General features: G+C 70.7%; 204 protein-coding genes and 2 pseudogenes (1 of these 206 cut by a window edge). 118 read left to right on the forward strand and 88 right to left on the reverse strand.

Annotation, left to right across the window (positions count from 1 at the left end; all coding sequences use genetic code 11):
• Positions 1-1,587 precede the first annotated feature (1,587 nt).
• From J4573_RS31570 to J4573_RS31605, 8 genes are all read left to right on the forward strand, one after another.
• Positions 1,588-2,541 carry a DUF2804 domain-containing protein gene (locus J4573_RS31570; protein WP_208259580.1) on the forward strand — a complete coding sequence of 318 codons (954 nt, stop codon included), beginning with the start codon at positions 1,588-1,590 and terminating at the stop codon, positions 2,539-2,541.
• Positions 2,542-2,863: 322 nt separating this feature from the next.
• On the forward strand, positions 2,864-16,096 hold the full coding sequence (locus J4573_RS31575; protein ID WP_208259581.1) for a Tc toxin subunit A-related protein: 13,233 nt from the start codon (positions 2,864-2,866) through the stop codon (positions 16,094-16,096).
• A 27-nt stretch (positions 16,097-16,123) separates the two neighbouring features.
• Entirely contained in the window at positions 16,124-18,178 is a 2,055-nt protein-coding gene (locus J4573_RS31580; RefSeq protein ID WP_208259582.1) for a T3SS effector HopA1 family protein, read from the forward strand.
• A 13-nt stretch (positions 18,179-18,191) separates the two neighbouring features.
• Positions 18,192-19,970, forward strand: coding sequence for a T3SS effector HopA1 family protein (locus J4573_RS31585; protein ID WP_208259583.1), 1,779 nt, complete (start codon positions 18,192-18,194; stop codon positions 19,968-19,970).
• A gap of 250 nt (positions 19,971-20,220) precedes the next feature.
• A complete protein-coding gene (locus J4573_RS31590; RefSeq protein WP_208259584.1) occupies positions 20,221-21,327 on the forward strand; it encodes an EfeM/EfeO family lipoprotein in 1,107 nt (368 codons plus the stop codon).
• The gene (gene efeB, locus J4573_RS31595) at positions 21,324-22,550 is read left to right on the forward strand and encodes an iron uptake transporter deferrochelatase/peroxidase subunit (protein WP_208259585.1); all 1,227 of its coding nucleotides are present in this window, start codon (positions 21,324-21,326) and stop codon (positions 22,548-22,550) included. Before J4573_RS31590 ends, efeB begins: the two co-directional genes overlap by 4 nt.
• A 126-nt stretch (positions 22,551-22,676) precedes the next feature.
• Positions 22,677-24,308 (forward strand): phospholipase C, encoded by a 1,632-nt coding sequence (locus tag J4573_RS31600; RefSeq protein WP_208259586.1) that lies wholly within the window; start codon positions 22,677-22,679, stop codon positions 24,306-24,308.
• Between the two features lie 228 nt (positions 24,309-24,536).
• The gene (locus J4573_RS31605) at positions 24,537-25,409 is read left to right on the forward strand and encodes an NAD(+)/NADH kinase (protein WP_243773889.1); all 873 of its coding nucleotides are present in this window, start codon (positions 24,537-24,539) and stop codon (positions 25,407-25,409) included.
• A gap of 45 nt (positions 25,410-25,454) precedes the next feature.
• Here J4573_RS31605 and J4573_RS31610 read toward each other — a convergent pair whose 3' ends face one another.
• The gene (locus J4573_RS31610) at positions 25,455-26,120 is read right to left on the reverse strand and encodes an SDR family oxidoreductase (protein ID WP_243773890.1); all 666 of its coding nucleotides are present in this window, start codon (positions 26,118-26,120) and stop codon (positions 25,455-25,457) included.
• A 94-nt stretch (positions 26,121-26,214) separates the two neighbouring features.
• On the opposite strand from J4573_RS31610, the gene J4573_RS31615 reads away from it, so the two are divergent.
• Positions 26,215-26,781, forward strand: a complete 567-nt coding sequence (locus tag J4573_RS31615) for a TetR/AcrR family transcriptional regulator (RefSeq protein WP_208259587.1) — start codon at positions 26,215-26,217, stop codon at positions 26,779-26,781.
• On the opposite strand, the gene J4573_RS31620 is transcribed toward J4573_RS31615, so the two are convergent.
• Positions 26,768-27,748, reverse strand: a complete 981-nt coding sequence (locus tag J4573_RS31620) for an Lrp/AsnC family transcriptional regulator (RefSeq protein WP_208259588.1) — start codon at positions 27,746-27,748, stop codon at positions 26,768-26,770. The genes J4573_RS31615 and J4573_RS31620 overlap by 14 nt on opposite strands.
• 2 nt (positions 27,749-27,750) lie before the next feature.
• Positions 27,751-28,359: a TetR/AcrR family transcriptional regulator gene (locus tag J4573_RS31625; protein WP_208259589.1), complete on the reverse strand. Its 609-nt coding sequence runs from the start codon at positions 28,357-28,359 to the stop codon at positions 27,751-27,753.
• 183 nt (positions 28,360-28,542) lie between these two features.
• Here J4573_RS31625 and J4573_RS31630 point away from each other — a divergent pair, with 183 nt between their 5' ends.
• Positions 28,543-29,505, forward strand: a complete 963-nt coding sequence (locus J4573_RS31630; protein WP_208259590.1) for an NAD-dependent epimerase/dehydratase family protein — start codon at positions 28,543-28,545, stop codon at positions 29,503-29,505.
• Here the strand turns inward: J4573_RS31630 and J4573_RS31635 are convergent.
• The 4 genes from J4573_RS31635 to J4573_RS31650 form a co-directional block, all read right to left on the reverse strand.
• Positions 29,499-31,295, reverse strand: a complete 1,797-nt coding sequence (locus J4573_RS31635; protein ID WP_208259591.1) for a serine/threonine-protein kinase — start codon at positions 31,293-31,295, stop codon at positions 29,499-29,501. The two genes, J4573_RS31630 and J4573_RS31635, sit on opposite strands and share 7 nt — an antisense overlap.
• Before the next feature lie 86 nt (positions 31,296-31,381).
• Positions 31,382-32,395, reverse strand: coding sequence for a TolB-like translocation protein (locus J4573_RS31640; protein ID WP_208259592.1), 1,014 nt, complete (start codon positions 32,393-32,395; stop codon positions 31,382-31,384).
• The gene (locus J4573_RS31645; RefSeq protein WP_208259593.1) at positions 32,392-33,708 is read right to left on the reverse strand and encodes an MFS transporter; all 1,317 of its coding nucleotides are present in this window, start codon (positions 33,706-33,708) and stop codon (positions 32,392-32,394) included. The genes J4573_RS31640 and J4573_RS31645 overlap by 4 nt, the downstream gene beginning before the upstream one ends.
• A gap of 45 nt (positions 33,709-33,753) precedes the next feature.
• Positions 33,754-34,965: an alkaline phosphatase family protein gene (locus tag J4573_RS31650; protein WP_208259594.1), complete on the reverse strand. Its 1,212-nt coding sequence runs from the start codon at positions 34,963-34,965 to the stop codon at positions 33,754-33,756.
• A gap of 239 nt (positions 34,966-35,204) precedes the next feature.
• On the opposite strand from J4573_RS31650, the gene J4573_RS31655 reads away from it, so the two are divergent.
• Positions 35,205-36,749 carry a GMC family oxidoreductase gene (locus tag J4573_RS31655; protein WP_208259595.1) on the forward strand — a complete coding sequence of 515 codons (1,545 nt, stop codon included), beginning with the start codon at positions 35,205-35,207 and terminating at the stop codon, positions 36,747-36,749.
• A 47-nt stretch (positions 36,750-36,796) separates the two neighbouring features.
• Here the strand turns inward: J4573_RS31655 and J4573_RS31660 are convergent, their stop codons facing one another.
• A complete protein-coding gene (locus J4573_RS31660; RefSeq protein WP_208259596.1) occupies positions 36,797-37,402 on the reverse strand; it encodes a LysE family translocator in 606 nt (201 codons plus the stop codon).
• An 82-nt stretch (positions 37,403-37,484) separates the two neighbouring features.
• On the opposite strand from J4573_RS31660, the gene J4573_RS31665 reads away from it, so the two are divergent.
• Complete coding sequence (locus J4573_RS31665; RefSeq protein ID WP_208259597.1) at positions 37,485-37,946, forward strand: Lrp/AsnC family transcriptional regulator; 462 nt, start codon at positions 37,485-37,487, stop codon at positions 37,944-37,946.
• Here the strand turns inward: J4573_RS31665 and J4573_RS31670 are convergent.
• A complete protein-coding gene (locus J4573_RS31670; RefSeq protein WP_208259598.1) occupies positions 37,930-38,514 on the reverse strand; it encodes a TetR/AcrR family transcriptional regulator in 585 nt (194 codons plus the stop codon). The genes J4573_RS31665 and J4573_RS31670 overlap by 17 nt on opposite strands.
• A gap of 91 nt (positions 38,515-38,605) precedes the next feature.
• Here J4573_RS31670 and J4573_RS31675 point away from each other — a divergent pair, with 91 nt between their 5' ends.
• On the forward strand, positions 38,606-39,454 hold the full coding sequence (locus tag J4573_RS31675) for an oxidoreductase (protein ID WP_208259599.1): 849 nt from the start codon (positions 38,606-38,608) through the stop codon (positions 39,452-39,454).
• A gap of 98 nt (positions 39,455-39,552) precedes the next feature.
• Positions 39,553-40,002 carry a MerR family transcriptional regulator gene (locus J4573_RS31680; protein ID WP_208259600.1) on the forward strand — a complete coding sequence of 150 codons (450 nt, stop codon included), beginning with the start codon at positions 39,553-39,555 and terminating at the stop codon, positions 40,000-40,002.
• Positions 40,003-40,048: 46 nt separating this feature from the next.
• Here the strand turns inward: J4573_RS31680 and J4573_RS31685 are convergent, their stop codons facing one another.
• Positions 40,049-41,425, reverse strand: a complete 1,377-nt coding sequence (locus tag J4573_RS31685) for an aspartate aminotransferase family protein (RefSeq protein WP_208259601.1) — start codon at positions 41,423-41,425, stop codon at positions 40,049-40,051.
• A 206-nt stretch (positions 41,426-41,631) separates the two neighbouring features.
• Between J4573_RS31685 and J4573_RS31690 the strand changes: the two genes are divergently transcribed.
• From J4573_RS31690 to J4573_RS31705, 4 genes are all read left to right on the forward strand, one after another.
• Positions 41,632-42,513, forward strand: coding sequence for an alpha/beta fold hydrolase (locus tag J4573_RS31690; protein ID WP_208259602.1), 882 nt, complete (start codon positions 41,632-41,634; stop codon positions 42,511-42,513).
• Positions 42,514-42,632: 119 nt separating this feature from the next.
• The gene (locus tag J4573_RS56290) at positions 42,633-44,753 is read left to right on the forward strand and encodes a glycosyltransferase (protein ID WP_208259603.1); all 2,121 of its coding nucleotides are present in this window, start codon (positions 42,633-42,635) and stop codon (positions 44,751-44,753) included.
• 67 nt (positions 44,754-44,820) lie between these two features.
• Positions 44,821-46,089, forward strand: a complete 1,269-nt coding sequence (locus J4573_RS31700) for a cytochrome P450 (RefSeq protein WP_208259604.1) — start codon at positions 44,821-44,823, stop codon at positions 46,087-46,089.
• Between the two features lie 92 nt (positions 46,090-46,181).
• Positions 46,182-47,030: a helix-turn-helix transcriptional regulator gene (locus J4573_RS31705; RefSeq protein ID WP_208259605.1), complete on the forward strand. Its 849-nt coding sequence runs from the start codon at positions 46,182-46,184 to the stop codon at positions 47,028-47,030.
• 1 nt (position 47,031) lies between these two features.
• Here the strand turns inward: J4573_RS31705 and J4573_RS31710 are convergent, their stop codons facing one another.
• Entirely contained in the window at positions 47,032-48,576 is a 1,545-nt protein-coding gene (locus J4573_RS31710) for a long-chain-fatty-acid--CoA ligase (RefSeq protein WP_208259606.1), read from the reverse strand.
• 435 nt (positions 48,577-49,011) lie between these two features.
• Here J4573_RS31710 and J4573_RS31715 point away from each other — a divergent pair, with 435 nt between their 5' ends.
• Entirely contained in the window at positions 49,012-49,482 is a 471-nt protein-coding gene (locus J4573_RS31715) for a hypothetical protein (RefSeq protein WP_208259607.1), read from the forward strand.
• A gap of 231 nt (positions 49,483-49,713) precedes the next feature.
• On the opposite strand, the gene J4573_RS31720 is transcribed toward J4573_RS31715, so the two are convergent.
• Complete coding sequence (locus J4573_RS31720) at positions 49,714-50,304, reverse strand: lytic polysaccharide monooxygenase auxiliary activity family 9 protein (protein WP_208259608.1); 591 nt, start codon at positions 50,302-50,304, stop codon at positions 49,714-49,716.
• 482 nt (positions 50,305-50,786) lie between these two features.
• Here J4573_RS31720 and leuS point away from each other — a divergent pair, with 482 nt between their 5' ends.
• Together leuS and J4573_RS31730 are read left to right on the forward strand one after the other, a co-directional pair.
• Positions 50,787-53,252 carry a leucine--tRNA ligase gene (gene leuS / locus J4573_RS31725; protein WP_208259609.1) on the forward strand — a complete coding sequence of 822 codons (2,466 nt, stop codon included), beginning with the start codon at positions 50,787-50,789 and terminating at the stop codon, positions 53,250-53,252.
• 71 nt (positions 53,253-53,323) lie between these two features.
• Positions 53,324-54,274: a hypothetical protein gene (locus J4573_RS31730; protein WP_208259610.1), complete on the forward strand. Its 951-nt coding sequence runs from the start codon at positions 53,324-53,326 to the stop codon at positions 54,272-54,274.
• A 383-nt stretch (positions 54,275-54,657) separates the two neighbouring features.
• Here J4573_RS31730 and lexA read toward each other — a convergent pair whose 3' ends face one another.
• On the reverse strand, positions 54,658-55,356 hold the full coding sequence (lexA, locus tag J4573_RS31735) for a transcriptional repressor LexA (RefSeq protein ID WP_208259611.1): 699 nt from the start codon (positions 55,354-55,356) through the stop codon (positions 54,658-54,660).
• 177 nt (positions 55,357-55,533) lie between these two features.
• Between lexA and J4573_RS31740 the strand changes: the two genes are divergently transcribed.
• The gene (locus tag J4573_RS31740; protein ID WP_208259612.1) at positions 55,534-55,851 is read left to right on the forward strand and encodes a LysM peptidoglycan-binding domain-containing protein; all 318 of its coding nucleotides are present in this window, start codon (positions 55,534-55,536) and stop codon (positions 55,849-55,851) included.
• 47 nt (positions 55,852-55,898) lie between these two features.
• Complete coding sequence (locus tag J4573_RS31745) at positions 55,899-56,267, forward strand: putative quinol monooxygenase (RefSeq protein ID WP_372442922.1); 369 nt, start codon at positions 55,899-55,901, stop codon at positions 56,265-56,267.
• Positions 56,268-57,105: 838 nt separating this feature from the next.
• On the opposite strand, the gene J4573_RS31750 is transcribed toward J4573_RS31745, so the two are convergent.
• The gene (locus J4573_RS31750) at positions 57,106-57,996 is read right to left on the reverse strand and encodes a pyridoxal-phosphate dependent enzyme (RefSeq protein ID WP_307797048.1); all 891 of its coding nucleotides are present in this window, start codon (positions 57,994-57,996) and stop codon (positions 57,106-57,108) included.
• Between the two features lie 185 nt (positions 57,997-58,181).
• Between J4573_RS31750 and J4573_RS31755 the strand changes: the two genes are divergently transcribed.
• From J4573_RS31755 to J4573_RS31765, 3 genes are all read left to right on the forward strand, one after another.
• Positions 58,182-58,904 (forward strand): sulfite exporter TauE/SafE family protein, encoded by a 723-nt coding sequence (locus J4573_RS31755; protein ID WP_208259614.1) that lies wholly within the window; start codon positions 58,182-58,184, stop codon positions 58,902-58,904.
• Positions 58,905-59,340: 436 nt separating this feature from the next.
• Complete coding sequence (nrdR, locus tag J4573_RS31760) at positions 59,341-59,814, forward strand: transcriptional regulator NrdR (RefSeq protein ID WP_208259615.1); 474 nt, start codon at positions 59,341-59,343, stop codon at positions 59,812-59,814.
• A 131-nt stretch (positions 59,815-59,945) separates the two neighbouring features.
• Positions 59,946-62,768, forward strand: a complete 2,823-nt coding sequence (locus J4573_RS31765; protein WP_208259616.1) for a vitamin B12-dependent ribonucleotide reductase — start codon at positions 59,946-59,948, stop codon at positions 62,766-62,768.
• 99 nt (positions 62,769-62,867) lie between these two features.
• Here the strand turns inward: J4573_RS31765 and J4573_RS31770 are convergent, their stop codons facing one another.
• A complete protein-coding gene (locus J4573_RS31770; protein ID WP_208259617.1) occupies positions 62,868-63,896 on the reverse strand; it encodes an RNA polymerase subunit sigma-70 in 1,029 nt (342 codons plus the stop codon).
• Between the two features lie 183 nt (positions 63,897-64,079).
• Here J4573_RS31770 and J4573_RS31775 point away from each other — a divergent pair, with 183 nt between their 5' ends.
• The 3 genes from J4573_RS31775 to J4573_RS31785 all read left to right on the forward strand — a co-directional run bounded on the left by J4573_RS31775 (position 64,080) and on the right by J4573_RS31785 (position 66,624).
• A complete protein-coding gene (locus J4573_RS31775) occupies positions 64,080-64,379 on the forward strand; it encodes a hypothetical protein (RefSeq protein WP_208259618.1) in 300 nt (99 codons plus the stop codon).
• Positions 64,376-65,947 carry an MFS transporter gene (locus J4573_RS31780; protein WP_307797050.1) on the forward strand — a complete coding sequence of 524 codons (1,572 nt, stop codon included), beginning with the start codon at positions 64,376-64,378 and terminating at the stop codon, positions 65,945-65,947. The genes J4573_RS31775 and J4573_RS31780 overlap by 4 nt, the downstream gene beginning before the upstream one ends.
• A gap of 128 nt (positions 65,948-66,075) precedes the next feature.
• Complete coding sequence (locus J4573_RS31785) at positions 66,076-66,624, forward strand: FG-GAP repeat protein (protein WP_208259619.1); 549 nt, start codon at positions 66,076-66,078, stop codon at positions 66,622-66,624.
• Here the strand turns inward: J4573_RS31785 and J4573_RS31790 are convergent.
• The gene (locus J4573_RS31790) at positions 66,591-66,965 is read right to left on the reverse strand and encodes an ArsR/SmtB family transcription factor (protein ID WP_208259620.1); all 375 of its coding nucleotides are present in this window, start codon (positions 66,963-66,965) and stop codon (positions 66,591-66,593) included. The genes J4573_RS31785 and J4573_RS31790 overlap by 34 nt on opposite strands.
• A 93-nt stretch (positions 66,966-67,058) precedes the next feature.
• Between J4573_RS31790 and J4573_RS31795 the strand changes: the two genes are divergently transcribed.
• The 4 genes from J4573_RS31795 to J4573_RS31810 all read left to right on the forward strand — a co-directional run bounded on the left by J4573_RS31795 (position 67,059) and on the right by J4573_RS31810 (position 70,960).
• Positions 67,059-68,051: a zinc-dependent alcohol dehydrogenase family protein gene (locus tag J4573_RS31795; RefSeq protein ID WP_208259621.1), complete on the forward strand. Its 993-nt coding sequence runs from the start codon at positions 67,059-67,061 to the stop codon at positions 68,049-68,051.
• An 87-nt stretch (positions 68,052-68,138) separates the two neighbouring features.
• The gene (locus J4573_RS31800; RefSeq protein WP_208259622.1) at positions 68,139-69,068 is read left to right on the forward strand and encodes a hypothetical protein; all 930 of its coding nucleotides are present in this window, start codon (positions 68,139-68,141) and stop codon (positions 69,066-69,068) included.
• Positions 69,069-69,079: 11 nt separating this feature from the next.
• Positions 69,080-70,495, forward strand: a complete 1,416-nt coding sequence (pdxR, locus tag J4573_RS31805) for a MocR-like pyridoxine biosynthesis transcription factor PdxR (protein ID WP_208259623.1) — start codon at positions 69,080-69,082, stop codon at positions 70,493-70,495.
• Positions 70,496-70,549: 54 nt separating this feature from the next.
• Positions 70,550-70,960 (forward strand): cupin domain-containing protein, encoded by a 411-nt coding sequence (locus tag J4573_RS31810; protein WP_208259624.1) that lies wholly within the window; start codon positions 70,550-70,552, stop codon positions 70,958-70,960.
• A 134-nt stretch (positions 70,961-71,094) separates the two neighbouring features.
• Here the strand turns inward: J4573_RS31810 and J4573_RS31815 are convergent, their stop codons facing one another.
• Positions 71,095-71,646: a carboxymuconolactone decarboxylase family protein gene (locus J4573_RS31815; protein ID WP_208259625.1), complete on the reverse strand. Its 552-nt coding sequence runs from the start codon at positions 71,644-71,646 to the stop codon at positions 71,095-71,097.
• A 236-nt stretch (positions 71,647-71,882) separates the two neighbouring features.
• Here J4573_RS31815 and J4573_RS31820 point away from each other — a divergent pair, with 236 nt between their 5' ends.
• The 8 genes from J4573_RS31820 to J4573_RS31855 are packed head-to-tail and all read left to right on the forward strand — an operon-like array spanning position 71,883 to position 78,457.
• Positions 71,883-72,671 carry a GTP cyclohydrolase II gene (locus J4573_RS31820; RefSeq protein ID WP_208259626.1) on the forward strand — a complete coding sequence of 263 codons (789 nt, stop codon included), beginning with the start codon at positions 71,883-71,885 and terminating at the stop codon, positions 72,669-72,671.
• Positions 72,664-73,494: an inositol monophosphatase family protein gene (locus J4573_RS31825; RefSeq protein WP_208259627.1), complete on the forward strand. Its 831-nt coding sequence runs from the start codon at positions 72,664-72,666 to the stop codon at positions 73,492-73,494. Before J4573_RS31820 ends, J4573_RS31825 begins: the two co-directional genes overlap by 8 nt.
• Complete coding sequence (locus tag J4573_RS56295; RefSeq protein ID WP_307797052.1) at positions 73,481-74,383, forward strand: CDP-alcohol phosphatidyltransferase family protein; 903 nt, start codon at positions 73,481-73,483, stop codon at positions 74,381-74,383. The genes J4573_RS31825 and J4573_RS56295 overlap by 14 nt, the downstream gene beginning before the upstream one ends.
• On the forward strand, positions 74,277-75,146 hold the full coding sequence (locus J4573_RS31835) for a zinc-dependent alcohol dehydrogenase (protein WP_307797085.1): 870 nt from the start codon (positions 74,277-74,279) through the stop codon (positions 75,144-75,146). Before J4573_RS56295 ends, J4573_RS31835 begins: the two co-directional genes overlap by 107 nt.
• Positions 75,147-75,157: 11 nt before the next feature.
• Positions 75,158-75,556 carry a 6-pyruvoyl trahydropterin synthase family protein gene (locus J4573_RS31840; RefSeq protein ID WP_208259628.1) on the forward strand — a complete coding sequence of 133 codons (399 nt, stop codon included), beginning with the start codon at positions 75,158-75,160 and terminating at the stop codon, positions 75,554-75,556.
• The gene (locus J4573_RS31845; RefSeq protein WP_208259629.1) at positions 75,553-76,581 is read left to right on the forward strand and encodes a glycosyltransferase family 4 protein; all 1,029 of its coding nucleotides are present in this window, start codon (positions 75,553-75,555) and stop codon (positions 76,579-76,581) included. The genes J4573_RS31840 and J4573_RS31845 overlap by 4 nt, the downstream gene beginning before the upstream one ends.
• Before the next feature lie 5 nt (positions 76,582-76,586).
• Entirely contained in the window at positions 76,587-77,492 is a 906-nt protein-coding gene (locus J4573_RS31850) for a class I SAM-dependent methyltransferase (protein WP_307797086.1), read from the forward strand.
• Positions 77,489-78,457: a lysylphosphatidylglycerol synthase transmembrane domain-containing protein gene (locus tag J4573_RS31855; protein WP_208259630.1), complete on the forward strand. Its 969-nt coding sequence runs from the start codon at positions 77,489-77,491 to the stop codon at positions 78,455-78,457. The genes J4573_RS31850 and J4573_RS31855 overlap by 4 nt, the downstream gene beginning before the upstream one ends.
• Here the strand turns inward: J4573_RS31855 and J4573_RS31860 are convergent.
• The 3 genes from J4573_RS31860 to J4573_RS31870 form a co-directional block, all read right to left on the reverse strand.
• Positions 78,374-79,060, reverse strand: a complete 687-nt coding sequence (locus J4573_RS31860) for a creatininase family protein (RefSeq protein ID WP_208259631.1) — start codon at positions 79,058-79,060, stop codon at positions 78,374-78,376. The genes J4573_RS31855 and J4573_RS31860 overlap by 84 nt on opposite strands.
• On the reverse strand, positions 79,057-79,338 hold the full coding sequence (locus J4573_RS31865; protein ID WP_208259632.1) for a winged helix-turn-helix transcriptional regulator: 282 nt from the start codon (positions 79,336-79,338) through the stop codon (positions 79,057-79,059). The genes J4573_RS31860 and J4573_RS31865 overlap by 4 nt, the downstream gene beginning before the upstream one ends.
• A 153-nt stretch (positions 79,339-79,491) precedes the next feature.
• The gene (locus J4573_RS31870; protein WP_208259633.1) at positions 79,492-80,679 is read right to left on the reverse strand and encodes a lipase family protein; all 1,188 of its coding nucleotides are present in this window, start codon (positions 80,677-80,679) and stop codon (positions 79,492-79,494) included.
• A gap of 80 nt (positions 80,680-80,759) precedes the next feature.
• Here J4573_RS31870 and J4573_RS31875 point away from each other — a divergent pair, with 80 nt between their 5' ends.
• Positions 80,760-81,074, forward strand: coding sequence for a hypothetical protein (locus J4573_RS31875; protein ID WP_208259634.1), 315 nt, complete (start codon positions 80,760-80,762; stop codon positions 81,072-81,074).
• Positions 81,075-81,122: 48 nt separating this feature from the next.
• Here J4573_RS31875 and J4573_RS31880 read toward each other — a convergent pair whose 3' ends face one another.
• The 4 genes from J4573_RS31880 to J4573_RS31895 all read right to left on the reverse strand — a co-directional run bounded on the left by J4573_RS31880 (position 81,123) and on the right by J4573_RS31895 (position 82,865).
• The gene (locus J4573_RS31880; protein ID WP_208259635.1) at positions 81,123-81,566 is read right to left on the reverse strand and encodes a universal stress protein; all 444 of its coding nucleotides are present in this window, start codon (positions 81,564-81,566) and stop codon (positions 81,123-81,125) included.
• 81 nt (positions 81,567-81,647) lie between these two features.
• On the reverse strand, positions 81,648-82,067 hold the full coding sequence (locus tag J4573_RS31885) for an acyl-CoA thioesterase (RefSeq protein WP_208259636.1): 420 nt from the start codon (positions 82,065-82,067) through the stop codon (positions 81,648-81,650).
• Positions 82,060-82,362: a hypothetical protein gene (locus J4573_RS31890; protein WP_208259637.1), complete on the reverse strand. Its 303-nt coding sequence runs from the start codon at positions 82,360-82,362 to the stop codon at positions 82,060-82,062. Before J4573_RS31890 ends, J4573_RS31885 begins: the two co-directional genes overlap by 8 nt.
• Before the next feature lie 38 nt (positions 82,363-82,400).
• On the reverse strand, positions 82,401-82,865 hold the full coding sequence (locus J4573_RS31895) for a MarR family winged helix-turn-helix transcriptional regulator (protein ID WP_208259638.1): 465 nt from the start codon (positions 82,863-82,865) through the stop codon (positions 82,401-82,403).
• Positions 82,866-82,941: 76 nt separating this feature from the next.
• Between J4573_RS31895 and J4573_RS31900 the strand changes: the two genes are divergently transcribed.
• Together J4573_RS31900 and J4573_RS31905 are read left to right on the forward strand one after the other, a co-directional pair.
• Complete coding sequence (locus tag J4573_RS31900) at positions 82,942-83,313, forward strand: cupin domain-containing protein (protein WP_208259639.1); 372 nt, start codon at positions 82,942-82,944, stop codon at positions 83,311-83,313.
• Positions 83,314-83,321: 8 nt separating this feature from the next.
• Entirely contained in the window at positions 83,322-83,696 is a 375-nt protein-coding gene (locus J4573_RS31905; RefSeq protein ID WP_208259640.1) for a cupin domain-containing protein, read from the forward strand.
• Here the strand turns inward: J4573_RS31905 and J4573_RS31910 are convergent.
• Positions 83,674-84,093, reverse strand: a complete 420-nt coding sequence (locus tag J4573_RS31910; protein ID WP_208259641.1) for a MerR family transcriptional regulator — start codon at positions 84,091-84,093, stop codon at positions 83,674-83,676. The genes J4573_RS31905 and J4573_RS31910 overlap by 23 nt on opposite strands.
• A 91-nt stretch (positions 84,094-84,184) precedes the next feature.
• On the opposite strand from J4573_RS31910, the gene J4573_RS31915 reads away from it, so the two are divergent.
• On the forward strand, positions 84,185-84,949 hold the full coding sequence (locus J4573_RS31915) for an amidohydrolase family protein (protein ID WP_208259642.1): 765 nt from the start codon (positions 84,185-84,187) through the stop codon (positions 84,947-84,949).
• A 23-nt stretch (positions 84,950-84,972) separates the two neighbouring features.
• Here J4573_RS31915 and J4573_RS31920 read toward each other — a convergent pair whose 3' ends face one another.
• Both J4573_RS31920 and J4573_RS31925 read right to left on the reverse strand, forming a co-directional pair.
• The gene (locus J4573_RS31920; RefSeq protein WP_208259643.1) at positions 84,973-86,085 is read right to left on the reverse strand and encodes a Gfo/Idh/MocA family protein; all 1,113 of its coding nucleotides are present in this window, start codon (positions 86,083-86,085) and stop codon (positions 84,973-84,975) included.
• Positions 86,086-86,128: 43 nt separating this feature from the next.
• Positions 86,129-87,508, reverse strand: coding sequence for an MFS transporter (locus tag J4573_RS31925; RefSeq protein WP_208259644.1), 1,380 nt, complete (start codon positions 87,506-87,508; stop codon positions 86,129-86,131).
• Between the two features lie 128 nt (positions 87,509-87,636).
• Here J4573_RS31925 and J4573_RS31930 point away from each other — a divergent pair, with 128 nt between their 5' ends.
• Positions 87,637-88,296 (forward strand): TetR/AcrR family transcriptional regulator, encoded by a 660-nt coding sequence (locus tag J4573_RS31930; RefSeq protein ID WP_208259645.1) that lies wholly within the window; start codon positions 87,637-87,639, stop codon positions 88,294-88,296.
• Here J4573_RS31930 and J4573_RS31935 read toward each other — a convergent pair.
• The gene (locus tag J4573_RS31935; RefSeq protein WP_208259646.1) at positions 88,293-89,078 is read right to left on the reverse strand and encodes a putative protein N(5)-glutamine methyltransferase; all 786 of its coding nucleotides are present in this window, start codon (positions 89,076-89,078) and stop codon (positions 88,293-88,295) included. The two genes, J4573_RS31930 and J4573_RS31935, sit on opposite strands and share 4 nt — an antisense overlap.
• Positions 89,079-89,134: 56 nt before the next feature.
• Here J4573_RS31935 and lplAB point away from each other — a divergent pair, with 56 nt between their 5' ends.
• Positions 89,135-90,199, forward strand: coding sequence for a lipoate-protein ligase LplAB (gene lplAB, locus J4573_RS31940; RefSeq protein ID WP_208259647.1), 1,065 nt, complete (start codon positions 89,135-89,137; stop codon positions 90,197-90,199).
• 81 nt (positions 90,200-90,280) lie between these two features.
• A complete protein-coding gene (gene gad, locus J4573_RS31945; protein WP_208259648.1) occupies positions 90,281-91,654 on the forward strand; it encodes a glutamate decarboxylase in 1,374 nt (457 codons plus the stop codon).
• Positions 91,655-91,678: 24 nt separating this feature from the next.
• On the opposite strand, the gene J4573_RS55520 is transcribed toward gad, so the two are convergent.
• Positions 91,679-92,449, reverse strand: coding sequence for a DoxX family protein (locus J4573_RS55520; RefSeq protein ID WP_208259649.1), 771 nt, complete (start codon positions 92,447-92,449; stop codon positions 91,679-91,681).
• Positions 92,450-92,496: 47 nt separating this feature from the next.
• Here J4573_RS55520 and J4573_RS31955 point away from each other — a divergent pair, with 47 nt between their 5' ends.
• A complete protein-coding gene (locus J4573_RS31955; RefSeq protein WP_208259650.1) occupies positions 92,497-93,999 on the forward strand; it encodes a TerD family protein in 1,503 nt (500 codons plus the stop codon).
• Positions 94,000-94,086: 87 nt separating this feature from the next.
• The gene (locus tag J4573_RS31960; protein ID WP_208259651.1) at positions 94,087-94,749 is read left to right on the forward strand and encodes a nitroreductase family protein; all 663 of its coding nucleotides are present in this window, start codon (positions 94,087-94,089) and stop codon (positions 94,747-94,749) included.
• Positions 94,750-94,783: 34 nt separating this feature from the next.
• Here J4573_RS31960 and J4573_RS31965 read toward each other — a convergent pair whose 3' ends face one another.
• From J4573_RS31965 to J4573_RS31975, 3 genes are all read right to left on the reverse strand, one after another.
• Positions 94,784-95,425 carry an HhH-GDP family DNA glycosylase gene (locus J4573_RS31965; RefSeq protein ID WP_208259652.1) on the reverse strand — a complete coding sequence of 214 codons (642 nt, stop codon included), beginning with the start codon at positions 95,423-95,425 and terminating at the stop codon, positions 94,784-94,786.
• 75 nt (positions 95,426-95,500) lie between these two features.
• Entirely contained in the window at positions 95,501-96,274 is a 774-nt protein-coding gene (gene rnhB / locus J4573_RS31970) for a ribonuclease HII (RefSeq protein ID WP_372442925.1), read from the reverse strand.
• The gene (locus tag J4573_RS31975; RefSeq protein WP_208259653.1) at positions 96,271-97,197 is read right to left on the reverse strand and encodes a haloalkane dehalogenase; all 927 of its coding nucleotides are present in this window, start codon (positions 97,195-97,197) and stop codon (positions 96,271-96,273) included. The genes rnhB and J4573_RS31975 overlap by 4 nt, the downstream gene beginning before the upstream one ends.
• Before the next feature lie 139 nt (positions 97,198-97,336).
• Here J4573_RS31975 and J4573_RS31980 point away from each other — a divergent pair, with 139 nt between their 5' ends.
• Positions 97,337-99,055: a serine/threonine-protein kinase gene (locus J4573_RS31980; RefSeq protein WP_208259654.1), complete on the forward strand. Its 1,719-nt coding sequence runs from the start codon at positions 97,337-97,339 to the stop codon at positions 99,053-99,055.
• A 43-nt stretch (positions 99,056-99,098) separates the two neighbouring features.
• Here the strand turns inward: J4573_RS31980 and J4573_RS31985 are convergent, their stop codons facing one another.
• From J4573_RS31985 to J4573_RS32000, 4 genes are read right to left on the reverse strand one after another with little or no spacing between them, the layout of a single operon-like run.
• Positions 99,099-99,704, reverse strand: a complete 606-nt coding sequence (locus J4573_RS31985) for a response regulator transcription factor (protein WP_208259655.1) — start codon at positions 99,702-99,704, stop codon at positions 99,099-99,101.
• A gap of 17 nt (positions 99,705-99,721) precedes the next feature.
• Positions 99,722-100,954 carry a sensor histidine kinase gene (locus tag J4573_RS56300; protein ID WP_208259656.1) on the reverse strand — a complete coding sequence of 411 codons (1,233 nt, stop codon included), beginning with the start codon at positions 100,952-100,954 and terminating at the stop codon, positions 99,722-99,724.
• 50 nt (positions 100,955-101,004) lie between these two features.
• Positions 101,005-101,733, reverse strand: a complete 729-nt coding sequence (locus J4573_RS31995) for an ABC transporter permease (protein WP_208259657.1) — start codon at positions 101,731-101,733, stop codon at positions 101,005-101,007.
• The gene (locus J4573_RS32000) at positions 101,730-102,704 is read right to left on the reverse strand and encodes an ABC transporter ATP-binding protein (protein WP_307797055.1); all 975 of its coding nucleotides are present in this window, start codon (positions 102,702-102,704) and stop codon (positions 101,730-101,732) included. Before J4573_RS32000 ends, J4573_RS31995 begins: the two co-directional genes overlap by 4 nt.
• Before the next feature lie 174 nt (positions 102,705-102,878).
• Between J4573_RS32000 and J4573_RS32005 the strand changes: the two genes are divergently transcribed.
• Positions 102,879-105,539 (forward strand): AAA family ATPase, encoded by a 2,661-nt coding sequence (locus tag J4573_RS32005; RefSeq protein ID WP_243773892.1) that lies wholly within the window; start codon positions 102,879-102,881, stop codon positions 105,537-105,539.
• Between the two features lie 27 nt (positions 105,540-105,566).
• A complete protein-coding gene (locus J4573_RS32010; protein ID WP_208259659.1) occupies positions 105,567-106,631 on the forward strand; it encodes a winged helix DNA-binding domain-containing protein in 1,065 nt (354 codons plus the stop codon).
• A gap of 12 nt (positions 106,632-106,643) precedes the next feature.
• Here J4573_RS32010 and J4573_RS32015 read toward each other — a convergent pair whose 3' ends face one another.
• Positions 106,644-107,264, reverse strand: coding sequence for a TetR/AcrR family transcriptional regulator (locus J4573_RS32015; RefSeq protein ID WP_208259660.1), 621 nt, complete (start codon positions 107,262-107,264; stop codon positions 106,644-106,646).
• A gap of 86 nt (positions 107,265-107,350) precedes the next feature.
• On the opposite strand from J4573_RS32015, the gene J4573_RS32020 reads away from it, so the two are divergent.
• Entirely contained in the window at positions 107,351-108,100 is a 750-nt protein-coding gene (locus J4573_RS32020; RefSeq protein WP_208259661.1) for an SDR family NAD(P)-dependent oxidoreductase, read from the forward strand.
• 25 nt (positions 108,101-108,125) lie between these two features.
• Positions 108,126-108,824: a histidine phosphatase family protein gene (locus tag J4573_RS32025; protein ID WP_208259662.1), complete on the forward strand. Its 699-nt coding sequence runs from the start codon at positions 108,126-108,128 to the stop codon at positions 108,822-108,824.
• Here J4573_RS32025 and J4573_RS32030 read toward each other — a convergent pair.
• The 8 genes from J4573_RS32030 to J4573_RS54420 all read right to left on the reverse strand — a co-directional run bounded on the left by J4573_RS32030 (position 108,821) and on the right by J4573_RS54420 (position 117,361).
• On the reverse strand, positions 108,821-109,609 hold the full coding sequence (locus J4573_RS32030) for a putative hydro-lyase (protein WP_208259663.1): 789 nt from the start codon (positions 109,607-109,609) through the stop codon (positions 108,821-108,823). The two genes, J4573_RS32025 and J4573_RS32030, sit on opposite strands and share 4 nt — an antisense overlap.
• Positions 109,610-109,629: 20 nt before the next feature.
• Positions 109,630-109,995 carry a UCP033725 family protein gene (locus J4573_RS32035; RefSeq protein ID WP_208259664.1) on the reverse strand — a complete coding sequence of 122 codons (366 nt, stop codon included), beginning with the start codon at positions 109,993-109,995 and terminating at the stop codon, positions 109,630-109,632.
• The gene (locus J4573_RS32040; protein WP_208259665.1) at positions 109,992-112,724 is read right to left on the reverse strand and encodes a TY-Chap domain-containing protein; all 2,733 of its coding nucleotides are present in this window, start codon (positions 112,722-112,724) and stop codon (positions 109,992-109,994) included. Before J4573_RS32040 ends, J4573_RS32035 begins: the two co-directional genes overlap by 4 nt.
• Before the next feature lie 45 nt (positions 112,725-112,769).
• Positions 112,770-113,756: an SseB family protein gene (locus J4573_RS32045; protein WP_243773893.1), complete on the reverse strand. Its 987-nt coding sequence runs from the start codon at positions 113,754-113,756 to the stop codon at positions 112,770-112,772.
• A 76-nt stretch (positions 113,757-113,832) separates the two neighbouring features.
• Positions 113,833-115,446, reverse strand: a complete 1,614-nt coding sequence (locus J4573_RS32050; RefSeq protein ID WP_372442928.1) for a hypothetical protein — start codon at positions 115,444-115,446, stop codon at positions 113,833-113,835.
• 115 nt (positions 115,447-115,561) lie between these two features.
• Entirely contained in the window at positions 115,562-115,789 is a 228-nt protein-coding gene (locus J4573_RS32055; protein ID WP_208259666.1) for a hypothetical protein, read from the reverse strand.
• Between the two features lie 161 nt (positions 115,790-115,950).
• Positions 115,951-116,661 carry a cytochrome b/b6 domain-containing protein gene (locus J4573_RS32060; protein ID WP_208259667.1) on the reverse strand — a complete coding sequence of 237 codons (711 nt, stop codon included), beginning with the start codon at positions 116,659-116,661 and terminating at the stop codon, positions 115,951-115,953.
• Positions 116,648-117,361, reverse strand: a complete 714-nt coding sequence (locus tag J4573_RS54420; protein WP_208259668.1) for a molybdopterin-dependent oxidoreductase — start codon at positions 117,359-117,361, stop codon at positions 116,648-116,650. Before J4573_RS54420 ends, J4573_RS32060 begins: the two co-directional genes overlap by 14 nt.
• An 83-nt stretch (positions 117,362-117,444) precedes the next feature.
• Between J4573_RS54420 and J4573_RS32070 the strand changes: the two genes are divergently transcribed.
• The 4 genes from J4573_RS32070 (at position 117,445) to J4573_RS32090 (ending at position 124,096) form a co-directional block, all read left to right on the forward strand.
• Positions 117,445-118,026, forward strand: a complete 582-nt coding sequence (locus tag J4573_RS32070) for an HhH-GPD-type base excision DNA repair protein (RefSeq protein ID WP_208259669.1) — start codon at positions 117,445-117,447, stop codon at positions 118,024-118,026.
• 536 nt (positions 118,027-118,562) lie between these two features.
• Positions 118,563-120,989, forward strand: a complete 2,427-nt coding sequence (locus J4573_RS32080) for a SpoIIE family protein phosphatase (protein ID WP_243773894.1) — start codon at positions 118,563-118,565, stop codon at positions 120,987-120,989.
• A gap of 258 nt (positions 120,990-121,247) precedes the next feature.
• Positions 121,248-122,945: an RNA polymerase sigma factor gene (locus J4573_RS32085; protein WP_208259670.1), complete on the forward strand. Its 1,698-nt coding sequence runs from the start codon at positions 121,248-121,250 to the stop codon at positions 122,943-122,945.
• 188 nt (positions 122,946-123,133) lie between these two features.
• Positions 123,134-124,096 carry a hypothetical protein gene (locus J4573_RS32090; protein WP_307797059.1) on the forward strand — a complete coding sequence of 321 codons (963 nt, stop codon included), beginning with the start codon at positions 123,134-123,136 and terminating at the stop codon, positions 124,094-124,096.
• Between the two features lie 103 nt (positions 124,097-124,199).
• Here the strand turns inward: J4573_RS32090 and J4573_RS32095 are convergent, their stop codons facing one another.
• The gene (locus J4573_RS32095; RefSeq protein WP_208259671.1) at positions 124,200-124,943 is read right to left on the reverse strand and encodes a YaaA family protein; all 744 of its coding nucleotides are present in this window, start codon (positions 124,941-124,943) and stop codon (positions 124,200-124,202) included.
• Positions 124,944-125,114: 171 nt separating this feature from the next.
• On the opposite strand from J4573_RS32095, the gene J4573_RS32100 reads away from it, so the two are divergent.
• Positions 125,115-125,834 carry a GNAT family N-acetyltransferase gene (locus J4573_RS32100; RefSeq protein WP_208259672.1) on the forward strand — a complete coding sequence of 240 codons (720 nt, stop codon included), beginning with the start codon at positions 125,115-125,117 and terminating at the stop codon, positions 125,832-125,834.
• 144 nt (positions 125,835-125,978) lie between these two features.
• On the opposite strand, the gene J4573_RS32105 is transcribed toward J4573_RS32100, so the two are convergent.
• From J4573_RS32105 to J4573_RS32115, 3 genes are all read right to left on the reverse strand, one after another.
• The gene (locus J4573_RS32105; RefSeq protein WP_208259673.1) at positions 125,979-126,209 is read right to left on the reverse strand and encodes a DUF7455 domain-containing protein; all 231 of its coding nucleotides are present in this window, start codon (positions 126,207-126,209) and stop codon (positions 125,979-125,981) included.
• Between the two features lie 152 nt (positions 126,210-126,361).
• Positions 126,362-127,432, reverse strand: a complete 1,071-nt coding sequence (locus tag J4573_RS32110) for an ABC transporter permease (protein ID WP_208259674.1) — start codon at positions 127,430-127,432, stop codon at positions 126,362-126,364.
• 58 nt (positions 127,433-127,490) lie between these two features.
• Positions 127,491-128,393 carry an ABC transporter ATP-binding protein gene (locus J4573_RS32115; protein WP_208259675.1) on the reverse strand — a complete coding sequence of 301 codons (903 nt, stop codon included), beginning with the start codon at positions 128,391-128,393 and terminating at the stop codon, positions 127,491-127,493.
• 200 nt (positions 128,394-128,593) lie between these two features.
• Here J4573_RS32115 and J4573_RS32120 point away from each other — a divergent pair, with 200 nt between their 5' ends.
• Together J4573_RS32120 and J4573_RS32125 are read left to right on the forward strand one after the other, a co-directional pair.
• Positions 128,594-130,684 (forward strand): DNA gyrase/topoisomerase IV subunit B, encoded by a 2,091-nt coding sequence (locus J4573_RS32120; RefSeq protein ID WP_208259676.1) that lies wholly within the window; start codon positions 128,594-128,596, stop codon positions 130,682-130,684.
• Positions 130,685-130,820: 136 nt separating this feature from the next.
• The gene (locus J4573_RS32125) at positions 130,821-132,194 is read left to right on the forward strand and encodes an APC family permease (protein ID WP_208259677.1); all 1,374 of its coding nucleotides are present in this window, start codon (positions 130,821-130,823) and stop codon (positions 132,192-132,194) included.
• A 475-nt stretch (positions 132,195-132,669) separates the two neighbouring features.
• Here the strand turns inward: J4573_RS32125 and J4573_RS32130 are convergent, their stop codons facing one another.
• Positions 132,670-134,565 (reverse strand): CocE/NonD family hydrolase, encoded by a 1,896-nt coding sequence (locus tag J4573_RS32130; protein WP_208259678.1) that lies wholly within the window; start codon positions 134,563-134,565, stop codon positions 132,670-132,672.
• Between the two features lie 152 nt (positions 134,566-134,717).
• On the opposite strand from J4573_RS32130, the gene J4573_RS32135 reads away from it, so the two are divergent.
• The 5 genes from J4573_RS32135 to J4573_RS32155 all read left to right on the forward strand — a co-directional run bounded on the left by J4573_RS32135 (position 134,718) and on the right by J4573_RS32155 (position 139,615).
• The gene (locus J4573_RS32135) at positions 134,718-136,244 is read left to right on the forward strand and encodes a N,N-dimethylformamidase beta subunit family domain-containing protein (protein ID WP_208259679.1); all 1,527 of its coding nucleotides are present in this window, start codon (positions 134,718-134,720) and stop codon (positions 136,242-136,244) included.
• 113 nt (positions 136,245-136,357) lie between these two features.
• Complete coding sequence (locus tag J4573_RS32140; protein WP_208259680.1) at positions 136,358-136,837, forward strand: hypothetical protein; 480 nt, start codon at positions 136,358-136,360, stop codon at positions 136,835-136,837.
• Positions 136,838-136,853: 16 nt separating this feature from the next.
• A complete protein-coding gene (locus tag J4573_RS56305) occupies positions 136,854-138,023 on the forward strand; it encodes a sensor histidine kinase (RefSeq protein ID WP_208259681.1) in 1,170 nt (389 codons plus the stop codon).
• Positions 138,020-138,682, forward strand: a complete 663-nt coding sequence (locus tag J4573_RS32150) for a response regulator (protein WP_307797062.1) — start codon at positions 138,020-138,022, stop codon at positions 138,680-138,682. The genes J4573_RS56305 and J4573_RS32150 overlap by 4 nt, the downstream gene beginning before the upstream one ends.
• Before the next feature lie 186 nt (positions 138,683-138,868).
• On the forward strand, positions 138,869-139,615 hold the full coding sequence (locus J4573_RS32155; RefSeq protein WP_208259682.1) for an AfsR/SARP family transcriptional regulator: 747 nt from the start codon (positions 138,869-138,871) through the stop codon (positions 139,613-139,615).
• A gap of 62 nt (positions 139,616-139,677) precedes the next feature.
• On the opposite strand, the gene J4573_RS32160 is transcribed toward J4573_RS32155, so the two are convergent.
• From J4573_RS32160 to J4573_RS32170, 3 genes are all read right to left on the reverse strand, one after another.
• Positions 139,678-140,946 (reverse strand): carboxypeptidase-like regulatory domain-containing protein, encoded by a 1,269-nt coding sequence (locus J4573_RS32160; protein WP_208259683.1) that lies wholly within the window; start codon positions 140,944-140,946, stop codon positions 139,678-139,680.
• Between the two features lie 478 nt (positions 140,947-141,424).
• Positions 141,425-142,537: an alpha/beta hydrolase gene (locus tag J4573_RS32165; protein WP_307797063.1), complete on the reverse strand. Its 1,113-nt coding sequence runs from the start codon at positions 142,535-142,537 to the stop codon at positions 141,425-141,427.
• Positions 142,498-143,619 carry an LLM class flavin-dependent oxidoreductase gene (locus tag J4573_RS32170; protein ID WP_208259684.1) on the reverse strand — a complete coding sequence of 374 codons (1,122 nt, stop codon included), beginning with the start codon at positions 143,617-143,619 and terminating at the stop codon, positions 142,498-142,500. Before J4573_RS32170 ends, J4573_RS32165 begins: the two co-directional genes overlap by 40 nt.
• 102 nt (positions 143,620-143,721) lie before the next feature.
• Here J4573_RS32170 and J4573_RS32175 point away from each other — a divergent pair, with 102 nt between their 5' ends.
• Positions 143,722-144,546 (forward strand): helix-turn-helix transcriptional regulator, encoded by an 825-nt coding sequence (locus tag J4573_RS32175; RefSeq protein WP_208259685.1) that lies wholly within the window; start codon positions 143,722-143,724, stop codon positions 144,544-144,546.
• 31 nt (positions 144,547-144,577) lie between these two features.
• Here the strand turns inward: J4573_RS32175 and J4573_RS32180 are convergent.
• Positions 144,578-145,429 (reverse strand): annotated as a pseudogene (locus tag J4573_RS32180) (SPFH domain-containing protein); the annotation flags it as partial.
• On the reverse strand, positions 145,426-145,869 hold the full coding sequence (locus J4573_RS32185) for an NfeD family protein (RefSeq protein WP_208259687.1): 444 nt from the start codon (positions 145,867-145,869) through the stop codon (positions 145,426-145,428). The gene J4573_RS32185 and the pseudogene J4573_RS32180, both read right to left, overlap by 4 nt.
• Before the next feature lie 143 nt (positions 145,870-146,012).
• Between J4573_RS32185 and J4573_RS32190 the strand changes: the two genes are divergently transcribed.
• Positions 146,013-146,375 carry a hypothetical protein gene (locus tag J4573_RS32190; RefSeq protein ID WP_208259688.1) on the forward strand — a complete coding sequence of 121 codons (363 nt, stop codon included), beginning with the start codon at positions 146,013-146,015 and terminating at the stop codon, positions 146,373-146,375.
• A 55-nt stretch (positions 146,376-146,430) separates the two neighbouring features.
• Here the strand turns inward: J4573_RS32190 and J4573_RS32195 are convergent, their stop codons facing one another.
• From J4573_RS32195 to J4573_RS32205, 3 genes are all read right to left on the reverse strand, one after another.
• Positions 146,431-146,997 (reverse strand): thioredoxin family protein, encoded by a 567-nt coding sequence (locus J4573_RS32195; protein ID WP_208259689.1) that lies wholly within the window; start codon positions 146,995-146,997, stop codon positions 146,431-146,433.
• A 59-nt stretch (positions 146,998-147,056) separates the two neighbouring features.
• Positions 147,057-147,497, reverse strand: a complete 441-nt coding sequence (locus J4573_RS32200) for a hypothetical protein (RefSeq protein WP_208259690.1) — start codon at positions 147,495-147,497, stop codon at positions 147,057-147,059.
• 122 nt (positions 147,498-147,619) lie between these two features.
• On the reverse strand, positions 147,620-147,808 hold the full coding sequence (locus J4573_RS32205; protein ID WP_208259691.1) for a hypothetical protein: 189 nt from the start codon (positions 147,806-147,808) through the stop codon (positions 147,620-147,622).
• Positions 147,809-148,001: 193 nt separating this feature from the next.
• On the opposite strand from J4573_RS32205, the gene J4573_RS32210 reads away from it, so the two are divergent.
• Positions 148,002-149,993: a hypothetical protein gene (locus tag J4573_RS32210; RefSeq protein ID WP_208259692.1), complete on the forward strand. Its 1,992-nt coding sequence runs from the start codon at positions 148,002-148,004 to the stop codon at positions 149,991-149,993.
• On the opposite strand, the gene J4573_RS32215 is transcribed toward J4573_RS32210, so the two are convergent.
• On the reverse strand, positions 149,990-150,463 hold the full coding sequence (locus J4573_RS32215) for a hypothetical protein (RefSeq protein WP_208259693.1): 474 nt from the start codon (positions 150,461-150,463) through the stop codon (positions 149,990-149,992). The genes J4573_RS32210 and J4573_RS32215 overlap by 4 nt on opposite strands.
• A 79-nt stretch (positions 150,464-150,542) precedes the next feature.
• Here J4573_RS32215 and J4573_RS32220 point away from each other — a divergent pair, with 79 nt between their 5' ends.
• Positions 150,543-150,839: a hypothetical protein gene (locus tag J4573_RS32220; protein WP_208259694.1), complete on the forward strand. Its 297-nt coding sequence runs from the start codon at positions 150,543-150,545 to the stop codon at positions 150,837-150,839.
• A gap of 5 nt (positions 150,840-150,844) precedes the next feature.
• Here J4573_RS32220 and J4573_RS32225 read toward each other — a convergent pair whose 3' ends face one another.
• Entirely contained in the window at positions 150,845-151,048 is a 204-nt protein-coding gene (locus J4573_RS32225; RefSeq protein ID WP_208259695.1) for a DUF397 domain-containing protein, read from the reverse strand.
• A complete protein-coding gene (locus J4573_RS32230; RefSeq protein WP_208259696.1) occupies positions 151,045-151,905 on the reverse strand; it encodes a helix-turn-helix domain-containing protein in 861 nt (286 codons plus the stop codon). The genes J4573_RS32225 and J4573_RS32230 overlap by 4 nt, the downstream gene beginning before the upstream one ends.
• Before the next feature lie 156 nt (positions 151,906-152,061).
• On the opposite strand from J4573_RS32230, the gene J4573_RS32235 reads away from it, so the two are divergent.
• Positions 152,062-152,784 carry an ATP-binding protein gene (locus J4573_RS32235; protein WP_208259697.1) on the forward strand — a complete coding sequence of 241 codons (723 nt, stop codon included), beginning with the start codon at positions 152,062-152,064 and terminating at the stop codon, positions 152,782-152,784.
• Positions 152,774-152,947, forward strand: a complete 174-nt coding sequence (locus J4573_RS32240) for a MerR family transcriptional regulator (protein ID WP_208259698.1) — start codon at positions 152,774-152,776, stop codon at positions 152,945-152,947. Before J4573_RS32235 ends, J4573_RS32240 begins: the two co-directional genes overlap by 11 nt.
• 6 nt (positions 152,948-152,953) lie before the next feature.
• On the opposite strand, the gene J4573_RS32245 is transcribed toward J4573_RS32240, so the two are convergent.
• On the reverse strand, positions 152,954-153,343 hold the full coding sequence (locus J4573_RS32245) for a VOC family protein (protein ID WP_208259699.1): 390 nt from the start codon (positions 153,341-153,343) through the stop codon (positions 152,954-152,956).
• 156 nt (positions 153,344-153,499) lie between these two features.
• Here J4573_RS32245 and J4573_RS32250 point away from each other — a divergent pair, with 156 nt between their 5' ends.
• The 3 genes from J4573_RS32250 to J4573_RS32260 all read left to right on the forward strand — a co-directional run bounded on the left by J4573_RS32250 (position 153,500) and on the right by J4573_RS32260 (position 156,605).
• Positions 153,500-154,372: a helix-turn-helix transcriptional regulator gene (locus tag J4573_RS32250; RefSeq protein WP_208259700.1), complete on the forward strand. Its 873-nt coding sequence runs from the start codon at positions 153,500-153,502 to the stop codon at positions 154,370-154,372.
• Positions 154,373-154,397: 25 nt separating this feature from the next.
• Entirely contained in the window at positions 154,398-155,471 is a 1,074-nt protein-coding gene (locus J4573_RS32255; protein WP_208259701.1) for an aminotransferase class V-fold PLP-dependent enzyme, read from the forward strand.
• A gap of 351 nt (positions 155,472-155,822) precedes the next feature.
• Entirely contained in the window at positions 155,823-156,605 is a 783-nt protein-coding gene (locus J4573_RS32260; RefSeq protein ID WP_208259702.1) for a PDDEXK-like endonuclease domain-containing protein, read from the forward strand.
• 97 nt (positions 156,606-156,702) lie between these two features.
• Here J4573_RS32260 and J4573_RS55525 read toward each other — a convergent pair whose 3' ends face one another.
• Positions 156,703-157,326, reverse strand: coding sequence for a TetR/AcrR family transcriptional regulator (locus J4573_RS55525; RefSeq protein WP_208259703.1), 624 nt, complete (start codon positions 157,324-157,326; stop codon positions 156,703-156,705).
• 268 nt (positions 157,327-157,594) lie between these two features.
• Between J4573_RS55525 and J4573_RS32270 the strand changes: the two genes are divergently transcribed.
• From J4573_RS32270 to J4573_RS32285, 4 genes are read left to right on the forward strand one after another with little or no spacing between them, the layout of a single operon-like run.
• A complete protein-coding gene (locus tag J4573_RS32270) occupies positions 157,595-158,320 on the forward strand; it encodes an alpha/beta hydrolase (protein WP_243773895.1) in 726 nt (241 codons plus the stop codon).
• The gene (locus tag J4573_RS32275; RefSeq protein WP_208259705.1) at positions 158,317-159,093 is read left to right on the forward strand and encodes an SDR family NAD(P)-dependent oxidoreductase; all 777 of its coding nucleotides are present in this window, start codon (positions 158,317-158,319) and stop codon (positions 159,091-159,093) included. Before J4573_RS32270 ends, J4573_RS32275 begins: the two co-directional genes overlap by 4 nt.
• A 1-nt stretch (position 159,094) precedes the next feature.
• Positions 159,095-160,015 (forward strand): hypothetical protein, encoded by a 921-nt coding sequence (locus J4573_RS32280; protein ID WP_208259706.1) that lies wholly within the window; start codon positions 159,095-159,097, stop codon positions 160,013-160,015.
• Positions 160,012-161,520, forward strand: coding sequence for a flavin-containing monooxygenase (locus tag J4573_RS32285; protein WP_208259707.1), 1,509 nt, complete (start codon positions 160,012-160,014; stop codon positions 161,518-161,520). Before J4573_RS32280 ends, J4573_RS32285 begins: the two co-directional genes overlap by 4 nt.
• A 3-nt stretch (positions 161,521-161,523) precedes the next feature.
• Here J4573_RS32285 and J4573_RS32290 read toward each other — a convergent pair whose 3' ends face one another.
• Positions 161,524-161,979 carry a hypothetical protein gene (locus J4573_RS32290; protein ID WP_208259708.1) on the reverse strand — a complete coding sequence of 152 codons (456 nt, stop codon included), beginning with the start codon at positions 161,977-161,979 and terminating at the stop codon, positions 161,524-161,526.
• Between the two features lie 67 nt (positions 161,980-162,046).
• Between J4573_RS32290 and J4573_RS32295 the strand changes: the two genes are divergently transcribed.
• Positions 162,047-162,415 carry a nuclear transport factor 2 family protein gene (locus J4573_RS32295; protein ID WP_208259709.1) on the forward strand — a complete coding sequence of 123 codons (369 nt, stop codon included), beginning with the start codon at positions 162,047-162,049 and terminating at the stop codon, positions 162,413-162,415.
• Between the two features lie 3 nt (positions 162,416-162,418).
• On the opposite strand, the gene J4573_RS32300 is transcribed toward J4573_RS32295, so the two are convergent.
• Both J4573_RS32300 and J4573_RS32305 read right to left on the reverse strand, forming a co-directional pair.
• Positions 162,419-163,606 carry an SMI1/KNR4 family protein gene (locus J4573_RS32300; RefSeq protein WP_208259710.1) on the reverse strand — a complete coding sequence of 396 codons (1,188 nt, stop codon included), beginning with the start codon at positions 163,604-163,606 and terminating at the stop codon, positions 162,419-162,421.
• A 230-nt stretch (positions 163,607-163,836) separates the two neighbouring features.
• Positions 163,837-164,763, reverse strand: coding sequence for a quinone oxidoreductase family protein (locus J4573_RS32305; RefSeq protein ID WP_307797065.1), 927 nt, complete (start codon positions 164,761-164,763; stop codon positions 163,837-163,839).
• 94 nt (positions 164,764-164,857) lie between these two features.
• Here J4573_RS32305 and J4573_RS32310 point away from each other — a divergent pair, with 94 nt between their 5' ends.
• Complete coding sequence (locus tag J4573_RS32310) at positions 164,858-165,445, forward strand: TetR/AcrR family transcriptional regulator (RefSeq protein WP_208259711.1); 588 nt, start codon at positions 164,858-164,860, stop codon at positions 165,443-165,445.
• Here the strand turns inward: J4573_RS32310 and J4573_RS32315 are convergent, their stop codons facing one another.
• Positions 165,446-166,243: an NAD-dependent epimerase/dehydratase family protein gene (locus J4573_RS32315; RefSeq protein ID WP_208259712.1), complete on the reverse strand. Its 798-nt coding sequence runs from the start codon at positions 166,241-166,243 to the stop codon at positions 165,446-165,448.
• Positions 166,244-166,245: 2 nt separating this feature from the next.
• Positions 166,246-167,601, reverse strand: a complete 1,356-nt coding sequence (locus tag J4573_RS32320; RefSeq protein WP_208259713.1) for an MFS transporter — start codon at positions 167,599-167,601, stop codon at positions 166,246-166,248.
• Between the two features lie 82 nt (positions 167,602-167,683).
• On the opposite strand from J4573_RS32320, the gene J4573_RS54435 reads away from it, so the two are divergent.
• On the forward strand, positions 167,684-168,820 hold the full coding sequence (locus tag J4573_RS54435) for an Lrp/AsnC family transcriptional regulator (RefSeq protein ID WP_243773896.1): 1,137 nt from the start codon (positions 167,684-167,686) through the stop codon (positions 168,818-168,820).
• A 59-nt stretch (positions 168,821-168,879) separates the two neighbouring features.
• Here J4573_RS54435 and J4573_RS32335 read toward each other — a convergent pair whose 3' ends face one another.
• The gene (locus J4573_RS32335) at positions 168,880-171,396 is read right to left on the reverse strand and encodes a DNA gyrase/topoisomerase IV subunit A (protein WP_208259714.1); all 2,517 of its coding nucleotides are present in this window, start codon (positions 171,394-171,396) and stop codon (positions 168,880-168,882) included.
• 88 nt (positions 171,397-171,484) lie between these two features.
• Between J4573_RS32335 and J4573_RS32340 the strand changes: the two genes are divergently transcribed.
• Both J4573_RS32340 and J4573_RS32345 read left to right on the forward strand, forming a co-directional pair.
• Positions 171,485-172,648 (forward strand): lactate 2-monooxygenase, encoded by a 1,164-nt coding sequence (locus J4573_RS32340; RefSeq protein WP_208259715.1) that lies wholly within the window; start codon positions 171,485-171,487, stop codon positions 172,646-172,648.
• A gap of 91 nt (positions 172,649-172,739) precedes the next feature.
• Positions 172,740-173,399, forward strand: a complete 660-nt coding sequence (locus J4573_RS32345; RefSeq protein ID WP_208259716.1) for an ABC transporter ATP-binding protein — start codon at positions 172,740-172,742, stop codon at positions 173,397-173,399.
• Positions 173,400-173,570: 171 nt separating this feature from the next.
• Here the strand turns inward: J4573_RS32345 and J4573_RS32350 are convergent, their stop codons facing one another.
• Positions 173,571-174,029, reverse strand: a complete 459-nt coding sequence (locus J4573_RS32350; protein ID WP_208259717.1) for a nuclear transport factor 2 family protein — start codon at positions 174,027-174,029, stop codon at positions 173,571-173,573.
• 94 nt (positions 174,030-174,123) lie between these two features.
• Here J4573_RS32350 and J4573_RS32355 point away from each other — a divergent pair, with 94 nt between their 5' ends.
• The 3 genes from J4573_RS32355 to J4573_RS32365 all read left to right on the forward strand — a co-directional run bounded on the left by J4573_RS32355 (position 174,124) and on the right by J4573_RS32365 (position 176,973).
• Complete coding sequence (locus J4573_RS32355) at positions 174,124-175,137, forward strand: GlxA family transcriptional regulator (RefSeq protein WP_208259718.1); 1,014 nt, start codon at positions 174,124-174,126, stop codon at positions 175,135-175,137.
• Between the two features lie 70 nt (positions 175,138-175,207).
• A complete protein-coding gene (locus J4573_RS32360) occupies positions 175,208-176,371 on the forward strand; it encodes a sensor histidine kinase (protein WP_307797068.1) in 1,164 nt (387 codons plus the stop codon).
• Entirely contained in the window at positions 176,368-176,973 is a 606-nt protein-coding gene (locus tag J4573_RS32365; RefSeq protein ID WP_208259720.1) for a response regulator transcription factor, read from the forward strand. The genes J4573_RS32360 and J4573_RS32365 overlap by 4 nt, the downstream gene beginning before the upstream one ends.
• A 70-nt stretch (positions 176,974-177,043) precedes the next feature.
• On the opposite strand, the gene J4573_RS32370 is transcribed toward J4573_RS32365, so the two are convergent.
• The 3 genes from J4573_RS32370 to J4573_RS32380 form a co-directional block, all read right to left on the reverse strand.
• Positions 177,044-177,616 carry a hypothetical protein gene (locus J4573_RS32370; protein ID WP_243773897.1) on the reverse strand — a complete coding sequence of 191 codons (573 nt, stop codon included), beginning with the start codon at positions 177,614-177,616 and terminating at the stop codon, positions 177,044-177,046.
• 112 nt (positions 177,617-177,728) lie between these two features.
• Entirely contained in the window at positions 177,729-178,478 is a 750-nt protein-coding gene (locus J4573_RS32375; RefSeq protein ID WP_208259721.1) for an SDR family NAD(P)-dependent oxidoreductase, read from the reverse strand.
• 66 nt (positions 178,479-178,544) lie between these two features.
• Positions 178,545-179,120 carry a TetR/AcrR family transcriptional regulator gene (locus J4573_RS32380; RefSeq protein WP_208259722.1) on the reverse strand — a complete coding sequence of 192 codons (576 nt, stop codon included), beginning with the start codon at positions 179,118-179,120 and terminating at the stop codon, positions 178,545-178,547.
• Between the two features lie 142 nt (positions 179,121-179,262).
• On the opposite strand from J4573_RS32380, the gene J4573_RS32385 reads away from it, so the two are divergent.
• Positions 179,263-181,056 carry a hypothetical protein gene (locus J4573_RS32385; RefSeq protein ID WP_208259723.1) on the forward strand — a complete coding sequence of 598 codons (1,794 nt, stop codon included), beginning with the start codon at positions 179,263-179,265 and terminating at the stop codon, positions 181,054-181,056.
• Between the two features lie 81 nt (positions 181,057-181,137).
• Positions 181,138-182,931 carry a hypothetical protein gene (locus J4573_RS32390; RefSeq protein ID WP_208259724.1) on the forward strand — a complete coding sequence of 598 codons (1,794 nt, stop codon included), beginning with the start codon at positions 181,138-181,140 and terminating at the stop codon, positions 182,929-182,931.
• Positions 182,932-183,348: 417 nt separating this feature from the next.
• Here the strand turns inward: J4573_RS32390 and J4573_RS32395 are convergent, their stop codons facing one another.
• A complete protein-coding gene (locus J4573_RS32395; protein ID WP_208259725.1) occupies positions 183,349-183,828 on the reverse strand; it encodes a hypothetical protein in 480 nt (159 codons plus the stop codon).
• A 160-nt stretch (positions 183,829-183,988) separates the two neighbouring features.
• Between J4573_RS32395 and J4573_RS32400 the strand changes: the two genes are divergently transcribed.
• From J4573_RS32400 to J4573_RS32410, 3 genes are read left to right on the forward strand one after another with little or no spacing between them, the layout of a single operon-like run.
• A complete protein-coding gene (locus J4573_RS32400) occupies positions 183,989-185,239 on the forward strand; it encodes a sensor histidine kinase (RefSeq protein ID WP_208259726.1) in 1,251 nt (416 codons plus the stop codon).
• Positions 185,227-185,874, forward strand: a complete 648-nt coding sequence (locus J4573_RS32405) for a response regulator (protein ID WP_208259727.1) — start codon at positions 185,227-185,229, stop codon at positions 185,872-185,874. The genes J4573_RS32400 and J4573_RS32405 overlap by 13 nt, the downstream gene beginning before the upstream one ends.
• A 1-nt stretch (position 185,875) precedes the next feature.
• Positions 185,876-186,709, forward strand: a complete 834-nt coding sequence (locus J4573_RS32410; RefSeq protein ID WP_208259728.1) for a DUF4097 family beta strand repeat-containing protein — start codon at positions 185,876-185,878, stop codon at positions 186,707-186,709.
• A gap of 5 nt (positions 186,710-186,714) precedes the next feature.
• Here J4573_RS32410 and J4573_RS32415 read toward each other — a convergent pair whose 3' ends face one another.
• Both J4573_RS32415 and J4573_RS32420 read right to left on the reverse strand, forming a co-directional pair.
• Positions 186,715-187,371 (reverse strand): LuxR C-terminal-related transcriptional regulator, encoded by a 657-nt coding sequence (locus J4573_RS32415; RefSeq protein ID WP_307797069.1) that lies wholly within the window; start codon positions 187,369-187,371, stop codon positions 186,715-186,717.
• Positions 187,371-188,678 (reverse strand): sensor histidine kinase, encoded by a 1,308-nt coding sequence (locus J4573_RS32420; RefSeq protein WP_208259730.1) that lies wholly within the window; start codon positions 188,676-188,678, stop codon positions 187,371-187,373. The genes J4573_RS32415 and J4573_RS32420 overlap by 1 nt, the downstream gene beginning before the upstream one ends.
• Before the next feature lie 135 nt (positions 188,679-188,813).
• Between J4573_RS32420 and J4573_RS32425 the strand changes: the two genes are divergently transcribed.
• The 6 genes from J4573_RS32425 to J4573_RS56310 all read left to right on the forward strand — a co-directional run bounded on the left by J4573_RS32425 (position 188,814) and on the right by J4573_RS56310 (position 196,624).
• Entirely contained in the window at positions 188,814-189,563 is a 750-nt protein-coding gene (locus J4573_RS32425; protein ID WP_208259731.1) for an ABC transporter ATP-binding protein, read from the forward strand.
• The gene (locus J4573_RS32430; protein ID WP_208259732.1) at positions 189,557-191,947 is read left to right on the forward strand and encodes an FtsX-like permease family protein; all 2,391 of its coding nucleotides are present in this window, start codon (positions 189,557-189,559) and stop codon (positions 191,945-191,947) included. The genes J4573_RS32425 and J4573_RS32430 overlap by 7 nt, the downstream gene beginning before the upstream one ends.
• Before the next feature lie 377 nt (positions 191,948-192,324).
• Positions 192,325-193,359, forward strand: a complete 1,035-nt coding sequence (locus J4573_RS32435) for a methionine ABC transporter ATP-binding protein (RefSeq protein ID WP_208259733.1) — start codon at positions 192,325-192,327, stop codon at positions 193,357-193,359.
• Complete coding sequence (locus J4573_RS32440) at positions 193,356-194,012, forward strand: methionine ABC transporter permease (protein WP_208259734.1); 657 nt, start codon at positions 193,356-193,358, stop codon at positions 194,010-194,012. Before J4573_RS32435 ends, J4573_RS32440 begins: the two co-directional genes overlap by 4 nt.
• A 51-nt stretch (positions 194,013-194,063) precedes the next feature.
• Positions 194,064-194,882, forward strand: coding sequence for a MetQ/NlpA family ABC transporter substrate-binding protein (locus J4573_RS32445; RefSeq protein ID WP_307797071.1), 819 nt, complete (start codon positions 194,064-194,066; stop codon positions 194,880-194,882).
• Between the two features lie 164 nt (positions 194,883-195,046).
• On the forward strand, positions 195,047-196,624 hold the full coding sequence (locus J4573_RS56310; RefSeq protein WP_208259735.1) for an AAA family ATPase: 1,578 nt from the start codon (positions 195,047-195,049) through the stop codon (positions 196,622-196,624).
• 23 nt (positions 196,625-196,647) lie between these two features.
• Here the strand turns inward: J4573_RS56310 and J4573_RS32455 are convergent, their stop codons facing one another.
• Positions 196,648-197,397 carry an MBL fold metallo-hydrolase gene (locus J4573_RS32455; protein WP_208259736.1) on the reverse strand — a complete coding sequence of 250 codons (750 nt, stop codon included), beginning with the start codon at positions 197,395-197,397 and terminating at the stop codon, positions 196,648-196,650.
• Positions 197,398-197,482: 85 nt separating this feature from the next.
• Between J4573_RS32455 and J4573_RS32460 the strand changes: the two genes are divergently transcribed.
• Positions 197,483-198,109: a TetR-like C-terminal domain-containing protein gene (locus J4573_RS32460; RefSeq protein ID WP_208259737.1), complete on the forward strand. Its 627-nt coding sequence runs from the start codon at positions 197,483-197,485 to the stop codon at positions 198,107-198,109.
• Here J4573_RS32460 and J4573_RS56315 read toward each other — a convergent pair whose 3' ends face one another.
• On the reverse strand, positions 198,110-199,420 hold the full coding sequence (locus J4573_RS56315; protein WP_208259738.1) for a vanadium-dependent haloperoxidase: 1,311 nt from the start codon (positions 199,418-199,420) through the stop codon (positions 198,110-198,112).
• Between the two features lie 83 nt (positions 199,421-199,503).
• On the reverse strand, positions 199,504-200,901 hold the full coding sequence (locus tag J4573_RS32470; RefSeq protein ID WP_208259739.1) for an MFS transporter: 1,398 nt from the start codon (positions 200,899-200,901) through the stop codon (positions 199,504-199,506).
• A gap of 124 nt (positions 200,902-201,025) precedes the next feature.
• Here J4573_RS32470 and J4573_RS32475 point away from each other — a divergent pair, with 124 nt between their 5' ends.
• Complete coding sequence (locus J4573_RS32475; protein WP_208259740.1) at positions 201,026-201,175, forward strand: hypothetical protein; 150 nt, start codon at positions 201,026-201,028, stop codon at positions 201,173-201,175.
• Positions 201,172-202,536 carry an LCP family protein gene (locus J4573_RS32480; RefSeq protein ID WP_208259741.1) on the forward strand — a complete coding sequence of 455 codons (1,365 nt, stop codon included), beginning with the start codon at positions 201,172-201,174 and terminating at the stop codon, positions 202,534-202,536. The genes J4573_RS32475 and J4573_RS32480 overlap by 4 nt, the downstream gene beginning before the upstream one ends.
• A gap of 10 nt (positions 202,537-202,546) precedes the next feature.
• Here J4573_RS32480 and J4573_RS32485 read toward each other — a convergent pair whose 3' ends face one another.
• Genes J4573_RS32485 through J4573_RS32495 form a run of 3 tightly spaced genes read right to left on the reverse strand, consistent with a single transcriptional unit; the run spans position 202,547 to position 205,496 of the window.
• Positions 202,547-203,983 (reverse strand): pyridoxal phosphate-dependent decarboxylase family protein, encoded by a 1,437-nt coding sequence (locus J4573_RS32485; RefSeq protein ID WP_208259742.1) that lies wholly within the window; start codon positions 203,981-203,983, stop codon positions 202,547-202,549.
• Positions 203,980-204,573: a TetR/AcrR family transcriptional regulator gene (locus tag J4573_RS32490; protein WP_208259743.1), complete on the reverse strand. Its 594-nt coding sequence runs from the start codon at positions 204,571-204,573 to the stop codon at positions 203,980-203,982. Before J4573_RS32490 ends, J4573_RS32485 begins: the two co-directional genes overlap by 4 nt.
• Positions 204,574-204,605: 32 nt before the next feature.
• Positions 204,606-205,496 carry a LysR family transcriptional regulator gene (locus J4573_RS32495; RefSeq protein ID WP_243773898.1) on the reverse strand — a complete coding sequence of 297 codons (891 nt, stop codon included), beginning with the start codon at positions 205,494-205,496 and terminating at the stop codon, positions 204,606-204,608.
• A gap of 71 nt (positions 205,497-205,567) precedes the next feature.
• On the opposite strand from J4573_RS32495, the gene J4573_RS32500 reads away from it, so the two are divergent.
• On the forward strand, positions 205,568-205,993 hold the full coding sequence (locus tag J4573_RS32500; RefSeq protein ID WP_208259744.1) for a YybH family protein: 426 nt from the start codon (positions 205,568-205,570) through the stop codon (positions 205,991-205,993).
• Between the two features lie 36 nt (positions 205,994-206,029).
• Here J4573_RS32500 and J4573_RS54455 read toward each other — a convergent pair.
• The 4 genes and pseudogenes from J4573_RS54455 to J4573_RS32515 all read right to left on the reverse strand — a co-directional run.
• Positions 206,030-206,116 (reverse strand): annotated as a pseudogene (locus J4573_RS54455) (NUDIX hydrolase); the annotation flags it as partial.
• A 132-nt stretch (positions 206,117-206,248) separates the two neighbouring features.
• Positions 206,249-207,577, reverse strand: a complete 1,329-nt coding sequence (locus J4573_RS32505; protein ID WP_243773899.1) for a threonine/serine exporter family protein — start codon at positions 207,575-207,577, stop codon at positions 206,249-206,251.
• A gap of 140 nt (positions 207,578-207,717) precedes the next feature.
• Entirely contained in the window at positions 207,718-208,032 is a 315-nt protein-coding gene (locus tag J4573_RS32510; RefSeq protein ID WP_208259746.1) for an L-rhamnose mutarotase, read from the reverse strand.
• Complete coding sequence (locus tag J4573_RS32515) at positions 208,032-208,796, reverse strand: FadR/GntR family transcriptional regulator (protein WP_208259747.1); 765 nt, start codon at positions 208,794-208,796, stop codon at positions 208,032-208,034. The genes J4573_RS32510 and J4573_RS32515 overlap by 1 nt, the downstream gene beginning before the upstream one ends.
• 159 nt (positions 208,797-208,955) lie before the next feature.
• On the opposite strand from J4573_RS32515, the gene J4573_RS32520 reads away from it, so the two are divergent.
• The 12 genes from J4573_RS32520 to J4573_RS32575 all read left to right on the forward strand — a co-directional run bounded on the left by J4573_RS32520 (position 208,956) and on the right by J4573_RS32575 (position 221,887).
• The gene (locus tag J4573_RS32520; protein ID WP_208259748.1) at positions 208,956-210,257 is read left to right on the forward strand and encodes an enolase C-terminal domain-like protein; all 1,302 of its coding nucleotides are present in this window, start codon (positions 208,956-208,958) and stop codon (positions 210,255-210,257) included.
• Positions 210,257-211,012, forward strand: coding sequence for an SDR family NAD(P)-dependent oxidoreductase (locus J4573_RS32525; RefSeq protein ID WP_243773900.1), 756 nt, complete (start codon positions 210,257-210,259; stop codon positions 211,010-211,012). The genes J4573_RS32520 and J4573_RS32525 overlap by 1 nt, the downstream gene beginning before the upstream one ends.
• A gap of 48 nt (positions 211,013-211,060) precedes the next feature.
• On the forward strand, positions 211,061-212,113 hold the full coding sequence (locus tag J4573_RS32530; protein ID WP_208259749.1) for a sugar ABC transporter substrate-binding protein: 1,053 nt from the start codon (positions 211,061-211,063) through the stop codon (positions 212,111-212,113).
• On the forward strand, positions 212,113-213,621 hold the full coding sequence (locus tag J4573_RS32535; protein WP_208259750.1) for a sugar ABC transporter ATP-binding protein: 1,509 nt from the start codon (positions 212,113-212,115) through the stop codon (positions 213,619-213,621). Before J4573_RS32530 ends, J4573_RS32535 begins: the two co-directional genes overlap by 1 nt.
• Positions 213,618-214,634: an ABC transporter permease gene (locus tag J4573_RS32540; RefSeq protein ID WP_208259751.1), complete on the forward strand. Its 1,017-nt coding sequence runs from the start codon at positions 213,618-213,620 to the stop codon at positions 214,632-214,634. Before J4573_RS32535 ends, J4573_RS32540 begins: the two co-directional genes overlap by 4 nt.
• A gap of 109 nt (positions 214,635-214,743) precedes the next feature.
• On the forward strand, positions 214,744-215,658 hold the full coding sequence (locus J4573_RS32545; RefSeq protein ID WP_208259752.1) for an aldo/keto reductase: 915 nt from the start codon (positions 214,744-214,746) through the stop codon (positions 215,656-215,658).
• A complete protein-coding gene (locus tag J4573_RS32550; RefSeq protein ID WP_208259753.1) occupies positions 215,655-216,476 on the forward strand; it encodes an amidohydrolase family protein in 822 nt (273 codons plus the stop codon). Before J4573_RS32545 ends, J4573_RS32550 begins: the two co-directional genes overlap by 4 nt.
• 14 nt (positions 216,477-216,490) lie before the next feature.
• On the forward strand, positions 216,491-217,195 hold the full coding sequence (locus tag J4573_RS32555; RefSeq protein WP_208259754.1) for a (Fe-S)-binding protein: 705 nt from the start codon (positions 216,491-216,493) through the stop codon (positions 217,193-217,195).
• Positions 217,192-218,607, forward strand: coding sequence for a LutB/LldF family L-lactate oxidation iron-sulfur protein (locus J4573_RS32560; protein WP_208259755.1), 1,416 nt, complete (start codon positions 217,192-217,194; stop codon positions 218,605-218,607). Before J4573_RS32555 ends, J4573_RS32560 begins: the two co-directional genes overlap by 4 nt.
• Positions 218,604-219,185 (forward strand): LutC/YkgG family protein, encoded by a 582-nt coding sequence (locus J4573_RS32565; RefSeq protein WP_208259756.1) that lies wholly within the window; start codon positions 218,604-218,606, stop codon positions 219,183-219,185. The genes J4573_RS32560 and J4573_RS32565 overlap by 4 nt, the downstream gene beginning before the upstream one ends.
• Before the next feature lie 25 nt (positions 219,186-219,210).
• Positions 219,211-221,076, forward strand: a complete 1,866-nt coding sequence (locus J4573_RS32570; RefSeq protein WP_208259757.1) for an alpha-L-fucosidase — start codon at positions 219,211-219,213, stop codon at positions 221,074-221,076.
• Between the two features lie 256 nt (positions 221,077-221,332).
• Entirely contained in the window at positions 221,333-221,887 is a 555-nt protein-coding gene (locus J4573_RS32575; protein WP_208259758.1) for a peptidoglycan-binding domain-containing protein, read from the forward strand.
• 264 nt (positions 221,888-222,151) lie between these two features.
• On the opposite strand, the gene J4573_RS54460 is transcribed toward J4573_RS32575, so the two are convergent.
• On the reverse strand, positions 222,152-223,231 hold the full coding sequence (locus J4573_RS54460) for a trypsin-like serine peptidase (RefSeq protein ID WP_243773901.1): 1,080 nt from the start codon (positions 223,229-223,231) through the stop codon (positions 222,152-222,154).
• Positions 223,232-223,524: 293 nt separating this feature from the next.
• Between J4573_RS54460 and J4573_RS32585 the strand changes: the two genes are divergently transcribed.
• A complete protein-coding gene (locus J4573_RS32585; RefSeq protein ID WP_208259759.1) occupies positions 223,525-225,624 on the forward strand; it encodes a RecQ family ATP-dependent DNA helicase in 2,100 nt (699 codons plus the stop codon).
• Between the two features lie 32 nt (positions 225,625-225,656).
• Positions 225,657-226,568 (forward strand): aminoglycoside phosphotransferase family protein, encoded by a 912-nt coding sequence (locus J4573_RS32590; RefSeq protein WP_208259760.1) that lies wholly within the window; start codon positions 225,657-225,659, stop codon positions 226,566-226,568.
• Between the two features lie 505 nt (positions 226,569-227,073).
• Here J4573_RS32590 and J4573_RS32595 read toward each other — a convergent pair.
• Complete coding sequence (locus J4573_RS32595) at positions 227,074-228,015, reverse strand: LysR family transcriptional regulator (protein WP_208259761.1); 942 nt, start codon at positions 228,013-228,015, stop codon at positions 227,074-227,076.
• Between the two features lie 159 nt (positions 228,016-228,174).
• Between J4573_RS32595 and J4573_RS32600 the strand changes: the two genes are divergently transcribed.
• Positions 228,175-228,619, forward strand: partial view of an SDR family oxidoreductase gene (locus tag J4573_RS32600; protein WP_208259762.1) — the 5' portion only. 305 nt of this gene lie beyond the right edge of the window; 445 of the gene's 750 nt are visible here — the first part of the coding sequence; the start codon lies at positions 228,175-228,177; the stop codon falls past the right edge of the window.

Consider the following 228,619-nt stretch of genomic DNA (forward strand, 5'->3'; position numbering starts at 1 on the left):
GTCCCGCAGTCGGGCATCAGCCGCAGCGGAAGGTGACGCTGCCGCTTCCCGCGCGGGGGCGCGCCCGCGCCTGGGGCTTCACCCCCAACATGGCGCTGACCACGCGCCCGGACAGCCGCCCTTGCCATGCCACCGGACGCCTCTTTCGTCGCTGAGTCCTCTGGCCTTCAGCGGCTCGAAGTCGGGCCACAGACCTAATGGAGGGGTGACCGCTGCCGCATCCCGCTCAGAGCGCGGCAGGGCTCGAGCCCAGCCCAGTGATCGCCTGAAGCCGATCACCAGCCCAGCAGAAGCGGTAACCGTCGGCGCCGTCCGCGCGAAGCGCGCCGAGGTCTGAGACTCCAACGACGCGCACCCCGCAGTCGAACGACGACCTCAGCCATTCGCCCAACCTTCTTCGTCGCTGAGCTTTCCGGCCTTAGCCATCACAGGCCCGCAGCCGGGCAGCAACCGCAGCGGAAGGGGTGACCGCTGCCGCTTTCCGCGCGAAGCGCGCCAAGGCTCGGGGCCCAGCCATGCACGAACCCGCCTTTGAAGGACAGCCTCAGCCAGCCACCCACCCAACCTTCCTCCTCGCCGAGTTTTCGGCCTTCAGCTACCACTGACCGGTAGTCAGGCGGCGACTGTAACGGAAGGGGTGACCGTTGCCGCTGTTCGCGCGGAGCGCCAAGGTCTGAGACCCCCGCCGGGCGCAACCCGCACCCGAACAGCAACCCCCGGCCCCGCGCCCGCCCCGCCGCCTCCGAACAGCAACCCGAGCCATTCGCTCACCTTCTTCGTCGCCGAGTTTTTCGGCCTTTAGCCATCGCTGACCTGCAGTCGGGCAGCGACCGCAACGGAAGGGGTGACCGTTGCCGGCACCCGCGCGAAGCGCGCTCTGGTCTGAGCCTCAGCCATGCGCCAGCCCGCGCTCGAGCGACGACCCCAGCTATCTGCCCACCTTCTTCGTCGCTGAGCTTTTCGGCCTTTAGCCATCGCCTACCCGGAGTCGGGCAGCAGCCTGAGCGGAAGGGGTGACCGCTGCCGCATCCCGCGCGAAGCGCGCTGCAAGTCTGAACCTCAGCCACGTGCTTGCCCGCACTGGAGCAGCACAGCCCAGGCTCTCACCGGCGCTTTTCGTCGCTGAGTTCTTAGGCCTTCAGCCATCGCTCAATCCGCAGTCGGGCAACAGGCCCCGGCGGAAGGAGCGACCGGTGCCGCCACCTGCGCGAAGCGCGCCATGGTCTGAGACCTGGCCACGCGTGATCCGCGCCCGAACAGCACGCTCAACCCCTGCCCGCCCTTCATCGGTGCTGGACTTTCTGTCTTTAGACACCGCCAACCCGCACTCGGGCGCTGGCCAGGGGGAGGGGAGACCGTTACCGCACTCCGCGCGAAGCGTGCCTAAGAAAGAACCCGCCTCGCGCCTGCCCGCACACGAACAGCAGCCCGAGTTGCTCGCTCTTCCTTCACTGTCGCTGCGGTTCGGCCTTTCAGCCATCACTGGACCGCAGCTGGCTGGCCAAGCGGCGGACGGGCGGGCGATGGGCGTGGGGACGGGCGGGTGATGGGCGTGGGGACGGGCGGGGGTGGTGGGAGACTCGCGGGGTGGAACAGGAGATCACTGAGGGCGTTGAGCTTTGTCTGGCTGATGGGCGGCTTAATCCGGGGGCGGTGGGCTGGACTCGGCGGCCGTTGCATCGGGCTAATTTGCGGGGGTGGGGGCGGGTTAAGCGGTGGGAGTACTGGGGGATCGTCACGCCTACGCACATTGTGGGGCTGGTGGCTTCGTCGCTGGATTATGCGGGGGTTTATGGGGTGTACGTGCTGGACCGGGAGTCCGGCGTAGAGACGAGCAAGGATGTTGCCGTGCCGTTTGCACGGGGGGTGGTGATGCCGGATCGGAGTGGGGTCGGGACGGCGGCGGTGCGGGGTGGGGGTGTGCGGATTGAGATTCGGAATGGGGACGGGGGTACGCGGATTCGGGCGGTGGCGCCTGGGGTGATGGTGGACGTGGAGGTGGCTTTGCCGGAGGGGCATGAGTCGCTGGGAGTGGTGGTTCCGTGGGGAACGAAGAGGTTTCAATACACGGTTAAGGACTTGGGCCGGCCGGTGACGGGGCGGTTGAAGGTGCATGGGCGGGAGTTCGTGGTCGAGGACGCGTTCGCGGTGCTGGATCACGGGCGGGGGAAATGGCCGTACTCGGTCAGGTGGAATTGGGCCGCGGGGAGCGAACCTGGTGGGGGACGGGCGATTCAGCTGGGTGGGCAGTGGACCGACGGCACGGGCATGACGGAGAACGGGCTGTTCGTGGACGGGCGGCTGCACAAGATCCATGACGAGCTGACGTGGGAGCAGCCGTGGCGGATCAGCGGGGCTCGGGTGGAGGTCGAGTTCAGGCCGTTCCATGTGCGGCGGGCGCGGACGGAACTGGGGCTGGTCGGCAATCGGACCGAACAGTGTTTCGGCCATTTCATCGGACGGGCCCAAACGGATGAGGGCGCCTGGATTGATCTCGATGGGCTGACGGGTTGGGCCGAAGAGGTGCACAACCGCTGGTGATCCCCTATGGCCGTTAAAGGGGTGTGGTGGGTGGTGAACCAGAGGTGGGGTGCGACGCTCGTCTGTATCGGAGTACAGGGAACCGGAAGAAGGCCTGATCCGGCCGGGTGGCGCCGAATCCTCGAGGGGTGAGGGGCATGGTCAGGGGGGATAGGGTTGGGTTTGCGCTGACCTAAATGGCGGGGGATTTGGCGCCGATGATCTGTGGGGGCGGGTTTCGGCGGACGCAATTTGTGAACGGAATTCATTTCGGCTGTCGGCCGGTTCCGGTTGTACGAGCGCCAGGTAACGATGAGGCACCTTTGAGTGCTTGGAGGCCCTGGTGCTGCGAGACGAGTCTTCCCCTGCCTACGCGGAGCTCTTCGGTGAACTGGACTTCAGGGGGGACGACGACGCACGCTCGGTGTACTCGCCGGCCGCCTACTTCGTGGACCTGCTGGCGCTGCTGGAGGGCACGTTCGACCGGCCGGAACTGCTGGAGCGGCGACCAGGGCTGAAGAAGGTGCTGCTCGACCACGACAACACCTACGTCGAGACGCCGTACCTCGACATCGTCAACGAGGTGCTCGAGGCGATCGTCGGGGCGACGTCGCCGCCGTACCAGGTGCTAAGGACGCGGACGCATCCGCTCGGCCTCCCGTTCTCGCTGCAGAACGCGCGTCTCCAGCAGTACCTCGACCTGCTGCAGGTCACGCCCGAGGAGCTCTACCGGCTGTTCGCCGCGACGGTGGACCACGATCTGCTGGCGCGCGAGTACCTGCGGATGTCCTGGGACGACGTCAAGGTCGTCACGAGTGCCGTGACGAGCGCCAAGGATCTGGCGGCGGCGTACGGCGCGGGCTCGCTGGACGAGCTGGAGGGGACCGAGCGGCTGGCGGAGGCGCTGGGGCTGAACGGCGACGAGCTGCGCGAGCTGGTCACCGCCAGCCCGCCGGTGACGGTCTCGGCGGACGGGACGAAGCTCGCGTGGCCCACCGGGGTCAAGGCGGCGGACAAGATCACATGGTTCGATCGGGCGAACCGGCTGATCAGGCTGACGCGGATGACCGGGCTCAGCATCACCGATCTCGATCTGACGGTGGACACCTACTGCGGCGGCGGGATCGACAAGCCCGCCGTGCGGGCGCTGGCGGCGGTGGTGCGGCTGCGGCGCGAGCACGATCTGACGGTGACCGACGTCTGCCGGCTGGTCGTGCCGATCGAGGCCGACGAGGTGCAGGGGTGCGCGGGCGACATCCTCGCCGACCGCAACAAGGACTACCGGTTCCGGCTCGCCGGGCAGATCAACGTGGCGGAGAGCGAGATCGTCGCGATCGTGCGCAGGTACCGGGAGCGGTACGCGGACGCGGAGTTCAGCCCGTTCGACCGCGGTGACACGGGGCTGCCGGCGATCGGGCTGCTGCACCGGGCGGGGCAGCTGGCGAGCGCGCTCGGCATCATGGCGGACGAGCTGTTCGACGTGCTCGTGGCGCTGGAGAGCGACCCGTCGCAGCGCAGGTACACCACCTTCCCGGTGATCGGGGCGCCGCCGGACGGCGTCGCGGACTGCTTCAAGATCCTGGAGGGCGGGCAGCCCGCCGAGAGCCTATGGCTGGCACAGACGCTGTTCGCGGCCGTCGCCTGGATGCAGCGCGACGGGTTCAGCGGCGAGGACCTGACCTCGATTCTCGGCGGACGACCCGAAGCCACTGCCGACGACAGCCTCGACGCGCTCGCTCAGGGGGTTGAGGACGCGTTCGACGGCGTGGCGTTCGCGCCGGCCCTGCTGACCTCGGACCGGTTCGGTGAACGGGCCGCCAAGGTCGTGCACGACGTTCTCACCGCGTACAAGAACGGCGTGGTGTCGCCGGCCGACGACCGGCTGCTGCGGATCGAGGCGGACGTCGCCGCCGCGGCCGCCTACGACGGCGTCACCGACCTCGGCGTCGTGGTCCCGGAGGACTTCTACGGGCTGGGGCTCGGCGACCGGCTGCAGACGAAGATCTACGGCAATCTCGTACGGCTCGGGGTGCTCCAGGCCGACGGCCTGCTCGCCATCGACACGACCGACGACCTGCGGCTGGCGAACGACTTCAGCGGCCTGCAGGAGATCCTGTTCAAGATGATCGGCGCGGTCGTCAACGGCACCGCCGCGTTCTACCCGTCCGACCTCGCCGACCTCGGCCTCGCGCCGGACCTGCAGACCGAGCTGTACGACAACCTGGTCTTCAACGGCTACCTGGCCGAAGAGGGCGACCTCATCGACCCCGACTTCTTCCTGGAGCCGGACAACCAGGCGTTGTTCGAGGTCAACGCGCGCCTGGACGACGCCGCCGGGCCCGTGCAGGACCTGCTGGACGCGCGGCTCACGGCGTTCGACGAGAACACCGTGCCACTGGACACCGACATCTTCGCCGACCTGCGGTTCACCGACGCGCGGCTCGAGGCGCTCACGTCGAGCCTGATGTTCAACGGCTACCTGGACGACGAGGGCTACTTCACCGACATGGCCGCGTTCCTGGACCTGTCCGTGCAGGAGTTCTCGGTCGCGCTGGAGTTCTATCCGCAGCGTGCGGCGATCCTGGACGCGATCCAGAGCCAGATCGCCGCGTACCGGACCGAGCTCAGCACCCTCACCCTGGACGACTTCGCCGAGCTCGCCGACGAGGTCATGGCGGCGCGCGTGATGACCGCGCTGGACGGCGTCTACACCGACGGCGGCCGGGTCGCCGACGAGGAGCTGTTCGCCGACCCGGCCGGAACGGTCGAGCTCGGCCAGGGCTTCACCGACGTCGAGGAGGCGACGGTCTTCGCGCAGATCGGCGTGGTGCTGGAGGACGAGAAGCCCTACCGCCTCGACCCCGCGGCGATCATGGACCTCGGGTTCGATGAGGACGAGCGCGACGCGCTGCTCACGCTGCTGGTGGAGGCGGGCGACCTCACCGCAGGGCTGGCCGTCGCCGAGGACCGGCTGGCCTACTTCCGGAACGTCAACAACGCGCTCGCCTACGACCTGCCGGGCTTCGAGGACTTCACGCAGGACGTGTTCTTCCTGCTCCACGCGGTCGCGGGCGAGACGGCGGGCGCCGTCAACGAGATCGTCGGCCTGCTCGACCAGCGCGCCGAGGAGCAGCACCAGGCGCTGTACGGCGTGGCCGCCGACGTGTACGGCGTGCCCACCGCCACGGCCGCGGCGATCTGCGAGGCCATCACCGGCGGCGCCGAGGAAGCGCTGGACGTCCTCGTCGCGCCCGTACTGACGGACGACCTCACCGACCCGCACCTCAAGCTGTGCCACCGCCGGATCCGCCGCTTCGCGCTGCTGGCCGCCAAGCTCGGCCTGGACCCGGTCGAGACCGCCGCCGTCTTCGCCGACCAGGACCTGGTCGGCAAGTTCCCCGAGAACCTGGCCATGCCGCCCGGCATGCAGCGCTTCGACGCCCTGCTCGAAGGCTGGGACGACAAGGTCTACCTCTTCGCGGGCACGAGCTACTGGACCTACGACGCGCACAGCTATGCCCTGGCGAGCCGTACGCCCAAGCAGCTGAACGAGCTGTCGCCGCGTTTCGCCGGCCTGACCGAGATCGACGCCGCGTTCACCCTGCCGTCCGGCGTCGAGTGGATCATCGGGCACGGGTCGGACGGCGTCTCGCGCGCGTTCACCCGCGACCACGGCGCGACCCGCTGGGCGCCCAAGGAGCAGATCTGGGGCCAGGTGCGCAACGCCTTCACCGACCCGGCACGGATCGACGGCGCCTTCGCCGACTCCGACGGGCGCACGTTCCTGTTCGCCGGGGACCAGTACGTCCGCTACTCGGCGTCCGGCCAGACGCCGCCCGACTACAGCGAGGTGGACGAGGGCTACCCGCGCCCGATCTCCGAGTGGCGCGAACGCGAGGGCCTCGACCAGGCGCTCGCCGGCCCGACCGACGCGTTCCAGGCGCCCGACGGCACGATCTACGTGATCTCCGGTGACGCGGCGGGCTGGGGCCTGGTCCGCTCCGCCTTCGACGATCTGGAACGGCTCGACGCGGCCTACGCCTCGCCGTCCGCCGTGCACCTGTTCGCCGGCGGCCAGACCGTCCAGTACTCCGACAGCGTCGAGAACGCCGAGGTGCACGTGGACGAGGGCTACCCGCGCAAGATCGAGGACGTGCCGCCGCGGTTCGAGAGCGGCATCGACGCGGGCTTCACCGACGCGCAGGGCCGCCGCCACCTGTTCCGGAACGGCCGGACGATCACGCTGCCCGACGACGGCCTCATCGACGTCGCCACCGAATCCCGCTGGGGCATCCTCAGCGGCGTCCTCCCGTCCGGGAAGGTCGACTCGGCGCTCGCGGGCCTCGACGGCTCCACCTACCTGTTCAGCGGTACGACCTACCTGCGCTACTCGACCGACGACTACTCGGCCGTCGACCCCGGGTACCCGCAGTCGATCGCCAAGGACTGGGCGGGCCTCACCAGCGTGGACGCCTCGTTCGTCATGGACGGTGCCACCTACCTGTTCGGTGCGGGCGGCATGCTGTTCGAGCTGCCCGAGGAGCTGTACGACGACGTCACGGGAAGCACCAACGGCACCCTCACCCCGGCGCTGGTCAACCGGTTCGCCGAGCACGGCCTGACCCTCACGGGTCTCACGGGCAAGACTCCCGAGTGGACCCTGACCACGGTCGAGGGGATCACCGTCAAGGTCAGGGCCGAGGGCCTGCGCATGAAGGCCTACGGCGACGGTTCGCGCTTCTACGTCCGCTACTCGAGCAACGACTACCGCACGCCCGATCGCGGCTTCCCCAAGCCGCTGTCGGACAACTGGTGGAACATGCCCGCGGGCATGCAGCTCGGCCCGGTCGACGCGGTCTTCACCGCACGCGACGAGCACACCTACCTGTTCGCGGGCGGCACGTTCGTGCGCTTCGACGCGCGGCACCGCTGGTGGTCGGAGCCGATGTCGCTGGCCCAGCACTGGGACAGCATCCCGTTCGACGCGGTGGACGCCGCGTTCGTCGGCCATGACGGCGCGACCTACCTGTTCTACCGCGACCGGTTCGTCCGCTACTCGACGCGCGACTACACCGAGGTCGACGACGGGTTCCCCGAGAACGTCGCGGGCCACTGGGACAACGTCCGCAACGACATCCAGCGCACCGGGACCGTCGACGCCGCCCTGATCAGGGAGATCATCGAGAAGATCGACGGCGTCGACGTGCTGAACTCCTACACCTACCTGTTCTCAGGGGACCAGTACGTCCGCTACACCGGCGCGAACCACGCCCATGTCGATCCCGGCTACCCGCGCCTGATCGACGATCTCGACTCCGAGCCCGGCATGGCCGCGATCGACGACCTGGACCTGTTCGCGGACTCGGACGCTTCTGGCAACACCGCGCCTGAACGGATCGACGCGGCGTTCGCCGACCGGCGCACGGTCTACCTGTTCACGGGCGGCAGCATGCACGCCGTCTCCGCGAGCACCTACCGCAAGTACGACGACCTCGGGCTCGACCAGGTGAACTGCGCGTTCATCGAGGACGGCACCGTGGTCGTCGAGGGCGCCTACTTCGAGGGCGACAACGGCTGGACGAAGCGTTCCGCCCTCGAAGGCGGCATCGTGGGAGGCGCTGTGGCGGCGTCCGGCTTCCGCCCGCGCACGCTCCGCACCGTTCCCGAGAACTACCGCACCGACCTCGACTCGGTCCTGATGGGCGCCGACGGAAACGTCTACATCTTCAAGGGCGCGCAGTGCTTCAACACCCAGCTGAACCGCGCCTACCCGCTGGCCGAGGAGTGGGGCAGGCCGCGCAACACCGTCTACCAGGAGAACGCGGTGGACGCCGCGTTCGTCGGGCGTGACGGCAAGACCTACCTGTTCGCGGGGGACCAGTTCATCTCGTACACAGCACCGACCAGCACAGCACCGACCAGCACAGCACCGACCAGCACAGCACCGACCAGCGCCGGAACGCCCACGCTCGACACCACCATCGAGGGCGATCCGAAGCCGATCGCCGACAGCTGGGGCGGGCTCACCAGCGTCCGGCTCGCCTACGTCCAGGACGGCGTGACCTACCTGTTCGAGCGGCCCGACGAGACCGGCACGATGCGCTACGTCGCCTACTCGGGCGCCGACTACACCACACCCGACGAGGACTACCCGGCCATCACCGACGACGCGCACTTCGACGCCCCGGGCGGCTTCCCGTTCCCCGACGCGGTGCTGTTCGAGGGCCAGACGATGATCCTGCTCAGCGGGGAGGAGTGCGTCTCCTACAACCCGCCGACCGATCACTGGTCGATGGTCCGGCCGATCGAACGGCTCTGGCCGGGCTTCGGTGCGGGCCTGGACGACCCTGACCACCTCCACACGGCCTTTACCTCGCTCGACGGCGCCACCTACTTCTTCTACGGCGACACCTACGCGCGCTTCGCCGACCACGCGTTCGGTCCGCGCGAGGCCATCCGCGAGCGGTGGGGCCTGTCCAAGAACCCGTTCGTGACCGGCGACGCCGGCATCGACGCCGCGTTCGTGTGGATGGGGGAGCAGACCTACCTGTTCTCCGGCGACCACTACGTGCGCTACAGCGGCGACGACTACACGGCGATCGACCCGGGCTATCCGAAGAAGACGGCCGTCAACCTCCGCCAGGAGGACCCGTTCCGCAACCTGCCCGAGACGTTCGAGGACGCGCTGGACGGGCCGCCCGACGCGGTCATCGGCAACGACCGGACGATCCTCATCCTGATCGGCGGTTCCTGCCACGCGGTGTCGCCCGACGCGGCCACGACCTATCCGCTCACCGCCCTCGGCCGGGTCCGCAACACGATCCTGGCGGGCAACAAGATCGACGCGGCGCTGGTCGCAGACCGGAAGGTCCTCCTCTTCGCGGGGGACCAGTACGTCCGCTACTCGACGAGCGACTACTCCTACGTCGACGACGGCTACCCCAAGTCCCTGGACGACCTGCGGACCGACCTGGACGTCCCGTCGCCGCTGCCGCCGCCGTTCTACGACGGCATCGACGCGGCGTTCCGGGGCCCCGACCACAAGGCCTACCTGTTCAAGGACAAGCAGTACCTCACCGACTCGGGGGCGCAGCCGATCACCGCGCTCTGGGGCAAGGTCCGCAACGCGTTCACGGCCACACCCGGGCGCCTGGACGCCGCGCTGGTGTCGGCGGACGGCGACCTCTACGCCTTCGCCGGTGGCCAGTACGTCCGCTACTCCGCAGGAAGCAGTTCCTCAAGCAGCACAAGCGAGAACATGCCTGAGGGCGCGTTCGGGTACGTCGACCCCGGCTTCCCGCGCACGGTCGAGGACGACTGGGGCGACCTGCCGCAGGACTTCGAGGACGGCCCGGACGGCGCGTTCTCCTTCGAGGGCCGCACCTACCTCTCCAAGGGCGGCGAGTACGTCCGCTACTCCGGCGACGACCTCACCGAGGTGGACGAGACGTTCCCGCAGGACTTCCGGCACCGCTGGGCCGGGGTGTCCGACTACCGGATCAGCGACCTGCACACGATCGTCCGCTTCGTCGACCTCGTCCGTTCCAAGCCCGAGGGCCTCGCGGACCTGTTCGTCACCGGCACCGACGACCCGTACCAGTACCTGGGCGACACGTTCGGCTGGGACGTCGGCGAGATCCGCTGGGCGCGCCGCAACAGCGGCCTGATCACCGTGGGCACCGCCGAGGAGGAAGAGGTCGAGATCGAGTTCCTGCTCGCCCTCGTCGACCTTTTCGCGACCGTCCGGAAGTTCGGAACGGGCCCGTCGGAGATCTACGACGCCGTCTGGAGCAAGCTCTACCTGCCGCCGCCGACCCCACCCGGGCCGACCGACCTGCCCGACATCACCGCGCCGGCCGACGAGCTGTACGCACTCCTGGAGAGGAACAACAGCCCGGCCGACTGGGCGAAGATCAAGGTCCAGCTGCAGAACGACCTGAACGTGGCCAGGCGCGACGCGCTGCTCGCCGCGCTCATGCCGCACGACACCACCTCGCGGCAGCTGTTCGAGCAGTACCTGATCGACGTCGACATGGGCAAGGAGGGCACGACCTCGCGGGTGCGCGAGGCGATCGCCGCCACGCAGCTCTACATCCACCGCTACCTGCTCGACCTGGAGGACGTCCGGCTCCGCGACGGCGCCGACCCCGACGAGGTCAGGGCCCAGGTGAAGACCTGGTGGGCGTGGATGAAGAACTACCGGATCTGGGAGGCCAACCGGAAGGTCTTCCTCTACCCCGAGAACTACATCCGGCCGGAGCTGCGCCCGCAGAAGACCCCCGCGTTCAAGTCGCTGGAGGACGACCTCCTGCAGAACGAGATCACCCAGGACGCGGTCCAGGCGGCCTACAAGCGCTACCTCGACGAGTACACCGAGGTCTCGCGGCTGGCCATCGCGGGCGGCTACGTCTACACCGAGGACGGCGCGCCCGCCAACCACCGCAAGCTCGTGCTGTTCGGCCGTACGCGGACCGAGCCGCGCCGCTACTACTTCCGTTCCGCCGAGTTCCGTGACGGCGAGCGGCTGTCGGCCACCTGGGAGCCGTGGCAGAAGGTGGACGCCCAGATCGACGCCGAGCGCGTGGACCCCGTGCACGCGTTCGGCCGGGTGTTCGTGTTCTGGCCGGTCGTCCAGGTCGTGCCGCAGGCGGACCTGTCCACCACCTCGATCACGACCAAGGCGCAGGACGGCGGCCAGAAGGTCACCGCGCCGCCGCCGCAGTACCGGGTGCGGGTCATGTACTCCTTCCGCAACCTGAACGGGGAGTGGGTGGCCGCGCAGGAGCTCGCGAGCGGCCCGGCCCAGATCGGGCAGATCACCGACGTCGGCCTCTACGTGCAGGCGTCGCGGAACCTGCCCGGCGGGTCCGTGCACGACTCGATCGTCGTGCAGCTCGGCTACAAGGTCGGGCTGCCCGGCCTCGTCGGGGTCGACGTGCCGCCGGTCGCCTACACGCTCACGCCCGAGCTGTACACGCTGCCCGCGACGAGCGTCACCGTCCCGCCGGCCCGGTCCGCCGAGCTGAAGAGGATCTTCGACGAGCCCACCGAGACGCCCGTGGACCCGGCCGGCGTCGTGCGGTTCAACGCGCCCGCCGACAGCACCGACGGCCCGTGGCAGAGCATCGACCACAAGGGCGGCAGCTTCCTGTGCAGGCCCGCCGCCGGGCCGACGGCGACGCCGCCCCTGATCGACCTGCCGGGCAACCCCTACAACCTGCCCACCAACTGGAGCCGGATCGACGCGGCCTTCCAGCTGCCGGCCAGGAACGGCATCTCCACGACCTACTTCTTCGACAACAGCGTCGACAACGGTACCCAGGTCAAGGGCCCGACGTTCATCTCGGTCGGGTCGGACAAGGTCGCCAACCAGCAGCAGCGCAAGCCGACCGCCGAGACGTTCGGCATCATCGCCAACAACCTGACCAGGACCGGGGTCGTCGACGCCGCCCTCGTGCGCGGCGACCAGATCTTCCTGTTCTCCGGCGACGAGTACTACCTCTACTCCAAGAGCAGCTTCGGCGTCCTCGCCAAGGACTATCCGAAGAAGCTCGCGGGCAACCGCGACAACCTGCCGGGCTGGCCCAAGATCGACCTGGCGATCTCGCTGGCCCCGAACCTGGAGGTCTTCTACTCCAGGGACCAGAACGCCTACGCGATCAGCGGCACGCTCGGCACGCTACGGCAGATCACCGACTGGTCGGTGCCGACCGCCACGACCAAGATCGACGGGGTGGTGTTCCGCAGCGGCAAGGCGAACATCATCTTCGGCGGCAAGTACATCCGGCTCGGTACCGACGGCAAGCTCGACCCCAAGTCCGACGGCAAGCCCGACACCTGGCCGAAGAACGTGAGCGACAACCCCGACCTCCCGCAGAACGGCATCCTGGGCCCGTCCTTCCCCTTGGGGCAGAGCACCGTCGCGTTCAACAACACCGCCGGGACGTACACGATCGACAGTGGAACGCCGATTCAGAGCAGGCTGCTCGGCAGGAGCCAGAACGAGATCGTCTCGACCGGCATCGTCAACGCCGCCTACCTCGACGGCAACAGCCTGTTCCTGATCTCCTCGACCGAGTACGTCCGGTACACGCTGAACGCCGACAAGACGGTCCCCGACTTCATCGACGCCAACTACCCGAAGGCGCTCGGGCAGTCGCTGGACATGGTCTTCGCGCGCGAGGACGCCTTCTACGTCTTCAGCGGCAGCAACTACGGGACCCTGGAGAAGGGCAAGGAACCGGACACCAAGGTCGCGATGGAGTCCATCGGCGGCGACTGGCGCTGCCTGCCCGCCGGGTTCCCGACCGAACCGGGCGGCGCGCTCGACGGCACCGACACGCTGTTCATCTTCCAGGGCGCCAAGTACGTGGCCTACTCGAAGAGCGACGGGGTCCTGCAGCCCTACGAGTCCGCCGCGCGGCCGAACGAGATCATCCGGCTCACCTCCAGTACCGCCTCCGAGCTCAACCGGCGGCTGCTGGTCGGCGGCGTGGACGCGCTGCTCGACCCGTCCACCCAGGAGTGGGACGAGGTGCCCAAGTTCAGCGCGACCGTCACCGACGGGACCACGATCAAGGTCCGGCAGAGCGTGGCGAACGCGGGCGTGCCGGTCGGCTCGCACCTGGACTTCGACAGTTCCAACGGCCTCTACTACTGGGAGATCTTCTTCCACGCGCCGCTGCTGATCGCCCAGGCGCTGAACGACGCGCAGCGGTTCGACGACGCGCGCGGCTGGTACGAGTACGTCTTCGACCCGACCGAACGGCGGCAGTACTGGCGGTTCCTGCCGTTCCTGGCGGTGGACGTCGGCGCGCTCGTCACCGCCTGCCGCGCCGACCTCGCCGAGATCGGGAACGCCACGCTCACCACGCAGGTGAACCTGGTCCTGGCCGCGATCGAGCCGATGGCGCCCGCGTTCCTGCAGGCGCGGACGCTGACCAAGGCGGAGGAGACCACGCTCGCCGGGTACGCGGGCACCGGGCTGAAGGGCGTCAGGGACGCCGTCGCCGCGCTGCCCGCCACGCCGGCCAAGGTGCGGCTCGCGGAGCGGGTCGAGATGATCGGGCAGCTGCTGCGGCAGTACCGCCTGATGGGCGACCGCGACACCCAGCTGGACACCTACCTGAACGACCCGTTCGACCCGCACGCGATCGCCGCGCTGCGCCCGGCGGCGTACCGGCGCTCGACCGTCATGGCCTACATCGACAACCTGCTGGACTGGGGCGACATGCTCTTCCGGCAGTACACGATGGAGAGCATCGACGAGGCGCGGATGCTCTACATCACCGCCTACGACCTGCTCGGCGAGCGGCCCTACAACCTCGGCCCGCGCGCGCTCGCCCCGGCCGCCACCTACGACCAGCTCGAGGACGCGGTCCCGACCGACACCGATGGTGACGGCGACGTCGACTCTGCCGATACGCCCCCGACCGGCGGAACGGTCGTGGAGCACCTGACCGCCAGGGGCGCGCTGCTGGAGGGCGCGGGCGAGGTGCACGCCGGGGTCGCCAACCCCTACTTCTACGTGCCGGACAACACCGCGTTCCTGGAGTACTGGGACCGCGTCGAGGACCGCCTGCGCAAGATCAGGGCGTCGCTCGACATCATGGGCATCAGCCGTCCCGTGCCGCTGTTCGAGCCGCCCGCGGACGTGATGGCGCTGGTCGCCGGAGCGGCCAAGGGCGCGGCGATCGACCAGATCACCGCGGGTGCGGCGCTGCCCGTCCCGGCCTACAAGTTCGCGTTCCTGCAGCGCCGCGCGGCCGACCTCGCCGACCGGCTGAAGGGCCTGGCCGGCGACCTGCTCGGCGCGTTCGAACGCCGCGACGCCGAGCAGCTGTCGCTGCTGCAGAACCGCCAGGAGTCGGAGATCCTGACCATGACCCGGGATCTGCGGACCACCGCGCTGCAGATCGCCAGGGAGGAGCTGGGCCAGGCGCAGGCCGCGCTCGACGCGGCGAACGGCCGGGTCGCCTACTACCAGCAGCAGATCGCCAACGGGCTGTCCGCGCTGCAGGAGGCCCAGATCGCGATGATGTCGACCGCGATCGCGGCGCACTTCACCTCCGGCATCCTCAAGATCGGCGCGGCCGTCGCGTCGGCGGCGCCGCAGACCCACATCGGCCCGTTCATCCTCGGCATCTCCGAGGGCGGCGACGAGATCGGCGAGTCGCTGCGGACCGGCGCCGAGGTGTCGGAGTCGTTCGGCGAGGGGTTCGGCATGCTCGGCGAGCTGCTCGGCATCCGCGCCGACCAGCAGAGCCAGCAGCAGGACTGGCAGCTGCAGCTGGCCATGGCGCAGGGCGACGTCAAGCAGATCACCCACCAGGTACAGACCGCCGAGCTCCAGGTCGTCGTCGCGCAGCGGGAGCTGGACATCCTGGAACGGCAGATCAAGCAGGGCGCCGAGGTCACCGCGTTCCTCACCGGCAAGTTCGCCGGCGCCGAGCTGTACGGGTGGATGGTCGGGCGGCTGTCCGGCCTGTACTTCCAGACCTACGGGCTGGCGTACGGGACGGCACGGGCGGCCGAGCGCGCCTACCAGTTCGAGAGCGGCGACACCAGGTCGTTCATCCAGCCGACGTACTGGGACAGCAAGCGCAACGGCCTGATGGCCGCCGAGTCCCTGTCGCTGGACCTGGACCGGCTCGCGCAGGCCCAGTCCGACGGCGCCGTCCGCGACCTGGAGATCACCAAGCACGTCTCGCTGCTGGCGCTCGACCCGCTGGCGGCACTGGCGCTGCGCAACGACGGCAAGTGCGAGTTCGCGCTGCCCGAGGAGCTGTTCGACCGGGACTTCCCGGGCCACTTCAGGCGGCAGATCAGGACGGTCAGCGTCTCGTTCGACACCGCCGACGGGCCGGTCGGGGTGAACGCGACCCTGACCCAGCTCGACAGCAAGACCGTCATGGAGGCCGACGCCAAGGCCGTGAAGTACCTGCTCGACCCGAAGGGCGACATGCCGGCGTCGCTGCGCGGCGACTGGCGGTCCAGCCAGCAGATCGCGCTGTCGGACCTGGTGGACGGGCAGGACAACAACGGCCTGTTCGAACTGCGCTACGACGACGACCGGTTCGTGCCGTTCGAGGGAACGGGCGCGGTGTCGCGGTGGCGGCTGGAGGCACGCCGCGCGCCCCGCGACCTGGTGGACGTCACCATCACGGTGAAGTACACGGCCCAGCAGGGCGGCGACGCCTTCGCCACGGCGGTGAAGGGCATGCTCAAGCCGTACGCGACCGCCGCCTACTTCGACGTCGCGACCGAGTTCGCCGACGCGTGGAACGAGTTCCTCACCGGCGACTCCGCGGAGCTGTACCTGCCGATCACCGAGGACGAGCTGCCCGGCATCACCGGCCGCCAGATCACCGGGATCTACGCCCGCTACGACCTTCAGGACGCCTCTGCGCAGGCGCGGTTCCTGGTGAACGGGGACCAGCAGCTGGCACTGGAGAACGGCAAGCAGCTCCGCACGCCCGGCCTCACCGTCGGGGGCTGGATGCTCACGTTCGAGGGGGACAAGTCGGTGCTCGCCGACCTCGGACTGATCCTTTCCTACCGGGCCGCGGCCCAGTAACCCGGCGCCCAGAGACGGAGTCGAGCGATGAGCAACGGCACCAAGAAGAACAAGACCAAGACCAAGACCAAGAAGAAGCCGGCCCCGAAGCCGACCGCGACCAAGACGAAGACGACCAAGACGAAGACCACCCAGACGAAGACCACCCAGACGAAGACCGCGGGCAAGACCCCGACCAGCAGCGCCGTCAAGTCCACGACGACCGCGGCCAAGAAGCCCGTGGCGACGCGCGTGGCCGAGCGGGCGGACCGTCCCGGGGTCATCAAGGTCGGCCGGACGGGAGACCGCACCGGAGCCCGTACGGGCCGGGTGCCCGCGACCGCCACCTCGACCACGGCGACGCGCGCGCGGTCCGGCGCGCCGACAGGGGAGGTCCTCACGCGGCCGAGGGCGCAAGGCCAGGCGGAGCCGCCCCAGGCGTTCGAACGTGCCGCGCCGCGCGGGCCGCGGATGCCGCCCGAGGGACTGACCGACCAGGCCAAGACGTTCCTCGCCCGCCAGCGCGCCCTGAAGGCGCTGCGCGACTCGGCCAGGCAGCAGGCCCAGGCGATCCCGGTGCCGGACACCATCCCCGACACCGTGCCCGACATCGCGCCGCCGCCTCCACCGTCGCCGCCGGACGACACCACGGCCGAGCCGGTACGGCCCGTCCAGACGGTCGACACCATCGAGGACGTGGTGCCGCCGCCCCCGCCGCCGGAGACGATCGACACGATCGTGCCGCCACCTCCGCCGCCACTTCCCCCGCAGGAGGAGCTCGACCTGACCGGGGTCCGGCCGGTGCCGATCACGGGGGACGGGGTCAAGACCAAGCGGCAGCTGATGTCGGTGACGGCCTCGCGGACCGACGAGGTGCTCATCAAGCAGGGCCTGGACGCCAACAAGGCCGCGCTACAGAAGATCTACGACGCGTTCTACAAGGACGGCCGCAAGCAGAGCGGCGCCGAACGCCTCAACAACATCTACAACATGATGGGCGAGGGCACCGCCGAGTACGTCCAGACCAAGGTCACCGCCGAGCAGTTCGACAAGTTCATCAAGACGCGCAATGACGTGTTCATCAAGCCGCAGGGCGTCGAGACGCCGAGCCCGTTCAAGGACCGCGCCAAGTACGAGGAGTCGCTCACCGACGAACTGGAGGGCGACAGCCACTACTTCCACGTGAACAACTACAGCAAGAAGTTCCAGGACGCCCACAAGAAGGGCCGCTACGAAGGCCTGGGCAAGCTGGCCAGGCGCATCATCGTCAACGTCAAGACGCAGGAGGCGGGGCTGCGCGTCGCCGACAAGCTGTACGGCCTGATGGACGACGACCTGGTCTCGCCCAACATGCGCGAGTTCAAGATCTTCCTGTCCGACCAGGACCCGCCGCCGAAGGGCGTCAAGAACGACAAGCTGGTCGTCTACTACCAGCTGCCGCCGGGCACGACCGACGACACCGTCGACACGGTCGGCGACAAGATCGTGGCGACGATCGGCGACGCGGTCACCGACGACGACCTGGCCTCCGACCTGTCGCCGTTCTACGCCCGGGTCGGCAACGGCGTCGCCTACGCCGAGGAGCCCAAGTATTTCGTCGGCGAGCTCGACAACAGCTTCACCGAGACCCGCGCCCAGGTCATCTCGGACGTCATCAAGTCCAACGACGAGATCCCCGACCTGGCGACGTTCACCGCCAAGCTGTCCACCGCGCTGCGCGACAAGTTCATCGACCCCGACCAGCCGCACCGCCACCTGCCGGGCGCCAAGAGCCTGGAGCAGGTGCGCGCGGAGAAGGAGGCGGCGGTCAAGCCGCAGCTGGACGCCGGGACCAAGCTCCTTCGCCAGAAGTACCTGCCGCGCTACAACGAGGCGCTCAAGAAGCAGCAGGAGGTCAAGGACCGGGCCGAGGAGCGCCGGCAACGGCTGGCCGCGACCATGTCGGAGGCTCAGCTGAAGAACCCCGCGTTCCTGCGGCAGGAAGAAGTGATCAAGAAGCGGGAGGACTTCCTGATCAAGCAGTACCAGGACCAGATGGACGGCTACAACAGGGACTTCGGCAAGGACATCACGGCGCTGCGCCGCAAGCTCGGCCTCAAGTGACGGGCGGCGTCCGATGCCCAGGGACAAGAAGAAGTCGGCCTTCCTCTCCAAGAAGAAGAAGCCCACGCGCAAGCCGCCGACGCGCGTGGTCGTGCGCGGCGCACAGACCGGCCGCAAGGCCGCCCCGGCCGACACCGCGACACGGCCTGCCGAACGAGCCCCGGCGCAACGGGCTCCGGCGCAGCGGACCCCGGCACAGCGGACCCCGGCGCGGGCTCAGGCACTGACCCCGGCGCTGACCCGTGCCTTCAGCCCCGCCGTGCCGAGCCGGGCGCGGACGCCTGCCGAAGACCTGACCGGCCAGGCCAAGTCGTTCCTCGCCCACCAGCGCGCACTCAAGACGGCGGAGGAACCGGCGCGGCAGGTCGTTCCGGCTCGCGACGCCCCGCCCGTGCTGGTGGAGCCGGTGCTCGCGCCGGTGCTGCCGCCGGTCCCGGGGGACGGGGTCAAGACCAAGCGGCAGATGTTGACCATCTCCGCCGCCGGCACCGACGAGGCCCTGGTGAGGCAGGGCGTGGAGGCCAACAAGGCCGCCCTGAAGCGGATCTACGAGGCGTTCTACGACCAGGCGGACGGCAGCCGGCTGAGCGGCCAGGACCGCCTGGACCGGATCTACAACATGATGGGCGAGGGCACGGCGGAGTACGTCCAGACCCCCGTGACCGATGAGGAGTTCGGCGACTTCCTCAAACTGCGGCCCGACATCTTCATCCAGGCCCAGGAATCCGATTTCCCGAAGAACGCCACACGGGAGCAGCGCGAGCAGGTGCTCCGGGAGGCGGTCCAGGAGGGTGACTACTTCCACGTTCACAACGTGAGCAAGCTGTACACCAAGGCCCATCCGAGCGGCGACCGCGCCGCGGGCCTGGGCAAGCTGGCCAGGCGCATCGTCGTCAACGTCAAGACGCAGGAGGCGGGGCTCAAGGTGGCCGGGAAGATGGCCGCCCTGATGGACGATCCGCTCGTCTCGCCGAACATGCGCCAGTTCAAGATCTATCTCAGCAAGGAGGTGCCGACCGGCGAGACCACGGTCAAGCACGACAAGCTGGTGATCTACTACCAGCTGCCGCCGGGGACGGGGGACACCACCAGCGACCCCGTCGGCGACAAGATCGTGGCGGCGGTCGGCGAGGCGGTCGGCGAGGAGGAGATGGGCTCCGATCTCGCGCCGTACTACGCCCGGCTGGGCCCGGGGGTCGCCTGGGCCGAGGAGCCGAAGTACTTCGTCGGGGAGCTCGACAACAGCTTCACCGAGTCCCGGGCGGAGGTCATCTCGAACGTCATCAACGACAACGACACCGTCCCCACCCTCGCGGGCTTCCTGGACAAGGTCACCGCGGCGCTCAGGGGCAAGTTCATCGACCCCGCCCAGCCGCACCGTCACCTCCCGGGCGCGAAGTCCCTCGAACAGGTCAGGGCGGAGAAGGAGGCGGCCAGGCTGGAGGCGGAGCGGGTCGCGCAGGAGGCCGCCGCCAGGGAGGCCGAGCGGGTCAAGGTGGCCACCGCCCAGTTCGAAGTGGCGGAGGCGCAGATCGCGCAACGCTTCCAACCGAGCTACCAGAGCGCCCTCTCGAGGTACCAGCAAGCCGTCGAGCAGGCCGACCGGCGCAGGCAGGCGGCGATCGAGAACTCCACGGTGAGCCAGCGGCAACGGAGCCTCTGGCAGCAGCGGGAGGAGACGATGCAGGAACTGGAGGATTCGCAGATCAGTCGGTACGAGGCCGATGTTCGGTCGATCGCCGACCGTTACCAGCGCGAGCTCGCCGCCGTGCGGCAGCAGCTGAACATCTGAGCCGAGCATCTGAGCCGACCCTTTGACCTCAACCTTGGTCGAGTTCCCAGCGTGATTCATTGATCGACTTCGCGGCCGGCGGGTCGATGGGCGCGCGCTATCTGCACGGGCAGATCATGACGATTCCCGAATTCACCTTTCCCTGGTGACCAAGGCGGTGGAGGAGGGGGACGGCGACAAGGGTTATTCGAGTCTCGTCGAGCATTTCACCCCGACTGACTAGAGTGTGGCGTCGCCGATGGGGGGATTTGTGAGGAGCTCGACAGGCCTGGTCGTCCTTGTGGGCGGTGCGGTGCTGCTGCTCGCCGGGGCCGGGGACGCCGCCACGGCGCCGCGCCCGGCCGCCGCCGCGCCGATGATCCAGGCCGCGGTGGGCGCGTGCGGGACCGGCTGGGCCCAGCCGCACGCGGGCCCGCAGACCCTCGTTGTGCACAACGGCGGCAGCACGGTCGCCGAGATCAGCCTGCTGAACGCCTCGGGCGGCGTGCTCGGGGAGCTCGAGGGGATCGGCCCGGGCACGTCCAGGTCCCTGCGGGTGACGCTGGGCGCCGGAACGTACTCCTTCCGCTGCGCGGACGAGGGCGCGGGCGACCCGGTCACCGGGCCGCGCACCCGGATCGGCGGCACGGAGGCGAGCGGCCCCGCGATCGTCCCGGTGACGGAGAACGAGCTCTACGGGCCGACCCAGAAGTACCGCGCGTACGTGGAGGACGGGCTCAAGCGGCTCATCGCGCAGACCGGCACCCTGACCAGCGCGATCGACGGCGGCGACCTCGGGGCCGCGCGCGCCGCGTGGACGCCCGCGCACATGTCCTATGAACGGCTGGGCGCCGCGTACGGCACGTTCGGCGACCTGGACGAGGCGATCAACGGGTCCGACAGCGGCTTCCACCGGCTGGAGCGCGGGCTGTGGCACGGCGAGGACGCCGCCGCGCTCAAGGGGCCCGCCGACCAGCTGGGCAAGGACGTGCGGGCGCTCAGGGGCCAGTTCGCCGACGAACGTACCGACCCCGCCGACCTGCCGCTGCGCGCGCACGAGATCCTCGAGGACACGCTGCGGTTCCAGCTGACCGGCAAGGTCGACTTCGGCAGCCACACCGACCTGCGATCGGTCGCCGCCAACCTGGAGGGCACGCGTGAGGCGGTGGACGTGCTGCGGCCCGTGCTGAAGAACCGGTTCGCCGGCCTCGCCGAGGTGGACGACTGGATGGACCGGCTGGACAAGCAGCTGAAGGGACGCTCGTCGCTCGGCGACCTGTCCCGTGAGGAGCGCGAACGGTTGGACGGAACGGTCGGGAAGCTGGTCGAGCTGCTGGCCTCGGTGGCCACCATCGCCGAGCCGAGGCGGACGTCATGACCGACCGCCGATCGTTCCTGCGCGGCGCGCTCGTGGCCGGGGCCGCCGGGGTCGTCGCCGGACCCGGAGCGGCGGGTGCGGCCGGCGCGGCCGGAGCCGTGGGCGAGGCTCAGGCCGAAGGGGTCAAGGCGCGGGCGTTCCATGGCGCGCACCAGGCCGGAATCCTGGAGCAGCCGGGGCGGCGGACGCTCGTCGCCTCGTTCGACGTCCTCGCCTCGGGCCGCTCCGAGCTGGTCGAGATGTTCCGTACGCTCACCGCCCGGGGCCGCGCGCTGACCAGCGGGGGAGCACCCCAGGAGGCCGGGATCGCGGCGCCGCCGGCAGACTCCGGCGTGCTCGGCCCCGACATCCCGGGCGGCGGCCTGACGCTCACGGCCGGTGTCGGCGCCTCGCTGTTCGACGGCCGGTACGGGCTGGCCGGGCGTAAGCCGCCGGGGCTGACGCAGATGCGCACGTTCCCCAACGACGACCTCGACCCGGACTGGTGTCACGGCGACCTCAGCGTCCAGCTGACCGCCGACAACGAGGACACCGTCGTGCACGCGCTGCGCGACCTGACGCGCCACCTGCGCGGCGCCGCGCAGCCCAGGTGGCGGATCAGCGGCTTCTCCAGCCCGCCCCGCCCGGGCGGCACGCCCCGCAACCTCATGGGCTTCAGGGACGGCATCTCCAACCCCGACGCGGCCGACGCCGCCGCGATGAACAAGCTGGTCTGGCTGGACGGGAGCGGCGGGCAGGACTGGACGGCCGGCGGCTCGTACCAGGTGATCCGGCTGATCAGGATGCTGGTGGAGTTCTGGGACCGGGTCGGCCTGCCCGAGCAGGAGCAGATGTTCGGCCGCAGCCGCGACACCGGCGCGCCGCTCGACGGCGCCCACGAGCAGGACGTGCCGCGCTACGCCGAGGACCCGGTCGGCAAGGTCATCCCGTTGACCAGCCACATCAGGCGCGCCAACCCGCGCACCCCGCAGAGCGAGGGCGGCCGGATCCTGCGCCGCGCGTTCAACTACGACCGGGGCATGGACGAGGCGGGCAACCTCGACATGGGCCTCATCTTCAGCTGCTACCAGCGGGATGTGCGCGGCCAGTTCGAGGCGATCCAGGACCGGCTGAAGGACGAGCCGCTCGTCGACTACATCAGCCCGTTCGGCGGCGGTTACTTCCTGGTGCTGCCGGGGGTACGCGACGACCAGGACTTCTTTGGGAAGGCTCTCCTAACTTAATTAGAGGTGCTAAAGAGTGTTCACCTTCCCGTCACTTTTCGCCGTGGTCGTCGTTTACCCCTTCCGGTTGGATCTTTCCGGACGCGCCCTAAGGGGCGATGAGGGGGGAACGTGGAGAGGCGCAGTATGAAGTGGACAACGCCGTTGAAGTGGACGGGGCGGAGCCGCGCGATCGCGGCGGCCTCGGTGGTGGCGGCCGGAGCGCTCGCCGCAGCGGCCATCCCGAGCTGGGGCGGCGGCGGTAGCGAGGGCGTCTCGCTCATCGCCGCGTACACGCCGACCTCGACCGCGACGCCCATCAAGCACGTCGTGGTCATCTTCGGCGAGAACATCTCCTACGACCACTACTTCGCGACCTACCCGAAGGCCGCCAACACCGACGGGACCACGTTCAAGGCGGCGCACCACACGCCGCGCGCGAACGGGCTCAGCAAGAAGCTGCTGAAGCACAACCCGAACCAGTACAACCCGGCGCGGCTGACCCACGAGCAGGCCCTCACCTGCGACCAGGACCACTCGTACGCGCACGAGCAGAAGGCCGTCAACGCCGGCAAGATGGACAAGTTCGTCGAGAACACCGGGCGCGACAAGTGCACGGGCCAGCCGGTCATCTACGGGGCCCCCGGCCTCGTCATGGACTACTACGACGGCAACACCGTCACCGGCATGTGGAACTACGCCCAGCACTACGCGATGAGCGACAACTCCTGGGACACCATCTTCGGCCCGTCCTCGCCCGGCGCCATCAACCTGGTGTCCGGCCAGACGCACGGCATCTACGCGGTCGACCCGGTCACCCACAAGAAGGTCACCGACCCGACGGTGGTGCAGTCGCCCGACAAGGACGGCGTCGGGACGATGATCAACGACCCGCAGCCGGCCTTCGACGACTGCTCGGCGCAGAACCACACCGCCAAGAACAACCTCGGCGTGCTCACCGGCAAGAACGTCGGTGACCTGCTGAACGCCAAGCGCGTCACGTGGGGCTGGTTCCAGGGCGGCTTCCGGCCGACCGGGCAGCAGAACGGCTACGCGGTCTGCGGCGCGGCCCACACCAACGTCGGCGGGAACTCGGTCACCGACTACATCCCGCACCACGAGCCGTTCCAGTACTACAAGTCGACGGCGAACGAGAAGCACCTGCCGCCGTCCTCGACCGCCGCGATCGGCTCGACCGACCAGGCCAACCACCAGTACGACCTGACCGACTTCGACTCGGCGCTGTCGGCGGGCAGGCTGCCCGCGGTCAGCTTCCTCAAGGCCGGCGCGTATCAGGACGGCCACGCGGGCTACTCCGACCCGCTGGACGAGCAGGCGTTCGTCGCGAACTACGTGAACAAGCTGCAGAAGTCGCCGGAGTGGAAGTCGACCGCGGTCGTCCTCGCCTACGACGACTCCGACGGCTGGTACGACCACGCCAAGCCCAAGATCACCAACGGCTCGGCGGACGCGGCCGTGGACGACTCGGCGCTGTGCGGCAAGGCCAAGGCGGCGGGCGGCTACCAGGACCGCTGCGGTCCGAGCCAGCGGCTGCCGATGATCGTCATCTCGCCGTACTCCAAGGTCAACCACGTCGACCACCACTACCAGGAGCAGACCTCGGTGCTGTCGTTCATCGAGAGCAACTGGCGGCTCGGCCGGATCGGCGACGCCTCGTTCGACGTGCGCGGCGGCGACCTGTCCCGGCTGTTCGACTTCCGGCGCCCGCGCGCGGGCAAGCTGATCCTCGACCCGAAGACCGGCGCCCCTTCCTCCTAGAGAGGCGCCTCAGTCCTGGAGCGGCGCGTTCCTGGAACGGGCGCTCCTAGAACCGGGCGCTCCTAGACCGGCGCGCTCCTTGGACGGGGCGCTCCTAGAACGGCGCGCTCCTAGGACGGGGCGCTCCTAGAACGGCGCGCTCCTAGAACGGCGTGCTCCTAGGACGGCGCGCTTTCCCAGAGCGGTCAGAAACCGTACCCGGGCCATCGGCCCGGGTACGGTTTTCGTATGGGAATGGTGGACACCGTCGGGCTGATCCTGCACCCGCAGCGCGACTCCAAGGTCGCCGTCGAGACGATCGTCGGCTGGGCGGCCGGGCGGGGCGGCCAGGTGCTCGGGCTGCCCGAGGAGATCGGCCGGATCGACTGCAGCGCCGTGGCCGTCGGGCCCGAGGTGCTGGCCTCCAAGTCCGACCTGCTGGTCAGCCTGGGCGGCGACGGAACGATGCTGCGCTGCATGCGGATGGCGCGCGGCCGGACCACGCCGGTGCTCGGCGTCAACCTCGGCCGCCTGGGCTTCCTCGCCGAGATCGACGTGGACCAGCTGCAGGGCGCGCTGACCAGCATCGACCAGCACCGCTACCAGGTCGAGCCGCGGATGGCGGTCACGGCCAGGCTGCCCGACGGGCGGGAGCTCACCGCGTTCAACGACATCTCGGTGGTGCGCATCCCCGGCGACGGCCTCGCCGCCATCGAGGTCCTGGTCGAGGGCTGCCCGTTCGTGCGCTACACCGCCGACGCGGTCATCGTGGCGACCTCGACCGGCTCGACCGCCTACAGCTTCTCGGCGGGCGGGCCGATCGTGTCGCCGACGGTCGAGGGCTACCTGGTCGTCCCGGCCGCCGCGCACTCCTCGTTCAACCGGGCCATCATGCTGTCGGCGAGCGAGGCCGTGACGCTGTCGCTGCTGCCGACCTGCGGCGAGCTGGCCGTCGAGGTGGACGGCATCGTCGAGGCCCGGCTGACCTCCGGCGACCGCCTGGAGGTCACCGCGAGCCGCGCGGCGGCCCAGGTCGTCCGGCTCGGCGAGACCACCTTCTACGAACGGGCCCGCCGCAAGCTGCGCGTCAGCGGCAGCGCCGAAGCCGACGGCATGCCGTGATCGCTTGATCGGGAGTGACCGCTTGATCAGGCGTGTCAGGCGTGATCAGGCGACGGTGAAGCCGCCGTCCACGGGCAGGATCGTGCCGGTCACGTACGAGGCGTTCACCAGGTAGGAGATCGCCTCCGCCACGTCTTCGGCCTGCCCGACCCGCTTCACCGGCAGGGTCTCGGCCGTTCCGGTGAACTGGGCCTGCCTCTGGTCCTCGGGCAGGAACGACCACCACGGGGTGTCCACGACGCCGGGGGACACCACGTTCACCCGTACGGGCGACAGCTCGGCGGCCAGCGGCGACGCCATCCGCTCCAGTGCGCCGTTGGCGCCCGCGAGCGCGGCCGTGCCGGGCAGCGCCGCCCGCGCGGTGGCCGCCGAGATCATCGTGATCGAGCCGGTCACCCGCGCGTGCCTGATCGCCACGAGGTAGCCGAAGACCTTGCCGAACGCGGTGCGGACGCCCTCGGAGGGCGTGTCCTTCACCGGCCCCATCCCGGCCGGGCCGGGGCTGAACGCCAGCACCAGGTGGTCGAACTCGCCGAGGCCGTCGAAGAACTCCTTCACCTGCGCCTCGTCCGTGCCGTCCACGATTTCGGAGGGCACCTTCACGGTCGCCGGGCGCCGGCCGGTCACCACGACGTCGGCGCCCTCGGCGGCCAGCCGCTCGGCCGCCGCCAGCCCGATCCCGGACGTGCCGCCCATCACTACAACGCGCATGTCGCGCTCCTCTGGGGTTCGTTTCTCGGCAGATCTTTTCTAGACGCTGCGTCTCGATATTAATTCGAGACTCGACGTCTTGTAAAGTGGCGGCATGGGACCTGGACGGCCGCGCAGCGAGAAGGCCCGGCAAGCGATTCTCACCGCCGCCCTGGAGGAGCTGGAGGAGCACGGCTACGCCGCGCTCACCATGCAGGGCATCGCCGCGCGCGCCGGCGCGGGCAAGCAGACGATCTACCGGTGGTGGCCGTCCAAGGCCGACGTCGTGCTGGACGCGCTGGTCGACCTCGCCGCGGCGCGCATCACCGTCCCGGACGAGGGTTCGCTGCCCGCCGACCTGGACGCGTTCCTGGCCGCGACGTTCCGCGAACGGGGCCAGCGCAAGATCCTGGTCGGGCTGATGGCCGAAGCGCTGCTGGACCCGGCGTTCGCCGCGGCCTTCCGGGAGCGCTTCCTGTTCGCCCGCCGCGCCGCGCTGCGTGAGATCCTGGGGCGCGCCGTCGAACGCGGCGAGATCGCCGACGGCATCGACCCGGAGTTGCTGATCGACGTCGTCTACGGCGTCGTCTGGTACCGGCTGATGATCGGGCACGCGCCGCTGGACGAGGCCGCGGGCCGCGAGCTGACCGCCCTGCTGCTGCGCGCCGTCACGCCCCGCTGAACGGCAGGCTGAACGGGAGCAGAGCCCCGGCTCGCTTCACCGTCCGGATGATCGGCGCGGTCTCCATCTCGCGGATCGCGTCGAGGGCGGAGACCCGTTCGGTCAGGTAACGGGCCAGATCGGCGGTGTCGCGGCAGTTGACCGCCGCCAGCAGGTTGGTCGGTCCGGTGGTGAGCGCGGCGAACGAGACCTCGGGATGGTCGGCCAGCGCCTTGGCCGTCGGGACCACCTGCGACGGCCGAGCGGTGATCCACAGCCTGGCCTGCGAGGTGAAGCCGAGGACGGCGGGCGGGATATCCACCTGGTAGTGCAGGACGCCGTTCGAACGGAGGGACTCCATCCGGCGCCTGACCGTGGACTCGGACCAGCCGGTCGCCGAGGTCAGGTCGGAGTAGGGCGCACGGCCGTCGCGGGACAGGGCGTCGAGCAGGGCGCGGTCGCCGTCGTCGAGCGTGATGGGGGAGTCGCCGGGGGCGGGCTGCGGCGGCTGGAGGCGTTCCACCTGGTCGGGGGACAGGTGCGCGACGCCCGGCCAGGTCGTGGGGAGCGCGTAACTGCCCAGCAGGAGATGCGCGGACACCGACACGAGGCGGCGTGTGCGGGGGAGCTTGTGCAGGAGCAGCGCGTCCTGGTCCTCGGAGCTGCGGGTCTGGACGTTGCAGGACACCTCCGTACCGCCGGACAGGAGGTAGACCCACGAGGTGTCGTCGCGGGCGGCGAGGGCGTCGGCCACGGCCGCGGCGGCATCGGGCGTACAGCGCAGCCGGACCGTCCAGGGCGTGTAGCCGAGGCGCGCGCCGTTCACGGTGCCGACCACGCGGAGCAGTCCCGCCGAGCGCAGCCGGCGGTAGCGGCGGGCCACGGTGTTCTCGCTGACCTCCAGGACCTCGGCGATCGTACGGAACGGTGCGCGCCCGTCGAGGTGCAGCGCGTGGATCAGCCCGCGGTCGACCGAGTCCAGATCCATGTTCACCCGCGGGCGTAGGCGGTCAGGAAGACGTCGACGCCGGAGGAGACCAGCTCCTCCAGTTCGCCTTCGTCGAACTCGTAGGCGGGCCGGAAGGTCCGGATGAGCTGCGCGGCGTCCACGGTCATCGCGGTCAGCTGGCGGACGGCCTGCCTCGGCCGGGGAACGTCGAGCGCGCCCTTCTTGTGGAGGGCCGCGAACGCGCGGACGAGCGCCTCGTCGTTGGTCGCGTTCACCTGCGCCCAGACCTGGCCGAGCTGGGGGAACCGGTCGATCTCGCCGATCACCAGGCGGCGCAGCGTCATGACGTCCTCCCGGAGCACGACCTCGACCCACGAGCCGAGGAAGTCGATCAGCGCGGCGCGCGGGTCGGGCGCCTCGGCGATCCGGTCGGCCAGCGGGCCGAGGTCGGTGTAGCCGTCGCGCAGGTAGCCGCCGATCACCGTGAGGAACAGCCGCTCCTTGTTGCCGAAGTGGCTGTAGACCGTCGGTTTGGACACCCGCGCCCGCGCGGCGATTGCGTCCACGGACGCGCCCGCGTAGCCGCGCTCCACGAACTCGCCGATCGCGGCCTCGGTGATCGCCGCACGCTTGCGCTCGGAGGCGCTCATCGCATCACCCTACATCACACTAAACGGTGTAGTTCGATCTTGCCGAAGGCCGCTGTGACGCGAGTCACCTGGAAAACCGTCACATCGAGGGGTGGTCGCCCGTCCAGATGGCGTCCGTGCACACAGAGTCCGTGCACACAGAGTCCGGACACACGGAGTCCGGACGAACACTGAGGAGTCATCATGCGAGTTCTCGTCGCAGGCGCCACCGGAGTCGTCGGCCGTCAGCTGGTCCCGCTGCTCACCGCCACCGGGCACGAGGTGATCGCCTTGTCCCGCGGCGGACGGAGGCAGGAGGACCCGGCCGCGGGCGTCGAGACGGTGACCGCCGACGCGCTCGACCGCGAGGCGCTGGAGGCGGCCGTTCAGAAGGCACGCCCCGACGCGGTCGTCCACCTGCTCACCGCCATCCCCGCCGAGCTCGACCCGCGCAAGATGGAGGAGCAGTTCGCCCTCACCAACCGGCTGCGCACCGAGGGCACCCGCAACCTGATCGCCGCGGCGCAGGCCGCCGGTGCGACCCGGATCATCACGCAGGGCCTGGCGTACGCCTACGACCCCGATGGCGGTGTTGGATCTCACAGCGCGGGTGCGGCCAACGAGGACGCGCCGTTCTGGAACGAGCCGCCCAAGCAGTGGCGGACCTCCCTGGAGGCGCTGAAGGACCTGGAGCGGCAGACCGCCGAGGCCGGCGGCCTGGTGCTGCGGTTCGGTCACCTGTACGGCCCCGGAACGGCCTTCGCCGCCGACGGGTCGACCATCCGGCAGATCAAGGCCCACAAGATGCCGATCGTGGGCAAGGGCTCGGCGACCTTCTCCTTCACCCACACCCACGACGCGGCGACCGCCGTCGTCGCGGCGCTCACTCGTACTTCGGGAGCGGGGCCGGTCACCGGCGCGCTGAACATCGTCGACGACGAGCCGGTGCTGCTGCGCGACTGGCTGCCCGCGGTCGCCGAGATGGCCGGTGCCAAGAAGCCGGGAAAGGCGCCGGCGGCGCTGGCGCGGCTGGCGGTCGGCGGCTGGGGCGTGGCGTTCATGACCAGGCTGCGCGGCGCCGACAACGCGCGGGCGCGGCTGGAGCTGAACTGGCGGCCCCGGTACGGCTCGTGGCGGGAAGGCTTCGCGGCCGAGCTCGGTCAGTAGTTGTCGCAGACCTTGAACCTGACGGTCTTCACATCGTGGCTCGGGCTGCTCAGCACGACCTTGAACGTGTGGTAACCCGGCTCGCTGATGACGCGGCCGAACCCGCTGGAGTACGAGGGCTTGGCGGTCGGGGTGGCGTCCGGGCCGAGGTAGAGGGCGTAGTCGTCGTCGTAGATGGCGATCTTCAGCTGGGTCGTCTTGCTCGCCGTGATGGAGTAGTTGGCGTCGATACCGGCTCGCTTGCCCACCCCGTCGTCGTAGCGGTAGTAGCAGTCGCCCTTCTTGCCCTGCGAGGAGAGGGTGAAGCTCGAGATGTAGGCAGTGGTCCCGCTGCCGCTGCCGCCGCCGCCCGATTTCGGGGGAGAGCTCCCGTCGCCGCCTCCGTCTCCGCCCCTGTCGTCGGGTGCGCCGCCCGACTTGCCGTGGGGCTTGGGCGAGCCGGACGCACCGGGGCTCTGGCTGGAGCCGGGGCTGGGGGAGCCGCTGCCGTTGGGGTTGGGCTTGCCCGACTGGCCGTTCGCCTGGTTGGAGCCCGCCGAACCCTGGCCGTTCGCGCCCGCCCCTTCCTCTCCGTTGCGCAGGCCCATCGCGCCGTTCCCGCCGTTGTTCCTGGAGCCGGAACCCCCGCCGGGCAGGAACGTGAACAGGAGCGCGACGGCGGCGGCCGCGGCGATCAGGACGCCGATCCCGCCGAGGCCCAGCACGAGGATCTTGCGCTGGCCGGGAGCCGGTTGCTGGCGGCCCTGGCGCCCGGGCCTGGGCGCACCGTCCAAGGAGGTCACCATCGGCGCGGGCGGGATCGTGGGCGGCGCCGTCGGCGGCGCGGGCTGCTGGTTGGCCGCCGGTACGGCCTGCGCGGGCTGCGGATCCGTCGGAGGTGCCGGGGGCGGAGGTGCCGGGGGCGGCGGTCCGGGCATCGGCGGCATCGCGGCCGCTTGGATTCCGGCTGCGGCTGCGGCGGCCTGGGCCGCGTTGGTCTGGGGGCCGGTGGCGGACGGCGAGCCGAGCAGGCTCAGCAGCACGGTCTCCATCGTCGGCCGTTGCGCCGGGTCCTTCACCAGGCAGCCGGCGACGATCGAGCGGAGCGGCTCGTGCAGGCCCCTGAGGTCGGGCTCGCCGGTCAGGACGCGCTTCATGATGGCCGGGAACGAGTCCGCGCCGTACGGCGGCAGGCCGGACGCGGCGAACGCCATCACCGAGGCCCAGGCGAAGACGTCGGCGGGCGGGCCGACCACGTCGCCCTCGAACTGCTCGGGCGCCATGTAGGCGGGCGTGCCGATGATGCTGCTGGTCAGCGTGAGCGGCGACTCGGTGTCGCGCGCGATGCCGAAGTCGATGACGCGGGGCCCGTCCGGGCCGAGCAGCACGTTCGACGGCTTGAAGTCGCGGTGCACGACGCCCGCCTGGTGGATCGCCGCCAGCGCCGTGGCCGTCGCGACCGCGAGCCGCTGCAGCGTCGCGCCGTTGCGCGCACCCGCCTCCTGCAGCGACGGGCCCTCGACGTACTCGGTGACGATGTAGGGCCGCGGGCCGTCGAGCGAGGCGTCCAGCACCTGCGCGATGCAGAACGGGTCGACGCGGCGGGCGGCGGCGATCTCCTTGATGAAGCGTTCCTGCACGCGCGGGTCGGCGGCGATCTCCTCGCGCAGCACCTTGACCGCAACGGGCGTCCCGTCGGCGTTCCGGCCCAGGTAGACGACGCCCTGGCCGCCCATGCCGAGCCTGCCCGTCAGCCGGTAGGGGCCGAGCTGGGCGGGGTCGTCGGGGCGCAGCGGGGTGGCTTCCGGCATGGGACGTGACTCCTGGCGGGGCGGTGCACTAGGCGGGGCGAAGCGTGCGGCGTAATGACAAGATCACTAAGGGGAGCGTACGCACTTTACCGGAGCACGACCGGAACCTGCGCCGCCTTCATGACAAGTCGTGGTTCGCCCGTTCCGTCCGCCGGGACCTCGTATTGGTCCGATTCGTACTCGGCGGGGATCGCGTACAGCAGGGTCCGGTCGTCGAGCCAGGTGACCTGGTCGTCGAGCGGGCGGCGTTCGGCCGTCGCGGTCTCCTTCATGGTCCGCAGGTCCAGGACGTGCAGCCGCCACGGCAGCGCCGAGGTGTCGCCCGCGATCCGGTGCTTGAACGCGACGCGCGTGCCGTCCGGCGACACCGAAGGGCACTCGGCGTTCCGCATCAGCGTCCGGACGGTTCGGGACTTCATGTCGCCACGCACCAGGTAGGTCTTACCCTTGGTCGCCATCGTCGCGTAGAAGGTGTCGTCGTCGGCGAACGTCACGCCCCAGAAGTTGACGTCGGCGGCACGGTAGGGCTTGCCGTCCTTGACGACGCGGAACTCCTCCAGGTTCTTCACACGCTGCCAGGTGCGAGTGTCGACGATCGAGGTGCGCGTGGAGAAGTTCACCCCGGCATAGGAGTCGCCGCTGACGAAGACCGTCCAGGCGACCCTCCGGCCGCTCGGCGAGACCCGCGTCCGGCTCGGCCCGCCGCCCGCCGCATAGCGGCGCAGCTCGCGGAAGCGGGAGTCCATGATGACGACGGAGAACGAGTTGACCGGCCCGCGCTTGGCCTCGACACAGACCGCCGTTCCGCCCGCCGCGTTGAACTTGTAGCAGGTCAGCGGCATCGCGGTCCGTACGCCGCCGGTGCCGTTCAGTGCGACTGAGGCCAGGTGGTCGCGCTGCGGTCCCCACGCCATGTTGCGGAAGAGGATCCGGCCCTTGCCAGTCAGGTCGAACTGCCCTGTCTGGACCGGCGGGCCACCGGCGCGCGGCTTGTCGCGTTCGTCCGTACGGCCCGCCGCGTGCAGGGTGTACGCGATGGCGACAGCGGCGAGGAGCGCGAGGGCCACGACCAGGACGCGCACTCGTGCGGCGGTGCTCACGCGGGAGACTCCTGGGGTCGATCGGGCGTGGTCGGGGAGCCGGGGCGGAGGAAGGCCGCGGCGACGGCGGTGAGGGCGAGCGCGACCGCCGCCGTGCCGACCGAGGGGCCGATGCCCCAGGCGGTCCAGGCGGCGCCGAACGCCAGCGACGACACGAACCGGGTGGTCGCCTGGCCGGTCTGTACGAGCGCCATCCCGCTGGCGCGCAGCTCGGCGGGCAGGTGCGGCCCGGCCGCCGCCATCAGCACCCCGTCGGTCGCGGCGTAGAACGTGCCGTGCAGGAACAGCACGCCGATGATCGGCGTGATCCCTCCGTACGGCAGGAGCAGTAGTGCGTAGGCGCCGAGCAGCGCGGCGTGCCCGCCGACGAACACCGGCCAGCGGCCGATCCGGTCGGCGACCAGGCCCAGTGGCATCGCCAGCGCCAGGAACCCGGCGGCGGTGCCGAGCGGCAGCAGCGGGAACCACTGCGGGTCCAGGTCGAGCCGCTTCTGGATCAGCAGGAAGACGAACGCGTCGCTGATCGTGACCAGGCCCAGCAGCGCGGCGGCGACGCAGATCCGCCGTACCGCCGCGAGCCGGAGCAGCCCCAGCGCGGCCCGCAGCTGTGTCTTCTCCTTGGCTTCGCCGGGTCCATCGCTGGCTGCCTCGCCGGTTGCCTCGCCGGTTGCCTCGCCGGGCGGTCGTTGAACGAACAGGACGAGGACCAGCACGCCGGCCGCCGCCACGCAGCCGCTGACCACGAAGACCGCGTCGTAGGCGTCGGCGGCGTACCAGAGCAGCCCGAACGCGACCGCCGGGCCGAGCAGCGCCCCGGCCGTGTCCATCGCCCGGTGCACGCCGAACGCGCGGCCCTGGTCGCGGGCACCGGTCGAGAGCGAGATCAGCGCGTCGCGCGGCGCGGTCCGCAGCCCCTTGCCGGACCGGTCGACCGCCAGCACGGCGGCGATCGTCGGCACGGTCGAGACGACGAGCAGCGCGGGCTTGGCGGCGGCCGACAGCCCGTACCCGAGCCCGGCGACCAGCTTGTGGCGGCGTCCCCGGTCGGCCGCGTGCCCGCCGAGCAGCCGCACGAGCGCGCTCACCCCGCCGTACACCCCGTCCAGCAGCCCGAACGCCAGTGGCGTCAGGCCGAGCTGGACCACGATGTAGATCGGCAGCACCGCCGTGACCATCTCCGAGGACACGTCGGTCAGGAGGCTCACCGTGCCGAGCGCGAAGACGGTCGCGGGCACGCCGCGCACGCGGCCGCCCACGTGCCCGCGCTCGACCCCCGACGCGGCGTCGGCGGTGCGTGCCGTCGACAGGTACACGGTGAGCCTCCTCCGCTGTGCTCTTCAGAAGCGATCAGGACTGGGTCAGAACCAGTTGACCACGATCTTGAAGTCGGCCTTGCCGGTGGCGCCCGCGCCGTCCTTGACCGTCACGGTCACCGGGTAGGTGCCCGGCTGGTAGACGGTCCCCGACAGAGTGTCGCCCGACGCGAGCAGCACGTACGGCAGCTTGCCACTGACGGTGTAGGCGACGGTGCCGGAACAACCGGTGGAGGTGAACTTGATGTTCACCTTCCCGCCGACCTTGACGGTCTGGTCACCGGGATTGGCGACCTTGCAGGACCCGCCCGGATCGGGGTCACCGCCGCCTCCCGTACCGAACGGAGCGGTGATCGGCGTCGCGTCGACCGACCCCTCGTTGTGCCCGAGCCCGTACATGTCCTCCAGGGTCCGCAGCACGTTGTAGTGGTTGTCCTTGCCGACGGCGGGGTTGGACGGCCCGTACTCGCCGGGCTTGACGTTCGCGCCGTAGAAGACGGTCTCGATGTCGTTGACGGAGTTGAAGACCTGCGACTCGTCCCAGGTGACGATCAGCAGGCTGTTGTGGGTCTTGGCCCACTCGGCGTACGCGCCCAGCCTGTTCTTGAGGTAGGTGTCGCCGTCGGTCACCGACGCGCTGTGCATGTTGTGCTTGTTGTCCGGGATCACGTACGAGACGGTCGGCAGCCGCGCGAAGTCGGCCGGGAACTCGGCGTCGGTGTGGAACGTGCTCGCCGGCACATTGGTGAAGTTGAGCCACGGTGCGTGCCGCTGGACGTAGTCGCCGCTGGAGCACGTCGACGGGCTGCCCGGGTAGCCCTGCATGTAGGCGCCGAACGTCTTGCCCGCCCCGATCAGCTTGGAGGCGAGGTTCGGCCGGTCGAACGGGGCGCCCGGCACCGGGCACTGGTCGAGCTGCCCCTCGACCTTCCCGTGGAACTGCGCGAAGTAGTTGCCCTGGCTCGGATGGACGATGCCGTACATCTCGGTGAGCGACGCGCCGCCCTTGCGGATCTGGTCGATGTACGGCGCGGCCGCCGCGGTGATCTCGCCGTCGTCGCGGTTCTCCTCCATGACGATGACGACGTGGTCGAACGCGGGCGGTGCGGCCAGGCGGGACTGCGCGGCGGTGTCCCGCGCCGCCATGGGATGCGCGGAACCACTGCGCATCGCGACCAGGGCGAGGGCCGCGGCGAGCACGGCGGCGCACAGCAGCGCGATGCCGGGAGGCCGGCGGAGAGCGGACGGTTTCGGCACGATTTCCCTTCTTTCCGCGCCCTTCGTGAGTGGGGAGCTGCGCCAGGAGTAGATATCGGGCCGGTAAGGGCCGACAAGAAAGCTCGGGCAGCCCGTTGCAGATGGAAGGCATGCCGCCCCGGCATACGGCCAGGCAGCCGGACGGGCGGGCATGGACGCGGTGACAGCGCAGTGGTATGCCCGATCTGTGCGGCGCCGGTGGGGAGTCGCAGCGCTTGGAGAACGGCAGGAGGGCAGCGATGGACTTCGACTACATCGTCATCGGGGCCGGTTCCGCGGGTTGCGCGCTGGCGGCGCGCCTCTCGGAGGACACCGCGGTCAGGGTCGCGCTCCTGGAGGCGGGCGGCCCGGACAAGAAGAACGAGATCCACATCCCGGCGGCGTTCCCCAAGCTCTTCAAGACCGACTACGACTGGAACTTCTCCACCACCAAGCAGCCCGAGCTGGAGAACCGCGAGCTCTACTGGCCGCGCGGCCGGATGCTCGGCGGCTCCTCGTCCATCAACGCGATGATGTGGGTGCGCGGCCACCAGGCCGACTACGACGGCTGGGACGTGCCCGGCTGGTCGTACGACGAGGTCCTGCCGTACTTCAAGCGCTGCGAGGGCCGCGTCGGCAGCAACGCGGGCGCGGTCTACGGCACCGAGGGCCCGCTGGTCGTCTCCGAGCAGCGCAGCCCGAACCCGACCACGCTGGCGTTCCTGGAGGCCTGCGCGACCGCCGGGCTCACCAGGCTCCCCGAGCTGAACGGCCCGTCGAACGAGGGTTACGCGCAGACCCCGGTCAGCCAGAAGCGCGGCCGCCGCTGGAGCACCGCCGACGCGTACCTGCGGCCCGCGCGCAAGCGCGCCAACCTCAAGGTCGTCACCGGCGTCCAGGTCTCCCGGATCCTCATCGAGAACGGCCGCGCGGTCGGCGTCGAGTCGTCCGGCCGGACCATGCGCGCCCGCAAGGAGGTCATCGTCGCCGCCGGCGCGATCGGCTCGCCGCACCTGCTCATGCTGTCGGGCATCGGCGACCCCGACCACCTGCGCGAACGCGGCGTCACCCCGGTCGTCGAACGCCCCGCGGTCGGCCGCCACCTCCAGGACCACCTGTCGGTCGCCGTCATGCGGCACTGCACCGAGCCGATCACGCTCGCGAACGCCGACTCGGTCCCCAACCTGGCCCGCTACCTCCTGCAGCGCCGCGGCCCGTTCACCTCCAACGTCGGCGAGGCGGTCATCTTCACCAAGAGCGACCCCGCCCTCCCGGCGCCCGACCTGGAGCTGATCTTCGCGCCCGCGCCGTACGTGGAGCACGGCCTGACCCCGCCGACCGAACACGGCATCACGCTCGGCGTCGTCCTCCTCCAGCCCGAGTCGCAGGGCCGCATCACGCTGGCGACCGCCGAGGCCTCCGCGGCCCCCGCCATCGACCCCGGCTACCTGACCGCCGAGAGCGACCTGAAGCGCCTGGTCCATGGCATGCACTTCGCCGAGAAGCTCATGGAGACCGAGCCTCTCAAGCGCTACGCGGGCCCGCCCATGGCCCCGTACGAGGGCGCCACCGACGACGCCGCGCTGACCCGCCACATCAGGGCCAGCTCCGAGACGCTCTACCACCCGACCGGCACCTGCCGGATGGGCACCGACGACGACGCCGTCGTGGACCCCGACCTGCGCGTCCGGGGCGTCGAGGGCCTCCGAGTGGCCGACGTCTCCGTTCTCCCGCAGATCACCCGGGGCCACACCAACGCCCCGGCGATCATGATCGGTGAGAAGGCCGCCGACCTGATCCGCTAGAAGCCCTGATCCGCTAGAGGCCCTGATCCGCTCGAAGCCCTGATCCGCTAGAGGAGCCGATCCACGATCAGCCAGGCCCCGATCCCGACCATCGCGATCCCCGACAGCCGGCTGATCAGCTTCGCGCTGCCCGGCCGCCCCACCAGCGCGCTCCGGGTGAACGTCCCCAACCCCAAATAGAAGACCCCGCAGGTCGCCATAAAGGCGCAGCCCAGGACCCCGATCTGCCAGGCCACCGGCCAGGCGTACCCCGGATCGGTGAACTGCGGCAGCAACGCCAGAAAGATCAAGAGCCCCTTCGGATTGAGCCCGCTGACCCCGACCCCTCTCGCGAAGGTCCGCCACCCACTGCCGTCGGTCTCTCCTCCGGAGATCTCTCCTGGCCGGGCGAACGTGCTCGCCCCGTGCCACACCAGATAGAGCCCCCCGACCAAGGTCAGCCCCGTCAGAAACGTCGGCGACTCCGCGACGAGCGCGCCCACCCCCGCAGCGACCACGGCCGTGATGATCGCGTACCCCATCACCAGCCCGCCCACCGCAGGCAGCACCGCGCGCCGCAGCCCCGCCCCGATCGTGAACGCCCAGTCCGCGCCCGGAACCACGATGAGCAGCAGCGCGACCGTCCAGAACGCCAGCACCGATCCAGCATCCATGCCCAGAAAACTACGTCTGATCTGCCGAAAAGTGCTTCCAATATCTCCCGCTGGAAGCCTGCTCCGTAGAAGAATCGACCCCATGGACGCGATCGACCGCAAAATCCTTGCTCTCCTCCAAGAAGAGGGCCGCCTCACCATCACCGAACTGGCGGCCCGCGTCGGCCTGAGCGTCTCCCCGTGCCACCGCCGCCTCCGCGATCTGGAACGCACCAAGGCCATCCAGGGCTACCGGGCCGTCGTCGACCCCGCTGCCCTGGGCCTCACGTTCCAGGCCCTCGTCTTCGTCACCATGCGCCAGGAGGACCGCGAGACCCTCCTCGGCTTCGAAGCCGCCATCGCCCGCGTTCCCGAGGTCCTCCAGGCCCAGCGCCTCTTCGGCGACCCCGACTACCTCCTGCGCATCGTCACCGCGGACCTCACCGCCTACCAGGAGCTGGAAGACGACGTCCTCTCGGCCCTCCCAGGCGTCCAGCGCCTCAACTCGACCCTCGTCATGAAGCACGTGGTCAACGACCGCCCGCTTCCTACCGCGGGGCGGTGAAGCTGCGGACGGCCTCCACCATCGCTTCGCGATGCTCGCGGAGTCTTGCGGGGGTGTCTTCGGCCAGGGCCTTGAGGCCGGGGGCGCCGCTGAGCCAGCTTTCGCTGATGCGCAGGACCATGGCGAACAGGTCGATCGCGGGGATGGTGCCGTTGACCTTGCCCGCGCGCTGGGCCTCGGCGATGGCCTGGACCTTGATCTCGTAGCTCTCGCGTTCGGCCTCGCTCGGGGTGGCGCGTTCGAAGGTGCGCCAGGCGTTCAGGCGGGCGGTCTCGGGGTTGGCGAGGACGTAGTCGAAGCGGGCGCCGGCGAAGGCGGCCAGGTCGTCGGGGGTGAGCGGCACGTTCTCGGCGACGGCGTCGATCTGGCGCTGGAGGACGGCGTCGAAGAGCTTGTCCTTGTCGCCGAAGTAGACGTAGATCAGGCGCTTGTTGGCCCCGGCGCGTTCGGCGATGCGGTCGATGCGGGCGCCGGCCAGGCCGTACTCGGCGAACTCCGCCGTCGCGGCCTTGAGCAGGAGTGCCTTGGTCGCCTGGGCGTCGCGAGGACGGCGGATGCTCTCGGGCATGACCCCAGGCTAGCAAAGTAACTAACTGTTGATTTACATGCGGCCATGGGCTAGATTGTAACTATCCAGTTAGATACTTTAGGGAGTGGACATGGCGTTGGAGACGCTGGCGGGCGACCTCGCGATCACGCGGATGGGGTACGGCGCCATGCAGCTGGCGGGGCCGAACGTGTTCGGGCCGCCGCGCGATCGGGAGGAGGCCCTGGCCGTTCTGCGGGAGGCCGTCGAGCTCGGGGTGACCCACATCGACACGGCCGACTTCTACGGGCCGGAGGTCGTGAACGGGCTCATCAAGGAGGCTCTGCACCCGTACGAAGGAATCACGATCGCCACCAAGGTGGGCGCTCGCCGGGGCGACGATGGGGCGTGGATTCAGACGCAGGAGCCCGCGGATCTCAGGGATCAGGTCTACGACAACCTGAAGCGCCTGGACGTGGAGACGCTGGACCTGGTCTACGCGCGGCTCGGCACGCATGAGGGCACGACCGATGAGTCGATCGCGGCGCAGGTCGCCGCGCTGGCCGAGCTGCGGGAGAAGGGGCTCATCCGGCAGCTGGGGCTGAGCGGGGTCTCGTCGGCGCAGCTCACCGAGGCCCAGACGATCGCGCCGATCGTGGCCGTGCAGAACTTCTACAACCTGGTCAACCGGCAGGACGACGAGCTGGTGGCGCGGACGGCGCGGGAGGGGATCGCGTACGTGTCGTTCTTCCCGCTGGGCGGGTTCAGCCCGCTCCAGTCGGACGTGCTGGCGCGGGTCGCCGGCCGGTTGGACGCTACGCCGCAGCAGGTCGCTCTGGCGTGGCTCCTGCAGCGTTCGTCCACGTCGGTGGTCATCCCGGGAACGTCCTCGCGAGGGCATCTGCGGGAGAACGTGGCCGCCGCGGAGCTGGTGCTGCCGGAGAACGCGATCTCGGAGCTGGACGCGATCGGGATGTCGTAATCCGCGAAGCGGATCCACGTCCCCATGACCTGGCAGGTCCGCCGGGAAGGCGATCTCGCCGCCTATCCGAAGGCGTAGGCGCGCGTAGTATTGAGAGCGTGCTCGAAGTCGACAGGACGATTCCGGATGAAGGGCTGAGCATCGCGGAGGCGGCTCAGCGGAGCGGCGTCAGCGTGCACACGCTGCGGTATTACGAGCGGGCCGGGCTGGTGGTGACGGCCATCGACCGCACGTCGGGCGGGCGGCGCCGGTATCACTCGCTGGACCTCAACTGGATCAAGGTGTGCACGCGGCTGCGGGCGACGGGCATGCCGATCCGGGACGTTCGGCGGTACGCGGAGCTGGTCGCGGCGGGCAGCGGGAACGAGAAGGAACGCCTCGCCCTGCTCGAGGAGCATCGGGCCGAGGTGCGCGCCAAGCTCGCCGAGATCCAGACCAGCCTCGAGCTCATCGACCACAAGATCGACGTGTACCGGGGACGGCTGGAGGCCGGTGACGCCGACCAGTTGTGGGCCGGCGTCACCAAGCCGGGCGAGGGCCGTGGTTAGAGGGCACGGTCAGCGGCGGGGCTAGAGGGCGGGGTCAGCGGCGGGGCTAGAGGCGGGACCAGGCCTCGGTGAGGACCGAGCGCAGGATCTGCTCGATCTCGTCGAAGTGCGACTGGTCGCAGATGAGCGGCGGGGCGAGCTGCACGACGGGGTCGCCGCGGTCGTCGGCGCGGCAGTAGAGGCCCGCCTCGAAGAGCGCCTTGTCCAGGAAGCCGCGCAGGAGTCGTTCGGACTCGTCGTCGTTGAACGTCTCGCGGGTGTCCTTGTCCTTCACGAGCTCGATGCCGTAGAAGTAGCCGTCGCCGCGGACGTCGCCGACGATCGGAAGGTCGTACAGCTTCTCGAGCGTGGCGCGGAAGGCGTTCTGGTTGCGCAGGACGTGGCCGAGGAGGTCCTCGCGTTCGAACAGGTCGAGGTTGGCGAGGGCCACGGCGGACGACACCGGGTGGCCGCCGAAGGTGTAGCCGTGCGCGAACATGGCGGTGCCGTGGCGGAACGGCTCGAAGAGGCGGTCGCTCACCAGCATCCCGCCGAGCGGCGAGTAGCCGGACGTCAGGCCCTTGGCGAAGGTGATGATGTCGGGCTGGTAGTCGAACTTCTGCGAGCCGAACATCGTGCCGAGCCGCCCGAACGCGCAGATCACCTCGTCGGATACCAGCAGGACGTCGTGGCGGTCGCAGATCTCGCGGACGCGCTGGAAGTAGCCGGGCGGGGGCGGGAAGCAGCCGCCGGCGTTCTGCACGGGTTCGAGGAAGACGGCGGCGACGGTGTCGGCGCCCTCGAAGAGGATGGCCTCCTCGATCCGGTCGGCGGCCCAGCGGCCGAACGCCTCGGGGTCGTCGCGATGTTCGTTCGCGCGGTAGATGTTGGTGTTCGGCACGCGGAAGCCGCTCGGCACGAGCGGCTCGTACGGCGCCTTGATGCCGGGCAGGCCGGTCAGCGACAGCGCGCCGTGCGGGGTGCCGTGATAGGCGACCGAACGGCTGATCACCTTGTGCTTGGTCGGCTTGCCGGTGAGCTTGAAGAAGTGCTTGGCGAGCTTCCAGGCGCTCTCGACGGCCTCGCCGCCACCGGTCGTGAAGAAGACCCGGTTGAGGTCGCCGGGGGCCAGGTCGGTGAGGCGTTCGCTCAGCTCGACGGCCTTCGGGTGCGCGTACGACCAGAGCGGGAAGAACGCCAGCTCGGCGGCCTGCTTGGCGGCGGCCTGGGCGAGCTCCTCGCGGCCGTGCCCGGCCTGGACGACGAACAGACCGGCGAGCCCGTCGAGGTAGCGGCGACCCTGGGTGTCGTAGATGTAGGCGCCGTCGCCGCGGGCGATCATCGGCACCTCGCCGCCGTTCTCGTACGAGGAGTGCCGGGCGAAGTGCATCCAGAGATGGTCGCGGGCGGCGCTCTGCAGGGCGTCCTGCGTCGGGTCCGTCATGGCATCTGCTCCCAGCCGGTCTTCCAAGCGAGTGATCCAGTCGTCTTGATGCTAGATCAGTGCGGAATCAGCTGTAAACACGTATATGGGCTTCGATATCCGAAGGAGTCAGTGTGATCTAGCTTGCACCCGTGCCGATCCGGCGCGAATCCGACACGACCCGGCGCGGTAACGTCGCGGCGAGGCCTGTGAAAGGGAGTACTTACATGGACGTGGTGCGGTCGGTGAAGGCGAACGGGCTGGAGTTCGGCTACCTGGAGGCGGGGCCTGCGGACGGGCCGCTCGCGCTGTGCCTGCACGGCTTCCCGGACTCGGCGTACACCTGGCGACACCTGATGCCCGAGTTGGCGGCGGCCGGCTACCACGCGGTCGCGCCGTTCATGCGGGGGTACGCGCCGACCGGCGTGCCCGAGGACGGCGCCTACCAGGTCGGCGCGCTCGCGTCCGACGCGAACGCGCTGCACGAGGCGTTCGGCGGCGGCTCGGACGCGGTCATCATCGGCCACGACTGGGGCGCCGCGACCACCTACGGCGCCGCGGCGGCCGAGCCGCGGCGCTGGCGGAAGGCCGTCACGATGGCGCTGCCGCCGATCAACTCGCTGATGGCCGGGTTCTTCACCTACGAGCAGCTGAAGCGGTCGTTCTACATCTACCTCTTCCAGACCCAGCTCGCCGAGATGGCGCTGAACGCCACGTTCGTCGAGGGCCTGTGGCGCGACTGGTCGCCCGGCTACGACGCCGCCGAGGACGTCGCCCACGTCATGAACTCGCTCGGCACGCCCGCCAACATCGGCGCGGCGATCGGCTACTACCGCGCGATGCTCGACCCGTCCCGGCACGTCGAGCGGTACGCGATCGAGCAGGCCGCCACCGCGACCAAGGGTGAACGCCCGGTGCTCTACCTGCACGGCGCGGCGGACGGATGCCTCGGCGCCGACACGTTCGTGCCGGGCGGCGACTTCACCGGCGTGCTGGGGGAACTGCCGGACGGTTCGCGGGCAGAGCTTGTCGCGGACGCCGGGCACTTCCTGCAGCTCGAACGCCCGGACGAGGTCGACCGGCTGGTCCTGGAGTGGCTCGCGACCTGACGCCGGCCTGTCGGCGATCTTGACCCGGAGACGGCTCGTTTCCTGACGACGGGTAAACAGTGGATGGCGGGTCGCTATGAGACGGTTTGACTAGTAGGTCGGACCTCTACCGTGACCCTGTGACCGACGCAGACGGCGGGCGTGCGGACCGGCTCGCGGCCGAGAACCAGGCCGTACGGCAGCGCGTGGCCGAGCTCCAGCAGGAGAAGGACGAGCGGGACCGGCAGATCGAGGCGCTGACGCGCCGCCTCACCGAGGCCACGCGCGGGCTCGGCGACCTCGGCCTGAAGGTCGCCGAGGAGGCGCTCAAGGCCGAGCACGCCGAGTGGCAGGCCGAGGTCATGCGCCGCCGCCGCTGGTGGCGGCTCGGCGAGGCGCTCACCGCTTTCCGCCGCAAGCCGCTCGCCGTTCGGTCCTACCGGCGCCTGCGCGGCGCGCTCGCCGTCAAGGAGCTCCCCGCCGAGCCCGCCGCCGAGGCGGTCGCGCCGCCGCGGCCCGAGCTCACGATCAACGAGCTGGAGACGCTCGACTTCCCGGCGGCGATCTTCCCCGCCGGGCCGGTCGCGCGCGGCGACGTCACGGCGGCCGTGGTCGCCTCGCCGGTGACGACGGCCGCGCTGCGGTACGAGTGGCGCCAGATCGACGGGCTCGGCGCGGACGACTGGCGGCAGTCGCTGGAGCAGTCTCCGGAGGCGCAGCCGCTCGGCCTGCTGTTCGTCGAGTCCGGCGCCGGTGCTGATCTGCCGCTCGCGGAGCTGGTCGCCTGGTGCCGCGAACGCGGCATTCCGACCGTCTACTGGGACACCGGCGACGGAACCGCTGACGGGACCGGCGACGGAGCCGCTGACGGGACCGGCGACGGGACCACCGACGGGACCGTCGAGGCGGCCGAGGCGTTCGACCACGTCTTCGCCGTCGACGAGGCGGCCGCCGCCCGGCACGAGGACGCCGGGCTGCTCCCGTTCGCCGCCCAGCCGCGCCTGCACAACCCGATCCGCGGCGCCGACCACGGCCGGTTCCCGCTGGTGTACGAGGGTTCCTACGACGAGCGGGACGAGCCGCTGCTGGCCCCGGCGCCCAAGCTCGGCGCGCACTTCTTCGGCGACGGCTTCCCGCGCATCTACCGCCAGCGGGTCGCGCCGCCGCTCGCGTACGAGAAGGCGCTGACGGCCCGCAAGCACTACCGCGTGCTGCTCGCCGCGGGCGAACGCCAGGTGTACGAGGCCGCGGCCGCCGGCGTGCCGGTCGTCCGCACGAGCCAGGCCGAGGGACGCGACGTTCCGTGGCGTGCGGGCGCGGTGGCCGAGGCGCCTGGCGTCGGCCTCGGGCCGGGCGGTCCGCTCGGGCCCGTCGTCACCGACGAGGTCGAGGGCCGGGCGGTGCTGCGCGCGCTGCTGCTCGGCGACGAACTGCGGGACCGCCAGGCGCACCTCGCGCTGCGCGAGATCCACGCCGCCCACACCTACCGGCACCGCGTCGCCGAGATCCTCGACTCCGTCGGTCAGGGCATTGGGCGGGGCGGCGGGCAGGGCGGCGGGGCGTGGACGGAGCCGCCGGTCTCGATGATCCTGCCGACCTGCCGTCCCGAGCAGATCACCGAGGCGCTGCGCCAGGTCGCGCGCCAGCAGTGGCGGCCGCTCCAGCTCGTCCTGGTGCTGCACGGGCTGGACATCGACACCTCGCTGGTCGAGAAGCGGGCCCGCGAGGCCGGGGTCGACGAGATCGTCGTGCTCGCCGCCGACTCGGCGCTCACGCTCGGCGGCTGCCTGAACCTCGGCATCGAGGCCGCCGACGGCACCTACATCGGCAAGATGGACGACGACGAGGTGTACGGCCCGCACTACGTGTCCGACCTGATCCCCGCGTTCGCCTACACCGACGCGGGCGTGGTCGGGAAGCTCGCGCACTACTCCCACCTCGCCTCGATCGGCGCCACGCTGCTGCGGCTGCCTGAGCACGAGCACAAGTACGTGAACTACCTGCGCGGCGGCGCGCTGCTGGCCGAGGGCGACCTCATGCGCACCTACCGGTTCGCCGACCTCGGGCAGGGCGAGGACACCGACCTGTTCAAGCGGCTCCGGGCCGACGGCGTGCTGGTGTACGCGTCCGACCGGTTCTCGTTCATCACGATCCGGCACGCCGACCCGGCCCGGCACACCTGGCGCCCGGACGACCTGGAACTGATGGCCAACGCCACGCTCGCGTTCTACGGCCTGCCCGAGGAGCACATCCTCTTCTGACGCGCGACCGCGGAGTCCCTGGCCTTGACGTTATTGCGTCGTTTGTCAATATGGTGGCCAGGAGGCGATGCCAGTGACGACCGACGTGCTCCGGCCCGACGACGTCGACCTGTCCGACCTGCGATTCTGGGCGCGCCCGCTGCACGAGCGCGAGCAGGTGTTCGCCCGGCTCCGCACGCTGGAGCGACCGCCGTTCTTCGACGAACCCGACTTCAGCCATCTCGGGTTCCCGCCCGGCGACGGCTACTTCGGGCTCGTCCGGCACGCCGACATCATCGAGGCCAGCCGCAACCCGCAGGTCTTCTGCTCCTCGCGCGGCAGCGTCGCCAACACCCTGGACCCGCCGCCGGAGATCCTCGAGTACATCGCCTCGATGATCAACATGGACGATCCGCGGCACGCCCGGCTGCGCCGCATCGTGTCCCGCGCGTTCACCCCGAAGATGATCAGCAAGATCAGGGACGACGTGGACCGCGCCGCCGCGCGGATCGTCGAGGAGATCCGCCCGGCCGGCGGGGGCGACTTCGTCACCGAGGTCGCCGCCCGGCTGCCCTTGAAGATCATCTGCGATCTGATGGGCATCCCCGAGTCGGAGTACCAGGGCGTCTTCGACCGCTCGAACATCATCATCGGCGCGTTCGACCCCGAGTACGTGCCCGACTTCGCCGCCGTCCAGCTCGCGATCATGACGGCCGCCGAGGAGCTCCGGCAGCTGGTCATCGGCCTGGCCGAGGAACGCGAGGCCGACCCGACCGACGACCTCACCTCCGTCCTCGTGCACGCCGACGTCGAGGGCGAGCGCCTGACCCGCGAGGAGCTCGGCTCGTTCTTCATCCTGCTCGTCGTCGCGGGCAACGAGACCACCCGCAACGCCATCGCGCACGGCCTGAAGCTGCTCACCCTGAACCCTGACCAGAAGGCGCTGTGGATGTCGGACTTCGACCGCCACGCGCCCGGCGCCGTCGAGGAGATCGTGCGCTGCGCGTCGCCGGTCACGTTCATGCGCCGCACTGTCACCCGCGACTACCAGATGGCCAACGGGCAGCGCTTCAAGGACGGCGACAAGGTCCTCATGTACTACTGGTCGGCGAACCGGGACGAGGCAATCTTCACCGACCCGTACACCTTCGACATCACCCGGAACCCCAATCCCCACCTGGGCTTCGGCGCCGCCGGACCGCACTTCTGCCTCGGCGCCCATCTGGCCCGCATGGAGATCACCGTGATGTTCCGCGAGCTGCTCCGGCAGGTGCCGGACATCCGTTCCACCGCGCCGCCCGAACGCCTCGCGTCCAGCTTCATCAACGGCATCAAGCACCTGCCGTACGAGATCTGAGCCTCAGGCCACGAGATCCGGGGCTCAGGCTGGGATCGGCGGTACCACCCTCGAACCGCCGGGCATCCCCGATCGTGGGGGATGCTGGGTGCGTGGACAGACAGGAGCTGGCCGGGTTCCTGCGGTCGCGGCGGGCCGGGATCCAGCCGTCGGACGTGGGGATCGAGGGCGGGGCGCGCAGGCGCACGCCGGGGCTGCGGCGCGAGGAGGTCGCGCAGCTGGCCGGGATGTCGGTCGACTACTACATCCGGCTGGAGCAGGCCCGCGGGCCCAAGCCGTCCCGCCAGATCCTCGCGGCGCTGGCCCGCGCGCTGCGGCTGACCGACGACGAGCGCTCCTACCTCTACAACCTGGCGGGTGAGGCGGCGGAGACGCCGGCCGGGCCGCCGCAGGACGTGCCGGCCGGGATCCTGCACCTGCTCGAGCGGATGGACGACACCCCGGCGTTCGTCATCGACGCGCGCTCGACCGTGCTGGCGTGGAACGCGCTGGCCGCCGCGCTGATGACCGACTTCTCCAAGCTCTCGCCGCGCGAGCGCTGCACGATCCGGTGGTTCTTCGACGCCTCGACCGACTGCCGGCTGGAGGCCGACGAGGGGTACCTGGCGTTCGCCCGCGACAGCGTCGCCGACCTGCGCGCGGCGGCCGGGCGCTACCCCGACGACCCGGGCATCAAGGAGATCGTCGCCGACCTGAGCGGCAGGAGCCCGCTGTTCCGGCGGCTGTGGGAGGAGCGCACGGTCGCGGTCCGGCGCGGCAATGCGAAGCGGGTCAACCATCCGGTCGTCGGGCCGATCGATCTGCACTGCGACGTGCTGATCGTTCCGGAGAAGGACCAGAGGGTCGTGCTCTACACCGCCGCGCCGGGCACGCCCGCCTACGAGGCGCTCAAGCTGCTGCGCGTGGTCGGAACGCAGGACCTCAGCGAAGCTCGCGCCTGACTCAGCGAAGCTCGCGCTTGAGGATCTTGCCGGTCGCGGTCATCGGCAGCTCCTCCCGGAACTCCACGATGCGCGGGTACTTGTAGTTGGCGAAGTTCTCCTTGCCCCAGGCGATCAGCTCGTCCTCGGTCAGCGCGGAGCCGGGCGTCTTGATGATGTACGCCTTGACCTCCTCGCCGTGCGAGTCGTGCGGGACCCCGACGACCGCGGCGAGCGAGACGCCCGGGTGGGTCATGAGGACCTCTTCGAGCTCGCGCGGGTAGACGTTGTACCCGCCGCGGATGATCATGTCCTTGGAGCGGTCGACGATGTAGTAGTAGCCGTCGTCGTCGCGGCGGCCGATGTCGCCGGTACGGAACCAGCCGTCCTTGATCGAGTCGGCGGTGGCCTCGGGGCGCTTGTAGTACCCCTTCATGATGTTGTGGCCGCGGACCGCGATCTCGCCGGGCCCCTCGCCCTCGACCTCGTTCCACTCGTCGTCGATCAGCTTCATCTCCACGCCCCAGATCGGCAGGCCGATCGAGCCCGGCTTGGTGGGCCGGTCGGGCCGGTTGAAGGAGGCGACCGGAGAGGTCTCCGACAGCCCGTAGCCCTCCAGCACGTCGACGTCGAACTTCTCCTTGATCCCCTTCAGGACCTCCATCGGCAGCGCCGCGCCGCCCGACACCGCGACCGTGAGGTTCTCGCGGATCGCCTTCACGTCCTCGCCCGAAGTGTCGTCGGTCAGCAGGCCCCAGTACATCGTCGGCACGCCCGCGAAGATCTTCACGTTCTCCTTGACCATCAGCTCGATCGCCTGCTTGGCGTCGAACCGGGGCAGCAGGACCTGGGTCGCGCGCCGGTAGAGGCTGACGTTCATCACGCAGGTCTGGCCGAAGATGTGGAACAGCGGCAGCACCACCAGCGTGGTGTCGTGCAGGGACTTGGCGAACAGCGAGTCGTCCAGCATCGCGTTCGTCAGCAGGTTCATGTGCGACAGCTCGGCGCCCTTGGGCTGGCCCGTGGTGCCGCTGGTGTAGATGATCACGGCCGTGTCGGTCGGCTCGGTGAGCACCGTGTCGAAGGTGTTCGGCTGCCCGTTCAGCGCCGCCCAGAACAGCTCGGCGCCCTCGATCGGCGACTCGGTCGTCGCCAGCGACGCGGGCAGCAGGAAGAAGTGCTCGCACTCGGGCGCGTTCTGGAAACCGGCGTGCCCCGCCTCGCCCAGCGGCAGCTCCGGCGTGCCCTCGAAGCAGAAGAACGCCTTGGCGTCGGAGTCGCCCAGGTGGTAGGCGATCTCGCGCGGCTTGAGCAGCACGTTCAGGGGCACGACCACCGCGCCCGCCTTGAGCGCCCCGAAGTAGATCATCGGGAAGTACGGCAGGTTCGGGCTGGAGAGCGCCACCTTGTCGCCCGGCTTGATCCCGCGCGCCACCAGCAGGTTGGCGACCTGGTTGGCGACCTGGTCGACGAACGCGAACGAGAGCCGCATGTCCCCGAAGACCAGGGCGTCCCGATCGGGCGTCTCGCGGGCGGCGTCTTCGAGCAGGACGGAGAGGTTGAGCATGGCACTCCTCAGGCGCGTCAGGCGGTTCGCGCGCGTCAGGCGGTTCGGGCGGATCGCCGGGCGGGCGGTTGTTACCGACGAGTCTACGAGCGCGCGGGCCACTCTTGACCAGCCGGTCACCTCTGGGGTGGCCGAGGTCACACGCCCCCTTGTGACCCCGATGAGCTGCGCGGTCACGGAACTGTGCAGCGTCACAACAGGCCCGATCGGGTCCGTGGGGTCTGGGACGGCCGGTCGATCGTCCGAAGATCGTCCAAGCTTTGTCCGAAGACCGCCTTGGACGGGGGCGAGGCCCGTTCTGGTTGGTAGCGTCCGATCTGGCCGTCAGGTGATCTTCGTAGCGGTGCCGGGCACCCCGAACTACGGCGTCGCCGCGCAGATCACCTCCCTCGGCGGCCCCCGAAGGGACTCAACGACCGGAGGTATCTCCGTCTCATGAAGCGCATTGCGAAGTCGCTGGTCGCCGCCGCCGTCACCGGCGTCGCCCTCACCGGCACGGTCGTCGCCACGACCGCCCCCGCCCAGGCCGTCTCGGACCTGTGCGGTCCCGGCTACGGCTACAAGCAGATCGGCACCAAGAAGATCCACCGCGGCAAGGCGGTCGCCGGGACGCTGTACATCTACGGAAAGAAGTACGCCAAGGGCAAGTACAAGACCAAGCACTGGTGGAACACCTGCATCATCGCCAAGCCGAACGCGAGCCTGCGCGGCAAGGTGAGCCACCTGCAGGCCGAGATGTTCAAGATGGACAACGCCGGGACCATCAAGCACTACCGCGCGGACGGCCCCGGCAAGAACTACCACTACGTCGCCGGCCCGGTTTACATGAACACCTACGGCTACGCGCAGTCGGCCGTGGTCAAGAACGCCTCCCTGACCTACAAGGGCAAGCGCTACAGCACCTGATCCAGGGCTGAAAGCGCGGACGCGCCCGCCGTCCCGTACCTCGCGTACGGGCGGCGGGCGCCGTCGTTCCGGGGGCCGGGGTCGTGCGTCCCCGGACGGCACCGGGCCCGTGGCGGGGACGGGCCCGGTGCCGGGTGGTGTCCGTACGGGCCGCCGGACGGGGCAGGGGTCCGGCGGCCCGTACGGGCGCGTGGCGGCCGAGTGGGGCTGAGCGGCCGCGGGCCGCGGGGCTCAGCCGAAGTCGACGTCCGAGCACTGGTAAAAGGCGTTGCCGGTGTCGGCGATGTCCCAGACGGCCAGGATCATGTGGCGGCCGGACTTGGTGGGCAGCGTGCCCTCGTGGGAGACGGTGGTGGGCGGCTGCTGGCCGTTGTAGTCCTTCTCCAGGAACGGCTGCGGGTCGAGCTGCGCGCGGGTGAGGGGCTGGCTCGGGTTCCAGCCGTCCTTGGTGACGAAGTAGCGGAACGACGTGGTGGAGTGGGCGGCGGTGAGCGTCCAGGTGAAGGTGTAGGACTGGCCGGCGTGCACGCTGGTGGCGGGCCATGCGCCGCCGCGCGGGTCGTCGAGCGGCGCCCAGCGGCTGTCGCCGCCGGCGCAGATGGTGCCGTCGGCGGGGCCCGCGCCGGGGAACCCCTTGGGGCCTTCGACACTCTGGGGCTCCCATTGGATATCGCCGCAGTCCTTGACCGTGCCCTGCTTGCAGTTGAACGCGCGGCTGGCGGGGGACGTGGTGTAGCCGTGCGCGAACGCGGGGGCGGCGGCGATGAGGGGGAGCCCGGCGGCGACGGCCGCTGCGATGGCGATGGAACTCTTCCTGGGCATGAGAGTCCTCCTGGAAGGTGGCGTCCTGGAGGGGTAGCGGACGCCTACTTGTAGGAAACCTTCCAGTTGGATCCGCGACTAAACGATCGCCCGGAGCCATGATCACCGGCGTTCAAGTTGGGCCGGGCGGGATCCGGTGGCTGCGCAGGAGCGATGCCCAGGGCGCAACGGGGATTTGTGAAAATTCAATCGCATCGAACGGGCGCCGCGAAGGATCGGGCGGGGGATGGGCGGCGATCGTATTAACCCGGAAGCCGGGGCCCTTGCCGCTGCGCTAGTCTTGTTGTATGCGAACCAGGCTGCTCCTTAGCCCGCCGCGTTGACGCACTGGCGTTGACGCGGTGACCCCTCCTGTGTGAGGGGTCTCTTCATGTGCAGGGACCGGCGCTGTGCAGGATCAATGCCACCGTGCAGGATCAGTGCCAGGCGCCGGGGGAGAGCAGCCGGACGACTTCACGTACATAAGGACCGGAGTAGCGACCGTGAGCGACGAGCAGTACGACCCCCGGGCGGTTCAGGACAAGTGGCAGGCCGTCTGGGCCGAGCTCGAGCCGTTCAAGGCCGTCGAGGAGGACGACGGCCGGGAGCGTCGCTACGCGCTGGACATGTTCCCCTACCCCTCGGGTGACCTGCACATGGGACACGCCGAGGCGTTCGCCATCGGGGACGTGCCGGCCCGCTACTGGCTGCAGAAGGGCTTCAACGTCCTGCACCCGATCGGCTGGGACTCCTTCGGCCTGCCCGCCGAGAACGCCGCCATCAAGCGCAACTCGCACCCGGCGGAGTGGACGTACGCCAACATCGACACCCAGGCGGGCTCCTTCAAGCGCTACGCCGCCTCGTTCGACTGGTCCCGGCGCCTGCACACCAGCGACCCGGAGTACTACCGCTGGACGCAGTGGCTGTTCCTGCGCTTCTACGAGCGCGGGCTGGCCTACCGCAAGGGCGGCCACGTCAACTGGTGCCCGAACGACCAGACCGTGCTGGCCAACGAGCAGGTCGTCGGCGGGCACTGCGAGCGCTGCGGCGCGCTGGTCGAGAAGCGCGTGCTGACCCAGTGGTACTTCAAGATCACCGAGTACGCGGACCGGCTGCTGGACGACATGGCGCAGCTGGAGGGCAAGTGGCCCGAGCGCGTCCTGCTGATGCAGCGCAACTGGATCGGCCGTTCCACCGGCGCCGACGTCGACTTCGTGATCGAGGGCCGGGACGCCCCGGTCACGGTCTACACGACCCGCCCCGACACGCTGTACGGCGCCACGTTCATGGTGGTCGCCGCCGACGCCGAACTGGCCGAGGAGATCTGCGCGCCCGAGCAGCGCACCGCGTTCGAGGCCTACCGCGAGGAGGTCTCGCGGGAGAGCGAGATCGAGCGGCTGTCCACCGAGCGCGACAAGACCGGCGTGTTCCTGGGCCGGCACGCGATCAACCCGGTGAACGGCGAGCGGATCCCGGTCTGGGCCTCGGACTACGTGCTGGCCGAGTACGGCCACGGCGCGATCATGGCGGTGCCCGCGCACGACCAGCGCGACCTGGACTTCGCGCTGAAGTTCGGCCTGCCGGTCCGTACCGTCGTCGACACCGGCGAGCCCGACCCGGGCCAGACCGGCGTCGCCACCGCGGGCGACGGCCGCATCGTCAACTCCGGCCCGATCAACGACCTGAGCAAGGCCGACGGCATCGCCACGATCATCGAGATCCTGGCGCGGCAGGGCAACGGCAAGGCCTCGGTCAACTTCCGGCTGCGCGACTGGCTGGTCTCCCGGCAGCGCTTCTGGGGCTGCCCGATCCCGATCATCCACTGCGACGCGTGCGGTGAGGTCCCCGTACCCGACGACCAGCTGCCCGTCCGGCTGCCGGAGAACCTGCGCGGCGCCGACCTGTCCCCGAAGGGCACCTCGCCGCTGGCCGCCGCCGCGGACTGGGTGAACGTCGAGTGCCCCAAGTGCGGCGGCGCCGCCAAGCGCGACACCGACACCATGGACACCTTCGTCGACTCGTCCTGGTACTACTACCGCTACTGCTCGCCGGACTACACCGACGGTCCGTTCGACGTCGAGGCCGTCCGCAAGTGGGGCCCGGTCGACCAGTACACCGGCGGCGTCGAGCACGCCATCCTGCACCTGCTGTACAGCCGGTTCTTCACCAAGGTCCTGCACGACATGGGGATGGTGGACTTCACCGAGCCGTTCACCCGGCTGCTGAACCAGGGCCAGGTGATCCTGAACGCCAAGGCCATGTCCAAGACCACCGGCAACCTGGTCGACCTGGGCCAGCAGATCGACGAGTTCGGCGTGGACGTCGTCCGGCTGGCGATGCTGTTCTCCGGCCCGCCCGAGGACGACATCGACTGGGCGGACGTGTCGCCGCACGGCATGTCCAAGTTCCTGTCGCGCGTCCACCGGATCGCCTCCGAGGTCGCCTCCGACGCGGGCGTCGACCCGTCCGCGGGCTCGGTGGACCTGCGCCGCGTCACGCACCGCACCATCTCCGAGGCCACGATGCTGGTCGAGGCGGAGCGGTTCAACGTGGCGATCTCCCGGATCATGGAGCTGGTCAACGCGACCCGCAAGGCCATCGACTCCGGCCCCGGCGCCGCCGACCCGGCCGTACGCGAGGCCGCCGAGACCATCACGATCCTGCTGTCGCTGTTCGCGCCCTACACGGCCGAGGACGCCTGGTCGCTGCTGTCGCGTACCGCACCGGTGATCAAGGCGGGCTGGCCGACGGCCGACCCGGCGCTGCTGGTGCAGGAGTCGGTCACCTGCGTCGTCCAGGTCGCGGGCAAGGTCAAGGACCGGCTGGAGATCCCGCCGGACATCAGTGACGCGGACCTGGAGGCGCAGGCGCTGGCCTCGCCCAAGGTCCAGGAGGCGCTGAACGGCGCCGGGATCGCCAAGGTCATCGTCCGCGCCCCCAAGATCGTCAACATCGTTCCGCAGCGCTAGCCGCGCGGCCGCGCGGCTCGTGATCAATCTGGGTCTGTACGGCCGCGCGGTCGTGGCGTTGACTTCCAGGTGTGCAGGACATCGTCAGCAGCGGCCCTGAACGCCCGCCTGGCCGTACGCCGCGCTGGGTGATCGTGGCGGGCGGGCTCGTCCTGGCCGGAACGGTGCTGTCGGCCGCGGTGGCCCTGCACTCGGGGGATCACAAAGCGAAGCCAGCGCCGACGCCGACACCGTCGTCCACAGGGCCGGTCGTGCCGGACGGCCCGGACGTGCACGCAGAGCCGGGTGACATGCCGGCACTCGTCCTGAAGAACGGGCACGTCAGCGCGATGGACCGGATCGACTCGGCGGCGGAGTACGGCCCGTGGACGGTGACACTCCGTGCGCGGAACGGCTCGCTGGTGTCGGGCGGCGCCGTGGTGACCTTCCCGGTGCACCAGCCCGCACTGAGCCGCCGCGTCACGATCGCGGGCGCGGACGGACGCGGCTGGGCGGCCGAGGACGAGGTCGCGTGGCGGACGTCGGGCTCGTACGCCCTGGTCCGCGGGCGCCTGCCCGAACGCGACCTGATCAGGATCGCCGAGGCGACCACGATCAAGGACCAGCGCCCCGCCGTACGGGCACCGACCGGCCTCAAGGTCATCGCCACCGGCCCGTACCGGTCGCCCGTGCAACGCGAGGCCCGCTACGGCACGGTCGACGTGGGCGTCGGCGCGAACGGCCTCGCCTACGCGGGCGTGGTCCGCTGCGGCGGCCTCGAGGACGAGCTGTACGCGGCGAACGCCCAGCCCATCGCGCTCGACCGGCACCCGAACGCCGTCGTCACCACCTCCCTCGGCGGCAACGGCCTGCTCGCCTGGGAGGTCGAGCCGGGCCTGCTGGCCTACGTCGGCTACAGCGGCGTCGCGATGAACGCCACCGACGTGCTGCGCAACCTGGCCACCCGCACCCGCCTGATCAGCGCGGCACAGTGGCAGACCCTGCGCCCGACCCGAATCGAGGGACTCAACAACCCCGCGTAAGGCCCGCCCCCCCGCGCCAGGCCGCCCCTGGCGCAGGGTCACACCTAGCGCCACACCTAGCGCCAGGTCACACCCTGCGCCAGGTCACACCTAGCGCAGGATCACCCTGCGCAGGATCACCCTGCGCAGGGTCACACCTCGCGCAGGGCCGCACTTGGCGCGCCGTCGCATCTAGCGCAAGATTAATCTGCACAGGGCCGCACCTTGAGCCAGGCCGCACCTCGCGCAACGGCACACCTCGCGCAACGTCACACCCTGCGCCAGGCCGCAACTCGCGCAGCGTCACATCTTGCGCAGGGCCCACACCCCGCGCAGAGTTACACCTCGCGCCGAGTCAGGGCTTGCGGAGTCAGATCTTGCGCGAAGTCAGGGCTTGCGCAGCGTCACATCTTGCGCAGGACCGCGACCACACGTCCGAGCACCGAGGCCTCGTCGCCGGGGATCGGCTCGTAGGCGGCGTTGGCCGGCATGAGCCAGATGTGGCCGTCCTTGCGCTTGAACGTCTTGACCGTCGCCTCGCCGTCGATCATCGCGGCCACGATGTCGCCCTGCTCGGCCACGGGCTGCTGGCGCACGACGACCCAGTCGCCGTCGGCGATCGCGGCCTCGATCATCGAGTCACCCGACACCTTCAGCAGGAAGTGGGTGCCCTCGCCGACCAGCTGCTTGGGAAGCGTGAAAACGTCCTCGACGGCCTCCTCGGCGAGGATCGGACCACCGGCGGCGATCCGTCCGACCAGGGGCACGTACGCCGGCGCGGGCCGCGTCGAGGTCTCCTGGCCGCCCACCGTCTCGTACGAGTCGGGTTCGGTGAGCACCGGCGTGGTGCCCGGCACCCGTACCTCCACCGCGCGAGGGCGGTTCGGGTCGCGCCGCAGGAAGCCCTTGCGCTGCAAGGCGCGCAGCTGGTGGGACACGCTGGACGTGCTGGTCAGCCCGACCGCCTCACCGATCTCGCGCATCGACGGGGGGTAGCCCCGGCGCTGGACCGAGTCGCGGATCACCTCGAGCACCATGCGCTGCCGCTGGGTGAGGCCGCTCTCGTCCATCGGCCCATCGGGCAACTCCCGGACCTTGCTCATCGCTCGTCGCCTCCCGGCGCCTCGATCCGTCACTCCTTGTCATGGAACGTTAGCGCGTTTCGGCTTGATGATCAAACAATTGTTCGAAGAAAGTGCTCGCGTTTTGTCGGTGCCCTCCTGTAGAACTTCGTACAGGCGTTCGATCGAAAATTCATTCGAAGATCACGGAGGGCTCCCATGGCCACGACGATGCCCAGCCCAGGTGTGCGGCTCACCCGGCGCGGCCGCGCCGTGCTCACCGGCGGCGCCGCGACCGTCCTCCTGGTCGGGTTCTGGCTCACCGCGGGCCACGGAGCCCAGGCCGGTTCGGGCCGCGTCGAACGCCCCGCCAACGCGCAGACCGTGACCGTCGGCCCCGGTGACACCCTGTGGTCGATCGCCGCCGCCTCCCGCCCCTCCGCCGACCCCCGCGTCACCGTCCAGCGCATCATCGACCTCAACGGCCTGGGCGGCTCCATCGTCCAGCCCGGCCAGCGCATCACCCTCCCGCGCTGACCCGTCCGGCCTCGGACGCCCTGGATTGGACGCCGCCGATCGCAGGTATGACCTCAGGGCCAGGTCCCGACGCCCGGAAGGCCCAGCCGATGATCTTCATCACCGCCCGTTTCCGCATCCGGCCCGAGGACGCCGATCGCTGGCCGGAGATCGCCCGCCCGTTCACCGAGGCCACCCGCGCCGAGCCCGGCTGCCTCTGGTTCGACTGGTCCCGCAGCCTCGACGACCCCGCCGAGTACGTCCTGGTAGAGGCCTTCGTAGACGGCGACGCCGGCGCGGCACACGTAGGCTCCGCCCACTTCAAGGCCGCCCAGCAGGAGCTCCCACCCCACCTGGCCGAAACCCCGCGCATCATCAACTTCGAAGTCCCCGGCACCACATGGTCCGAACTAGGCGAACTAGCCGTAGACCGCTGACCAGCCCCCGAGTAATCACGCTCCGCGCCCCCGCCCCGCGCGCCCATCCGCGCCAGCGGGCGACCAAGGAGTCCGCTCGCTGGGATCGTTCAGCCTGCCTCGGCGGCGGGCGATCGAGGCCGGCGCGGCCGCTGGATGCAGCCGCGCGCTGTCCTGGGACGCGTGAGCGATCACGCTCGTGCAGGCCCGGCACCGCAGGCCCGCGCGGCCGTCGCGGTAGCGGGTGACCATGAAGGCTGCTGGCTGTGAACGGTCAGCCCGTCCTCGGAAGCGTGTGATCGCAGTCGGCGTGGCCGTGGGATGCCAGCCGCGTGCTTGTCTCGGGACGCGAGAGCGACCACGGCCCGTACAGGGTCCACCGCAAGGCCGCGGGCCCGCCTGCGGCGGGTGATCGTGTGAGGTGGTCGTGGGACGTCGGCCGCCACGGCCCCGTACAGGGTCCACCGCAAGGTCGCGGGCCCGCCTGCGGCGGGTGATCGTGTGAGGTGGTCGTGGGACGTCGGCCGCCACGGCCCCGTGCGACTCCGCACGGCACGCCAGCGCGACCGTCGGCGGCGGCTGGCGGGGCGGTTGGACGCCGACCGCGCGCTTTCCCAGGACGCGAGAGTGACCACGGCCCGTGCAGGCCCTACGCGGCAAGCCCGCGCGCTTGTCTTGGGGCTCGCTAGCGATCACGGCCTCATGCAGCTCAGCACGATAAGCCTGCGCGCCCGTTCGTGGCGGCGGGGGTGATGGCGGTTGGACGCGCCGGCCGGGCGTTTGTCTTGGGGCTCGAGAGCGATCGCGGCCTGCCTTGTGGCGGAGGTGGGCATCGTTCGTGTGGTTGTAGGGCGGGCGGTCAGGGGGTGGGCCAGGTCTTCCAGCCGGCGTCGCCGGAGATGACCACGGTGCCGTCACGGAGGTTGTGTTTGTGGGCGAGGGTGAGGGCGGCAGCGACCACGGCGCCGGTTTGGAGGCCGCAGGAGAGGCCGTGGTCGACTAACGCGCGCTGCCAGTGGGTCGCTTCGTGTGTTGTGACCTGCTCGCAGGCGCTGAACAGGCGTTCCTCCTCGGCCTGGGTGATGAAGGGCGACACGCGGTCGCCGTCGGCGAACGAGCCCAGGCCCGGCATGCGGCTGCCCGGGGCGGCGGTCACGGCCGCGACCATCACGCGGAGGCGGCGTACGGCGCGGCCGACGCCGAGCATCGTGCCGCCCGTGCCCAGGGAGCCGACGATCAGCCGGACGCCGGGCAGGCCACGCAGGATCTCGGGGCCGGTCTCGGTCTCGTGCGCGCGGGGGTTGTTGGGGTTGTGGAGCTGGTCCAGGTAGCAGTACGGCTGGTCGCGGCGGTTGACGAGCTCTAGGCATTTGCGGTGGCCGTCATGGAGGTGTGGGCCGAGGTCGTTCTCGATCAGTGTGGCGCCGAAGAGGTCGATCATCTGGCGTTCGGTGGCCGTGGGCGCCGTGCAGACGATGTGGGTCTCCAGGCCCAGCGCGCGGCCGTAGCAGGCGAGTGCGCTCGCCATGTTGCCGTTCGACGCGTCGAGAATGATGCTCTCAGGGTGCAGTTCGCCGCTGCGAATCCTGCCCCTGAGCATGGCGACGGCGGCGCGGTCCTTCACGCTGCCGGTGGGGTTCTGGCCCTCCAGTTTCAGCCAGATGCGGATGCCGTCAATCCAGATCGGCACAAGTGGCGTTCGGCCGACCGCAGCGAAAGGACCGGGCAACGCGGTCAGGTCCCACGTCACGAGAACGGCTTCATGTTCAGCAAGGTGGGAGACCTCCCTTGCCAAGGGCGGGGAGCAGGGAATGCCGACGCTACGGCCGCTGGAATCCCGCGTCTGCGTCAGACGCCACGGTGCGCGAATTCTCTGCGGTGACAAGGACCTGTGCGACGGTGGAGAGGAGATCTCGCACCGGACATGGGGCGGCCGTGTACACCTTGCTGGTCCTGGCCATATTCATGGGAGCGTCGTTCCAGCGCGTCACGGGCCTTGGGTTCGCTTTGACGGTCGGTCCCCTCGCGGTGATCCTGGTCGGGCCCTATCAAGGGGTCCTCCTGGCCAACCTTTTGTCGATCATCGTGGCCGCCGTAGTTCTCATGGCGAACTGGCGGGCGGTGGAGATGAACAAGGCCTTGTTGCTGGTTCCGGCGGGATTGGCCGGAGTCGTTCCCGGAACGATCGCGGCGCGCGGAATGTCGCCGGCGCTTCTCCAGGTGCTGATGGGCTCGTTCGTCGTGCTCGGGCTGGGCGCCACCGCGTTCGGAGAACGGATCCGTTTCGCGCCCACCGTTCCGCGCACGCTCGGTTTGGGAATGGCGTCCGGCGTGATGACCGCGACCGCCGGCATCGGCGGACCGGCCCTCACGGTCTTCGCGCTCGCCACCAGCTGGGAGCAGAGCGCGTTCATCGCCACCACCCAGCTCGCGTTCGGCAGCCAGAGCGCCGCGGCCGTCGCCGTGAAGGGGCTGCCGCAGCTCACCGTCATGCGGACCGGAGTCCTGGTCCTCGCCCTGATCATGGGGCTGGCCCTCGGCGGCCGCCTGGCCGCACGGGCCTCGCCCGACCAGATCCGCGTCGCCATGATCTCGGTCGCGATCCTCGGCGCCCTGGTCACCACGGTCCGCGGCCTGACCGTGTTGACGGGAGTCTGATCACCCACTCGACTGGGGACGCGGTCGCGGCTGATCGGGGTGTGGGTGCGGCTGGCTGGGGTGGGCGCGGTCGGCTGGGGTGTGAGTGCGGGCGATGGGGGTGGGGGCTGCAAACGCGTGGGGCGATGATCGTGACCTTATCGTGACCCGGGGGCGGGAGGCCCTGATTCTGCGAGGGTCTGGCGGGTGGGGGCACCGGGGCGTACGGGGTGTGGCGGGTGTGGTGCGGTGTTCGATTTCGCAGGTGGGCGGCGCGACACGCCGGTGGGCTCTGTGTGAGCAGGGGCTCCGGGAGAGGTGCGTGTTCCAGGTTGCGAAGGGCTTGGGGGAGGCCTACGGTTGACCACAACATCTAGTAGTTACACGGATGTGATTAACCACAAGTTGTGGTCTTGTGGTGGTTGTTTTTCTGTGTGTCGGAGGAGGAGGGAACGCGGTGCACTGCCCGTTCTGCCGTAACCCCGACAGCAGGGTGATCGACAGCCGTTCGACGGACGACGGCGCGGCCATCAGGCGGCGCCGGGCGTGCCCGGAGTGCGGCAAGAGGTTCACGACACAGGAGAACGTGCTCCAAATGGTGGCCAAGCGCAGCGGGGTCACCGAGCCGTTCTCCCGGGACAAGATCATCGCCGGGGTGCGCAGGGCCTGCCAGGGCCGCCCGGTGGACGAGGATGCGCTCGCCAAGCTGGGCCAGCGGGTCGAAGAGGCGATCAGGGCGACCGGGGTGGCAGAGATCCCGTCGCACGAGATCGGCCTGGCGATCCTGGGGCCACTCGGCGAACTGGACGAGGTCGCCTACCTGCGATTCGCCTCGGTGTACCGGGGCTTTGAGTCGCTGGAGGACTTCGCCAAGGAGATCGATTCCCTGCGGAAGGCGGGTCCCTCGGGGGAACCCCACCGGCCTGGTTAGGGGCCGGTCCGGCAGGGCTTGTTTCAGCACAGATTCACGCACGGATAGAGCGCCCAGGGCGGATGAAACGCCTGGTGGGCGGGGTTATTCCTGGACAGGGCCCAGCGGGAGGGCCCGAGAGGGGGAGTGTCATGACGGAGACGGTGAGCGGCACGGCTCGGCGCGGCAAGGGGGGCCGCAAGGGGCTGAAGATCGACCGCATTTTCACCACGCCCGGCGTGCATCCGTACGACGAGATCCGCTGGGAACGTCGTGACGTGGTCATGACCAACTGGCGCGACGGTTCGGTCAACTTCGAGCAGCGCGGCGTCGAGTTCCCCGACTTCTGGTCGCTGAACGCCGCCAACATCGTGACCTCCAAGTACTTCCGGGGCGCCGTGGGGACGCCGCAGCGGGAGTGGAGCCTGAAGCAGCTGGTCGACCGGGTCGTGAAGGCCTATGTGGACACCGGCGTCGCCAACGGCTACTTCGCCTCCGAGACGGACGCGGAGATCTTCGACCACGAGCTGAAGTACGCGCTGGTCCACCAGTTGTTCAGCTTCAACTCCCCGGTGTGGTTCAACGTCGGCACCAAGTCGCCGCAGCAGGTGTCGGCCTGTTTCATCCTCTCCGTCGACGACTCCATGGAGTCGATCCTGGAGTGGTACAAGGAGGAGGGGACCATCTTCAAGGGTGGTTCCGGCTCCGGCGTGAACCTGTCGCGGATCCGTTCCAGCAAGGAGCTGCTGTCCTCGGGCGGCACGGCGTCCGGCCCGGTGTCGTTCATGCGCGGCGCCGACGCGTCCGCCGGAACGATCAAGTCGGGCGGCGCGACGCGGCGTGCGGCCAAGATGGTCGTGCTGGACGTCGACCACCCGGACGTGGCCGAGTTCATCGAGACCAAGGCGCGCGAGGAGGACAAGATCCGCGCGCTGCGGGACGCCGGGTTCGACATGGACCTGGGCGGCAAGGACATCGTCAGCGTCCAGTACCAGAACGCCAACAACTCGATCCGCGTCTCGGACGAGTTCATGCGCGCCTACGAGGCCGACGCCGAGTTCGGCCTGCGCGGGCGGCTGAACGGCGAGGTCGTCGAGACCATCCAGGCGCGTGACCTGTTCCGGCTGCTGGCCAAGGCGGCGTGGGAGTGCGCCGACCCCGGCATCCAGTACGACGACACGATCAACGACTGGCACACCAACCCCGAGTCGGGCCGGATCACCGCGTCCAACCCGTGCTCGGAGTACATGTCGCTGGACAACTCCTCGTGCAACCTGGCCAGCATCAACCTGCTGAAGTTCCTCGGCGCGGACGGCACGTTCGACACCGAGCGGTTCGTCAAGCTGACCGAGCTGATCATCACCGCGATGGACGCCTCGATCACCTTCGCCGACTTCCCGACCGAGAAGATCGGCGCCACCACGCGCGACTACCGCCAGCTCGGCATCGGGTACGCCAACCTCGGCGCGCTGCTGATGGCGACCGGCCACGCCTACGACTCCGAGGGCGGCCGTTCGCTCGCCGCGGCGATCACCTCGCTGATGACCGGCGTCGCCTACCGCCGTTCCGCCGAGCTCGCCGGCGTCGTCGGCGCGTACGAGGGCTACGCCCGCAACGCCGAGGCGCACAAGCGGGTCATGCGCAAGCACGCCGCCGCCAACGACGAGGTCCGCACCCTCGACGAGATGGACAAGGCGATCCACGCCGTCGCGACCAAGCAGTGGCAGGAGTGCCTGAAGGCCGGTGAGAAGCACGGCTACCGCAACGCGCAGGCCTCGCTGCTCGCGCCGACCGGCACCATCGGCCTGATGATGGACTGCGACACCACCGGCATCGAGCCGGACCTGGCGCTGATGAAGTTCAAGAAGCTCGTCGGCGGCGGCTCCATGCAGATCGTCAACCACACGGTGCCGCGCGCCCTGGAGATGCTCGGCTACCAGCAGGAGCAGATCGAGGCGATCGTCGAGTACATCTCCGAGAACGGCCACGTCGTGGACGCGCCCGGGCTGCGCCTGGAGCACTACGAGGTGTTCGACTGCGCGATGGGCGAGCGGGCGATCAGCCCGATGGGCCACGTCCGGATGATGGCCGCGACGCAGCCGTTCCTGTCCGGCGCGATCTCCAAGACCGTGAACATGCCCGAGCAGGCCACCATCGAGGACATCGAGAAGGTCTACTACGAGGGCTGGAAGCTCGGCCTGAAGGCCCTGGCGATCTACCGCGACAACTGCAAGGTCGGCCAGCCGCTGTCGGCCGCGGGCAGCAAGACCGAGGCCAAGGAGGAGCCGGCCGCCGTCACGGTGACCGAGGTCCGCCCCGTTCGCAAGCGTCTGCCGAAGCAGCGCCCGGCCACCGTCACCCGCTTCTCCGTCGCGGGCGCCGAGGGCTACATGACCGCCTCGTCCTACCCCGACGACGGCCTGGGCGAGGTCTTCCTCAAGCTGGGCAAGCAGGGCTCCACCCTGGCCGGCGTGATGGACGCGTTCTCCATGGCGATCTCCATCAGCCTCCAGTACGGGGTGCCGCTGGAGACCTGGGTCGAGAAGTTCACCAACATGCGCTTCGAGCCCGCCGGCATGACCGACGACCCGGACATCCGCATGGCCACCTCGGTGATGGACTACATCTTCCGCCGCCTGGCCCTGGACCACCTGCCCTACGACGAGCGCGCCGAGCTCGGCATCTTCACCGCCGGCGAGCGCGCGATGCAGGCGAACGGGGAGGACCCCGCGACCCTGCACGTCGAGGACGTCGTGGACCACGACACCCTGGCCCAGACCGCGGAGATCACCCGTCCGGCCCCGGCCCAGTCCGCCCCGGCGGCCCCCGAGGCGCACTCCTCGATGGAGGTCATCGAGAGCCGCCAGGGCCGTACCGCCGACGCGCCGCTCTGCCTCACCTGCGGCACCAAGATGCGCCCGGCGGGCAGCTGCTACGTCTGCGAGGGCTGCGGCTCCACCAGCGGCTGCAGCTGAACGTAGTTGCATAGCTGAGTGAGAAGGGGTTCGGCCTTGGAGGCCGAACCCCTTCTTCGTTGTGGTCTCTTCTGCGTCTTGGTCTTTCGGCTTGGTCTTTCAGTCCGTTGCGGGAAGCGTTCGGGGCAGCCCGAACCGTGGCATCACGCTCGCCGGGAAGCCTGTGAGCACGGTGATGCGGTCGCCAGCGATCGTGGCGACGAGCAGTCCGTACGCTCGGAAGAGGCCCGTGTGAGGGTCGGCCACGTACATGCCGAACGCCGGCTGGCCGTTGGCCCGAGTCGGCACCGCCCGGTACGTCCGGTCGGGCTGGAACGCGGCCGCCGCGAGGAACCGGCGTGCCGCCTCGACTCCCCGGTACTCCAGCATCGCGGGCGGCATGGAGAGCCGGACGTCGTCGACGAGCAGCCCCACCAGGGCGTCGAGGTCGGCCCGTTCGAGCGCGTCGGTCAGCTCGGCCACGAGCCGGTGTTCGGCGGCGGTGTCGGGTCGGCGCGCGGGCCTGCCGCTCCCTGAGTCCGCCAGGTGGCCGTCGATCGTGGCCCGCGCTCGTTTGAGCGCGCTTTGAACCGATTCCTGGGTGGCGTCGAGCATCCCGGCCACCTCGACCGCGCGGTAGCCGAGCACATCGCGCAGCACGAGCACGGCACGCTGCCTCGGCGGCAGCAGCTGCAAGGCGGTGATGAACGCGAGCGAGATCGCCTCGGTCGTCTCGTAGCGGGTCTCCGGACCGGGCGCCTGGTCTACGAGACCGCCCAGCAGCACGTCGGGGTACGGCTCCAGCCACGGCGGAACGTCGCCGGCGCCGGTCGGCTCGGGCAGGGCCACGTCGGGGAGCGGGCTCGTGGTCGTGGTGCGCGGCCGCCTGTTGCCCGCGCGCAGCATGCTCAGGCACCGGTTGGTCGCGATCTGATACAGCCAGGTCCGCACCGAGGACCGCTGATGGAAGTCGCCCAGGTTGCGCCATGCGGACACGAGGGTCTCCTGGAGCGCGTCCTCGGCGTCCTGCAGTGACCCGAGAATGCGGTAGCAGTGCACCTGCAGTTCGTGGGAGTGCACCTCGACCAGTTCGCGAAACGCGTTGTGGTCGCCGGCACTGGCCCTGGCGATCAGGTCCGATGTCTCCATACGTCCTCGCTCTTCTTCTTCCGGTTCCGGCAGGCGCGTCCGCTCGTCTAGAAGTACCGACGCCGCCGGGCCCGCGAATTGGGCGGTGGCGGCGAGCCCAATTCGCGAACGTGCCGGCGTCTACCCGATTGGAGGCGGTCCCGGCCCGGGGCGCGCCCCGGAGACGGAACAGGACCGCAGATCATGACCAAGTACGTTTTCTCCTTCCGTGTGCCCGCCGACTACGCGCCCGACGCCGGGGCGACGGCCGAGTGGCAGGCCTGGTTCGGCGGGCTGGGCTCGGCGCTGGTGGACATCGGCAACGCGGTGACCGATCACGCCTCGCTCGGCGAGGTCGGCGGCGCCGACTCCAGGATGATCGCCTACTCGGTGGTGGCCGCCGAGGACATGGACGCCGCGCTGGCGCTGGCCAAGGACTGCCCGGTGATGCGGGTCGGCGGCGGGGTCGAGGTCGGCCCCGTGATGGAAGTCGCCGGGTCGTGACCGACGCGATGAACGAAGCCATGACCGACGCCACGACGGACGCCACGACCGCATCGACGGCCGCATCGGCGGGCGCATCGACGGCGCCGCCACCGGGGTCGTTCCTGGCGACCGGGCGCGGCAAGATCACACTGGCGCTGCTGTGCGCGGTGACGTTCCTGGACGTCATGGACGGCGCGATCGTGAACGTCGCGCTGCCGACCATCCGCACGCACCTGGGGTTCTCGGTGCAGAACCTGCAGTGGGTGGTCAGCGGCTATCTGATCACCTACGGCGGGTTCCTGCTGCTCGGCGGCCGCGCCGCGGACCTGCTGGGCCGGCGACGGCTGCTGGTCGCCGGCACCGTGCTGTTCGCGGCGTCCTCGCTGGCGTGCGGGCTGGCCGGCAGCCAGGGGCTGCTGGTCGGCGCCCGGCTGTCCCAGGGCTTGGGCGCGGCGATGATGTCCCCGGCCGCGCTGTCCATCCTGACCACCACCTTCCAGGACTCCGACCGGCACAAGGCGCTGGGGGTGTGGGCCGGGATCAGCGGGATGGCCTCGGCGGCCGGGCTGCTCTTCGGCGGGCTGCTCACCCAGGACTTCGGCTGGCAGTGGGTGTTCCTGGTGAACCTCCCGCTGTGCGCGCTGGTGCTGGCCGGGGCGTTCCGCATCCTGAAGGCCGACCACGGCCGGTCCGCGCCGGGCGGGTTCGACGCGGTCGGCGCGGTGCTGGTCACCGCCGGCATGCTGCTGCTGATCTTCACGCTGGTGAACGCGCCGGACCAGGGCTGGGGCGCGGGACGCACCATCGGCGGGCTGGCCGCCTCGGCGGTGCTGATGGTCGCGTTCGTGCTCAACGAGCAGCGGCGCGCCCGTCCGCTGGTCCCGCTGTCGATCTTCCGGATCAGGGGCCTGGCCGCGGCCGACGCCACCCAGGTGATCGCCTGGGCCGGGTTCTACTCGATGTTCTTCTTCGTCACGCTGTACATGCAGAACGTTCTGGGCTACTCGCAGCTGGAGGCCGGACTCTCGTACGTGCCGGTGAGCGTCGGCATCGGGTTCGGCTCGACCGTGGCGACGAAGATGTTCGTCCGGACCGGCACCCGCCCGATCATCGTCTCCGGCGCGCTGCTCGCCGCCGGTGGCATCTTCTGGCTGTCCCGCATCCCGGTGGACGGCACCTATCTCGGAAACCTGGTCACCCCGCTGGTGATCATGGGGACCGGGCTGGGGCTGCTGTACGCCGGTGTGCAGACGGCCGCGAACGCGGGGGTGCCGGAAGACCAGGCCGGATTGGCGGCAGCCCTGATCACCGCCTCGTTCCAGCTCGGGTCGGCGCTCGGCCTGGCAGTCTTCAGCGGGATCGCGACCAGCCGCACCAGCCACCTGCTGGCCGCCCACGCCCCGCTCCCGGAAGCACTCACCGGCGGATTCCAGCGGGCTCTGCTCGTCAGTGCCCTCTGCCTCGTGGCGGCCGGAGCCATCGCACTGCGCGCCCCCAACACCCGCGGCCTGCCGGCCGCCACACCAGACACACCAGGCACACCAGAACCCCACCGAAATGAGGAGCCCTCCTACGACCCCGCATGACACAACCTGAAGGGGGAACCGGCGCCGGCCGGTTCCCCCTTCGCCTTGTCCGGCCCCGGACCTGGGCGTAAACCGGTGTCGATCTCCGGACGTCTCTTCATCGAACTAATCGATCTTGAGAGATCGCCGTGCGTAAACGTCCTTTGGTGGCGGTCGCCGCCACCTCCGCGTTGACCCTCGCCACCCGGCGCCGTGACCGCCTTGGCCATGACCGGCGAACCGAAGCACGCCGCCGCCGTGGCAGCGTCCTCGTCATCGGCGCCGCACAAGCCCGCCAAGCGTTCGACCCCGGCATGCCGATGGCGGCTTCGGACGCGATCGGCGACTCGGTGGCCGCCGGGGACATCGACGGGGACCACAAGGCCGACGTCGCGATCGGCTCGTCGTTCGAGACCGTACGGGACGCCGACGACGCGGGCGGCGTCACCGTCCTGCGGGGATCCGCCCGCGGTCTCACGACCAAGGGCGTTCAGTGGATCACTCAGAACGCGAAGGGCTTCCCGGGCAAGGCCGACCTCACCATCGGCGCTTCCGGCGAGGACAACGGCGACGGGTGGCTCTACCTCCTTCGTGGCACCCGTACCGGCGTCCAGATCAAGGGCGCCCGCAACTTCGGCCCTCCGGCCCTGGGCATCGGCAAGCGCTACGCCCGACTCGGCAAGTGGCTGCTGCCCTGAGTCCCGTCGGTGGCGGTGGCGGTGACGGTGGCGGTGACGGCGGCGGTGACGAGGGCGTCGAGGAGGCCGGGGAAGGCCTTGTCGAACTCGTCGCGGCGCAGGGTGTTCATGCGTGAGGTGCCCACGTAGTGCTGGCGGATGAGACCCGCCTCGCGCAGGACGTTGAAGTGGTGGGTGGCCGTCGAGTTGCTCACGGTCAGGCCGAAGCCGCCGCAGCGGATGTCGGCGTCCGCCTCGTACAGCTGCGTGACGATGCTGCGCCGGACGGGGTCGACGAGCGCGTCGAGCACCTGCTGGAGCGTGATCGTCTGCGGGTCGGGGTGTTCCGGAACGCGGGCCATGGGGCCATAGTACGACGGCTGTCAAAGTTTGACAGCCGTCGAACTTTGGCGTTGAGTGGCATCGCGGATTTCCGATGTGACTGTGAGGACGCGATGAGCAAGACGGTGCTGTTCCATGAGCTCGGCGGGCCCGAGGTGATGCGGCTCGAGGACGTGGCGGTCGGCGAGCCGGGGCCGGGCGAGGCGCGGATCAAGGTGGAGGCGATCGGCCTCAACCGGGCCGAGGTGCTGTTCCGTACCGGCCGTTACATCGAGCCGGTGCGCGGCTTCCCGGCGCGGCTGGGGACCGAGGCCGCCGGAGTGATCGAAGCAGTCGGCGAAGGCGTGACGCAATTCAGGCCTGGGCAGCCGGTGAGCATCCTGCCCGGCCTGTTCTCCCAGAACGACTATGGGGTCTACGCCGAGCGGGCGATCGTTCCGGCGTCCGCGGTAGTGGATCGCGGGGAGATCGGGCCGGTCGAGGGTGCGGCGGTGTGGATGCCGTACGTGACGGCCTACGGGGCGTTGGTGCAGGTCGGCGGCATGCGGCCGGGTGACACGGTCGTGCTGAACGCGGCGTCCAGCAGCGTGGGGCTGGCCGCCATCCAGGTCGCCGAACGCATCGGCGCCAGGCCCATCGCGCTCACTCGTTCCGCGGACAAGAAGGCGGCGCTGCTCAAGGAGGGCGCCGCCGAGGTGATCGTCACCGAGTCCGAGGACGTGGCCGAACGGGTCATGGCGGTGACCGGCGGGCGCGGCGCCGAGTTCGTCTTCGACGCCATCGCGGGACCGGGCGTGACGGAGCTGGCCAAGGTGATCGCCGACGGGGGCACGCACCTGGTGTACGGCTGGCTGAGCGGTGAGCCGACCCCGTTCCCCCTGCTGGACCTCGGCATGCCCCCGGTGAACATGCGCACGTACACCATCCGCGAGACGAACCGTTCGCCCGAACGGCTGCGCCAGGCCCACGCGTTCGTCACCTCCGGCCTGCGCACGGGCGTGCTCCGGCCGGTCGTGGACCGCGTCTTCGACCTCGCCGACATCGTCGCGGCGCACCGCCACCTGGAGTCCAACACCCAGATCGGCAAGATCGTCGCCACCGTCTGACGGACGATCACCCGTTCCCCCGCGCGGGGGAACGGGTTCCCTCCCGGGCGGGTGCCCCGGCCCGGCCGCCCTGGCGAGGCTGACAGTGTGGATCAAACGAACACGCTCGGGGCCCGCTGGAGCGGGCTAAGAGTCCTGGCCGGGTACGGCGCAGCGCTCTGCATGGGTCTCTACCTGCTGGTCAAGGTGATCTGGGTCGTCGCAGCCCTGTTCGGGCACGCGCCAGACGACTTCGGCTCCACGGACTGGATAGCCCTGAACGCCACCACCGTCGTCATGTCCGGCACCGGCGTAGCCCTGGGCCTGGCCATGGCCCAACGCTGGGGATTCAGACTCCCTGCCGCCCCAGTCCTTTTCTTCTCCTGGGTAGGTGCGGGCTTCCTCGTACCCCTCATCCCGTTCATGCTCCTAAGAACCGTCATCGGAGACGGGGGAAACAGCGACGACGGCGGATCGTCCACCCCCTCCTGGGAGACCCTCTTCATCACCATCGGCTTCGCCGGCATGGCCATAGGCCTGGCCATCGCGCTCCCCATCTACCTCAGGCAGCGCTGGCCCCAAGCCTTCGTCGGCAAGGTCGGAGACCTCACCCGTACCCGCGCGACCCTGCCCGCCCTAGGCGCAGGCCTGCTCGGCATAACCCAGCTCTACTGGGCGTTCGGCGGAACGCTGGGCATCAACCCCGCGCACCGCGCCGACCTCGACACCAACGGCCGGATGCTCTGCGCCAGCTGGGGAATCTGGGCCCTGATAGGCCTGGCGAGCCTCTACCCCCTCACCACCCGCCGCCCCACCCGCCTGAGCCTGTGGATCCCCACATCCCTGGCCTTCGGCGCCTCCGGCTCCATGTTCGCCTGGAGCGCCTGGAAACTCCCCATGACCCTCCTCCACCCAGGCGGCTTCACCGCCGTCGAATACCTCCCAGTAGCCATCGCCGAGCACCTCCTAGCCATGGCCGTCGGCCTGACCACCATGAACGCCGTCATCCGTGTCACCCGCCAGGCGGACCCTGGGTAGGGTTCTTTGGGATGGGTGATTCGGGTACCGGTTCTGGGCCGGAGCTGCTGCTTGCGCTGTCGCGTGGTGGGGGCGTTCCGTTGCATGTTCAGCTTGAGGGCGCGTTGCGGGAGGCGGTGCGGTCGGGGCGGCTGGCGCCGGGGGAGCGGCTTCCGGCTAGCCGGGTGCTGGCCAACGATCTCGGCGTGTCGCGGCGGATGGTGGTCGAGGCGTACGCGCAGCTTGCGGCGGAGGGGTATCTGTCGGCTCGGCCGGGGTCGGCCACGCGGGTTTCTGATGTGGTCGTTCCGGCGGCGGCGCAGGTGGCGGTGGTGCGAGGACCTGCGGAGTCCCAGCCGCGGTGGGATCTGCGGCCGGGGTTGCCCTCGTTCGCCCACTTTCCGCGTCGGGAGTGGCGGCGGGCCTTGCAGGGGGCGTTGGCGGAGGCGGAGAACGCGGAGTTCGGCTATCCCGAGCATGCGGGGCATTGGCGGTTGCGTGAGGTGCTCGCCGGCTACCTGAATCGGGTGCGCGGAGTGGCGGCCGAGCCGGGGGATGTGCTGGTCTGCAACGGATTCACGCAGGCCTTGGATCTGGTGTGTCGGGCCTTGAGGGAGGCGGGGGCTCGGGCGGTCGCGCTGGAGGATCGGGGGTTGCCGCATCGGATCCCGATCATTGAACGCGCTGGGCTGATCGCCGTGCCGGTCGGGGTTGATGCCGAGGGGCTGCGGGTGGACGAGCTGCCGGATGGGGTCGGGGCCGTTCTGACTACTCCGGCGCACCAGTTTCCCAGTGGGTGGGTGCTGGCGCCGCGGAGGAGAGAGGCCTTGATGGCCTGGGCGGCGCGCACGGGGGCCGTTGTGGTCGAGGACGACTATGACGGGGAGTTCCGGTTTGATCGGCGCGCGGTGGGCTCGTTGCAGGGGCGGGCGCCGGAATCGGTGATCTATGTGGGGACGGCCAGCAAGACGCTCGCGCCCGCTCTGCGGCTGGGGTGGATGGTCGCGCCCGGGTACTTGATGGAGCGGCTGGTCAGGGGGAAGTTCTACGCCGATGCGGGTAATGCGCTGCTGGATCAGCTGGCGTTGGCGGAGATGATCACTAGCGGGGCGTACGACCGGCATGTGCGGCAGAGCCGGGCGCGGTATCGAGACAACCGGCAGGCGCTTCAGGAGGCCATCACGCGGCACGGGGTGCCGCTGGAGCTGGCCGGGGTGCCTGCGGGGCTGCAGACGCTGGCCACGCTTCCGGACGGGCTGGATGCCGAGGCCTTGGTCGAGCGGGCGGGGGCGGAGGGCGTCGGGCTCATGTCGGTGGCGCGGTTCGAGGCGGTCGCCAGGCCGAGGGCGGATGCGCTGGTGCTGGGGTACGGCAACATCACGCCTGCCGGGATCGACCAGGCGGTGGAGATTCTGGGGCAGATCGTGAGTGGAAAGCGGTACCCATAAGCGGGGGGTAAGCGGATCCTGTGGTGGTGCCGGTCGGCGCCTAACGTAGGGGTCATGACGACTACACCGACCGGATCCAAGACCGTTCTGACCACCTTGCTGCACGAGGTCCCGCCGTTCATCCCGGACGGGGCCGAGGTGATGACCATGACGATCGAGCTGCAGCCCGGCGACCCCGGCACGCCCCCGCACCGGCATTCCGGACCGGTCTTCGGTTACATGCTGAGCGGCGAGATGCTGTTCGAGCTGGAGGGCGAGGCGCCGCGTGTGATCCGCGAGGGCGAGGCGTTCTGGGAGCCGGGCGGAGACGTGATCCACTACCAGGCGGCCAACAACCTGGCCGACCGCAAGAGCGGCTTCGTCGTGGTGATGATCGGCGTCCCCGGCGAGCCGATGCTGACGTACGTGGACGCCGAGGAGCTCGAGGCCCGCAAGGACCGCCGCCGGGGGAGCAGCGACGCGTAGCGCAGCGTGGGGACGTCGAGTGATCCGTCCGGGCGCAGGCCGAGCTTGAGTACCGGCGTCGTCAGGCCGATCGCGGGGATCTCGATGCGGATGTGCGGCGACGGCGCGAGCGGTGCGCCTCGGCCTCCTGGGTCTTAGGTTCGGGGGAACGGGGTGGCCCAGGGCTCGTCGTCGAGTTCCAGGGAGTTGGCCAGCTGGCCGATCGTGCGGTACCAGCCGGCCAGGACGACGAACTCCAGCAGTTGAGCCTGGTCGTAGTGCTCGGCCAGCGCCTTCCAGGTCTCCTGCGATATCGCGGCGTGCTCGTGGAGCTCGTCGACCGCGCGGATCACCGTGCGCTGGCCGGCCGACCAGGGGGCGGGGTCGCCGGTCACGGTGGCGCGGATCTGCTCGCCGGTGAGCCCGACGGCCCCGGCGAACGTCGCGGCGTGGACGCCCCACTCGTACGCGCAGCCACTGAGCGCGCAGGCGCGGGCGATGACGATCTCGCGGTCCAGGTCGGGGATCTTGCCGTGCGCCAGCAGCCCGGCGCCGAGGACGCGCATCCGTGACGCCAGCTCCGGATTGCGGTGCAGGACCCGGAAGAGCTGCAGCGGATCGTGAGCCACGCCGGGCGGCATCCACGTGCGCAGTGCCTCGCCGATCTCGGGCTCGTACGGGGGGTTCAGGGGTTCGATGCGCGGCATGGACGGCCCTCCGAGTGCTTCGATTTCCGAATCACTATCTCGCTTCGAATACAGAAGCGCAAGGGCCTCTTCCTTGAGGATTCCTAACTTGGGATATGATGTCTCAAGTTTCAAATCTCACGTCCTTGATGGGGCGGGGCGAGATCGCTGGAGTGGGCGGACCCGGGCGGGAGATGTTGGGAGTGACCCAAAACCGGGCTGCTGACCGTATTTAGGTCAGGGGAGAAGGAGAACAGATGCGTCACCACGACATCGATCCGACCGATCTGGCCGAGTCCGCCCTGGTCACCCGCCGCGGAACGTTCCGTGCCATCGCGTTCCGCGATCCGGACGACGGGCAGGGGCACGAGCACATGGCTCTGGTCTACGGGTCGCCACGCCTGGGCGAGGACGTGCTCGCCCGGGTCCATTCCGAATGCATGACCGGAGACATCTTCGGCGCGATGCGCTGCGAGTGCGGCGACCAGCTGAACGCCGCGCTGGACTCCATCGTGCGCGAGGGGAGCGGAGTCCTGATCTATCTGCGAGGCCACGAGGGACGCGGGATCGGCCTGGTCGCCAAGGTCCGCACGCACGTGCTCCAGGACGACCACGGCCTGGACACCATCGACTCGGCCACCCGCCTCGGGCTGCCGGTGGATGTCCGCGACTACGCGCCGGCCGCCCGCGTGCTGCACCACCTGGGCGTACGGTCCGTGCGGCTGATGTCCAACAACCCCGACAAGGTCCGCGCGCTGGAGTCGTACGGCATCCACGTCGCCGCCCGCGTGCCGCTCCTGGCGCCCGCGCACGACGACAACATCCGCTACCTCAAGGCCAAGCGCGACCGGCTGGGTCACGACCTGCCCCAGCTCGACCGCCCCGCCGCTCCCGGTCGCCCCGCGGGCGCCGCCGCCGACCGTCCGGCCGCCCTCGACCGCCCTGCCGCTCCTGACAAGTCCGCTGCTCCCGAACGGTCCGCCGCCGGTTGTCCCGCCTGCCCGGCCGGTCATGAACATGCCGATGTAGGAGGTGCCCATGGCTGATGCCATCGAGCTGCTGCTCGTCGCCCGCGAGGCCGTCGCGATCGCCCACCGGATCGTTCACGCGCGAACACCGGGCTCGGTGACCGCCAAGGGAGACCGCGACCTGGTCACCGACGTGGACCTGGCCGTCGAGGAGGCCATACGCGCGTTCCTGACCCGCGAGACGCCCGAGATCGCGATCGTGGGGGAGGAACACGGGCGCAGCGGCCCGTCCGGCGACGAGCTGTGGTGGGCGCTCGACCCGGTCGACGGAACGGCCAACTTCGCGCGCGGCATCCCGCTCTGCGCGGTGTCGCTCGGCCTGGTCGCCGGGAACCGCAGCGTCGTGGCGGCGATCGACCTGCCGTTCATGAACGTCGTTTACACCGGCGCCGACGGGCACGGGGCCTACGTGGGCAGAACGGGGGACGGCGGCGGCCAAGGCGAGCGCATCCATGTCTCGGGCGTGCACGACATCGCCGGGGCCATCGTCTCGATCGGTGACTTCGCCATCGGCGACAGCGGCGAGGCCCTCACCAAGAACCGGATCCGGCTGGCGCTGATGAGCCGCCTCGGCGCCCGCGCCGAACGGATCCGGATGATCGGCGCCGCCGCGATCGACCTGGCCTGGGTCGCGCACGGCAGGCTCGACGCCACGGTCATCCTGTCCAACCATCCGTGGGACACGGCGGCCGGAGTGCTGCTGGTCCGCGAGGCGGGCGGCCTGATGCTGGACGACGAGGGCGCCGACCACAGCGCCGACTCCGCGGCGACGATCGCGGTCGCGCCGGGCATCAGGGACGAGATCATGTCGACCCTCGGGTGGGCCCATGCCGCCGCTTAGCTGGGTGGCGGGCGCGGTCTACGCCGCCGGGCTGCTGACCGTCCTCGCCGCCACCCTCCGCCGTTCGCGCCACGTCCTCGGCCCCGCGGACCGGATCACGCTGGCGCGGGCGGCGCTGGTCGGAGTCGTCCTCGCCCTGGTCGCTGGGCGCACCACCGCCGGGCCCACCCTCGTCGCGGTCGCGTCCGTGGCGCTCGTCCTGGACGGGGTGGACGGCAAGGTCGCGCGCCGCACCCGCACGTCGTCGTCGTACGGGGCGCGCTTCGACATGGAGGTCGACGCGTTCCTGATCCTGGTGCTGAGCGTGCACGCCGCGTACTCGCTCGGCGCGTGGACGCTGGTGATCGGCGGCATGCGGTACGCGTTCGTGGCCGCGTCCTGGGCGGCGCCGTGGCTGCGCGGCGCGCTGCCGCCGAGCCTGGCGCGCAAGACGGTGGCGGCGTCCCAAGGGATCTTCCTCGTGGCGGCCGGTTCGGGCCTTCTCCCGTACGTGCTCAGCGCGGCGAGCGTGGCCACGGCGCTGACCCTGCTGACATGGTCCTTCGGCCGGGACATCGCCTGGCTGTGGCTGAACGGAGAGGAACGTCAACGGCATGCGGCAGGACGCGGGACGGCAGCGGGAGCCACGGCGGCAGGAGGCGCGACAGCAGGAGGCACGGCGGTCGGCGGCACGACAGGCGCGGGCGTTCTGGCTCGGCTCGCCCGGCAAGGGCGAGATCAGATCCGTGGACTTGCCCGAGCCCGACCCCGGCGACGTGCTGGTACGGGCGTTGTACTCGGGGGTGAGCCGGGGCACCGAGACGCTGGTGTTCCGCGGCGGCGTGCCACAGAGCCAGTACCAGGCGATGCGAGCCCCGTTCCAGGAGGGCGATTTCCCCGGGCCGCTTAAGTACGGCTACCTGAGCGTGGGCGTGGTCGAGCAGGGCCCGTCCGCTCTCCTGGGCCGTACGGTCTTCTGCCTCTACCCGCACCAGGACCGCTACGTCGTGCCCGCGGACGCGGTACGGCTCGTTCCCGAGGACGTACCGGCCGAGCGCGCGATCCTGGCCGGGACCGTCGAGACGGCGGTGAACGCGCTGTGGGACGCGGCGCCGCTCGTCGGCGACCGCATCGCCGTCATCGGCGCCGGGATGGTCGGCTCCAGCATCGCCGCGATCGCCGCCGGGATCCCCGGCATCCGGCTGCAGCTCCTGGACGTCGACCCGTCGCGCGGCGCCATCGCCGACGCGCTCGGCGTCGAGTTCGCGCGCCCGGACGAGGCGGCGGGCGACTGCGACCTGGTCTTCCACGCCAGCGCGTCGCAGGAGGGGCTCGCGCGTGCCTTGGAACTGCTCGGGCAAGAGGGCGAGGTGATCGAGCTGAGCTGGTACGGCGACCGGCGCGTGTCGGTCCCGCTCGGCGAGGCCTTCCACTCCCGCCGCCTGACCGTGCGCAGCAGCCAGGTCGGCGCGGTGTCCCCGGCCCGCCGTGCGCGCCGTACGTTCGGCGACCGGGTCGGGCTGGCCCTCGGCCTGCTCGCCGACCGTCGCTACGACGCGCTGATCACCGGCGAGAGCGCGTTCGACGACCTGCCCGCCGTCATGCCCCGCCTGGCCGCCGGTGACCTGCCCGCCCTCTGCCACCGCATCACCTACACCGACGCTTCCGCCTAGGAGGAACGCCCGTGTTCAGCATCACCGTCCGCGACCACATCATGGTCGCCCACAGTTTCCGCGGCGAGGTCTTCGGACCGGCGCAGCGGCTTCACGGCGCGACGTTCCTGGTGGACGCCACGTTCCGCCGCCCCGAGCTGGACGCCGACAACATCGTCGTGGACATCGGCCTGGCCACCCAGGAGCTCGGCGCGGTCATGGCCGCGCTCAACTACCGCAACCTCGACGACGAGCCCGCGTTCGCCGGGATCAACACCTCCACCGAGTTCTTGGCCAAGCACATCGCCGACCGTCTCGCCGACCGCGTCCACGAAGGCGCGCTGGGCGAGGGCGCACGCGGCCTCACCCAGATCGCCGTGACCCTCCACGAGTCCCACGTGGCCTGGGCGACCTACGAGCGCGACCTATGACGCCGGCCGAGGCGCTTCACTTCGTGGTGCCCGACGATCCCGCGCCGAGCGGCGGCAACGCCTACAACCGGCGGATCGCGGATGGCCTGGGCGTACGGGAGATCGCCGTTCCCGGGACGTGGCCGCGACCCGACGACGCCGCCAAGACAGGCCTCGCCCAGGCGCTGGCCGGTCTCCCGGACGGGGCCGCGGTCCTGATCGACGGGCTGGTCGCCTGCGGCGTGCCGGACGTGATCGTTCCGGCGGCGCGGCGGCTGCGGATCGCCGTGCTGGTGCATCTGCCGCTCGCCGACGAGATCGGCGTGGCCGGCGCCGCCGACCTGGACGTGCTCGAACGCAAGACGCTGCGTGCCGTCAGCACGGTCGTGACGACCAGCGACTGGGCGGCGCGGCGGCTGGCGTACGTGGGGCAGGTCCACGTCGTCCGCCCCGGAACGGACCCGGCGCCGCTGACCCCCGGCACCGACGGCTTCTCCCGCCTGCTGTGCGTCGCCTCGGTCACGCCGCGCAAGGGACAGGACCTGCTGGTCAAGGCCCTCGCGACCCTCGCCGACCTGCCCTGGACCTGCGACTGCGTCGGCCCCCTCGACCGCGACCCCGCGTACGCCGAACGCATCGCCGCGCTGATCGCCGAGCACGGCCTCGGCGACCGCCTCAGCCTCCGCGGCCCCCAGACCGGCGCGGCCCTCGCCGCCACCTACGCCGCCGCCGACCTGATGGTCCTGCCGTCGCGCGCCGAGACGTTCGGCATGGTCGTGACCGAGGCGCTCGCGCGCGGCGTCCCGGTCGTCGCCTCGGCCGTCGGCGGCGTGCCCGAGGCGCTCGGCGCGCTGCCCGGGATTCTCGTACCGCCGGATGACGCGTCCGCGCTGGCAGCGGGCCTGCGCCGCTGGCTGACCGAGCCGGAGCTGCGGGACGAACTGAGGAACTCAGCGTGGCTGCGCCGCGACGAATTGAACCCTTGGGAAGAGTCCGTGCGTGCAATGGGTGTCGTGATGAAGCAGTTGATCGAGGAGCCTTGTTGAGCGTCGTGACCGCCTTCAGTCCGGACTGGCTGGCCCTCCGCGAGAGCGCCGACGCCGCCGCCCGTTCCACCGAGCTGCTCGCGCCCCTGCGGAGGGACGAGCGGCGCCGGGTCATCCGCGACCTCGGCTGCGGCACGGGCTCGATGGGGCGCTGGCTGGCCGGACGGCTGAACGGCCCGCAGCACTGGATCCTGCATGACCGCGACCCCCTGCTGCTGGCCCGAGCCGTCGAGGGCATGAACGGCCTGACCGCCGCCGACGGCAGTCCCGTCACGACCGAGGTCCACGAGGGCGACCTCACGGACCTGCGCGGCGCCGACCTGGCGGGCGCCGACCTCATCACCGCATCCGCGCTCCTGGACCTGCTGACGTTCGAGCAGGTGGAGGGGCTCGCCGAGGCCTGCGTGCAGGCCGGGTGCCCGAGCCTGCTGACCTTGTCGGTCGTGGGGCGCGTCGAGCTCACGCCGTCCGACCCGTTCGACACCGACTTCGCCGCCGCGTTCAACGACCATCAGCGGCGCGGCCTGCTGCTCGGCCCGGACGCCCCGGACACCGCGGCCCAGGCGTTCGAACGCCGTGGAGCCGTCGTCCGCACCCGCCCCAGCCCGTGGCGGCTCGGCCCCGACCAGGCCGAGCTGGTCCGCGAATGGCTGCGCGGCTGGGTGGACGCGGCCGTCGAACGCCGCCCCGACCTGGACGGCGACGCCTACTTCCAGCGCCGCCTGGACAGCCTCGAGTCCGCCGTGGTCCACCACAGCGATCTCCTCGCCCTGCCTGAGGCCGCCCTGTTCGAGAACGCGCGGTCTGAGACCGTGCGGTCTGAGACCGTGCGGTCTGAGACCGTGCGGTCTGAGACCGTGCGGTCTGAGAACGTGCGGTCTGAGAACGTGCGGTCGGAGGGCGGCCGATGAAGGCGCTGCGGCTGCTCGCGGGCGCGGGCATTCTCCTCGTGCTGGCCTGGCGGCTCGGTACCGGCGCGTTCGTCGACGGCCTCCGCGTCATCGACCTGCCGTCGATCGCCGCCGCGCTCGGCGTCGGCCTGTTCACCACCGTGATGAGCGCGATGCGCTGGTGCCTGGTGGCGCGGCGGCTGGGCGACCCGCTGCCGCTCCGCACGGCGATCTCCGACTACTACCGCGCGCTGTTCCTGAACGCGGTGCTGCCCGCAGGCGTGCTCGGTGACGTCCACCGCGCCGTCACCAGGGGAGTGCGTGCCGTCGTGCTGGAACGCATGGCCGGGCAGGTGGTCCTCATCGTCGTGGGCCTTGCGGTCCTGTTCACCCGGCCCGCGCTCCTGTCGGCCGTCGCGCACGACCTGATGGTGGTCCTGGTGGCGGTCAGCGCTCTCCTTGCCGCGGTGGTGCTCGCCCTGGCCGCGTCCCGGTGGCGGCGCGCCCTCACGGTTTTCACGGCCGACGTACGGAAGGGCCTGCTGGCGCGCAACACCTGGCCGGGCGTCCTGGTCTTCTCGGCCGCCGCCCTCGCGGGCCACATCGGCCTCTTCGTCGTCGCGGCCCGTCAAGCGGGAGCCACCGCGCCCGTTGCTACCCTGGCCCCGCTCCTGCTGCTGGCCCTGCTGGTGATGGCCCTGCCTGTGAACGTCGGCGGCTGGGGCCCTCGCGAGGCGGTCACGGCCCTTGCGTTCGGTACGGCGGGCCTGGGCGCGCACCAGGGACTCACCGCGGCCGTGGTGTACGGCATCCTCGCGATGGTGGCGAGCCTGCCCGGCGTGGCCTTCCTCTTCGTGCGGCGGACTTTGCCCGCTTCGGCCGGTTCGGACGCTTCCGCTGCTTCAGCCGTCCAGGAGCGAGAAGTAGTCACCGAACGACTTGACGAGGCTGGCGAGAAGGTCCCGGCCCTTGTCGGGCGTGGCTAGCGATGGCCGTCCGACAACTCCGGTCGGGCTGTAGGCCTGAAGCCCCTTGGTGAGCATGTGCCTGCGGTCGTCGGCCAGGAAGTCGCTCGTCTCGTACCCGGACCGTACGACCTCCGGGTGCGCGTGCAGCAGGATGGACGTTTCGAGCTCCCCGGCATGCATGTCGCTGTCGAGCGAGGTCTCCAGCCGCGCCGCGCTATGGGCCGCCTGCCAGTCCTCGACTCCGGGGAACAGCGCGAGCCGACCCCCTGCCTCCTGAACGATATTGCCCAGCACGTAGTTGCCGCCGTGCCCGTTCACCAGCACCAGCCTGCCGTCGAACGACTCCGCGATGTCGCTCACGACCGCGTACAACGTCCGGGCAGAGATGCTGACCGTCCCAGGCCAGGCCGCATGCTCGTGCGAGCAGGAAATCGTGATCGGAGGCAGATGCAGCACCCGATACGAATCCGCGATCTCCTTGGCGATCGTGCACGCGATAATGGTGTCCGTGGCCAGCGGCAGGTAAGGCCCATGCTGCTCAAAGCTGCCGACCGGCAGCACCGCCACCGAAGCGCCCTGCTCCTTGACGACATCGGTGGTGTTCAACGGCAGCAGGTTCATGTCGTCCCCTCAAGGCTCGTGGCCCAGCGGTCCGACCACCGCGCAAGCGGCCGCAACGCCTCTTGCGCCTCCTGCCCGAGCTCGGTCAGCTCGTACCGGCCGTCCCCGTTCTGCGCGACGAGCCCCGCTTCGCCCAGCTCGACAAGCCGCTGCCGCAGCACGCTCGAGGACATGTTGTCGCAACGCTGCTGGAGCGGCCGGAACCCGATGGCCTCGTCACGCAGCTCCCAGAGGATCCGCAGCGCCCACTTGCGCCCGAACAGATCGAGCGCAGCCATCAACGGCCGCCCGGTCGACGACCCGCGTACCGGACGCCCCGGCGCTGGTGCGGCCACGATGCCTCCCTTCCGGAGGCACCGTCTCACCCCAGCTCATCGGGCACCACGCCAACCTCCGCCGCACCCCCACCCTAGAGCGTCCTCCACGACCCCCTAAGAACGGAGCCGGTCCTTGAGCCAGCCGACAAGCGCCGGAGTGTCGTAGTTGATGGTGGCGAAGTGCACTCCCAGCGGCTTTTCCTTGGGGACGCGCCCTGCCGGGATCAGCTCGTACTCCAGCGGCGTTTTCGGGTTGGTGTCCCCGAGCTCGTCCACCAGATCCGTCGTGCCCTTGAGGTCTCCGGGCGGATCGGCCTTGACCCGGTCGTCGTCGGCCGCCTGGGTGATCCTGATGGGAACGTCGATCTCCACGTCAGGATTCATCGCCGCCAGCTGCTCCTCGAACGCCCGCTGATGATCGTTGGGACTGTCCGGATAGTCGCCTTTGAACTGCAGGGTTCCGAGCACCCCTCCCCAGGAGTTCCTCTCGCTCAGACCCGCGCGGCATCGTTCGAAGACGTGCCCCCACCGGTTGTTGAACACGCCCTGGGCGAGCACCTCCCCGGGCTCGATCGAGGGGTCGCCGCCCATCGCGCCGCACAAGAACAGGGGCGTGAACGCGAGGCCCTCGTCGACCACCGGCAGCTTGGCGCCGACCCGCACAAGCCCCAGCGGATGGTTGGCCGGAGCGATCGCCGCGACGCCGGCCAGCTGCAACTCAGGCGCCCACCCCGAGGCGTAGTGCGCGGCGAACAGAGCCGCCTGCCCACCCTGTGAATGCCCCACGATGGCGAACGTCTGTGAGACCCGTTCCCCGAACATCACCCTGGCCGCGCGCACACTGTCCAGCACCCCGTACGCCTCGCTCTGCCCGAGCAGGTAAGGATGGACGCGATCGGTGGTCCCGAGCCCCTCGTAGTCGGTCATCACGACCGCCCATTTCTCGCGCAGGAACCGGTTGAGCATCGCCTGCGGATAGGCGTTCATCGGATGCGCCAGCGACCCCTCGGTGTCCCGCGACGGCGCGCACCCGTCCGCGACGCCCACGGTCCCGTGCGCCCAGGCGATCACCGGGAACCCGCCCGTCGGCGCCTCACCCCGCGGCAGAACGACGATCCCCGACACGGCGATCGGCTCCCCGCGCACGTTCTCCGACAGATAGAGGACCAGCCAGTTCTCGCCCTCCGACAGCTCGGCCACCGGATTGTCGAGGGGCCTGCTGTAGATCACGTCACCGGGCCGGCCGTCCGGCAGCGGTACGGGAGGTGTGTAGAAGAGATCGTCACGGGGTGCGTCGGTCATGGCTTTACTGAAGCTCTCAACTCCGGACTTGACTAGATGTAACCCGGCGGCCGGGACCGGCCGAGGGCTAGGGTGCGCGGATGGAGCCGGAGCCCCCGCTCGTTCGCGAACTCTTCCCTGACCTGGTCGCCGAACTCGTCACCCTCCTCGAGGAAGAGGGCGAACCCGGTCTCGCCATCGCCGCCCACGACCTCCGTCTGGTGGCCGAATGCGGCTGCGGCGACGACGTCTGCCAGAGCTTCTACTCCGCGCCCCGGCCGCCCGGCCAGAAGTACGGCCCCGGCCACCGCACCATCGCCCTCTCCCCGTCCACCGGCATGCTCCTCCTGGACGTCGTCAACGAACGCATCGTCTACGTAGAAGTCCTCAACCGCCCCAAACCCGAATCACCCTGACGAGAACGGTGCGCCGAGGAGGTCGGCGCACCACGTTTTTCCCGGGGGTTACTTGGCGGGGGGTACTACGAGGGTGGGGCGGTGGGCGTGGTGGAGGACGTGGTTGGAGACGCTGCCCAGGAGGACGGAGCGGATGCCGGCCAGGCCTCGGGAGCCGGTGACGATGACGGAGGCGTCGATCTCTTCGGCGGTCTCGACGATGGTGGCCCAGATGGACTGCTTGTCGGCCACGGAGCGGTAGGTGACCTCGGAGAAGCCGGCGGCCTTGGCGAGCTCGGCGCCCTCCTTGGCGGCGGACTCGGCGTAGGACTGGGCTTCGCCCTCGACGTCGGAGGGGAGCACGCTCAGGCCGATGGCGCCCTTGGCCAGTTGGACGAACAGGGGCTCCCAGACGCTGAGGATCACCGTGGGCTCCGGCGTCAGATGCTTGGCCGCGAACTCGATGGCGGTCTTGGCGTCTTCGGACCCGTCGTAGGCAATGAGGATGGCCATGGCCTTGCTCCCTTCACGTTTTTCTTGATCAGTAGAGCGTCGGGGAGCGGGGTGGCATTCCGGTTCGGAGTGTCTCGGGGGTCACATTCCCAGGAGGTCGGGGTGGGTCGCTCGGGATCGCCATTCGGTGGCGGGGGAGGCGACCAGGCGGCGGGCCTTGAGGTCCAGGAGGCCGCTGGTGTGGGCTACCTCGGCGGCCAGGCGGCCGTCGGCGTGGCGGAGCTCGTGGAGTACGCGGTAGGTCTTGCCGGTGCCCCACTCCCAGCGGCAGGAGACGTCCACCTGGTCGCCGCCGCGGAGCTCGCTGAGGTACTTGATCGAGGTCTCCAGGTTGACCGGGCCGAGGTTGTGGGTGAGCAGGTCGTCGACGTCGACGCCGGCCGCGCGCAGGCAGGCGTAGCGGCTCTGGTCGGCGTACTGGATGTACGAGGCGCCGCCCAGGTGCAGTTGCGGGTCGATCTCGTAGATGCGGACTTCGAGGCGGACGCTGAACTCAGTCATCGGTCGACTCCAGCCAGGTGCGTGAACGGTCGGTGAGGTAGCGGCGGCCGTCGTCGCGGACCTCCAGCCAGTCGCCGCGGGCCCAGCCGCCGGCGACCTGGGGGGAGAAGCCGTGCTTGCGGAACAGGGCGCTGGCCTCCGATCGCGTGAGGCCCCGGTCGCCCCATTCGGAGATGACCGCGCGGTAGCGGGCGTCCTCGGGGCGTTCGGCGGGGTCGGCGGTGATCGCGTCGGCCAGTTCGGCGAAGCCTGCGCTGATCTTGCGGAGGGCGGCGGCGATCCGGTCTTGCTCCATGGGAATAGGTTAGCAATTGCTAGCGATTGCTATGTGATTCAGGCCAGGGGGCGGAGCGTTCGGGTGAGGCCGTCGGGGGAGTCGGCTCGTTCGACGATGGTGATCAGGGCCTTGCGGAGGGCGGCGGCGGCCTCGGGGCCGATCTCGGTTGCCAGGTCGGCCTCGAACGCGTTGTGGAACTGGCTGCCGGAGGCCATGAGGGCGCGGGCCTGGTCGGTGAGGACGACGCGCTTGACCCGGCCGTCGGCGGGGTCGGGGCGGCGTTCGGCGTAACCGGCGTTCACCATCTCGTCGACCAGCTTGGCGGCGCCCTGGTGGGTCATGTCGAGGTGCTCGGCGAGCCGGCCGATCGTCAGGTCGTTCCGGGCGAGCACCTTGAACGCGTAGCCGAACGCGGACCGCAGGCCCGTGAAGCCCGCGGCGTCCAGGTGCTCGTGCAGCTCGCCGACGAACTGCTGGTAGGCGAGTCCGAGCAGGATGCCGAAGTCGATGTCGTGATCCATGCCGCCTCCGGGGTTGACTATTCTTCTACCTCAGTTGTACAACTGTGCTTGTACAACTTCGAGAGAGGAAGTTCTCGTGCCGATCATCCTAGGATCCACCGCCCCGACCTTCGACATGCCGAACGCCACGTTCACCGGGCTCGCCTCGCCGAGCCGCGGCTCCAAGGAGACCTGCGTGTGGAAGACGCGGGTCCACCCGGGGGGCGCGGGAGCGCCGCACTCGTTCGACCACGAGGAGGTGCTCGTCGTGGTGCGCGGGGCGGCCGTCGCCTCGCTGGACGGCGTCGAGCATCAGGTCGCGGTGGGCGACGCGATCGTCGTTCCGGCGGGCGTGATGTTCAGCATGGCCAACCCGCATGAGGAGCCGTTCGAGGCGGTCGTCTCGCTGCCGGTGGGCGCGATGGCGTTCATGAACGGTCAGTCGTTCGTTCCCGATCCCGCGAAGTGAGGTCCGGCATGCCGATCATTTCTGGAGCCGCGGCTCCGACGTTCAACGCGCCGCAGGCCACCTGCGTCGGGCTCGCCTCGCCGAGCCGGGGCGCGAAGGAGACCTGCGCCTGGCGCGCCACCATCGCGCCGGGCGCGGCCGGTCACGAGCACTCGGTCGAACGCGAGGAGATCTTCGTCGCGTTGGCGGGGGCGGGCCGCGTCACGATCGAGGGTGAAGTGCTGGCCTTGGGTGCCGGGGACGCGCTGGTCGTGCCTGCGCACACGCCGTTCAAGCTCGCCAACCCGGGGGACGAGCCGCTGGAGCTGGTGTGCGTGCTGCCGGTCGGGGCCCGGGCTTACGTGGCCGGCGAGGAGCCGTTCACTCCGCCCTGGGCTGAGTGAGAGTCGCGTCGGGTCCGGTGAGCGACGCGTCTGACCCGGTGAGAGTCGCGTCTGACTCGGTGAGAGTCGCGATGGTCTGGCGGAGGAGCCCGCGTGCCTCCGCCAGTTCGTCGGCGCGCTGATCGAGGGTGCGGAGGCGGTCGCGCAGGCTGTTCACCACACCCGGGCACGCGCTCAGGCCCTCGGGCGAGGCGCACGGCAGGACGTGCTTGATCGTCTTGGTGGTCAGGCCCGCCGCGAGCAGCCCCCGAACGCGCCGTACGGTCTCCACGGCGTCGTCGTCATAGTCGCGGTAGCCGTTCGGCCTGCGCCGGGAGCTGATCAGCTCCGCGCCCTCGTAGTAGCGGAGCAGGCGCTCGCTGACCCCGGTGCGGCGCGACAGTTCACCGATCAGCATGCGGGTCTCTCCAGCCTGAACGTCTTGACCTTCCAACGATGTCAACCGGCAACCCTGGCGGGACAGGAGACATTCCCGGAGGGGGAGAACGTTGATCATCGATGCGCACGCCCACGTGCACGACCCGGTCGAGGCGCACCTGGCGCTGCTGGACGAGGCGGGCGTGGACCGCGCGGTGCTGTTCGGCACGCGGCCGCATCCCGAACGGGCGACCGACCTGGAATCGCTGCGCAAGGAGATGGCGGCGCTGGACGCCGCCCTCAGCGGACGGGCCAGGGGATATGAGGACGCGTGGCGGGAGCTGGACGCCGCGCTGGAGAACGATCGCTTCATCGGGTTCCTGTCCGTTCCCCTGGACGCCGACGACGTCGAGGGCCTGGTCGAACGCGAGGTCGTCGCCCGGGGCATGCACGGGATCGGGGAGCTGACGCCGCCGCCCGGCGGCGCGGGCCTGATCGAGCCGGTGCTGCGCGCGGCCGCCGATCACCGGCTGCCCGTTGTCGTGCACGGCTTCGCGCCCACGACCGCGGACGACCTGAACACCCTCGCCGAGCTGTCGCGCCGGTACCCGCGGGCGCCGCTGGTCGTCAGCCAGCTGGGCGGCCTCAACTGGATGCGGGCCATCGAGCTCGTACGGGACACGCCCAGCATGTACCTGGAGCTGTCGACCGCGAACATCGTCTTCTCGGTCCGGCTGGCGATCCAGGAGATCCCCGACCGGACCCTGTTCGGCTCGGACGCCCCGTACGGCGATCCCGTCCTCGCCCGCGCCACCGTGGAACGGGTGACCCGGCCCGGCGAGGTACGGGATCGCGTGCTGGGCGGCACCGCCGCCGAGCTGCTCGGCCTCGGCTGAGCCGCTCGGCCTCGGCTGACCGGCTAAGAGCCCTGGACGGGGCGGCGGGTGCCGGTGGCGGCGGACTCGCGCACGGCGTCCAGGACGCGGTGGACGCGGACGCCGGCCTCGAAGTCGGGCACGGAGTGCACGCCCTGCTCGATGTCGTCGCCCAGGTGGCGGTAGAAGCGCGCGACGTTGGCGACCTCCGTGGCCTCGGCGCCCTCCGGGACCCACAGATGGCGCTCGGGGATGGCGATCTCCGTACGCGTGCCGTCCGCGAGCCCGCCGCCCAGCAGCCGCAGCTCACCGAGCTGCAGGCCCATCGCCGCGCCCGGTCCCGAGGAGACGATCGTGAGGTCGCCCTCGGTGCCGGAGATCTCGATGCGGGTCTGCGGGTCGGTCGTCTTGGCGTAGTGCACGTGCGCCGACAGAACGGCGCCGGAGGAGAGCGCGCCGGTGAGGGCGACCTGGTCGGGGCTGGTGACGGTGATCTGCTCGCCCGTCTCCTCGACCGTGTAGGACGGGCGCTGGATCGACAGCCGGGCCGACACCTCGGCGATCGGCGAGGTCATGAACTCGACGGCGTCCAGGTGGTGGCCGCCAGCGACCTCCAGAGTCCCGGCGCCGTTGTCCTTGTCCAGGGTGTACGTGGTCCAGCCCGGCAGGCTCGTCCCGGCGCCCTTGGTCAGGGCCGCGTAGACGTTCACGGAGGTCACCCGGCCGATGTCGCCGTTCGCGATCAGCTCGCGGGCGTGGGCGACGGCGGGGGCGTAGCGGGCCTGCAAGCCGACGAAGTTCCGCACGTTCTTCGACAGCGCGACCAGAGCCTCGGCCTCAGCCGTCGTACGGGTCAGCGGCCACTCGGAGAAGACGTGCTTGCCCGCGTCCAGCGCTGCGCGCACGAGCGTGTCGTGCGCCGGGACCTTCACCGTGATGACGACGAGGTCGACGTCGGGGTGCGCGGCCAGCTCGCCCGGGTCGGTGAACGCGTGCGGGACGTCGAAGAGGCGCGCGGCCTTCTGGGCGCTCTCGGTACGGCTCGTGCCGACGGCCGTGATCTCGAACGCGTCGAGCGCCCGCAGAGCGGGGATGTGGGCGCGGGCGGCCCAGCCGCGGTCGGGGCTGGCGCCGATGATTCCAACGCGGATCGTCATTGGTCTTTCTCCTGTCCGACTTCTGACTGCTCTGACTGAGTGCTCAGGCCGCGTGCGCGTGAGTGCGGGTGGGGACGGTGGCGGGCTTGGCGGCGCGGTCGCGGATGAGGCGCCAGGCGATCAGCGCACCGGCCAGGTAGGCGGCGCCGACCAGGAGGAACGAGACGGTCGCCCCGGTGCCCCAGCTCGGCGTGACGGCGAGGACGACGCCCATCGACGCGATGCCGACGAGCGAGCCGACCTGGCGGTTGGCGTTCAGGACCGACCCGGCGACGCCTGCGTGCTCGGTGCCGGCGGCGTTCACCATGGCGGCCGTCATGGCGGGGGAGATGATGCCGCCCGCGATGCTGGTCAGGGCGAGGCCGGCGGCCAGCATCCAGTACGGGGTGGACGGCGACAGTGCGGCCAGGAAGAGCGACGCGGCCCCGGCCACCAGGAGCGACACGGCCAGCAGCGGGCCCGCCGGGAGGCGGCCGGAGACGCGGGCGAAGACGATGTTGCTGATCGGGATGAACAGCGTCAGCGGCAGGATCTCCAGCCCGGCCTGCAGCGGGCTCGCGCCGCGGGCGTGCTGCACGTACAGGCCGACCATGAACAGCGCGCCGTAGAACGCGGCGTTGAAGAGGAAACCGACCGCGTTGGAGCCGGTGAAGCTCGGGCGGCGGAACAGCGCCCACGGCAAGACGGGGTTGGCGGTACGGCGTTCACGGGCGACGAGCAGCGCGGCGGCCACCAGCGCGGCGGCGACCGACGCGACGACCGGGACGGCGGTCCAGCCGAGCTGCGGGCCCTCGATCAGCGCGAAGCTCAGCCCGGCCAGGATGACGATGACCGCGCCGTGGCCGGGTGCCGCGAGCGGCTTGGTGCCCGGGGCGGTGGCGGCGATGTGGCGGCGGGTGAGGAGCATCCCGGCGACGCCGACCGGCAGGTTGATCAGGAAGATGCTGGGCCAGCCGAACGCGCCGACCATGACGCCGCCGACCGTCGGGCCGAGCGCCATGGACGAGGACACGATCGCCGACCAGATGCCGAGGACCTTGGTGCGTTCACGGGCGTCGGGGAAGGCACGCACCAGGAGCGCGAGGCTGCTCGGCATGAACAGCGCCGCCCCGGCGCCCTGCAGGAGCCGCGCGCCGATCAGGGCCTCGACGGTCGGCGCGAGCGCGGAGGCCAGCGAGGCGACCACGAAGATCGCCATGCCCCACAGGTAGACGCGCCGGGTGCCGATCCGGTCGCCGAGGCCGCCCGCGAGCATGAGCAGGGCCGCGAACGTCAGCACGTAGCCGTCGACCGCCCAGGTCAGCTGGGACAGCGAGGCGTGCAGGTCCTTCTGGATGGTGGCGCCGGCGACCTGCATCACGGTGGCGTCCAGGCTCGCCATCACGAACCCGGCGGCCAGCGCCGTGATCTTCATTGCGGACATGGGGGACCTCGCGATTCAGGGAAGCTAACCGGACAACTCGCGTCCGGTTCGAGTCACGCTAACGGAAGCGGACGCGATCTGTCCACTTAAATCGGACTGGTCGCGTCCGCTTTTGCTAGCCTGGCCGCATGAGCCCGTCCCCGACCCCGCCCGCGCCGCCCGCGCCGCCCGCTCCGACCGCCGTGGACAGCCTGCTGGACGACGGTTCCGGCCGCCTGCCGCGCGCCGACGCGCGGCGCAACGTGGAACGGCTGGTCGCCGCCGCCCGCGAGGCCGCCCAAGAGGGCGGGGAGATCACCGCGCACGAGATCGCCCGGCGCGCGGGGGTCGGCGTGGGCACGTTCTACCGCCGGGTCGGCTCGCTGGAGGAGCTGCTCAAGGCCGTCCTGAACGAGGTGCTCGCCGAGATCATCGGCATCGGCGACCGCGGGCTGGCCGACCCCGACCCCTGGGCGGGCTTCGGCACGTTCGCCGCCAGCTACACGCGCCTGCGGAACGAGCTCTGCGACGTCAACAAGGCCCTCGGGAACGTGCTCGACCACTCGCGCGCCGAGCTCCGCGACCGCATCCAGGCGCTCGTCGAACGCGCCCAGGCGGCCGGCGTGATGCGGCGCGACATCGCCTGGGAGGACGTGGCGTTCCTGATGATCTCGGTCTCGACCGGCGACCACACGCTCGGCCTGCGTGCCGGGGAACGCCAGTGGGACCGCAACCTCCAGGTGATCCTGGACGGCCTGCGCACCCCCGAGCCGACCGAGCTCCCGGGAAAGCCCCCGACGCTGGGCTAAGCGGAAGGGCGGGTGCCGATCACGACCGTGGCGCCCATCTCGTCGTCCTCTGCCACCCGCGCGTTCAGGCCCGATCGTTCGACGGCCTCGATCGCGGACGGCACCTGGCGTTCGCTGGTCTCGAAGAGCAGGTGGCCGCCGGGCGCCAGCCACAGCGGCGCCGCCCCGGTCACGCGGCGCAGCACGTCCAGCCCGTCGGCGCCGCCGTCGAGCGCCACCCGGTGCTCATGGTCACGCGCCTCGGACGGCAGCAGCTCCACGTCACCGGTCGGCACGTACGGAACGTTGCACAGCAGCACGTCCACGCGGCCCATCAGCGACGGCGGCAGCGCCTCATAAAGATCACCCTCATAGACGTGGCCGTCAGCGGCGCTGTCGGCGACGTTGCGGCGCGCGCACGCCACGGCCGCCGGATCGACGTCGGCGGCGTGCAGCTCGGCGACCTCCACCATCGAGGCCAGTGCGAGCCCCAGCGCGCCCGTTCCGCAGCACAGGTCCACCACCACGGGCCGTTCGACCGCCAAGCCCGCGGCCTGCCGGACCAGGAACTCCGTACGGCGGCGCGGGACGAAGACACCCGGCGCCACCGCGACGCGCAGCCCGCAGAACTCCGCCCACCCGAGGACGTACTCCAGCGGCTCGCCCGCGGCCCGCCGCTCGACCATGGCGTCCAGCTCTTTCGAGGCCGAGGCGGCGCCGATCAGCAGGTCGGCCTCTTCCTCGGCGAACACGCAACCGGCCGCCCGCAGGCGGGACACGATGGAAGAGGCGGATGTCAGCATGAGGCGCCCACACTATCTGGGGGAATCCGGCTGATCTCAACGCGGTTGGGGTGGACGTGGCACACGGTGAACATCACGGTGAATACAAGGCTCCCGGCGGCAAGCTCGTCGCGGTGGATCTCGACGTGCAGGACGGCCTGCTGCGCGACGTCGGGGTGAGCGGGGACTTCTTCCTGGAGCCCGACGACGCGCTGGACGCCATCAACCGCGCCGTCGAGGGCGCTCCGGCCGCCGCCGAGGCGCGCGACATCACGGCGCGGATCACCGCCGCGCTGCCCGAGGGCACGGTCATGCTGGGCCTGTCCGCCGAGGCCGTGGCCATCGCCGTACGCCGCGCCTTGACCAGCGCCTCGGACTGGCGCGACCACGACTGGCGGCTGATCCACGAGGCGCCGCAGGAGCCCGCCCTCCACATGGCGCTGGACCAGGTCCTCGCCGAGGAGGTCGGCGCGGGCCGCCGCCCGCCGACGCTGCGGGTCTGGGAGTGGGCGTCCAACTCGGTGATCATCGGCAGCTTCCAGTCGCTCCGGAACGAGGTGGACGCCGAGCAGGCCGCCCGCCACGACGTCACGGTCGTGCGCCGGATCAGCGGCGGCGGCGCGATGTTCGTCGAGCCCGGCAACACCATCACCTACTCGCTGTACGCGCCCGCGTCGCTGGTCGCCGGCATGTCGTTCGCCGAGAGCTACGCCTACCTCGACGACTGGGTGCTGGGCGCGCTCGGCGACCTCGGCATCAAGGCCTGGTACCAGCCGCTGAACGACATCGCCTCCGCCAAGGGCAAGATCGCCGGGGCCGCGCAGAAGCGCCTGGCCTCCGGCGCCGTGCTGCACCACGTGACCATGGCGTACGACATCGACGCCGACAAGATGACCCAGGTCCTGCGGATCGGCCGGGAGAAGATCTCGGACAAGGGGATCGCCAGCGCCAACAAGCGCGTGGACCCGCTGCGCAGCCAGACCGGGCTGCCCCGCGAGGAGATCATCGAGCGGATGATCGCCCACTTCCGCGCCCGCTACGGCCTGACCGGCGACCGGCTCACCGAGGGTGAGCTGACCCGGGCCGCCAAGCTGGCCGCGGAGAAGTTCGACGACCGGAACTGGACGGCGCGTATCCCCTGATCAGGCCGTTTTTCCATCGGCTCGGGCAAACGAATGGCAACGACCGCATTCGGCGCGAACCGCCCGGGGTAGTTCGTCGGCATGCCACTGCATCAGGTCTCGGGCAAGGACGCGGCCGGCGCCGGCGATCTCTACACGTCCGCGCTGAGCGAGAACGTCCTGCCGAAGCGGCGGATGCCCGACGAGCACTCGGACTCCCGCGCCGCGTACGAGGTGATCCACAACGAGCTGCTGCTGGACGGGAACGCGGCCCAGAACCTCGCCACGTTCTGCACCACCTGGAGCAGCGAGGAGGTCCGGCTGCTGATGGCCGAGTGCCTCGACAAGAACATGATCGACAAGGACGAGTACCCGCAGACCGCCGAGATCGAGTCGCGCTGCGTGCACATCCTCGCCGACCTGTGGAACGCGCCCGCCGACACCGGCACGATGGGCTGCTCCACCACCGGGTCCAGCGAGGCCGCCATGCTCGGCGGGCTCGCGCTCAAGTGGCGGTGGCGGCAGCGGCGGCAGGCCGAGGGCAAGCCCGCCGACCGGCCGAACCTCGTCTGCGGTCCCGTCCAGATCTGCTGGGAGAAGTTCGCCCGCTACTTCGACGTGGAACTGCGGCAGGTGCCGCTGGAGAAGGGCGCGACCGGGCTGCGGCCGCACCAGCTGCGCGAGTACGTGGACGAGAACACCATCGGCGTGGTCGCGATCCTCGGCGTCACCTTCACCTGCGACTACGAGCCGGTCGAGGAGCTCTCCAAGGAACTGGACGCCATCCAGGCAACCACGGGCCTGGACGTTCCGATCCACGTGGACGCGGCCAGCGGCGGCTTCATCGCCCCGTTCCTCCACCAGAACCTGGTCTGGGACTTTCGGCTGCCACGTGTCGCGTCCATCAACGCCTCCGGGCACAAGTACGGGCTCGCGCCGCTCGGCGTGGGCTGGGTGGTGTGGCGGACGGCCGACCTGCTGCCCGAGGACCTGATCTTCCGGGTGAACTACCTCGGCGGCGACATGCCGACGTTCGCGCTCAACTTCTCCCGGCCCGGCGGCGAGATCATCGCCCAGTACTTCCAGTTCGTACGGCTCGGCCGCGAGGGCTACACCAAGGTGCAGCAGGCCTGCGCGGACTCCGCGCAGTACCTGGCCGGGCGCATCGCGGACATGGGCCCGTTCGAGCTGCTCTACGACGGGCAGGGCGCGCTGCCCGCGATCTCCTACACGCTGCGCGAGGGCGCCGCGTTCACGCTGTACGACCTGACCGAGCAGCTGCGCACGCGCGGCTGGCAGGTCCCCGCGTACCCGCTGCCGCCCGACCGGGACGACACCACGATCCAGCGGGTGCTGGTCCGGCACGGCATCGGCCGCGACGAGATCTCGCTGCTCGCCGACGACATCGAACGGTGTCTCAAGCGGCTCAGCACAGGCTCCACAGGCGCGCCCGCCCAGCCGGGATTCCACCACTGACGGCCGGCCGGCCGTCTCGGAGGATCACTGTGAGGAGTCGTCCTTCTCGGGCTTCCCGCCGTGGTCGCGCTTGATCGGCTGGGTCGTGGAGGAGGGGGAACGGCGCTTGCGGCGGCGGCCCGCGACCAGCTTGTCGTCGTCGAGGATCTCCGCCGCCGTCCGGGGCTCGGTGGCGGTCGCGGCCTCCGCGACCGTACGGCCCTCGGGTGCCGAACGGGGCGGGGGCGGCGGGGCGGCCGGCGCCTTCTTGGGAGCGGCGGGGAGTTCGGGGGCGGGGGACACCGGGACGGTCTCGGCACGTTCGGCGGCCTGGATCGCCTCGATGACCGTCTGTTCCCCGGGTTCGAAGAAGTCATCGCGGTCGCGGTCGCCGCGGCGCCGGCGGCCGGACAGCCAGGTGTCCAGGGTCAGGCGGCCGCCGCCGCCCAGGGCGAACACCAGGCTCGCCAGGCCGAGGACCAGGACCAGCTCGTAGCCGTTCTTGACCTTGGTCCCGTCCACCAGGAACAGGCCGTTGTCGGCGTGCACGAAGACCAGCGCGCCCGCCATATCGAGGAAAAGGAGCGTTCCCGCAACGGGGAGGCCGATCCCGGCGATCAGGGCCGCACCGCCCAGGAGCTCGGCGAACGCGGCATAGGCGGCCGAGAAGGTGGGCGCCGGAACGCCCATGTCGTCGAAGCTGCGGCCCGTGGCGGTGATGCCCGCCTCGAGCTTCTGCCAGCCGTGGGCGATGAAGACGACCCCGACCCCGAGCCGGGCCAGGAACGCTGCGACGTCGTACGTCCGTTCACGCATGGAGGTCAGAGTAGGTTGGGGACGTTGGACGAGGAAGAGGTGCGGAGATGTCGATGCAGAAGGGCGCCAACACGCCGGTGCCGGTTCCGTCGGTACGGGTCGAGCTTGGCTGGCAGAGCGGCATGGGGGTGCCCGACGCCGATGCCTCGGCCCTCCTGCTCACCGACATGGGCAAGGTGCGCTCGGACGATGACTTCGTCTTCTACAACCAGCCCGCTCACGGCTCCGGTTCGGTGCGCCACGAGGGCAAGCAGCGCGGCGCGACCGTGACGGACGTGCTCGCGGTCGACCTCGGCCGGGTCGAGCCCGGCATCGACAAGATCGTGATCGCGGCCTCGTCGGACGGCGGCACGTTCGGCCAGTTCCAGGGCCTGTACGTGCGCGTCCTGGACGCGGCCGGCGGCAGCGAGGTCGCCCGCTTCGACAGCCCGGGCGCGACCACCGAGACCGCGTTCGTGCTGGGCGAGCTCTACCGCAGGCAGGGCGCCTGGAAGTTCCGGGCCGTCGGGCAGGGCTACGACTCGGGTCTGGCGGGTCTGGCCACCGACTTCGGCATCACGGTCGACGACCCGGGCGAGGCCGCACCCCCGCCGCCGCCCGCTCAGCCTGCGCAGCCCGTTCAGCCTCCGGCGCCTGCCCAGGCCGCGCCGCCCGCGCCGCCCGCGCCCGGCCAGTTCGCGCCGCCGCCTCCGCCGCCCGGGGGCCAGTACATGCCGCCTCCGCCACCGCCGGGAGGCCAGTACCAGCCGCCGCCCCCGCCGCCTGGAGGGCAGTACGCGCCGCCGCCTCCGCCCGGGGGTCAGTTCCAGCCGCCTCCGCCCGGGGGTCAGTTCCAGCCGCCTCCGCCGCCCGGCGGTCAGTACCAGCCGCCCCCGCCGCCCGCCGCGCCAGCGCAACCCGCGCAGCCGGCGCCCGCGGGCGGGAAGATCTCGCTGACCAAGAACTCGCCGTCGGTGTCGCTGACCAAGCAGGGCGCGACGTCCGGGCACATGCGGGTGAACCTCAACTGGCAGGCCCGGGAGGGCGTGGCCAAGGGGATGTTCGGCAAGCGCCGCCGCGGCTACGACCTCGACCTTGACCTGTGCTGCCTGTGGGAGCTGCAGGACGGGCGCAAGGGCATCATCCACGCGGTGGGCGACATGGGCGCCCTCGACCGGCCCCCGTTCATCCAGCTGGACAAGGACGACCGCACGGGCGCGGTCGAGTCCGGCGAGAACATGACGATCAACCTGGACTTCACCGACAAGTTCAAGCGGATCCTGGTGTTCGCCGAGATCTACGACGGCGCCGACGACTTCCGCGGGCTGGACGCGGTCGCCACGCTGTACCCGATCGGGGCGCCGCCGATCGAGATGCGCACCGACGACTGCGTGGACGCCTCCCGCGACGTCGTGCTCGCGCTGATCGAGAACGTCGGCGGCGAGCTGGTCGTGCACCGCGAGGGCCGCTATGTGCTGCCGCCGCCCGGCCGGCCGCGCTGGGGCAAGATGAGCGTCGACCAGGCCTACAACTGGAACCTGGAGTGGGTCGCCTCCCGCGGCAAGGGCTGAGCCTCCTGCGGCACGGCCGGGGCGACGCGGCACGGGCCGAGCCGACGCTGGTTGTCGGGGGAGGCCGGGCGCGGTAGGAAATGATCTATGAGCAGCTCACCGGAGTACCCGGTCGTCCCCGCGCCGCGCTTCGACGTGCCGCACGACGAGGCGACCAGGCGCGTGGAGGCCTTCGCCGACACGATGAACCTGCGGCGGACGGTCCGTGACTTCGCCGGGCGGACGATCCCGGACGGCGTGATCGAGGACGCGGTCCGGGCGGCGGCCACGGCGCCGAGCGGGGCCAACATCCAGCCGTGGCGGTTCGTGGTCATCACCGACCCCGACCGCAAGCGGCGGCTGCGCGAGGCCGCCGAGGTCGCCGAACGCGAGTTCTACGAACGGCGCGCCTCCCCGGAATGGCTGGCGGCGCTGGCGCCGATCGGCACCGACTGGCGCAAGCCGTTCCTGGAGGAGGCGCCCGCCGTCATCGTGGTGTTCGAGGTGCACAAGGGCCCGCACACGCCGCGGCCTTACTACGTCAAGGAATCGGTCGGGATCGCGGTCGGGTTCCTGCTGGCCGCGCTGCACCAGGCCGGGCTGGCCACGCTGACGCACACCCCGAGCCCCATGAAGTTCCTGAACGAGGTGTGCGAGCGCCCGCAGGAGGAACGGGCCTACGTGGTGATCCCGGTCGGCTATCCGGCCGACGACGCGATGGTGCCCGACATCACCCGCAAGCCCGTCGACGAGGTCCTCATACGGCTGTGATGTAAGAAGACGGAAGAAGTACGAGCGCGGGCCGTCAGCGGTGGCCGCCCTTGCCGATCTCATCGGCGAGCTTCTTGTCGCGCGCGACGCGGACGAGGGCGGCGGCGAAGCGGGCCAGGTCCTTGTCGGTGACCAGCCCGGCGAGCGCGTCCGGCTCGGTCGGCAGGCCGAGCCGTTCGGCGCCCTTCTGGCAGAGCGCGTCGAAGTAGGGGCGCAGCCACGGCCAGATGGCCTGCGCCTCGCGGCAGAAGATGTCCACGCCGGTCGGGCCGATGCCGGGGAACTCCTTGAGGAGCTTGGCGACGCGCTGGGTGTCGCGTTCGGCCTCCATGGCGAGGCGCCGCAGGTCGCCGCCGTAGCGGTCCTGGACCTGTTCGGCCATGTCGCCGAGCCGTTCCGCGGTGCTCTCGTCGTACCGCACATAGTGGCCGCGGCCGAGGGCGTCGACGCGTTCCTGCCAGGTCAGCTTGGCCATGCCGCGCGGCGTCCCCCCGCCCGCCGCGAACAGCTCCTTGGCGGCGTCAAGGGCGATCTCCGAGGAGATGCGGGTGCTCAGCAGATTGGTCATGACCAGCAGCTTGAAGAGCGTCGCCGGTTGATCCTTCAACGGGAACCCGGCCTCTTCGGCGAAGGTGGTACCGGCCTCGTGCAGCAGTTTGCGTACGACAGCGTCCATGACCTCGTCCTCCCGTCTTCACCGGCGATTTACCCCGGACGACCGGATTGACTCAAAGGACTGGTTCGCCTGTCTTTAAAGCAGGCTGAGCTGGCCTTCTCCGGCCAACGGGTCGCGATGCCGCTTGAGATGCCGCCACTGGGGGAGATCGTCGAGATACGACCAGGACATCCGGTGGCGCGGCGTCGGCCCGTGCGCCTTCAGCGCCTCCTGATGAACGGGTGACGGGTAGCCCGCGCTCTCGCCGAACCCGTACGCCGGGTGCTCGCGTCCGAGCTCGGCCATCAGCCGGTCGCGGTGGACCTTGGCCAGCACCGACGCCGCCGCGACCGTCACCGAACGCTGGTCGGCCTTGATCTCGCACCGCACGGGCCAGCGCCGCTTCAGGAAGTCCTTGTCGCCGTCGAGGATGACCATGTCGGGCCGCTGCGGTAGCCCTTCCAACGCGCGGACGGCCGCGCGCCGCAGCGCCTCGGTCATGCCGACCTCGTCGATCTCCTCGGGGCCGGCCGCTCCGATCGCGTGCGCGATCAGCCAGTCCGGCAGCACCTCGGCGAACGCCTCGCGGTGCGCGGCGGTGAGCAGCTTGGAGTCGGTCAGCTTGACCGTCTTCTTCCCGCGCCCCGGCAGCTCCGGCGGCTCGCTCAGGTCCGTGACGGCCGCGCAGACCACGACCGGGCCCGCCCAGGCGCCGCGCCCGACCTCGTCCACCCCGGCGATCCGCCCCGCGACCGGCACCGCGCCGGTCTCGCACAGGTGCCGCTCGATCTCGTACCCGGCCGCCTTGGGCGGCCTGCGCCGCGCGGCCGCCTCGAACCCCGGAAGGGCGTCATCGGTCGTGTCGGTCAAGGAGTCCCCCGGACGAAAGTGACGATCTCGCGGCCGAGGCGTTCCCCCTCGTCCTCCTGGAGGAAGTGCCCCGCGCCCTCGATCGTAGGGTGCGCGAGCCCGGCCTGCGGCAGGGACGCGGCGCCCGGTACGAGCTGGAGGAACAGCGGCGCCATCGGGCCGGTGATCGGGTCCTGGTCGCTGAAGGCCACCAGGAACGGCTTGTCCCAGCCGCGCAGGACGTCCCAGGCGTCCCGGTTGGGCTGGGCCTCCGGGTCGTCGGGCTCGGCGGGCACCAGGCCGGGCATGGCGCGCGGCCCCGCCTTGAACGACTCGTCGGGGAACGGCGCGTCGTAGGCGGCCCGGACCGCCTCCGGCAGCTCGGTGCGGCAACCGGACTGGATCCCGCGCGCGACGTCGAACTCCGGGGACGTACGAACGGCCTGGCGGAACCGCATCCAGGTCTCGGGCATCGGGAAGTCCCCGGTCGGCAGCCCCGTGTTGGCCGCCACGATCCGCGCGAACCGTCCGGGATGCGCCACCGCCAGCCGCAGCCCGATCAACCCGCCCCAGTCCTGCCCGACGAGCGTCACGTCCCGAAGATCAAGGGCGTCGAAGACGAGCGACCGCGTCCACTCGATGTGCCGCGCGTACGAATGATCGTTGATCTCCGTGGGCTTGTCGGAACGTCCAAAACCGACGAGATCGGGAGCGATCACCCGCAGTCCCTCGGCCGCCATGACACGGATCACATGCCGGTACAGAAACGACCAACTCGGCTCGCCGTGGAGGCACAGGACCACCGGCCCGTCGGCCGGTCCGGCCTCGACATAGGCCATCCGCAAAGTCCCCCCGACCTGGTCGGGGATCTCGGCGTACCGGGGCTCGAAGGGGAAGTCGGGCAGGTCGGCGAAACGGTCATCAGGGGTACGCAGCATCCGCATGGCGCCCACTATGTCAGTGAACGCTTGCACGGTAACGTGCGGCTTCGTGCCGGAAATGTGTCCTACCTGCGGTTGGGCCGGGTTGTACGGTAGGCGCGCTGCACGGTAGGCGGGCACGCACACGGGGTGAGGGGAAGAGATGGAGGCTCTGCGGCCGACGGATCCACGCCGGCTGGGGGAGTACGAGGTCGAGGGGCGCCTTGGCGTCGGCGGCCAGGGGGTCGTCTACCTGGGCCGGACGCCCGAGGGCACACCGGTCGCGATCAAGCTGCTGCACCCGGGCCTGACCGAGGACGCCGAGGTCAAGTCGCGGTTCGTGCGCGAGGCAGGGGCGGCCCAGCAGGTCGCCCGCTTCTGCACCGCCCAGATCCTCGACGTGAACGTCGACGACGATCAGCCGTACGTGGTCAGCGAGTACGTCCCGGGCCCCTCCCTGCGCCATCTGGTCTCCGAGCAGGGGCCGATCACGGGCGCCGACCTGGAGCGCCTGGCGATCGGCATGGCGACGGCGCTGACAGCGATCCACCGGGCCGGCATCGTGCACCGCGACTTCAAGCCCGCCAACGTCCTGATCGGCCCCGACGGCCCCCGGGTGATCGACTTCGGCATCGCCCGCGCGCTGGACGTCACCGCCACCCAGACCGGCGGGCAGCCGGTCGGCACGCCCTCCTACATGTCGCCCGAGCAGCTGGACGGCAGGGCCGCCGACCCGGCCATGGACGTCTTCGCGTTCGCCGCCACGCTGGTCTTCGCGGCCAACGGCACGCCGCCGTTCGGCCAGGACACCATCCCGGCCGTGGTCGCCCGCATCCTGCACCGCGATCCCGAGCTGGGCGATCTCTCCGGAACGCTCCGCGAGGCCGCGGCGGCCTGCCTGGCCAAGGACCCGGCCGACCGGCCCACCTCCCAGGAGCTCCTGCTCGTCCTGCTGGGCCAGGGACCGGCGCCGGCCCGTACCGAGAACGCCCTGAGCATGCTCAACGCGGGCAAGGCCGCCGCCGGCGACGCGGGCCGTACCCGCGCCGAGCCCGCCGCCACCGCCGCCCAGGCCGCCGGGCACGCCTCAGCCTCCGAGACCTCTCCGTCCCTCCGTGACGCGCGCGAGGCCCGCAACGCCCGCGCCGCCGTCGATCCCACCGGCTCCCGCGCCGCGGCGGCGGGTGCGGCGTCCGCGGTGGCGGCCCGGCCGAGGGCCGCGGCCGCGCATTCCGCCGGACCTCCGCCCGACCTGACCTCGCCCCGCGATCCGGCCGGCGACACCCAGGCGCCCCGCCCGAGGAGCGGCGCCCGCAAGCGCGCCGTCATCCTCGGCGCCGCAGTGATCATCGCGTTGCTCGCGATCGGGATCCCGCTGGGCATCCGCACCCAGGACCAGCACCAGCCGATGTCCAAGGCGAGCGCCGGCCAGCCCGGCGACGTCCCGTCGGTCCCGGCGGACGGCAGCGATCCCTCGGCGCGTCCCACGTCGTCGAAGTCCTCCCGTCCCGCCGGGACGTCCAGCTCGCCCACGCCGACCTCCAGCAGCCCGCGTCCCACCCGCTCCACGCCGACCACCCCGGGCAAGCCCACCGGGGAGCCCGTCTACGGCACGCTGGAAACCCAGCACTACGGGGTCGATCTCGGGCCGGGCCACTGGGGCAGCCACTCGTTCTCCATCAGGGCCACGGGCGGCCCGGTGAAGTGGACGTCGTCCACTTCGGGTCCGGTCAGCGCGCCGGCGAGCGGGTCGGTGGCCGCCGACAGCCAGTCGGAGGTCACCGTGACACAGGACCCGGACGCCCCGACCACCGGTGACGCGACGCTCACGCTTCAGGGCGAGAAGAACACCATCACGATCACCATTCACTGGACTCCGTGATCCCACCTCGGGTCCCACCTCGGATCCCACCGCGCCGGGCCCGTCAGAGCCAGCCGTTCTGGCGGGCGGTGCCGACGGCCTCGATGCGGTTGCGGGCGCCGGTCTTGCCGATCGCGGCGGACAGGTAGTTGCGGACGGTGCTCTCCGACAGGTGCAGGGTGGTCGCGATGTCGGCGACCGTGGCGCCGTCGGCCGCCGCCGCGAGCACGTCGCGTTCGCGCTCGGTGAGCGGGTTCGGGCCGACCGAGAGCGCGGCGGTGGCGAGGGTGGGGTCGACGACCTGCTCGCCCGCCAGAACGCGGCGGATGGCGCCGACGAGCTCCTCGATGGGCCCGTCCTTGACCAGGAAGCCGCTCGCCCCGGCCTCCATCGCGCGGCGCAGGTAGCCGGGGCGGCCGAACGTGGTGACGATCAGGACCTTGCAGACGGGGAGGTCGCGGCGCAGGTCGGCGGCGACGTCCAGGCCGCTGCGGCCGGGCATCTCGATGTCCAGGACGGCGACGTCGGGCCGGGTCTCCAGGGCCGTCGCCAGGACCTCGGCGCCGCTCGCCACCTGGGCGACGACCTCGACGTCCTCCTCGAGGCCGAGCAGGAGCGCGAGGGCGCCGCGCATCATGCCCTGGTCCTCGGCGAGCAGAACTTTGATCAACGTGATTCCTCCCGGCCCTATTCTGGCGGCTCGGCCGGGACGCTCACGCGCAGGGTGAAGCCTCCGGCGGGGGAGGGCGCGGCGGTGACCGTGCCGCCCGCGGCCGCCATCCGCTCCTTGAGGCCGTTCAGACCGTGCCCGCCAGGGCCGATCGACAGCCCGCCGGGCACGTCCGGCGGCCCGCCCGTGCCGTCGTCGCGGACCTCCAGCACGATCTCGTCGTCGGCGCGGCGCAGGGTGATCTCGCAGTGCGCGGCGCCGCTGTGCCTGATCACGTTGGTGACGCCCTCGCGGACCGCCCAGCCGAGGGCGGCGTCCGGGCCGGGCAGGAGCGCGAGGTTGTCGCGGCGGACCGAGACCTCGATCCCGGCGTCGGCGAGCGCGGTGCGGGCCGCGTCCAGCTCGCCCGGCAGGCCCCGGCCCCGGTAGCCGGTCACGGCCAGGCGGACCTCGCCGAGCGCCTCGCGGCCGATGTTCTCGATGTCGGCGGCCTGCTCGGCGGCCACCTTGGGGTCGCGTTCGGCGATCAGCCGTACGGCCTGGGACTTCACCACCATGATCGACAGGGTGTGGCCGAGGAGGTCGTGCAGGTCGCGGGAGAAGCGCAGGCGTTCCTGCTCCACGGCGGCCTCGGCCAGCTCCTCGCGCGCCTCCCTGAGCATCCCGATCACGCCGAACAGCCGGATCACGATCGAGGTCACCAGGGCGGCGGTCGCGGTTCCCGAGGCGTAGCCGAAGACGCTGCTGCCCTCCTCGCCGTTCAGGAGCGGGACCAGGACCGACAGGACGGTCGGGGTGCCGACGAGCGCGAGCAGGGGGAAGTCTGGGCCGTCGACGCGGGCGCCGACATGCCCGGACACCACCCCGGAGGCGAGCCCGAGCAGCGGGAAGATCGCGTACCCGCCGCGGAACCCGACGGTGAAGGCCACGACCGCCGCGCCCATCGCCAGGAACAGGCCGATCGCCACGCGCAGCGGGACGCGGGCGTCGAACGAGGTGATCACCGTCGCGCAGTAGAGCACCGCGATCACCACCAGGGGCGGGACGGCCACCCAGACCGGGTAGCGGCCGTGGTTCTGGGCGAGCGGTATGAGCAGCAGGAACGTCCAGAAGCACAGGGCCCCCGAGTGCGGGCCGCTCCGGTCGATCCGCTCCAGATCGACGTTCGGGCGCCGGGGAACGCCGTTCCCCTTCATGCTCTCCACCAGCGGCCGCACGCCGTCCACCGGCGGCCGCACGCGTCGCCTCACCGGCTGATCGTTCTGTTCACGCACGTCAGCGTATGCCTCCGTCACCATGGCTAGGCCGTACGGGTGGAACGGCGGTAGGCGTAGACCGCGAAGGCGGTGAACGCCGCCGCCCAGGCGGCCAGGACCAGCACCGCCGCGGGCGCCGGGGCGCTGCCGTCGATCACCCGCCAGGACAGCTGCCCGTACCGGTTGATCGGGGTCGCGGTAGCGACGTGCGCCAGCCAGCCGGGGAACTTGGAGATCGGGAACCACAGGCCGCCGAGCAGCGACAGGCCCATGTAGCAGACCAGGCCCGCCATCTGCGCCTTCTGCGCGGTGAGCAGGTAGCCGAAGCCGGTCGCGAGCACGGCCATCGGCGCGATGCCCAGCCACAGGAGCGCGAACACCGCCGCCCACCGGCCCGCCGGCAGCGACACCCCGTTCACCAGCCCGCCCGCCAGGCACACCGCGACGATCGGCGGCAGCGCGACCGCCATCGCGCACAGCGTCCGGCCCAGCACGACGTCGACCGGGCGCATCGGCAGGAGGCGCAGCTGCCGGATCCAGCCGAGCGGCTTGTCCTCGGAGATCGCCACGCCGTTGGTCATCACCGCGCCGACCGCGCCGAACGCCGCCATCCCGACCATCGAGTACAGGCCCGCGTCGTCGCCCTGCCCGGTCAGGTCGAGGTTGGTGAAGACCAGGTACATGGTCAGCGGGCTGATCAGGCTCATCACCAGGTAGCCGGGGTCGCGCAGGATCCGGATCATCTCCAGCCGCACGTAGTGCAGGATCATCATCGGGTCGCTCCCGTGGGGGTGGTCGTGGTGGCTTTGGACGAGCCGGTGAGGGTGAGGAACGCCTCCTCCAGGCCGGCGCCCTTCACCTCCAGGTTCCGCAGCAGGCCCGCCTGCGCGAGCGCCATCACGGTCGCGTCGGAGTCGGTGGTGTGCAGGTGGGCGCGGGTGCCGCGGACCTCGCTGCTGACCACGTGCGGGAGCGCGTCCAGGTCGGTGAACGAGCCGGTGAAGTCGACGCTGACCGTACGGCCGGGAACGCGGCGCTTGATGTCCTCGCCCGTCCCGTCGGCGATCACCTTGCCGCGGTCCACGACCACGATCCGGTCGGCCTCGGCGTCGGCCTCCTCCAGGTAATGGGTCGAGAACAGCACCGTGCTGCCGCGCCCGGCGTACGCGCGGATGGCGGCCCACAGCTCGCGCCGCGCCTCGATGTCCAGCCCGGTCGTCGGCTCGTCCAGCACGATCAGGTCGGGCGCGCCCGCCACCGCGATCGCGAACCTGACCCGCTGCGCCTGCCCGCCCGACAGCCGGTCCGCGCGCCGCCCGGCCAGGTCGGCGATCATCGCGGTCTCCATCAGCTCGCCGGCCGGCGGTACCGGCCGGCCCTTGCCGGTGTAGGTGCGGTGGACGAACGTCACGAGCTCGCGCACGGTCACGCCGGGGATGAGGCGCCCGGTCTGCGGCATCGCGCCGATGCGCCCGCTGCGCACGGCCCGCTCCGGCGTCTCGCCGAACACCGCGACGCGGCCGGAGTCGGGCGGGATCAGGCCGAGCATGAGGCCGATGGCGGTCGACTTGCCCGCGCCGTTCGGGCCGAGCAGTGCCACCGTCCGGCCGCACGCCAGATCGAGCGTCAGGCCGTCAACAGCCCGGACGCCGGTTCCGCCCTTGCCGGGGTAGCTCTTGGTGACCTCGCGGAGGCTCACCGCGGTCGTGCCGAGCTCCGTGTCGTGTCCGCTTTCGTTTGTCACATGTGAGACGTTACGAACGGGCGGAACCGCTTCGGCAGAGCCGCAAATCCGCTCTTGGGCAGTACAAATGTCCCTGGTTCCGCCGGGGGCCGACGCGCGACACTTACGGCAGGAGTCAACGAACCACATGCGAGGAGTCCCGTTCGGGCGAGTCCTGCGCTTTACTCACCTGTGATGGCTCAGTTCTGGAGATCCCGCTCCCGCTCGGCGGTGGGCACCGCGACGCGGGATCTTTTCGAGCGCCTCCGGATGCGGTACTTCCAGATCCAGCCGGGGCTGCGCTTCCTCGGCGGCGTGCTGCTGCTGGTCCTGGTGGTCGCGCTCGCCGTGCTGTGGAACGCACCGGTGCTCAGCGTCGCCGTGTTCGCGCTGATCCTGCTGATCGTCGTGCACCTGATCCTGCGGTCGCCGTCGGGGATGGCGGTGGTGTCGGTCCTCGTCGGCTGGATGGTGTTGTCGGTGCCGCTGGGGCATCTGTTCCCCGGTCACGAGGACGGCCCGCCCTACCTGAACCCGGCGTTGCTGCTGGCGCTGCTCGCCCTGCCGGTCGCGTTCGTGGCGCTGCGGTTGCGCGGGTACGCGCCGTGGCGCACCGCGATCCTCGCGCTCGGCGCGGCCGGGTTGGCGACGGCGGCGCTCGCGCACGTGCTGCCGATGCTGAACGTCGCGCCCGCCTGGATCGCCGCGCTGGCCGTTCTCGGCTACCGCTGGGACCAGGCCCGGCGCGCGGTGCCCGCCGAGGCCTACGACACCGGCTGGGTCCAGGAGCAGTCCAACCAGAAGGGTGACGGGATGACGGTTCCCGGGAAGCCCCGTTCCGACCGGCGCTCGGACAAACGCGGTGGATCCTCCGACAAGCGGGGCGGGGCGTCGGACAAGCGAGGCGGGCCGTCCGCGTCCGACAAGCGCGGCTCGTCCGACAAGCGAGGCGGCTCCTCGGACAGGCGCTCGGGATCGGGCTCCGGCTCCGGGTCGGGTTCCGGGGCGGATGAAGGCGTGCCCGTCTCCACGCAGGCGGCCTACGACCAGCGTGCCGCTGCGCAGGCGAGGGACGCGGGCGGGCCCGGCGACTTCGACGACGAGGAGCTGGGCACCGCCGACGAGCCGCCGGAGATCTCGGTCGCCGACGCGCTCGCCGAACTCACCGAGATGATCGGGCTGGAGCCGGTGAAGCGGCAGGTCAGGTCGATCGCCGCCTCGATAGAGGCCGCGCACCTGCGGGCCGCCGCCGGGGTCCCGACCGAGAAGCCGATGCGGCACTTCGTGTTCGTCGGCCCGTCCGGCACCGGCAAGACCACCGTCGCCCGCGTCCTCGCCAAGATCTTCTACGCGTTCGGGCTGCTGCCCTCGCCGGCCGTCGTCGAGGCGCACCGCGCCGACCTGGTCGGCGAGTTCCTCGGCGCGACCGCCATCAAGACCAACCAGCTCGTCGACTCCGCGCTCGGCGGCGTGCTGTTCGTGGACGAGGCGTACGGGCTGGTCAACGCGGGCGAGGGCCAGCCGGACCGGTTCGGGAACGAGGCCGTCCAGACGCTGCTGAAGCGCGCCGAGGACGACCGCGACAACCTGGTCATCATCCTGGCGGGCTACGAGGCGCAGATGACCGAGTTCCTGGACTCCAACCCGGGCCTGGCCTCCCGCTTCGGCACGCGCGTGCACTTCCCGTCCTACAGCCCGGCCGAGCTGCTGCGCATCGCCGAGTACCACACCGGCCTGCGCGACGACCGGCTCGACGACGACGCGCGGCGGCTGCTCACCACGCGCTTCGAGGAGGTGCGGCGGCGCGGCATCGTCGACGAGCTCGGCAACGGCCGGTTCGTCCGGTCGCTGACCGAGGCGGCGGCGCGCGCCCGCGACGTGCGGGTGATGGAGGGCGCGGCGCACGCCAAGCCGACCGCCGACGAACTGGTCACGCTGCGGGCCGAGGACGTCGAGAGCGCGTTCGCCGAGCTGACCGAGCGCTACCGCGGCTACGCCGAGACGCCGACGATCGACGAGGCGCTCAGCGGCCTGGACGCGATGATCGGCCTGTCGGCGGTCAAGCGGCAGGTCCGCGAGATCGCCGCGCAGCTGCAGGTCGCGCAGATGCGGGCCGAGCAGGGCCTGGCCACGCGCCCGCCGACCCGGCACTTCGTCTTCACCGGCCCGCCCGGCACCGGCAAGACGACCGTGGCGCGCGTGCTCGGCGGCATCTTCTCGGCGCTCGGGCTGCTCGCGCGGCCCGCGGTGGTCGAGGCGCAACGGGCCGACCTGGTGGGCGAGCACCTGGGCGCGACCGCGCTCAAGACCAACAAGGTCATCGACTCCGCGCTCGGCGGCGTGCTGTTCGTGGACGAGGCGTACGCGCTGACCAACCCCGGTTACACCGGCGGCGACGCGTTCGGCGCGGAGGCCGTCCAGACGCTGCTGAAGCGCGCCGAGGACGACCGGGACCGGCTCGTGGTGGTCCTGGCCGGCTACGAGGGCGACATGGACCGCTTCCTGTCCTCCAACCCCGGCCTGGCGTCCCGCTTCGACGCGCGCGTCGCGTTCCCCTCGTACGGGCCGGACGAGCTGCTGCAGATCGCGCAGCTGCTCGCCGAGCAGGAGGGCGACCGGTGGGAGGAGAGCGCGCTGGACGACCTGGCGATGGCCTTCCAGCGCGTCGTCGGGCTCGGCCGGATCGACGAGATGGGCAACGGCCGGTTCGCCCGTTCCCTGTACGAGAAGGCGTGCGCGTCGCGCGCGATGCGGGCGGCGCAGCTGGGCGCGGCGGCGACCCCGGCGGACCTGACCGTGCTGACGCCGGACGACGTGCACGCGGCCTTCGCCGAACTGTCGGCGCGGCTGCACTGACGTGCCCGTTCGCGATGTAATCGGATCATGCGGTCGCTGACGTGGGCACAGGTGCTGGGCTGGCGCACGCGCCGGCAGTTCGTCGAGACATCCGTCGATGCCGGCGCGGTCGAGATCGCGCGGCGGCTGGCGGGCGTACAGGCTCAGGTCGCGTCGGCGGCGGAGCTCGCGGTGGCGCTGCGGCAGGCCGAGCCCGCGGGCGACGTCCCGCGCTCGCTGGAGGAACGTTCACTGGTCAAGACGTGGGCGATGCGCGGCACGCTGCACCACCTCCCGGCGGACGAGCTCGGCGCCTACCTGACGTTGTGCGCGCTGGTCCGCAACTGGGAGAAGCCCATCTGGCAGCGCAACTTCGGCGCGACCCCGGCCGACCTGGAGGCGATCGCGGGCGCGACCCGTACGGCCCTGGCCGGGGGAGCGGTGCTGACCCGCGAGGAGCTCACCAAGGCCGTCGTGGAGGAGACCGGCTCGGACCACCTGGCCGAGGTGCTCGGCTCGGGCTGGGGAACGCTGCTGAAGCCGCTGGCCTGGTGGGGCGTTCTCTGCTTCGGGCCGTCACAGGGCAACCGGGTGACCTTCACCGCGCTCGATCCCGCGTGGCGCATGCCTGAGGTGGACGAGGCCGCGCGCGTGGTCGTCCGCGCGTTCCTGGGCGCGCACGGGCCCGCGACGATGGACATGTTCGACAACTGGCTGATGCGCAAGACCAACCGCAGGAAGGACGTCAAGGCGTGGTTCGCCGCCGTCGAGGACGAGCTGGCGACCGTCGAGGTCGAGGGCGTGCCGATGTACGTCCGGTCCGAGGACCTCGACGAGCTTGCGGGCGCCGAGCCGAGCCGTTCGGTGCGGCTGCTGGGCGGGTTCGACCAGTACGTGCTGGGCGCGGGAACGAGCGCGACGTACCTCATCCCGGAGGAGCGTCGCCGCGAGGTCAGCCGGTCGGGCGGCTGGATCTCGCCGGTCGTGGTGTACGAGGGGCGCGTCGCCGGGGTGTGGGACGCCAAGGACGGAGACATCGCGGTGACGACCTTCGAGGACGTTCCCAAGGGCCTGCTGGCCGACGAGGTCGATCGGGTGCGGGCGCTCGTTTAGTCGCTGGCGAGGCTAGTCGCTCGTGGGCGGTGGCTGGCTGCTCGTGGGCGGGGGCCAGGTGGCCAGGGTGAGGTCTACGGCGCGGTGCAGCTGGTCGGCGGTCGCTCCGCCGGCGGCCTGGACCGAGAGGCCGTACGCCGCCATCCAGGTGTAGCGGGCCAGGGCGTCGGTGTCGGTGTCCGGCGGGAGATCGCCCTCGGTCGCCGCGCGGTCGAAGCGTTCGCGCAGCCGGTCGTGGGCGGCCTGGCGGCGGGCGGCCATCTCGCGCTGGATGCCGCCGCCCTGCTCGCTGGTGGCCAGGGCGCCCTGCACGAACAGGCACCCGATCGGCCCCGACTCGGTCGTGGTGGTGACCGCGCCGCGCAGGATCGTCTCGGCGGTGGCGCGCGCCGTGGGCTGCTCGAACGCCGTCTGGACGTAGCTGGCGGGCCCGTCGGTGTAGCGGTCGAGGGCCTTGAGGAAGATCGCCTCCTTGTTGCCGTACGCGGCGTACAGGCTCGGCCGGTTGATGCCCATCGCCGCGGTGAGGTCCGACAGCGCGGTGCCGTCGTAGCCGTGCCGCCAGAAGACCTCCATCGCGCGGTCGAGGCGTTCGTCGAGATCGAACTCGCGCGGCCGTCCGGTCTGCGCCATCGAGATCCCCCCTTGCTTCTTCAGTACCGATCGGTATAGTACTCCACGACTTCAATACCGTTCGGTACACAAGTGGAGGATCCGACATGAGCAAGGTGCTGGACGGCAAGGTCGCGCTGGTCACGGGCGGGTCGCGGGGGATCGGCGCGGCGATCGCGCGGGCGCTGGCGGCGGCCGGGGCGGACGTGGCCATCGGCTTCGCCGCGTCCGCCGACCGGGCCGCCGCCGTCGCGCGCGACCTGGAGGCCGAGGGCGTACGGGCCTCGGCCTACAAGGCGGACCAGGCAGACCCGGCGCAGGTCGCGGCACTGGTCGACGCCGTGGTCGCCGACTTCGGCCGGCTGGACATCCTGGTCAACAACGCCGGCGTGCTCGCGCCCGGCGGCGTCGGCGACGGGGAGATCGACGCGGCGGCGATCGCCCGCATGTACGCGGTCAACGTCGAGGGCGTGGTGAGCGGCATCCGCGCGGCCGCCAAGGTGATCGGCGACGGGGGCCGGATCATCACGATCGGCTCCAACCTGTCGACCCGCGCCGCGTTCCCCGGCCTCGCGGACTACTCGGCGACCAAGGCGGCGGTGATCGGGTTCTCCAAGGGCGCGGCGCGCGACCTGGCGCCGCGCGGCATCACCGTGAACGTGCTGCAGTCCGGGTCGGTCGACACCGACATGAACCCCGCCGACGGCCCGTCCGCCGACGCGCAGCGCGCGCAGAACGCGATGGGGCGCTATGGGCGGCCGGAGGAGATCGCCGCCGGGGTGCTGTTCCTGGCGAGCCCGGGCGCCTCGTTCGTCACCGGGACCGAGCTGATCGTCGACGGCGGCGCCCTGGCATGATCCACCGGTCGTCTAGGGTCGCCCTGTGACGACCGCAGAACAGACGGAATACAAGCAGGAGCCGTACGAGCCACCGCCCGGCGCGGTCGAGTTGCTGCTCGTCCGGCACGGAGCCTCCGAACCCGCGCGACCTGACGCGCCGTTCCCGCTGGTGGACGGCCATGGCGACCCGGCCCTCGCGCCCGAGGGCCTGCAGCAGGCGCGGCAGGTGGGCGAACGACTGGCCGGGATACGGCTCGACGCCGTCTACGTGACCAACCTGCGGCGCACCGCGCAGACCGCCGAGCCGCTGCTGAGCCGGAACGGCCTGAAGGCGCGCGTCGAGCCCGGCCTGCGCGAGGTCCACCTCGGCGAGTGGGAGGGCGGGCTGCTCCGCAAGATGGTCGCCGAGAACGGGCCGCTCGCGCAGCGCGTCTGGGCGGAGGAGCGCTGGGACGTGATCCCGGGCGCCGAACCGGCCGAGGCGTTCGCCGCGCGGGTGCGCGACGCGATCGACCGGCTGGCCGCCGCGCACCCGGGCGAGCGGATCGCGGCGTTCACCCACGGCGGCGTGATCGCGCAGGCGCTCGCGCTGGCCAGCGGGTCGCGGCCGTTCGCCTTCATCGGCGCCGACAACGCCTCGATCTCCTCGCTGGTGGTGATCGACGGAACCTGGGTCCTGCGGCGCTTCAACGACATCGCCCACCTGGAGACCTCGGGCGCGGGCTTCAGCCCGATGGGCTAAGGCGCATCACTGACGTCGGCGATGAACATGCGGCCTGGGGAGTGGGTGATGGCGAACTCCGGCTTGCTGGCCATGACGACTGCCTGCGGTGTTACGCCGCAGGCCCAGAAGACCGGGACGTCGCCGGGGGCGAACTCGACGGCGTCGCCGAAGTCGGGGCGGTCCAGGTCTTGAATGCCGATCTCGGCCGGGTCGCCCACGTGAACGGGCGGGCCGTGCATCTCGGGGTGGCGGCCGCTGACCTCGATGGCCGTCGGCACCATCGCCTCGGGGATCGGGCGCATGGAGACCACGAGCGGGCCGCTCAACCGGCCCGCCGGCTCGCACGGGCGGTCCGTCACGTACATCGAGACGTTGCGGCCCTGGCCGATGTGGCGGACCGGCACCCCGGCCGCGGCCAGGGCTGCCTCGAAGCTGAAGCTGCACCCGAACAGGAACGCGACCAGGTCCGGCCGCCAGAGTTCGAGGGCGTCGCCGACCTCGCCCGTCAGGACGCCGTTCTCGTAGATCCGGTAGGCGGGCAGTTCTGTTCGGAGGTCGGCCTCCGGGGCGACCGCTCGCGGATGCGGGTCGCCGGGGTCGGTGACGTCCAGCAGCGGGCACGGCGCGGGGTTGCGGTGGGCGAAGAGCAGCGCGTCGAACGCCAGGTCCTTCGGCACCACGAGGAGGTTGGCCTGCGCGTACCCCCGGCACCAGCCGCTGGTCGTCGCGGGGGACACGCCCGTGCGGAACAGCGCCCGTGCCTGGGAAGGGGTCAGCACCGACGGTTGATCGGGGAAGCTCATGCGCGGGGTTATACCCCGACTTAGACCGTTTCCTCGCGGAGGTTCTCGACCTCGCTCCGCGGCGCCCACGCCTGGTAGACGCCCCGGTCGAACGGCTCCAGCCCCAGCCGTTCCGCGATCGGCGCCTTGCCGCCGGTGTACTCCACCCGCAGCCACGCCTCATGCTCGCCCAGCACCACGAACGGCTCGCCCTGCCACGTGCACAGCGTGTTGACGTACGACAGATGCTCGACCTCGGCCGCGGGCACCACGCGCACGAACCGTTCCGGTGTGACCTGCGCGAACCCGTCCTCGGGCCGGGCCGAATACAGCCGCACCTGCGGCCCGTCCGGACTGGCCTCCCACTCCGTGCCGCGCCAGCCCGCGAAATACCCGTGCCGGATCATCGGCCCACCCGCCGCCAGGTGTCGCGGTCCGCGTCGAACCCGGCGATCAGGATCTCCCGGCCCGAGGCGTCGAGCCGGTACATCTCCGCCCCGTGCGGAAGCCGCTGGCTGTCCACCTTGAACTCCGGAATCGCCGACCCCTCACCCGGCGCGTACCCCGAACCGGGGAACGGCGCCTTCTCGATCACCCAGCCGCCCGGAATGATCCCCATGCTCCACTCATCGATCCCCCCGAACGGCCGCCGGAACAGCGCAGGCTTCAACGCGGGCCACCGGATCACGTAGATCTCGTCATCCCTCGCCGAGAACGGCGACCCCTCATAGACCAGACCCAACCCCCGCACGAGCAGGGCCGGCGTGCTCAACTCGGCCACATCCTGCAGCCGATGCACATACCCCGCGATCCGGTCGTACCCGCCGTCCAGGTAGTGCGTCACATGCTCGGGCCGCACCACCTTCTGCATGACGACGAGCGCGGTCCCGTCATAAGGCTCACCCGCAGGAGAGTCCTGCGCACCCGGATGAGCCCCATCGCGCGCCGCGTTCGCCACTTGCGAGGTCGCCCCACCCGCCCGGTCGTTCGCGCCACTGCCGGAGGGTGTCTCTCTGCTCGGCCGGGCAGCCGTCTCGTCGAACGCGCTACTGGAGGGCGCACCTGCGGTCGGTGCGGTCCCTGGTTGGTCGTGCGCGCCAGGGCTGGAGGGCGCGCCCGCGCGTGGGCCGGGGCTCCCTTGGCCGTACACGCCAGGGGTCCTGCCCTCCTGGTCCTGCCCGCCCGCGCCAGAAGGTGCCCCCGCGTGCGGAGCGGCGCCTGCCTGGTCGTATGCGCCGCTGGAGGGTGTGCCCCTGCTCTGCCTGGCGGCCGTGTCGTCGAACACGCTGGGCCCCGAGGAAGCGCCCGCGCGCGGGGCGGCGCCTGGTTGCTCGTACGCGCCTGGACTTGAGGGCGCGCCGCTCGGCGTGGCGCCTGGTTGGTCGTTCGCGCCCGTGCCAGGGCCCGTCTGCGCGGGAGCGCCGGTCTGGTCGTACGGGCTGGGAACGATGGGCGTGCCCATGGGCGGGGTGGAACTCGCTTGGTCGTACGCGCCGGGAGTGGTGCCGCCATGGTCCTGGCCGCCCGGGCCGGAAGGAGCGTCCGCGTGCGGAGTCGCGCCCGCTGGGGCGTACGGGCCGGCTGCGGAGGGTGCGCCTCTGCTCGGTGTGGCGCCAGCCTGGTCGTACGTGCCGGGGCTGGATGGTGCGCCCGCGCGTGAAGCGGCGCCCGGTTGGTCGTACCCGCCGGAGCCGGCGGGCGCGCCCGCATGTGGGGTGGCGCCCACGCGGCCATGATCGCTCGGGCCGGCAGGCGTGCCCGCGCGCGAAGGTGCGCCTGATTGGTCGTACGCGCTGGGACTGGAAGATGCGCCCGCGCGTGGGGTGGCGCCCGCCTGGTCGTGCCTGCCCGGGCCGGAGGGCGCGGCTGCGTGTGGTGCGGCGTCTGCTGGGGCGTTCGCACCGGGACGGGAGGGCGCGCCCGCGCGTGGGGTGGCGCCCGCCGGGTCGTGCGCGCCCGGGCTCGCCGGCACGCCTGCGCGCGGGGTGGCGCCTGCCGGGTCGTATGCGCCAGGCGGCGAGGACGCGCTCGAACGCGGGGATGCGCCTGCGCGGGGCTTGGTGCGGATGTCGTCGCGGGTGCTCGGCGTGGGGCCGGCGACGCGGACGTCGCCCTCGCTTGGGACCGGGCGTTGCTGGTCGTGGGTGCTCGGGACGATGGGGGTGCCCGCGGGCGGGGTGGCGTCTGCGGGGGGAGACTGCGCGGCGGCGGGTGGTCTGGCGGGGGTGTCGTCGCGGGTGGCGACTGGGTCTGGGGCGGTGTCGCTGGGGCCGCCGGTCTGGTCGTAGGTGCCGCGGTCGGGGGTGAAGGGGTTCGCGGGGGCTTGGGTGCCCGGGACCAGGTGGGCGGCGTCCAGGTAGGCGGCGCTGGGGAGGCCCGGGTTGATGGCCAGCTGCCAGTCGGGATGGGGCCAGTCGCGGGCCAGCTCGGGGAGGCGGGCCGGGCGGTGGTGGACGGCCTGGCCGCGCAGGGAGTGGTCCATGGCCTCGGGGGAGGTGAACGCCAGGACGAACGTTCCGTCGCCGAACTGTGCGGTGGCGTAATGGTGCTGGGCGGTGGGGTTGCCCGGGATGGGGAGGTAGAGCACCACGTCCGCGAGGAGGTCCAGGTAGGCCTGCTGGTCGCCGCGTTCGCGGGCGGAGGTCAGGGCGGACTCCAGTTCGGCGCCGGTGACCTTTTCGGGTTCGTCCACCACCTCGGGGATGGCCAGGGGGATGCCCAGGCCGGGGAGCGCGAGGGGGCCGCCCTGGTGGCTTGCCTGGTAGACCAGCTCCAGAGGCGAACGTACGGCGTAGACGTCGCGGAAGGCGGCGGCCATGCGCAGGGCCATGTTCTCGCAGGCGATGGCCTGTTCGTCCACGGCGCTGCGGTCGGTCATGGAGATGCGGTGCCACCAGTTGCGGCGGTCGCGTTCGTCCGGCGGGTGCCAGCCGAGCTCGGTGAGGCGCTTCTCCTGGCGGGCCACGAGGGGGTAGGGCAGGAACGCGCTGCCGACGGCCTCGGCGTCCAGGGAGTTCCGGCTGCGCATGGCCTGGACGTAGGGGATGCCGCCGGGTCCCTGCACGATGAGGAACGACTGCACCGGGAGCCTTGACAGCTCGGCGGTCAGCCGGTCGGCGAAGTCCTTCCAGTCCAAGGGCCCGTCTCTCGCGTGGTGGTTACCCGTGACCGTACCCGTTGGTCACTCGCCCCAGGGAGCCGGGATCGCAACGGGTGTCCAGACGCCGCCGATGGCGTCGTAGACGGCGACCGGGGTCTCCTCGCCCTCGCCGGGCCAGTACCAGAGGCGGGTGCCCTGGGGGGCTCGGATCGGGATGGGGGCCTTGTCCGGAACGGGGGCGGCCATGACGGGCTGCTGGGGGGCGGGGATCAGGCGGGCCACCGCGGCCTGGTCCAGATGGACCTCGCTGGGCAGGCCCGCGTTGATGGCCAGCTGCCAGGCGGGGTCCGGCCAGGCCTGCGCCAGGGCGGCGAACGTGGTGCGGCGGTAGAGACCCTGCCCGAGCGACTCGGGGGAGGTGAAGACCATCACGTACGTGCTGCCGCCGATGGAGGTGGTGGGGAACTTGGCCGAGTCGGGGTCCTCGACGTCCTGCGCGGTCGCGGGCATGACCAGGTCGGCGGTGAGCAGCAGCTGGAAGTAGGTGGTGTGGTCGCCGCGCTGCTTGGCGTCGGCCAGGCGGGTCTCCAGGTCGTCAGGCGCCGAACGCCGCTGGGAGCTGATGCGGGACGGGTCGGCGGTGTCCAGGCCGAAGTCCAGCAGCTCGATCAGGCCGGTGCCGTGCCGGTGGAACGACTCGTACACCAGGTCCGAGGGGCGCCGCACGCCCTGGACGTCGCGCAGGGCGGTGACCATCACGTCCGCCAGCCGCGAGTGGTCCTCGACCGACGACACGGCGGGCAGCTCGGTCCACCAGTTCCGCGGGGAGGGCTCGGCGGGCGGCCGCCAGCCGGACTCGCTCATGACCTCTTCGTCGGCGAGCGTGAGCAGCAGGGGACCGTCCAGGAAGTTGTTGCTGACGGCCTCGGCGTACAGCCGGTCCGGCTCCCGCATCGCCTGGACGTAGTGGCGGCTCTCATCGCGTTCGCGCACGATGAGGATGGTGTCCCTCTCAAGACCCGCCAGCTCGCGCCCCAGACGCCGGGCGAACTCGGACCACTCCAACAAGATCACTCCCTACCCCACCGGGTGCTGCCCCCGAGATCGATGATTGTCGTCCCGGCCGCCGCTGGCAAACCAGAGTTCACTCCGGAGGCGGTTCGTGACGGAGGACACGCAGGGCCTCGCGTAGATCTTCGCCGGTCAGGTCGCGATCGAGGACGCCGATCAGTTTGTGCAGGATCTCGTGCCGCTCGTACCCCACGTCGAGCAGGGCCTGCGCGGTCTCCCACAGCTGCGGTGGATCACCCTCCCACAGCCGTACGGTGAGCCGCTCGTGCGAGTCCAGGTGGTCGGGCGGCGCGCCGGGGTGCTCGAACTCCAGCATCACGCGGCGGTCTCCCGTGTCGGACGGATCGAGGGTGGCCAGGTCGATCACGCCGTGCCGGCCGGACAGGCGGTGCCTGCCCGACAGGAAGGGCAGGGCGAACGCTCGGCGGGGGAGGGCCTCCAGGTCTCCGTCGGGCAGCAGCCGGTCGACGAGCTCGCGTTCCAGCCCGAACGCCGACGGGTCGCGGTAGGACTCGGCGAAGGCGTTGGTGGCGCCCCAGACCGCGTCGAGGGTGGCGCGGATCCCCTCCTCGGGGAGGCCGGAGATCCGCCCGGCCCAGCGGACCCAGGCCGCCAGAACGTGGGGGACGGCCTCCTGCTCTGCGGGGGAGAGCAGGACCTTGCGGGGCAGCCAGTCGAGCAGGAACATCTCGCACTTGATCGGGCTGACCCGCAGCGGGCGGCCGTAGTCGTACGCGCAGCCGTAGTCGATGATCCGGTCGACGCAGCGGCTCGCGGCCGACACGTCCGACAGCTCCTCGGCCTCGTCGGAGGCCAGGAACCGGACGGCGAGCGCGGCGCGGCGGTCGGCGCTGTAGGACTGTGCCTGCGGCGTGCGGCCGCCGGGCGGCAGCGCGCGGATCCGGGCGCGCACGAACGCGTGGTAGGAGCCGAAGTTCTCGTTCACCGGCGGCCGGTCGGTCGCGTCGGTGAAGTCCAGCGCGCTCTGCAGCAGCGCCCGCGTGTCGCGCGGGTCGATCTGCTCGAACCGCATCAGCGGGTTGACCCGGCCCTCGTGGCGGCAGTGGTCCAGCAGCTTGTCGACCTGGGACGACACCCACGCGTCCCGGACCATCCCGGCGGCCGGGTCGGCGGCGGGCTCGGCGGACGTGCCGACCGGCTCGGCCTTGTTGCGGTCGACCAGCACGACCAGGGCGTGCCGTTCGGTGCCCCCGTAGGTGTAGGTGCAGACGATCGACTCCTGGTCGCCATAGGCGTCCTTGGAGGTGTAGCACTCCTCGTGCGCGACCATCCCGACCCGGTCGGCCCAGCCGGGGCGGGCGACGCCGCGGTCCATCAGCTCCAGCGCGGTCTGCTCGGCCTTGGCGGCCTGCCGGGTGGTGCCCAGGTAGCCGATCCCGGTGAGGAGCGCGAGGGCGGCGGGCGTCCCGGCCCGGCCGGCGTAGTCGATCAAGGCCTCGCCGATGACCTCCTCGACCCCGCCGGTCTCGCTGAGATCGACCCGGTGGCCCCACCAGGACCCGAGGATCTCGCTGACGATCAGCTCGGCGTCCAGCGGGCTGCGCACGGCCAGGAGCTCCCGGGCATGGCGCAGCATGTCGTCGAAGATCGCGGAGACCTCGTCGGACGGCGGCGGCCGGTCCCGCGCGGGATCCCCGGAGGGACGGCGGTGGCTGCGGGGACTCACGTTCCCTAGCTTCTCAGATCTGCTGCCGGACGGTGTCCAGGACTCGGGCCCCGGGCGTTCGGGCCCGGCTCCCCGAGGCCGTTCCGCGGCTCCGCGGGGCCGGGTCGCAGAGCGTTCATCGGTCGGGGGTGGGCGGGATCGACTTGACCATGCCCACCAGGTGCTCGCGGGCCATCCGCTCCACGCTGTCGGGGCTGGCGACCAGCCCCAGATGGGTCATGCACGCCCGTACGTCGGCGACGCAGCGCTCGACCGTGTCGGGGGTGAAGACTCCGAACTCCCTGGCGAGACGCTGCGCCAGCAGGTCGCGGGTCTCGCTCCGGTGATCGGCAAGTGCGGGCATCTGCGAACCACACCCTCCGCGGCGAGAGTCCCGGCGGGCGGGATCTCCGCCGGGGAGGCGAGACGCGGAACGGGACAGGAGGAGCACCGCCGCGCAACCTCGCCTCGATGTCACATTCCATATCGAGGGCGGGCGGTGTCAAGGGCCTGGCGGGGTGGTATTCAGACTTCCGCACCTTCGTTCCCGCCGCGTTCACGGGAACGGTCCACAACGTCCACCCAGCCCGCGTGGTGGCGCTTCGCCCACGACCTGTTCACCCGGCCCGTGAGCATGCCCGTGAGCGCGCCCGGGTCACGGAACGCGTACCAGAGGTGCCCAAGTGTCACCACGGCGATCGCCAAGAACAGCCAGTCGTGCACAAAGGTCGCACCGGTCCGCCAGTTGTCCGGCCACGGGCCGGGGAAGGTCAGCATCGTTCCGGTCGCGAGCATCACCAGGATGGCGCCGGCGGTGAACGAGGCGTTCAGCTTCTGCCCGGCGTTGAACTTGCCCACCGGGACGATGCCCCGCCCGTCCATCACGTACCGGCGGTCGCGCCGCTTCAGCCACTCCCGGTCGTGCGGCCCGAAACGGTTCAGCCTCCGCACATCACTGCGGAACGCCCGCGAGACGAGCCCGAGGATCACCGGCACCGGCAGCGCGAACCCGCACCACACGTGGATCGTCTTGATCAGCTCGCGCCGCCCGACCGCGGTGGCCAGCGACGGAACGTACAGCAGCGCCGCCGTGACCAGGCACGTCAGCATCAGCAGCGCCGTCACGTGATGGATCGCCCGCTCCGCCCGCGAGAACCGCGCCAGCCACGCGCGGGCGGCCGGCCGGTCGGCGTCGGGCCGGTCCGCGGCGGATCGATCGGCGTCAGGTGGGTTCATCGTCGCGTCCGTTCGATCGGCCGACCCAGGCGTCCACGTCGTAGCCGCGGCGTTCCCAGTAGCCGGAGCGGACCCGGTCGACCACCTCGATGCCGCCCAGCCACTTGAGCGACTTGTAGCCGTACATGGGGGCGACGTAGAGCCGGACGGGGCCGCCGTGGTCGTGGGTGACGGGGCCGCCGAGCATCTCGGTGGCGACCAGCACGTCGCGGCGGCGGGCCTGGTCCATGGTCAGCGACTCGGTGTAGACGCCGTCGAACGAGGTGAACCGGATCGCCTTGGCGCCCTCGCCCACGCCGACCGCCTCCAGCAGGTCGGGCAGGGCGACCCCTGCCCAGCCGACGTCGGGGACGCGCCAGCCGGTCACGCACTGGAAATCGCGGGTCATCCGCGTCTGGGGGAGCTTCGCCAGGTCGGCCATGCCGAACGAGCGCGGCTCGCGCACCATCCCCTTGACGGTGATGCGGAACGTCTGGGGATCGGGTTTCTTCACGCCGCCGGTCACCGAGTAGAAGCGGAAGCCGCCGCCCGCCGCGGGCAGGACGCCCTCCAGCCCCCGTACGGGAGCCAGCGTGCGGTTCACCTGCCGCTGCACCGAGGCGCCGACCACCACCCCGGCCGCGCCGAGGCCCAGCATCCCGAGCACGATCCGCCGTCCCACCGGCGGACCGCCCACCTCGGGTTCGTCGTAGTCGTTCACCTCTCCATTCGAGCACCGCGCGACCCGCACCGCCATGGCTCGGCGCCGGACGTAAGAGATACGTCAGATCTAAGCTTGGGGCCATGGCGACCACGGTTCACCTCGCGCAACAGCCCGAAGCGGACGAGCTGCTCGGACGCAGCCCGCTCGCGGCCCTCGTCGGAATGCTGCTGGACCAGCAGTTCCCGATGGAGCGCGCCTTCGCGGGCCCGTACGTGATCACGCAGCGGGCGGGGTGGAAGGACCTGGACGCGCACGAGATCGCCGGCTACGACCCCGAGGCGTTCGAGGCCCTGATGGCCGAGCCGCCGGTCGTGCACCGCTACCCGCGGTCGATGGGCAAGCGGGTGCAGCAGCTGTGCCAGTACCTGGTGGAGCACTACGACGGCGACGCCGAGGCGATCTGGCGGGACGTCGAGGACGGGCATGAACTGTTCAAGCGGCTCAATGCTCTGCCCGGCTACGGGAAGCAGAAGGCGCAGATCTTCACCGCGCTGCTCGGCAAGCAGTACGGCGTGACGCCCGAGGGCTGGCGGGACGCCGCCGGGGCGTACGGCGAGGAGGGATCGCGACGGTCCGTGGCCGACATCACCGGCCCCGACTCGCTGGCCGAGGTCCGCGCGTTCAAGCAGGAAATGAAGAAGGCCGCCAAAGCGAAGGGCTGAGCCAAGCCCGAAGCGGCCGATCGGTGAGGCCGGATTAAGTGCATGTCCGCGGTACGGGTGCGCACAAAGCCGCGCATGTGCGGATGCACGTGCGGAAATGGCACTTTACCTTCTTTTTGCTTGGAGATCCGGGCCAGGTCACGCACGATTTGGCATGTCCGGAACCCGCCAGGTCCCGAGACTTGGCAGCCTTGAGGGGCCTCTCCGTCGTAACATCTCGTCCTTGTCGTCCGTTCGAACGACTCCGGAACCCGCGGGGGCGTTCGTCTGGGCGGCGTCCGAATTCCGACGTCGTTCTTGGGGGTCGTGTGGCAAGGATGCCGAACAGGGCTTCCGTCGGCGCCGAACGATCGGGATGATGAGAACCTGACTCCGACCGGTGTTGTGATGGAGGCGGGAGCGCTAGCCTGCTCCCATTCACTCATAGTGATGAAGACTTGCCTCGCGGTACGGGACCCCCTGGGGCGGAGGTGGTGTCCATGAGCGCCGACACGTCCGTTCCGCGACCCCGGAGAGCCCGGGTGGAGGGCCAGCCGATGGATGCGTCCGATTCCGCGCTGTACGCGACGTTGATGAGGGAGGCCCCGGCAGGGTTCGCGTTCTTCGACACCGGCCAGCGCTGCCGCCGGGCCAACGACGCGCTGGCCAGCCTGTTCGGCGTCGCCCCCGGCGACCTGGCCGGGCGGCGCCCGGCCGAGGTGCTGCCGGAGGACGTCGCGACGGCCTTCGAGGCCGCGCTGCGCAAGGTCCTCGCCGAGGACCAGCCGCTCGAGGTCGACCTGACCGTTCTGCTGCGGGTCGAGGACGTTCCGCCGCCCGCCGAGAGCGGCGACGGGACGAGCGCGGTGCCGCGCCAGGCCGACCCGGCCGACCCGGGGTCCGGTCAGACCTCCCTGGAGACCGGCCAGACGGCCGGACAGGCCGTACCGCCGCCCGGTGGGCCCGCGGGCTCCCCGAGCGCCGCTGACGGCGGCTCAAGCGCCTCTGGTGCCGGTTCCGGCTCGCCCGACGGCGGATCCGGCGGCTCCGGCTCGTCCGGCGGCTCCGCGGTGGCGGCGAACGCGGGCGCCCCCGGACGCAACGCAGGGGCCGGGACGGCGAACGGCGAGCGCGAGGAGACCGCCGCGGGCGGCCGCGTGCTCGGCGGCGACACGCCCGGGGTGCACGGCACCGAAAGTCTCGAGGAACGCACCCTCGCCTGCACCTGGCTGCCCTCCCACGCGGCCGACGGAAAGCTGCTCGGCGTGGTGCTGACCGCGCTGGACGTGACCGAACGCCGCCGCGCCGAGGAGGTCATCCGGCGCAAGGAGCAGCGCTACCGCTCGCTCGTGGAGGCCAGCTCCCAGGTCGTGTGGGTCGCCTCGCCGTCCGGCGGCGTGATCGACGACGCGCCCGAGTGGCGGTCGATCACCGGCCAGACGCCCGGCGACTACGCGGTCGGCGGCTGGCTCGCGGTCGTGCACCCCGAGGACCGGCCCCGGATCGAGGCCATCTGGCGCGAGTCGGTCGAGGACAACCGGGTCTTCGAGACCGGCTACCGGATCCGTACCAAGAGCGGGACCTACCGCCACTTCGACGTGCGCGCCGTGCCGATCTGGCAGGGCGACACGGTGATCGAGTGGGTCGGCGCCAACACCGACGTGACCGGCCAGCGCGAGGCCGAGGAGATGCGCGGCAGGCTGACCGAGCAGCTGTCGGCCGCCGCGCTGCGCACCGCGCGCCTCCAGCAGGCGACCTCGATGCTCGCCGAGGCGCTGACGGTCAGCCAGGTCGTCCAGGTGATCACCGAGGTCGGCCGGTCGGCGATCGGCGCCGACTACTCGGCCGTCGCGCTGCTGGACGACGACAAGCTCCGGCTCAGCATCGTGGCCCCGTCCGCGCCCGTCGACGCGCCGGACCGTGATGCGCCGGGCCGCCCCACATCACGAGATGACATCAAAGTCAGTGACCAAACCGTGATGTCGGTGGCCGTACGGGAGAGCCGGCCGTTCCTCGCCGAGCACCCCGACAGCCTCCGGCTGCAGCTCGGCCGCGACGAGACGGGCCTGTTCACCCAGCACACCGAGGAACGGGCCTGGGTCGGCCTGCCCCTGCTGGCGGCGGGCGCGCCCATAGGAGCGCTGCGCTTCTCGTTCACCCGGCCGCGCGAGATCACCGAGGAGGAACGGGTCTTCCTCGAGGCGCTCGCGGGCCAGTGCGCGCTGGCCGTGGAGCGTGCCCTGCTGTTCGAGCGCGAGCACAAGACCGCCGAGGAACTGCAGCGCAGCCTGCTCCCGAGCGACCTGCCGCAGCTCCCGGGCATGCAGCTGGCGGCCCGCTACAACCCCGCGACCAGGCACGTTCAGGTCGGCGGCGACTGGTACGACGTGTTCCGGCTGCCCGACGACCGGCTGGCCGTCGCGGTCGGCGACGTCATGGGCAAGGGTGTGCTCGCCGCGGCCGGAATGGGCCGCGTCCGCAACGCGCTGCGGGCCCTGGCGCTGAACGACCCGCGCCCGGCGGCGGTGCTGGCGGGCCTGGACCGGCTGTTCAGCGCGACCGAGGACGAGGAGCAGTTCACCACGGTCGCCTACGCCGTCATCGACCCCGAGACCGGCCGCGGAGCCTTCAGTAACGCAGGTCATCCGCCGCCTCTGCTCATCTCGCCCGACACGCCCGCGCGCGTGAGCAACCTGGAGCCAGGCACCCCGCTCGGGTGGCCGAGCCAGAGGCAACAGACAAGTTTTTCCATCGAGACGAGCAACACTGTGGTGTTCTATTCCGATGGACTTGTGGAGAACCGTAGGCGTGGGGTGGACGCCGGGCTGGAGGAGCTGGTCTCCCATGCGGCCGACGCCCCACCTGAAGTGGTAGGAGATCCCGAGAGACTCGTCGACTTCCTGGTCGATCGGATGCTTGCCGGCTACGAGCAAGTGGACGATGTGACCGTACTTGCCCTGCACGTCCCACCGAAGTCAGCCTGATCACCGCCCATGGACCCGCGAGAAGACGGCGTAGTACGTACGAAGGACCGCTCCGGGCCCTCTAAGGTGGAGTGTTAACCGGGCAGGACGTTCATGCGGAATGCGCAGCCGTGCCAGAATGCTTGACCCTAGTGAGAGCGGGTACGCTGCGGTCCCGCACAGGGTGGCCCCGCCCAGTGTGTGGTCTCACCCCGTGTGAGGCCGGGCCCGTCAGGGCACTTGGGTCAACCAAGCCACACGTTCGTTCGAGAGGTATTTGTGTCGCCTGCTAGCTCGACCTCGAAAGCGTCAGATCTGCACGAGCACGTCATCGCGCAACTGATCGAGCGTGGACGGTCCCAGGGTTACCTCGAAGCCGACGACGTACGCCGTACGTTCGAGGAGGCCGACATCCCCGTGTCGAAGGCCTCCAGCATCTTGCGGAGCCTCAGCAAGGAGGGTGTGACCGTCATGGTGAGCGCTGCCGACTCCGCAGCGCCGAAGCGGCCCTCGCGCAAGCGCGCGACGCCGCCGACGGCGCGCAGGCCCAAGACAGCCGCTGCAGCCAAAGAGCAGCCCGACACGGTGACCGCCGTCGTGGACGACGACGACACCGAGGCCACCCCGGCGGCTCCGTCGCCGGCCACGGTGGCCAAGGCCAAGAAGGCCCCGGCCAAGGGCAAGAAGGCCGCCCCGGCCAAGGCCGCCGGTGCCGCCGGCGCCAAGGCCGACGCCGCCGGGCCCGCCAAGAAGGGCGCCAAGGGGGACGACCCCGAGCTCGAGGACGACGTCGACGTCGACGACCTCGAGGCCGGCGACCTGGAGGACCTCGAGCCCGACCTGTCGGAGGTCTCCGAGACCGAAGACCAGGTCGAGGAGGCCGACGGCGACGACGAGACCGAGGAGCCGGCGGCCGCCACCACCGCCGCCAAGGGTGCCAAGGCCGCCGCCGCTCCCGCCGGGAAGCCCGGCGCCGAGGGCGCCGCGCCGACCTCGGAGGAGGAGTCGTTCACGCTCAGTGACGACGAGGACGACGCCCCGGCGCAGCAGATCGCCGCGGCGGGCGCCACCGCCGACCCGGTCAAGGACTACCTGAAGCAGATCGGCAAGGTCCCCCTGCTCAACGCCGAGCAGGAGGTCGAGCTCGCCAAGCGCATCGAGGCGGGCCTGTTCGCCGAGGAGCGCCTGGCGACCGACGGTCCGACGATGTCCGAGGAGGACCTCGAGGACTTCGAGTGGATCGCCGAGGACGGCCGCAGGGCCAAGAACCACCTGCTGGAGGCCAACCTCCGCCTGGTGGTCTCGCTGGCCAAGCGCTACACCGGCCGCGGCATGCTGTTCCTGGACCTGATCCAGGAGGGCAACCTCGGTCTGATCCGCGCGGTCGAGAAGTTCGACTACACCAAGGGCTACAAGTTCTCCACGTACGCCACCTGGTGGATCCGGCAGGCGATCACCCGCGCGATGGCCGACCAGGCCCGCACCATCCGCATCCCGGTGCACATGGTCGAGGTCATCAACAAGCTGGCCCGCGTGCAGCGCCAGATGCTCCAGGACCTGGGCCGCGAGCCCACCCCGGAGGAGCTGGCCAAGGAGCTCGACATGACCCCGGAGAAGGTCGTCGAGGTCCAGAAGTACGGCCGCGAGCCGATCTCGCTGCACACCCCGCTCGGCGAGGACGGCGACAGCGAGTTCGGCGACCTGATCGAGGACTCCGAGGCGATCGTCCCGGCCGACGCGGTCAGCTTCACGCTCCTGCAGGAGCAGCTGCACTCGGTGCTCGACACGCTGAGCGAGCGCGAGGCGGGCGTGGTGTCGATGCGGTTCGGCCTGACCGACGGCCAGCCGAAGACGCTGGACGAGATCGGCAAGGTCTACGGGGTCACCCGTGAGCGGATCCGCCAGATCGAGTCCAAGACCATGTCCAAGCTGCGTCACCCGAGCCGCAGCCAGGTCCTGCGCGACTACCTGGACTGACCCGGCGGCGCTGCACACGCGCAGCGCTTCATCAACGCAGAGATCGTCCGTACCCGGGAGGGTGCGGACGATCTCTGCGTAGTGGGCGTAACACACTGTTTACACCGAAGTAGCGCACGCCGACTCGCCTCTTCCTACGCTTCGGCGCTATGGGACTGATGGAGCTTGACCGGGCACCTGGAGGTTCGGTGGAGCGGCAAAGGCGCGCGCCGCACGTGATCGGCGGACGTCCCTGGACGGACCCCCTCCTGGACCGCGTGGTGGACGCCGTCCGCCAGCGCCACGTGCGCGCCGGCGCGCACGTGCTGGCCGAGGCCCGCGCGGACCCGGAGCTGCGTTCGCTCCGCGTGGAGGCGCTCGCCAAGGCCGTCGCCGGGTGGAGCCAGGGCGTCGAACTGCTGCTGTCGGAGGATCCGGGGAACCCCGACCTGTGGCTCTGGCTGGGGCGGACCCGCATAGAGGAGGCCTGGCGGATACGCCCCGACGCCCGTGCCCGCGCGATGCAGACGGACGGGTACACCACGTACACCAGGATGATGCGTGCGGCGCGTGAGCCGCTGATGAGGGCCGCCGCGATGCGCCCGGACGACCCCGTTCCCTGGGAGGGGATGCTCTGGCTCGCGCTGGGCCTCGACCTGGAACGCGAGGACAAGGACGCTCTCTGGGCGGAGGCCGTCGCCCGCCATCCCACGCTGTACGGCGCCCACGTGGCGCGTGTGGTGAGCCTGTCCCCGCAGTGGGGCGGGCTGCCGCAGGAGATGTTCGACTTCGCGAGGTTCGCGATGAGCATGGCCGGGCGGGACGATCCGCGTGCCGCCCTGCTCCCGCTGGCCTACTTCGAGTACTTCGTGCAGGAACGGTCCGGGATCATCCGCGGATCATCGTCGTGGTTCTCGGCGGAGGAGATCAGGGACGTCGAGGTCGCGGCGCGGGGCTGGTTCGAGGGCCCCCGGCCCCACCCGCGCACGATCGAGGCCCACAACATCTTCGGCGCCGCGTTCCACGTGGCCCACGCGCGGCGCCCGGCGCGCCAGCATCTGTCCCGCACCTGGGGCCGTCCGAGCAGCCTGCCGTGGTCCTACCTGGGAGGTGACGAGGTCGGCCAGTACCTGAAGGCGTGCCGCCACCTGAACGTCCCGCACGCCGCCTGACCCCCACCTCTTTCCACCCACCCAACCACGCCGATCTTGCTCTGAGCGCCCTTTCACCCCCCGCCAAAGGGCGCTGAGAGCAAGATCGGCGCGTGGTGGGGAGTCAGGCGTGGAGGATGACGTCCAGGTTGGTGCCGTTCAGCTCCACGGTGTGGCCGAGGCCCTTGACGGCCTTCAGGAGATCCTCGGGCGTCCGGGGCTCGGCGCCGGCCTTGATCAGGTCGTGCGCCACCTTGCCGCGGGTGGCCTTGGCCATGTGGCTGACCACGGTCCGCTTCGGCACGCCGCCGAGGATCCGCTCGCGGAACACCCGGACCGCCACCGCGGGCTGAGGCGCCTTCCAGGCCGCGGCGTACGGGCCCGAGCGCATGTCCACGATCAGCTGCCCGCCGAACTCCAGGGACTCCTTCAGCGCGGGCCGCCACACCGACGCCAGCCGCCCGTCCGAGGGCAGCGTCACGCCCATCGCCAGCCGGTACGAGGGGATCCGGTCGGTGAGCCGCAGCGCGCCCCACAGCCCCGAGAAGACCACGATGTCGCGGGCGGCGTGCCCGGGGTCCAGGCTCGGCAGGTCGAGGTTGTCGTACAGAACGCCCGTGTAGAGCTTGGCCACCGGCAGCGTCGGCGCCTGGAACAGCGCGCGGTTGCGGGCCAGCGCCTCCTCGGCCTGACCGGCGGGGAAGCCGAGCAGCTCGGAGGCTCCCTCGCCGCAGCACACCTCGGCGAGCGCGGCGAGCACCCGCTCGCGGGTCGGGTTCAGGCCCGGGAAGCTGAGCCCCGCCAGGTCCAGCGGCGGCCCGTCCCCGCCGGTCGCCTTCCGCTCCGACGGTGGCAGCAGGATGAGCACTTCTCTCTTCTTTCTTGCCTTTACGGCCTCGACAGCCTCGCCTGGCGGCTCGGCTGCCGAACCGCAAAGGGGCGAGCGCGACATCGCTTCGCGATCTTCGCGGGCAGCTTCGCCTACGGCTCGCTACCCCCTCAGGTAGCGCGCTCGCGTGCGTGGCTAAGGTTTCGGATCATGGCCGGAACGAACTTCGATGACTTGGTGGCGGCAGCTTGGCCGGCGCCGTACTCCCAGGATATTGGTGGTTGGCGCCTCCGGCACGCTGCCGGGGTGACCAAGCGTGCCAACTCGGTACTGCCTGTAGGCGCCCCCGGGGCGCCGATCGATCGGGCGATTGAGCGTGTCGAGGGCGCGTATGGCGAGCTGGGTCTCCCCGCGGCCTTCCAGCTGAGCGCTGCGTCGCGGCCCGAAGGGCTGGACGAAGTCCTGGCGGGCCGGGGTTATGACGTGGTCGACCCGACGCTGGCGATGGCCGCCGAGCTCGACGATCCGGGTCCGCAGGACGATGTAATGATCACCACACGGCCGTCCCAGGAATGGAAGGACGTCTGGTGGTCGGTGGACGGGCGCGGCGACGACGCCGCGCTGGCCATGGCCGAACGGATCCTCACGGGCGTCCCGGCCGGCTATGCGGTCCTGGACGGCGTGGCGGTGGGGCGGGGCGTGCCGCAGGGGGAGTGGCTCGGCGTCTACGCGATGGCCGTGCTGCCCGAGGCGCGGCGGCGCGGGCTGGCGCGGCAGGTGTTGCGGGCGCTCATGGCCTGGGGGTACGAGCAGGGTTGCCGGAAGGCCTATCTGGTCGTCGTCGAGGCGAATGCGGCGGCACGCGCTCTGTACGAATCGGCGGGTTTCCGTAACGCCGGGGGATATCACTATCGCGTTCGCCGACAGTGATTTCCCAATACCGTGGGTGATTGTGTCGTCACTGTGTGAAACTTGGCATATCCGTCCGGGGTCGGACGGGGGTCTTGAGAAGGAATGCGAACGGCGGTCACCGGTGCCGGTGACCGCCGTTCGTTGATTCTTTTATGTAGGGGCTTACCGCTCGTCGTTGGGGGCGGTGGCCGGGGTTTCGTTCAGCCTGTCGGTCTCGTCCTGAATGTCGGCCCCGTTGGCACGGAGCGCCTCTGCGTACTTGCGTCCGTGGTGGGCGCAGAACAGAAGGTCGCCGCCGCCTACAAGGACTGCACGAACGTAGGCCTGGGCGCCGCAGCGGTCGCAGCGGTCTGCGACGGACAACGGCTTGGTCGGGGCAAGGGCTCCAGTCACGGCACCTTCCTCATGCTCGGGGTCGGTACTTAGGAGAACATCTAACCCGACGCTGGCGTTCCCAACCTGCTTCCGAGTACGCCGAGAGCAGAATGCCGTCTTAAGTGACCGACGTCACATCTACGTGAACCGTATCTTTCGGCAATCGGTCGTCACGCGTCATCCCATCGGAACAAGCGCTGGGCAATGACCGCCGCTACGAGCGCGATGGCCAGCAGGACACCGATCTGAGGCAGTACGGACGCCGGTCCCTGGCCCCTGCCGATGACGTTCAGCATGCCCTCGTTCAGATAACGGAGCGGAACCACGTAGGAGATCGTCCGGAGCCAGGCGGGAGCGGCGTCCAGGGGGAAGAACGACCCGCCGAGGAAGACCATCGGGAACACGATGGCCTGGATCGCCGTCTGCGCGCTGTCCTGGGTCTTGGCCCAGGCCCCCACCAGCATCCCGATCGACAGGAACGCCAGGACGCCGGACAGGATCACCGGGAAGGCCATCCACCAGGAGTGCTCCAGCTTCAGCCCGAACATGGGCAGCTGGGCGACGGCCAGGAACACCACCGTCTGCACGATCGCCACGCCGAGGCTCACCGCCACGCGGGCGCTGAAAACGTTCCGGATCGGCACGGGCGACAGCCGCAGCCGCCGCAGGATGCCCTTGGTGCGCCAGGTCACCAGCGTCTGCGCGGCGCCGAACATGGCCGCCGACGACAGCGCCCAGCCGAGCATGCCCGGGGTGATGTACTGGATCGCCTTGATCGAGTCGTCCTCGACCGCCTGCTTGGACAGCGTGTACTTCGGCGGCTGGCCGGTCGCGGCCTGGTTGCTCGCCTGGACGATCGCGTCCAGTGTCCCCTGGACCTGGCCGGCCTTGACCTGGTCGGCGTTGGAGTAGTGGACGATGAGCTGGTCGCCCTGCTGCTGGACGGCGGCGTCGGAGTCGCCCTTCTCGACGTCCTTGGTCGCCTTGGACAGGTCGTCGGTCTTGGTGATCTTGACGCTCTTGCCGAGGCTCGGGTCGTGCGCCGCGGCCTGGTCCAGCAGCGGCACCGCGCCGACCTCGGTGACCTTGATCTTCGAGGTCGTCTGGTGGCTGAAGATCCCACCGAAGATGATCAGGAACATCAGCGGGAACAGGATCGTGAAGAACATCGCCCGGCCGTCGCGGCGGAAGCTCAGCCACATCGCCAGCGCCAGGCTCTTGAAGGACGCGAAGCCGCTCATGCCTGCCTCCCGTGGGGGGACGACCCCCCACACCCCCCGGATCGTTCGCTTCGCTCACTCATGCCCGGTACTCCCGTCCAGTCAGTTCGAGGAACACGTCCTCGAGGGTCGCCCCGTGCACCTGGAGCCCTTCCAGCGCCCGCCGTTCGGCCAGCGCCGAGATCACCGGGCTGGCGTCGTGCGTGGTGACGGTCAGCGACACGCCGTCGTCGGCGGCCGCCTCGGCGGCCGGCAGGGCGCGCGCCTCGTCCTCGGTGAGCGCGCCGCTCGGCAGCGAGATCCGCACGGCCGCGTCCAGCTCGCGCACCAGTTTGGCGGGCGGCCCCATCTTGAGGATCGTGCCGCGGTCCATGATCGCGACCCGGTCGCAGAGGATCTCGGCCTCGTCCATGTAGTGCGTGGTCAGCACGATGGTCCGGCCGCCGGTGTTGATATCGCGCAGCACGTCCCAGAGATTGCGGCGGGCCTGCGGGTCGAGCGCGGCGCTTGGCTCGTCCAGGAACACCAGCTCCGGGTCGTGCACCAGCGCACACGCGATCGACAGCCGCTGCGCCTGGCCGCCCGACAGCTGCTCGACGCGGGTGTCGGCCTTGTCGGTCAGCCCGACCGTCTCCAGCATCGCGTCGATGCGCCGCCCGCTCACCCCGTACAGCGAGCTGAACGTCTGGAGCTGCTCGCGCGCGGTCAGCCGTTCGAAGAACGACGACGCCTGGAGCTGCACACCGATGCGGGGGAGAAGCTTCTTGTTGCGGGGCCAGGGCGGCTGCCCCAGCACGGTGACCTCACCGCCGTCGGCCTCGCGCAGACCCTCGATGATCTCGAGGGTGGTGGTCTTGCCCGCCCCGTTCGGACCCAGGATGCCGAAGAACTCGCCCTGGTCCACTTCGAAGGAGACGCCGTCCACGGCCTGGACGTCTCCGTACTGTTTCCGCAGGCCGCGGACGCTGATCGTCTGTGCCATGATCCGAACAGTAGAGAGGGCGGTGGCCGCGGGGCACCCGCCCAGGGGTGGAGGTCGGATTCTCCACCCGGACGTGATCTCGCCGTGCTCGAGGCCCAGGACCACCGGTTCATGTGCGGGAACGGCGAGCCTGTAGGTGGAATGTCGGTAGCCGGGGGTACCCTGCTGCCGACTATCAATCCCCCGAGGAGTGCACGCACTTGACCGCCGCGACAGCTGAAGCGACCGCCGCCGACGATCCGCACGGCTACTCCGCCCGGCACCTCTCGGTGCTGGAAGGCCTGGAGGCCGTGCGGAAGCGACCCGGCATGTACATCGGGTCCACCGACAGCCGCGGGCTGGCGCACTGCCTCTGGGAGATCGTCGACAACTCCGTCGACGAGGCCATCGCCGGGTTCTGCACACATATCGGTGTGACCCTCGGCGCCGACGGCTCCTACGAGGTGGTCGACAACGGCCGCGGCATCCCCGTCGACATCGAGCCCAAGACCGGCCTGCCCGGCGTCGAGGTCGTCATGACCCGGCTGCACGCGGGCGGCAAGTTCGGTGGGGTGTCCTACACCGCCTCCGGCGGCCTGCACGGCGTCGGCGCCTCGGTGGTGAACGCCCTGTCGGCCCGCGTCGACGTCGAGGTCGACCGCGACGGCGCCACCCACGCGATCAGCTTCAAGCGCGGCCTGCCCGGCGAGTTCGCGACGCCGGGCCCCGAGGGCCGCTTCAAGAAGAAGTCGGGCGTCCGCAAGATCCGCAAGGTCGCCAAGAAGACCATCGGCACGCGCGTGAAGTTCTGGCCGGACCTGCAGATCTTCCTCAAGGACGCCCAGGTCGAGACCGGCCTGGTCCTGGACCGGATGCGCCAGACCGCGTTCCTCATCCCCGGCCTCACGATCGACGTCCGCGACGAGCGCGGCGAGGAGGTCGTCGAGCAGACCTTCCGCTTCGACGGCGGCATCAGCGAGTTCTGCTCGTACCTGGCCAAGGACGCCGAGGTCGTCGACGTGCTGCGGCTGCAGGGCAACGGTCACTTCACCGAGACGGTTCCGGTACTGGACGACCAGGGCCACCTCACCCCGACCGACGTCGAGCGCGACCTTCAGGTCGACGTGGCGCTGCGCTGGGGCACCGGCTACGACACCATCACCAAGTCGTTCGTCAACGTGATCGCCACCCCCAAGGGCGGCACCCACGTGCAGGGCTTCGACCGCGCGCTGGTCAAGGTGCTGAACGACCAGCTGCGCGCCACCAAGCTGCTGAAGAACGGCGACGATCCGGTCATCAAGGAGGACATCCTCGAGGGGATGACCGCGGTCGTGACGGTGCGGCTGCCCGAGCCGCAGTTCGAGGGCCAGACCAAGGAGATCCTCGGCACCTCGGCCGCCACCCGGATCGTCAACCAGGTCGTGTCGCGCGAGCTCAAGGCCGTCTTCGACAACCCGCCGCGCGGGCAGAAGCAGCCGCTGCGCGCCGTACTGGAGAAGGTCGTCGGCGCGGCCCGCACCCGCATCGCCGCCCGCACCCAGCGCGACAACCAGCGCCGCAAGAACGCCCTGGAGAACTCCGCGCTCCCGGCCAAGCTGGTCGACTGCCGCACGACCGACGACCGCAGCGAGCTGTTCATCGTCGAGGGCGACTCCGCGCTCGGCACCGCCAAGCTCGCCCGCAATTCGGAGTTCCAGGCGCTGCTGCCGATCCGCGGCAAGATCCTGAACGTGCAGAAGGCGTCCGTCGCCGACATGCTGAAGAACACCGAGTGCGCCGCGATCATCCAGGTCATCGGGGCCGGCTCGGGCCGCACGTTCGACCTCGACGCGGCCCGCTACGGCCGCATCATCCTGATGGCCGACGCCGACGTCGACGGCAGCCACATCCGCACACTGCTGCTGACCCTGCTCTACCGCTACATGCGCCCGATGCTGGAGGCCGGCCGCGTCTTCGCCGCCGTGCCGCCGCTGCACCGCATCGAGCTCATCAAGCCGAAGAAGGGCCAGGAGAAGTACATCTACTGCTACTCCGACGGCGAGCTGCGCAAGAAGCTGGTCGAGTTCGAGCGCAAGGGCATGCGCTGGAAGGAGCCGGTCCAGCGCTACAAGGGCCTCGGTGAGATGGACGCCGACCAGCTGGCCGAGACCACCATGGACCCGCGCCACCGCATCCTGCGGCGCATCCGCGTCGAGGACAGCGAGGAGGCCGCCAAGATCTTCGAGCTGCTGATGGGCAGCGAGGTGGCGCCGCGCCGCGAGTTCATCACCGCCGGAGCCTCCGAGCTGGACGCCGAACGCATCGACATGTGACGCCGGCCCGCCGCAGCGATCTGACGGCCCGCTACCGCGCCGACCTGCGGCCTTCCCCGCGTGGTCACTGTGCGTGAGGTGATCGAGCCCCGACGATGAGTGATCTACGGATCGCGATCGGAGTCGGGGGCGGGGCATGACGGAGGTGACGGCCGAGCCGGCATCGGCCGGTGGCGGTGGCGGCGAGAGCGGCGGGCTGCGGCGGGTCATCGGGCGCAAGGTGCTGATGCTGTTCGTGGTCGGGGACATCCTCGGCGCGGGCATCTACGCGCTGGTCGGCCAGGTGGCGGGCAAGGTCGGCGGGGCGGTGTGGCTGCCGTTCCTGGTCGCGTTCGTGCTGGCGACGCTGACGGCGGCCTCGTACGCCGAGCTGGTCGGCAAGTACCCGCAGGCGGCGGGCGCGGCGCTCTACACCAACAAGGCGTTCGGGATCCCGTTCGTGACGTTCATCGTCGCGTTCGCGGTGATGATGAGCGGGATCACCTCGGCGAGCGCGGCGGCGCGCGCGTTCGGCGGCGACTATCTGGGCGAGTTCGTGTCGATGCCGACGCTGGTCGGGGCGCTGATCTTCCTGGCGCTGATCACGCTGGTGAACTTCGCGGGAATCTCCGAGTCCATCAAGGTCAACGTCGTTCTCACCATCATCGAGGCGTCCGGGCTGCTGGTGGTCATGGCGATCGGGCTGTTCGCGCTGATCGGCGGCGACGGCGACCCGGCGCGGGCGCTGCAGTTCCATCCGGCGAACGGCGCGTTCCTCGGCGTGCTCGGCGGCACGGCGCTGGCGTTCTACGCGCTGCTGGGGTTCGAGGACTCGGTCAACCTGGCCGAGGAGGCGCGGGAGCCGCAGAAGGACTTCCCGATCGCGCTGTTCGCGGGCCTGGGCACCGCGGTGGTGATCTACATGGCGGTGGCGTTCACCGCGACGATGCTGGTCGACACCAAGACGCTGGAGACCTCGACCGGGCCGCTGCTGGAGGTCGTGAAGGTGGCGGGGTTCAGCTTCCCGCCCAAGCTGTTCGCGATCATCGCGCTGCTGGCGGTCGGCAACACCGCGCTGATCAACATGATCATGGCGTCCCGGCTGGTGTACGGGATGGCGCGGGAACGGATCGTGCCGCACGTGTTCGCGACCGTTCACCCGAGCCGCGCGACGCCGTGGCTGGCGATCCTGTTCACGGTCGCGATCGCGATCGTGCTGGTCTGCACCGGCGACATCGGCGGCCTGGCCAGCACGACCGTGCTGTTGCTGCTGTTCGTCTTCGCGCTGGTGAACGTGTGCGTACTGATCCTGCGGCGGTCGCCGGTCGAGCACGCGCACTTCCGCGCGCCCACCTGGATGCCCGTGATCGGCGCGGCGAGCTGCCTGTTCCTGACGCTGCCGATCACCGGCCGCGAGGGCGCGGTCTACCTGCGCGCGGCCGTGCTGGTCGGCATCGGCGTCGTGCTGTGGTTCGTCAACCGGCTGATCGTCGGCAAGGTCGACGACTTCGACGTGAGCAACATCGAATAGGTGAACCTAGTACCACCCCCGAGTCGGAAAGCCGCGTTACCGACTTCGGCCGCCGTTCCCGAGATCGTTGTGATCAACGGTTGAGAGTGCGGAAGGCGGGGCGGCGATGGAGCTCGGGTGGGTCGAGGACGCGGGCGGCGCGGTCCAGGAATGGCTGTCGCTGCCGCCGGTCGCCGTCGGGCTCTGGGGCTGGCGGATCTGCGGCTACGTCTCGACGTTCACCTACGGGTGGGGCGGCGTGCGGCGGCACGACGTGCTGACCGTGCTGCTGGCGCTCGGCTGCCTCGTCCCCTGGTACCGCGTGGTGCGCGAGGGCGCGGTGTACGTGCTGATGCGCTGGCCGGCGAGCGAGGGCGCGCTGGCGGCCGCGGGGCTGATCGTTCAGGCCCCGCGGCCGGAGCGGGCGCGCGGCGCGGCGCTGGGCGCGGAGGGCTCAGCGCCGCGCCGGCAGAGCTCAGTGCTGGACGGGGAGAGCTCAGCGTTGGACGGGGAGGGCGACCCAGGACGGGTGGGCGGCGTCGTGCCAGATCTTCAGGCCCGCGCCGACCGAGTCGATGAGCTGCGGGATCGGCGCGATGAGGTGCGGGAAGTCGGCGGTCTGGACGGAGACGCGCAGCGTGTGCCCGGGCTGCACGACCCCCGCGACGGGGAAGATCTCCACGTCCACCGGCACCGGCCTGTTGCGCGGCATGGGCGCGGTCGACGCCTTGGTGTACGGGTGCCACGGCTGCACGATCAGGCCGTTCTTGGTGACCGACCGCTTCTTGTCCAGCTTGCGCAGGGATAGGACCTGCCAGCCGGCCGTCAGCTGGGTGGTCTTGCCGTTCGGCGCGACGTCCTCCAGCCGTACGGTCAGCTGGCCGTCCTTGGCGGCGCTGGACACGTTGAGGTGCGCGCTGACCGGTCCGGCCAGGCGGAGCGGTGCCTTGACCGGGACGTCGTAGACCAGGCCGTTCCTGTCGTTCGCCGACTGGTCGTCGCCGCACGGCGTCGTGCTGAACAGCCCGGCGATGCCGGCCGTCCACTGGCTGGTGGAACGTGTGCACAGGCCTGACAGCGGGGTCCAGGGGGCGTGGTCGGGGCCGCCCGAGGAGGCGCCGCCGAGCGTTCCGGCGCTGCGGCCCGCGACGGCGTTCCCGCCCAGGCGCAGCGCCCGGTAGGTGGTGCCGGTCGGGGGCCACTGCGTCGCGGTGGGCCACTTGCCCGAGCCGTTCTCGTAGTAGGTGACGGGGGCACGGCGGTCCATCGCAGGGTCCGCGGTGCCGCGCAGGTAGCGGTCGTACCAGCGCAGCATCAGCTCCGGCAGTTGCGGTCCGGGCTGGGTGACCGTGCCGGGCACTCCCATGCCGAGCGCCCCGCCTCCGGCCTGGAGGTGGGTCCACGGGCCGTACAGGAACTTGGCCGGGACGCCGCGCCTGGCGAGGCGCTGGTAGAGCATCGGCTCGCCGCGCTGGAAGATGTCGAACTCGCCGCCGACGACGAACGTCGGGACGTTCACCTTGTCGACCACGTTGATCGGCGAGCGCTGCCGGTAGAACGGCCCGTCGAAGGCCTTGTCGCCGCCCGACAGCGCGTTGACGAGCATCGAGATCTGGAATTCGCCGATGTTGCCGAGGTGCTCGCGGATGACCCTGGCCGCCGCGGACGGGTCGGAGCCGCTGTAGGTCGGCGGAACGATGCTGAGCCCGGCGACGCCGCCGAGCCACAGCGGCATGAAGCCGAGGTCGACCTGCCCGCCGCTGCCGACGACGTCGCGGTAGGCGTCGCCGAGCGGGACGACCGGGAAGATGGCCTTGAGCCCCTTGGGGTGCTGCGCGGCGGTGAGGATCTGGTTGAGCCCGCCGTAGGAGGCGCCGTAGAGCCCGACCTTGCCGTTGCTCCACGGGCGACTGTGCGAGGAGGCCCACTCGACGAGGTTCTTGCCGTCGCGTTGCTCGCGCGGGCTCATCGCCTGCCACTTGCCGGGGGAGCCGCCCGTGCCGCGCACGTCCATGACGACCTGGACGTAGCCGCGCTTGACCAGGTATTCGCTGGACATGCTGGCCCCGGGCACGGCCTTGTTGTACGGGGTCTGGCTGACGATGACCGGGAAGCGCCCGGGAGCGGCCTTGCCGCCGTGGGCGGGCCGGTAGACGTCGGCGTAGAGCGTGACGCCGTCGTCCATCCGTACCTTGACGTCGCGCTGGACCACGACGTCGAACGTCTCGGGGCGGACTTCGGCGGCGTGAGCGGCCGGGGCCGAGAGTGCGGCGGCGGCCGAGGGAGCTGCGGGGGCCGAGAGTGCGGCGGCGTGGGCGGGGAGTGCGGTCACGCCCGTCGCGCTGATCGCGGCGGCGGCGAGGGGAGCGGTCCAGCGCGGGGCGGGGCGCATGGCGGTACCTCCGGGATCTCTGGTTACCGCTCAGTAAAGTAATGATCTGCTTACTCAAGTGCAAGTATTGACTTACAGCCAACAAGATGCAGCAGTGCCGACCGGAGTCAATGGGGCGCGAGAGAACGGAAACTTCGGCAGAATTCAGCCTCGTGCGTGCAACACGGGGGAAGTACGGCTGGATCGTCGTCGGTGTTCTGCTAACGGTCGCGGGATGCCAGTTCAGCGACGGGGACAAGGGCCACGAGACGGGCGCGCTCAAGCCGCCGCCACCGCCCGCCTCCGCCGGCACGGCCGCCGAGAACGCCAAGCCCGGCACGCCCGACTGGAAGCTTCACAGGAAGGGCAAGCCGGAGGAGATCGAGGGCTACGCCGACCGCGTGAGCGTGCTGCCGGGGGAGACCTTCCGGCTGTTCGTCTCCACGACCACGCCGGGCTTCTCAGTGGAGGCGTTCCGCATGGGCTGGTACGGCGGGGCCCAGGCGCGCAAGGTGTGGAGCGCCCCTCGGCAGGCGGGCGCCAGGCAACCCGAGGCCACGTTCGCCCCCGACACCGAGACCGTCAGCGCGGCCGACTGGAAACCGTCGATGACCGTTCCGACCAAGGACTGGCCTGAGGGCTCCTACCTGCTGAGGCTCACCGCCGACTCCGGCGCCCAGCGGTACGTCCCGATCACGGTCCGGTCGGCCGACACCTCCGGGCGCCTGGTGATCCTGAACGCCACCACGACGTGGCAGGCGTACAACCTGTGGGGCGGCCGCGACCTCTACCAGGGGCCGAGCGGCTACTCCGACCGGTCCCGCGCGGTCAGCTTCGACCGGCCGTACGACAAGGACGGCGCCGGCAAGTTCATGGCGTACGAGCAGCCCGCGATCGCGCTGGCCGAGAAGACCGGCGTGAAGCTCGCCTACGCCACCGACAACGACCTGCACGGCGAGCCCGGCCTGCTGGACGGCGCCACCGGCCTGGTGACGCTCGGCCATGACGAGTACTGGTCGTCGGCCATGCGGACGCGGGTCACGCAGGCACGCGATCGCGGCCTCAACATCGCCTTCCTCGGCGCGAACGCCGTCAACCGGCACATCCGCTTCGGCGACACCAAGCTCGGCAAGAACCGCCTGGTCACGTGCTACAAGGACGCCGCCGAGGACCCGGTGGCGCGGACCGACCCGGCCGAGTCGACCCAGGACTGGCGGCTGGACCCCAAGCCGCGTCCCGAGAGCGACCTGATCGGCGTGATGTACAACTGCTTCCCGGCCGAGGGCGCCTACACGGTCAGGCGGCCCGACCATTGGCTGTTCGCCGGGACCAAGGTCAAGAAGGGCACCTCGTTCCCCGGCATGATCGGGCCCGAGAGCGACGCGCTCAACATCGGCGGGCCCACGCCCCGGCCTCTCGAAGTGCTGGCCCATTCGCCGATCGACTGCGGTGGGGTGCCCAAGACCGCCGACTCCTCGTACTACACGGTCAAGAGCGGCGCCGGGGTCTTCGCCAGCGGGACGATGCGCTGGGTCTGCGCCATGCGCGGCAAGCTGTGCGGGCACGGGGTGACCGACGCCGCCAAGCGCTTCACCCAGAAGGTGACCGACACGCTGCTGCGGGCCATGACGGCGGGCCCGCTCGGCCGCGCCCACCCCGCCAAGGACGAGTACGGCAAGATCAGCCAGAGCGGCTTCTAGGCCTCAAAGCCTGTGTGCCTGGGCTTTGTGAGGCCCTCCACCCGGGGGTGGAGGGCCTGGAATCAAGCCGCGCGCCGATCTCTGGCGGCCCCGCGTTCCTTAGCGTCGAGGGCATGGATCAGATACAGACCGCCCTCATCGTCGTGGCCCTGGTCGGCTTCGTCCTCTACCGGCAGCTCCAGGCCCGTCAGATCACCGAGAAGGCCTACACGCTGCCCGCCATCATGGTGATCATCGGCGTCGTCCAGGGCGGAATCTACGACAAGGTCCACCCGGCGGTCAGCGTCGCCATCCTGATCGCCGGGGTGGTGTCGGCCGTGGCTCTCGGGGGCGTACGGGCGGTCACCATGAAGATCTGGCAGGACGAGCGGGGCACGAGGTGGCGGCGCGGGACACCGCTGACGCTGGGCGCCTGGGTCCTGTCGGTCGGTGTCCGCGTGGGTCTCATCGCGATCGGCTACTGGGCCGGGATGAAGTCCGAGACCGGCGGGCTGCTGCTCTTCCTCGGCCTGACGCTCCTCGCCCAGAACGCCGTCGTGGCGTGGCGTGCCCAGCGACTGGACGGGGCTGGAACGGTTAGCGTCGTCGCGTGAGTACGGAAGCGAGCTCGTGAAGGTCTCCGACATGGTGGCCGCACTCCAGGTCCGGGTCTCCCGGATCTCGCGGACGCACGTCCGCGGGCTCATCATCGTCCTGATCCTGACGTACGCGTTCGGCGCCTACGTCCGCGGCCTGTTCAACCAGCATCCGGCGCCGGCGCTGCACGGCGCCGGGCTCGCCGTGGTGATCCTCAACATCGTCACCGTCGGCGCCCTCGCCTACGGGATCTGGCTCCTGCGGCCCGCGCGGATCGCCTCGTGGCGGCGCACCGGCATCGGCGTGCTCCTCGGCGCCATCGTCTGCGCGCTCGCCCTGTACGCGGTGATCCCGCACGGCGGCTCGAGCTTCGTCTTCGCGATGATCGCGCTCTGGATCCTGATGAACAACCTGCCGCTGCCCTGGGGCATCGCCACGGCGGTGGCGACCATGGCGGGCGTCGCGGGCGTCGAGGTCGCCGTCGACGGGCAGGTGGTCGACGCCGGGCTGATGGTCGCGTTCATCGGGGTCGCGCTCGGCGCCACCGCCAACCTGCAGCGCAAGGCGGCCCAGCAGGAGACCGCGGTGGCCGAGGCGAACTCGGTCATCCTGGCCGAACGCTCGCACCTGGCCCGCGAGATCCACGACATCCTGGCGCACTCGCTGTCGGCGCAGATCGTTCACCTGGAGGGCGCGCGGATGCTGCTGTCGCGCGACGGCGACCGCGTTCAGGCGCTGGACCGGGTGGAACGGGCGCAGCAGCTCGCGCGGGCCGGCCTGGAGGAGACCCGGCGCGCGCTGGCGACGCTGCGCGGCGAGTCGCCGCCGCCGGACGAGGCGCTGGCCGAGCTCGCCGAGGAGTTCCACGTGCTGACCGGGCGGCAGTGCGAGGTGGAGGTGACCGGGACGCCGCGCGAGCTGACCCCGGCCGCCGGGCTCGCGGTCATCCGCACCGGCCAGGAGGCGCTCACCAACGTCCGCAAGCACGCGCCGGGCGCGCAGGTGCACGTGCGGCTGGCCTACGAGGACGACCACGTGGAGCTCGACGTCACCGACACCGGCGGCACCGAGCCGGCGCTGGAGGACATGGGCAGCGGGTACGGCCTGGTGGGCATGCGTGAGCGGGCCGAGCTGATCGGTGGGACCCTGGAGACCGGACCCGACGGAAAGGGATTTCGAGTGTCCTTGCGAGTGCCCGCGTGACCGCCTCCGCCACGCCGACGCGGATCCTGATCGTCGACGACCAGACCGTCGTCCGGGAGGGGCTGATCCTGCTCCTGGAGCTGCTGCCCGGCCTGGAGGTCGTCGGCTCGGCCGGCGACGGCGAGTCCGCCGTGGACCTGGTCGGCGAGCTGCGCCCCGACGTCGTGCTGATGGACCTGCGGATGCCGCGGGTGGACGGGGTGGAGGCGACCCGGCGGATCAAGGCCGAGCATCCCGAGGTCGAGATCGTGGTGCTCACCACCTACGCCGACGACGAGTCGATCTTCGCGGCGCTGCGGGCCGGGGCGCGCGGCTACCTGACCAAGGACGCCGGGGGCGAGGAGATCGCCCGCGCCGTCGAGACCGTGCGGAGCGGCTCGTCCCTGCTGGACCCGGCCGTGCAGCGCCGCCTGGTCGAGGCCGTGGCCGCCGGCGAACGGCCGCCGCAGCGGGGCGGGCTCCCCGACGGCCTCACCCGGCGCGAGGCCGAGGTGCTCGCGCTGATCGCGCAGGGCCGGTCGAACGCCGAGATCGCCGAAGACCTCTTCATCACCGAGGCGACGGTGAAGACCCACATCAACAATCTCTTCGCCAAGGCGGGCCTGCGCGACCGCGCCCAGGCCGTCACCTACGCGTTCCGCCACGGCCTCGCCACCTGAAGCCATCTACCTGAGTCATCTGAAGTCATCTGAAGCCTCCCTGGGCACCGTTGAACCGATCACCGGTCGCGGGCGTCGGATATTGGCAGTTGCAAATCACTGCACCGACGACGTGATGAGAGGTTCTCCCGACATGGAGAGTGGTATTTGCATCCGCGAATGCCATGGCGGGGCGGGGTGGTGGGAATGATGCGTTTCCGGCTCCTGGGCCCGCTGGAGGTGGCGACCGCCGCGGGATGGCACGGCATCGGCGCGGCCAAGCAGCGCGCGATCCTGGCCGAGCTGCTCCTGCGGCCGGGCCAGGTCGTGCCCGCCGACGCGCTCGCGGAGCGGGTGTGGGGCGAATGCTGCCCGCCGAGCGCGCGAAGTCTCGTCCGCAAGTACGTGATGGAGCTGCGCCGGCTGATCGGCGACACCGAGGCGGCCGTGCTGGCGCGCCGCGACCCCGGCTACCTGCTGCGGGTCGAGCCCGGTGAGCTGGACGCCGAGCGCTTCGAGCAACTGGCGCGCGAGGGCCGCCGCGAGCTGCGGAACGGCGCGCACGAACGCGCGGAGTCCACGCTGCGGGACGCGCTGGCGCTGTGGCGCGGCGAGCCGTTCGTGGACGTTCCCGGCTCGGCGCTGACCGAGTCGGAGGCCGTCCGGCTGCGGGAGCTGCGGCTGGACGCGCTGGAGGCGCGGATCGAGGCGGACCTGCGGTGCGGCGCCGGGGCCGGCGCGGTCGCCGAGCTGCGACCGCTGGTCGCCCAGCACCGGCTGCGCGAGTCGCTGTGGCACCTGCTGATGCGGGCGCTGTGCTCCTGTGACCGGACGGCGGAGGCGCTGGCCACGTACGCGCAGGTAAGCCGGATCCTCGACGAGGAGCTCGGGACGCGCCCGGGCGAGCTGCTCTGGCGCCTGCACCGGGACATCCTCGACGGCCGGGCGAACTGAAGAAGGAGCCCGCCCGGGAACCGAATCCCGGGCGGGCGTGCGGACTCAGGGGGCGGCCTGGATCACCAGGCCTTGTGCTCGCACTTCATCGGGCGGCCCCTGGCGCTGGTGCTGCTACCGCCGGCCATGCCGTAATAGGCCTCCTCTGCACCGCACCAGACCTGATTGCCCTTCTTGTTCCGGGTGGACGCCTTCGCGTGGCAGGCCTTCACCTGGGTTTTGCAGGACGCCTCCGGCGGGCATCCGGATGTCCGCGTTGCCCGAGTGGGCGTCCGTGCCTGCGGGGGCGAGTCCGGGGTGGGTCGCCACGAGATCGTGGGCGTCCTCGGGGGCCACGGCGAGGGAGTAGCGGCCGTCCGGGCCCGAGCGTGCCGAGTAGCCGGGGCCACTGGAGGTGAGCATGGACCACTGGGCCGCGCGTTCGGTCGCGGGCGTGTCGCGGGGCGCGACGGCCGCGTCGGCGACGCCGCGTCCGGACGGGTCGGTGACGCGGCCCGACACGGTGACCGTGACGCGGACCGCCGCGCGCAGCGGGGTCGTCGCGCCGGACCGTAGGTCACCGCGAAGGGAGCGGCCGGGACGACACCGTCGCCGCCGATGGCGAGCGCGGCCGGGCCCGGTGGCAGCCCGCCGATGTGGAAGGCGCCGCGCGCGTCGGCGACGGTCGGCGGCGTGTCCAGAACGTCCCGCGCGACGGGCTCCCCGGCCAGGACGCCGGCGGGCACCACGCGTACGAGCGCCCCGGCGACCGGGCGGCCGCTCGCCGCGTCCACCACCGAGCCGGAGACCGTGCCGGTGCCGGCCAGCGCGACGGCGATGTCGGACGACCCGCCCGGAGCGACCGTCGTGGTCGTACCGCCAATGACGCCTGTACCGCCAATGACGCCTGGACCGGACACCCGGACATCGACGGCCCCGGGAGACACTCCGCGCAGCACGAACCGCCCGCTGCCGTCCGATGAGGTCCGGGCGTCCGGAGAACTGACCGTGGCGTGGGCCGCCGGTCCTCCGCTCGGCAGCGTGATCCGGCCGGTGACGGTCGCGGCGCGCTGCAGGACGAGTGCCGCGTCGCCCTCGCCGGCGTCGTCCAGCCGCGCCGGGGCGTAGCCGGTCGCCCGGACGGTCACGGTGGGGGCGTTGGAGGGAGCGTCCGGGACGACGAACGTTCCGTCGCGGCCGACGCTCGCCCTGGCCTCGCTCCGCGTGACCTCCGAGTCGTCCTGCCCCGTCACCGTGACCGAGCCGCCGCCCACCGGGGCGCCGGACGCGTCGACGACATGCCCCCGGAGCACGCGTGCCTTCTGCAGCAGCAGGGGAGGCAGCGAGGGCACCCGGGTGCCGTTGAGCTCGAAGACTCCGGGCGCGTAGCCGGGCGCCGTACCGTCACGTCGTAGCGAGCGTCGCGCAGGCGTGCGCCGAAGCGGCCGTCCGGCCCGGTGCGCAGCCGCACCGCGCGGACCCTGTCACGCGACCCTGCCGGGACGAACGCGACCTCGGCCGCTCGCAGGGGCCCGCAGTCGGCGGCCTGCACCACCCCGCTCAGCTCGTGTTCGGGCACGTTCCGGCCCGCCGCGATCAGCGCCGCCGCCAGGCACACCACGCCGATCAGAACCGCGGCGAGCCAATGCCTCCGCCACATCGCGCACACCATCCCTCGCGTCCTGGAACCGGGCCGCCCGAGGAGGGCGCCCGTGCAGGGACGAGGCTGGCAACGCGATGTGGAGGCGGTGTTCCGCGAACGTGCAGCCGCCGTTCCGTGACCGAGGGGTCAGCGACTATGCGGTGCTAGGCGGAGTGTTCGGCGGAGTGCTAGGCGGAGGGTGAGGCTCCTTGCCCGGCCAGCCATTCGGCGCCGTACCGCTGCGCCTCCCCGGCGGTCGGGAGCAGGTGGTCCAGGCCGATGAAGCCGTGGAACATCCCGTCGTAGCGGCGGGTCGTGACCGGTACGCCCGCGCTCGCGAGCCGGGCCGCGTAGGCCTCGCCCTCGTCGCGCAACGGGTCGCACTCGACGGTGATGACGCACGCGGGCGGCAGGCCCGCGAGGCTCTCGGCCCGGATCGGTGAGCCGTACGGGTCGTCGGCGGGGGCCGCGTACAGCTCCCAGAACCAGCCCATGGCCGCTGAGGTCAGGAAGCCGCCCTCCGCGTGCTCGCGGTAGGAGGCGGTGTTCTGGCGGGCGTCGATCACCGGGTAGATGAGCAGCTGGCCGCTGATGGGCGGGCCGCCGTTGTCGCGGGCGTACAGGCACACGCTCGCCGCCAGGTTGCCGCCCGCGCTGTCCCCGGCGACCATCAAGCGATTCGGGTCGCCGCCCAGCTCGGCCGCGTTGTCGTACGCCCATCGCAGCGCAGCCCTGGCATCCTCTGCAGCGGCCGGAAACGGGTGCTCGGGCGCCAGCCGATAATCGACGGCGACCACGACGGCACCCGCCTGCCGACACAGCGACCGGCAAAGCCGGTCATGACTGTCGAGCCCGCCGATCGTGAATCCACCCCCGTGAAAGAACACCACCACCGGCACCCCACCACCGGAATCCCCACACCTGGAAAGGTCTCCACCCCCACCCGCACCCGCGTCTGTGCTCGCGCCCGCATCGCCCGCGCCTGCATCCGTGCCCGCGCCTGCATCCGTGCCCGCGGCTGCATCCGTGCCCGCGGCTGCGGCTGGGGCTGGGGGTTCGGGGGCGGGCGGGGTGTAGATGCGGATGGAAACGTTTCCAATGCGGCGGTCTTCGACGTGGGCGACCGGGATCTCGGGGAGGTCGGGCTTGGGGGCGGCGGCCATGAGGCGGCGCATCTCGTGCGGCGGGGTGCCCTTCGGCGGCCAGGCGGCCAGGAGGGCGGCGACGACGCGTTCCGCGGTGGGGTCGAGGGGCACGGCGATCAGCTCCCGGCGAAGTGCGGGATGACCTTGTCGCCCCACTGGCGGATTGTTTCCAAACAGGCGTTTTGTGGCACGGTGCCCATTTGGATCAGGCACATTACCTCGTCGGCTCCGGCCTCGGCCAGCCGCTCCACGTAGGCGATCGCGTCGTCGGCGCTGCCGTAGGCGTGGTCGGCGTTGAAGGTGGAGGTGGTGTTCGGGCCGATCGGGATCGCGGCCTCGTGCAGGTAGGCGACCTGCTGCTCGGCCGCCTTGCGGATCGCCTCCACCTCGTCCTGGCCGGGGACGACGGCCTCGTCGGGCGGGGGAGCGCTGCCGTACCAGTGCGCGATCGACTGGGCGAAGAAGCGCTGCCCGCGGGCGCCGATCCGGACCGCCTCGGCGCGGTCGTCCAGCACGATCGTCGGGCAGAGGGCGGCGAAGTGGTCGTTCACGACGGTCGAGACCAGGCGGTCAGCGGTCCGGGCCGCGATCGCCTCGTCGTACGCCCGGCGCATGTCCGCGACCTGGTCGGGGCCTGCGAAGCCCAGCACCAGCGCGCCGATCCCGTAGTCGGCGGCGAGCTTCAGGGTGTCGCGCTTGGAGCAGGCGAGGAAGAGCGGCGGGTGCGGGGCCTGGATGGGCCGGGGGAGGATCGGGTGCGGCGGGATGTCCAGGAGGTCGCCGTGCCATTCGAGCTCGTCGTTCCGCCAGGCCGAACCGATGATCCGCAGGGCCTCGTCGAGCTCGGCGTACGTGCGGCCCGGGTCGACGCCGCACAGGGACGTCTCCTGGCGGGTCGCGCCGCGGCCCGCGCCGAGGTCGAGGCGGCCGCCCGACAGCACGTCCAGCATCGCGGCGCGTTCGGCCACGCGGGCGGGGTGGTTGAAGCCGAACGGCATGCAGACCACGCCGTGGCCGAGCCGGATGCGGCCGGTGCGCGCGGCGACGTAGGCCAGGAAGATCTCGGGCGCGCTCATGTGGGCGTACCAGCGCAGCGAGTGGTGCTCGACCGCCCAGACGCGGTCGAAGCCGGCCTGCTCGGCCAGTACGGCCTGCTCGACGCAGTCGTGGATGACCTGTCGTTCGTGCTCGGCGGTCGGGTCGGCGAGCTGGGCCTCGAAGATCATGGAGAACTTCACGGTGCCGTCCTCGGGGGTGGGTGCTCCTGGTTGGCGTATTCCAATTTGGAATATCTCGCGGAAACAATCAAGACCCGGCGGCGAGATGGTTACGCTTGCGCCATGCCGCCTACCGCTGACCCGGCCGACGCCCGCGACACCCGCGACACTCGCGGCGCCAGGGCCGACGCCACGGCCGACGCCGCCGCCTCGCCCGCTGAGGACGACGTCTCCGCCGGGGTCGACGCCACGGCCGCCGGGGTCGACGTCGCGTCCGCCGGGGTCGACGTCGCGTCCGCCGGGGCCGACGCCACGGCCGCCGGGGTCGACGCCACGGCCGCCGGGGTCGACGTCGCGTCCGCCGGGGCCGACACCTCCGGCGCGCCCGCGCGGCTGCCGGCGACGGCCTGGGCGGTGCTCGGGATCCTGTCGTTCGGCAAGGAGCTGACCGGCTACGAGGTGCGGCAGTGGGCCGAGCACAGCCTGCGGTTCTTCTACTGGAGCCCGGCGATGAGCCAGATCTACTCCGAGCTGAAGCGCCTGGAGCAGGTCGGCTACGCCACGTCCCGTACGACCACCGGCGAGGACACCCGCACCAAGCGGGTCTACGGCATCACCGGCGCCGGGCGCGCCGCCCTCACCCGGTGGATGCAGGAGACGCCGGTCGAGCCGCCCGTTCTGAAGCACGGCGCGGCCCTGCGGGTGTGGCTCGGCCACCTCGGCACGCCCGAACGGCTCCGCGAGATCGTTGCGCAGCACCGCGACAACGCCCAGCGCCTGCACGACGAGGCCGAGTACTCCCGGCGCGCCGCGGCCGAGGTGCCCGGCTGGGCCTACCCGGAGCTCGTGGCGCGCTGGGCGACCCGCTACTACGAGGCCGAACGCGACCTCGCCGAACAGATGCTCGCCGACCTCGACGAGCTGGCCGGGCCGCCTCCTGGACCCTAGCCTTCTCTGCGCCCTAGCTTTCGGACTTGTCGAAGGCCTTGCGGACGGTGTCCATCGCCGAGGTGAGCTCGCTCGGGATCACCCAGGTGGTGTTGCCGTCGCGCGCGAGCAGCGGCAGCGTCTGCAGGTAGGAGTAGGCCAGCACGGACGCGTCGGCGTTGCCCGCGTGCACGGCGGCGAAGACGGTCTCGATCGCGGACGCCTGGCCCTGCGCGGTGAGGACGCGCGACTCCTTGTCGCCCTCGGCGCGCAGGATGGAGCTCTGCTTCTCGCCCTCGGCCGTGAGGATCGCCGACTGCCGCGCGCCCTCGGCGGTGAGGATCGCGGCGCGCTTGTCCCGTTCGGCCCGCATCTGCTTCTCCATCGCCTCCTTGATGGTCGGCGGCGGGTCGATGCTCTTGATCTCCACCCGGTTGACGCGGATGCCCCATTTGCCGGTGGCCTCGTCCAGCACCCCGCGCAGCCCGGCGTTGATGGTGTCGCGCGAGGTCAGCGTCTCCTCCAGCGCCATCCCGCCGATCACGTTCCGCAGTGTGGTCACGGTCAGCTGCTCGATCGCCTGGATGAAGCTGGCGATCTCGTACTCGGCCGCCTTCGGGTCGGTGACCTGGAAGTAGATCACCGTGTCGATGTAGACGACCAGGTTGTCCTCGGTGATCACCGACTGCGGGTCGAACGACACGACCTGCTCGCGCAGGTCGATGCGCGGCCGCACCTTGTCGGCGAACGGGATCACCACGTGCAGCCCCGCGTCCAGCGTCCGCAGGTAGCGCCCCAGCCGCTCGACGTTCGCCGCGTGCGACTGCGGCACGATCCGCACCGCCCGCGTCACCAGCACGACCACCAGTACCGCGATCACCACGCCCACGATGAGCGCCGTCATGTCAGTTCCCCCCTCGGATGCACCAGCGCCGTGGCGCCCTCGATGGCCAGCACGTCCACCACGGCGCCCGCCGCGATGACGGCGTCCGGGTCGTACGGCCTGGCGGTCCACTCCTCGCCGCCGATGCGCACCAGCCCCTGGTCGCGGTTCACCTCGTCGAGCACGAGCGCCTCACGCCCGACCAGACCCGCGGTGCCCGACCGCAGCACCGGACCGCGCCGCAGCCGCCGCTTGGCGTACGGCCGTACGAGCAGCAGCCCGAGCCCCGCGACCACCGCGAACGCACCGAACTGCCAGCCCATGCCGAGCCCCACGCCGGCCGCGCCCGCCCCGGCGAGCGCGGCGACCGCGATCAGCCCGAGGTCGATCGTCACCGTGAGGAGCTCGGCTATCCCGAGCACCACGGCGACCACCAGCCACACCAGCCACGCGTAGTCCATCGTCCCTGGTTTGTTTCCGTGGCCTCACCTGCGAAAACGATGCTCGGTCAAGGACGGGCAAGCGATGGGTCAAATCACCCGGCCCGGCGGTGGCGGGTCCCCACCATGGGTAACGACTCCCCGTCTGCCGAAAGGACGTGGCCGTGCCGAAGACATGGATGATCGCCGATTATCTGCGGCCCTACGCGCAATGGCGCATCAACCGGGCCGAGGCGCGCGACGACGGGCGCAACGCCCGCGCCGCCATCGCCCTCATCGACGCGGCCGCCTACGCCACGCAGATGGACGACAGCGAACGCGTCGTCGTCCGCATGGCCATCGCGGGCTGCTTCGCGCTCGGCCGCTTCAACCCGGGCGTCGAGGGGGAGCGGATCATCCGCTTCTGGCACTACGACGACGCCGAGGGCGGCCCCGCGGACCTGCTCGAGGCGCTCGCCTCGGCCGCCGAACGGGGACTGGCGGGAGCGGGCGCGGGAGCACCGCGCCCCCGCGCCCACTCAGCCTGACCAGGTCACTTGGCTTTGCCGGACTGATCGGCGTGATCGCACTGATTCGGCATGATCACGCCGGCTCGTTGCCGGCCTTCCACTTGATCCCGCACCCGAGACTCGCCGGGTGCGGTTCGGGCACGCCCTCACCCGCGAGCACCCGTTCCAGCGCACCGGTCAGCGACGACCCGTCCGCCGGAACCTCGTTGCGCGGCCTGGCCCCGTCGAACTCGCCCCGGTACGCCAGCCGCCGCTCCCCGTCGTACAGGAAGAAGTCGGGCGTACAGGCGGCCCGGTAGGCCTTGGCCACGTCCTGCGACTCGTCCACCAGGTAAGGGAACTCGAACCCGGCCCGCTTGGCCTGCTCGCGCAGGTGGGCCGCGTCGTCGTCCGGGTAGTTGACCACGTCGTTACTGCAGATCGCGACGGTCGCGAGCCCCCGCTCGCGATACCTCTCGGTCACACTCCCCAGCGCGTCCTCGATTCTCCGTACGTACGGGCAGTGGTTGGACAGGAAGATCACCAGCAGGGCCGGCGACTCCGCGAACTCCTCGATCGAGACCGTGCCCCCGTCGACCGACGGCAACTCGAACTCCGGCGCGGGCGTCCCCAGCGGAACCATGAACGATGAAATCGCCATGGCCCCCATTCTCCCGGTCCTCAGCCCGTTCGACGAAACGCGTGATCAGCGCGCGGACGTCACAGGGCCTTGGCCTTCACGTTGTAGCCGGTCGAGGTCCAGTAGTGTCCGTGGTCGCCGGGCCGCGCCCGGAACTTCTTGACCTTGCCCACGCCGCACGCCTTGATGATGTCGGTGTCCTTCACCACGCCGTTCTTCCACCACGCGATCCCGACGGCGGCGCACTTGCCGTCCTTCTTGGTGTCCTTCACCCAGCCGGTGGCGAGCTTGTAGTTGATCGACCCCTTGGTGCGCCAGCCCTTGCCCGACGCATTCCAGTGGTCGGTCTTCTTGGCGGCGTGCGTGGACGCCGCGACGACGGTGTCGGTCGCGGCCGGCCGCGGCGTCTGCGGCGTCTGCGGTGTGGTCTGGCTGGCGAACGCGGCGCCGCCCGCGGTGAGCACGGCGCCGCCGACGCTCGCGCCCACCAGCAGGGCGGCCGGGAACTTCGCGATACGCATGATGATCTACTCCTGTCCCCCGAGAGAACCGTTCCCCCGGTAATGCAGTAGAGATCGTGCCTCGCGTCGCATTCGTCCGTTAGATGCCTTTCAGCCAGGGCTGAAAGGCGGGCCGGATCCTGTCACTCACGAGCGGGTGGAACGTGGTGGTCAGGGGGCGAGGAACTGGGCCGCCAGCTCGGCGCCGACCTTGGTGGCGTGGTCGACGATCCGGTCGGGGCGGCGGGGATGACGCCCGCGTGCCAGGCGGTGATGAGCTCGACGAAGCCCCCGAAGCCCCCGAAGCCCCCGAGGCCCATGAGGGCGCTCATGCGCAGGGCGGGCTCGTCGGCGTCCGGGCGGAAGCAGGGCCCGTTGCGCTGGACACCATCAAATATCCGTATGCGCCGCTGACTGACGCGAACGGGAGAACGATGAACCCGTTCTCCCGGTTTCCTACCTCGTTCGCCGAACTCGTGACATCGTCACTCGTTGACCAGGCGTCACATTCGGGAGGTGGTGCCGGTGTCCGTGCCGTTCCCGCCGGGCTTCAGCGGCATCGACCCCGAGCTGATGGGCGGCATGATCGCCGAGTTCCGCCGCGGCCGCGCCGACATCGCCGGAGCGCTCGCCCCGTACCGCACCGGGCTCGCCGCCCACGGCGTCGACACCTCAGGCCTCACCGAAGCCGACCGCGTCTGCGCCTGGATCGACGAACAGCTCCCCATGCTGACCCGCCGTCGCGACCTGGCCATCGCCCTCGACGACAGCTCCGAGCCCGGCATGGCCTCCGTCGACGAGTCGCTCATCCTCACCCCGGCCCAGGCCCGCCGCATGGGCGTCGACCTGGCCGCCCGTTTCCGCGCCATCAAGCATGGCAGCTACCACGACATCCTGAACGAGCTCGGCGTGCACCGCTTCGACGCCGACTACGCCGCCGCGTTCTTCGCGGGCATCGGCGCCGACGCCACCCGCCGCCTGCCCGCCCTCATCAACGAGTACGGCCGCCACGGCCACGTCGCGCGCCAACTCCAAGAGAGCGGCGAGGCGTTCGGCAGCGCCGTCTCCGGAGGCATGGACGTCCCCGGCTTCAGCGCCATCGCCAAGTCCCTGTTCGACCCGAACCTGTCACCCGACGACCGCCGCGGCGTCGCCACCCTGGTCTCGTACGGATCGTTCCCGCCTGAGTGGCTGGCCTCCCTCGCCCGCGTCCAGGCGCTCGACCCGCTCTACAAGCAAGGCACGGCCCGCCCGGACTTCCATCACGGCGACCTGAACGCCACCGACTGGGAGACCGTTCAGCGCATGATGCAGGCCCTGGCCCACAACCCCGCCGCCGCCCGCCTCGCCTTCCAAGGGGTGGCCGGCGCGTTCCCGACCTCGCCCACCTCAGTCGGCGGAGTCCAGAACCACCCCGCCAGCCTCTCCGCGACCCTGCAGAACCTCACCACCCTCACCGGCCTGGACCCCGGCGCCGCCGAACAGTTCGGCCACGCCCTGGCCGCAGGCTCCGGCGCGTACGACGAACAGCACGGCCACAGCCAGGACGCCGCCCGCTTCGCCTTCACCGTCATGACCGCCCTCCCCAAGGTCCAGATCGCCGCCCAGACCCGCATCTCCCTCTCCCAGATCGCAGGCTCGTACGCTCCCGAGATCGCTGAGGGCGCGAACATCGACGACCGCAACCAGGACACCGCGTTCGGCAAGGTGCAGACCTTCACCCCAGGCCTGAAACCCCTCTTCAGCCTGAGCCCCGAGGACACCTACGCCTTCCTGAAGACCTTCGCGGACTCGCCCGCCGACATGCGCCCCTTCGAGCAGGGCATGGGCGAACTCACCCGCCGCTTGTTCAATGAGAGCGTCCGGATCGAGGTCGCGAAACAACATGGCCGCCTGCCTGCCGACGCGCCGGGCCTGGAGCGCGTGATGCAGGCGCTCGGCTACGTCAGCGGGCTCCAGACGCAGGCGGAACACACGGTTCAAGGTGCTCTGGACGAACGGGATGCCGAGCGCCGCGACAAGCTGCGCGACCTGGCCGACCTCGGCTTCAAAGTCGGCGACGTCTTCGTTCCGACGGCCGGTGAGGCCGCCGAAGAGGTCTGGGGCTACCTGACCGAGTACGGCGGTAAGGCGTTGGACCAGGTCAAGGACGCAGCGGACGAGAACACCCGTATCGGCCGCCTGGAAGACCGGGACCTGCAGATGTCACTCGGCCTGCAGCACGCCATGATCCTGCGCCTCATCCAGGGCGGCTACGCCATGAAGGTCAAGCCGCTGGACTTCAAGGACCCTCACCCTGGTTGGCCCTTCCATGACGACAAGGGCCGCCTTCTGCCGTACGAGGATCTCGCCAAGGACCCCGAACGCCTGGCCAACTACGTCGCCTGGCTAGAAGCCAACGGCCGCGGCGGCGAGCATGAGACCGACTTCGGGCAGGTCGGCGTCAACGCGTCCGGAGCGTTCTCGGGCAAGTCGAAGGAGGCCGGTGACGCAGCCAAGAGCTGGGAGAAGGGCTAACGCGTCCGGAGGCAGTCTGTGGACCCGAACAGTTCGAGCTTTCTGTTCGGGTATGCCTTGATGAGGATGTTCGTTCTGGTGGCTGGGTTGTGGGTGTTGAGGGTGGGCTGACCACCCTTGATGTCAACCGTGTCGTACTTGGCCACCTGCGTGATCAGCACTCCGAACATATGACTGCGTAGATCAACTGGCGTCAGGCTCAGATCATCCTTCTTTGGATCATTCTTGTCGCCTGTGACCGCGTAGGTGCGTTTGGCCTTGTTCTTGCCGCAGGGGATGTCCTTGCCGCCAGGGTCGGTCACCTTCACATGGCGGACGTTGCCGACACCGACGCCGACCAGCTTGTTGATGTGGGCCTTGAGGGTCTGCTCCGCCTCGGCGGCCGTCGGGCCCTTGGGCTTGTCGTCGCCGCAGGCTGACAGGAGCAAGGCTGTCGCCAGGGTCAGGCCGACGATGCGGAGTATCTGCATCCGGCCTCCCCAGAATCGCGGTCCGCACCTAGAATGCCGTCGTTCACGCGCTCTCGCCACCGAGTCAAGGATGTGGTCAATGACTCCCGGTAAGGTGCCCAACCCGAAGTATCAGGAGTTGGAGCAACTGCTGCGGCGGCTCAAGCGTGACGCTGACATCGTGGAGCGGGCGCTCGACAAACCCGTTCGGCGGATGGACAGCCGCCAGGTCTGGGTGAGCGACAAGGGTGGCGCGGCGACGGTCTTTGAACGCGAACTCATCGATCAGCGCCGCCGTCTCCGCGCGGCCATGCGCAAGCTCGTCGAGAGCACGGAGCAGACCCTGCACCGCACGCCCAAGGAAGTCGACCCGATCGAGGCGGGCCTCAACGGGTGACCGTCCTACGCCGGTAGGTCGTAGCGGTCGGACTTGATCGTGCTGAGGAACCCGGCCCACTCCTTGCGCGTGAAGCTGAGGACGGGACCGTCAGGGTCCTTGGAATCACGCACGCCGCACGCCTCGGCAAGGTCGGCCACCTCGACGCAATCTGTGCCGCCCCCCTGGGAGGAGGTGCTCTTCCGCCAGACGGGGTGGGCTGATTTCATCCTGTGATCTCCAACTGTTGAGCCAGATAGGCCTTCGTTGCACCTGGAGCGAGTGCAATCGTACACAGTTGGGCGAATCGTTCCCTGTATGCGCGAAGCTCGTCCTTCTCTTCGAGTAGGCGATTGTCGATGGTGGTCTCAAGGAAGACGATGTCTCGTTCGCCGGGGTCGGCAAAGCCCAGACAGGTGAACGCCTCGCCTGCGCCGCGGTATGGCCCGATGCCGGTCCTGATCACCTGCAACTCCACATTGGGACGGGTCGCCATGTCCAGGAGGTGGCGCAGCTGTGCCTCGCCGACCGGCAACTGCCTGACGCGGGCGATGACGTTTTCGTCTATCACCGCACGCAGCCGGCTTGCGCCGTCCACCTGTGTGAGGATCTTCTGGCGCTCAAGGCGCGCTGCCACGTGGCGCTTCACCTCGGCGGGGTCCTCGATCCCGGCGGCGATCGTGACCACCTCGATGTAGCCCGCGATCTGCAGGAGTCCCGGCAGGAAGGTGTGCTGAAACGTGTCGACTGACGAAGCCGCGGCTTCGAAACCGGGGAACTCATTGTCGAACACGTCGTTGTACTTGCTCCACCAGCCGCGTTGGCGAGCCTCTCGTGTGAGGCGGATGAGGGCGTCGCGCTCGTCGCCTTCGATGCCGTAGACCTCGCACAGGTCCGTGACGGCGTCACTGCTGGGCTCGATCCACTTCGCCTTTTCGATGTAGTTGAGCTTGCTCGGGCTCCATCGAAGCTGCTTGCACACGTCGGTCGTGGTGAGCCCGATCTCCTTGCGGGCGGCGAGGAGCTTCCTGCTCAGGGCGCGCTTCTTGATGGTCGGGCTGTAGCCGGCCGCGTGGATCTCAGGCATGTGGTCACTCTCTCACCCGGAGTGATCACCTGCCTGTCATTCGCAAACTTCAGATTCTCTTCGAATTTCTAAGACGTGGGATTCGCCTGCATGCAACTCTGGGCGACGATGCCGATACGTCCGGCGACGATGCCGGAGGTTGGGTGGGTGATGGTCATGCAAGTCCCCCCGTCGACCGTTCACGCGGGTGGGTGCGCGGTGTGGGCCCTGCCTCCGGACGGGACGTGCGCGCGGATGGCGCGGGCCCTGGTCCGCGAGATGCTCTGCGGATTGCGGCTGCCGGACGTGCTGGTGCACGACGCCGTCACGATGGTCTCCGAGCTGGCGACCAACGCGTTGACGCACGCGGGGGACGCTCCCGAGCTCTACCTCTACCGGCGCGGACGATGGCCGGAGATCGTGGTGAAGGTCTTCGACACGGGCCCCTGGAAGGGTGCGCTCGCGGCGTTGCGCCCGGAGCCGAGCTGCGAGAGCGGGCGGGGGCTTGAGGTCGTCGCAGGGCTGAGCGGGGAGCACGGCGGGACGTGGGGCGTTCATCGGACGAGGTCATGGCTTCGGCCCGCATCCGGCAAGGCCACCTTCTTCACCGTTCGGGTGCCGCATGGCTCGGCGGGGTGGGGACTGCCGCGGCGCGACTGCCGTACGGCGATACGGGAACTGGCCGAGGTGCTCCGCGCGCGAGGAGTCGGCCCGCTGCACTGCAGTGAAGGGTGGGGGATCGCCACGCTGTCGGTGCGTGCCGGCATGACGGCCTGGATACGCGAGGAGACGCTCTCGGTCAGCCTGCCGCCGCGGGGCACGGTCCGGTTTCCCACCTGGGACCTGGCCGAGGCCGCCGAGGCCATCGTGCGGTGCGGCGAGGATCTCGATGCCCGATGATGCGGCGCCCGAACTGCTCACCGCCAAGGAGGTCGCGAAGATCTTCCGCGTCTCGCCGTCGGCGGTGGTGCTGTGGGCGAACCAAGGTCTCCTGCCGCACGTCCGGACACCTGGAGGGCGCCTGCGTTTCCGGCGGGAGGACGTCGAGCGTCTCCTGCGATGAACAGGCTCAGGCCGGGGGCACCAGGGCCAGGGCGGCCCACTGATGGCCGTCGAGGTCGGCGAAGCCGCGCTGGTAGCGGCCGTCTTCGTTGACCGCCTCGCCGACCGGTGCGGCGCCGGCCGCCAGGGCCTTGTCCACCAGTGCGTCGACTTCCGCGGCGGTGTCCAGGCCGAGGACCAGGATGACCTGGGTGCCGCTGTTCGGGTCGGTGACCTGGGTTTTGGCGTACTGCGCGAACGCGGGCTCGGCCAGCAACATCACCTGTGTGCGTTCGCTGATGACGACCGACGCCATGTCCTCGGTCGCCCCGAAGAAGCCGAAGCCGAGCTCTCCGAAGAACTTCGTCGCTCGCCCGAGGTCCTTGACCGGGAGGTTCACGAACAGGGTGTTCGACATTTCCTGATCCCTTCGTCGCTGCGGGGCGTTCCCCGATCATCGAAGGCGACCGGGAACCGCGCCAGAGCAAACTCCTCGCCAGCGAAGGCATCACCAGCAGCGCCATTGCTAGCAATGCCATTGCCGGTTCGTGAAGGCCGCGATTACGCTCGGCCGATGGGCTCGTCCGCGCAGAACATGCTGGGCCGGTTCCTGCGCGAGTGGCGCGGCAGGGTCACCTTGGAGGACGCCGGGTTGCCTGGCCGCCGCGGCAATCGCAACTCGACGCTGACCCAGGAGGACCTCGCCCGGCTCAGCGGCTACTCCGTTCGTACGATCAGCGCGCTGGAACAGGGCAGCGAACACCGGCCGACACCCGGCCTGCTGACCGCCATCGCCCAGGCCCTGCGGCTTTCCGAGGAGGAACGGCGCGCGCTTTGGCAGCTCACCGGCAACGCCCGGCCGCCCGAAACCGACTTCGCCGCGGACGGCGACCCCTCGCTCACCAGGATCATCGACCTGCTCGAACCCAACCCCGCGTATCTCTGCGACGCCGCCTACAACGTCCAGTACCACAACCGGGCCTTCGCCAACTGGGTCTTCGATTTCGGCAGTGTGCCGCCGGACCAGCGCAACCTCGCCAAATGGCTCTTCCGCGACGACCATGCCGAGCACATCGTCGTCGACGGCAAGGGGCATTGGGAGGCGCTGGTCGCACGCATGCGCGGTGTGCTGGCCGGACAGCCTCATGACAGGGAGTTCGCGGGCCTGGTCGAAGAGCTCTGCGATACCAGCCCCAGGTTCAAGGAACTCTGGGATCGCGATGCCCGTGTGGCCAGCTACCGGCCGGGCGGCGAGATCCTCACCCTCAGAGAGCCCGGCCACACCGACCCCGGGCAGGCCGACGACCTGGAGCACCACGTAGCGGTGACCCAGTCGAACCTGAGTCCGATGACCCCCAACGACGAACGCAGGTTCTCCACCTTCCTCCTGCCCGAGGGCTACACAGCGCCCCCGTACGGCCCCTGCGCCGCCTGCGCCAGGTCGTGATCGCCCGGGTCTATAGGCTGACCTGGTGGATCTTGTGGACGCGGTGAAGCTGTGGGACGTGGAGCCGGGCTGGCTGAACACCGCGAGCTATGGAGTGCCGCCACGGCTTGCCGTTGAGGCGCTGGAGGCCCCGCTCGACGAGTGGCGCCGCGGGGCACGGGGGTGGGACGGATGGGACGCCAACACCGATCGTGCCCGGGCCGCCTTCGCCCGCCTGGTCAACGCCCCACCACAGGACATCACCGTTGGAGCCGCCGCATCCCAGATCCTCGCGCCGGTGGCCGCCTCCCTCCCGAAGGGGGCGCGCGTCCTGGCCCCCGATATCGAGCACACCTCGACGCTGTTCCCCTGGCTGGCGAACGACCTCGATGTGTGTACGGCGCCACCCGCCCAGCTCCCCGACGCCATCAACGATCGTACGGATGCCGTCGCCTTCAGTCTCGTCCAATCCGCCACAGGCGAGGTCGCCCCCATCGACGACATCGTCGCCGCGGCCCGCGCGCACAATGCGCTCCTGGTCGCCGACGCCACCCAGGCCGCGGGCTGGCTACCTGTGAACGCAACCCTCTTCGACGTCGTCGTGGTCTCCGCCTACAAATGGCTCATGTGCCCCCGCGGCACGGCTTTCGGCTACATGGACCCGTCCGTCCGTGACCGGATCCGCCCGATCGCGGCCAACTGGTACGCGGGCGACGGCAACGCCTCGTACGGCCCGCCCCTCCGCCTCGCCAAGGACGCCCGCCGCTTCGACATCGCGGTCCCGTGGTTCTCCTACGTCGCCGCAGCCCCCACCCTCGACCTGCTTCTGGAGATCGGCGTCGACCAGATCCACGACCACAACGTACGCCTGGCCAACCGCTTCCGCGCCGGGCTCGGCATGCCCGCAAGCGACAGCGCCTTCACCACCGTCACCACGCCACACGCGTCCGAGCTCCTGACCGCGGCCGGCATCCGAATGTCCCCCCGCAACGGCGGAGCCCGGGTCGCCTTCCACCTCTACACCACCGAAGCCGAAGTAGACGCCGCCCTCACCGCCCTCACCCCTCCCACCCCCCTCACCCCCCACACCCCTCCCACCCCTCCCACCCCTCCCACCTGAGGCCCCAACCTCGCCGATCTTGCTCTCAGCGCCCCTAAACCGGCACTCAGAGGGCGCTCAGAGCAAGATCGGCGGGTCTGTGTGCCCCCCAACTGCGCCGATCTTGCTCTCAGCGCCCTTTCCGCGCCGGGTTGAGGGCGGTGAGAGCAAGATCGGCGCTGTTGGGTGCGGGTGGTTGCGGAATGTGCCTGGTATGAGGCCGTTCTGTGACACAGGGTGAGCAGATATGCGGGTGTGACACGAGCACATGAACCACCTCAGGAACTGTGTCGCTGGCCGTTCAAAGGGACGTGGGCGGTCGCGAAGGGCCATGTGACGGCGAAGGAGCTCAGGGGGCCGACCTGGGTTCGAATGAGATATGACGTCTATCGGTGGTCCGGGCTGAAGCTCGACCGTCATGGCCGGGCCGAAGCGGTCGTGCTCGGGGCTCCGCCTGGTGCTGTGGTCAGCGGGCGCTGGGCGGCCTGGTTCCACGATGTCGATGTCCTCCGCCGGACCGACGACCGAGTGGAGGTCACTGTTCCACGGACGCTTCACCTGAAGTCCGACTCCGAACGCAGGGTTCGGCACGCAGAGGTGCCCGGCGAGGACATCGCCATCGTCAACGACATCCCGGTCACCAGTGTCTTCCGAACGGCCTTCGACCTGTCGCGGCTGCGCCCGCCGAAGAGCGGATATGAGTTCGTCGAGGCGGTCGTGGCCGTGGATGCCCTGGCCCACAGGCACCGGATCGATTCGGACGCCTTTCTGGCGTACGCGTTGGCGCATCGCGGATGGCCCGGCGTACGGCTGGTCGAACCAGTGCTCGAGCTGAGCGACGCGCGGGCTGAATCTCCTATGGAGACGCGGCTGCGGATGCTGCTGGTGTCGGGAGGGCTCCCCGTCCCGGAGGTGCAGTACGAGGTCGCGGTCGGTGGCCGGAGCTATCGGCTCGATCTCGCCTATCCGGACAAGTGGCTGGCGATCGAGTACGACGGGGAGGACAGTCACCGCGGCTACCTCGGTGCCGACGCCAGACGGCAGAACGCGCTGGAGTCCGCTGGCTGGACGTTCCGCCGCTACACCGCTGACGCCTACTACCGCCGCCCAGCCGAGATCCTCTCCGATATCCGAGCCGCCCTCGCTCGCACCTGACGCCGATCTTGCTCTCATGGCCCTCTCTAGGGCGGATTGAGGGCGGTGAGAGCAAGATCGGCGTTGGTGGGGGCGGGGGGGTTAGGGGGGCGGGGGGTCAGGGGGTTAGGTAGCGGGCGGCGAGGTCGGCGGCGACGGCGGTGGTGTGGTCGATGATCTGGGTGGGAGCGGCGGGGACCACGCCGGCGTGCCAGGCGGTGATGAGCTCGACGAAGCCGCCCAGGCCCATGAGGGTGCTCATGCGCAACGAGGTTTCGTCGATGTCCGGGCGGAAGTAGGGGCGGCCGGCCTCGACGATCAGGTCGGTGAACAGCTGGAGGGTGTCGCGGCGGCGCTGCTCCAGGACGGGGCTGCCGGTGTGCTCGCCGAAGCCGATGCGGGCACGGCGGGGATCGTCGACCATCACCTGGACCAGGCCGGCGATGGCCGCGTGGAGCTGGTCGATCGGGTCCTTCTGGTCGTCGATGGCCTGGGTGAGCAGGGTGACGGTCTCGTCGCGGACCTGGTCCCAGACGGCCGCGAGGAGGGCGTCGCGGTCGGGGAAGCTCTCGTAGAAGTAGCGGTCGATGAGGCCCGCGCGGGCGCAGACGCCGCGCATGGTCACGGCCGCCCAGCCCTGGTCGCCCCAGATCTCCAGCGCCGCGTCCACCAGGCGGCGGCGCCGGTCGGCCCGGCGCTCGTCGGTGGTCTGGCCCCCGTAGGTGCGTGGTCTGGATCTCACCTGACCCATCTTGACGGCAGATGCCCTCAGACCGCTAATTGAGGGCATGCGCCATCAGAGAAGGCATGTGCCCTCAGATCGGGGTTCGTGGAGGTCGCGGCTCGCCGGGCGGTGTGCGGCGGTGACCGTGCGGCCTTTGAGCGCGGTCGTTCCGGTCTCCGGGGCGGGGGTGTGGGTGTCTCGGCAGATCGTTGCCCGGTCGCTCGCCGTTCTGGGTCCTGCGTTGCCGGGGGTTGAGGTGCGGAGGGTTCCCGGGAGGGGGGAGTGGATGGGACGCGGTGAGGGCGGGGTCGTGCTTTATCTGCACGGCAGCGCCTACATGCTGGCGTCGGCCCGTACGCATCGGGGGCTGACCTCGCGGCTGTCGGTGATGACGGGGCTGCCGGTGTTCGCCGTTGACTATCGGCTGGCGCCCGAGCATGTGTTTCCGGCGGCTGCTGATGATGTGCGGGCGGCGTACGAGTGGCTGGTGCGGCAGGGATTCGAGCGGATCGTGGTGGCCGGCGACTCGGCGGGCGGGCATCTCGCGGTGGATCTGGCGCTGCAGCTGAGGCGGGAGGGCCGGCCTGGTCCGGCGGCGCTGGTGTTGTTCTCGCCGCTGGTCGACCTCACGTTGCGGCAGGCGATGCGGCGCGAACGGGAGCGGCGGGATCCGATGATCTCGGCCGTACGGGCTCGGCGGCTCGTTGAGCTCTACACGTCGGCGGCCGATCCGGGCGATCCGCGGCTGGCGTTCACGTTCGGGCCGGACGATCTGCTTCCGCCGACGCTGATCCAGGCGGGCGGCGCGGAGATGCTCGCGGCCGACGCCGAGTACCTGGCCGGGCTCATCAGGTCCTCGGGCGGGGAGTGCGAGCTGGAGATCTGGCCCGATCAGATGCACGTCTTCCAGGCGATGCCGGTGCTGGTGCCCGAGGCCGGGCCGGCGTTGGCGCGGGCGGCTTCGTTCGTACGCACGCATCTCGGTTCTTCCAGGCTTGAGGAGGTCTCATGAACGACGCGGTGGTCACGGGAGCGGGAAGCGGGATCGGGCGGGCGTTCGCGCTTGAGATCGCGCGGCGGGGAGGGCGGGTGGTCTGCGCGGACATTGGTCTCGCCGGTGCCAAAGAGACGGTGCAGGTGATCGAGGAGTGTGGGGGCGCGGCGCTTGCGGTCGAGTGCGACGTCTCCGTGGAGGCGCAGGTCGTGGCGCTGGCCGAACGGGCGGAGGAGTGGCTCGGCGGGGCGGTGGGGCTGGTCGTCAACAACGCCGGGATCGGGGCCGGCGGCCAGGTGGTCGGGGAGACGCCGCTGGAGGACTGGCGGCGGACGCTGGGGGTCAACCTCTGGGGCGTCGTGCACGGGTGCCATGTCTTCGCGCCGCGGCTGGGGGAAGGCGGCGGGATCATCAACGTCGCCTCGGCCGCGAGCTTCGCGGCAGCGCCCCGGATGGCTCCCTACAACGTGAGCAAGGCGGGGGTGCTGGCGCTGTCGGAGACGCTGGCGGCCGAAGGCGTGCGGGTGACCGTGCTGTGCCCCACGTTCGTCAAGACCAACATCGTCGCCGCCGGGCTGATCGACGAGCGGACGGCGCGGCTCGGGGAGCGCGTCATGAAGTGGACGGGGTTCTCGCCCGGGCGGGTCGCCCGGATCGCGCTGGACGCGCATGAGAAGGGGCGGCTGTACGTGCTGCCGCAGCTCGACGCGCGTGTTCTCTGGCGGCTCAAGCGGGCCGCGCCCGTCGCCTACACCAGGGCGCTCGGGCTCATCGCACGGATAGGAGGCTGACGTGGACGACTTCGACGCGATGCTCCAGAAGATCAAGGACCGGCAGTGGGCGCTCGCGGAGGTGGACTGGGACGCGCCGGGCGCGGAGGAGATCACCGAGGAGCAGCGGCCCCGGCTCCGGGCGTTCATGGCCGACCTGGTGTGGATCGAGAACATCGGGGCGCGGGGCTTCGCGGCCATGGCCAAGAAGGCGCCGACCGAGACGCTCCGGCAGATCTACGTGTACTTCCACGCCGAGGAGCAGCGGCACGCCAACGCCGAACTGGCCCTGATGCGGCGGTGGGGGATGCTCGACGACGGCGAGGTGCCCGAGCCGAACGTCAACGTGCGCCTCGCCATCGAGTGGCTGGACCGGTACTCCGACGACATGCCGCTGTCGATCCTCGGCACCGTGATCCCGATGCTCGAGGTCGCGCTGGACGGGGCGCTGGTGAAGTTCCTGCTGGACGAGGTGCACGACCCGGTGTGCCATGAGGTCTTCCAGAAGATCAACGCGGACGAGTCGCGGCACCTGGCCGTCGACTTCCAGGTCCTGGACCTGATCGGGCACGCTCCGGCGCGGCGGCTGCTGATCCAGGCCGTGGGGTCGGCCGCGAGCCCGGGGGTGCTGCTCGGGGCGCTCATGTACATCCCGTTGCTCAACAAGATGCGCGACAACATCGTCGCGATGGGGTTGAAGGAGGAGCGGCTGTACGCGGCGATGCGGCGCTTCACCTCCGTGGGCGAACGAGGTGAGGGGACGCGACGCCTGGTCACCTACCAGGTGCTCAAGCGGCACGCGGCGATGGTGATCGACCGCGGGCATCCCTACCACCGCCTCGCCGACTTCATGGTCCGGGCGACCGACCACTATCCGAGGCGTTTGCTGCGCCGTACGCCTGCCTGGGCGAAGGAGCTCACGCACGAGCCGGTGGCCCGATGACCGCGCCGAACGACGCGGGCCGTGCGACCGCGCCGGCTGAGGCGACCGCGGCGGGCGGGGTGGTCGCGGTCGTGATCGTCGGCGCGGGCTTCGCCGGGCTGGGGGCCGCCGTGCGGCTCAAGCAGGCGGGCATCGACGACTTCGTGGTGCTGGAACGGGGACGGGAGGTGGGCGGCACCTGGCGCGACAACACCTATCCGGGCGCGGCCTGCGACATTCCGTCGCTGCTCTACTCCTACTCGTTCGCCCCGAATCCCGGCTGGTCGCGGGCCTACTCGGGCAGCGAGGAGATCCTCGGCTACATCCGGGGGATCGTCGAACGCTTCGACCTGGAGCCGCACGTCCGGTTCGGCGCCGACGTCGAGGACCTGGCGTTCGACGAGAAGGAAGGGACGTGGACGGCCCGCACTGCCGGCGGTGGCTCGTTCATCGCGCGGAGCGTCGTGATGGCGGCCGGGCCGCTGGCCAACGCCGGGCTGCCCGACATCCCCGGGATCGGCGACTACACGGGCCGGATCATGCACAGCGCCCGATGGGACCACGACTACGACGCCGCCGGTAAACGCGTGGCGGTGATCGGGACCGGTGCGAGCGCCGTGCAGATCATTCCCGAGCTCGTACGGGAGGCCGCGAGCGTCAAGGTCTTCCAGCGCACGCCCGGATGGGTGCTGCCACGCCTGGACTACCGGCGGCCGGACTGGAGCAAGAGGCTGCTCCGCCGCGTTCCGGCCGCCCAGACCGCCGCGCGACGCGCCTGGTATCTGGGGCACGAGGCCGTGGCCCTCGGGCTGGTGTGGGACACGGCCTTCACCTCCCTGGTCGAACGGGCCTCGAAGGCCTACCTGCGCGCGTCGGTCAAGGACCCGTGGCTGCGGCGGCAGCTGACGCCCGACTTCCGGCCCGGCTGCAAACGCATGCTGATGACCAGCGACTACTATCCCGCGCTCCAGCGGGACAACTGCAAGCTCATCACCTGGCCCATCGCGACGCTGTCACCGGCCGGGATCCGTACCGCCGACGGCATCGAGCACGAGGTCGACTGCATCGTCTTCGCCACCGGCTTCGACGTCTGCAAGACCGGGACGCCGTTCCCGATCCGAGGAAGAGCCGGACGCGAGCTGGCCGCCGAATGGTCGCGCGGTGCCCAGGCGTACAAGAGCGTCAACGTGTCGGGCTATCCGAACCTGTTCTTCACGTTCGGGCCGAACTCCGGGCCGGGCCACAACTCGGCGCTGGTCTACATGGAGGCCCAGATCGACTACGCCGTGAAGGGCATCAGGCTGATCCTCGACCGCGACCTGTCCGCGCTCGACGTGAAGGCCGGCAGCCAGGAGCGCTACAACCGCCGGATGCAACAACGCCTACGCCGTACGACCTGGAACTCCGGCTGCAAGAGCTGGTATCTGACCGAGGACGGCTACAACGCCACCATGTATCCGGGCTTCGCGACGCAGTACGCCCGGCAGATGGCCAGGCTCGACCTCGCCGACTACAGCGCGGACTGACGTTCAGTAGCCGTAGTAGGCGGGCGGCGGCTGGGACGGCGGCGGGGGCTGCCCGGTGGCGTCGAAGGCGGCCTTCACCTCGGGCTTGCTGAGCACCACGAGCGCCCAGATGCCGATCGGGATGCCCGCGATGAAGCAGCAGGACGTGACCGGGACCATCGCCAGCACCGCCGCCGTGAGGGCCAGGCCCCGGGACCTGACGCGGAGCATGTTGATCCCGCCGACGATGACGAGCGGCGCGATCACCAGGCTGATGAGCACGGATACCTCGGTCATGAGGTAGCCCGCCACGTAGGCGGCGTCGCGCCCGGAATCGGGTACGACCCGTTCACCGTTGCCGATCCGCGCGAGTGTGGACAGAAGCGAGAGCACGCCGGCCAGGACGTTGATCGAGCCGACGACGATCAGGGCGGTCGCCGGCCCGCGGACCCCTGGTGACGCCGGGGGGTACTGATACATGGCGGGAGCGTACGCGCCGGGCGTCTCCGCGGTGGTCAACCAAGCGATCGCTTGTTAGGGTCGCGGCATGCCGACTCAGGACCACATGAAGGCCGCGCTCCAGGCGTACATCGACGGGTTCGCCGCCGGCGACGCCGCCGCGGTCTCCGCCCTGTTCGCCGACGACGCCGAGATCGAGGACCCCGTCGGCCACGCGCCCGTCCAAGGACGCGCGGCGATCGACGAGTTCTACAAGAACGCCATCGACATCGGGACCAAGCTCCTCCTCGACGGCCCCATCCGCGGCTCCCACGGCGCCCGCGCCGCCATGGCCTTCACCGTCGACGTCCCCGCCATGAACATGCGCATCCGAGCCATCGACGTCATGACCTTCAACGACGACGGCGAGATCATCAAGATGGAGGCCTTCTGGGGCCCCGACGACATCGAATCCTGACCCCTAGACAGGCCCAAGGTCCCCTTCGACGGTCGTCCGAGTGATGAGCGGCCGCCCCCAGAGCCCAAGAATCTCGTTCGCCACCTCGGCGACCGGGACCGGATGCCGCACCCCGGGCGTCTCGATGGCAGCGGCCTTCAGGCTTGGCGGGACCGCCTCGGCGTCGAGGAGGACGCGCCAGTCCTCCGGACTGATCTCCAGGAACTCCAGTCCGGTGAGGTCGGCGATCTCCAGCGGGTCGGCGAGTGTGCCGGGGTAGGCGGACAGCGTGCGAAGCCGGGGCGACCCGGTGAGGGGCGCGAGGCTGAACGGCTCGCCTTCCCAGACGCCGATGGACAGGACCTCCAGGGCCGGGTCGGCGGCCGCCTCGATGCTCGTCAGGCTGCCGTCGTTGACGTGGGCCACGGCCGGGCCCAGGTCGTTCGGATCGGCCAGGGATTCTCTGCGCGGGTGCGTCACGTAGTCGGTCAGGGAGTCGGCGAGCAGGTAGGCGCCGGTGTCCCGCAGGCGAGCGAGCATGATGATCTGTCCGAGGTGCCCGCGCGGGCCCGGCGTCAGGTCGATCGCGATCCGTTCGCCGCCGCCGTCGTGGCCGAACGCGATCCAGCCGGGTGACCCGACCACACCCTGCACGGCGGCGTCGGCCGGGGTGACCACGGCTTCGCGTGCCGCGTACCGCCACGAGCGCCGACGGCGGGACGGGGTGATGATGTGCACCTCGTCCAGCGGGAACAGTTCGCACCCGAACGCGTCATAGAAATGCTCGGACCAACCGTTCTGCACCCGGTAGAGGGTCTTGAGCTCGTCGGGCAGCGCGATGCCCAGACGTGCCTCCGCTGCGGCGATCTCGGCCTCGGTGACGCCACCGGCATCAGGTAGTCGGCTGCGGAGGGTCCGCTCGAGTAGCGCCAGATCCGCGGACGGGGACGGAGCCGCTTCGGGGGTCGGGTCGGGCAGGCGGCGCCAGGGTTCAGGAACCGAGCCCTCGACCAGGATGAGTGCGCTCGGATGGGGTCCGTTCCTCATCTCTGTGGCGGTGCCGGGCAAGTGCAGATGGAGGACGGCCCGCCCGCTCGGTGAGATCTCGGCGGCGAACGAGATGACGTCGAGGTCGGCGTCCAAGAGCGCACGCTGAACGATTCCCGCTGGCTCGTACTCGGCCGGCCTGCCCCCGGCCAACAAGGTGGCCATGCTGGGTATCGGCCGCCGCGGCGGTGCCTCGATGGTCCACCCGCCGCGACGGTCGATCCGTCCTCCCACGTGGCCTCCTGGAACGGCCAGAGTCTCGGCGTTGTCTTCCCAGAGCACCCGCAGCAGCGGCTCCCAGGTCGCGAAGGAATGAATCGATGACAACGGTGTCCTCCGGTCGTCCCGATGGTCGTGATGAGGAGTATCACGAGGTGGGGACATTCCTCCGCGGGTCAGGGGCGGAGGAGGAGTTTGCCTGTGGGGGTGCGGGCCTCGATGCGGCGGTGAGCTTCGGCGGCTTCGGCCAGGGGGAGGGTCTCGTCGATGCGGGGCTTGAGGCGGCCTTCGGCGACCAGTTTGAGGGCCTCGGGCTTGGCTGCTTCGACTGTGTCCAGCCAGGGGCCTTCGGAGGAGCACGCGGTGAGGGTCAGGCCTCGGGGGATGAGGTCGGCCGCGGTGATGGCGGGCGGGCCGTTCAGGACGCCGTACTGGAGGATGCGGCCGGTGCCTCGGGCCAGAGCGGGGAGCAGGGTTTTGGTGGAGTCGCCGCCGATCGAGTCGAAGACCAGGTCCACCTCGCCCTCCTTGAGCTGCTCGGGCCAGGTGGGGTCGGTGTGGTCCAGGACGGTGTCGGCGCCCAGGTCGCGCACAGCGGCGGCCTTGGCAGGGCCTCCGGCGGTGGCGATGATGCGGCCGGCGCCGTACGCGCGGGCCAGTTGGGTGAGGTAGCCGCCGACGCCGCCTGAGGCGACCTCGATGAGCACGGTCTCGTTGCCGGTGAGGGCTGCCTTTTGGAGGAGGCCTAGGGTGACCGCGCCCTGGACCGTGATGGCGGCGGCGTCTTCGCTGGAGACGTTTTCGGGGATCGGGGTGAGGTTCTCGGGGGACGTGGCGACGTGTTCGGCGTACGTGCCGCTGGAGTTGAGGTCCATCAGGAAGACGCGTTGGCCGTTCAGGGTGCCTACTGCTTCGAAGCCGAATGTGGTGGGGAGCGGGCGGGGGAAGGGGAACGTGCCCGAGCGCAGGAGGGTCTCGTAGAAGGCGACGGGGACGATCTCGGTGTGGACGAGCACCTGGCCGGGGCTGGGGGTGGGCGCCTCGACCTCTTCGGGGACCAGGACTTCGGGGGTGCCGGTTTCGTGCATGACGATCGCTCGCACTGGAGCTCCTTGGTAAGTGGACCTCAGGTCAAGTTACTATATGGACCGGTGGTCAAGTTCGTCCAGTGGGAGGTCCGTGCGGGATCATTCGGAGATGGAGACCGAGCGCCGCCCTGAGCGGGCCGACGCGGCGCGTAACCGGCGTGCGATCCTGCGCGCGACCGAGGAGCTGCTGCGCGACAACCCGCCCGAGCAGGTTTCGGTCGAACGGGTCGCGGCGGCGGCGGGCGTTGGTAAGGGGACGGTCTTTCATCGGTTCGGCAGCCGGATCGGGCTCATCCAGGAGCTGCTGATCGAACGGGCGCAGGCGTTCACCGACTCGCTGGAGACGGGGCCGCCGCCGCTCGGGCCGGGCGCTCCGGCGGGGGAACGGCTCCTGGCGTTCGTCGACGCGGCGATCGAGCTGATCGAGCGCAACATCGGGCTGATGGTCGCGCTGGAGCACGCGGCGGCGACCTCGCGGCAGGAGGACCGGGACTCACATCCGGTCTACGGCGCGTGGCATCGGCATGTGAGCGCGCTGCTCGCCGAGGCCGCGCCGGGCGTGGACGCGGAGGTCACGGCACATCTGCTGCTCGGCGCGCTGCACAGCGACCCGGTGGTGCTGGCCTTCCGCGAGGGAGAGGGCGAGCGGGTCGCCGCCGCGCTGCGGGTGATGGTGAACGGGCTGATCGACCGTTGATCAGCCCAGCCGGGCCCGATCGATCGTGAACTCCTGGCTGGCGAAGTAGCCGCCCTGCGGTTCGTCGCTCGGGCCGTAGTCCGCGGCGCCCGGGATCTGACTGGCGTAGGTCTCGGCGTCGTCCTGCGGCGTGTAGCCGAGCTCCCGGCTGATCTCCCAGAAGCCGCGAGTGTTGGCCGACACGGCGTAGGCGGCGATGAAGCCGGGGTGTGGGACGGTGATCGCCGCCTCGGTGAAGCCCGCCAGGTCGCGCGGGCTCAGCCAGGTCGCCAGGTGCCGAGGCTCGGACGGCTCGTGCTCGAAGCTGCCGATGCGCAGGCAGACGACGTCCAGGCCGAACTTGTCCACGTACAGCCGGGCCAGCGCCTCGACCGCCACCTTGCTCACCCCGTACAGGCCGTCGGGGCGCGGCGGCATCTCGGGGTTGAGGCGCTCGGAGGTCGAGTAGTGGCCGGTCAGGCGGTTGCTGCTGGCCAGGACCACGCGCCGCACGCCGGTGCGGCGGGCCGCCTCCAGGATGTCGTACGTGCCGAGGATGTTGCCCTCGACCAGGTCGGGGAAGGGGGCCTCGTCGGAGACTCCGGCCAGGTGGACCACCGCGTCGGCGCCGTCGATGAGCTCGATGGCGTCCTCGATCGAGGCCAGCTTCGTCTGCCGTACCTCCTCGTTCGGCGCCTCGGCCTTCAGGGGGACCCGGTCGACCAGGATCAGGCGGTCGGCCGCCTCCCGCAGCGGTGCGCGCAGCGCCGAGCCGACCCGCCCGGCGGCGCCGGTCATCACGATCGTTCCTAGAGACACGATCACGAGTGTCGCATGAACGCGGCGGAACCGGCGGTCGCGACGAGGACGGCGGCGGCGACCCAGACGGCGTTCTGCGGGCCGTGGAAGAAGACCGTTCCAAGGGCCGCGATGCCGAGCGTTCCGCCGAGCTGCTGAACGGAGTTGAGCAGGCCGGCGGCCGATCCGGTCTCGTGCGGGCGCACGCGGGCGAGGGCCGTGCTGAAGAACGGCGTCGTGAACATGCCGAGGCCGAGCCCGCCGATCGCCAGCGCGGGCAGCAGTGTCCAGTGGTGGCCGGAGTAGGCGGCGACCAGGCCCAGGCAACCGGCGAACAGCGTGGCCAGGCCCGCGAACATCAGACGCGAGCCGTAGCGCGGGTAGAGGTACGCGCCGGACGTCCAGGACGAGATCGCCATGCCGCACGACCAGGGCAGGAGCGTCAGGCCGGACCGCAGGACGCTGTGGTGCTCGTTCAGCTGCGACTGCAGGACGACGACGAGCATCAGCCCGTTCATCACCGAGAAGAACAGCACCGAGCTGACCAGCGCGGCCGGGAAGCCGCGGTTGTGGAACAGGCTCGGCTCGACCAGAACGGGGCGGTTGGTACGGGTTGGGGCGATGCGGAGGGCCAGGAGCAGCAGGACCGCGACGCCTGCTGCGAGGGCGATCCAGGTCCACGCGGGCCAGCCGGCGGTGTTGCCCTGGACGAGCGGGTAGACGATCAGGCCCGTGCCGAGCGTCGCCAGTCCCGTTCCGGCGAGGTCGAGGCGCGGGCGGTGTTCGGCACGGTCCTCCAGCAGCCACCGGGACGCGACGAGCACCGCGACGCCGAGCGGCACGTTCACCAGGAACACCGAGCGCCACGACGAGATCTCGGTCAGCGTGCCGCCGAGCACCGGGCCGGTCACCGCCGCCAGGCCCATCACCGGGCCGATCGTGCCGAGCGCCTTCGGCAGTTCGGGGCCGTCGAACATCGCGCGGATCAGGCCGATCGTCTGCGGGATCACGAACGCCGCCGCCGCGCCCTGCACGGCCCGCGCGCCGATCAGCACCGCCGGCGCCGGAGCGCACGCGCACGCCAGGGACGCCAGCACGAAGACCGAGACGCCCAGCCGGAACGCCCGCGCCCGCCCGGCGATGTCGCCGATCCGGCCGCCGGTGATCAGCAGCACGGCGAACGGCAGCGTGTACGCCGCGCCGTACCACTGGAGGTCGGAGGTCGATCCGCCCAGGTCTTGGTGGATCACCGGCGCGGCCACCTGGACGATCGTGGTGTCGAGCAGGTTCATGGCCTCGGCGAGCAGCAGCGTCGCCAGGGCGAGCCAGCGCCACCGATAGGGGGTGGCGGTCGCCGCCGTCGGAGTCGTCGTCAACATGCGACCAAGCGTGCGGGCCGGGCCTGGTCTGTTTCCATTCCCGGCGTACGGATGGTCGATATCTTCCAGATAGCCTTGGATCATGAACGATCGTCACGCGCTGGACGACGTCGATCGCGGCCTGATCCACGCCCTCACCATCGACGGCAGGGCGCCGTTCAGCAGGATCGCCGCCGCGCTCGGCACCTCCACGCAGACCGTGGCGCGCCGCTACCGCCGCCTGGTCGCGGACGCCGCGCTGCGCGTGGTCGGCCTCGCCGACGCCGGCCACGCGGGACGCCCGCGATGGATGATCAGGCTCACCGCCGGGCCGCCCACCGCCCAGGACGTCGCGCAGGCCCTGGCACGCCGTTCCGACACGTCCTGGGTGAAGCTCACCTCGGGCGGTACGGAGATCTTCGCCATCATCGACCCGCCGCCCGGTGCGGAGGGCGACCGCTCGTTGCTGCTCCAGGACATCCCGCGCACGGCCGGAATCACCGCCGTCTCCGCGCACAACGTCCTGCACACCTACTTCGGTGGCCCCACCGGCTGGCGCGGCCGCCCCAACGTCCTCACGACCGACCAGCAAGCCCTCCTCGCCCCCGCCCACGACGTTCCAGCGCAAGACGCACAGAGCGAGGACGACGTACAGGCCGGGGGCGGCGCGCTGACCGGGCGAGGGGTGCAGACCGGGCGGAGCGCGCTGGCCGGGCGAGGTGCGCAGACCGTGCGCGGTGTGCCGAGTGAGCGAAGCGTGCTGACCTCGGACGATGCGGCGTTGATGGCGGCGTTGCGGCGGGATGGGAGGACGAGCCTGACCGATCTCGCCACCGCCACCGGCTGGTCGGCGGCAACGGTGGCGCGGCGGCTGGCGGGGCTGCGGGCGAGCGGCGCGATCTTCTACGACGTGGAGATCGATCCGGAGGTGTTCGGGGCGACGATGCAGGCGCTGCTGTGGATGTCGGTCGCCCCGGCGCACCTGGACGAGGTGGGGGCGACGCTGGCGGGCCATGAGGAACTGGCGTTCGTCGCCGCGACCACCGGGCCCACCAATCTCGTCGCGAACGCGCTTTGCTCGGGTCCGGAGGCCCTGCACCGTTACCTCACACAACACCTCGGCGCCCTGGAGTCGATCCGTTCGCTGGAGACCGCTCCGGTGCTTCGAACCGTCAAGGCTGTGGGGCCCATCACACGAAACCGGGATCGATCGGCGGCGCCCGGACGTCTGAACACGTAGGAAGCCCGCTCCCTCGGGGGTGGAGCGGGCCTCCTCTTCGTTCTAGAGAGCCGAGCGGATCACTCCTCGGCGGGCTCCGCGCCCTCCGAGGACTCCGCGCCCGCCTCGACGAGCGGGCCGAGCGGCCCGCCGACCGCGGCGACGGGCTTGCTGAGCTTCTCGCCCGAGCCGTCCCGGCGGCCGAGCTCCTCGGGCAGGTCGATCGGCTTGCCATTGGACGCGGCGCCGCGTACCGGCGTCACGCCCGCCCAGGCCAGCAGCAGGGTGTCCTCGCCCTTCAGGAAGCGATGCGAGCGGACGCCGCCCGTCGCGCGCCCCTTGGCCGGGTATTCGGCGTAGTCGGCGACCTTGATGGCCCCGGTCTGCGTGCCCGGCAGCGCCGAGGACGACCCGGAGATCGTGACGACCCGCGCGTCCCATTCCGGATCCACCGAGCCGAACCAGACGACGCGGGCGCCCGCCGACAGCTTGATGCCCGCCATGCCGCCCGCCGGACGGCCCTGCGGCCGGACCAGCGAGGCCGAGTAGCGCAGCAGCTGCGCGTCGGTGGTGATGAAGACCAGGTCCTCGTCCTCGGAACGCAACTGCACCGCGCCGACGACCTTGTCGCCGTCCTTGAGCCCGATCACCTCGAACTCGTCCCGGTTGCCCGGGAAGTCGGGCAGCACCCGTTTGACCACGCCCTGTTCGGTGCCGAGCGCCAGGCCCGCCCCCGACTCCTCCAGCGCGCCGATGCCGACGACCTTCTCGCCGGACTCCAAATCGACGAACTCACTCACCGGGGCCCCGCCCGCCAGTGACGGCGGCGTGGCCGACGGCGGCAGCGACGGCAGGTCCAGCACGTCCACCCGGATCATCCGGCCCGCCGAGGTCACCGCGCCGATCTGGCCCCGCGCGGTCGTCTGGACCACCGACACCAGCACGTCGTGCGGCGAACGCGAGCCCTCCACCGGCAGCGGGTCGGCCGTGCCCGTACGGGCCAGCAGGCCCGTCGAGGACATCAGCACCAGGCACGGGTCGTCGGCGATCTCCAGCGGCATCGTGGCCGTCTTGGTTCGCGCGACGCCGTTGGACTCCAGCAGCACGGTCCGGCGCGGCGTCGCGTACTCGGCGGCCACGTCGGCGAGCTCGCCCGACACGACCGCGCGCAGCTTGGTCTCCGACTCCAGGATCGCGGTCAGCTCCGCGATCTCCCGCGCCAGCTGCTCCTTCTCCTTCTCCAGCTCCAGCCGGTCGTACCGGGTGAGGCGCCGCAGCGGCGTGTCCAGGATGTACTGCGCCTGGATCTCCGACAGCTCGAAGATCTGCATGAGGCGCTGCTTGGCCTGGGAGGCGTCATCGCTCTGCCGGATGACCTGGATGACCTCGTCGATGTTCAGCAGGGCCACGAGGAGGCCGTCCACCAGGTGGAGCCGGTCCTCGCGCTTCTTGCGCCGGAACATCGACCTGCGCCGGACCACGTTGATCCGGTGGTCCACGTACACCTGCAGCATCTCGCGCAGGCCCAGCGTGCGCGGCTGGCCGTCGACCAGCGCCACGTTGTTGATGCCGAACGTCTCCTCCAGCGGCGTCAGCCGGTAGAGCTCCTCCAGCACGCTCTCGGGGATGAACCCGTTCTTGATCTCGATGACCAGCCGCAACCCCACGTTGCGGTCGGTCAGGTCCTTCAGGTCCGAGATCCCCTGGATCTTCTTGGCGTTGACCAGGTCCTTGATCTTGGAGACGACCCGTTCCGGGCCCACCGTGTACGGCAGCTCGGTGACCACGATGCCCTTGCGCCGCGGCGTCACGCTCTCGATGTGCGCCGTCGCCCGGGTCCGGAACGTCCCGCGCCCGCTCTCGTACGCGTCGCGGATCCCCTCCAGCCCGACGATCTTGCCGCCCGTCGGCAGGTCGGGCCCCGGCACGAAGCGCATCAGATCGTCCAGAGAGGCCTCCGGATTGTCGATCAGATGCCGCGCCGCCGCGATGACCTCGCCCAGATTGTGGGGCGCCATGTTGGTGGCCATGCCGACCGCGATCCCGGCCGACCCGTTCACCAGCAGGTTGGGGAACGCCGCCGGCAGGACCTCCGGCTCCATCTCCTGCCCGTCGTAGTTGGGCCGGAAATCAACGGTGTCCTCGTCGATCGACTCCACCATCAGCATGGCGGCGCGCGACAGCCGGGCCTCGGTGTACCGCATGGCGGCGGGCATGTCGTCGCCGCCGAGCGACCCGAAGTTGCCGTGCCCGTCGACGAGCGGCATCCGCATCGCCCACGGCTGCGCCAGGCGCACCATCGCGTCATAGATCGCACTGTCGCCGTGCGGGTGCAGCTTGCCCATCACCTCGCCGACGACCCGCGCGCACTTGACGTGCCCGCGGTCGGGGCGCAGCCCCATGTCGTTCATCGAGTAGAGGATGCGCCGCTGCACGGGCTTCAGCCCGTCGCGCGCGTCCGGCAACGCCCGCTGGTAGATGACCGAGTAGGCGTACTCAAGGAAGCTGCCGCGCATCTCCTCGGAGACATCGACGTCGACGATGTTCTCTTCGAAGTCCGGCGGCGGGGGAGGGGCTTGGGATCCGCGTCGTGCCATGTGGGACATTGTTGCCGAGTCCAAGGACAGATTCGCACCAGCTGCCCCGGCGCGCCGCGCGACATAGCGGTTTTCCAGGAGGTTTCGCATGAGCTCGTTGGCCGATTTCCAGAATGAGATCTACCTCAGCGGGCTCGCCGACGTGGTTCCTGACCTGCCGACCGACCTGACGAAGCTGGAAGAACTGGCCGAGCAGAAGCTATCGGCGGCGTCGTACGGATATGTCGCGGGCGCGGCGGGGAGCGAGACGACGGCGCGGGCGAATCTCGAGGCGTTCGAGCGGTGGCGGATCGTTCCGCGGATGTTGCGGGACGTGGCGGAGCGGGATCTGTCGGTCGAGGTGCTCGGAACGGCGATGCCGGCTCCGGTCGTGCTGGCGCCGGTGGGGGTGCAGTCGATCTTCCATCCGGAGGGGGAGCTGGCGACGGCGCGGGCGGCGGCTTCCACGGGTGTGACGATGGTGCTGAGCACGGCGGCGTCGAACACGATGGAGGACGTGGCCGAGGCCAATGGGAGTGGGCCGCGTTGGTATCAGTTGTATTGGCCCAAGGACCGGGAGATGGCGGTCAGCTTCCTGGAGCGGGCCAAGGCGTCGGGGTACACGGCATTGGTCGTCACGCTTGATACGTTCACGCTGGCGTGGCGGCCTCGGGACCTGGACCAGGCTTATCTGCCGTTTCTGAGGGGGATCGGGGTCGCTAACTTCTACAGCGACCCGGTCTTCCAGAAGGCCGTGGGCGGGCCGGTGACCGAGGCCAACAAGGACGCGGCGCTCATGCACTGGGTGGCCAACTTCGGGAATCCTTCGCTGACCTGGGACGACCTGGCGTTCTTGAGGGAGCACTGGGACGGGCCGATCGCGCTCAAGGGCATCCAGCACCCCGATGACGCGCGGAAGGCCGTCGACGCGGGGATGGACGGTGTGATCGTCTCCAACCACGGCGGGCGGCAGGTCGATGGGGCCGTGGCCTCGTTGGACGCGCTGCCGGGGATCGTTGAGGCGGTGGGCGATCGGGCTGAGGTTCTGTTCGACAGCGGGATTCGGACTGGGGCGGATGCCGCCAAGGCGCTGGCCCTGGGGGCCAAGGCCGTGCTGGTGGGGCGCGCTTACACGTATGGGCTGGCGCTGGGCGGCGAGGCGGGCGTACGGCACGTGCTGCGGTGCCTGCAGGCCGAGCTGGAGCTGACCCTGATGCTGGCCGGAGTGACCCGGCCTTCGGAGCTGGGCGCGGAGTTCCTCACGCGGGTCTGACATTTGTCATGGGTGACCCGTGGAAACCTCAGCGGTGGCTTCTGACGGGCGTGACTGCACGTTCGGCCTGATGATCGGCAGCATTGAGGTCATGAAGGCGAATGTGATCGAGGTGCGGGAGATCAGGGTCCGTTTCGGCGCTGACGACGCCGTCCGGGGGGTCTCGTTCCGCGTCGCCGAAGGGGAGATCTACGCGCTGCTCGGGGCGCGCGGGGCCGGGAAGACCACGCTGCTGGAGGTGGCCGCCGGGACCCGCAGGCCCACGATCGGGTCGGTACGTGTGCGGGGGCTCGACCCGTACGAGCGGCGGGACGCCGTGGGGGCCGTGTGGCGGGACGGTGGCCTCTTCCCGGGGCTGACCGTCGCCGAGGTGGTCGACACCTGGCGGCGGTGGACGATGGACCCGCTGACCAGGGATGAGGCCCTGCGGCTGACGGGACTGTCCGGGCTGGCGGATGTGCCCTTCGAACGGCTGACCGATGGGCAGCGGCGCCTGCTGGATCTGGCCTTGGTGCTGGTCGGGCGTTCGGACGTGCTGTTCCTGGACGAACCGACGGCCGGGCTGGACGAGGCCGCGGCGCGGACCGTCTGGGCGGTGCTCAGGGTGCTGGCGAGGGCCGGGGTCACGATCCTGGTCGCCACCCATGATGTGGACGAGGCCTGCCGCGCCGATCGGATCGGCGTACTGGACCACGGCGTCCTGGTCGTCGGCGACATGACCGGCGACCGAAACGCGGTCCAGGCGGCCTGAGTCCTGTTCACAGTGGACCTCGACCACGCACCGCGAGCGCGCTACCTGACCGGCGGGCCCGATGCCGGAGGCGAGGGCCCGCTGGTCAGATCGCGAAGCGATATCGCGCTCGCCGCTTTTGTGGTTCGGCCCGTCAGCCGCCAGGCGAGCGGGCCGAGGCCACGAAAGCCTTCAAAAAGGAAGGGCTTGGTCCCGTTCCTCCTCGGGGCGGGGGCCGAAGATGCGGCGGTCGGCCTCGGCGATCTCCACGTCGTTGATGCCGGCCTCGCGCCGCCGCATCAGGCCCTCGTCGTCGAACTCCCAGAGCTCGTTGCCGTAGCTGCGCCACCAGCGGCCGTCCGCGTCGTGCCACTCGTACTGGAAGCGGACGGCCATGCGGTTGCCGCGGAAGCCCCACAGTTCCTTGCGCAGCGCGTAGTCCTGCTCGCGCTTCCACTTGTCGGTGAGGAACGCGACGATCTCGTCCCGGCCGGTGACCCAGCGGTCGCGGTTCCGCCAGACCGAGTCGGGGGTGTAGGCGAGCGCCACGCGTTCGGGATCGCGGGTGTTCCAGGCGTCCTCGGCCGCCTGCACCTTGGCGCGGGCCTGCTCGACGGTGGTGAACGGGGGGACTGGCGGTCGTGTCGTCATGGTTCGAGCCTCGCCGAACGGGTGATCTTCCTCCATGTCCATCTGGCCACGTATGCCACACATGTGGACATCGATGATCGCTACCCTGGGGCCCATGCCGATCAGGAGCGCCAGGAGCGGGCGGAGTGGGCGGAGCGTGGCCGTGCTGGCCTACGAGGGCGTGCGGCTGCTGGACGTGACCGCGCCGCTGGAGGTGTTCAGTACTGCGGCGTCCCTGAGCGGCGGGGCGTACGAGCCGATCCTGTGCACGCCGGACGGGGAGCCCGTCACGACCGCGTCGGGCGTACGGCTGATGCCCGCGGCCTCGGCCGCGGACGCCTGCGGCAGCCACACGTTCATGATCCCCGGAGCGCCGGACCTGCCCCGATCGCCGTCACCCGAAGGCGTGCCCAAGGCGGTGGAGGCCTTGGCGGGGACCGCCCGGCGCGTCACCTCGGTCTGCACGGGCGCGTTCGCCCTGGCACGGGCCGGGCTGCTGGACGGGAAGCGCGCCACCACGCACTGGCGGCACGCCGCGACCCTCGCCCGCGCCCACCCCAAGATCACCGTCGAGCCGGACGCGATCTTCGTACGGGACGGGGCGGTGCTCACCTCGGCCGGGGTCTCGGCGGGCATCGACCTGGCGCTGGCGATGGTGGAGGAGGACGAGGGGGCGGGCCTGGCCAGGGAGGTGGCTCGCGACCTGGTGGTCTTCCTGCAACGGCCCGGCGGCCAGTCCCAGTTCTCGGTCGCCTCACGTACCCCGCGCCCGCGCCGCGACGTGCTGCGGGCGCTGCTGGACGAGATCATCGCCGACCCGGCGGCCGATCATTCGCTGCCCGCCATGGCCGCGCGGGCCGGGGTCAGCGTCCGGCACCTGACCAGGCTCTTCCACGAGGACGTCGGCACCACCCCCGCCGCGTTCGTGGAGTCGGTACGCCTGGAGGCCGCCCAGTCGCTGCTGGAGGGCGGGGAGCCGGTCACCGCCGCCGCGCGGCGTTCGGGCCTGGGCAGCGACGAGTCGCTGCGCCGGGCGTTCCTGCGGCATCTGGGCGTCACCCCGTCGGCCTACCGGGCACGGTTCCGTACCTCCGCCCGCGCGGCTTCGGGGGACGACACGGCGGCCTGAGGGTCGCATACGCTGGGCATCTCCTGTGACCGGAGAGGGACGCGTGCAGCCGAGGATCCCCCGACCGACCGTGATCGCCGCGAGCTTCGTGGCCGTCACGCTGGTGTCGCTCGCGGGCCTGCTGATGCCGGCGCTCTGGTACGAGGCGTTCGTGCGCCCCGATCTCGGCCGCTTCACCGTCGGGCTGCTGAGCGTGGCGGCGATCTTCGCGCTGTACGGGCGGCTGCTCTGGCTCAACCTGATGCGGCGCACGGCCCCGTCCCACCGGCTGGGGCTGGCGGCGATCGCGGCGGCCTGCTGGGCGCTGCCGCCGGTCCTGGGCGCGGACAACGGCTGGGGCAACGCGCTGGTCGTCCCGGCGGGGCTGATCCCGGTGGTGCTGCCGCTGCGCGAGGCGGTGGCGACGACCGCGGTGGCGACGGTCCTCACCCCGGCGTACGGGCTGGTCCTGGGCCTGCCCGCGCTGAACGTGCTGTACGAGTTCTTCGGCGTCCCGGTCGCGGCGTTCTCGGGTTACGTGACCATCTGGCTGTTCCACGTCGCTCACGAACTGCGGGAGGCCCGGGCCGAGCTGGCGCAGTCGGCGGTAGGGGAAGAACGGCTGCGCTTCGCCCGCGACCTGCACGACGTCCTGGGTCACAGCCTTCAGGCGGTCGCGCTGCGGGCCGAGGTCGCCGACCGCTTCCTGGACCGCGATCCCGGCCGGGTCCGCAAGGAGCTCACCGAGATCCAGACGATGGCGCGCGACTCCGTACGGGACGTGCGGGAGATCGTTCGCGGCTACCGGGCGACGTCGCTGCGGTCCGAGCTGGACGGCATGTCGGCGGTGCTGCAGGCCGCCGGGATCTCCTGCGAACGCCCCGAGGTCGCCGACCTGCCCGCCCACGTGCACGAACCGCTCGGCTGGGTGGCCCGCGAGGCCGCCACCAACCTGCTGCGCCACAGCGGCGCGGGCTGGTGCCGCATCGAGGTCTGGACCGACGACGCCGTGCACCTGGAGATCACCAACGACGGCGCCCCTCGGCGAAGCCGCCACCATGCCGCAGGGGGCGTGGGGGGTCGTCCCCCCTCGGAAGACGGAGGCGGCGCCTCTTGGGGCTCGCACGACGCGGGCAGCGGGCTGGCGGGCCTGGCGGAACGGATCGCGGCCGCCGGCGGCGAGTTCACCGCCGGACCCGGCGGGGACGGCACGTTCCGGGTGCACGCCAGCGTGCCGCTGAAGGGAGAGGCATGATCCGTGTCCTGCTGGCCGACGACCACGCGCTGATCAGGGAGGCGCTGGTCCTGCTGCTGGAGACCGAGGACGGCATCGAGGTCGTCGCCGACGTCGGCCGCGGAGACGAGGCGGTCGAGCAGGCGCTCAAGCTCGCGCCCGACATCGCCGTGCTCGACATCGACATGCCGGGCCTCGACGGCCTGGCGGCGGCCGAACGCCTCTCCCGCGAACTCCCGTCCTGCAAGCTCGTGATCGTCACCGCGCACGGCCGCCCCGGCAACCTCCGCCGTGCCATGGGCGCCGGAGTCCGCGGCTTCCTCGGCAAGGACGCGCCGGGCGCCCAGCTCGCCAAGGTCATCCGCCAGGTCTCCGAAGGCGCCCGCTACATCGACCCGCAGCTGGCCGCCGACGCCCTCGCCGCCGAGGAGTGCCCGCTCACCCCCCGCGAGCTCGACACCCTCCGCGCCGCCGCCGACGGCGCCCCCATCTCCCGCATCGCCCGTTCACTGGGCCTGTCCGAGGGGACCGTCCGCAACTACCTGTCGGCCGCCGTCACCAAGCTGGGCGTCGACAACCGCCACGCCGCCGTCCGCGCCGCCCGCGATCTCGGCTGGCTCTGACCCACCGGCTCTGACGCCCCCGCTCTGACGCGCCTGGCTCGAACGGACGAACGGACGAACGGACGAACGCTCAGGCCGTGGAGCGGAGCGGTCCAACGGCGTGCCCGAGGTCGAGGGACGCGAGGGTCGATCCGTCCTCCGCCAGGGCCTCGACGATCGGGGCGCGGCGGGCGCCCCAGACGATCACGACGTGGCCGTGGGCGGGGATCTCCATCGCGCGGCGGCCGACGCGCATGTGGGTGGTCTCGGCCGAGACCCGCAGGCGGGCCTGGCTCACCCACTTGGCGCCCCACGGCAGGAGCCGGTCGGCGTTGCGCACCGACTTGCTCGTGCCGTAGCGGACGAGGTGGCCGCCGAGCTCCCCGGCGGTGCGGCGGGCGAGGGGCTCCTCGGGCGCCGAGCCACCGCCGCCGCCCAGCTCCATCCACTCGCCGTTGCGCCGGTGGAACGTGGTGCCCTCGATGAAGAGCGAGGCGGGGTCGAAGGGGGAGCGGCTCAGGAAGGTCACGACGCCGACCTCGCCGTCCTGGTCGACGCCGAGCGGCATGAAGCCGAGGCTCTCGTCGAACACGGTGGGGGCGGGATCGGGCATCCCCTCGCGCAGCAGCCGCAGGAGCTCCTCGTGCAGCTCGTGGTCGTTCATGCTCCTGGACCTCTGATCGTTCGGACAACGGAAAGGGTCCCTTCCGCAACCGGAAAGGACCCGATAACGCCGTGACAAGACTAAGGGCGGAGGTCGTCTGATTTCACCTAGATCATGCGGTCGCTCCGCCGTCGATGACGAGGTCGTGGCCGACGACGAAAGTGGACTCGGGGGAGGCCAGCCAGAGGACGGCGGCGGCGACCTCGGCCGGGTCGCCGACGCGGCCCGCCGGGACCGCCCCGCGCACGCGGGCGTCGCGGTCCTCGCGGGTCTCGCCGGGGCGGTACGACATGGGGGTGTCGCTGGCGCCGGGGCTGACGGCGTTGATCCGGATGCCGTCGGCGGCGTACTCACGGGCGGCGGTCTGGGTGAGAACGCTCACGGCGGCCTTGGAGGCGGCATAGGCGGACAGGCCGGGGCGGCGGCCGTGCGCGCCGATGTTGGACGCCATGTTGACGATCACGCCGCCGCCGTTGGCCTTCATGTGGGCGATCTCGTGCTTCATGGACAGGAAGACGCCGGTCAGGTTGACGTCCATGACGGCCGCCCAGGTCTGCTCGTCGAGGTCGGCGACCGGGGCGGCGCCGCCGAAGATGCCCGCACTGTTGAACGCGATGTCCAGGCGGCCGTGCCGTTGGACGGTGGTGGCGACCATGCGGGCGACGTCGGTGGCGGAGGTCACGTCGGCCACGACCGTGTCGGCGCGGTCGATCTCCTTGGCCGCGGCGGTCAGGTCGGCCTCGTTCCGGCCCGCGAGGACGACGGTGGCGCCCTCGGCGGCGAAGGCCTTCGCGGTCGCGCGCGCCAGCGCCCCGGCGCCCCCGGTGATCAGGACGACCTTGTCAGCGAAACGGGCGGTCATGGCGTTCTTCCCATCGGTTGGCTGAGTCCGGCTCAGATATGTAGATCGTTCGGTCTTGAATGGGGCTTAGGTGAGGAGGGTCTGGGCTTGGCGGGCTGCGTCGCGGAGGCGGGCGGGCTCGGTTCCGGCGCGGCCCATGACGCGCATGCCCTGGAAGAGCGTCATCAGGAGGCGGGCCAGGGCGCGAGGGTCCTTGTCGGGGGCCAGCTCGCCCTGCGCCTGGGCCCTGGTGAGCGCCGAGGTGAGGGAGGTTTCGAGCGTGGTCCAGCTCGTCTCGACGGCGCGGGCGGCCGCGGGGTCGCGGGCGGCCAGCTCGACGGCGGTGTTCACCACCATGCAGCCGTGGTCGGTGGTGATCGACTCCTCGGCGTAGCGCTCGATCAGCGCGCGGACCGCCGGCAGAACCCGGCCGGGCTGGGAGAGTGCCTGGACGATCGCGGGGTCCTTGACCTGCAGATAGCGCTCCAGGGCCTTGAGGTAGAGCTCGTGCTTGCCGCCGAACGTGCCGTAGATGCTCGCGCGGGCGATCCCGAGGTGCTCCACGAGGTCGGCCATCGAGGTCGCTTCGTAGCCGCGCTCCCAGAACAGCTCCAGCGCGCGCTCCAGGGCGGCGTCCGGATCGAACTCCTTGGTCCTTGCCATGGGTGTGACTCTAGGGCTTTCGAGAACGATCGGTCAAATATGGGCGAACGGGATGGTTGGTCGGTGTGCACAAACCGGCGAGAAGGAAATTGCCGTCTTTGTCAGCGGCGCGGCCGCGAAGCGTGAGTCAGGATGACCGACCATGAAGCGCACACGTGCGGCCGTGTCGATCGGCACCGCCCTGATCGCCGCCGCGGGCGTGACCCTCGCGGCCCTGCCCGCCGGGGCCGCCGGTCCCGCCGGGGCCGTCCACGCCGGGGCCGTTCCCGCGCAGGCGTCCGAACGGACCGAGACCGATCTCGGGAGCGCGGACGGGCTGCGGCTCAGCACCGTACGGCTGCACGTGCCGCTCCCGGCGGACGTGGGGCCGCATCCGGAGGCGTGCGACTACATCGGCTACGACCGCTACCGCACGGCCGACGGGCCCGCTGATCCGCAGCGGGCCGACGCCGTCTGGGTCATGCAGCCGGGCGCGTGGGGGAGCGCGGGCAACCAGGACAGCGTGGCGCGCAACACCGTGCGGGCCGCCGCGGCCAAGGGCCGGCACATCGAGATCTGGAACCTTGGCCGGCGCGGCAACTGCGTAACCGACAACACCGGCATCGAGGCGGGCTGGAAGGCCAAGGACCCGCATGTCGCGCTCGACTACTACTACGGCGGCAAGATGGTCGGCGGTAAGCGCTTCGAGGGCTTCAAGACCGACCGGGACCTGGCGTTCCTCAGCCGCATCGGCGTCAAGCAGGTCGTCACCGACCAGTACGAGCTGATGCGGCGCGAGCTGCCCGACGCCGCGTTCCGCCGGACCAGGACCTTCTGCGGCGGGCCGTCCATGGCCGGGATCATCACCGGGATCTTCGGCGCCTGGGACTTCGACGGGAACCCGAAGACCACCGATGACGCGGGCTACAACCAGTGCGCGGGCTTCATCGCCCTCGACACGCTGATCACCAGCGACCCGGTCGGGCTGCGCACCAACCCGCTCTTCAAGATCGTCACGGACAAGACCCTCGGCGTCGCCTACCCCGAGGTCGTCAAGCGGATCGAGGACGGGACGCTGCCGCGCACGTTCGGCTTCCTGCCGCTGATCAACCCACAGGCGCTCAACCTCTACAAGATGGCGGGCATCGGCGCCTACCACGCGCCGAACGCCGAGACCGACCTCAACAAGCGCCTGCCCGCGAGCCTCGATCCGACGCTGCGGCTGGGGTTCTCGCGGACCTACGGCGACTTCCTCAGCGGGCAGAACGGGATCCGCGACTTTCGGTTCACCAATGCGGCGCTGCTGGGCGTGCTCACCGACAACAACACCACCAACCTGGGGCTGCTGCAGGTCAGCCAGGGTGCTCTGGGCGGCGGGAAGGTCGGCGCCAAGACCTTCCCGCTGCCCGGTCAGGCCGCCTCGATCCCGTTCGCGGGCGACCTGCTGGGCGTCGCGTCCGGGGTCAGCGAACGCGTCGGGCCGACCGACCCCAAGGCCCTCTACACCTGGCGTAACTACGACGACGTCAAGGGCGTCCCGTACACCGGCCCGGCCGACGAGGTCAGCGACCAGCGCGACCTGGCCCGCCAGCTCGGCGACGCCGGCTCCAGCTCCGGCACGAACGGCGCGAACGGCTCGAACGGCCCGATCGGCTACTGGGAGGACTACTTCCCGTTCCGCGTGATCGTCGACTTCGGTGCCGCGCTGGCCGGGACCCGTACCGGCGACCTGGCCGCCATCCAGCACGCCGACGCGGTGAAGGCCAAGCCGACCATCACGTTCGGCGCCGACTCCAGCGCCATCCGCATCATGCGGCCCTTCCTGCCCAAGGACACCATCCGCGTCCCCGGCTACACCCACATCGACACCGTCAACGCCGCCTGGCGCCAGAACAACGGCCGCCCAGAGCCCATCAGCGCCGCCCTCGCCGACTTCCTGATCAAGAACGCCTCCTGACCACCCCTGATCGCCCCTGATCACCGCGCCTCCTGACTCCTGACCACCTGGCCTCCTGCCACCCCCCTTAGAGGAGCCCCCATGCAGGCGAAGAGACGACTGTTGCTCGGCCTCGGCACGTTGACCGGACTGGGCGCGCTCGCGCTTGGAAACGTCTCCACCGCCGCGGCGGCTGTACGTGCGGCCCCGGCCCCGAACTCCGCGCCCGTGTCCGCGTTGCCGCAGGCCGACCAGCGGGTCGAGACGCCGGTGAACGATCCCAACAATCCGGCGGACGTCGAGGAGACGTTCGTCAAGCTGCACTACCCGCTGCCCGCCTCGGCCGGGCCGCGTCCGGCCGAGTGCGACTGGGTCGGGTACATGCGGTTCCGGCTGAAGGACGGGCCCAGGGACTCCAAGGACGCCGACGGCGTGGTCACGTCCATGCCGGGCTTCGGTGGCGGGGCGGGCGAGCTGTCGATGCACGCCGCGCAGACCGTGCACAGTGCGGCGGCCAAGGGCAAGAAGATCGAGTTCTGGGCCCTGGAACGCCGTTCCGCCTGCCTGGAGGACCACACCGGCCTGGACGCCGCCAACCAGGCGAAGAACGCCGACGTCGCGCTCGGCTACTACTTCGGCGGCAAGGAGGTCAACGGGCACAGGTTCGGCGGCTTCAAGACCGACAAGGACGTCGCGTTCCTCGCCCACGTCGGCCTCGCGCAGACCCTCGACGACTGGCGGGTCTCCATCCAGCAGGCGCTGCCCGACCCGGCCTCGCACAAGAAGGTCTTCTGCGGCGGCCACTCGCTCGGCGGCCCGATCACCGGGCTGATGTCGTCCTGGGACTTCGACGGCGACCCGAAGACCACCGACGACGCGGGCTACAACCTGTGCGGCGGAGGGTACGTCGCGATCGACACCGGCATCATCGCCGACCCGATCGGGCTCACCGCGTTCCCGATCATCAAGGACGTCATCAACAAGGTCGGCGGCGCCACGCTCGACGGCGTCAACAAGGTCATCGCGGCCGGGCCACGGACGCTGCAGTTCCTGCAGTTCTACTCGCCGAAGATCCTGACGTCGGTCGGCATCATCGGCCAGGAGGCCCGCTACCGCGGCGACCAGGAGAGCACGCTGCTGAAGCGGATGCCGAACGCCCCGATCCTCGACATCGTGCTCCGCCTGGCCTACTCCCGCACGTGGACGCAGCTCCTGACCGGCATGCCGAGCGTCCGCGACTACCGCTTCACCGGCCAGGCGCTGTTCGGCTCGTTCGTCGACGACAACTCGATGCCGCTCAACATCCTTCAGGTCAGCCAGGGCGCCCTGGACGGCGGCCCGGTCGCGCCCAAGACGTTCCCGCTGCCCGGCCAGGACCTCGGCAAGATCCCGTTCTTCGGCGAGATCCTGAACGACACCATCGGCCTGACCAACACCTGGGCGCCGACCAGCACCAAGACGCTCTACCACTGGCGCCAGTACGACCGGATCGCCGGCTCCGACGCCGCCAGGTACACCTCGCCCGACAGGGAGGTCACCGACCTGCGCACGCTCGCGGTCACGGCGTCCAGCCCCGGCCCCTCCGACCTCACCGAGTGGTACTTCCCGACCCGCCTGATCACCGACATCGGCTTCGCGCTCGTCGGTACCCGCACCGGCGACCTCGCCCACCTGATGTACGACGGCCCGTCCAAGCGCCCCCAGGTCGGCGCGCTGGGCGGCGACAGCCCGTTCCAGTACGTGGCGAAGACGGGCCTGTTCTTCCCGAAGGACTCGATCGTCGCGCCCAACTACTCCCACATCGACATGACCATCGCCTCGCCGAAGCAGAACAACGGCAAGCCCGAACCGGTCACCGAGAAGGTCGCCGGCTTCGTGGTCAAGCAGCTCGGCTGACGGCAGCTCGGCTGACGGCGGCTCAGCTGACCAGAGCGACCGTGGGCGAGAGCCGTGCGGCGCGGACGGCGGGGTAGATCCCGGCGACCGCGCCCACGGCGATCGTCGCCGCGAGCGCCCCGCCGAGGGCCCACGGCGGAACAACCGGCGGCCAGCCACGGGCCAGGGCGTACGCGGCGGTGACGAGCGCGCCGGATTCGGCCAGTTCCCGTCGGAGCCGGTCGGCGAGGGCGCCGCGCCGCGTCGTCGGGGGAGTCGGTGCGGCGCCGGACGTAGGCGAGCACGGCCGGGTAGTGGGTCTCGTAGATCGCCTCGAACCGCCGCTGAGGTTCTGGTGGACTCACGCTGCCCCGCTCCTCCGGATGTCGCCTTCACTGCGGAAGATGTCCAGTTGAACGGGAGTGTTTCACCCTGGGATCACGAATTCTCGGTGGGCTGTGCGGGCTGAGCGGGCTTGAGGCCACGGTAGGCGAGCGCGGCGCAGAGGGCGGCCAGCGGGATCTCCACGCCGGCCATGGCGATGGCGGTCGCCTTTTCGGTGCCCTGGGCGGCGGTGTTGACGTCGAACCAGGCGTCCACGCTCAGGAGGGCGGCGGTCGCGGCGGCGGTGAGGGCGTGGCGGGGGTCGTTGCGGGTGTAGAGGACGCCCGTGCTCAGCAGGCCGAGCGCCAGGGCCGCGTCCAGGCCGACCCAGGCGGTGGACCAGTTGGAGACCGTGGTCGTCGCCGGGAGCTGCTTGGCCAGCGCGTACATCCAGGGGATCATCGCCGCGCCCGCGGCGGTCAGGCCCAGGCCGAGCCAGGCGGCACGGCTCCGCTTCACGCGGGTGGGGACGGGCGGCGCCAGGACGGGGCGCATGCGGCGCGGCGAGCGGACCGGGCTCACGCTGGCAACCATGGTCGATCTCCTTGATAGCGACGAACGATGGCTCCAGCCTGTCGGGACGGCGCGTCACCTTCAGTAGCGCCGATATCCGACTTGGGGTGGCACTAGGTTCACCATCGATCCTCACCTTCGCTGGATGGCGATGGTCTAGCTGGGCCAATACGGTTGCCCCATGGCATCCACATTTGAGCTGCGGCGTGCCGTCGAGCACGCTCCGTGGTCGGCGACTGCGTGGCGGGACACCACGTTCGTCGCCTCCGGGGTGCCGCTCCACTTCGTCGGCTGGACGGTCCTGACCGCGATCTGGTGGGTCTGGCAGCCGGTGAACGCGACGCCGATCATGATCGCGGTGCTGGTGCCGTGCGCCGCGTTCCTGGGGCTGATCCGGCCGCTCACCCGGGCGCAGCGGGAACGGTGCTGGGCGATGCTCGGCATCGACATCCCGCCGCTGCGGTTCGACGGCCGTTCCCTGCCGGACCTGCGTTCGGTGGCCCTGTGGCGGCAGGTCCGCTACCACCTGGTCTCCGGGCCGCTGGTGGCGTGCGGCGGCCTGCTGCTGATCGGGCTGTGGGCGGGCGGTCTCGCGCTGGCCCTCAACACCACCTATGCCTGGGCACTGCCGCAGTCGAGCGTGCTGAGCCTCACCGCGCACGCGATACGGGCGGGCTTCCTCACCGTGATCGGCGTCCTGTTCCTGGTGGCGGCGCCGTGGGCGGCGACGGGCCTGCGCAAGTGGGACGCGCGTTCGGCGCGGGCGCTGCTCGGCCCCGACCGTGCCGACGAGCTGGAACGGCGGGTCGAGGACCTGGCCGAGAAGCGCGCCAGTGTGGTGGACGCCGCCGACCTGGAACGCCGCCGGATCGAGCGGGACCTGCACGACGGCGCCCAGCAGCGGCTCGTCTCGCTCGCCATGAACCTGGGGCTGGCCCGCGAGACCCTCAAGGACGTTCCCGATGACGCGATGCAGGTGATCGTCGAGGCGCACGAGGAGGCCAAGGAGGCCCTCACCGAGCTGCGCGACCTGATCCGGGGCCTGCACCCGGCGGTGCTGGAGGACCGCGGCCTGGACGCGGCCCTGTCGGGCATCGCCGCGCGGGTCCCGCTGCCCGTACGGCTGCACGTGGACGTGCCGCGCCGCGCCTCCTCCACGGTCGAGGCGGTCGCCTACTTCGTGGTCTCCGAGGCCCTCACCAACGTCGTCAAGCACGCCCGCGCCTCCAAGGTGGACGTCACCGTGGACCGCGTGGGCGACGTCCTCAAGGTGGTCGTCTGCGACGACGGCGCCGGCGGCGCCGACCCGGCGGGCGGCTCGGGACTGGCGGGGCTGACGCGCCGCGTCTCCTCGGTGGACGGTACGTTCCGGATCACCAGCCCCGCCGGGGGCCCGACCACCATCACCGTGGAGTTGCCGTGCGCATTGTGATCGCCGAGGACTCGGTCCTGCTGCGAGCCGGGCTGATCAAGCTGCTGGAGACCTCGGGGTTCGAGGTCGCCGCGGCGGTCGGCGAGGCGGACGGCCTGCTCGCCGCGGTGGAGGAGCACCGGCCGGACGCGGCGATCGTGGACGTGCGGATGCCGCCGGGCTTCACCGACGAGGGCGTCCGGGCGGCCCTGGTGATCCGCCGCGAGCACCCTGAGGTGGCGGTGCTGCTGCTCTCGCAGTTCGTCGAGGAGCGCTACGCCGCCGACCTGCTGTCGGCCAACACCAGCGGCGTCGGCTACCTGCTCAAGGACCGCGTCGCCGACGTGTCGGTCTTCCTGGACTCCCTGCGCCGCGTCGCCACCGGCGGCACGGCCCTGGACCCCGAGGTGGTGTCACAGCTCTTGCTGCGCCGCAACCAGACCCCGCTCGACCGGCTGACCCCGCGCGAACGCGAGGTCCTGGGGCTGATGGCCGAGGGCCGCTCCAACGCCGGCATCGCCGAGAAGCTCGTCGTCAGCGACAGCGCGGTGGCCAAGCACATCAACAACATCTTCGCCAAGCTCGACCTCCCGGACGCGGGCGGCGACCACCGCCGCGTGCTGGCGGTGCTGCGATTCCTGAACGGGGAGACCTGACATGGTCACCACGACCCAACCCGGCACGTACATCGGGCCGCCGCCCGGCCCCCGGCCCCGCCGCCGCGGCCCCTGGATCGCGCTCGCGGTGCTGACCGCGCTGATGGTCGTCGTGCCGACCGCGACCGGCCTGACGGGCAAGCTGATCCGCCGCACCTACGTGCACAGCCAGTCCTTCTCGTTCCCGATCAAGACGCTGCAGGTGAACTCGGGCGACTCGACGGTGACCGTCGTCGGCGGCGGGCGGCCCGGGCAGGTCACGGTGAAGCAGTCGCTGCACTGGGCCCTCAACAAGCCGCAGCTCAGGCTCGACCCGGTCGGCGACAGCTTCCGCGTGTGGGTGGTGTGCTCCGACGGCGGCAGCCTGTTCACCGGGCTGGACTGCGGCGCCGACATCCAGGTGACCGTGCCGTCCGGCGTCGCGGTCCAGTCGGAGGCGAGCTCCGGGAGCACCGACATCAGCGACATCAGCGGTGCGGTGAAGGTCAAGAGCGCCTCGGGCGAGCTGAACCTGAGCGGCCTCAGCGGCCCGGTCACGGCGTCGGTGGCGTCGGGCTCGATCGAGGGCCGGGGACTGCGATCGCCGCAGGTGGACGCGCGCAGCCACTCGGGCGCGATCGAGCTGGCCTTCGCCCAGGCGCCGCTGAACGTGACCGCCCGAGCCAACTCCGGTGGCGTTACGGTCAAGGTCCCGCCCGGTTCGCGCTACCGGGTGAACACCAAGGCGGCCTCGGGCGGCGTGGACGTCGTCCCGCCGGAGATCGCCGACGACGCGGCCCCGGGACAGATCCACGTGACCACCACGTCGGGCGGCATCTCGATCGGCTATCCCTGAATCGGCTATCCCTGAGCCGTCGGCTCGGGCCGCCGCCGCAGGTAGGCCAGCACGGCCAGCACGCGGCGGTGGTCCTCGGCGGTACGCGGCAGGTCCAGCTTGGTGAGGATGTTGCCGATGTGCTTGGCCACGGCCGCCTCGGTCACCGTGAGGGCGGCGGCGATCGCGGCGTTCGTGCGCCCCTCGGCCATCAGCGCCAGCACCTCGAGCTCGCGGCCCGTCAGCTTGTCCAGCGGGTCGCGGCGCCGCCGCAGCAGCCGCCGTACGACCTCCGGGTCGACGACCATGCCGCCCGACGCCACCTGGTCGAGCGCGTCGCGGAAGTCGTCGATGTCGCCGATGCGGTCCTTCAGCAGGTAGCCGGCCCCGCGGCCGCCGACCGAGTCGAACAGCTCGGCGGCATAGCTCTGCGCCACGTACTGGCTGAGCACCAGCACCGCCAGCTCGGGCCGGGCCGAACGCAGCTCCACCGCGGCCCGCAGTCCCTCGTCGGTGAAGCCCGGCGGCATCCGTACGTCGGTCACGACCAGGTCGGGTGCGTGCTCGGCGACCGCCGCCTTCAGCGCCTCCGCGTCGCCGACCGCCGCCACGACCTCGTGGCCGAACCGCGCGATCAGACCGACCAGGCCCTCCCGCAGCAGGACGCCGTCCTCGGCGAGCACTACGCGGAGGGGACGGCCTGCGCACACGGGATCTCCAGACGAAGCAGGGTGGGCCCGCCGGGCGGGCTTGACAGGGTAACGGTGCCGTCCAGGACGGAGACGCGGTCGGCGAGCCCCGAGAGTCCCGTTCCGATGCCGGGCCGCGCGCCGCCGACGCCGTCGTCGCGGACGATCACCGCGACGCGGCCCTCGCGGTGTTCGGCGGTGACCCAGGCGCAGTCGGCGTCGCTGTGCTTGGCGACGTTGGTGAGGGCCTCGCAGATCGCGAAGTAGATCGCGGCCTCGACGGGATCCGGGAGGCGGCCGGGCAGCTCGATCCGGGTCTCGACCGGAACGGGGAAGCGGTCGGCGAGCTCGTCCACGGCGGCGGCCAGGCCCCGGTCGGTGAGCACCTTCGGGTGGATGCCCTGGATCAGCTCGCGCAGCTCGCCGAGGGCGAGCTTGGCCTCCTCGTGCGCCTTGGTGACGAGTGCGGCGGTCTCGCTGTCGTTGCTGCTCTTGCTGCTTGCACGGGCGAGGCCGAGTGTCATGGTGAGGGCGACGAGACGCTGCTGGGCGCCGTCGTGCAGGTCGCGTTCGATCCGGCGGCGTTCGGCGTCGAACGCGTCCACCAGCCGCACCCGGGAGCGGGTCAGCTCGTTCACCCGCTCGTGCAGTTCGGGCGCGGACCCGGGCCGCGCCGCCAGCAGCGCCCTGGCGAGCGAGGCGCGCGCGGCCGCGACCAGCGTCATCAGGTAGAGGCTCACCGCGAGCGCGACCAGGCCGATCGGGACCATGGCCCACGCCTGCCAGTCATGGGTCACCATCCAGGTCTTCAGCACGCGCGTCTCGTGGTCGGGGCCGGAGGCCGCCAGGAGGAGCGGCGTGGTCAGGAGCCCGCCGGGGATGCTCAGCCCGGCGACGAGCACGGTCAGCTCCAGCGGCCAGAGCAGCGTGACCTTCAGCAGGGTGAACGCCAGTTCCCGCCAGGTGGTCTGCTCGCGGTACCGGGTCGTCAGCCAGGGCCGGACGCCGGGACGGTCGGGGTCGCGGTGCGGGGATTCGGCGGGATCGCGGTCGACGATGCGCAGCCGGCGGCGTTCCAGCGCGGCGATGGGAAGGCCGGACAGGCCCAGCCCGATCAGCAGCGGGATGCCCACCAGCAGGACGGATGATGCGATCCCGACGGTCAGCGTCACGACCAGCAGGAGGAGTTCGACGGCACCGGAGGCGACCCCGCCCGCCAGGTAGAGGACCGAACGCCATGGCCACGAGGAGACCAGCAGCCTCCGGGTGGTGAGCGCCTGCCAGGCCGTGCGCGATCGCATGGAACGAACCGTACTGAGCGGATCTTGAGGCTGACCAGCACGCTGCTTCTACCGCCGAGGTAGAGACAGTTCTACCTCGAAGACTCCCGGCAGTGTCAGTGCGTGCGGCGGGGTGCGGGCGGTTGTCTTGGCCGCATGGACGAGCAGACGATTCGGCTGGTTTCGGTCTCCAGGACGTTCGGGTCCGGAGACGGCGCGGTGAGAGCGCTGGCGGGGGTGTCGCTGGGGTTCGCCGCCGGGTCGTTCACGGCCATCATGGGCCCGTCGGGGTCGGGGAAGTCGACGCTGCTGCAGTGCGCGGCCGGGCTCGACCGTCCCGACGAGGGCCAGGTGATCGTGGCGGGCGTCGACCTGGCCGGGCTCAGCGAGACCAAGGTGACGTTGCTGCGCCGCGACCGGATCGGGTTCGTGTTCCAGTCGTTCAACCTGCTGCCGTCGCTGACCGCCGAGCAGAACGTCGGGCTGCCGCTGCACCTGGCCGGTCGGCGCCCGAAGCGGGCCGAGGTCGGCGCCGTGCTCGCGGACGTGGGCCTGGCCGAACGCGCGAGACATCGGCCCAGCCGGCTGTCGGGCGGGCAGCAGCAGCGGGTGGCGATCGCGCGGGCGCTGGTCACCCGCCCGGACGTGCTGTTCGCCGACGAACCGACCGGCGCGCTGGACACCGGCGGTTCGCGTGACGTGCTGGCCATGCTGCGCGACCTGGTCGACCGGCGAGGGCAGACGATCGTGATGGTGACGCACGATCCGGTCGCCGCCGCGTACGCCGATCGCGTGGTGTTCCTGACCGATGGACGTCTCGCGGGCGATCTGGCGCGGCCGACCGCCGAGTCGGTCGCGGCTCGCATGGCCTCGCTGGAGTCGGAGTCGGAGTCGGCGGCGTGCTGAGGATCGCGCTGTGGACCGTCCGCGCCCGGTGGGTCGCGTTCGTCGGGTCGTTCGTCTCGCTCACCCTCGGCGTCGGCCTGGTGGCCACGATGGGGCTCGCTCTGGCGGCGGCCTTCCACACGCCGGGGGCGGCGCGGCCGGGACTGTACGGCGCGGCGCCCACAGTCGTGCGGGCGGGCGATGTGCCGAACGTGAAGGGGCGCAAGCTGACGGCACCGCGAGGACTGGACCCGGCGGCCGCGGCCAGGGCTCTCGCGCTGGGCGGTGGCGCCGTTCGGGACCGCGTCTTCTACGCCCAGGTCTTGGGCGGCAGGAGCGAGGCGGAGATCGGCAGGCCTTGGTCGATCGCACCGTTCGCGCCGTACAGGCTGGTGGCGGGCAAGCCGCCAGTACGGCAGGGCGAGGTCGTGGTGCCGGTGGGGGACGGGCGGCCGGGGGCGACGGTACGGGTGATGACCGCGCAAGGGCCGTCGGTATATCGGGTGTCGGGTGTGGTCGCGGCGGTCGGGAGCCGTCCTGCGCTGCTCTTCGCGGACACCGAGGCGGCGCGGCTGTCACCCCGGATCGATGCCGTCGTCAGCCGTGGTCCGGGCGGCAAGGCAGGGGATATGGGAGCGGACGCGGACACGACCCTCGACGGCACGAAGATCATGTTGGGGACGGCGGGCGGGATCTGCGGGTTCGTCGCGGTGTTCGTCGTGGCCTCCACGTTCGCGCTCGCCGTCGCCCAGCGGCGCCGCGAGCTGGCGCTGCTGCGCGCGCTCGGCGCGACGCCACGGCAGGTGCGCCGGATGCTGTTCGCCGAGGCCTTGGTCGTGGGAGTGATCGCGGCCTTGCTCGGCTGCGCGCTCGGCCCGGTGTGCGCGCCGCTGCTGGGGGACTGGCTGGTCGGCAAGAACCTGGCGCCCGCTTCGTACGAGGTGCCGGTGACCGTGTGGCCGCTGCTCGTGGCATTCGGCACCGGGCCGGCGGTCTCGCTGCTCGGTGTGCGGACGGCCTCCCGCCGCGCCGGGCGGATCCGGCCCGCCGAGGCGCTGGGCGACGCGGCGGTGGAGACCGGGTCCATGACGCCGGGCCGCTGGGTGGTGGGGGTCGGTGCCGTCGCGTCCGGCCTCTGGATGATGAACGACCCGGATGGCGCGACCAGCCGCAAGCAGTACATCCCGGTGGCGATGATGCTGATCGCGGGCTTCGCGATGCTGGCCCCGATCATCGTTCCGCCGCTGGCGCGGCTGGTCACCTGGCCGCTGTCGGCGCTGCGGGGCGCCGGGGCCATGGTCGTACGGGAGAGCACCCTGACCGCCGCCCGGCGCACCGCCTCGACCGCCGCGCCGGTCCTGGTCACCGTCGGGCTGGCGGCGTCGCTGCTCGGCGCGACCGCCACCATCGACGGCGCCAGGCGGGCCGAGCTGCGTGACCAGCACCGGAGCGACTTCGTCGTCGCGCCGGACGGGACGCCGGGCCTCAGCCGAGCCGTGGTCGACAAGATCAGGGCGGTGCCGGGCGTGGACACCTTGGCCCGCACCTCGACCACCCTCCTCGCGACGGAGGAAGGGGACCAGGTCGTGATCAAGTATCCGGCGCAGGGCGTCACGCCCGAGGCCCTCGGGAAGATCGCGCGGCTGCCCGTGGTGGCGGGTGATCCCGCGCGCCTGGCCGACGACTCGATCGTGGTGTCGCAGGAGTGGCGACGGAAGGTCGGGGAGCGCGTCGAGGTGTGGCGCGCGGACGGATCGAAGACCGCGCTGCGGGTGGTCGCCGTCCTGAGAACGGGCACGGGCGACAACGGCGTCTTCGTCACGCCTCGGAACGCGGTCGCGGAGACGAGCGGTCTCGCCGATCTCGTGGACGTGAAGCTGCGGCCGGGCACCGATCGTGACACCGTGCGGGCCGCGCTGGAGGCGGCGACCGGCGGCCTGGGCGCCCGGGTGGTCGCCACCGGCGACTGGATCGCGGCGGCCAAGTCAGCGAGCGGGCGGCAGAGCCGGCTGGGCATGTACGTGGTGCTCGGCGTGGCGCTGCTCTACTGCGCGATCGCGATCGCCAACACGCTGGTGATGGCGGCCGCCGCCCGGGTACGGGACCAGGCCGTGCTGCGCCTGGCGGGCGCGACCCGGCGGCAGGTGCTGCGGGTCGTGGCGGCCGAGGCGCTGCTGGTGGTGGCGATCGGCGTGGTGCTCGCCACCCAGGTGTCGGCACTGTGCGTCGGCGGGGTCGTCGCTGGGCTGGCCGGGCTCACGGGGCGTTTCTCGGTCGCGGTGCCGTGGTCGCCGGTGGGCGGGGTCGTGGCCGCCTGCGCGGTGATCGCGCTGGCAGCGTCGGTGCTTCCGGCGCGCGCCGCGATGCGTGCGCGGGCGGTCGATGCCCTCGGCACGCGCGAGTGAGATCGGTCACTACCTGGGCTTTTATCCCTGGTGGCGGGGGTTTCGCGATTTGCGTCATCTGCGTCGAACGGGTTTACTCATGACCATGACCGCCGTACGCCCGTGCCCGACGCGCAGCCCGCAGACCATGCGGGCCATGGGGTGTACGTGCTGCCGTCGAATGTGTGACCGCTGAGGGCCCCTGTATGTGCCTCGCGCCCCGAAGCGAGCCGGTTCCGACCCCCTTTCACACATGAGCTTTGAACTCCACCTGCTGAGCCACGCGCCGTATCCGCCCGGGCGTTCCTGAGCCGAGCGCGCTCGCAGAACCGCAACGGCTCCACCCTGTCCTGATCACCCGCACCGCCGCGCGCGGTCGCACGCCTGGATGATTTCCTTTGATTCAGATCGAAAAACTCCGGAAAACCTATCGCTCCCGCGGGCGCGAGGTCACCGCCGTGGACGGCGTCGACCTCCAGGTCCGCGAGGGCGAGGTCTTCGGCGTCCTCGGGCGCAGCGGTGCCGGCAAGAGCACCCTGCTGCGCTGCGTCAACCTCCTGGAGCGCCCCGACTCCGGCCGGGTGAGCATCGACGGCCAGGACCTGCTCTCCCTCAAGGGCGGGGCGCTGCGCAGGGCGCGCCAGGGCATCGGCATGATCCACCAGCACTTCGGCCTGCTGAGCAGCCGGACGGCCGCCGGGAACATCGCGTTCCAGCTGGAGGTCATGGGCGTGCCCCGGGCCGAGCGCGCCGCGCGGGTGGACGAGCTGCTGGAGCTGGTCGGGCTGGCCGAGCAGGCCAAGGCCTACCCGGCGCAGCTGTCGGGCGGCCAGAAGCAGCGCGTCGGTATCGCCCGCGCGCTCGCCGGGCGCCCCAAGGTGCTGCTGTCGGACGAGGCCACCTCGGCGCTCGACCCCGAGACCACCGCCTCGATCCTCGAACTGCTTCGCGACCTGAAGCTGCGCCTCGGCCTCACCGTGCTGCTGATCACGCACGAGATGGACGTGGTCAAGCGGATCTGCGACTCGGCGGCCATCATGCGCGACGGGCGGCTGGTCGAGTCCGGCCCGGTCCGCGACCTGCTGCTGCGGCCCGGCTCCGAGCTGGCCCGCGGCCTGTTCCCGCTCCCGGCGCCGAACGTGCGGCCCGGCACGACCGTCGTGGACGTCACGTTCGAGGACGACAGCGCCGACCAGCCGTTCGTGTCCACGATCGCGCGTACTTATTCCATCGACGTCAACATCCTCGGCGGCGCCGTCGAGGAGATCGGCGGGTCCCGCATCGGCCGGCTGCGCATCGAGCTGCCCGGCGACCCCGACATCAACGCCGCCCAGCTGGCGCACCTGCGCGAGTCCGGGCTCACCGTCGAGGTCCACGGAGCTGCCGGGGTAGTGGCGGCCGAAGCCCGTACGGAGACGGAGGTGCTGTCATGACGTGGCACGAGGTCTGGCCGCTGCTGTGGCCCGCCACCCGCGACACCCTCTACATGACGCTCGTGGCGACGGCGTTCACCGCCGTGCTCGGCACGCTCGTCGGGGTGCTGCTGCTCCTCACCGAACGCGGCGGCCTGATGCCGGTGCCGCCGGTCAACAAGGGGCTCGGGTTCGTGGTGAACGTCGGCCGCTCGCTGCCGTTCATCATCCTGATGATCGCGATCATCCCGTTCACCAAGCTGCTGGTCGGCACCAGCATCGGCAACGCGGCCGTGATCGTGCCGCTGACGGTCGGCGCGATCCCGTTCTACGCCCGCCTCGTCGAGATCGCCGTACGCGAGGTCGACCCCGGCGTCGTGTCGGCGGCCCTGGCGATGGGCGCGTCCCGCCGCGAGATCGTCACCAAGGTGCTGCTGCGCGAGGCGCGGCCCGGCCTGGTCTCCGGCCTGACCGTCACCGTGATCGCCCTCATCGGCTACACCGCGATGGCCGGGACGATCGGCGGCACCGGCCTCGGCCAGCTCGCCATCACCTACGGCTACGAGCGCTTCGAGGGCAAGGTCATGCTCGCCTCCGTCGTGCTGCTCACCCTCATCGTGCTGATCGTGCAGCTGATCGGTGACGTCGCGTCCCGCCGCCTGGCGCACAAATAGCGCGCACAGACCTTCCTGAGAGAGATCCCACCCAAGAGAAAGGCACTCTTCGTGCTTCGCAAGATGACGATCGCGCTGGCCTCCGTCGGACTGCTCGCGGGCCTCACCGCCTGCGGCTCGTCCGACGCCTCGGAGGACAAGGACGCGCCGCTGAAGGTCGCCGTCAACCCCGTCCCGCACGGCGACATCCTCACGTACGTCAAGGACAACCTGGCGGCCAAGGCCGGGCTGAAGCTCGACATCGTGACCTTCGACGACTACGTGCAGCCCAACACCGCTCTCAAGGAGAAGCAGGTGACGGCCAACTACTTCCAGCACGTTCCGTTCATGCAGGAGTTCGAGAAGAAGTCCGGCACCAAGCTGAGCTTCGTGGCGCCGGTGCACCTCGAGCCCCTGGGGGTCTACTCCAAGAAGGTCACCGACCTGAAGGCGACGCCGCAGGGCGCCACCGTCGCGGTCCCGAACGACCCGGCGAACGAGGGCCGTTCGCTGAAGCTGCTCGCCGACAACGGCCTGCTCACCCTCAAGCCGAACGCGCCGACCAGCGCCACCGAGAAGGACATCGCGTCCAACCCGAAGGGCCTGAAGTTCAAGCCGCTGAAGGCCGCGCAGCTGCCGCGCTCGCGTGACGACGTGGACCTGGCCGTCATCAACGGCAACTACGCCATCGAGGCGGGCCTGAACCCGGCCAAGGACGCGCTGGCCGCCGAGAAGCCCGAGGGCAACCCGTACGCCAACGGCATCGTCACCCTGCCGGAGAACAAGGACGACCCGCGCGTGAAGAAGCTGGTCACCCTGCTGCAGGGCCCCGAGGTCAAGCAGTACGTCGAGCAGAAGTACAAGGGCTCGGTGCTCATCGCCACCTCCTGATCCCGCTGTCTCCTGATCCCGCTGTCGCGCGGCGAGGCCCCCGGACATTCTCCGTCCGGGGGCCTCGCTCGTCATGCGCTCATCGTGGCGGCGGAAAACGTTCGCGCGGCGGCGGCGCGTCTGCCTACGCTGATCGCGGGCGGCCGGACGAAACGGGGTGAACGGTGACCGAGACCGACGATGAGCTGGATCCCGCGTCGGCGCGTTCTCTGGCCGCAGTGCTGCAGCGCCTGCTGAGGTCGGCGGGCGAGCAGGTGGCCGCCGACAACGAGAAGTCCCCGCTGGTGGCCAGGATCGGGGAACATCTCGGCTGCTCGTACACCGACGTGCTGACGATCGAAGAGACCTACCTGGACTGGGAGCACGCCAGCCTGCAGCGCGGGGTCGAGGCCTACCTGGCGGCCCATTCGCCGGACGCCGAGTGGTTCGGCATCGCGGGCGCCGACCGCCATTTCGAGAGCCTGGACGCCCTGCTGACCCGGGCGCTGGAGTACGGCATGTTCCGCCTGGGCCGGGCCGACTACGGCACCACGGGCGTCGGCCCCGACGAGACCATGGAGGTCGTGCAGCTCGGCATGGTGCCCAGCAGCGCGCCGGACGGCACCCCGGTCGTGCTCGGGATCCAGACCACCGAGGACTACAACAAGCGGGTCGTCCTCACGGTCTTCGCGCGCGAGCAGGACACCGCCAAGGCCGTACGGAACGAGATCCGCGGGCTCAAGGAGGAGCGCGACGTGCTGCGCGGGCAGTTCGTCAGCTTCGGCGTCAGCGAGCACATGGACAACCAGCTCGTCACGTTCCTGCCCCGCCCGCAGCTCACCAAGGACGACGTGATCCTGCCCGCCGGGCGCCTGGACGGCGTCGAGGAGCACGTCATCGGCGTCGCCCGGCACGCGGAGGGCCTGCTCGCGGCCGGCCAGCACCTCAAGCGCGGCGTGCTGCTGTACGGCCCGCCCGGCACCGGCAAGACCCACACCGTCCGCTACCTGATCGGGCGGCTCGAGGGCTACACCGTCGTCCAGCTGACCGGCGCCGCGATGCGCTTCCTCGACTCGGCCGTCGCGCTCGCCCGGCGGATGCGGCCCGCCGTGATCGTGCTGGAGGACGTGGACCTGGTCGCCGAGGACCGCGAGATGTACGAGAGCACGCCGCTGCTCTTCTCGCTGCTGGACGCGATGGACGGGCTCGCCGAGGACGCCGACGTGGTCTTCCTCCTCACCACCAACCGCATCGAGGTGCTGGAACGCGCCCTCATCGAACGGCCGGGCCGCGTGGACCTGGCCGTCGAGATCCCGCGCCCCGACGCCGACGGCCGCCGGGCCCTGCTGCGCCTGTACGCCCGGCACCTGCGCCTGGACGCCGACCTGGACGCGGTGGTCGAACGGACGGCGGGCGTCACCGCGTCCTACATCAAGGAGCTCATCCGCCGTGCCGTTCTGGCGGGGCTGCGCGACGCGCCGAGGGTCGAGGTCCTCACCGACGCGCACTTCGAGGCGGCGCTGGAGGGCATGGCGGCGCCCGGCCAGGCCCTCACACCGGGGTTGCTCGGCGCCCCTCCCCAGCCGTCCTCGGACGATGACGAGGACGACTTCGATCCGCCGGACGACGACGAGGACCTGTCGGACGGCGGCTTCCAGGGCACGTTCGAGGAGGCCTACGAACTGCCGCCGTCCCCGGACCTGGGTCCGCGGCCCCGCCCCCGTCCGCGCCGTTTCCGTCCGCCGCGCCCCGGACGCGCCTAGCGCTCAGAGGGTCTGGAGCGGGCCTAGAGGGCGAGCGTTTCGCCCGGGGCCAAGATGCGTACGTCGGTGTCGGGCGCGACGTCGGCGGCCGCGTCCCGGTAGAGGTCGGGCCGGTCGCGCTGGAGCTTGAGGAACAGCGCGTCGCGTACCGGCCCGGCGGTGAACGCGTAGTGGATCGGCACCGCCAGCCTCGGGCGCAGGGCCCTGGTGAGGTCGGCGGCGTCCTCGGCGTCCATCACGACCTTGCGGTTGAACATCGGCCGGATGCTGAGGCCGTTGATCGGCAGCAGGGCGAGGTCGATCTCGGGGAAGCGCGCGGCGACCTCGTCCAGCTCGGGGACGCGCAGGGTGTCGGCGCCGAAGAACACCGAGCTGCCGCCCTCTTGGAGCATGAACGTGGCCTCGGGCACCGAGTGGCGCGCGGGTGTCGCCGTCACGCGGACCGGTCCGAGCTCGGTGCTCTGCCAGTCGGCCAGCTCAGTGACGTTCGTGAACCCGGCCGCGCGCAGCCTGTCCGCCACTCCCGGCGCCGTGGCCATGGGCACATCCTTGTCCGGGTAGGCGGCCAGCGCGGCGACGTCGCAGTGGTCGTAGTGACCGTGGCTGATCACGATCCCGGCCAGCTCGGGCAGGCCGGCCGCCGACTCCACGGAACGCGACTCGCCCTGCCGGTATCCGGGCCGTTCGGAGAACCAGGGGTCGGTCAGGATCCGCGCCCCGTCGAAATCGATCAGCGTGCAGGCGTGAACGACGCGCTCGACCGTGGTGGGCATGAGGGGCTCCAGATGAGTGGACGTGAGTAGACGCCTGTCTGCTTACAGCTGTCAGTAGACAGGCGTCTGCTAATGTTCGTCAACCATGAGGACGCGCAATCCACGAGGTCACGGCGAACGCCTGCGCGCCGAGCTGCTCGCGGCCGCCGGCGAGTTGCTGGAGGAGGCGGCCGAGGTCGACGGGCCGTCCCTGCGCGCGGTCGCGCGGGCCGCCGGGGTAGCGCCGCAGAGCGTCTACCTGCAGTTCGCCGACATGAACGAGCTGTTGGGCGCGCTGTTCGAGGAGCGCTTCGCCGAGCTGGCAGCGGAGCTGTCGGCCGCAGCCTCGGGTGCTGCATCGGCCGCAGCCTCGGGTGACGCGCCGGGCGCTGCTGCGCCTCGGGCCCGGGTCCGCGCGGTCTGCCTGGCCTACTGCTCGTTCGCCGAACGCCGCCCCGGCCTTTACCGCCTGCTCTTCAGCTCGCCCGCCCTGCCGCGCCGCGAGCCGGGCGGGCCCGCGCCGCAGCGAGGCATGCCCGCCCTCAAGGTCCTCGACGACGCCGTACGGGAGTGCCTGCCCTCGGTCGGAGCCGCCGTTCCCTCATCGACCACCCTGTGCCTATGGGCGGCCATGCACGGGCTCGTACTGCTCCGCGGGGACCGGCCCAACGTCGGATGGCCCGATCTGGAATCCCTGATCGACGAGCAGTTGGCGGCTCACCTTTCTGCCTGATCAAAGAGGGCACTCGCCGTGGTGGGTGGGGCCGGTCATGTAGAGCAGCTTCTTGGCCAGCACCTCGGCCGCCAGGTCGCGTCCCATGGTCAGGCCGGCCTGGTTGCTGAACTCGAAATGAACCCCGCCGACGACCCGGGACCGCCCGGCGTCCGCCGCCGCCTGCGAGAAGCTCGAGTAGCTCCGCCGCATCGGGAGGCCCGTGGCGGGATCGATCGGCGCCGAGTCGGTCACGTGCGTGAACGCGACGCGATCGGCGCAGAAGAACCCGGCGAGCACCGCCGATCCGGCCCCGCTGAACGAGCTGTGCCCGGACACGTACTCGGGCGTGCCTCCCGGGCTGCCCGCGCGCGCCTTCCAGCCCGCGTCCTTGTCGGTGTAGGGGTTACCGTCGGTGTCGGCCTGCTGGATCGCCGTCTCCGGCCGCCAATGCCGGTAGACGAACTTGGCGCGGGCGGTCGAAATGGACACATCGGAGAGCGCCACGCCCAGCAGCGCCAGCAACCGGGACCTGTCGGGGAGCGAGCGCCGAGCGCTCACCTCCAGTGCGATCTTCACCCATTCACCCGGCGGCTGGTCGGTTCCCGCGGCCAGCGACCAGTACTGGAACTGCGCGAGCTTGGCCGGGTCGTCGATCCTGGCGTCGCCCACCAGCTTGATCTCGGCGACGGCCCCCGCGTAGTCGAGGCTGGTCAGCGCGGGCGGCCCGGACCCGACGTAGCGGCCCGTGTCCGCGACCGCGAACGGGGTCATGTTGCGGTACTGGGCGCCCGGCCACGCCAGGGGGAACACCCCGGGCCCGGATCCGGCGGGCTGGGTCTCGACGGGGCGGGACCCGTCCGCCGCCCGGGCGTCGAAGACGTCGTCGCCGACGGTCCGGCCCCACGCGCGGCCCGCGGTGACGCGCGGGCCGTTCCCCAGCTTGGCCAGGTCGGCGGCCAGCTGCTGGTCGAAGCGGGCGGCGCCGTCCGGGTAGAGCAGGCTCAGCACCGCGTGCGCCGCGGACACCGCCGCGGCCTGCTCGTCGCCCTGTGGCGGGGCGCCTTCGGGCGACTTCAGCAGGTACGCGCGATGCCGGCCGCCGTGCCGTGCCGCGATCCCGTTCACCGCGTCGTAGATGGCGGCGTTCACCATCGCGTACGAGCGGGCGGCGTCGGAGTCGCTCGCACGGGCCACCCGGACCGCGTCCAAGGCCAGCCCGTTCCAGGTGGCCACCGGGTCCAGGGCCGGAGCGCGCTGGGCCGCCGACACCGGCCGGACGGCACCCGCGACCATCATCAATGCGACCAGAAGCATCACGAGTCTCTTCACGGCGCACCTCGTCTCGCATCGCCGGCTCGGCTCTTCGCCGGAACCGCCCAAAAGAGGACCACGACCCACGGCGTGCGACCAGATCAGCGACCGCCTCCGGACTGGCCGAGATCGGCAATGCGGGCCGCGAGTCGGGCGTTGAACGCGACCAGGGCGGTGGTGAGGGCGACGAGGACGAGGAAGAGAACGGACACCCAGCCCATCGCCCGCCCGTGAGCCGTCGCCGTCGAGCCTGTGTCGAGCACGGCGAAGAAGACCGCGCCGCTGACCGCCACTCCGGCTGCACCGGCGAACTGCTGTGCGGTGGTCAGGACCGCCGAACCCACTCCGGCGCGTTCGGCGTTCACGCGTGTGAGGGCTAGCCGGATGAGCTGGGGGAGGATCAGGCCGTTGCCCGCGCCGACCAGGACCATCCCGGTCATGACGCAGGGGAGCCCGGGGTCGGCGGAGGCGGTGAGGAGACGTGCCGCCAGGACGATCAGGCCTGCCCCGGACAGGGCACAGCCCGCGAGCGGAACGAGCGTTCCGTGGCGTGCGGCCAGCTTGGAGCCGCCCAGCGACGTCGCCGAGTAGAGCACTCCCATCGGGGCGAACGCGAGTCCGGCCTGGAACGCGGTGAGGCCGAGGCCCGCCTGCAACAGGAGCGCCAGGGTGAACATGAAGCCCACGAAGTAGGCCATGAACGCGGCGATCGCCACAACGCCCGCCACGTACGACGGAACCCGGAACAGCGACAGGTCCAGGACGGGCCGGCCGCCCCGGGCCGTGAGCGTTCGCTGCCACCAGAGAGTCAGCGCGGCCATGGGGATCGCGGACGCCATCGAGATCCATGTCCACACAGGCCATCCCTCCTGCTGGCCGAGTGTGAGGGGAGCCAGCAGGAGACCGAGGGCCAGTGCGACTCCTGCGGCGCCGAGCGGGTCGAGCTTGGCTGCGTCTCCGCCCGTACGAGGGAGGAGGCGCCAGGCCAGGATCGCGGCGGGCACGCCGACCGGCAGGTTGACCAGGAAGATGACCCGCCAGCCCAAGCCGAAGACGTCGGCCTGCAGCAGCAGCCCGCCGAGCACCTGACCGGCGATGGAGCCGAGACCGGCGGCCACCCCGTACCAGCCCAGCGCGCGGGCGCGACCTTCCTCAGGAAACGCGGCGGTGACCACGGCGAGCACCTGCGGGACCATCAGCGCCCCGGTCAGCCCTTGCAGCAGCCGTGCCGCCACCAGCGTGCCGGGAGTGGGCGCCATGCCGCAGAGGAGGGAGGCGGTTGTGAAGGCGGCCATCCCGACGACGAAGATCCGGCGATGGCCGAACAGGTCGCCGAGCCGCCCGCCGGTGATCATCCCGGCGGCGTAGGCGAACCCGTAGCCGCCGACGACCAGTTCCAGGGCGACGGGCCCGGCGTGCAGATCGTGGCCGATCGAGGGCGCCGCCACGTTCACCACGAAGAAGTCGTACTGGGCCATGAACAGCGCCGACAGCAGCACCGCCAGCGCCGCTCCGGGGCGGGTTCTGGCGGATCTCTCACTGGTCTGGGACGGGAGGGAGTGAGTTTCTGGTTGCACGTCTTGGTTGACGCCGCGCGTCCGCGAGAGGTGACCGGGCGTTCGCGTGAACCCGGAACGTGGCGAGTGGCGAGACATGGGCATGGATCTCACCAAGCTGCTCCGGGAGCTCGGCGCCGAGCTCGAGCACGCGCCGCCGCCCGCGCTCGCCCGCCAGCGTGACCGTCTCCGCCGGGCTATCGCGGTGGCCCGATGAACGTGCTGAGGGCGATGAGCAGGCCGCGCCTGCTGGCCGTCGTGGCGGCGGCGCTCGCGGTGGTGATGAGCCTGTCCGCGTACGGCTACTACTGGAAGCTGGAGAGCAGCATCCATCACCTCGACCCCGACCGGTTGATCGAGGGCGGCCGCCCAGCGAAGCTGAACGGGGCGCAGAACATCCTGATGATGGGCTCCGACTCCCGTCAGGGCGCGAACGCCCAGTTCGGGCGCGGTCTGCGGAACAAGGCCCCGGCGTCGGACACGATGATCCTGCTGCACCTGTCGCCGGGCGGCGGCCAGGCGGTCGGCATCAGCTTCGCGCGCGACCTGATGGTGCCGATCCCCTCCTGCAAGCGCGAGGACGGCACCCGCACCCAGCCGTCCTCCCTGGCGATGCTGAACGAGGCCATCGGCCGCGGGGGCCCCGCCTGCACGATCTCCACCCTGGAGAAGCTGACCCGCATCAAGATCGACCATTTCGTCCAGGTCGACTTCGTCGGCTTCGAGAAGATCACCAAGGCGGTGGGCGGCGTCCCGGTCTGCCTGCCGTACGACGTGAACGACCCGCGTTCCGGCCTGCGCCTGGCCAAGGGGCCGCACAACGTTCAGGGCAAGGAGGCGCTCGCCTACGTCCGGGCGCGGCACGGCTTCCGGGACGGCTCCGACACCCAGCGGATCAAGCGGCAGCAGCGCTTTCTGGCCTCGCTCGCCAAGAAAGGCATGAACGCCGGGCTGCTCGCCGACCCGGGCCGTCTGAACGCCCTGCTCACGTCCTCGCTGTCGTCGCTCACCAGCGATCTCAGGCTCACCGGCATGCTCAAGATCGCCCAGAGCATGCGCGGGCTGACCACCGGCAAGATCCGCTTCGTGACCGTTCCGGACGAGCTGTATCCGCCGAACCACAACCGCATGCAACTCGCCCAGCCCGCCGCCTCGCGGTTCCTGGACGCGGTCCGCGACGACCGGAAGATCGAGGCCGCGCCGGCGACGCCGGCGAGCCCGCCCGCCCGTACCAAGGTGCGGATCTTCAACGCCTCCGGTGTCGAGGGGCAGGCCGCGACGGTGGCGTCCTTCCTCAAGGACCGCGGCTACACGGTCGGCAAGCCGGGCAACCTCACCCGCCCGTCCGCGACCACCGAGATCCGCGCCGCCGCGTCGGACGCCGCGCAGGCCAAGGCCCTCGCCGCCCTGATCCCCGGCGCCAAGGTCCGCACCGTCTCGTCCTCGCCCTCGTCGAAGGGGCGCGTGGACGTGGTCCTCGGCTCGGGCTTCACGGGCCTGAAGTCGGCGGGCATCCCGAACCTGACCGGGGAGGCCCGCGCCGACGACGACCTGTGCGAGAGCTCGGAGGCGGCCTGAGCCGAGTGGTTCAGAGGCGGCCTGAGTACAGGACCGACAGGAAGCGGACGAGCAGCGCCTCCCGCGTCTCCACCGGCAGCCCGTCCATGATCGCGTTCACCATGGCCATCTCCGGCTCGGCGCCGCCCAGCTCCACGCCGACCGCCGCGAGCAGCCCGGCGAACCCGGCGTCGTCGATGGCATCCAGGTCGAGCGACTCCAGTGCCTCGGTCAGTTCGGCCGGAACGTCGGGCGGCCCGGCCTCGCGCGCCGCCTTGGCCGACTCGTTCAACGTCGCCAGCATCGCCTCGACCCGGCCCGCGCTCACGCCGGTCAGCGTGAAGTGCAGGTTCGGCGGGCTGTGCCCGTGCGACAGCTGGACCTGGAAGAACCAGCCGCGGGAACGGGCCTCGTCGGCGAGCGCGAAGACGCTCAGCTCCGGATCGTCGGACGTCACCGCCACCAGCGGTGCCTCCGGCGACCCCAGCACGCGCAGCCCCGGAATCTCCGCGACGCCCGCGATCAGCCGTTCGGCGGAACGCATCGCCTCCGCGGCCAGGCTGCGATAGCCGTCCGCGCCCAGCGCCTGGAACGTCGCCCAGGCCGCGCCCAGCGGGCCACCGCTGCGGCTGCTCTGCACGGTCGTGTTGATCACCGGGTAGCCCGGCCATCCGGCGGCGGCGAAGTAGGCCCGGCGCCGCATCGCCTCGTCCGCGAACAGCACCACCGAGGCGCCCTTGGGCGCGTAGCCGTACTTGTGGAGGTCGCATGAGATCGACGTGACCCCGTCCACCGACAGATCGAACGGCGGCACGTCCCGGCCGTTCTCGCGCAGCCAGGGCAGCACCCATCCGCCGACGCAAGCGTCCACGTGACACGGCACGCCCGCCTCGGCCGCGATCGCCGCCACCTCCGCGACCGGATCGATGACCCCGTGCGCGTACGAGGGCGCCGACACCACGACCAGCACGGTGTTCGGCGTCAGCGCGGCCGTGATCGCCTCGGGCGAGACCCTGAAGGTGACCGGGTCGACGGCCACCGAAACGAGCTCCATGCCCAGGTAGTGAACGGCCTTGGCGAACGCGGGATGAGCCGTGGAAGGGGCGACGACCTGCGGCCGGTCAACGGCCCGCGCATCCCGGGCCGCCTTCACCGCCAGCATGATCGACTCGGTCCCTCCGCTGGTGAAGATCCCCGAAGAGGTGCCGCCGCCCAGCCGTTCCGCCACGGCGTCCACGAGCTGCCGCTCCAACGCCACGATGCTGGGGAACGCCGTCGGATCCAGGCAGTTGACCTCGAGCATCTCCAGGTGCGCCCGCGCCGCGGCCTCGTGCACCTCCGGACGCCCGGTGTCGTAGACATACGCGGTCACGTTCCCGCCCCGTACGGGCAGGTCGTCCTCCCGCAGCCGCGCCAACTCGCCGAGCAGTTCGTCGACCGGCCGCCCGGCCTCCGGGAGTCCGTTCATCGGTCGAGCCCCAGCAGGCCGCCGACGACCCGCCGCAGATGCAGGCGGAACCGCGCGAGCTCCTTGGGGTCGTCGATGCCGACGCGCTGCCCGTGCTCGTCCAGCACACCGCCGCGCCCGAAGCCGTGCGTGCACCATATGACCGTCATGACCACGTACTCGATGTCCACCTCGGGCCCGACCAGCTCGCGGACGGCCTTCCCGGCCATGTCGAGCATCGGCCGCACGTACTGGTTCTCCAGGTGAGCCACGTCCGCCGCGTCCGACAGCCACCGGTGCATCCACAGCGCGGGGACCTCGGGGTGCTCGACGCAGAAGTCCAGATAGCGATCAAGGACCCGGTAGACCCCCTCGGCATCGGGCGTGAACTCCCCGAACGCCGCCTCCAAAGCGGCGCTCTCGGTGTTCGCGGCCCGTTCCATCACCGCCAGGTACAGATCGCGCTTGCCGCCCACGTGGTACGAGACGGTGGCGATGTTGAGCCCCGCCGCCTCGGCGATCAACCGGGTCGACGTAGCGTCGTACCCGAGCTCCGCGAAGAGCCGGGTGGCCACGTCGATGATCCGTTCCCGCCCCGAGTCGTTGGTCATTTTCCCACGTTAGAAGCCCAATGGTTGCTCCGTCAATCGCTTGATGGGGAGGCGGTGTCCCATCCCCAGCCCGTGATGGCGGTCCGCATCAGCCGTGCCGCGGGCGAAAGGTGACTCTCAGCCCCCCAGTGCAACGTGAGCGTGCGGCGGCAGCCCGGGTGGTCGACGTCGATCCAGGTGACCGGATAACTCGCCAGCGCGTGCCGGGCGAACGCGGGGTTGAACCCGATTCCGAGCCCGGCCCGGATCAGCTCCTGGATGGCGACCGCCTCGTCCCCTTCGCACACGATCCTTGGCGTCAGCCCCTTCTCGGCGAAGAGCCGATCAAGCAACCGCCGCTGCCAATGCCCCTTCCGCGCGGTGACGAACGGCTGATCGGCCAGATCCTCGACGCTCACCAGCGCCCTTCCGGCCAGCGGATGATCCAGCGGTGTGATCACCCCCACCGCCTCATCCAGCAACTGAGCCGACTCCAGCCCCTCCGTGGGAATCGGCTGCGAAGCCACGCACAGATCGATGTCCTGCGCCCTCAACTTCCGCGCCATCTCCTCCGCCGACATCTGCTGAAGCTCCACCTCCACAGACGGATGGGCTCGCTTGTACTCGGCCAGCACCTCCGTCAGCGCCAGAAAGGTCTCGGCCGCCAACCTGACAGAGCCGACCCCCGACGCCTCGACAAGCGCCCGACGCCCCGCGTCGAGCTCACCCAGCGAGCGTTCGACGTGCTCACGAAAAAGCGCTCCCGCGGCGTTCAACCGCAGCCGCCCGCCCCGATCGAACAGCGGCACCCCCAGCTCGCCCTCCAGCCGGGCGATCGTCCGGCTCAGCGAAGGCTGAGCCACCCGCAGCTCATCGGCGGCCCGGCTCAAGTGCTCCAGCCGAGCCACCACCAAGAACTGCCGAAGCGAATTCAGCTCCACCATGGCTCCGTCCACATAACTCAATAGCAATTCTGATCTTAGACAGGATAACTCCCACGACATATCGTTCCCGTATGGACAACGACTCGGAAATCCGCAGCCACATCCAGAAGATCATCGAAGGCCTCCGAGCCAAGGACCTCGAAAGCCTCAGAGCGCTCTACGCACCCGACGTCGTGTCCTTCGACGTCGAGCCGCCCCTCCAGCACGTGGGCATCGAGGCGAAGCTCAAGAACTGGGCGAACGTCTTCGCGTTCTTTGAGACCGTCGACTACGAGGTCCGCGACCTGACCCTCACCATCGGCGGCGACGTGGCGTTCGGCCACGCCTTCGCCCGCCTCAGCGGCACCCTCGAGAACGGCACCCCGGTCGGCGGCATGTGGGTCCGCATCACTTACGGCCTTCGCAAGATCGGCGGCGCCTGGACGATCACCCATGACCAGGTCTCGGTCCCGCTGGACATCCCCACCGGCAAGGGAGTGACCGACCTTCAGCCCTGACCTTGTCCGCTAAAGGACCACTCGCCCATCGTGCTCACGGACGGCCAGGGCGACGATGCCTCGCGCCATGTTCTTGTAGACGCCGGTCAGCCGCTCGGGCTCGACCTCCAGGCCGGTCTCCTGTGGTGTCGTAGGCCGTGCGGACGAGATGGAACACCGGAACGCCCGGTGGGGAGCCCGCGTGCGCCAAGGAGCGGGGCCGGAAGCCCGTCGCGGGCGGCGGGAGGGCGGTCTGGGCGGTTGTGGGGTGACCTGCTAGAAGCCGCGGGTTCGGCGGGCGGCGGGGCGGGAGCGGCGGGAGGAGATGCCCAGGCCTACGCGCTGGAAGGCGCGGACGAGTTCGCCGCCCATGTTGACGCCGGCGCCTAGGGCGAGGGCTACGGAGAGGGCGCCTACGAGGCTGAGCATGCCGGCCTCGGGGGAGTGGGTGTTGAGCTCGACCATGCCCCGGTAAAGGAGCGTTCCAGGGAGGAGGGGGCAGATCGCGGGGACGACGTAGGGGAGGGAGGGGGAGTGGCGGCGGCGGGCGTACCAGTCGCCGAGGGTTCCTACGGCTAGGGCGGCGATCGCCGAGGCCAGGAGGGGGAAGGTGTCGTTGGCCAGGAGGATCACGTAGATGATCCAGCTGACCGCGCCTCCGATGGCGGCGATGGGCAGGACGTTGCGGGGGCAGGCGAGGGAGACGGCGAAGGTCACCGAGACGGCGGCGGCGGCCAGGACCGGGATGGGCAGGAGCTCGGCGGGGCTGTTGGGCAGGTGGCTGACGTCGACCGGGACCTTGAGCTGGACGGCGGTGTAGACGACGACGCCGAGGCCCGCGACCAGGGCCGTGATCATGAAGAAGACCTCGAGGAGGCGGGCGCCGGCGCTGACCAGGTCGCCGGTGATGCCGTCTTGGATGCTGGCCACGAGCGGGCGGCCTGGCAGGAGGGCGAGGATCGCCCCGGTGACGATGGTGGAGGCGCGGTTGGGGTTGCCCATGGCGATCACGATGGCGGCGGCCGTGGCGGCGATGGCGGCGGCCGCGAAGATCTGGAAGAACTCGGCCACGCCCCGGCGGGCCAGGTAGGCGGCCGTACGGTCGCCGAGGAGCGTCGCGAAGAACGCGGTCGCGGCGACGAGCGGGCCACCGCCGGTGAGGACCGAGGCGGAGGACGCGATCAGCGCGAAGCTGACCACCAGCAGCCAGGCCGGGTACGGGCCGCGGCCGGTCTTGATCTCCCTGAGCTGCTTGTGGGCCTCGTCCAGGTCCAGCATGCCGATGGAGGCCTGCTGGACGAGCGAGTGCAGGGCGTGCAGCCGCCAGAACGCGGGGGACCGGCGGCGGATGGCGCGGGACGCGGTGACCGGGAGCGCGCCGTTGCCCGGGTGAGCCGAGACCAGGAGGCTGGTGAAGGTCACCTCGACCTCGCAGCGCGGGAGCTCGTAGGCGACGGCGAGGCTCAGCATGGCCTCGTTGACGCGTTCGGTGGATTCGCCGCTGGCCAGGAGGAGCTCGCCTACGCGGAGGACGAGATCTATGGCTCGGGGATCGACCACCTCGCCGGGTTCGTCTTCGGGCACCTCCACCGGTGCCCCGTCCATGAGAACCTGCCACGTGCGCCTCAGGCGCTCCGCTGCTCGCCCCATAGCGAACGTGCCCTCCCCGGCCTCCTTAGGTGATCTTCAAGAGGCAGGTTACCTCGCGTGACGAAAGGTGCCACACGGTGGGCGTGAGGTGTCGGTCACGGTAGTTGCCAAACCACCGGAAGTCCGGCGGCGGCGCCCTCGGACGAGTAGTCGTGGACGACGTCCAGATAGCCCGCCATGCGGGCCTGCCAGGTGACGTTCACCGGCAGCTTCTCCAGGGCGAAGAGCAGGTCGCCGTAGTCGTCGCAGTCGATGACGTGGAAGAGGTCCAGGCCGCTGCGCCAGATCGTCCAGTCCTTGGCGCCGGCGGCGCGGATGGCCTCGACCAGCTCGGTGGGGACCTCCCGATGGGCCTGCTCGTAGGCCTCCTCGGTGCCCTCCTTCAGCCGGGTGTGCAGCGCTACGCGCATCAGTCCTCCTCCTGTCCGGGAGCGCCGGTCCGTGCGGGAGCGTCGGGGGCCTGGGGGTCCGCCGGTTGGGCGGCCTGGTGGCGGGCCCAGTGTTCCACCGCGCCGATGTGGATGGCGGCGGCGATGCGGGCGCCCTCGGGGTCGCGGTCGACCAGCGCGCGGTAGATCTCCTCGTGCTCGTCGAACGTGCGGGTGAAGACGTCGTCCTCCTGGTAGCCGCGCCAGACGCGGGCGCGGAACGTGCGGCTGTTCAGGCCGCCGAGGATCGCGGCGAGCACGGGGTTGCCGGCCGCCCCGGTGATGATCCGGTGGAACTCCAGGTCGTGCCCGACGATCTCCTCCGAGGTCGTGCCGCGTTCCATCGCGCGCATCTCGGCGCGCAGCAGCGCCAGGCCTTCGTCGGTGATGCGCGCGGCGGCGGTGGCCGCGGCGGCGGGCTCCAGGATCTTGCGGACCTGAACGAGGTGCAGGAGCGTCTCGCCGCGCGAGATCTCGGCGACCGCGCCGAACGTCTCGAGCAGGTCGCTCGGCTCCAGCTGCGTCACGTACACGCCCGCGCCGTGCCGGGCCTCCAGGACGCCGAGCACGGTGAGTGCGCGGATCGCCTCGCGCATGGAGCTGCGGGACAGGCCGAGCTCGGCGGCCAGGTCCCGTTCGGTCGGCAGGCGCTGACCGGGGACCAGCTCGCCGGAGGCCAGCTTGGCCTTGATCTGTTCTATCGCCCGGTCGGTGACGGTCGTCCGGATCGCGTTGTCCTCGGTCACCCCGATGTCTCCTTTTCGTCGAGGCTCATCCTGACATCCTTCCGAGTGGTCTGACCAATCCACGCAAGTAACGACTTTGTTACGGGGTATTGCCAGGACATATGGGGCAAGTGGTCTGATGTCTTCCTAGGTGGTCCGATCACTTGGGGGTTCTTACGCATGAAGATCGTCTCGTTGGAGGCGCACGACGTCCGGTTCCCGACCTCGCGCGAGCTGGACGGCTCGGACGCCATGAACCCCGACCCCGACTACTCGGCCGCCTACGTGGTGCTGCGGACCGACGAGAGTCGTGACGGCCGCCCCCTGGAGGGGCATGGCTTCTGCTTCACCATCGGCCGCGGCAACGAGGTCTGCGTCGCCGCCATCAACGCCTACGCGCCGCTGGTCGAGGGCGCCGAGCTGGACCCGGGCGACCTCGGCGGCTTCTCCCGGCGCCTGCTGCACGACTCGCAGCTGCGCTGGCTCGGCCCCGAGAAGGGCGCCGTCCACATGGCCGCCGCCGCGATCATCAACGCGGCGTTCGACCTGGCCGGGAAGGCCGCGGGCCTGCCGGTGTGGCGGCTGCTGGCGGAGATGGCGCCCGAGCAGATCGTCGACCTGGCCGACTGGCGCTACCTCACCGACGCCCTCACCCCGGAACGCGCGCTGGAGCTCCTGCGCGACGCGGCCCCTGGCCGTGCCGCACGGACCGAGACCCTGCTGGCCCGCGGCTACCCCGCGTACACCACCACGCCCGGCTGGCTCGGCTACACCGACGACAAGCTGGTGCGGCTCAGCCGCGAGGCGGTCGCCGACGGCTTCACCCAGATCAAGCTCAAGGTCGGCGCCGACCTGGACGACGACGTGCGGCGGCTGCGGCTGGCGCGCGACGCGGTCGGCCCCGGTGTACGGATCGCCGTCGACGCCAACCAGCGCTGGGACGTCGCGCCGGCGATCGAGTGGATGCGCGCCCTGGAGCCGTTCGCGCCGTACTGGATCGAGGAGCCGACCAGCCCCGACGACGTCCTCGGCCACGCCGCCATCCGGCGCGGCGTGGCGCCGGTCAAGGTCGCCACCGGCGAGCACATCGCCAACCGGGTGCTGGTCAAGCAGATGCTCCAGGCCGGCGCGATCGACGTGCTGCAGATCGACGCGTGCCGGGTCGCGGGCGTGACCGAGAACGTGGCGATCCTGCTGCTGGCGGCGGCGTACGGCGTGCCGGTCTGCCCGCACGCGGGCGGCGTCGGGCTGTGCGAGGCGGTCCAGCACCTGTCGATGTTCGACTTCGTCGCGGTGAGCGGCAGCACCGAGGACCGGGTGATCGAGTACGTCGACCACCTGCACGAGCACTTCGAGGACCCGGTCCGCATCGTTCAGGGCCATTACGTGGCGCCCGGCGCGCCCGGGATGTCCACCCAGATGAAGGCCACGAGCCTGGCGGCCTATGCCCACCCCGACGGCGAGATCTGGAGGAACCACTGATGGATCGCGGCATGGAGTTCGACGGTATTAAAGCTCTGGTCACCGGCGGTGCGTCCGGGATCGGCCTGGCCGCGGCGCGGTTGCTGGCCGAACGCGGCGCGGCGGTGGCCTGCCTGGACCTGAACGCGGCGCCCGACCCGTTCCACACCGTCAAGGCCGACGTCACCGACGACGCCGCCGTGCGCACCGCGGTGAACGAGGCGGCCCAGCACCTCGGCGGCCTGGACGTCGTCGTCAACAACGCCGGCATCGGCGCGCAGGGCACCGTCGAGGACAACGACGACGTCGAATGGCACCGCGTCTACGACATCAACGTCGTCGGCATGGTCCGCGTCAGCCGCGCCGCCCTCCCGTACCTGCGCGAGTCGAGCCACGCCGCGATCGTCAACACGTGCTCGATCGCCGCGACCGCCGGCCTTCCCGACCGCGCGCTCTACTCGGCGACCAAGGGCGCGGTCCTGTCGCTGACGCTCGCCATGGCCGCCGACCACCTGCGCGAGGGCATCCGGGTCAACTGCGTGAACCCCGGCACGGCCGACACCCCGTGGATCGGCCGCCTGCTGGCCAAGGCCGCCGACCCCGAGGCCGAACGCGCCGCCCTGGAGGCCCGCCAGCCGAGCGGCCGGCTGGTCTCCCCGGAGGAGGTCGCCGCGGCGATCGCCTACCTCGCCGGCCCGCTCGCCTCCGCCACCACCGGCATCGACCTCGCGGTGGACGGCGGCATGCAAGGACTCAGGCTGCGGCCCCGCAGCTGACCACCCCCTGATCACGTTCGATCCATGCGTTCCGAGGAGGAACCAACGATGATCCACACCAAGATCCTGGCCGGGGCCGCGGCGGCGCTGTCGGCGGTCCTCATCGCGGGCTGCGGCAGCACCTCCGACTCCGGGGGCAACTCCGGCGGCTCCGGCGGCAACAAGAGCGGCAAGGTCGGCGTCGGACTGCCGCTGCTGACCTCGCCGTTCTGGCAGTCCTACAACAACTACGTGCCGCAGATGGCCAAGCAACTCGGCGTCGACACGCTGCCGACGGTCAACTCCAACTCCGACCCGACGCAGCAGATCACCGACATCAACAACCTGCTGAACCAGAACGTGCGCGGCCTGGTCATCGCCCCGCTCGACAGCGCCGCCATCGTCGCCGGCCTGAACCAGGCCGACCGCAAGGGCGTCCCGGTCGTCGCGGTCGACGTCGCGCCCGACAAGGGCAAGGTCGCGATGGTCGTACGGGCCGACAACGTCGCGTACGGCGAGAAGGCCTGCAAGTACCTCGGCGACAAGATCAAGTCGGGCAAGGTCGTGCAGATCCAGGGCGACCTGGCCTCGGTCAACGGCCGCGACCGCTCCCAGGCGTTCCGCGACTGCATGAAGAAGGGCTACCCCGGCATCAAGGTGCTGGAGATCCCCGCCGAATGGAAGGCGGAGAAGGCCGCGTCCGGGCTGGACAGCCTCCTGAACGCCAACCCCGACGTCAAGGGCATCTACATGCAGGCGGGCGGCGTCTACCTGGCCCCGACCCTGCAGGCCCTGAAGAGCAAGAACATGCTCGTGAAGGCGGGCGACCCCAAGCACATCCAGATCGTGTCCAACGACGGCATCCCGCAGGAGTACGCGGCGATCCGCGAGGGGCAGATCGACGCGACCGTGTCGCAGCCCGCCGACGCCTACGCCAAGTGGGGCATGTACTACATCAAGGCCGCCATGGAAGGTAAGACGTTCCAGCCCGGCCCGACCGACCACGGCAGCGTGATCGTCAAGCTGCCCAGCGGCATCCTGGAGGACCAGCTCCCGGCGCCGCTCGTCACCAAGGACAACGTCGACGACAAGTCCCTGTGGGGCAACACGGTAGGCAAGTGATGGCACCAGTTCCCCTGGCCGAGGCGGTTCCCCTCGTTGAGGCGACGGGCGTCAGCAAGCGGTTCGGGTCGACCGTCGCGCTCGCGGACGCGCGCCTCACCGTTCTGCCCGGCGAGTCCCACGCGCTCGTCGGGCGGAACGGGGCGGGCAAGTCGACGCTGGTCAACGTGCTCACCGGGATCTTCCCGCCCGACACCGGCGAGGTGTGGTTCGACGGCGAACCCGCCCCGAAGGCCGGTGACCGGGACGGCTGGCGTGCCAAGGTCGCCTGCGTTTACCAGAAGTCGACGATCATCCCCGAGCTGACCGTCGCGGAGAACCTGTTCATCAACCGGCAGCCCGCCACCCGTGGCGTGATCGGCTGGAAGCGGATGCGCCGCGAGGCCGCCGAACTGCTGTCCACCTGGGACGTTCAGGTCGACCCATCGGTCGCGGCGGGCGAGCTGAACGTTCAGGACCGGCAGTTCGTGGAGATCGCGCGGGCGCTGTCGTTCGGCGCGCGGTTCATCATCCTGGACGAGCCGACCGCGCAGCTGGACAACGCCGAGATCGAGCGGCTGTTCACGAGGATGCGTTCGCTGCAGGACTCGGGCGTGACGTTCCTGTTCATCTCGCACCACCTCCAGGAGGTGTACGAGGTGTGCCAGACCGTCACGGTCTTCCGTGACGCCCGCTGGATCGCCACCGAGCCGGTCGCCGACCTGCCGCGCGGCGCGCTGGTCGAGGCGATGACCGGTGAGGCGGCCGACCTGGGACGTACGACCGGGCACCGCGAGCCCGTCACCGCCGACGTGCGCCTGGCGGTCACGGGTTTGTCCGACGGCGCGTATGAGGACGTGTCGCTGGACGTGCGGCGCGGCGAGGTCGTGGGCCTGGCCGGATCGTCGGCCAGCGGCAAGATCGAGCTGGCCGAGGCGCTGGTCGGGCTGCGCAGGCCCGGCGGCGGAACGGCCACGCTCGACGGCAGGCCCGTGCCGTTCGGCGACGTGCGCAAGGCGATGTCGGCCGGGATCGGGTTCGTGCCGCGCGACCGGCACGGCCAGGGCCTGGTCGCGGGCCTGTCGGTCGGCGAGAACGCCACCATGACGATCGCCGACCGGCTCGGCCCGTTCGGCATCATCAGCCCGCGGCGGCTGCGCGAGGCCGCGCGCACGTCGATCAAGGGCCTGGACATCAAGACCCAGGGCCCCGAGCAGCCGGTGAACGGCCTGTCGGGCGGCAACCAGCAGAAGGTCGTCATGGCCCGCGCGCTCGCCGTCGAGCCCCGGCTGCTGGTCCTGATCAACCCGACCGCCGGGGTGGACGTGAAGTCCAAGGAGGCGCTGCTGGCCGTCGTCGACGAGATCCGTCAGGGCGGCACCTCCGTGATCATCATCTCCGACGAGCTGGACGACCTGCGGCCCTGCGACCGGGTGCTGGTCTTCTTCCACGGCCGGATCACCGCCGAGCATGCCGCCGGCTGGAACGACCACGACCTGGTCGCATCGATCGAGGGGGTCTCCTCATGACGCAAACGGTGGCAGAACCCCGGACCAAGGCCGCTCCGGCGGCCGGGGCCCTGTCCGCGCTCGGCCGGATGCGCGAGTTCGCGCTGGTGCCCGCGCTGATCGCGCTGGTCGTCCTCGGCGCGATCGTGAACGACAGCTTCCTCACCGAACGCAACATCATCAGCATCCTGGGCGCCTCGGCGGCGCTGGCGCTGGTCGTGCTCGCCGAGTCGCTGATCCTGATCACCGGCAAGATCGACCTGTCGCTGGAGTCGACGGTCGGGATCGCACCCGGGCTCGGCGCGCTGCTGGTCATCCCGGCGGCGTCGGCGGGCTTCGGCACCGAATGGCCCACCTGGCTGGGGATCCTGGCCATCTTCGTGGTGGGCGGCGCGATCGGCGCGTTCAACGGCTTCCTGTCGGTGAAGCTGCGCCTGAACGCCTTCATCGTGTCGCTGGCCATGCTGATCGTGCTGCGCGGCCTGCTCACCGGCGCGACCGAGGGCAAGACGCTGTTCGACATGCCCGAGGCGTTCTTCTCCATCGCGACGACGACGTTCCTGAAGCTGCCGATGTCGGTGTGGCTGGCTGCCGTGTGCTTCGCGGTGGCCGGGTTCGCGCTGCGCTACCACCGGCTCGGGCGCGCGCTGTACGCGATCGGCGGCAACCCGGAGGCGGCGCGGGCCGCGGGCATCCGGGTGGAGCGGGTCACCTGGGCGGTGTATGTGATCAGCGGCGTGCTGGCCGCCGCGGCGGGCCTCTGCCTCACCGGGTACGTCGGCGCCATCAACGCCAACCAGGGCCAGAACATGATCTTCACCGTGATGGCCGCGGCCGTCATCGGCGGGATCTCCATGAACGGCGGCAAGGGCACGATGACCGGCGCCATCACCGGCGTGCTGCTGCTCGGCGTGGTCGACAATCTGCTCACGCTCGCGCAGGTCGCCTCGTTCTGGAAGCAGGCCATCTACGGTGCGATCATCCTGTTCGCGCTGGTCGTCTCGCGCGTCACCTCCGGCCAGGCGCAGGAGTAGCCCGGCCGGGCACAGGAGTAGCCGGGCCAGGCGCAGGCGGGCCAGGCGCAGGCGGGCCAGGCGCAGGAGTAGCCCATCGGGGCGGGTCTTGGAGAGGGGTGGTCTTCAGATGGCACTCGGGCTGAGCGCCCTGTCGTTCGGCAGCGCGCCCATCGGCGGGCTGTACGCGCCGGTGGACGGCGGCGTGGACGGGGGCGTGGACGTCGTGCGGCGGGCCCTGGAGGTCGGCATGACCTACCTCGACACCGCGCCGCACTACGGGGCGGGCACCGCCGAACGGGTCATCGGCGAGGCGCTCAAGGACGTGCCGCGCGAGTCGTTCACCATCTCGACGAAGGTCGGGCGGCTGCTGCGGCCCCGGCGTGATGGCGAGGCGCCGGACGACGAGGGCTTCCCAGGGGAACCTGCCCTCAAGAGGGAGTGGGACTTCAGCGGCGACGGAATCCGGCGTTCGCTGGAGTCCTCCCTTGAACGGTTGGGGCTCGACCGGGTCGACGCGGTCTACCTGCATGACCCGGATGACCACGAGGAGCAGGTCTACACCGAGGCTTACCCGGCCTTGGCACGACTCAGGGACGAGGGGGTGATCGCGGCCATCGGTGCGGGCATGAACCAGGCCGAGATGCTGGCCCGCTTCGTACGGAGGCTGGACCTTGACCTCGTCCTCTGCGCCGGCCGTTACACGCTGCTCGACCGCACCGCCGAGGCCGAGCTCCTGCCAGCGTGCGTGGAACGTGGGACCAAGGTGGTGATCGGGGGAGTCTTCAACTCCGGGCTCCTGGCAGGGGGAACCACCTACAACTACGCGCCCGCCCCTGCGGAGATGCTGGAACGCGTGGAACGGCTGGAGCAGGTGTGCGCGCGGCATGGCGTTCCCCTGCGCGCGGCGGCGATGCGCTTTCCGTTCCGGCACCCTGCGGTGGTGAGCGTCCTGACAGGCTGTCGTACGCCTGCCGAGGCGGACGACAACGCCCGGCTCTTCGAATGGGACATTCCCGAGGCGCTGTGGGGGGACCTGGGATGATCGACGCGCACCAGCACCTGTGGGACACCGCCGTCCGCGACTACGCGTGGATGGACGGCCCCTGGGCCGACCCGCTGCGCGGCAGGTTCGACGTGACGCGGTACGCCGAGGCCGCCGAGCCGTTCGGCGTCGAGGGTTCCATCGTCGTACAGGCGCTGCACAGCGCGGAGGAGACCCGCGAACTGCTGGCCATCGCCGACGCGCGGCCGATCGAGGGCGTGGTCGGCTGGATCGACCTCACCGCCGCCGACGTCGCGGACGTGATCGCGGGCCTGTCCGGGCCGCTGGTGGGCATCCGGCACCAGGTGCAGGACGAGCCGGACCCGGGGTGGCTGTGCCGCGAGGACGTGCGGCGCGGGCTGCGGGCCGTGGGGGAGGCCGGGCTGGTGTACGACCTGCTGGTCAAGCCCCCGCAGGCGGACGCGGCGCTGGAGACGGTGCGGGCGCTGCCGGAGGTGTCGTTCGTGCTCGACCATGCGGGCAAGCCGGACATCGCGGGCGGCGTGTGGGAACCGTGGGCGTCATGGATCGCGTCGCTGGCCGCGCTGCCGAACGTGGCCGTGAAGGTGTCCGGCCTGGTCACCGAGGCCGCGGCCGACTGGAAGCCGGCCGACATCCTGCCCTACGCGGCGCATGTGCTGGAGGCGTTCAGGCCGGAGCGGGTGATGTTCGGCTCGGACTGGCCGGTCTGCACGCTGGCCGCGCCTTACGGGACCGTCGTCGATCTGGCCGCTGCGGCGGTGGACGGGCTCAGCAACGATGAGCGGAGCGAGGTCTTCGGGGGTACGGCCTGCCGCGTCTATGGAATCGGTGGATAGGAGGGTCGGTTGCCGTGCGCGTCGCATTGTTCGTCACCTGCGTGAACGACACGCTCTTCCCGGGCACGGGCCGGGCCACGGTGCGCCTGCTGGAACGCCTGGGCTGCACGGTGGACTTCCCGTCCGCTCAGACCTGCTGCGGGCAGATGCACTTCAACACCGGCTACAGGGACGACGCCCGGCCCATGGCTCAGCGCTTCGGTGAGGTGTTTTCGGGCTACGAGGCAGTGGTCGTGCCTTCAGGGTCGTGCGCCGCCATGGTCCGCGAGTGGTACCCCACGCTGGGCGTCGAACCTCCTGGCGGGGTGTACGAGCTGTCTGAATTCCTGGTCGATGTGCTGGGCGTGGTGGACGTTGGGGCCTACTTCCCGCACACGGTCACCTATCACCCGACCTGCCATTCGCTGCGTTCATTGCGGGTGGGGTCACGGCCTGAACGGCTTCTGTCGGAGGTACGCGGGCTGAAGCTGCTGCCCTTGGGCGGTGCGGAGGAGTGCTGCGGCTTCGGCGGCACGTTCTCGGTGAAGAACCCGGCCGTGTCGGCGGCCATGTGCACCGACAAGGTGCGCAACGTCCTGGACACCGGGGCCGAGGTGCTCTGCGCGGCCGACAACTCCTGCCTGATGCACATAGGCGGCACGATGCGGCGGCAGCGGGCCGGTGTACGAACCATGCACCTGGCGCAGATCCTCGCCTCGACCGAGGAGAACCCCTCATGAGCGGCACGTTTGTCGGGATGCCCGCCTTCCCCATTGCTTCGGAAAAGGCTGTTGGGGACGCGCAGCTGCGGCACAACCTGCATAAGGCCACCCACACGATCCGGGGCAAGCGGGCTCTGGTGGTGGGGGAGCAGCCGGACTGGATGGAGCTCCGTTCGGCGGGAGCGGCCATCAAGGATCGCGTGCTGCGGCACCTGGACGTCTACCTGGAGCAGCTGGAGGCGGCCGTCACGCTCGCCGGTGGGCACGTGCACTGGGCGAAGGACGCGGCCGAGGCCAACCGGATCGTGACATCGCTGGTGAAGGCGACCGGCCAGACCGAGGTCGTCAAGGTCAAGTCGATGGCCACCCAGGAGATCGAGCTCAACGAGGCGCTGGCCAAGGCCGGGATCACGGCCTACGAGACCGACCTCGCCGAACTCATCGTGCAGCTGGGCGACGACCGGCCGTCCCACATCCTCGTCCCGGCCATCCACCGGAACCGGTCCGAGATCCGGGAGATCTTCCGGCGCGCGATGTCGGAGTGGGGCCGACCCGCTCCCGATGACCTCGCCGATGACCCGCCCGCGCTGGCGGAGGCGGCTCGCCTGCATTTGAGGGAACGGTTCCTGTCGGCCAAGGTCGGCATCTCCGGGGCCAACTTCGCGGTCGCCGAGACCGGGACTCTTGTCGTTCTGGAGTCGGAGGGCAACGGGCGGATGTGCCTGACCCTGCCCGAGACCCTCATTTCGGTGGTGGGCATCGAAAAGCTCGTGCCGACCTGGCAGGACCTTGAAGTCTTCATGCAGCTCCTGCCGAGGTCGTCCACAGGGGAGCGGATGAACCCGTACACCTCGATGTGGACGGGTGGAGTGGAAGGACAGGACTTCCACCTGGTGCTGCTGGACAACGGGCGTACCGACGTCCTTGCCGACCAGGTGGGACGACAGGCGTTGCGGTGCATCCGCTGCTCGGCATGCCTGAACGTCTGCCCTGTGTATGAACGGGCCGGAGGGCATGCCTATGGGTCCGTCTACCCGGGGCCCATCGGGGCGATCCTCACGCCGCAGTTGAGGGGGTTCTCCTCGGAGTTGGAGGAGTCCCTGCCGTACGCCTCCACGCTGTGCGGCGCCTGCTACGACGTCTGCCCGGTCGAAATCAACATTCCCGAGGTGCTGCTGGACCTGCGGGCCAAGGTCGCCTCGTCCGGCCACCATCGTGGGGAGCGTGCCGTCATGGCCGCCGCGCGGCGGGTGCTGTCGTCGCCTGCGTTGCTGTCTGCCACGCAGAGGACGGCCGGTCGTTTCCGGCGGTTGACTCCGCGTCGCCTGCCGGGCCCCTTGTCGGCCTGGACCGACACCCGGGACGTCCCGGCGCCGCCCCGCGAATCGTTCCGCCAGTGGTGGGAGCGCAGGGAGGGCACCAACCGATGAGCTCGCGCGACCTGATTCTGGGCAAGGTGCGCGCCGCGCTGGCCGATGTCCCTGCCGACGAGGACGTTGCCATCCCGCGCCGGTATGAACGCTCGCGCACCGGGCCCGACATCATCGAGCTACTCGTCGACCGCCTGGTCGACTACAAGGCCGTCGTCCACCGGGACGTCGCCGTGGCGGAGGTAGTGCCGGGCGGCCGCATCGGAGCCCCTCCCGGCGTTCCAGACTCGTGGCTGCCGGGCGACGGTGCCGTGCGGGACACCGGCCTGTCCGCTCTGGAGCTGGACGGGCTGGACGCCGTCGTCACCGGGTGCGCCGTCGCCATCGCCGAGACCGGGACGATCGTCCTGGACGGCTCTCCTGACCAAGGCAGGCGTGCCCTGACCCTCGTTCCCGACCATCACGTCTGCGTGGTCCGCGCCGACCAGATCGTCCGTACCGTTCCCGAGGCGCTCGAACGCCTCGATCCCACCCGTCCGCTCACCTGGATCAGCGGCCCGTCGGCGACCAGCGACATCGAGCTGAACCGCGTCGAGGGCGTACACGGACCCCGAACCCTCCAAGTCGTCATCCTCTAGCCCCCCGTAGTCAGAAGAGGAGCCCATGCGTCATCCCTACCTGGGCGCGAGCCTGCTCTCAATCGCCCTCGCAACCCCTGCCTTCGCGTTCGCAACCCCCGCCCTCGCGGCCGTACCCGCCCACGCCTACGCACCCGCTCACGCCGCCGCACCCGCTCATGCGGAGGCTGTCGGCTGTACCGACCCCATCAAGCCCGCCTCGGTGATGAAGATCGAGGCGTGCGACACCCCTGAACGGATCGTCGAGAAGGCCGCCCACATCGTTCCGCGCAAGGGCCAGCTCGACTGGCAGCGCAAGGAACTCACCACGTTCACCCACTTCGGCATGAACACCTTCACCAACCGGGAATGGGGCTCGGGCGCCGAGGACGAGGCCACGTTCGCCCCCAAGAGCCTCGACGTGGACCAGTGGATGCGCGCCTATAAGGCCGCCGGTGCCAAGCAGGCGATGTTCACGGTCAAGCACCACGACGGCTTCGTCCTCTACCCGACCCGCTACAGCAACCACTCGGTCATCGCCAGCCCCTGGTGGGTCCGTACGCAGCAGTGCAGTCCGCAGCAGGCGGCCAAGGTCAAGGCCGCCCGTTCCAAGGCAGCCTCCTCCAGGGGAACGGACGCCTCGGCCTATTGGCAGTCCCGTGCCGCAGGGTGCGAGAACCAGGCGGGCGACATCCTGGGCGACTACGTGCGTGCCGCTCGCAAGGCGGGCCTCAGGGTCGGCGTCTACATTTCACCCGCCGACGGCTCCGAACTGCCGCACGCCTGGCATCGCGACTGGGTGAAGAAGGTCGTGGCCAAGCACGACGCGGGCAAGCCCCTCAGCATCGAGGAACAGGCCACCTACGACGACCGCGACCGTGACCCGGGCGGCATGGGCCGCTACGGGAGCGGCAGCGCCATCGTCGACCGTACGATCCCGACGCTGGTGAAGAACGACGACCGTGCGCGGGCCGTGGCCAAGGGCAAGCTTCCGTCCTTCAAGGTGAAGACCGACGACTACAACGCCTACTACCTCAACCAGATCTACGAGCTCTTCACCCAATACGGGCCGATCGACGAGCTCTGGCTGGACGGCGCCAACCCCTGGTCGGGAGAGGGAATCACCGAGAAGTACGACTTCACCGCCTGGTTCGACCTGATCCACAAGCTGTCCCCGAACACGGTCGTCTTCGGCGGCCCGCAGGGCATCCGCTGGATCGGCAACGAGCGCGGCGTCGCCCGCCCGACCGAGTGGAGCGTCACGCCCGCGACCGCCGACCCGAACAGCTACCACAACGAGTGGCTGCTGCCCGAGGGCGCGTCCGTGGACGACATCGGCTCGCGAGCCAAGATCACCGCCCCGGCCGCCAAGTACCTGCAGTGGTTCCCGGGCGAGGCGGACGTGTCGCAGCGCCCCGGCTGGTTCTTCCACCCCGACGAGAAGCCCAAGACCCCTGCTCAGCTGGTCAGCCTGTACGACCAGTCCGTCGGCCGGAACGCCTCCCTGCTGCTGAACGTTCCGCCCGCGACCGACGGCCGGGTCGCCGACGAGGACGTGGCGAGCCTGACCTCGTTCGGCACGGCCATCCGGGAGACCTACCGCCGCGACCTGGCCGCCGGCGCGCGCCAGAAGCCGGGCGGGGTGTACGAGCTGAGCAAGGCACGTACGTTCGACCGCATCCGCCTCGGCGAGGACATCAGCCGAGGCCAGCACGTCGAGGGCTTCACGATCGAGGCCTGGGACGGCACGTCCTGGAAGCAGATCACGCAGGGCACGACCATCGGCCACAGCCGCATCCTCGCCCTGCCCGCGCCGGTCACCGCCGACAAGCTCCGCGTCACGGTCACGCAGACCCGCGCCACCCCGTACATCAGCACGTTCGGCCTCTACAGAACCGCCGACCCGCGCTGACGGGACGGTGCCGCGGGTGCCGTGGTGACGGCGCTCTGACGACGGCGCTCTGATGAGGGCGCTCTAATGAGGGCGGCCGTCCGACTGCCGAACCGGTGTTGGACGGCCGCCCGCGGGGTCAGGTTCGACCCCCGCGGGGTGGTGGCGCAACGTGGCCAACCGGCTCTCGATCGCGAACAACCGCAGGTCAACGGGCCTCTAATCCGTACGTAACAGCACGGAGCAAGGACAGAGACCCGAGACCTGAAGGAGCACGATGAACCTCAAGAGGATCGCGATCGCCGGTCTGGCCACAGCGGGGATCGTGGCGGGCGGAGCGATGCTGAGCTCCTCGCCCGCGTCCGCCGACACCGTCCCCGCCGACCCGGCCTACGGGTCCTGGCCCGTGCTGAAGCAGGGCCAGACGAGCGAGAACGTGCGGGCGCTGCAATGGTTCCTCAACTGCGAGACCTTCAAGGTCAAGACTCCGTCGCACTTCGGCCCCGCCACCTACGCCCAGGTGAAGAACTTCCAGGCGCACGCCGAGATGAGCGACGTGCCGGACGGCAACGTCGGCGCCCACACCTGGCTCGCGCTCGTGGAGAAGTTCCCCAAGCCCATGGACTACGGCAACCGCAACGACTGCGTGAAGGCCGTCCAGGTCCTGCTCAACAAGTGGCGCTACAACGATGACCTGCCCATCACCGGCTACCACGGCGACCGCACGAAGAACAAGATGCTCCGATTCCAGGACGCGCACGGCCTGCCCGCCACCGGCAAGGTCGACACCCGGACGCTCCACAAGCTGATCTCAACGCCCGCCGGAAAGTAGCCCGAACGAGCAATGGCCAGAAGGGCTATAGCCAAAAGGGCAGTAGCCGAAAGAGCAATAGCCGAACGGGCAATAGCCGAAAGTGTCATAGGCCAACGAGCAATTGCCGATCCGAAGCGATCTGAATTAGTATCCGGCGTTCCGAGACCAGCGGCTCCACCTCAACGGCGAGGCGGGGCCGCTCCGCATTTTCTGGACGAACGCAAGCGGGACCCATGGCCGGAAGGCGCCATGGGTCCCGCGGTTTTCCAGGAGTATTGGTATTTACACGCCGTCGGCGTAGTTGTAGAGGTTCCATACGTCGTTACTGAAGTACGGGCTCCAGAGCGTGGTCCGGCCGTTGTTGGTCGTACTGGAGGTGCCGTTGATGTAGCCGAGCAGGGTCGAATTGCTGTATCCGAAGAGCCACGGGCCGCCGCTCACGCCTCGCGTGAGGGGGCAGGCCATGGCGATGCGGCTGCCCGAGGCGTAGGTCGTTCCCTGGCAGTAGTACTGCCAGTCGCCCGGGTAGGGCGCCTCGGCCGGGTAGCCGATGATGGTCATCGCGCGGGACGTGGACTGGCCGGTCTGGATGCCGTTCCCGCCCACACGGTTGACGATGTGGACGCCGCTGAGGTCGTTGGCCTTCACGAAGCCGACGTCATAGTTGAGGTCGCTGCTGTTGGCCCAGCCGTTGAACGTGACCAGGCGGTAGGCGCTCCACGTTCCGTAGGGCCGGTTGCCGTGGTCGTAGTAGGGGACGAACGTCCAATTCTGGTGCCAGGTGCCGCCCGACCCGTGGTGCACGCAGTGCCCTGCGGTGCTGATCAGGCGCTTGGAGTTGCTGTTGACCGTGCCCGCCGAGCAGACGTAGTTGAGGCCGTCGGTGGCGTCGCGGAAGAACACCTTGCCCACGGTGGGGCTTGCGGTGACGGCCGCGGCGGTGCTGGCGGTACCGGTCCGCTGCCTGGTCGCGGCCTTGCGCGGCTTGGCCGTACCGGCGGAGGGCGCGACCTTGTGCAGCGCGCCGGTCAGGGCGTTCGTGCGCGCACGAGGCGCGGCCGCGCCCTTGGCGGCGTCGTCGAGCGGGATCGCCGCCCGCATCCGCGCCGGCGTCCAGTACGCCTTCATCGCGGCGTCCCGCGAAATGTGCTTGGTATTGATCGCCTTTTGAACGTCGGCGCTCACCGGCGCGGACACCGTGATCGTGGCACCGGGATTCGCCGGTGCCGCTGCGGGTGAGGAGGCGGCAGAGGTGGCGGCGGAGGCCTGGGAAATGCCGCCGGTAAGCGTCGCGGCGGCCATTGATCCGGCGGCGAACCCACCGATCAAAAGCCGCCGCAGTGCGCCATGTTCGAGACGCATGTCACAACCTTTCCGTTGTGCGGGGGGAGTGTGTGCGTCGCCAAGCATGTGCTGATTTGCCGGAATTAATCCATAGCCCCGTCCGGCCTCGGCCTCATGCGATCTGGTTCTGGCCGCAAAACAAGACGTAGGCGCGCCTATCGCTCACTTGAACGCGACAGATCGCCGGAAATCCGGTCTCTTCAGGCCTTGACCGCGCCGGATTCCCAGTGCCATTCATGATCCGTTCATGGAGTTATCCACAGAATGTGGTTCTGGTGCGGGGTGTCGGTGGGGGCTGATAGCAAGGAGGCATGGACACGAGCCTGAGGAACGAGGCCGAGGGGTGCCTGCGGGCGCTCGCCGGCGACCACGCGCGGCTGCGCGACGACCAGTGGACCGCCATCCACGCCCTGGTCGTCGACCGCCGCCGCGCCCTGGTCGTCCAGCGCACCGGCTGGGGCAAGTCGGCCGTCTACTTCGTCGCCACCCGGCTGCTGCGCGAGCGCGGCGCAGGCCCGACGGTCATCGTGTCCCCGCTGCTGGCCCTCATGCGCAACCAGATCGCGGCCGCCGAGCGCGCCGGCATCCACGCCCGCACGATCAACTCGGCCAACACCGAGGACTGGGAGCGGGTGTTCACCGAGGTCGAGGCGGGCGAGGTCGACGTCCTGCTGGTCAGCCCCGAGCGTCTCAACAACCCCGACTTCCGCGACCTGGTGCTGCCCAAGCTGGCCGCCGGCGCGGGCCTGGTGGTCGTCGACGAGGCCCACTGCATCTCCGACTGGGGCCACGACTTCCGCCCCGACTACCGCCGCCTGCGCACGCTCCTCGCCGACCTGCCGCCCGGCATCCCCGTGCTGGCCACCACCGCCACCGCCAACGCCCGCGTCACCAAGGACGTGGCCGAGCAGCTCAACGCCGGCGATTCAGAAACCCTCGTGCTCCGAGGCCCCCTGGAACGCGAGTCCCTACGCCTGGCCGTCGTGAGCCTCCCCGCCGCCGAGATGCGCATCGCCTGGCTGGGAGAGCACCTCGCCGATCTCCCGGGCTCGGGCATCATCTACACGCTCACCGTCGCCGCCGCCCACGAGATCGCCGCCTACCTGCGCGAACGCGGCTTCGAGGTCGCGGCGTACTCCGGCCAGACCGACCCCACCGAACGCCTCCAGGCCGAGCAGGACCTCCAGGACAACAAGCTCAAGGCCCTGGTCGCCACCAGCGCCCTCGGCATGGGCTTCGACAAGCCCGACCTCGGCTTCATCGTCCACGTGGGCGCGCCCCAGTCCCCGGTGGCCTACTACCAGCAGATCGGCCGCGCCGGCCGAGGCGTCGAACGCGCCGAAGTGATCCTCCTGCCCGGCCTGGAGGACCGCGACATCTGGGCCTACTTCGCCGGCCTGGCCTTCCCGCCCGAGCACACCGTCCGCACCACCCTCGACGTCCTGGAGATGGCCGGCCGCACCCTGTCCACCGCCGCCCTGGAGCCCCAGGTCGACCTCAGCCGCAACCGCCTGGAGATGATGCTGAAGGTCCTGGACGTGGACGGCGCCGTCAAGCGCGTCAAAGGCGGCTGGACCGCCACCGGCCAGCCCTGGACGTACGACCGTGACCGCTACGAACGCGTCTCGGCCGAACGGACCCGCGAGCAGCAGGCCATGCTCGACTACCTCGACACACAGACCTGCCGCGAGGAATACCTCCGCCGCCAGCTCGACGACCCCGACGCCGAGCCCTGCGGCCGCTGCGACAACTGCACCGGCACCCACTGGCCCACCACGGTCTCCGAGGCCGGCACCACCCAGGCCCGCGACCGCCTCCGCCGCCCCGGCGTCGACGTGACCCCCCGCCGCATGTGGCCCACCGCCGTCAAGGACGACCTGGGCGTCTCCGGCAAGATCGGCCCCGAGTCCATCGCCGAGACGGGCCGCGCTCTGGGCCGCCTCACCGACATCGGCTGGGGCAACCGCCTCCGCGAGATCCTCGCCGACCACGCCCCCGACACCGAGATGCCCGACGAGATGTTCCAGGCCGTCGTCAAGGTCCTCTCATCCTGGGACTGGACCGACCGCCCCACCGGCGTCGTCGCGATCGGCTCCCGCACCCGCCCCGCCCTGGTCGGCAGCCTCGCCCACCGCATAGCCGAGATCGGCCGCCTGCCCTACCTGGGCGAGTTCGTCCCCCTCGGCGACCCCACCCCCCGCCGCCACAACAGCGCCCAGCGCCTCCGCTCCGTCTGGCACGCCCTCACCCTCCCCGACGACGTGGCCCAGAACGCCCGCGAAGCCAACGGCCCGATCCTCCTCATCGACGACCGCATCGACACCGGCTGGACCATGACGGTCGCCGCCCGTCACCTACGCCAAGCCGGAGTCCCCGCCGTCCTCCCCCTAGTCCTGGCGGTCACCAACTAGCAAGGCCCCAGCACCCAAACCCGTTGATCCACATGACCCACACCGAAACCGAGATCACCGCAGACCTGGTACGAGACCTGCTGCGCGACCAGCACCCCGATTTGGCCGACCGCCCCGTCAGACTCGGCGCCCGCGGCTGGGACAACCAGCTATGGCGACTCGGTGACGACCTGGCCGTCCGGCTGCCCTGGGCAACCCAGTCCGCGGACGAGCTCCTGCTCAAAGAACACACCTGGCTGCCCACCCTCGCCCCGCGCCTCCCGCTCCCGATCCCCGTCCCGCAACGCCTGGGCGAGCCCTCCCCACGATTCCCGCGCCCCTGGCTGATCACCACCTGGGTCCCCGGAGACCCCGCAGACCAAGTCCCCTCCAGCCACCCCAACTCGGCGACCGTCCTGGCCGCCTTCCTCACCGCACTCCACCAACCCGCCCCCGACCAAGCCCCCGCCAGCCACGACCGCGGAGGCCCGCTAGCCGCCCACTCCCACGGCTTCGCCATGCAACTAGCCGAGGCCACCGACCGAGGCCTCATCCCCGACCTACCCGCCGTCCGCGCAGTCTGGGAGGACGCCGTAGCCGCCCCCACCTGGACCGGCCCACCCCTCTGGGTCCACGGCGATCTGCACCCCGCCAACGTCCTCACCACCAACGGCACCATCTCCGGCGTAGTCGACTTCGGCGCCCTCTTCGCCGGCGACCCGTCCATCGACCTGGCCGCCGCCTGGACCCTCCTCCCAGACGAGACCCGAGAAGCCTTCCACGCCGCCTACCAGCCACCCCCAGACCCCGCTATCCTGCGCCGAGCCCGAGGCTGGGCAGCAGGCCGAGCCCTAGCCGGCATCCTCATCGGCGAAGCCGGCCGCCAAGGCCGCCCCGGCGGCAAACCCACCTGGGGCCCACCCGCCCAAGCCGCCCTCCACCGCCTCACCACAACCAACCCCTAACCCACTCGCCCCCTCCACCCCACCCCCTCCACCCCGCCCAAACCGCGCCGGCCCCTGACCGTCCCGGGCCCTGATCGTCCCGGGCCCCGACCGCGCCGGGCCCTGATCGTCCCGGGCCCCGACCGCGCCGGGCCCTGATCGTCCCGGGCCCCGACCGCGCCGGGCCCTGATCGTCCCGGGCCTCGACCGCGCCGGGCCCTGATCGTCCCGGGCCTCGACCGCGCCGGGCCCTGATCGTCCCGGGCCTCGACCACGCCGGGCCCTGATCGTCCCGGGCCTCGACCACGCCGGGCCCTGATCGTCCCGGGCCTCGACCACGCCGGGCCCTGATCGTCCCGGGCCTCGACCGCGTCGGGTCCTGATCGTCCCGGGCCTCGACCACTTCGGGCGGTGTGTGCTTCACCACGGGTGGTCAGGAGCGCAAGGCGCGCAACCTTGAGCGCAATCCGCGCTGTGTGCTGGCGACGGGCACCAACGCCCTGCATCGCCGGTCAGGCAAGGGTGGTTATTGGTGGTTCTGGTCTTGGTCGGCCTGGGGTGTGTTGGCCTCTATGAAGGCTTGGACCATGGGGTTGCGGTTGGCGGTGCGCCAGATGGGGGCGACGATCATGGGGGCCATGCCGGTGAGCGGGACGATGGTGATGTCTTGATGCTGGTAGACGTCGGTCAGGCCGTGGAAGGTGATGTGGGCTAGGCGGCCTTCGGCGACGATGGCGATGAGTTCTTCCACGTAGGGGTCGTGCAGGCGGCGTATCCGGTGCAGGGGGCTGCCCTGGGGCGTGTGCGGCGGGGTCCAGGCGTCGAGGTAGCGGGACATGCGGTCGGTGGCGGATCCCGTGCCCGGGAAGAGCAGGGGGTGCTCGGCGAGCTCTTCGATGTCGACGGAGGCTCGGCCCGCGAGAGGGTGTTGCGTTCCGATCAGGATGGCTCTGGGGACGCTGCGCAACGCGGGGCCGACGGTACAGCCCGGGGCGCGCAGGACGTTCGGATCGCCTGGCGCCCAGGTGACGAAGACGTCCAGGTCTCCTAGGGCGGGGGTCTGCTGGTCGTGGACGGCCCATGCCGGGCGTACGGACCGGACGACCTGGCAGTGCGGGTGGTGCTGCTGGAACGCTTCGACGAGCTCGGTGCAGATGGGGCGTGACATGGAGGTGGCGAAGGCCAGCCGCAGCCATGCTGAACGTTGCCGGGCGATCTCGGCCGCCGTGCTCAGGGCGGTCTCCATGCTCAGGTAGGCCGGTCGCAGGTCGGCGAGCAGCCGTTCACCGAGTGGGGTGAGGTTGACGCGGCGGGTGGAGCGTTCGAACAACGGGGCGCCTATGCGGCGTTCGAGGCTGCGGACGTTCTGGCTCACCCGGGTCGTGGTCACGTGCAGGCGGGCGGCGGCGCGGCCGAAATGCAGTTCGTCGGCCACTGCCAGGAACGCCTCGACCTCCCTGATTTCCACTCAGGCAGGCTATCGGCCGTGGCCTTGATTGTGTCGCCTGGCTTCATAATGGCGGCGCCAGTTCGTCGTTGATCGGCTGTCTCGGCTCGGACCAGTCTTGTGGGCGTCGCCGCTGGCGGCGCAGGGACTGGAGTTCGGAAGAGAAGGCGGGTGTCGTCGGTGGCCGACGTACGGGACCTCGAGGGCAAGGTGGCGTTGGTGGTCGGCGGCAGCCGCAACCAGGGGGCGGCGTTCGCGCGGCTGATCGCCTCGCGCGGTGCGACCACGGTGATCAGCTATGCGAACGGGGAGGAGGCCGCCCAGCGGACGCTGGTGGCGTTGAGCAAGCACGATGTGAACGCCGAGGCCGTACGGTCCGACGCCCGGGTGTCGGCGGAGGTGGACACGCTGTTCGAGGGGGTGGTGGCCCGGCACGGAAGGCTGGACATCGTCGTTCACACGCCGGGTGCGGTCATCAAGAAGCCGCTGGTCGACTTCACCGACGAGGACTTCGACCACCTGATCGACCTCAACACCCGGTCGGCGTTCAACACGCTGCGCGCCACCGCCCGGCACATCGCCGACGGCGGCCGGTACGTGGTGCTGTCCACGACGCTCACCGCGA

This window comes from Actinomadura barringtoniae, assembly GCF_017573505.1.
Classification (GTDB): domain Bacteria; phylum Actinomycetota; class Actinomycetes; order Streptosporangiales; family Streptosporangiaceae; genus Spirillospora; species Spirillospora barringtoniae.

What these genes read in the sequence shown, in the direction of transcription:
- J4573_RS31580 (WP_208259582.1), top strand. Translation starts at nt 16,124, where the DNA reads ATGAGCAACGGCACCAAGAAGAACAAGACCAAGACCAAGACCAAGAAG.
- J4573_RS31585 (WP_208259583.1), top strand. Translation starts at nt 18,192, where the DNA reads ATGCCCAGGGACAAGAAGAAGTCGGCCTTCCTCTCCAAGAAGAAGAAG.
- efeB (WP_208259585.1), top strand. Translation starts at nt 21,324, where the DNA reads ATGACCGACCGCCGATCGTTCCTGCGCGGCGCGCTCGTGGCCGGGGCC.
- J4573_RS31600 (WP_208259586.1), top strand. Translation starts at nt 22,677, where the DNA reads ATGAAGTGGACAACGCCGTTGAAGTGGACGGGGCGGAGCCGCGCGATC.
- J4573_RS31605 (WP_243773889.1), top strand. Translation starts at nt 24,537, where the DNA reads ATGGGAATGGTGGACACCGTCGGGCTGATCCTGCACCCGCAGCGCGAC.
- J4573_RS31610 (WP_243773890.1), bottom strand. Translation starts at nt 26,120, where the DNA reads ATGCGCGTTGTAGTGATGGGCGGCACGTCCGGGATCGGGCTGGCGGCG.
- J4573_RS31615 (WP_208259587.1), top strand. Translation starts at nt 26,215, where the DNA reads ATGGGACCTGGACGGCCGCGCAGCGAGAAGGCCCGGCAAGCGATTCTC.
- J4573_RS31620 (WP_208259588.1), bottom strand. Translation starts at nt 27,748, where the DNA reads ATGGATCTGGACTCGGTCGACCGCGGGCTGATCCACGCGCTGCACCTC.
- J4573_RS31625 (WP_208259589.1), bottom strand. Translation starts at nt 28,359, where the DNA reads ATGAGCGCCTCCGAGCGCAAGCGTGCGGCGATCACCGAGGCCGCGATC.
- J4573_RS31630 (WP_208259590.1), top strand. Translation starts at nt 28,543, where the DNA reads ATGCGAGTTCTCGTCGCAGGCGCCACCGGAGTCGTCGGCCGTCAGCTG.
- J4573_RS31635 (WP_208259591.1), bottom strand. Translation starts at nt 31,295, where the DNA reads ATGCCGGAAGCCACCCCGCTGCGCCCCGACGACCCCGCCCAGCTCGGC.
- J4573_RS31655 (WP_208259595.1), top strand. Translation starts at nt 35,205, where the DNA reads ATGGACTTCGACTACATCGTCATCGGGGCCGGTTCCGCGGGTTGCGCG.
- J4573_RS31660 (WP_208259596.1), bottom strand. Translation starts at nt 37,402, where the DNA reads ATGGATGCTGGATCGGTGCTGGCGTTCTGGACGGTCGCGCTGCTGCTC.
- J4573_RS31665 (WP_208259597.1), top strand. Translation starts at nt 37,485, where the DNA reads ATGGACGCGATCGACCGCAAAATCCTTGCTCTCCTCCAAGAAGAGGGC.
- J4573_RS31670 (WP_208259598.1), bottom strand. Translation starts at nt 38,514, where the DNA reads ATGCCCGAGAGCATCCGCCGTCCTCGCGACGCCCAGGCGACCAAGGCA.
- J4573_RS31675 (WP_208259599.1), top strand. Translation starts at nt 38,606, where the DNA reads ATGGCGTTGGAGACGCTGGCGGGCGACCTCGCGATCACGCGGATGGGG.
- J4573_RS31685 (WP_208259601.1), bottom strand. Translation starts at nt 41,425, where the DNA reads ATGACGGACCCGACGCAGGACGCCCTGCAGAGCGCCGCCCGCGACCAT.
- J4573_RS31690 (WP_208259602.1), top strand. Translation starts at nt 41,632, where the DNA reads ATGGACGTGGTGCGGTCGGTGAAGGCGAACGGGCTGGAGTTCGGCTAC.
- J4573_RS31700 (WP_208259604.1), top strand. Translation starts at nt 44,821, where the DNA reads ATGCCAGTGACGACCGACGTGCTCCGGCCCGACGACGTCGACCTGTCC.
- J4573_RS31710 (WP_208259606.1), bottom strand. Translation starts at nt 48,576, where the DNA reads ATGCTCAACCTCTCCGTCCTGCTCGAAGACGCCGCCCGCGAGACGCCC.
- J4573_RS31715 (WP_208259607.1), top strand. Translation starts at nt 49,012, where the DNA reads ATGAAGCGCATTGCGAAGTCGCTGGTCGCCGCCGCCGTCACCGGCGTC.
- J4573_RS31720 (WP_208259608.1), bottom strand. Translation starts at nt 50,304, where the DNA reads ATGCCCAGGAAGAGTTCCATCGCCATCGCAGCGGCCGTCGCCGCCGGG.
- lexA (WP_208259611.1), bottom strand. Translation starts at nt 55,356, where the DNA reads ATGAGCAAGGTCCGGGAGTTGCCCGATGGGCCGATGGACGAGAGCGGC.
- J4573_RS31740 (WP_208259612.1), top strand. Translation starts at nt 55,534, where the DNA reads ATGGCCACGACGATGCCCAGCCCAGGTGTGCGGCTCACCCGGCGCGGC.
- J4573_RS31745 (WP_372442922.1), top strand. Translation starts at nt 55,899, where the DNA reads ATGACCTCAGGGCCAGGTCCCGACGCCCGGAAGGCCCAGCCGATGATC.
- J4573_RS31765 (WP_208259616.1), top strand. Translation starts at nt 59,946, where the DNA reads ATGACGGAGACGGTGAGCGGCACGGCTCGGCGCGGCAAGGGGGGCCGC.
- J4573_RS31770 (WP_208259617.1), bottom strand. Translation starts at nt 63,896, where the DNA reads ATGGAGACATCGGACCTGATCGCCAGGGCCAGTGCCGGCGACCACAAC.
- J4573_RS31775 (WP_208259618.1), top strand. Translation starts at nt 64,080, where the DNA reads ATGACCAAGTACGTTTTCTCCTTCCGTGTGCCCGCCGACTACGCGCCC.
- J4573_RS31790 (WP_208259620.1), bottom strand. Translation starts at nt 66,965, where the DNA reads ATGGCCCGCGTTCCGGAACACCCCGACCCGCAGACGATCACGCTCCAG.
- J4573_RS31795 (WP_208259621.1), top strand. Translation starts at nt 67,059, where the DNA reads ATGAGCAAGACGGTGCTGTTCCATGAGCTCGGCGGGCCCGAGGTGATG.
- pdxR (WP_208259623.1), top strand. Translation starts at nt 69,080, where the DNA reads ATGGGTGATTCGGGTACCGGTTCTGGGCCGGAGCTGCTGCTTGCGCTG.
- J4573_RS31810 (WP_208259624.1), top strand. Translation starts at nt 70,550, where the DNA reads ATGACGACTACACCGACCGGATCCAAGACCGTTCTGACCACCTTGCTG.
- J4573_RS31815 (WP_208259625.1), bottom strand. Translation starts at nt 71,646, where the DNA reads ATGCCGCGCATCGAACCCCTGAACCCCCCGTACGAGCCCGAGATCGGC.
- J4573_RS31820 (WP_208259626.1), top strand. Translation starts at nt 71,883, where the DNA reads ATGCGTCACCACGACATCGATCCGACCGATCTGGCCGAGTCCGCCCTG.
- J4573_RS31825 (WP_208259627.1), top strand. Translation starts at nt 72,664, where the DNA reads ATGGCTGATGCCATCGAGCTGCTGCTCGTCGCCCGCGAGGCCGTCGCG.
- J4573_RS56295 (WP_307797052.1), top strand. Translation starts at nt 73,481, where the DNA reads ATGCCGCCGCTTAGCTGGGTGGCGGGCGCGGTCTACGCCGCCGGGCTG.
- J4573_RS31845 (WP_208259629.1), top strand. Translation starts at nt 75,553, where the DNA reads ATGACGCCGGCCGAGGCGCTTCACTTCGTGGTGCCCGACGATCCCGCG.
- J4573_RS31855 (WP_208259630.1), top strand. Translation starts at nt 77,489, where the DNA reads ATGAAGGCGCTGCGGCTGCTCGCGGGCGCGGGCATTCTCCTCGTGCTG.
- J4573_RS31860 (WP_208259631.1), bottom strand. Translation starts at nt 79,060, where the DNA reads ATGAACCTGCTGCCGTTGAACACCACCGATGTCGTCAAGGAGCAGGGC.
- J4573_RS31865 (WP_208259632.1), bottom strand. Translation starts at nt 79,338, where the DNA reads ATGGCTGCGCTCGATCTGTTCGGGCGCAAGTGGGCGCTGCGGATCCTC.
- J4573_RS31870 (WP_208259633.1), bottom strand. Translation starts at nt 80,679, where the DNA reads ATGACCGACGCACCCCGTGACGATCTCTTCTACACACCTCCCGTACCG.
- J4573_RS31875 (WP_208259634.1), top strand. Translation starts at nt 80,760, where the DNA reads ATGGAGCCGGAGCCCCCGCTCGTTCGCGAACTCTTCCCTGACCTGGTC.
- J4573_RS31880 (WP_208259635.1), bottom strand. Translation starts at nt 81,566, where the DNA reads ATGGCCATCCTCATTGCCTACGACGGGTCCGAAGACGCCAAGACCGCC.
- J4573_RS31885 (WP_208259636.1), bottom strand. Translation starts at nt 82,067, where the DNA reads ATGACTGAGTTCAGCGTCCGCCTCGAAGTCCGCATCTACGAGATCGAC.
- J4573_RS31890 (WP_208259637.1), bottom strand. Translation starts at nt 82,362, where the DNA reads ATGGAGCAAGACCGGATCGCCGCCGCCCTCCGCAAGATCAGCGCAGGC.
- J4573_RS31895 (WP_208259638.1), bottom strand. Translation starts at nt 82,865, where the DNA reads ATGGATCACGACATCGACTTCGGCATCCTGCTCGGACTCGCCTACCAG.
- J4573_RS31905 (WP_208259640.1), top strand. Translation starts at nt 83,322, where the DNA reads ATGCCGATCATTTCTGGAGCCGCGGCTCCGACGTTCAACGCGCCGCAG.
- J4573_RS31910 (WP_208259641.1), bottom strand. Translation starts at nt 84,093, where the DNA reads ATGCTGATCGGTGAACTGTCGCGCCGCACCGGGGTCAGCGAGCGCCTG.
- J4573_RS31920 (WP_208259643.1), bottom strand. Translation starts at nt 86,085, where the DNA reads ATGACGATCCGCGTTGGAATCATCGGCGCCAGCCCCGACCGCGGCTGG.
- J4573_RS31925 (WP_208259644.1), bottom strand. Translation starts at nt 87,508, where the DNA reads ATGTCCGCAATGAAGATCACGGCGCTGGCCGCCGGGTTCGTGATGGCG.
- J4573_RS31930 (WP_208259645.1), top strand. Translation starts at nt 87,637, where the DNA reads ATGAGCCCGTCCCCGACCCCGCCCGCGCCGCCCGCGCCGCCCGCTCCG.
- J4573_RS31935 (WP_208259646.1), bottom strand. Translation starts at nt 89,078, where the DNA reads ATGCTGACATCCGCCTCTTCCATCGTGTCCCGCCTGCGGGCGGCCGGT.
- gad (WP_208259648.1), top strand. Translation starts at nt 90,281, where the DNA reads ATGCCACTGCATCAGGTCTCGGGCAAGGACGCGGCCGGCGCCGGCGAT.
- J4573_RS55520 (WP_208259649.1), bottom strand. Translation starts at nt 92,449, where the DNA reads ATGCGTGAACGGACGTACGACGTCGCAGCGTTCCTGGCCCGGCTCGGG.
- J4573_RS31955 (WP_208259650.1), top strand. Translation starts at nt 92,497, where the DNA reads ATGTCGATGCAGAAGGGCGCCAACACGCCGGTGCCGGTTCCGTCGGTA.
- J4573_RS31960 (WP_208259651.1), top strand. Translation starts at nt 94,087, where the DNA reads ATGAGCAGCTCACCGGAGTACCCGGTCGTCCCCGCGCCGCGCTTCGAC.
- J4573_RS31965 (WP_208259652.1), bottom strand. Translation starts at nt 95,425, where the DNA reads ATGGACGCTGTCGTACGCAAACTGCTGCACGAGGCCGGTACCACCTTC.
- J4573_RS31975 (WP_208259653.1), bottom strand. Translation starts at nt 97,197, where the DNA reads ATGCGGATGCTGCGTACCCCTGATGACCGTTTCGCCGACCTGCCCGAC.
- J4573_RS31980 (WP_208259654.1), top strand. Translation starts at nt 97,337, where the DNA reads ATGGAGGCTCTGCGGCCGACGGATCCACGCCGGCTGGGGGAGTACGAG.
- J4573_RS31995 (WP_208259657.1), bottom strand. Translation starts at nt 101,733, where the DNA reads ATGATGATCCTGCACTACGTGCGGCTGGAGATGATCCGGATCCTGCGC.
- J4573_RS32005 (WP_243773892.1), top strand. Translation starts at nt 102,879, where the DNA reads ATGGCTCAGTTCTGGAGATCCCGCTCCCGCTCGGCGGTGGGCACCGCG.
- J4573_RS32010 (WP_208259659.1), top strand. Translation starts at nt 105,567, where the DNA reads ATGCGGTCGCTGACGTGGGCACAGGTGCTGGGCTGGCGCACGCGCCGG.
- J4573_RS32015 (WP_208259660.1), bottom strand. Translation starts at nt 107,264, where the DNA reads ATGGCGCAGACCGGACGGCCGCGCGAGTTCGATCTCGACGAACGCCTC.
- J4573_RS32020 (WP_208259661.1), top strand. Translation starts at nt 107,351, where the DNA reads ATGAGCAAGGTGCTGGACGGCAAGGTCGCGCTGGTCACGGGCGGGTCG.
- J4573_RS32030 (WP_208259663.1), bottom strand. Translation starts at nt 109,609, where the DNA reads ATGAGCTTCCCCGATCAACCGTCGGTGCTGACCCCTTCCCAGGCACGG.
- J4573_RS32035 (WP_208259664.1), bottom strand. Translation starts at nt 109,995, where the DNA reads ATGATCCGGCACGGGTATTTCGCGGGCTGGCGCGGCACGGAGTGGGAG.
- J4573_RS32055 (WP_208259666.1), bottom strand. Translation starts at nt 115,789, where the DNA reads ATGCCCGCACTTGCCGATCACCGGAGCGAGACCCGCGACCTGCTGGCG.
- J4573_RS32060 (WP_208259667.1), bottom strand. Translation starts at nt 116,661, where the DNA reads ATGAACCCACCTGACGCCGATCGATCCGCCGCGGACCGGCCCGACGCC.
- J4573_RS32070 (WP_208259669.1), top strand. Translation starts at nt 117,445, where the DNA reads ATGGCGACCACGGTTCACCTCGCGCAACAGCCCGAAGCGGACGAGCTG.
- J4573_RS32080 (WP_243773894.1), top strand. Translation starts at nt 118,563, where the DNA reads ATGGATGCGTCCGATTCCGCGCTGTACGCGACGTTGATGAGGGAGGCC.
- J4573_RS32100 (WP_208259672.1), top strand. Translation starts at nt 125,115, where the DNA reads ATGGCCGGAACGAACTTCGATGACTTGGTGGCGGCAGCTTGGCCGGCG.
- J4573_RS32110 (WP_208259674.1), bottom strand. Translation starts at nt 127,432, where the DNA reads ATGAGCGGCTTCGCGTCCTTCAAGAGCCTGGCGCTGGCGATGTGGCTG.
- J4573_RS32115 (WP_208259675.1), bottom strand. Translation starts at nt 128,393, where the DNA reads ATGGCACAGACGATCAGCGTCCGCGGCCTGCGGAAACAGTACGGAGAC.
- J4573_RS32125 (WP_208259677.1), top strand. Translation starts at nt 130,821, where the DNA reads ATGACGGAGGTGACGGCCGAGCCGGCATCGGCCGGTGGCGGTGGCGGC.
- J4573_RS32130 (WP_208259678.1), bottom strand. Translation starts at nt 134,565, where the DNA reads ATGCGCCCCGCCCCGCGCTGGACCGCTCCCCTCGCCGCCGCCGCGATC.
- J4573_RS32140 (WP_208259680.1), top strand. Translation starts at nt 136,358, where the DNA reads ATGGATCAGATACAGACCGCCCTCATCGTCGTGGCCCTGGTCGGCTTC.
- J4573_RS32155 (WP_208259682.1), top strand. Translation starts at nt 138,869, where the DNA reads ATGATGCGTTTCCGGCTCCTGGGCCCGCTGGAGGTGGCGACCGCCGCG.
- J4573_RS32175 (WP_208259685.1), top strand. Translation starts at nt 143,722, where the DNA reads ATGCCGCCTACCGCTGACCCGGCCGACGCCCGCGACACCCGCGACACT.
- J4573_RS32185 (WP_208259687.1), bottom strand. Translation starts at nt 145,869, where the DNA reads ATGGACTACGCGTGGCTGGTGTGGCTGGTGGTCGCCGTGGTGCTCGGG.
- J4573_RS32195 (WP_208259689.1), bottom strand. Translation starts at nt 146,997, where the DNA reads ATGGCGATTTCATCGTTCATGGTTCCGCTGGGGACGCCCGCGCCGGAG.
- J4573_RS32200 (WP_208259690.1), bottom strand. Translation starts at nt 147,497, where the DNA reads ATGCGTATCGCGAAGTTCCCGGCCGCCCTGCTGGTGGGCGCGAGCGTC.
- J4573_RS32205 (WP_208259691.1), bottom strand. Translation starts at nt 147,808, where the DNA reads ATGAGCGCCCTCATGGGCCTCGGGGGCTTCGGGGGCTTCGGGGGCTTC.
- J4573_RS32215 (WP_208259693.1), bottom strand. Translation starts at nt 150,463, where the DNA reads ATGCAGATACTCCGCATCGTCGGCCTGACCCTGGCGACAGCCTTGCTC.
- J4573_RS32220 (WP_208259694.1), top strand. Translation starts at nt 150,543, where the DNA reads ATGACTCCCGGTAAGGTGCCCAACCCGAAGTATCAGGAGTTGGAGCAA.
- J4573_RS32225 (WP_208259695.1), bottom strand. Translation starts at nt 151,048, where the DNA reads ATGAAATCAGCCCACCCCGTCTGGCGGAAGAGCACCTCCTCCCAGGGG.
- J4573_RS32230 (WP_208259696.1), bottom strand. Translation starts at nt 151,905, where the DNA reads ATGCCTGAGATCCACGCGGCCGGCTACAGCCCGACCATCAAGAAGCGC.
- J4573_RS32235 (WP_208259697.1), top strand. Translation starts at nt 152,062, where the DNA reads ATGCAAGTCCCCCCGTCGACCGTTCACGCGGGTGGGTGCGCGGTGTGG.
- J4573_RS32240 (WP_208259698.1), top strand. Translation starts at nt 152,774, where the DNA reads ATGCCCGATGATGCGGCGCCCGAACTGCTCACCGCCAAGGAGGTCGCG.
- J4573_RS32245 (WP_208259699.1), bottom strand. Translation starts at nt 153,343, where the DNA reads ATGTCGAACACCCTGTTCGTGAACCTCCCGGTCAAGGACCTCGGGCGA.
- J4573_RS32250 (WP_208259700.1), top strand. Translation starts at nt 153,500, where the DNA reads ATGGGCTCGTCCGCGCAGAACATGCTGGGCCGGTTCCTGCGCGAGTGG.
- J4573_RS32260 (WP_208259702.1), top strand. Translation starts at nt 155,823, where the DNA reads ATGAGATATGACGTCTATCGGTGGTCCGGGCTGAAGCTCGACCGTCAT.
- J4573_RS32270 (WP_243773895.1), top strand. Translation starts at nt 157,595, where the DNA reads ATGGGACGCGGTGAGGGCGGGGTCGTGCTTTATCTGCACGGCAGCGCC.
- J4573_RS32275 (WP_208259705.1), top strand. Translation starts at nt 158,317, where the DNA reads ATGAACGACGCGGTGGTCACGGGAGCGGGAAGCGGGATCGGGCGGGCG.
- J4573_RS32285 (WP_208259707.1), top strand. Translation starts at nt 160,012, where the DNA reads ATGACCGCGCCGAACGACGCGGGCCGTGCGACCGCGCCGGCTGAGGCG.
- J4573_RS32290 (WP_208259708.1), bottom strand. Translation starts at nt 161,979, where the DNA reads ATGTATCAGTACCCCCCGGCGTCACCAGGGGTCCGCGGGCCGGCGACC.
- J4573_RS32295 (WP_208259709.1), top strand. Translation starts at nt 162,047, where the DNA reads ATGCCGACTCAGGACCACATGAAGGCCGCGCTCCAGGCGTACATCGAC.
- J4573_RS32300 (WP_208259710.1), bottom strand. Translation starts at nt 163,606, where the DNA reads ATGGCCACCTTGTTGGCCGGGGGCAGGCCGGCCGAGTACGAGCCAGCG.
- J4573_RS32310 (WP_208259711.1), top strand. Translation starts at nt 164,858, where the DNA reads ATGGAGACCGAGCGCCGCCCTGAGCGGGCCGACGCGGCGCGTAACCGG.
- J4573_RS32320 (WP_208259713.1), bottom strand. Translation starts at nt 167,601, where the DNA reads ATGTTGACGACGACTCCGACGGCGGCGACCGCCACCCCCTATCGGTGG.
- J4573_RS54435 (WP_243773896.1), top strand. Translation starts at nt 167,684, where the DNA reads ATGAACGATCGTCACGCGCTGGACGACGTCGATCGCGGCCTGATCCAC.
- J4573_RS32335 (WP_208259714.1), bottom strand. Translation starts at nt 171,396, where the DNA reads ATGGCACGACGCGGATCCCAAGCCCCTCCCCCGCCGCCGGACTTCGAA.
- J4573_RS32340 (WP_208259715.1), top strand. Translation starts at nt 171,485, where the DNA reads ATGAGCTCGTTGGCCGATTTCCAGAATGAGATCTACCTCAGCGGGCTC.
- J4573_RS32345 (WP_208259716.1), top strand. Translation starts at nt 172,740, where the DNA reads ATGAAGGCGAATGTGATCGAGGTGCGGGAGATCAGGGTCCGTTTCGGC.
- J4573_RS32350 (WP_208259717.1), bottom strand. Translation starts at nt 174,029, where the DNA reads ATGACGACACGACCGCCAGTCCCCCCGTTCACCACCGTCGAGCAGGCC.
- J4573_RS32355 (WP_208259718.1), top strand. Translation starts at nt 174,124, where the DNA reads ATGCCGATCAGGAGCGCCAGGAGCGGGCGGAGTGGGCGGAGCGTGGCC.
- J4573_RS32365 (WP_208259720.1), top strand. Translation starts at nt 176,368, where the DNA reads ATGATCCGTGTCCTGCTGGCCGACGACCACGCGCTGATCAGGGAGGCG.
- J4573_RS32370 (WP_243773897.1), bottom strand. Translation starts at nt 177,616, where the DNA reads ATGAACGACCACGAGCTGCACGAGGAGCTCCTGCGGCTGCTGCGCGAG.
- J4573_RS32375 (WP_208259721.1), bottom strand. Translation starts at nt 178,478, where the DNA reads ATGACCGCCCGTTTCGCTGACAAGGTCGTCCTGATCACCGGGGGCGCC.
- J4573_RS32380 (WP_208259722.1), bottom strand. Translation starts at nt 179,120, where the DNA reads ATGGCAAGGACCAAGGAGTTCGATCCGGACGCCGCCCTGGAGCGCGCG.
- J4573_RS32385 (WP_208259723.1), top strand. Translation starts at nt 179,263, where the DNA reads ATGAAGCGCACACGTGCGGCCGTGTCGATCGGCACCGCCCTGATCGCC.
- J4573_RS32390 (WP_208259724.1), top strand. Translation starts at nt 181,138, where the DNA reads ATGCAGGCGAAGAGACGACTGTTGCTCGGCCTCGGCACGTTGACCGGA.
- J4573_RS32395 (WP_208259725.1), bottom strand. Translation starts at nt 183,828, where the DNA reads ATGGTTGCCAGCGTGAGCCCGGTCCGCTCGCCGCGCCGCATGCGCCCC.
- J4573_RS32400 (WP_208259726.1), top strand. Translation starts at nt 183,989, where the DNA reads ATGGCATCCACATTTGAGCTGCGGCGTGCCGTCGAGCACGCTCCGTGG.
- J4573_RS32410 (WP_208259728.1), top strand. Translation starts at nt 185,876, where the DNA reads ATGGTCACCACGACCCAACCCGGCACGTACATCGGGCCGCCGCCCGGC.
- J4573_RS32420 (WP_208259730.1), bottom strand. Translation starts at nt 188,678, where the DNA reads ATGCGATCGCGCACGGCCTGGCAGGCGCTCACCACCCGGAGGCTGCTG.
- J4573_RS32425 (WP_208259731.1), top strand. Translation starts at nt 188,814, where the DNA reads ATGGACGAGCAGACGATTCGGCTGGTTTCGGTCTCCAGGACGTTCGGG.
- J4573_RS32440 (WP_208259734.1), top strand. Translation starts at nt 193,356, where the DNA reads ATGACGTGGCACGAGGTCTGGCCGCTGCTGTGGCCCGCCACCCGCGAC.
- J4573_RS32455 (WP_208259736.1), bottom strand. Translation starts at nt 197,397, where the DNA reads ATGCCCACCACGGTCGAGCGCGTCGTTCACGCCTGCACGCTGATCGAT.
- J4573_RS32460 (WP_208259737.1), top strand. Translation starts at nt 197,483, where the DNA reads ATGAGGACGCGCAATCCACGAGGTCACGGCGAACGCCTGCGCGCCGAG.
- J4573_RS32480 (WP_208259741.1), top strand. Translation starts at nt 201,172, where the DNA reads ATGAACGTGCTGAGGGCGATGAGCAGGCCGCGCCTGCTGGCCGTCGTG.
- J4573_RS32485 (WP_208259742.1), bottom strand. Translation starts at nt 203,983, where the DNA reads ATGAACGGACTCCCGGAGGCCGGGCGGCCGGTCGACGAACTGCTCGGC.
- J4573_RS32490 (WP_208259743.1), bottom strand. Translation starts at nt 204,573, where the DNA reads ATGACCAACGACTCGGGGCGGGAACGGATCATCGACGTGGCCACCCGG.
- J4573_RS32495 (WP_243773898.1), bottom strand. Translation starts at nt 205,496, where the DNA reads ATGGTGGAGCTGAATTCGCTTCGGCAGTTCTTGGTGGTGGCTCGGCTG.
- J4573_RS32500 (WP_208259744.1), top strand. Translation starts at nt 205,568, where the DNA reads ATGGACAACGACTCGGAAATCCGCAGCCACATCCAGAAGATCATCGAA.
- J4573_RS32505 (WP_243773899.1), bottom strand. Translation starts at nt 207,577, where the DNA reads ATGGACGGGGCACCGGTGGAGGTGCCCGAAGACGAACCCGGCGAGGTG.
- J4573_RS32510 (WP_208259746.1), bottom strand. Translation starts at nt 208,032, where the DNA reads ATGCGCGTAGCGCTGCACACCCGGCTGAAGGAGGGCACCGAGGAGGCC.
- J4573_RS32520 (WP_208259748.1), top strand. Translation starts at nt 208,956, where the DNA reads ATGAAGATCGTCTCGTTGGAGGCGCACGACGTCCGGTTCCCGACCTCG.
- J4573_RS32525 (WP_243773900.1), top strand. Translation starts at nt 210,257, where the DNA reads ATGGATCGCGGCATGGAGTTCGACGGTATTAAAGCTCTGGTCACCGGC.
- J4573_RS32530 (WP_208259749.1), top strand. Translation starts at nt 211,061, where the DNA reads ATGATCCACACCAAGATCCTGGCCGGGGCCGCGGCGGCGCTGTCGGCG.
- J4573_RS32535 (WP_208259750.1), top strand. Translation starts at nt 212,113, where the DNA reads ATGGCACCAGTTCCCCTGGCCGAGGCGGTTCCCCTCGTTGAGGCGACG.
- J4573_RS32540 (WP_208259751.1), top strand. Translation starts at nt 213,618, where the DNA reads ATGACGCAAACGGTGGCAGAACCCCGGACCAAGGCCGCTCCGGCGGCC.
- J4573_RS32545 (WP_208259752.1), top strand. Translation starts at nt 214,744, where the DNA reads ATGGCACTCGGGCTGAGCGCCCTGTCGTTCGGCAGCGCGCCCATCGGC.
- J4573_RS32550 (WP_208259753.1), top strand. Translation starts at nt 215,655, where the DNA reads ATGATCGACGCGCACCAGCACCTGTGGGACACCGCCGTCCGCGACTAC.
- J4573_RS32560 (WP_208259755.1), top strand. Translation starts at nt 217,192, where the DNA reads ATGAGCGGCACGTTTGTCGGGATGCCCGCCTTCCCCATTGCTTCGGAA.
- J4573_RS32565 (WP_208259756.1), top strand. Translation starts at nt 218,604, where the DNA reads ATGAGCTCGCGCGACCTGATTCTGGGCAAGGTGCGCGCCGCGCTGGCC.
- J4573_RS32570 (WP_208259757.1), top strand. Translation starts at nt 219,211, where the DNA reads ATGCGTCATCCCTACCTGGGCGCGAGCCTGCTCTCAATCGCCCTCGCA.
- J4573_RS32575 (WP_208259758.1), top strand. Translation starts at nt 221,333, where the DNA reads ATGAACCTCAAGAGGATCGCGATCGCCGGTCTGGCCACAGCGGGGATC.
- J4573_RS54460 (WP_243773901.1), bottom strand. Translation starts at nt 223,231, where the DNA reads ATGCGTCTCGAACATGGCGCACTGCGGCGGCTTTTGATCGGTGGGTTC.
- J4573_RS32585 (WP_208259759.1), top strand. Translation starts at nt 223,525, where the DNA reads ATGGACACGAGCCTGAGGAACGAGGCCGAGGGGTGCCTGCGGGCGCTC.
- J4573_RS32590 (WP_208259760.1), top strand. Translation starts at nt 225,657, where the DNA reads ATGACCCACACCGAAACCGAGATCACCGCAGACCTGGTACGAGACCTG.